A 228,306-nucleotide genomic window follows, 5' to 3' on the forward strand; every position below is an offset into this window, starting at 1 on the left:
AGCCCGTGCGCGCGTCCAGCACGCCGAGCACCAGCCAGACGGCGGCGAGGCCCGCGATCGCCTGCAGCGCGCCGCGTCGGTGCCGCTCGGCGGCGTGGGTGACCCGCAGCACCGCGAGCGGCGGCAGCACGACCAGGGCGAGGAGGAGGGCCGCCGCCGCCACGAGCAGGCCCTCGCCCCAGGCGCCACCGGCCGAGCCCCGGACCGTCTCGACCAGCGACCCGGCGTACTGCCAGTCGATCATCGGGTCGAAGGGCCGGTTCAGCACCTGGAAGAACCCGATGTCCAGCAGCGTCGACACGGCGACCAGGGCGAGCAGGACGCACGCGGTGGCGACCAGCACGGTCCGCAGCCGGTGCATCGCGGGGGGCAGCAGGAGCACGACCGCCAGGAACACGATGGCCTCCGCCGGCAGCCGCACGAACGACGTCCGCTCGACGTCCTCGAGCCGGTTCGGGACCGCCAGGACCGCCACGACCAGGGCCGCCGCCAGCCCGGTCACCAGCACCCCCACCGTGGCGGAGGCGGCCCTCGACCACCACGACACAGGACGGGACACGACAGGGCGTTGAACCAGGGGCACGGCCACTCCGTTCAAGGTCACGCAGGGAGGTTCACGTCGTGCAACGAGGACGGCGACGCTCCGGTTCACCCGGGGCGGGCCGAGGGAGCGGACGCGAGGTGGTCGCATGGGTGGTCGCACGGGCGGTGAGGCGCTGGCCTTCTGGGTGACGGAGCCGGGCGCGGGCGAGATCCGGCGGAGCACGCTGCCCCGGCGGCGGCCCGACGAGGTCACCGTGCGGACCCTCCGGTCGGGGGTGAGCCGGGGGACCGAGAGCCTGGTCTTCGCCGGCCGGGTGCCACTCAGCCAGCACGACGCCATGCGCGCCCCCTTCCAGGACGGCGACTTCCCCGGCCCGGTGAAGTACGGCTACCTCAACGTGGGCGTCGTGGAGGACGGTCCGTCCCGGCTCCTCGGGCGCACGGTGTTCTGCCTGCACCCGCACCAGACGGCGTACGTCGTCCCGGCCACCGCGGTCACGGTGGTGCCGGACGACGTGCCCGTGGCCCGGGCCGTCCTCGCGGGGGTGGTCGAGACCGCGGTCAACGCGCTGTGGGACGCCGGACCCCTGGTCGGCGACCGGGTGGCGGTGGTGGGCGCCGGTGCCGTCGGCTGCAGCGTGGCCCGGCTGCTGGCGCGCATCCCCGGCGTCACGGTGACGCTGGTCGACGTCGACCCGGGCCGGGCACCCGTGGCCACCGCCCTCGGCGCGGACTTCGCCCTTCCCGACCGCGCCGAGGGTGGTCGCGACCTGGTCTTCCACACCAGCGCGACGTCGGCGGGCCTGCAGGCCTCGCTGGAGCTGCTGGCCGCGGAGGGCACGGTCATCGAGCTCAGCTGGTACGGCGACGCCGCCACGTCGGTCTCCCTCGGCGGCGCCTTCCACTCGGGGCGCCTCTCCGTCCGGGCCAGCCAGGTGGGCACGGTGTCGCCTGCCCGGCGGACGCGTCGTACGACGGGCGACCGGCTGGCACTCGCCCTCGAGCTCCTCCGCGACCCGGCCTTCGACTGCCTGCTCACCGGGGAGTCGTCCTTCGAGACGCTGCCCGACGTGATGCCCCGCCTCGTGTCCCGCACGCTGCCGGCGCTGTGCCACGCGGTCACCTACGACACCGTGGAGGTCCCGTGTTCGGCGTGACCGTCCGCGACCACATGATGGTGGCGCACAGCCTGGCGGGCGAGGTCTTCGGGCCGGCCCAGCAGCTGCACGGCGCCACCTTCGTCGTCGATGCGACGCTGCGCGGCGAGCACCTCGACGACGACGGGATCCTCGTCGACATCGGCCGGGCGACCGAGCTGCTGCGCTCCGTCGTGGGGGAGCTGTCCTACCGCAACCTCGACGAGGAGCCGGCGTTCGCCGGCGCCAACACGACCACCGAGGTGCTGGCCCGGCACGTCGCGGACCGGCTCGCCGCCGGCATCCGGGCCGGGGCGCTCGGCCCGGCGGTCCCGGTCACCGGCCTGGTCGTGACCCTGCACGAGTCCCACGTCGCGTGGGCGAGCTACGAGCGGTCGCTGTGACGTCGGGCGAGGTGGTGCACGTGCTGGTCCCCGAGGGGATCCACGACCCGCTGCGCCCCAGCGGAGGCAACACCTACGACCGGCGCCTGGTCGAGGAGCTGGAGGCGACCGGGTGGACGGTGCGCCTCGTCGAGCTCGCCGGGGCCTGGCCCGACGACGGAGAGGCGGAGCGGGAGACGCTGGAGCGGGAGCTGGGTGCCCTGCCCGACGGGTCGGTCGCGCTCGTCGACGGCCTCGTCGCGTCGGCCCTCGGGACGGTCGTGGTGCCCGCGTGCCACCGGCTGCGCGTCGTCGTGCTGATGCACATGCCGCTGGGGCTCGACGCCGCGGGCGGGCTGCACCCGGAGGAGGGTGCCCTGGTGCGCGCCGCCGCCGCGGTCGTCACGCCGAGCGCGTGGGCGAGGTCCTGGCTGCTGGCGACCTACGGCCTGGACCCCGGCCTCGTCCACGTCGCCCGTCCCGGGGTGGACCCGGTGCCCCGCGTCGACGGCACGGAGGCCGGCGGTGCCCTGCTCTGCGTCGGCGCGGTCACGCCGGACAAGGGCCAGGCCGTGCTCGTCGCGGCGCTGTCGCGCGTCGCCGACCTCCCGTGGCGGTGCACGTGCGTCGGCTCCCTGGCCGTGTCGCCGGGGTACGCCGACCGGGTGCGGCGCGACGCCCGGCACCACCGCCTCGACGAGCGGTTCGTGCTGACAGGGGCGCTCGTCGGGGACGACCTCGCGAGCCGCTGGGCGGCCGCGGACGTGCTCGTGCTGCCCAGCCGGAAGGAGACCTACGGCATGGTCGTCACCGAGGCCCTCTCCCGAGGCATCCCGGTGATCGCCTCCGACGTGGGCGGCGTGCCGGAGGCGCTCGGTGCCGCGCCCGGCGGGGCACAGCCCGGCCTCCTGGTCCCGCCCGGTGACATCCCGCCCCTCGCCGCGGCGCTGCGGCTCTGGCTCTGCGACGCGGACCGGCGCGCCGGCCTCCGCCAGGCCGCGCGCGAGCGGCGTACGGGCCTCGCGTCGTGGGCGGACACCGCGGACCGCGTCGGGCGTGTGCTCCGGGAGGTGGCGGCATGACGACCCCGACCTGGTCCCGACTGCCGTGGCGCTCCCTCGGGGGCGTGGTGGTCCTGGTGGCCGTCGTGCGGCAGACCGGCAGCGGTCCCTTCGTGGCCGGGGTCCGGGCCCTCGACGCCACGACGCTGGCCTGGGGCGCCGTGCTGGCCCTCGTCATCACCGTCGCCGGTGCCTGGCGGTGGCACCTCGTCGCGCGGGGGCTGGGCGTGGGTATCGGGGTGCCCGCGGCGGTGGCGTCCTGCTACCGGGCCCAGTTCCTCAACACGGTCCTGCCCGGCGGGATCCTCGGCGACGTGCACCGGGGCGTCCTGCACGGTCGGGCCGTCGGCGCGACCGGCCCCGCGCTGCGCGCCGTCGCATGGGAGCGCACCGCGGGGCAGGTGGTCCAGCTCGTCCTCGCGGTGGTGGTCCTGCTCGTGCTCCCGTCACCGCTGCAGGGCGTGGTCCCGGTGGTCGCCGTGCCCGCGTTCGCCCTCCTGCTGGCGGTCGCGCTGGTGGCGCGACGACCGCGGGACCCGCGCCCGTCCCGGACCGGTCGGCTGCTGGCCGCCGTCCACGACGACGTCCGGTGCGGTCTCCTCGTACGCCGGGCGTGGCCCGGCGTGGTGGTCGCCTCGTGCGTGGCGACGGCCGGCCACGTGGCAACCTTCGTCGTCGCCGCGCGGGCCGTCGGCGTCACCCTGCCCCCGGCGGAGCTGCTGCCGCTCGCCGTCCTCGTCCTCGTCGCCGCGGGACTGCCGCTCAACCTCGCCGGCTGGGGACCCCGCGAGGGCATGGCCGCCTGGTCCTTCGCGGCCGCGGGTGCGGGCGCCGCGCAGGGCGTGGCGACGGCCGTCGCGTACGGCGCGCTGGTGCTGGTGGCCAACCTCCCGGGCCTGGTCGTGCTGCTGGCCACGCGGGAGCTGGCCGCCGGACCATCCCGACCCGTGCCGGTGGTGTCCCGTGGCTGAGCGTCCGTACACGATCCTCAGCTGCAGCGTCTCGCTGGACGGCTACCTCGGCGGCGCCACCCCGGAGCGGCTGGTGCTCTCCAACGAGGCCGACCTCCACCGCGTCGACCACGTCCGGGCCGGGTGCGACGCGATCATGGTCGGTGCCGCGACGGTGCGTGCGGACAACCCCCGGCTGCTGGTGCGCGACCCCCGGCTGCGCCTCCAGCGCCGCAGCCTCGGCCTGGAGGAGACACCGACCAAGGTGACCGTCACCGAGCACGCCCGGCTCGACGCCTGCAGCAACTTCTTCGCCGCCGGCGACGGCGAGAAGATCGTCTACTGCGCGAGCCGCTCGGTGCCCGCCGCACGTCGTCGGCTGGCCGCGGTGGCCACCGTCGTGGACGGCGGTGAGCCGGTGGAGGTGCCGCGACTGACCGAGGACCTCTACGCACGCGGCGTACGACGCCTCATGGTCGAGGGCGGGGGGCGGGTCCACACCCAGTTCCTCACCACCGGGATCGCCGACGAGCTGCACCTGGTCGTCGCCCCCTTCTTCGTCGGCAGCTCGCACGCCCGCCGCTTCGTCGGGGACGGCGACTTCCCGTGGAACCCCGCGCACCGGGCCCGGCTGGTCGAGACGTGCCAGATCGGGGACGTCGTCCTGCTGCGCTACGCCCTCTCCGCACGGTTCGAGGGGCCGTCGTGACGGGCGCCGTCGGGCCCCGTCGACCGGTCCCGGCCCTGGTCCGCCGGGAGGTGCCGCTGCCGGTCCGGCTGCGGGACGGGTCGAGCGTCGAGGCGCGGCTCTTCACCTTCGACGGGCTCCACGACGGACGCGAGCACGTGGCCCTGGCCCTGGGGCCGCCCGCCCCGGAGGTGCCGCTGGTCCGGGTGCACAGCGAGTGCCTGACGGGCGACGTGCTGGGCAGCGAGCGGTGCGACTGCGGGCCGCAGCTGCAGGAGGCGGTGGACCGGATCAGCCGCGTCGGGGGCTTCCTGCTCTACCTGCGCCAGGAGGGGCGTGGGATCGGGCTCTACAACAAGGTGGACGCCTACGCCCTGCAGGACGCCGGACTGGACACCTACGAGGCCAACGTCGCCCTCGGCTACGGGGAGGACGACCGTGACTACACGGTGGCCGCCCAGATGCTGCTCGGCCTGGGCGCGGACCGGGTCGACCTCCTCTCCAACAACCCCGACAAGGCCGACCAGCTCCGCGCCGCCGGCATCGGCGTCGCGAGGCGCGTCCCGACGGGGCTGCACCTGTCACCGGTCAACGCGGACTACCTGGCGGCCAAGGCCGGCCGCGGCGGTCACCGGCTGTTCCTCCCCGGCGGCAGCACCCTCACCCCAAGAGGGTGATCCCCGGAGACCGCCGCGGTGCCATGGTGACGAGACAGCGCCGGGAGAGGAGAACCGCCATGGCCACCACCCCCACCCCACCGAAGACCACCCGAGGTCCGGAAGAGGACGAGGACCCGAGGTTCTGGAGCGGCATGATCGCCTTCGCCGCGTTCATGTTCCTCCTGGTCGGCGGCTTCCACTTCCTCGGCGGCTTCGTCGCCCTGCTAGAGGACGACCAGTACCTCGTGGGGGAGTCGGACCTGCTCTTCCAGACCAACTACCGGCTGTGGGGATTCGCCCACATGGCCCTCGCGGTCGCGATGTGGTTCACGGGGTACGGATTGTTCTTCCGGCGTACGTGGGCGCGCATCGTCGCCGTCGTGGTGGCCATCGTGAGCGCGTTGACCAACCTCGTCTTCCTGTCCGCCAACCCGTGGTGGTTCTCGCTGATGATCATCCTCGACGTCCTCGTGATCTACGCCGTCACGGTCCACGGTGACCCGGAGGACGGGTACTAGGCGTCAGGACCACCACGAGGACGCCCGTGACCAGGTAGATCACCTGCAGCGGGTGGAACGCCCTGATGGAGGCGAGCTCGCCGACGATCCAGTAGGCCATGACGGTCCCGGCCACGATGCTGGCGAGCGGCCAGCCGTCGCTGTCCTTCACCTGGGCGATCGCGGCGATGAGCGAGCTGCCGCCGACGACCGCCATCAGGATCACGCCGGGAAGGTAGTTGCTGGGGAAGTCGGTGGCCCGGACCCATTCCGGCTGCTCGGGGATCCAGGTGGTCATCAGGGCGATGCCGCCGATCGTGGCGCTGAGCGCGTTGAACACCAGCAGCCCGAGCAGGACCCTGTGCCTGCCGTCCGTCCTTGCCCACATGACGTCCTCCTGTCCCTTCGACGCTAGGACGCCCGCGGGGTCCCCGACAGGGCCGAAGGGCACTGGTGCGGGGGGAGGGGCCGCGCGAAGACTGGGGGCGCGCGCCCGTCGTACGACCGAGGAGACCCCATGGAGCGACTCACCCCCCTCGCCACCGCCTTCCTGGACGCGGAGGACGTGGACCCCCGGGCCTCGCTCGCCATCGGTTCGTTGGCCGTCTTCGAGGGGCCGGCGCCGCCGTTCGAGGAGTTCGTCGAGCTCATCGCCGGCCGCCTCGTCCTGATCCCGCGCTACCGCCAGAAGCTGCGCACGGTCCCGCTCGGCCTGGCGGCACCGGCGTGGGTCGACGACCCCGACTTCGACATCCGCTGGCACATCCGCAACACGGCGCTGCCCCAGCCCGGCGGCCCGCAGGAGATCGGCCGCCTGATGAGCAGGGTCATGTCGCGCCGGATGAACCGCGACCGCCCGCTGTGGGAGTACTGGTTCTGCGAGGGTCTCCCCGACGGCCGGTGGGCCCTGCTGTCCAAGCTGCACCACAGCGTGGTCGACGGCGTCTCCGGCACGGACCTCTACCAGCTGGTGCTCGATCCCACCCGGACGCCGCGACCGCCCGTGCCCGACACCTGGGTGCCCGCGCCCGAGCCGTCGACCCTGTCCGTCACGGCGCAGGCGGCCTGGGAGCTGGCGACCTCGCCGCTTCCGGCCGTGCGCGCGGTGGCCGGCTCGCTCGCCGACCCACGCCGCCTGGCCCGCCTCACGGCCGAGACGGCGCGGGGGCTGCTGTCCATGTCGTCCGCGTTGCGCCCGGTCCGGAGCACGTCGTTGACGGGTCCGCTCGAGGGCAGCCGTCGGTACACGTGGACGGACATCTCGCTGGCCGACGTGCGCATCGTGCGGGCGGCGTACGGCGTGACGGTCAACGACGTGGCCCTGGCCGCGGTGACCGGTGGCTTCCGGCAGCTGCTGCTGTCGCGTGGCGAGGAGCCCGACGCGCACGCGCTGCGCTCCCTGGTCCCGGTCTCGACCCGCGAGCCCGGGGCCGAGTCGATCCCCGACAACCGGGTCTCGCTGATGCTGCCCTACCTCCCCGTGGACCTCGCCGACCCCCACGAGCGGCTGCAGGCCGTGCGCGAGCGGGTGCGCGGCCTGCGGGCCCGGCACGAGCCCGAGGCCGGGGGGAGCGTCACGACGGTCGCGGAGTACGGCCCGTTCCCGCCCGTGTCGTGGGGGATCCGCCTCGGCATGCGGCTGCCGCAGCGCCAGGTCGCGACGGTGACGACCAACGTGCCCGGTCCCCGCAGCACGCTGTACGCGCTGGGGCGCGAGGTCCAGGAGATGCTGCCCTACGTCCCGATCGCGGACCGGGTGCGCATCGGCGTGGCCATGTTCTCCTACCGGGACACCCTGACCTTCGGGATCACCGGTGACTACGACACGACGCCCGACCTGAACGTGCTCGCCGACGGCATCGCGGCGTCCATGGCGGAGCTGCTGGCCGTCGCCCGGGAGGCGGGCTGACACGCTCTCCCGTTCACGACTGGTCGACGGCGTCCTTCGCGTCGCGCTCGAGGGCCTCGACGTCCGCCTGGAGCTCCTTCTTCTCCAGCGTCTCCGAGCGCTGCATGGACTCCTCGATCCGCGACTCCATGTCCATCACGCCCACGACGACCAGGCCGGCCTCGCCCTTGTCGAGCGACTCGCCGAGCTCCTTCAGGTCGTCACGGCTCATCCCGGCCGCGGCGTGGCCGGCCACGGCGCCCAGGATCGCGCCGCCGGCGGTCGTGGCCGCGAGCAGGCCGCCACCGATCGCGGCGAACGGGAACAGGGCGACGACGAGGCCCGTGGCGAGCCCGGTGCCACCGCCCAGGACGCCGCCGACCCGGGTCGGGGTCTCGTGCTTGCGGGTGATCTTGACCTTGCCGTCCTCACGACGGTGGATGACCGCGGCGTCGTAGGCATCCATCAGCCCTGCGCTGTTGTGCAGGGCCTTCACCAGGTCGTAGTCGGCCTCCGCGGAGTCGAGGTCCGGGTAGACCCCGGCGAAGACGATGAGGGTGTCGAGTGCCATGTGGGTGACCTCCAGGTGGGTGGAGGCCCACGGTGGCACCGCGCTCGTGGAGGGCGCCTCATCCGCTCCGGGTGAGACGCGTCCCCACGTCCGAGGGGGTTCCAGAGGGTCCCCTTACCTCCACGAGGGACGGGAGTCGGGACCTTCGGCCCTTCAGGGTCCCCGGGCCCGTCCCTAGCCTCGGCAGCGCAACCCCAGCGATGCCATCCGCACCGAGGAGCAGACGTTGAAGCAGCGACCGATCGCACCGTCCGTCACCCGAGTCGACCGGTGGCGCTACCGGTCCGCCGTCCACGCCGCCCGGGTGCTGAACTCGATGGGCCGGCCCGACGCCGTCGTCGACCGGCCCACCGTCGGGGACCGGCCCCGACCTCGGTTCGAGGCCGGTCGTCCCAGCACGTCCTGAGTGACCGACCCGCCGGGTGACCGGCGGGCCGGCCGGGCTCAGGCCAGTGCCTTGGCCTTGAGGGCTGCGAACTCCCTCTCGTCGATCGTCCCGGCGTCCAGCAGGGCCTTCGCGCTCGCGATCTGGTCGGGCGCCGCCTGCGTGCCCGAGACCGACCTGATGTAGCTGGCCTGCTCGTCCATCTGCTTCTGCACGGCCGCCGCCTGGCGGTCCTGCATGCTGCGGCCCCGGGCGATCAGGTAGATCAGGGCGCCCAGCCAGGGCAGGAAGACGAGCACGATGGCCCATCCGGCCTTGGCCCAGCCGCTGAGCGTGGTGTCGCCGAACATGTCGAAGAGGCAGCGGAACCACACCATGATGGCGCCGAACCAGATGAAGAACCAGAAGCTCCAGAGGAGGACTTCTCCGAAGTCCGAAGTGATCGAGTCCATGTCAGTCCTTGAGTCGTGACGGCAGGATGCCTGGTTCCAGGCCCGTCGCGCCCAGCCTGCCCGTCCCGGAGGACCTCCACATCCCACGTTTCGGATGACCCTGCGCCGTCCGGAGCGGTGCACGGACTGTCATGCTGGGCCGGTGACGTACGCACCGGGGCGACTGCTCGTGCTGCTGGTCGGGTGTGTGGTGCTCGGTGCCGGTGTCGCCCTCTTCCTCACCGCGGACCTGGGCTCGGACGGCTACTCCACCCTCGTCAACGGCATCGCCCTGGCCACCGGGCTGGCCTTCTGGGTCGCCAACCTGCTGGTCGGGGTCACGCTGGTCGCCCTGGCCGCCGTACGACGGGTGTTCCCCGGCGTCGGCACCGTCGTCCAGGTGGTCGTCGTGGGCGTCACCGTGTCGCTGCTCGTCGACGTGCTCGACACCCCGGACGGCCTGGGCCCCCGGTTGCTCCTGCTGGCCGGGGCGTTCCCGGTGCTCGCCGTGGGGATCGCGGTCTACCTCGGCAGCCACACCGGGGCCGGCCCCGCCGAGGCCGCCGCGCTCGCCTGGGACCCGCCCGTGCCGTTCCGGTGGAGCTACAGCGCCGTGCAGGGCGGGGGAGCGCTCATCGGCTGGCTGCTCGGCGCGACCGTCGGCGTCGGCACGGTCGCGGTCATCCTGCTGCTCGGACCGGGGGTCGACCTGGCCAGCCGGTTGCTCCACCTCGACGTGCACCAGGGCGAGCCGGCTGGTCAGGGTCCCGGCACGCGAGCATCATGACGGCATGACCAGGTACGGCGGGCAGTACGGCCCCGACATCACCTTCCTCGGCGTCGCCCCCTGCGACCTGGACGACGAGGCGTCGTACGCCGGTGCCGACGTGGTGGTCGTCGGTGCGCCCTTCGACGGCGGCACCTCCCACCGGCCCGGCACCCGCTTCGGTCCCCAGGCGATCCGGATGACCGACTACCTCGCCTACGACGGGTCCCGTCCGTCGCTCGCGCTGCGGACCGACGGGCTGAGGGACCTGAAGGTCCTCGACGCCGGCGACGTGGAGATGCCGCCCGGCGACATCGAGAAGGCCCTCGGGGTGCTCGAGGCGGCCGTGGAGAAGGTCACCCGCGCCGGCGCCATCCCGGTCGTGCTCGGCGGCGACCACTCGATCGCCTTCCCCGACGCCAAGGGTGTCGCCAACGTGCTGGGCCACGGACGGGTCTCGATGATCCACTTCGACGCGCACGCCGACACCGGTGACATCGAGTTCGGCTCGCTGTGGGGGCACGGCCAGCCGATGCGCCGGCTGATCGAGTCGGGCGCGCTGCGCGGCGACCGGTTCCTCCAGGTCGGGCTGCGCGGCTACTGGCCGGGGCCGGAGACCCTGGGCTGGATGGCCGGGCAGCGGATGCGGTCCTACGAGATGACCGAGATCGTCCACCGCGGGCTGTCCGACGTCCTGACCGAGGCGTTCACGATCGCGACCGACGAGTGCGACGGCGTCTTCCTGTCGGTCGACATCGACGTCTGCGACCCCGGGCACGCGCCCGGCACGGGCACCCCGGAGCCCGGCGGCCTGACGGCGCGCGAGCTGCTCGACTCCGTACGCCGCATCTGCCTCGAGCTGCCGGTCGTCGGGATCGACGTGGTCGAGGTCAGCCCGCCCTACGACCACGCCGACATCACGGCGGCGCTCGCCAACCGGGTCGTGCTCGAGGCGCTCTCGGCGATCGCGCGGCGGCGCCGCGACGAGCGCGACGGGACCACGTGGGACCCGGCCCAGCCGCTGCTCGACGGCCGCTGAGCTACGACTGGAGGCGACGCGCCAGATAGGTCGCCGTGACCCCGACGCCGGCCGCCGCCACGTCGTGCGGGGTGCCGGTGGCGACGACCTGCCCACCGGCGTCGCCGCCGCCGGGGCCGAGGTCGACGACCCAGTCGGCGGTGGCGATGGTGTCCAGGTCGTGCTCGACCAGGACGACCGTGTTGCCCGCGTCCACCAGCCGGTGCAGCTGGCGCATCAGCAGGTCGGTGTCGGAGGGGTGCAGGCCCGAGGTCGGCTCGTCGAGGAGGTAGAGCGAGTGGCCGCGGTTGGCGCGCTGCAGCTCGGTGGCCAGCTTGATCCGCTGGGCCTCGCCGCCGCTGAGCTCGGTCGCGGGCTGCCCGAGCCGCAGGTAGCCCAGCCCGACCTCGCGCAGGGTCTGCAGGCCGCGGGCGGCCGTCGGCACGTCGGCTAGGAACGTGGCGGCGTCGTCCACCGACATGGCCAGGACGTCGGCGATGGTCCGGTCGCGGTGGGTCACCTCGAGGGTCTCGGCGTTGTAGCGCGCGCCGTGACAGGTCGGGCACGGGGCGTACGTGCTCGGGAGGAACACCAGCTCGACCGAGACGAAGCCCTCGCCCTGGCAGGTCTCGCAGCGCCCCGCAGCGACGTTGAAGGAGAAGCGCCCGGCGTTGTAGCCCCGCTCCCGCGCCTCGGGGGTGGCGGCGTACACCTTGCGGACCGCGTCGAAGAGCCCGGTGTACGTCGCCAGGTTGGACCGGGGCGTGCGGCCGATGGGCCGCTGGTCCACGACGACGAGACGGTCGAAGGAGTCGATGCCCGAGACCTCGCGGACGTCGAGGTCGCCGGTCGCGGCGTCCCGGTCCTCCTCCTCGTCCACGACGTCGACCGGTGGGTGGCCGAGGTGGCGCCGGACGACCTCGGCCAGGACCTGGACGACGAGGCTCGACTTCCCGGAGCCCGAGACGCCGGTGACCGCGGTCAGCGTCCCCAGGGGGAGGTCGACGGACACGTCCTGGAGGTTGTGCCGCGAGACGCCGCCGAGGTGGATCCATCCCGCAGGTGTGCGGGGATCGTGCTGGGACCGCTCGGCCCGACCGAAGAGGTGGGCACTGGTGGGGGACTCCGCGACCTCCTCCAGCCCGGCGATCGGTCCGGAGTAGAGCACCCGGCCGCCGCCCTCGCCCGCGGCGGGCCCGATGTCCACGACCCAGTCGGCACGGCGTACGACGTCCATGTCGTGCTCGACCACGAAGAGCGAGTTGCCCGCGGCCTTGAGCCGGTCGAGCACCTCCAGCAGCGGCTCGGCATCGGCGGGGTGCAGGCCGGCCGAGGGCTCGTCGAGCACGTAGACGACGCCGAAGAGTCCCGAGCGCAGCTGGGTGGCGATCCGCAGGCGCTGCGCCTCGCCGGGCGACAGCGTCGTCGAGCTGCGGCCCAGCGAGAGGTAGCCGAGACCGAGGTCCAGCAGCACCCCGATCCGGGCGACCAGGTCGCCGCTGATGCGTCCGGCGACGTCGTCGCCGTCCTCGGTGACCGACGGGCGGAGCAGGTCGGCGAGCTCGGTGAACGGGAGCGCGTTGGCCTCCGCGATCGAGGCCCCGGCGAAGGTGACCGCGAGGGCCTCGGGGCGCACCCCGCTGCCGTGGCAGGTCGAGCAGGGGGTGCTGCGGACGAACGGCGTCATCCTGGCCCGCATCGCCTCGCTCGGCGACGAGGCCAGCACCTGGCGCACGTGCCGGCGGGCGCTGCGGAAGGTGCCGTGGTAGTCCCGGCCCCCGCCGCCGCCCTTGTCCTGCGGCCGGATCAGGACCGACGGCTGCTCGTCGGTGAAGAGCAGCCACTGCCGGTGCTCGGGCGACAGCTCGCGCCACGGGCGGTCGACGTCGATGCCGAGGTTCTTCACGATCCGGCGCAGGTTGTGTCCCTGCCAGGCGCCCGGCCACGCGGCGATCGCGCCGTCGCGGATGCTCAGCGACGTGTCGGGGACCAGCAGGTCCTCGGCGACGTCGTGCACGACCCCGAGGCCGTGGCACTCGGGACAGGCGCCGGCGGCGGTGTGCGGGGAGAAGGCCTCCGCTGCCAGGTGCTCGGCGCCGGCGGGATAGGTGCCGACGCGCGAGTACAGGATCCGCAGCAGGTTGGAGAGCGTGGTGATGGTGCCGACCGTCGACCGTGAGCTCGCCGCCCCCCGGCGCTGCTGCAGCGCCACCGCGGGCGGCAGGCCGGTGATCTCCTGCACGTGGGGCGCGCCGACCTGGTGGAGCAGGCGACGGGCGTAGGGCGCGACGGACTCGAAGTAGCGACGCTGTGCCTCGGCGTACAACGTGCCGAAGGCGAGGGAGGACTTCCCGGATCCGGAGACCCCGGTGAAGGCGACGATCGCGTCGCGCGGCAGGTCGACGTCGACGTCACGGAGGTTGTGCTCGCGTGCCCCGCGGACGCGCACGAAGCCGTCCCGCTCCCCGATGCTCGGCGCCCCTGTGTCCACCCCCTCTGTCTAGCGGACGCCCTGCCGTGTCGTGCGGGCGGGTCACCGCCGTCCGGCGAGGGGCCGGGGCGGCTGCGGCGCGTGGCCGGTCATGGTCTCGATGAGCTCGGCGGCGATGACGCTGACCTTGCGGTTGGTGGTCTGCGAGGCATGGCGCAGGACCTCGAACGCGTCGTGGGAGGTGATCCTGCGCGTGACCATGAGGATCCCGAGGGCCTGGTCGATCACGGCCCGGGTGGCCAGCGCCTCGCGCAGCTCGTCGTCGAGGACGGTGTGACCGGCGTGGCGCAGCAGGATGGTCAACGCGGTGGCCGCCTGGCCGGCGAACGCCTCGGCCCGGGCGACGTCACGGTCGGTGAAGGCGTGGGGGACGGTGGCGTAGAGGTTGAGGGCGGCCACGGGGTGGCCGTCGATGCTCAGGGGCACGGAGACGACGCTGAGGATGCCGTGGGACACGGCGTGGCCGGCGTAGTCGCCCCACCTCTCCTCGAGCGACATGTCGGGCACGTCGACGCGGACCCCGCGGGCGATGGCCTCCAGGCACGGTCCGTGCCCGCGGGTGTACTGGACCTCGTCCATCCGCGTCGCCACGTCGTCGCTGCTGACCACGGTGGCGACCTGTCCGGCGCGGTGCAGCGTGATGCCGCAGTGCGTGGCGGGCACGATGGCGGCGGCCAGCACCGCCAGCTGGTGCATGAAGTCGGTGACGTCGGGGCTGTCGAGGACCAGGTTGAGCAGCTCGACGCAGGCCGCCGAGGGAGGGAGCGGTTGCTGGTCCACTGGCTGGTTCCCGCCTGCGCCGTCGTCCGGATCGTGGCCGCGTGTGCAGAAGGCGATGCCGCGCGGTGGTGCCGACACACTCGTGACCCTCAGTGCCTCCACGCTACGCCCTCGCCGGGGTCGGACAACTAGGGACTTTGGTCCTCTTCCTGCCCGGCAGGACGGCTGCTAACTTCGACCCCGGGTGTGGATAGGCGCCCGTTCGGTCGGACACCGAGAGCCCGCGGGGGAGGGTGTCCACGCCGAGCACCGCTCCGTGAGATGACCGGAGTTGATCATGCCCACGGCTCACGCAGCCAGCAGTCGACACCGGTCGCCGACGCGGCTCGGTGCGCCTTCATCACCCAGTGCCGCCGGCGTGAGTCCCCCCGCAGGGGGAGGGGACTCGCGCCGGCGGGACCGCGTCGTGGTCGGCGTCGCCGCCGGTCGGGACGCCGAGGTCGCCGTCTCGTACGCCGCTCGCGAGGCGGCCGCGCGCGGCACCTCGCTGGAGCTGGTCCACGTCCTCCGTCCCGGCACGCCGCGGCCGGCCGGGACGCTGGAGGAGGCCGAGGTGGGTGTCCTGCACCGGGCCCGGCAGGTCGCGGCCGCGGAGGCTCCGCTCGTGCCGGTGACCTCGACCCTGCTCGGCGGTCCGCCTGCCGAGTCCCTGGTGGCGCACGCGGAGTCCGCCGGGCTGCTGGTGGTCGGCGCCTCGGCGACGGCCCCCACCGACCGGTGGCGACCGGAGTCGCTGTCGACGGTGGTCGCGGCCGGAGCCGGGTGTCCGGTGGCGGTGGTGCCGCCGGATGCGGGGCACACGGTGATCCGCCGGGTGGTGGTCGGGCTCAGGTGGCCGCCCCACGAGGACGAGGCACTGCTGGAGGAGGGCTTCGCGGCGGCCGAGCGGTGGCACTGCGACCTCGAGGTGGTGCACGCCGGTCGCGCGCAGGGGTCCCGCCGCGACCCACCGACCCCGCGGGGACACGACCCGGGCTGGGTGCCCGGGCTGACGGCACTCGTCGAGGAGCACCTGGTCGTGCCCCGTCGGCGGCACCCTGAGGTCCACGTGCGTGTCGACGTGGTGCGGTCGTCCCCTGCCGAGGCACTGATGGACAGCGTCGGGCCGGGCACCGTGCTCATGGTGTCGCGCACCTCGGACGGCACTCCCGGCCCGGCCCTCGGTCCCACCTCGCGGGGGGTCCTGCACCTGGCGCGGTGTGCCGTGGAGCTGGTGCCCGTCCGCCGCATGCACGGTCCCCGCTGACCCCGGGGGGAAGGATCCGGCGCCGGGGCTGGTTGGGTGAGCCATGCGCATCTTCTTCACCGGAGGCAGCGGCAAGGCCGGCAAGCACGTCGCCCCCTTCCTCGCAGCCCAGGGCCACCAGGTCACCAACGCCGACCTCGTCCCGCTGGGGCACCCCGACGTGGCCGACCTGCGGGTCGACCTCACCGACGCGGGGGAGACATACTCGGCGCTGGCCGGGCTGGCGACCTTCGACGAGCTCGACCTGCCGGAGAAGCCGTCGTACGACGCGGTCGTGCACTTCGCGGCGGTGCCCGCGATCCTGCGCGAGGCGGACTCGGCGACGTACGCGACCAACGTCCTCAGCACCTACCACGTGCTCGAGGCGGCCACCCGGCTCGGCATCCCCAAGGTCGTCTTCGCCTCCTCGGAGACGACCTACGGGATCTGCTTCGCCCAGGGGGAGCGGCGCCCGCTCTACCTGCCGGTCGACGAGGAGCACCCGACCGTCCCGGAGGACTCCTACGCGATGTCCAAGGTCGCGGGCGAGGTGACGGCGCGGTCCTTCCACGCCCGCACCGGCGCCGACATCTACGGCCTGCGGATCAACAACGTCATCGAGCCGCACGAGTACGCCGACATGTTCCCGGCGTTCCTCGACGACCCGGCGCTGCGGCGTCGCAACGTCTTCGCCTACATCGACACCCGGGACCTGTCGCAGATGGTGCAACGGTGCCTGGAGACCGACGGGCTGGGCTACGAGGTCTTCAACGTCGCCAACGCCGACATGTCGGTGGCCGCGACGACCGAGGAGATCCGCGCGCGCTTCTACGACGGGGTGGAGCTGCGCCGGGAGATGAGCCGCGACGAGACTTTCTACTCCATCGACAAGGCGCGCGAGCTCGTCGGCTTCGTGCCGGAGCACTCCTGGCGCGACGTCCTGCCGGACCCCGCCGCCTCCTAGGGACCCGCCCGGGTCACGGGGCGGAGGGGAGCTCCAGCTCGCTGATGCGGGCCCGGAGGCTCTGCTCGGCCAGGCGCCACAGGGTGGCCGAGTGGGCGTGGTGGTGGTGCCGGCCGGTCCCGGGCCGCGCACTGTCCCGGGACGTCTCCTGCAGCTGCGCGCGGACCGCGAAGTCGTCGGCCGCGGCCCTCAGCGAGTCGATGGCCACGGCCCGCCAGTCGACGGTCACCTCTGTCATGGCGCGATGTTTCCCGATGAATGGCCGGGTGGGGCGCCCACGGCGCGAACCTGCTCAATTTTGAGGGAGGCCGTACGGGTCCCGGGAGACGCTGGAGAGCGGGACGATCTGGCGCCCGAGGGGGAGCAGCGACAGCGGGATCATCTTCCAGCAGGCGATGCCGAAGGGGATCCCGATGATCGTGATCATGAGCAGGAGACCCGTGACCAGGTGCAGCAGGGCCAGCTCCCAGCCGAAGAAGATGATCCACACGACGTTGCCGATCACCGACCAGATGCCCGCGTCGCGACGCCAGGTCGTCGTCCGGCCGAACGGCCACAGGACGAAGGCGGCCAGCCGGAAGGACGCGATCCCGAAGGGGATCGTCACGATGAGCACGAAGGCGAGCACCCCGGCGATGGCGTAGCCGATCGCGAGCCAGAACCCCGCGAGCACCAGCCACAGGATGTTGCCGATCGTCTGCACGGTCAGGACCGCCCGGACGGTCGTGGACCCCGGCCGCTGCGCTCGCGCAGGGTGGCGATGGGACGCCGGGGCACCTTCGGCAGCTGGGTCGCGCGCCCGTGCAGGGCGGTGAGCAGCGAGGCCATCGCGCTGTCCTGCTCGGGCGTGCGGTCGAAGGTGGTCAGGTTGAGGACGGGCTTGAACCGCACCCGGGTGACGGCCTTGGCATAGGTGAACTCCTTGAGCCCGTCGGGGCCGTGGATGCGTCCGAAGCCGGAGTCGCCGACGCCGCCGAAGGGCAGACCGGGGACGGCGACGAAGGAGACGACGGAGTTGATCGAGGTCATCCCCGAGCGCAGGCGACGGGCCAGCTCCGGCCCGCGTGCCGCGGAGAACACCGCCGCGCCCAGGCCGTAGCGGGTGGCGTTGGCCAGCTCGACGGCCTCGTCCATGTCCCGCACCCGGCGCACGGTGACGGTCGGCCCGAAGGTCTCCTCGCGGACCGCGGCGGAGTCCTCGGGCACGTCGACGAGCACGGTCGGCTGGATGAACCGGTCGCCCACGGCGTCGGTCCCGCCGACCACGGCCCGGCCTCCCCGGGCCAGCGCGTCCTCGACGTGGCGGCGTACGACGTCGACCTGGCTCGGCATCGTCATCGGCCCGATCTGTGCCTCCGCGTCGGTGCCGGCGTGGATCGTGCCGGCCCGACGGGTCAGCTCCGCGACGAACCGGTCGTGGACCCGGTCGTGCACGTAGACCCGCTCGATGCCGGTGCAGGTCTGGCCGGCGTTGGAGAACGCACCCCAGGCGGCCGCGTCGGCGGCGGCGTCCACGTCGGCGTCGTGGTCGACGAGCATGGCGTCCTTGCCGCCGGCCTCGATGAGCACCGGGGTGAGGTTCTCGGCGCAGGTGGCCATCACCACCTTGGCGGTCCGGGTCGAGCCGGTGAAGGCGAGCTTGTCGATGTCGGCCCGGCACAGCGCCGCGCCGGTCTCGCCGCCGCCGATGACGACCTGCAGGAGGTCGTGGTCCGGCACCACCTCGCGCAGGCTCTCGGCCAGCCAGACGCCGACGCCGGGCGTCAGCTCGCTGGGCTTGAAGACCACGGCGTTGCCGGCGCCGAGGGCGTAGGCGATCGAGCCCATCGGGGTGAAGACCGGGTAGTTCCACGGGCCGATGACCCCGACGACGCCCAGCGGGAGGTACTCCACCGAGGCGGCCTGGTTGGCGAGCAGCAGGCCGGGGGAGACGCGCCGACGACCGAGCACCTTCCGGGCGTGCGAGCCGATCCAGGCGAGGTGGTCGATCGCGAGCCCGATCTCGAGCTGCGCGTCGCCGTGGGGCTTGCCCGTCTCCTGGTGCACGACGTCACCGAGCTGCGCCATCCGGCGGGTCAGGACGCCGCGCCACTGGCCGAGCACCTCCGCGCGGCCGTCGAAGCCGAGGCCGGCCCACCAGTGGCTGGCCTGCCGGGCGCGGGCGACGGCCGCGTCCACGGAGGCGGTGTCGTCGACGGTGTGGATGCCGACGACGTCGCCGGTGGCGGGGTTGATCGACTCGAGCTTGTCCGGGGTCGTCATGTCAGGCCTTTCCGCGCAGGAGGTCGGCGGCGCGCTCGCCGACCATGATCGAGGGGGCGTTGGTGTTGCCGCGCGGGACGACCGGCATCACGCTGGCGTCGGCGACGCGGAGACCCTCGACGCCCCGCACCCGCAGCTCGGGGTCGACGACGGCTCGCTCGTCACCGCCCATCGCACAGGTGCCGACCGGGTGGTAGAGCGTCTGGGTGTGAGCACGCAGGTGGGTCTCGATCTGCGCGTCGGTGGGGTCGTCGCCCCAGCCCTCCATCGTGGGCAGCCCGGGGCCGGTGACGTGCTCGGCCAGCGGCCCGGTGGAGACCGTCTCGAGCAGGCGGCGGACGCCGGCGACCATGGCGTCGAGGTCGGCCTGGTCGTCGTAGTAGCCGGGGTCGATGTCCGGGTGCCAGCGCGGGTCGCGCGACCGCAGGCGGAGGGTGCCGCGGCTCTGCACGCTGACGAGCGTCGGTGCCACGGTGACGTTGCGGCTCGTCGCCTCGTGCAGGCCGTTGTCGTAGAAGCCGCTCGGAGCCACGTGCACCTGCAGGTCGGGGGCCTCGAGGTCGTCGCGGGTGCGCCAGAACCCGCCGCCCTCGCCGATGTTGGAGACGAGCGGGCCGGTGCCGGTCGCCTTCGCCCGGGCGAACTGGACGAGGTTGTTGTGGTCCGCCAGGTCCGTGACGCCGCGGGTGCGGAAGACGAGCGGTGCGGCGGGATGGTCGTGGAGGTTCTGGCCGACCCCGGGGAGGTCGACCAGGACGTCGACGCCGACCTCGCGCAGGTGCGCGCCGGGGCCGATGCCCGACAGCATCAACAGCTGGGGGGAGTTGACCGCGCCCCCCGAGAGGACGACCTCCGCGTCGACGTACGTCGTGTGGGTGGTGGGCCCGTGCTGGTAGGTCACGCCGACGGCGCGGCCGCCCTCGACGACGATCCGCTCGACGAGCGCACCGGTGCGGACGGTGAGGTTGGGCCGGTCCCGGGCGGGGTCGAGGTAGGCGTTCGCGGTCGACCAGCGGCGACCCTTGCGGCAGGTCACCTGGTAGAGCCCGGCGCCCTCCTGCTCCGCGCCGTTGAAGTCGTCGGTGGGCTTGAAGCCCGCGGCCACCGCCGACTCGACCCACGCGGTCGTCAGCGGGTGGGTGTAGCGCCGGTCCTCGACGTGCAGCGGCCCGGCCTGGCCGTGGAACGGCCCGCCCAGGCGGGTGTTGCCCTCCGACCGGACGAAGGCGGGGAGCACGTCGTCGTACCCCCAGCCGGTCGCGCCGTACGCGTCGCGCCAGGCGTCGTAGTCGGCGCGGTGGCCGCGGATGTAGATCATCGCGTTCATCGACGAGCAGCCGCCGAGCGCCTTCATCCGTGGCCAGTAGGCACGACGGCCCTCGAGCTGCTTCTGCTCGCTGGTCGTGTAGTTCCAGTCCCACTTCGTCTTGAAGAGGCTGGGGAAGGCGGCCGGGATGGTGATCTCGTCACCGACCGCCTCGCCGCCCGCCTCGAGCAGCAGCACCGAGGTGCCCGGATCCTCGCTCAGCCTCGCCGCCACGACGGCGCCGGCGCTGCCGGCCCCCACCACGATGTAGTCGAAGCTCTCCCGGTCGCCCACGACATCCTCCTCGCCCAGAGCGGCCCGCGCGGCCCCTCGTTCGCACCCTAGGGAGGGGGACCACCGGCAGCAAGGGTCAGTCGGCACCTTCCGGCAGGTCGGGCAGGACGACGTTGAAGCGCCGCCGCTGGGCACTGATGACGACGTCCTCGGACTCGGCGGTCCCGGTGCGGGGGTCGAGCGCGGTGAGGACGTAGCGCCCCAGCGGCGGGAGGCCCAGCTCGTAGTGGCCCTCGTCGTCGGTCCGGGTCGCCCCCACGGACTCGCCCGAGGCGTCGGTGAGCACGACGAGCGCATCGTCGATCGGCCAGCCGCCGCGGGAGACCACGCCGGCCACCGTGAGCCGCTGGTCGATCTCGAGGAGGGGCGCGGACTCGGGGGAGAGGTGCCGCAGCTCGGAGCGGGCCGCCCACCCCTCGGCCGCGTAGACGACGAGGTACTCCCCGGCACCGGGCAGCACGACCGACCAGCGGCCGTCGTTGTCGGCGCGTGCCCAGTCCGCCTGGCGACCGTTCGGCTCGAGCACCGAGACCACCGCCAGCCGGGCCGCGTGGCCGTCCGTGCGACGCACCCGGCCGCGCACCACGACCTCGGCGCCGGAGTCCGCGCGGCGTACCGAGTCGCCGCGCGCGGGAGCCGGTCGTACGACGGGTCCCGCGGCACGCGCGGCCAGCACGGGCGACAGGCGGGCGGGGATGAGGAAGGCGACCCCGGCGCCGAGGAACGCGGCGACCGCGGCGAGCCAGCTCATCGAGTGCAGGGCGCCCTCGGAGGGGTAGAGCCCGCCGGCGACGGTCCCGGCCGTCAGCACCGCGGCGACGGTCGCCGAGCACGTCGAGGTGCCGATCGAGCGCACGACGGTGTTGAGCCCGTTGGCCGCGGCCGTCTCGCTGATCGGCACCGACTGCATGATCAGCACCGGCATGGCTGCAAAGCTCACCGCGATGCCGACGGAGACCACGGCCACGCCCAGGATGAGCTGCGCGAGGGAGGCGTCGAGCAGCACGCGGACGACGTACCCGAGGCCCGTGATGCCCAGGCCGGCGATCAGGGTGATGCGGGCCCCGAAGCGGCGGGTGATGGAGGCCGACACCGGCGCCATCAGGACCATCAGGATGCCGCCCGGGAGCATGGCCAGCCCGGCCTCGGTCACCCCGAGCCCGAACCCCACGCCGGTCTCGACCGGGATCTGCAGCTGCTGGGTGGCGACGAGCAGGTTGGTGAACATCGCGAAGCCGGCGAGCAGGGACGCGATGTTGGTGAGCAGCACCGGCCGACGCGTCGAGGTGCGCAGGTCCACCAGGGGCTCGCCGGTGCGGAGCTCCCACGGGGCCCACATCGCGAAGACCAGCACGGCGACCACGAAGGACAGGACCGTCCACTGGGAGGTCCAGCCCCAGGCGCCGCCCTTGGAGATGCCGAGCAGGAGGGCGGTCAGGGCGATGGACATGAGGATCGCGCCGAGCCAGTCGAAGCGGCCGGGGGTGCGCACACCCGACTCCGGCACCACCGTCAGGACGAGCACGAGCATCACGACCGACATGACGACGCTGCCCCAGAAGACGGCCTGCCAGCCGAACGCCTCGTAGATCACCCCCGACAGGGGGAGCCCCACGGCGCCGCCGATGCCCAGCGTCGCGCTCATCAGCGCGACGGCGCCGCCGATCCGCTCCGGCGGCAGCTCGTCGCGCATCGTCGAGATGCCGATCGGGATGAGGGCGGGCGCGAAGCCCTGCAGCATCCGGGCCACGATCAGCAGCGCGAGCGTGTCGCTCACCGCTCCGAGCAGGGACCCGAGGAGCAGCGCGACGAGCGACACGACGATCATCCGGCGCTTGCCGTGCATGTCGGCGAGGCGGGACAGGATCGGGGTGGCGACGGCGCTGGTGAGCAGCGTGACCGTCACCAGCCACGCGGCGTTGTCCGGCGTCGTGCCGAGCAGCCGGGGGAAGTCGGTCAGCAGCGGCACGACCAGGGTCTGCATGAGCGAGACCGCGGTGCCGCAGAGGGCGAGCACCAGCACGATCTGTCGGGAGCGCCCCGTCTGCTCGGGCTCCACCGCCGGGGTGGTCGCGGTCGCCGTCACCGGTGGTCCCTCCCGTCGACTCCCATGCCGCGACCCTAGCGGCGGCCGCGGGTGCCCTCGGGCGTCCCTGTGTGTCCTCCGACACAGTCCCGTCCCTGCCTCCGGACGTCACCGCCACGAAACGAGACCGACATGTGGCCGCCGTACGGTCGCCGCAGTGCCGCGGAGAGCGGCGTACGCCTGAGGAGCCTGCTGTGAGCGCGAACCCGGTCCGACTGTCTGCCATCACCGCCGTCGAGGCCTTCGTGCCGCCGCCGATCACCTTCGACCCCGGCGAGGAGCCCGGCGAGATCTTCGGCGAGAACGTCTTCAGCCTCACCGTGATGCAGAAGCGGCTGCCGAAGGCCGTCTACAAGTCGGTCCTCTCGACGATCGAGAAGTCCACGCCCCTCGACCCCGACGTCGCGGACGCGATCGCGTCGGCGATGAAGGACTGGGCCCTGGAGAAGGGCGCGACCCACTACGCCCACGTCTTCTACCCGCTGACCGGCCTGACCGCGGAGAAGCACGACAGCTTCCTCGACCCGGTCGGCGACGGCACCGCGTTCGCGTCGTTCTCCGGCAAGACCCTGACCCAGGGTGAGCCCGACGCGTCGTCCTTCCCCAACGGCGGCCTGCGCAACACGTTCGAGGCGCGCGGCTACACCGGCTGGGACGTGATGAGCCCGGCGTACATCCTCGAGAACCCCAACGGCAACACGCTCTGCATCCCCACCATCTTCATCTCGATGACCGGCGAGGCGCTCGACCACAAGACCCCGGTCCTGCGCTCGCAGCAGGCGATGGCGGTGCACGCCAGGCGGGTGCTCCAGCTCTTCGGCCACCAGGACCCCGAGAACGTCGTGGCCTACTGCGGCCCGGAGCAGGAGTACTTCCTGGTCGACAGCCACTTCTTCCTCGCCCGCCCGGACCTGCTCAACGCCGGCCGCACCCTCTTCGGGGCCAAGCCGCCGAAGGGCCAGGAGTTCGACGACCACTACTTCGGGGCGATCCCCTCGCGCGTGCTCGGCTTCATGATGGACACCGAGCGGGAGCTCTTCAAGCTTGGCATCCCCGCCAAGACCCGCCACAACGAGGTCGCGCCCGGCCAGTTCGAGGTGGCGCCGATGTTCGAGCGGGCCAACGAGGCCTCCGACCACCAGCAGCTGCTGATGACCACCTTCAAGGCGGTCGCCAAGAAGCACGGCATGGAGTGCCTCTTCCACGAGAAGCCGTTCGAGGGTGTCAACGGGTCGGGCAAGCACGTCAACTTCTCGCTCGGCAGCTCCGAGCTCGGCAGCCTGCTCGTGCCCGGCGACACCCCGCACGACAACGCCCAGTTCCTCGTGTTCTGCGCCGCGGTCATCCGCGCCGTGCACAAGTACGGCGGCCTGCTGCGCGTCTCGGTCGCCTCGGCGTCCAACGACCACCGCCTCGGCGCCAACGAGGCCCCGCCGGCGATCATCTCGATCTTCCTCGGCGACCAGCTGGCCGACGTGTTCGACCAGATCGCCAAGGGGGGCGCGACCCGCTCCAAGGAGAAGGGCACGCTCACCATCGGCGTCGACACGCTGCCCAACCTCACCAAGGACCCGGGTGATCGCAACCGCACGTCGCCGTTCGCCTTCACCGGCAACCGGTTCGAGTTCCGCGCCCCGGGCTCCAACCAGACCGTCGCCGGCCCGATGGTCATGCTCAACACGATCATGGCCGAGGCGCTCGACCACTGCGCCACCACGCTCGAGGAGGCCGTCGCCACCGGGACGGACTTCAACGAGGCCGTCCAGACGCTGCTCGCCGAGATCGTCGCCGACCACGGGGCGGTCATCTTCAACGGCAACGGCTACTCCGACGAGTGGCCGATTGAGGCCGAGCAGCGCGGGCTCAAGAACCTGCGCACGACGGTCGACGCGCTGCCCGAGCTGATCTCGCCCGAGGCCATCGAGCTGTTCTCGACGTACGGCGTCTTCACGGAGCACGAGGCCCACAGCCGCTTCGAGATCGGCGCGGAGCAGTACGTCCTCGCCGTCGCGGTCGAGGCCAACCTGACCCTCGAGATCGGTACGACGACGATCCTGCCGGCCGCCACGCGCTACCAGACCGAGCTCGCCCAGAACGTCGTCGCCCTGAAGGGGGCCGGCATCGACGCCGACCCCTCGGGACTCGAGACCATCAGCGCCCACATCACGGAGCTGCGGGCCGGCCTGGCCGACCTGACGGCGGCCATCGACCACGAGCACCCGGCGGACCTGCTCGAGGCCGCGACCTTCATGCGCGACTCGGTCATCCCCGCGATGGCCTCGGTCCGCGCCGCGGCCGACACGCTGGAGACCCTCGTCGCCGACGACCTGTGGCCGCTGCCGACCTACCAGGAGATGCTCTACATCCTCTGAGCCCCGCTCCGCGGCACCCGCCGGGCGTCCTCCGGCGGGGCGACGTACATACCCACCTTCGACGATGTCCGCGCCCGGATCGGCTCCTAGGGTCGAGCGGACAGTCGGCCTATGGGGGACGGCGCTGCCACACGCGGAGGATCGATGCAGGCCCACAGCCAGGCCACCCATCCACTCGGGACCCGCCGGTCCTGCGGACGGTCCGCCGGGGCGGTGCTCGCGACCGGGCTCCTCCTCGCCGCCGGCGCGGCGGTGCCGACGCCGGCCGTGGCGGTCAACGCCGACCACGGCCAGCAGGTGGTGTCCGACGACCCGGTCAACGTGACTCCGCACGTGATGAACGGCTCGGTCAACGCGGTGACGCAGATCGGCGACAAGATCATCGCGGCCGGGACCTTCACCTCGGTCAGCCCGGCGAGCACCTTCACCAACACCGGTGACGACCTGGTCCGCAACCGCATCTTCGCCTTCGACGCGACCACCGGCGCCATCGACACCGCGTTCAACCCCAACCTCGGTGGGGCGGTCAACTCGCTCGACACCGACGGGACCCACATCTACGTCGGGGGCAGCTTCGGCTCCGTCGGCGGCAGCAGCGCGATCCGGCGGGTGGTCAAGCTGACCGCCGGCGGCGCGGTCGTCGGCTCCTTCAACGCGGTGCCCAACGGCGGCGTCAACGAGGTCGTGGTCCGGGGGTCGCGCCTCTACGTCGGTGGCAGCTTCTCCAGCATCCGGTCGGGCGCGACGACGACGTCACGCAGCCGGTTGGCCGTGCTCGACGCCTCGACCGGGGCCGTGTCGTCCAGCCTCGACGTCCCGTTCACGGGCGTCTACGACCCCGCCAACGGCGGTGGAGGAGGGACGGTCATCAAGCGGTTCGACGTCAGCGCCGACGGCAGCCGCCTCGTCGCCGTGGGCAACTTCGCCACGGTCGGCGGGCAGCCGCGGGTCCAGATCGCGATGCTCGACACCAGCGGTCCGACTGCGACAGTCGCGCCGTGGGCGACCAACCGGTTCGACCGGGCGCACAACAACTGCGCTGCTGTGTTCGACACGTTCATGCGCGACGTCGACTTCGCACCCGACGGCAGCTGGTTCGCCGTCAACACCACCGGCGCCTTCGCCGGTGGTGCCACGAGCGGCACCCTGTGCGACACGACCACGCGCTGGGAGACGTCGTCGTCGGGCAACGACCCCACGTGGGCCAACTACAGCGGTGGGGACACCCTCTACGGCGTCGCGATCACCGGCAGCGCTGTCTACGTCGGCGGCCACCAGCGCTGGTCCAACAACTCCTTCCAGGGTGACCAGGCCGGGCCCGGCGCGGTCCCGCGCGAAGGGATTGCCGCTCTCGACCCGGTCAACGGCCTGCCGCTCTCGTGGAACCCGGGACGAGCGCGGGGGGTCGGGGCGCAGGCCCTGCACGCGACGTCCCAGGGCCTCTGGGTCGGCAGTGACACCAACTCGCTGGGCGGGGAGAGGCACGCGCGCATCGCGTTCCTCCCGCTGGCGGGCGGCACCACGGTGCCGGCCGTGGAGGCGGCCCGGCTGCCCAACGACCTGTTCCTCGCCGAGCGCACCACCGGCGCGGGGGCGGGAGTGCTCTTCCGGTCCAACGCCGGCGGACCGGCGCTGCAGCCCGGGGACGGTGGCCCGGAGTGGAGCACCGACAACGGGGTGGTCAGCGGAGGCAGCGCTGCCGGCTGGGGCTCTGCGGTGCCCGTCGACAGCACGGTGCCGGACGGCACCCCGCCGGAGGTGTTCGTGACGGAGCGCTACGGAAACCAGGACTGGAACTTCCCGGTCGCTCCGGGTCGAGCGGTCGAGGTGCGTCTCTACTTCGCCAACCAGTACGACGGCACCGGCACGGTCGGCGCTCGCGTGTTCGACGTGCTCATCGACGGCGCGACCAGGCTGTCCCGGTTCGACATCGTCGCCGCTGCGGGTGACAACCGCGGCACGATGCGGTCGTTCCCGATCACCACGGACGCCGACGGGATCGACGTGGACCTCCGCGCGATCACCGAGAACCCCCTGATCAACGCGATCGAGATCGTCGACCCCGCGGCCGGCGACCCGACCGCCACCGAAGGCGCCCTGCTGCGGCGCTCCGTCGACGCCACCGGCGCGCCGACCGCTGCGGCGAGCCCGGTCAACACCGCGATCGACTGGTCGCGGCTGCGCGGGGGCTTCCTGGTCGACGGGACGCTCTACTACGGCCTGCCCGACGGGGGCTTCTACCGTCGCTCGTTCGACCCGTCCACGGGCGCCGTGGGCAGCCAGCAGACCGTCAACCTGTACGACGACCCCGACACCGGCGAGCGCATCCCGTTCGCGATCGCCAACCTCACCGGCACCTTCTACGACCCCGGCACGCACCGGATCTACTACACCGTCTTCAACGACGACCGGCTCTTCTACCGCTACTTCACCCCCGAGAGCCGCGTGGTCGGTGCCCAGACGTTCACCGCCGACGCGGGCGGGGTGGGCTTCGGCGCCGTGGCCGGCATGACCCTCGCGGGCGGCCGCATCCTCTACGGTTCCTCGGCCGACGGAGCGCTGCGCTCCGTGCCGTTCGCGGGTGGCCGCGTCACCGGAGACCCGACGACCCTCAGCGCGGACGGGACGTGGCGCTACCGCACCATCGTCGCCGGGGAGGGGACCGTCGCTGCCAACCAGCCGCCGACCGCCGACGCGGCGGGGTCCTGCACGGGGTTGACCTGCGGGTTCACCGGGAGCGGCTCCGACCCCGAGGGCGGCCCGCTCCAGCTCTCGTGGGACTTCGGGGACGGCACGTCGGGCACCGGGACGGCGCCCACCCACACCTACGACGCACCCGGCGACTACGAGGTGACCCTGACGGTCACCGACGACGCGGGAGCGACGGCGACCTCGACGGTCGTGGTCGGTGCGATCCGTGCCAACGGCGACCCGGTCGCCGCCTTCACCTCCGGCTGTGACGGGCTGGCCTGCACGTTCGACGCCTCCGGCTCGCAGGACCCTGACGGCGACGACCTGGACTTCGCGTGGTCGTTCGGCGACGGCGACACCGGGGCCGGGAGCACGCCGGGCCACACCTACGGGGCTGCGGGTGCCTACGACGTGACGCTGACGGTGACCGACCCGTTCGGCGCGACCGACGCGACCACCCGGTCCGTCGAGGTCGAGACCGGGGTCGCCCAGCCGGGGGAGATCACACCGGTCGGAGCCAGCTCGGTCAACCGCAACGCGCTCACCTTCCCGGTGACCGTGCCCGCCACGACGGAGCAGGGCGACGCGATGCTCCTCTTCCTGACCGAGAACCGCCCCGAGACCGTGGTGACGGGTCCCGGCCAGGGGTGGAGCCAGCTCGGTGCTCCCGTCGTCGACGGCACGTCGAGGACGACCGCGTGGTCCCGGGTCGCCCAGGACGGGGACGCCGGCGACCAGGTGTCCGTCTCGGTCGACATCCGGACCAAGGCGGCGGCGACCCTGCTGGTCTACCGCGGAGCGCACCCCGACGACCCGGTGGGGGCCTGGGCCGGTGCCGCCAAGCAGGGCACCAGTGCGACCCACCGGACGCCGGTCGTCGACAACGTCGACGACGGGGCCTGGCGGATCTCCTACTGGGCGGTCAAGTCGTCTTCCGTCACGACCCTGACGGGTCCCGCCCAGGAGGTCGTGCGCGACTCCACCACCGGCGAGGGCAGCGGCCGGGTCCTCACCCTCGTCACCGACGCCGGCGTGGCGGGGCCCACCGGGCCGCAGGGCGGTCTCGACGCCCAGACCGACGACACGACCGGGATGGCGAGCACCTGGACGGTGATGTTGCGGCCCGCGCCGAACGGCTGAGCGCCGAGCGCGGGCGCGGGCGCGGCTAGCGGAAGTCTCGCGACGACGCCCGCGCCTGCAGCACGGCGCCCGCCCCCGGCACGACGACGTCGATGGCCTCCACCCGGTCGGCGACGAGGTTGGTGACGCCCTCGTTGCGCTCGAGCCGCCCGCGGATGACCACGGCCACGCGGTTGCGCGCGGCGTGCCGGTGGGCCTTCATCACGCCGATCGAGCACACGACGTTGAGCATGCCGGTCTCGTCCTCGAGGTTGAGGAAGGTGACGCCCATCGCGGTGCCGGGACGCTGGCGGTGGGTGATCAGTCCGCCGACATGGACGCGCCGGCCGTGCTCGACGTCGGCGAGCTCGTCGACCGAGCGGACTCCGGCGCGGCGCAGGTCGTCGCGCAGGTGATCGACCGGGTGTCGCTCGGGCGAGACACCCGTGGCCCAGAGGTCGGCCAGGGTGATCTCCGGCTCGCTCATGCCGGGGAGGGTCGGCGCCGCCGGGGCCGGGGTGGTGCCGGGCAGGTGCTCCGCGCCCTCGGCGAAGCCCGCCGCCCAGAGGGCCTTCCGGCGGTCCGGTCCCCACGCCTCGAACGCGCCCGCCGTGGCCAGCGCCTCGAGCTGACCGGTGGTCAGGTCCGCCCGGCGGGACAGGTCGGTGATGCCGGTGAACGGCGCCTCATCGCGGGCGGCGACGATCCGGCGCGCCACCTCGAGGCCGATGCCGCGCACCGAGTCGAGCCCGAGCCGCACGGCCAGTGCCCCGTCCCGCCGGTGGGCGGGGACCGGGTCCGGGGTGCCCGGCACCCACTCGACGCGCTCGAACCGGGGCCGGCAGCACCCGTCGATCCCGGTGGCGGCGACCGGTCCGGTCACGACCGCCTCCAGGTCGGCCTGCGCCTTGGACCGGGTGACGTCGGGACGACGTACGTCGACGCCGTGCCGCCGCGCGTCGCCCACCAGCGACTGGGGGGAGTAGAAGCCCATCGGCTGGTTGCGCAGCAGGCCGGCCAGGAACGCCGCCGGGTAGTGCAGCTTGAACCACGACGAGGCGTAGACCAGCAGCGCGAAGGACAGGGCGTGCGACTCGGCGAACCCGAAGTTGGCGAAGGACAGGATCTTGACGTAGATCGAGTCGGCCAGGTCGCCGGTGATCCCACGTCGCTCCATGCCGGCGTACAGCTTCTGCTTGACCGACTCGATGCGCTCGACCCCGCGCTTGGACCCCATGGCGCGGCGCAGCAGGTCGGCGTCGTCGCGGCTGCAGTCGCCCAGGGTGACCGCCATCGCCATCAGCTGCTCCTGGAAGAGCGGCACACCCTTGGTGCGCTCCAGCACGGGAACGAGCTCGGGGTGGTCGTAGGTGACCGGCTCCTGCCCGGTGGCCCGGCGTACGTAGGGATGCACCGCCCCGCCCTGGATGGGGCCCGGGCGGATGAGGGCGATCTCGATGGCGAGGTCGTAGAACTCGCGCGGGCGCAGTCGCGGCAGCGTGCCGATCTGGGCCCGGCTCTCGACCTGGAACACCCCGATCGAGTCGGCCCGGCAGAGCATGTCGTAGACCGCGGGCTCCTCCTTGGGCATCGTCGCGAGGTCCCACTGCTCGCCCAGGTGCTCTGCGACCAGTCGCATCATGTGGTCGAGCGCGCCGAGCATGCCCAGACCGAGCAGGTCGAACTTCACCAGGCCCATCGACTCGCACGCGTCCTTGTCCCACTGCAGCACGGTGCGTCGCTCCATCCGGGCCCGCTCGATCGGACAGACCTCGCCGATCGGCCGCTCGGTGAGCACCATCCCGCCGGAGTGGATGCCGAGGTGGCGGGGCGCACCCATCAGCTCCTCGGCGAGCGCCACGACCGACGGCGGGACGTCGTGGGCGGCGGGGTCGCCCTGGTCCCCGGCCACCACGGACTGCCACCCGTCGATCTGCTTGGACCAGGCGTCCTGCTGCCCGGGGGAGAAGCCGAGCGCCTTCGCGGCGTCGCGCACCGCCATCCGCGGCCGGTAGGTGATGACGTTGGCGACCTGGGCGGCGTTGCGGCGACCGTAGGTGTCGTAGACCCACTGGATGACCTCCTCCCGCCGGTCGGAGTCGAAGTCGACGTCGATGTCGGGCTCCTCGTCACGGTGGGCCGAGATGAAGCGCTCGAAGGGCAGCCGGTAGAAGACGGCGTCGACCGCAGTGATCCCGAGGGCGTAGCAGACCGCGGAGCTCGCCGCGGATCCCCGGCCCTGGCACAGGATGCGCTGCTCGCGGGCGAAGGCGACGATGTCGTGGACGATGACGAAGTAGCCGGCGAAGTCCTTGTCCGCGATGACCCGCAGCTCGTGCTCGAGGCGCTCGCGCGCCTCGTGCTCGTGGGGGACCCCGGCGTACCGCTCGGCGAAGCCCCGCTCGGCCAGCACCCGCAACCACGAGTCGGCGGTGTGGCCGTCGGGGATCTGCCGCTTGGGCAACGCGGGTGACGCCTTGCGCAGGTCGAAGGCCAGCTCGTCGGCGAGCGAGACGCTGCGCGCGACCGCCCTGCGTCCGAGGTCATGGGGGTGTGCCGCGAGTGCCGCGGCCGTCTCGGCGCCGCTGCGCAGGTGGGCCGAGCCGGACAGGTCGAGCCAGCCGTCCAGCTCGGCCAGGCTGCGGCGAGCCCGCACCGCGGCCATCGCCGAGGCCAGCCGGTGCTTCTGGGGTGTGGCGTGGTGGACGTTGCCGGCGGCGACGACGTCGAGCCCGCGGGCGCCGGCGAGCCGGGCGAGCGACTCGTTGGTGGCGTCTGCGCCGGGGCGCGGGGAGAGCTCGACGAGGACGTGCTCGGGCCCGAACAGCGCCGTGAGCCGGTCGAGGGCCTCCGCCGCCGCGGTCTCACCGCCCTGGGCGAGCGCCTGCCGGACCGTGCCCTTGCGGCACCCCGTCAGCACCGCCCAGTGGCCGCGGCCGCGCTCGGCCAGGTCGTCGAGCTCGTAGTGGGGGCGGCCCTTCTCGTCGCCGCGCAGGTGCGCGTCGGTCATCGCCGCGGCGAGCCGGTGGTAGCCCTCGACCCCCCGGGCCAGCACCAGCAGGTGGCTCCCCTCGGGGTCGGGCACGCCGTTCTGCGGTGAGGTGAGGTCGAGGGACAGCTCGGCACCGAAGACGGTGGGCAGGTCGTACGCCGCCGCGGCCTCGGCGAGCATCGGCGCGGCGTAGAAGCCGTCGTGGTCGGTGATCGCGAGGGCGTGCAGGCCCAGGCGCACGGCCTCCTCGACGAGCTCGGCTGGCGAGCTGGCCCCGTCGAGGAAGCTGAAGTGGCTGTGGCAGTGCAGCTCGGCGTACGGCGTCACGGCCGCGGGCCGCTCGATCGACCTGGCCTCGGTGGAGGCGCGCTTGCGTCGGGAGACCGGCGCGTCGTCGGCCCCCGGCAGGCCGCTCAGCCGGCGCTCGAGCTCCTTCCAGTGCATGGCGGGGTTGTTCCAGCCCATCAGCGCACCCCCTCGGCGAGACGTCGGTCAGTCATAGCCGGCCTCCAGGGACCAGCCGTCCGGCGCACGCAGCAGCAGCCAGGCCCGCCCGTCGGCCCCGACCAGCTGGAAGCGGGCGCTGGGGCCGGACCCTCCGGACCACCAGCCCTCGTCGGTGGGCCACGGTCCGGCCCAGGCGGTCACCGGCTGCCAGGGCAGGCCCTGCCCGCCGGAGCCGCTCCCGACCCGGAACCTCCGTGGCTCGCCGGTGACCACGCCCCGGTCGGTGACGCACACCTCGCGGCCCGCGTCGTCCACGACCTCGGCGACCGGTGGTGTCGCGAACACCCGCACCGGGGCCGGACCCGGCACCCGGCCCGGCCACGGCCGGTCGACCGGGCGCAGGTCGACCGCGCGCTCGCCCCACGGCACCAGCGACTGCCGGGCCGCGGGGCTGCGACCGCCCTGCAGCACCGGGCGGCGTACGGCGTCGAAGCCGACCATGCCCTGCACCCGGGCTACGCCCCGCTCGACCAGGTCGTCGGACGCCGCGCCCCACAGCGCCTCGCCGTGGGCGGCCGCCGGCTCGACCACCTCGGGCACGAACCTGACCCGGTCGATCGGGGCACGCACCGTGCCGGACTGCTTGCGCGCGCGGAGCGAGCCACCGACTCCTGCCCCCTGCAGCTGCCAGTGCACCCGGTCGACCAGGTCGCGGGCGCCGAAGTGGCGCGGGTGCAGCCACGCACGGGACGAGCAGACGACCCCGTCGGACTCGGCCTCGACGCGCACCCCCGTGGCGACGAGCTGGTGGTGCGCCAGCTGGTCGACGAACCGCTCCGCGGTGGTGCGCACGCTGAAGGTGATCGCCTCGACCGAGTCCAGGGGCGGCTCGAACGACACGTCGGCGTCGAGCTCCGGGGGAGGAGTGCGGGCGGCGAAGAGGGCGCGGTCCTCCCCTCGGGCCCGTCGCCGGACCTCGGCGCCGTAGCTGCCCAACCGGTGCTCGACGGCGTCGCCCGGCAGGTCGGCCAGGTCGCCCAGCGTGCGCAGGCCCAGCCGCTGCAGCAGGCCGACGAGGTCCCGTCCACGCGCTCCGTCGTCCTGCAGCACGTGCACGGGCAGGCCGCGCAGGAACGACGCGGAACCGCCGGCCGGGACGACGACCCACGACTGGACGTCGGCCGTGCGAGCCGCCTGCTCGGCGGTGAACAGGTCGTCGGCGATGCCGACCCGCACGTCCCAGACGCCCCCCTCGACGAGGACTTGGCACGCCGTCGCGGCGGCCGCGGTCTCGGTGCCGTACCAGCTGCCGGGGGCTCGGACGGCGAGCAGGCCGGGGCGCAGCGCCGCCACCCCGGGACGCAGGTCCTCGACCAGGGCCAGGACCGGCTCGAAGGCCCGGGCGTCACGGTCGGGGTTGGCCGGCAGCAGAACCAGCTCGGGGCACCGGGACTGGGCGTCTCGTCGGCGCTGTCCGCGCCGTACGCCCTCGCTGCGGGCGGGGCCGTTGCACACCTCGACGACGTTGGCGGAGAGGACGGCGGCGGGGGAGCGGTTGGAGCGTCCGGCCTCGTCGAGCGCGGCCACCACCGACCAGTCGGGGCACCAGACCACCATGACCCTCATCGGAGGCTCACCCGGATGCGCGTCGGATCTCGCGCACCTGGCGGTCGACGCGTGGCTCGACCCGGTGCACCCCCGGCCAGGTCAGGTCCTCGCGCCGCGGTGGCCGCGCTCCGCGGCGTACGACGACGCGGGCGCGACGCTCCCGCAGGTGCCCGGTGCCGGACGCCGGACCGTCCCAGTCGGAGGCCTCGACGCCGACCCTGGCCTCGACCCGCGGCCAATCGCCGTGGACCACGAGCACCGAGGAGCGCGTCCGCAGGCGCGAGTCGAGGAGCCCCGCCGTCTTCTCGTCCACGGAGGCCGGGGGTCGCAGCACCACGACCCGGAGCACGTCGACCAGCGCCGCCGTCACCTCGAGCCAGTGCTCGCCCGGGTCGGGGACCAGCACGGTGCGCGACAGCTCGATGCCCAGCTCGGCCGCTGCCTCGGCACCGAAGTCGGCGCACCCGGCGAATCCGATCCACTCCCCGGCCCGGGAGGCTCCGGCCGCCAGCGCGAGGGCGAGCGAGGCGGAGTCGACGGCGTACGTCGATCCGGCCTCGAGCGTCACGAGGTCGGCGAGGCCGGGCAACGTCGCCACGGGCTGACGAGCGGTGCGGCCCTCCATGGCGACCATGCGCTCGCGCAGCTGCTCGACCACCGAACGCCCGGGGTCGAGCGGGGTGACGGAGCGGGCGGACGACATGCACCCATGATCGAACACGTGTTCGAGTCCGTCAAGCGCGCGCCCACCGATGGACAGGTGACGAGAGAGCCACCGTACACAGGGTCAGCGCGAGCCCGCCCGGAGTGCCACGAGGCGTGGCAGACCGACCAGCAGCACGAGGAGCACGAGCAGCGAGAGCGTGCCGGCCACGACCGCGGCGGTCCGGTCGAGCACCACGTCGACGACGAGGAACGCGATGCCCGCGAGCAGCAGGGCGATGAGGGCGAGGGCCAGCTCGGTGAGCAGGTGGGCCGCGTGGACGAGGTCGGGCTTGCTGCCCTCCCGGAACAGGCGTCGGTGGATGGCCACGGGCGACAGCGTCACCCCCACGGTGAGGAAGGCGAGCCCGAGCAACCCGACGTACCACCGCTGCTGGAAGACCTCGAGGTCGGTGAACCTCGACTGGAAGGGAAGCGTCACGAGAAAGCCTGCCAGGAGCTGCACGCCGGTCTGGCTGACCCGCAGCTCCTGCAGCAGGTCGATCCAGTTGCGGTCGGCGCGCTCCTCCGGGGTCTCGCTCCGGCCCGCGTCGTGGTCCTGCGTCATGCCGACGTCGCGCCTTCGGGGTCGTAGCAGGCCAGCAGCAGGGCCAGGTCGTCGTCGAGGGCGTGGCCCGCGGCCTCCTTGAGCGACGCGAGCAGGCCGTCCAGTGCCGTGCCGAAGTCCGACCGGCCGACCAGCGGCAGGAACGGCGCCGGGTCGACGAAGCCGCCGTCGGGCGAGCGGGCCTCGATCAGCCCGTCGGTGAAGAGCAGCAGGCGGTCCCCGGGGGTCAGCCGCCCGCGTCCGACCACGGGATCGACGCCGAGGCCGAGCGGCGGTGAGTGGTCCAGGGCGATCGCCTCGACCACGCCCCGGGAGGACAGCAGCACCGGCGCTGGGTGGCCGCACGAGACGACGTCGAAGCAGCCGTCGGCACGGATGTCGACCAGGATCCCGGTCACGAAGTCCTCGGCGTCCGGCAGGTACGGCACGATGCGGCGGTCGATCTCCCGCGCCACGTGCGCGACGTCTCCGGTGCTGGCGGCGGCCGCCCGGAACTCGCCCAGCACCACGGTTGCCGTGCGCACCGCGCCCAGACCCTTGCCCCGCACGTCGCCGACCAGCATCCGCACGGACGAGGGGCCGGCGACGATCTCGTAGAGGTCACCGCCGATCTGGGCCTCGACGGCCGCGGACAGGTAGCGGGCCGAGAGCGCCACCGGACCCACCCGGGCCGGCGGGGGCGCCAGGATGGCCCGCTGCGCGGCCTCGGCGACCAGGGTGACGCCGGCGAGCCGCTCGGACTGGTGCTCGAAGGTGGCGGCCGTGTCCAGGGCGACGGCCACCCGGTCGGCCACGGCCTCGAGGAAGGCGACGTCCTCCTCGCCGTAGCGTCGGCCCGACTCGGCGTGGATGAGCGTGAGCGTCCCGACCACGCCGTCGCGTCCGACGAGCGGCACGATGATGGCGCTGGTGAGGCCCAGTCCCCGGAGGAGCTCCAGGTGCTCGGGACTGGTGGCGGACGCCTCGATGAGGTCGGCGGGGATGAACGGGTAGATCTCCGTCTGCCCGGTACGCGCGACGAGGGCGGACCCCGCGGGTGCGTCCATCCGGGTCGGGAAGGCTCCCATCAGCGAGCGTGCCCACTCCGTGGTGTCAGGGTCCCGGTGCTGGAGGGACACGGTCTCGAGCCGGCCGTCGCGGAGGAGCTGCAACGAACACCAGTCCGCGAAGCGCGGCACCAGGAGTCGACCCACCTCCGCGACCGTGGTGTCCATGTCGAGGCTGCGGGAGAGGGTCATCGAGGCCTCGGCCAGCAGGACGGTGCGCTGGGTGGCGGCGTCGTGGTCCTGGAGCTCGACGCCGCGGCGTACGGCACTGGTGAGGGCGCCGGCGAGCGAGTGGAGGAACCCGTCCTCGTGCGGCGTGAAGAGGTCCGGGGGGAAGGTGATGGCCAGGAGCCCGTACGTCGTGCCGTCGCGGTGGAGGGGGAGGAGGTGCAGGGAACGGTCGGTGGCGTAGTAGCCGGCCAGGTCGGGGAAGGCAGCCACGATCTCCTTGACCGACCGGTAGTGCACGTCCCTGCCCTCGCGCACTGCGACCGCGCCCGGCAGGTCGCTGGTGAGCGGGACCTCCTGGTAGTGGTCCGCCCCGCTCCCGGACCGCCCGTGCCACGTGAGGGTCCTCAGCACGCCGTCGGCGTCCAGGGTGAGCACCATGGCCGACGTGGCGCCCAGGGCGCCCATCGTGTGGCCGACGAAGCCCTCCGCCACGTCCTTGACCGTGCGGGCGCCGGTGAGCTCCACGGCCAGCGCGTCGAGGACGCGCTGCGCGAGGGTCGTCGTGCGGACGAGGCGTTCGCGGCGGGCGGTGTTGGCCCGGGCGGCCAGCAGGGCCAGGCCGCAGATGAGCACGCAGGTGGCGAAACGGACGGCCCAGTCGCGCTCGCCGAGGTTGTCGTTCCAGACGCCGGACGCGATCGAGGCCACGACGGTCAGGCCGGCAACGCCCGCCGTACGACGCAGGTCGGCATTGATCGCGGTCAGCACGGCCGCGCCGGCGTAGGCGCCGTTGAGCTGGCGCCCGAGCACGACGTCGACGAGGACCAGCACCCCGAGCATCAGCACGCCGGAGACCCAGGACAGGCCTCCGGGCTCGCCGCGCGCTGGGATGGGTACGGCCACGGTGTCCCTCGGATCTCCGGAGCGCCGTGGGGTCAGCACGGTCGTGGGCGCCGCACTGGTGACCGTGGGCCCACGATAATCCGGTCAGGGCCGCCCGGTCGCGGTTCTCCCCAAGTACTCGCGGCCTCACCCTAAGCGGGTGGGGACGACCCGCGACGGGGCCGCCTAGTGTCGACAGCGGCTGGGGATCTCCAGCCCTGGAGATCCGCTCGTGGCGGTGTGCTGCCACCGGTGCGGGGGAGCGTGGAGGCAGCGCACGATGACAGAAGACACGGGGACCCCGACTCCCGGCCTGGAGGTCGGGCCGACGAGCGAGTTCAGCCTGTTCTTCCGGGTACTGGACGGCCAGGGGCCGTCCCTCCGGGCCGCCCTCCTGGAGCTGCAGGGGACACCGGGCTATCGCCCCGGCGACTACGGGATGGCGATCAAGACGATCCACGAGGCACGGTTCGTGCTGTTCGACGACGACACCCGGCTCGCCTTCATCACCAGCTTCGACGGGCCGTGGGACGCCTACATGGAGGACTTCTTCACCTCCGGACCGACCCTGGCCCTGTTCGACGTGATCTTCGGACACGTCGAGGGGTACGACGGCCTCCCGGACCTGGCAGCCGTGCGAGCCTTCGTCCTCGGCGCCGAGCAGACGGCCGCGGCGTACGCCCGCAACTACCCGGGCACGGTCAAGGAGATCCGCAAGGCGCAGCGCGTCAACGCCGCGTTCCAGCAGGTCCTCGACCACCCGCAGGCCGCCGAGGCGCTGGGACACCCGGCGATGCAGCCCCTGCTGGACGAGGCCGCCGATTAGCGGCGTACGGGCGGGGAGGTGCCGCGGTGTCTGACCACATCTCCGGCCCCCGCGCCCTCTCGGACCCCATCGCGGACATCACGGACGTGTACGCGTTCCCGAGTCCCGAGACCCCGGGGCGCATCGTGCTGGTCCTGAACACCCTGCCGATGGCGGGGCCGGACGCGCTGTTCTCCGCCGGTCTGCTGTACCGCTTCCGGTTGAGACCGCTCACGCCCTCGAACGACGCGTCGGGGTGGGGCTTCGTCCCCGGCGACGAGGAGGTGGTGCTCGACTGCGTCTTCGACACGCCGGAGCACGTGCCCGACGGGTCGGGCGACCACACGCAACGGGGGACGTGCGTGACGCCCGGCGGGGAGCAGGTGTCCTTCCTCGTCAATGACGAGGCCGGTGGTGAGGGGCGCGGCCTGAGGGTCTTCGCCGGCGTCCGGTGGGACCCGTTCATCATGGATGCCCGTGCTGCCCTGGCCACGATCGCGACGCGCAAGCTCGCGTTCACCGACCACGGATCGATCTTCCTCGACGGCAAGAACGTGCTGGGCCTGGTCATCGAGCTCGACACCGGCTTCCTGCCGGGCTGGGAGCTCGTGGGGGTCGTCGCCGAGACCCTGACCCGCGGCGAGTTCAACGTCCGGATCGAGCGGGTGGGCCGGCCGGAGGTCAAGAACATGATGCTCGCCCCGAAGGAGTTCGATCCGGTCAACCGGGACCTGGAGATCCGCGACCTCTACAACATGGAGGACGCGTTCCACCTCGGTGACTCGTACGCGGGAGCCTTCCGGGCCCGGCTGGACGCCAACCTCGCCTTCTGGGACGGCCTCGACGGCACGCAGGACTGGCCGGTCGGCGAGGACGGCAGCCACCCGCTCACCGACCTGGTGCTCGCCGACCACCTCGTCCTCGACGTCACCAAGCCCTACGTGGAGACGGGGTCGTTCCTCGAGATCGAGCTGGCCGCCCGACGCGGTGAGCCGCACGCGACGTGCGGGGGCAGGACCTTGAACGACGACGTGATGGACACGATCTTCACCCAGCTCGTCAACGCCGGCCGCGGACCCACGATCCGCGACGGCGTCGACGGCGCCACCCGTCCGGGCACCGTCGCATTCCCTCACCTGGCGCCGCCGAACCCGGACCCGCCCGAGCCGCCCGAGCACCACTGAGCATGGAAGGCACGTGACACGAGTGGACGGCACCCCGGACGTGGCCCTGGAGCTCGAGGACATCCAGGCCGGCGCGTTGTACGAACGCCCCTCTCCCTACGTCGGCACCTACCTGCTCCTGCGCATCGTCGATCGCACCGACGGTCGTGAGCTCGTCCGTCGGCTGCACCGGATCGCCAATCCGGCCGGGGGTGCCGACAGCGCCGGCGCGACCTCGCTGACGGTCGCCTTCACCTACCGCGGGCTCGAGGCGCTCGGGGTGCCGCAGGAGTCCCTGGACACCTTCGCGCCCGAGTTCCGGCAGGGGATGGCGGCCCGGGCCGAGATCCTGGGGGACACCGGCGAGAGCGCTCCCGACCGGTGGGAGGAGCCCCTGGGCACCGACGCCGTGCACGTCGCCATCGCCGTCCTGTCCTCCGACGAGGAGCAGCTCGCGGCCGTCGCGGAGAAGGCCCGCGCGGCCCAGACCGAGCTCCCCGGGATCGAGCTGATCTGGAAACAGGACTGCTACCAGCTCGCGACGGGGCGGACGTCGTTCGGCTTCAAGGACGGCATCGGCCAGCCTGCGGTGGAGGGGAGCGGGCGACCTGCCACGGATGCCCGCGAGCGCCCACTGCGGGCCGGCGAGATCATTCTCGGCTATCCCGACGAGACGGGAGAGCTGCCGCCCATGCCGAGCCCCGACGTGCTGGGACGCAACGGCACCTACATCGTGTTCCGCAAGCTGCACACCAGGGTGGCGGCCTACCGGAGCTATCTTCGCGCCAGGGCGGCCACCCGGGCCGAGGAGGACCTGCTCGGGGCCAAGATGGTCGGGCGCTGGCAGAGCGGCGCACCCCTTGCGGTCTCGCCCGACGCGGACGACCCGGAGCTCGGGGGAGACCCGCGGCGCAACAACGACTTCGGCTTCGGCGACGACCCTCGCGGGTTCAAGTGCCCGGTGGGTGCCCACGCCCGCAGGGCGAACCCGCGCGACGCCCTCGACGACGAGGGCAGCGTGGACGTCCGGCTGCACCGGATGATCCGGCGGGGCACCAGCTACGGGCCGATGCTGCCCGACGGGGTGACCGAGGACGACGGCGTCGACCGGGGCATCGTCTTCGTCTTCGCCGGCGCCCACCTCAGGCGTCAGTTCGAGTTCGTCAAGACGCAGTGGCTCAACGACGGCATCTTCATCGGCGCCCCGCTCGAGTCCGACCCCCTCGTCGGCCCTCACCACGAACCCGGCAGCTTCACGATCCCGCAGCGCCCGATCCGTCGGAAGCTCCAGGACCTGCCGCCGTTCGTGACCACCCGAGGCGGTGAGTACTGCTTCGCGCCGAGCCTGAGCGCGCTGCGCTGGCTCGCCGAGCTGGACACCTGACCTGATCCACAGAGAGGACGCACGATGAGCTCACCACCCACCGACCGTTGGGCAGCGCTCGACTTCGGGCCGCCCGCCCCCGACGTCGAGGAGACCGAGGCGCCCGTGCTCCTCGACTACCTGTCCGAGGGCCGGGTCGCCCGGATCACCCTGAACCGGCCGCACGCCGACAACGCGATCACCACCGAGATGGGCGCGTTGCTGACCGCGGTCGTCGAGGAGGTCGCCGTTCGTACGGCGGTGCGCGTGGTCGTCCTCACCGGCGCCGGCGAGCGCGCCTTCTCGGTCGGCAGCGACCTGCGGCAACGCAAGGCGATGACCAAGGAGGACTGGCTGCGCCAGCGCCAGGCCTTCGACCGCACCCTCTACACGGTCCGGCAGCTGCGCAAGCCGATCTTCGCCGCCGTCAACGGGATCGCGTACGGCGGTGGTTGCGAGCTGGCCCAGAGCACCGACTTCATCATCGCCTCGACCGACGCGACCTTCGGGCAGCCCGAGGCCATGCTCGGACTGGCGGCCGGCGGCGGCTCGCCGGCTCTCCTTCCGCGTCTCCTGCCCCGTGGCAAGGCCCTGCAGATGCTGATGACGGGGGACCCCGTCGATGCCCGGGAGGCACACCGGCTCGGCATGGTCAACGAGCTCCACGACCCCGGTGAGCTGATGGCGGCAGCGCTGCGCATCGCCGACAAGATCTCCGCCAACTCACCGACCGCCGTGCAGTCGGTGAAGCGTGCGGTGCAGCTGGGCGAGGGCCAACCGGTCGAGCAGGCGATCGCGATCATGATGGACGCCCACTGGCGATCGGCCGTCCATCCGGACCGCGTCGAGGGCATCGGTGCCTTCAACGACGGTCGCGAACCCACCTTCGACGACTCCGACTTCTGAGAGTCCCCGTCGCCACCCGTCCCCAGGAAGGCTGAAACCCATGACTGCTGCCGACGATCTCGAGGCGGCCCGCGCGTCGCTCGTGATGATCAACCCCGCGCCGTACAACGCGGAGGCGCCACCGGAGGCCCTGCACGGTGAGATCACCCCCACCGAGCTGCACTACGTGCGCAGCAACTTCGCCGTCCCGGAGCACGACGGTGTCCTGGAGATCGGCGGTGCGGTCGGCGCCCCGACGAGGCTGACCCTCGACGACCTGCGGGCGATGCCGGCCCACGACGCCACCGTCACCCTCGAGTGCGCGGGCAACGGTCGCCTGGAGATGCGGCCGTTGCCCACCGGGGAGCCCTGGGGCGACTTCGCCGTCTCGACGGCGCGCTGGACGGGTGTCCCCCTGCACGAGGTCCTGGCCAAGGTCGCGCCGGACGCGCGGGGGGTCGAGCTCCTCGCCCAGGGAGCCGACCACGGTCCCTACCACCTCCAGGCGATCCTGCCCGAGACCGACCAGGACAACCTGGCCTTCACCCGCTCCCTCCCGATCGAGCAGGCCACCGATCCCGAGTCGGGGATCCTCATCGCCTACGAGATGAACGGCAGGCCCCTCGGTCGCGACCACGGCGCTCCGTTCCGGCTGATCGTGCCGCACTGGTACGCCGTCGCGTCCGTGAAGTGGCTGAAGCGCCTGGACGTCCTCACCGAGCCGTTCTCCGGCGAGTTCCAGACGGGTCACTACATCTACGAGTGGCCCGACCGCCCCCACGAGCCCGTCTCCTTGATGCGCGTACGCGCCCGCATCACCGACCCGCAGCCCGGCTCGGTCCTCGACCGGGCGACGTACACGGTCCGGGGGAAGGCCTGGTCGGGCACCGGTCCTGTCACCCGCGTCGAGGTCAGCCTGACCGGCGAGGGCGACTGGCAGCCCGCGCACCTCGAAGCCGCGACCAGCGACCACCACTGGCAGGAGTGGCGCTTCACCTGGGACGCGATCGGCGTCGGCCGCCACACCCTGCGGGCGAGGGCGACCGACGCCGCCGGCAACGTGCAACCCGAGGTGCCCCCGTGGAACCGGCTCGGCTACGGGAACAACGCCGTCGAGGTCATCTACGTCGACCGGGCCTGAGCACGCGCCACGCGGAACCCCTCGCAACCACCGTCGTCCTGCACCACGCCCGAAAGGCCGCACGCCCCGCCCTCACCAGGAGAGACCGATGACCGCACAGCTTCCCCGACACACGCTTCCCGTCCCCGACGAGGCCTACGAGGGGACGGCTCCCTTCGACGCGAAGGACCCCGCGGCCGCGTTCCCTCCGATCGAGCCGATACGCCCCCCTGCCGGGGCGCCGAACGTACTCGTCATCCTGCTCGACGACGTGGGCTTCGCCGCCTCCAGCGCCTTCGGCGGACCGTGCCGGACACCCACGGCGGAGCGGCTGGCGGCCGGTGGGCTGAAGTACAACCGGTTCCACACCACCGCGCTCTGCGCGCCGACGCGCGCGGCCCTGCTCTCCGGTCGCAACCACCACTCGGTGGGGATGGGCGTCATCACGGAGCTGGCCACCTCGGCTCCCGGCTACAGCTCGGTCCGGCCGAACACGTGCGCGCCGCTGGCGCAGACCCTGCGTCTCAACGGGTACTCGACCGCGCAGTTCGGCAAGTGTCACGAGGTGCCGGTGTGGCAGACCAGCCCGATGGGGCCGTTCGACGCGTGGCCCACCGGCGGCGGTGGCTTCGAGCACTTCTACGGCTTCGTCGGTGGCGAGACCAACCAGTACTACCCGGGGATCTACGAGGGCACCACGCCGGTGGAGCCGGAGACGACCCCCGAGGAGGGATACCACTTCACCGACGACATGACCGACAGGGCGATCGGCTGGATCCGCCAGCAGAAGTCACTGATGCCGGACAAGCCGTTCTTCGTCTACTACGCGCCCGGCGCGACACACGCGCCGCACCACGTGCCCACGGAGTGGTCGGACAAGTACGAGGGCCGCTTCGACGCCGGCTGGGACGCGCTGCGGGAGGAGATCCTCGCCCGGCAGAAGGAGCTCGGCGTCGTCCCGCCCGACACCGTGCTCACCGAGCGCCACGAGGAGATCCCCGCATGGGACGACATGCCGGAGGAGCTGAAGCCGGTGCTGGCTCGGCAGATGGAGGTCTACGCGGGGTTCCTGGAGCACACCGACCACCACATCGGTCGGCTGGTCGACGCGATCGAGGACCTCGGCGCCCTGGACGACACGCTGGTCTACTACATCATCGGCGACAACGGGGCCTCGGCCGAGGGGACCGTCAACGGGTCGTTCAACGAGATGTTCATCTTCAACGGCGCGGACGCGCTGGAGACGCCCGAGTTCGTGACGTCCCGGATCGACGAGTTCGGCACCCCGACCGCCTACAACCACTACGCGGTCGGCTGGGCCCACGCGATGGACACGCCCTACCAGTGGACCAAGCAGGTCGCCTCGCACTGGGGTGGCACCCGCAACGGCACCATCGTGCACTGGCCCGGCGGCTTCGCCGCGAAGGGGGAGGTGCGCGCGCAGTTCCACCACGTCATCGACGTCGTCCCCACGGTGCTGGAGGCCGCCGGTCTGCCCCAACCGACCGTCGTCGACGGCGTCGAGCAGCGGCCCATCGAGGGCGTGAGCATGGCGTACTCGTTCGACGACGCACGCGCCGCGGAGCGCCACAAGACGCAGTACTTCGAGATGTTCTGCAACCGCGGCGTCTACCACGAGGGGTGGACCGCGGTGACCCGGCACAGCACGCCGTGGGTGATGGTGCCCCTTCCCCCGCTCGAGGAGGACGTCTGGGAGCTCTACGACACCACCACCGACTGGAGCCAGTCGCACGACCTGGCTGCCGAGCACCCCGAGAGGCTCGCGGAGCTCCAGGAGCTGTGGATGACGGAGGCGCGGAAGTACAACGTGCTGCCGCTCGACGACCGTCGCATCGAGCGGTTCGACGCCGGTCAGGCGGGCCGCCCGGTCCTGGTCTCGGGCAACACGCAGACCCTGTACGGCGGCATGGGGCGGCTGACGGAGGCCTCCATCCTCAACATCAAGAACAAGTCCCACGCGGTGACCGCCGAGGTGGAGGTGCCGGCGTCAGGGGCCGAGGGCGTGATCATCGCTCAGGGCGGCGCGTTCGCCGGCTGGAGCCTGTACGCCAAGGACGGCAGGCCCAGGTACTGCTACAACCTGCTCGGGCTTCAGCGCTTCATCGTCGAGGGCGACACCTCGATCCCGGCCGGGACGCACCAGGTGCGGATGGAGTTCGGCTACGACGGCGGGGGACTGGCGAAGGGCGGCACCGTGGAGCTCTTCGTCGACGGGACCAAGGTCGGCGAGGGTCGCGTCGACGCGACGGTCCCCCTGGTCTTCTCCGCCGACGAGACCGCCGACATCGGCCGCGACACGGCCTCCCCGGTCAGCACCGACTACGCCGGTGAGTCCAGCATCTTCACCGGACGGGTCAACTGGGTGCAGATCGACCTCGGCGAGGACGCCGAGGACGCCGACCACCTCATCACCCCCGAGGAGCGGCTCCGCGTCGTGATGGCGCGCCAGTAGGTGGTCGGGCCCCGGGCACAGGGGGGACGGGACCTTCGGCCCTTGGCCAACGGTCCGCCGCGCTGGGATACCTGAGAGGCGGGCCTCGAACCCCCTGGTCTGCGGAACACCCAGCACGAGAGGAGTCATGCATGAGCATCAACATCGACGAGCTCGGCCCGGTCGACTGGATCGTCGTCGAGTTCCCGGAGACCAAGCTCACCGGCGAGATAGCCCCGATCCTGAAGGACCTCGTCGACCGCGAGCTGATCCGCGTCCTGGACCTGATCTTCCTGACCAAGGACCTCGACGGAGGGTTCGAGGTCCTCGAGGTCACCGACATGGAGGACAGCGAGATCGGGGAGCTGCGCGCCTACGAGACGGAGCTGGCGATGCTGCTCAGCGAGCAGGACGTCATCGACCTCGTCGAGACCATCGAACCCGGCAGCTCGGCCGCCGTCCTGGTGTGGGAGAACCTGTGGGCCGCACCCTTCGGGTCGGCCGTCCGTCGCGCCGGTGGCCAGCTGGCCGCCAGCGGACGGATCCCGATCCAGGCCGTGATCGCGGCCGCCGAGGCCGACGCCGCAGAAGCCGACGAGGAAGGAGACTGACATGCCCATGGCAGCCAGGCGCAGGAGAAGGACCGTTGCCGCAGTGGGCGGGGCCGTCGTGGTCGCACACGGCATCAACCGCCGAGGTGACCGACGTGAGGACCGCCGCGACGACCGTGGCGATCGTCGTGAGGACCGCCGCGACCGCCGTCGCTGAGCCGCTCCACCACGTGAGGGGCCGACCTGAGCGTCGGCCCCTCACCCGGATCGCCCAGCAGCCCCGGGCTCGACCGGCGATCGCACTGCTCCATCTCTCCCCATGCCACGCCGCGGAGGTGCTCCATGGTCGATGGTGCACACCCGCCCGAGGTGATCCGGGGCCTGTGGCGGAGCCGACGCGCAGCAGCAGTGGCAGGCATCGTCTTCGCGGTGCTGCTCATCACGGCCATGGTCATGATGCGCATGGCGGTGTCCGGCGGCAGCTTCACGTCGCTGCAGTCCGACGCGGACCGGCGGGGTCTGATCCGGACGAGCCTCAACCTGGTGCCGTTCGCCGGCATCGCGTTCCTGTGGTTCATCGGCGTCGTCCGTGACCAGCTGGGCGCGATGGAGGACCGGTTGTTCTCGACCGTGTTCCTCGGCAGCGGGCTGCTCTTCCTCGCCATGATCTTCATCAGTGCCGTCACCACCAGCAGCCTGTTGAGCATGGTGGAGGGGCCGAACGCCGACCCTGACGTGTGGGCGTTCGGCCGCAGCAGCACGCAGGTGCTCGTCTCCGTGTACGCGATGCGGATGGCGGCGGTCTTCACCCTCTCGGTGAGCACCGTCGGGATGCGCACGGGTGCGATCCCGCGCTGGGTCTCCTACCTCGGGTACCTGGTGGCGCTCACGCTGTTCCTGTCTGCCGGGGAGCACCGATGGATCCAGCTGCTCTTTCCCGCATGGGTGCTGGTGGTGAGCCTGGGAATCCTGTTCACCCCGCCCAGGCACCCGGTGGTCGACACGGTCGGTCAGGCACGCGAGGTCACCCCGTGACGAGAGCCGATTGATCGCACAAGCCTCGGCGCCGGTTTGGCGCCACCTCCTCCAGAAGAAGGGCCTCTCATGGCACTGAACGAGTACGCGCCCGGCGGGGCGTTCCCGGGGACGATCGGTCGTACGACGGACGAGTCGTCGCCCGCCTGGCCGAGGCCGACACGGTCCCGACCCGGGACCCCGAACGTGCTGATGGTCGTCCTCGACGACACCGGCTTCGGCAACCTCGGCTGCTACGGCAGCCCGATCGAGACGCCGACGTTCGATTCGCTGGCCGGCGACGGGCTGCGGTTCAACAACATGCACACCACCGCCCTGTGCTCGCCGAGTCGCTCGTGCATCGTCACCGGTCGCAACCACCACAGCAACGGCATGGCCTGCATCACCGAGTTCGCGACCGGTTTTCCCGGCTACAACGGGATCATCCCGTTCGAGAACGGCTTCCTCTCCGAGATGCTGGTGGGCGAGGGCTACAACACATTCATGGTCGGCAAGTGGCACCTGACCCCGAGCAACCAGGAGACCGCCGCCGGACCTTATGACCGGTGGCCGCTGGCCCGCGGGTTCGAGCGCTTCTACGGGTTCCTGGGCGGCGACACCAGCCAGTGGTACCCCGACCTGGTCTACGACAACCACCAGGTCGAGCCGCCGAGGACCCCGGAGGAGGGCTACCACCTGAGCGAGGACCTGGTGGACAAGTCCATCGAGTTCATCGCCGACTCCCGACAGGTCGACCCGGACAAGCCGTTCTACCTGCACCTCTGCTTCGGCGCCACGCATGCGCCCCACCACGCACCCCAGGAGTGGATCGACAAGTACGCCGGCCGGTTCGACGACGGTTGGGACGCGTACCGCGAGCGGGTGTTCGCGAAGCAGAAGGAGCTGGGGATCGTCCCCGCGGACGCCGAGCTCTCGCGTCACGACCCCGACGTCCCGGACTGGGCCTCCCAGTCGGCCGAGGCACGCCGGCTGTACGCCCGGATGATGGAGGTCTTCGCCGGGTTCCTGAGCCACACCGACCACCACCTGGGCCGGTTGCTGGACTTCCTGCGGGACCAGGGCGTGCTCGACGACACCATCGTGATGGTGGTCTCCGACAACGGCGCCAGCGCCGAGGGCGGACCGACCGGCACCACGAACGAGGCACAGTTCTTCAACAACGCCCAGGAGCCGCTGGAGGACAGCCTCGCCCTGATCAACGAGATCGGTGGACCCAACCACTTCAACCACTACCCGTGGGGCTGGACGTGGGCCGGCAACACGCCGTTCCGCCGATGGAAGCGCGAGACCTACCGGGGTGGCACCGCCGACCCGTTCATCGTGTCCTGGCCCGCGGGCATCGAGGCCCGCGGAGAGGTGCGCACGCAGTACGCGCACGTCATCGACATGGTGCCCACCGTGCTGGACCTGCTGGGGATCGAGCCACCCGCCACGATCCGAGGCGTCACGCAGTCGCCGATCCAGGGTGTCAGCTTCGCCGAGGCCCTGCGCGATCCCAACGCCGCGAGCAGGCATCGCACGCAGTACTTCGAGATGCTCGGCCACCGCTCGATCTACCACGACGGCTGGCGGGCCGTCTGCCCGTGGCCGGGTCCGTCGTTCACCGAGGCCGGAGCGGGTTTCGGTCAACCCATCTCCGCGGACGAGCTCTCCCGGCTGGATGCCGAAGGCTGGGAGCTCTACCACGTGGCGGAGGACTTCGCCGAGACCCGCGACCTCGCCGCGGACCACCGGGACAAGCTCATCGCGCTGATCGGCCTGTGGTACGTCGAGGCCGGCAAGTACGACGTGCTTCCGGTCGACGGCAGCGGGATAGCACGGATCCTGGCCGAGAAGCCCGAGGCTGCGGTGCCGCGCGACCGCTACGTCTACCGGCCCGGCACGCAGTCGGTCCCGTTCGGGGCGGCCCCGCGGGTGCTCAACCGGCCGCACAGCATCACCGCGAAGGTGGACCTTCCCGACACCGGTGCGGAGGGGGTGCTGATCAGCCAGGGCACGGCGGCCGGCGGGTACTCGTTGTTCGTGCAGGACCAACGGCTGCACTACGTCCACAACTACGTGGGACGCAGCCTGCACAAGATCTCGAGCGCCGACCCGCTCCCCAGCGGCGAGCACGAGCTGCGCTTCGAGTTCGAGCCCACAGGCCAGCCCGACATGGCCAACGGGAGAGGCGCACCGGGACGACTGCAGCTCTACATCGACGGCGGGCTGGTCGCAGAAGCTGACACGCCGGTGACCACGCCGTTCATGCTCAACCCCGGCGCGCTCACCTGTGGAGCCAACCCGGGGTCGCCCGTGACGCCGGACTACCCGTCGCCGTACCGCTTCACCGGCACGTTGCACACGGTGACGGTCGACGTGTCCGGTGAGCTGATCGTCGACAGTGAGAGCGAGATGCGGGCCGCCATGGCCCGGCAGTAGGCACCCCCACCGTCGAGGAGGGCGCGACGTTCCGCGCGCTCCTCGACGAGGTGCGAGCACACCTGGACGAGCGTCAGGCGCTCTTGATCGCGGAGACGTCGAACTCGAGCTTGATCTTCTCGGAGACGAGGACACCGCCGGTCTCGAGCGCAGCGTTCCAGGTCAGGTCCCAGTCCTTGCGGTTGATCGTGGTCGCGCCCTCGAAGCCGACGCGGGTGTTGCCGAAGGGGTCGACGGCGGTGCCGTTCTCCTCGAAGGGGATGGTGACCGGGCGGGTGATGCCCTTGATGGTGAGGTCGCCGGTGATGGTCCAGTCGGTGCCGTCGCGCTCGACGTCGGTGGAGGCGAAGGTGATCTCGGGGTGGTTCTCGCTGTCGAAGAAGTCGCCCGAGCGCAGGTGGCCGTCGCGGTCCGCGGAGGCGGTGTTGATGCTGGCGGTGCGGATGGTCAGGCGGACGCTGGAGTTGGCGGGCGTCTCGGCGTCGACGTGGGCGGTGCCGTCGAAGTCGGTGAAGTCGCCGCGCACGGTGGTGACCATGGCGTGGCGGGCGGAGAAGCCGAGGCGGCTGTGGCTGGCGTCGACGGCGTAGTCGCCGGTGACGACGGAGCCGCTCTCGACGACGGCCACGGCGGCGGGGGCAGCGGCCGCGGGGGCGGTGGTCTTGGGCTTGCGGCGGAAGAACGACATGGGGACTCCAGACAGGGGGATTGGTTGACGCTTCAAGTAATAGAAGCGCTCACCTGCCTGGTTCATTCCCGGCCCGACGTGATCTGGCCCACACATCGCCGAGGGCGGGACTTCAGAGATCCCGGATCCGGGCCACCACCTCGCGGCGCAGGACCTTGCCCATCGGGTTGACCGGCAGGTCGTCCATGAAGACGACCCGGCGCGGCACCTTGTAGGGCGTGAGCTCCTGCCGGGTGTGTGCCCGCAGCTCCTCCGGCTGCACGGGGACCCCCTCGACCAGCACCACCGCGGCGACCACCTCCTCGCCACCGTCCTCATGCGGGAGGCCCACCACCGCCACGTCCACGACCCCGGCATGGGTGCGGATGACCCCCTCCACCTCCGAGGGATAGACGTTGAAGCCGCCGGTGATGATGATCTCCTTGATCCGGTCGACGATCGTCAGGAAGCCGTCCGGCGACATCGTCACCACGTCCCCCGTGCGGAACCACCCGTCGTGGAACGCGGCCGCCGTCTCCTCGGGCAGGCCGCGGTAGCCGGAGAAGACCTGCGGGCCGCGCACCAGCAGCTCGCCGCGCTCACCCAGGGGGACCTCCCGGTCGAGGTCCTCGGGGTCCGCGATGCGGATCTCCACGTCGGGGAAGGGCACCCCGATCGCGCCCGGGCGGCGCGCGCCGGACATCGGGTTGCCCACGATGACCGGTGACGTCTCGGTCAGGCCGTACCCCTCGACCAGCAGCCCGCCCGTGGCGGACTCCCAGCGCTCCACGAGCGCGGCGGGAAGCGGCATAGCGCCCGACAGGGCATAGCGGATGCCGGTGATCGAGACCCAGCGGCGCTCCGCCTCGTCGACGATGCGCTGGTAGAGGGGAGGTACGGCGGGCACGAAGCTCGGCACCTGGCGCGAGATCGCGTCCATGATCAGGCCGATCTCGGGCTTGGGCAGCAGCACCAGCCTCGCGGCCAGGGCCACGCCCAGCAGCACGCTGACCGTCACGCCGTACGCGTGGAACAACGGCAGCGCCACCAGGAAGGACTCCTTGCCCTCCTGCAGCCCCGGCACCCAGGCGCGGCCCTGGACCACGTTGGCGACGAGGTTGCGGTGCAGCAGCGGCACCCCCTTCGGCACCCCGGTCGTGCCGGACGTGTAGAGCAGGAGCGCGACGTCGTCCTTGCCGGGGCGGGGGTGGGACTCGTCCAGCGGTGCTGCCGAGGCCAGCTCGGCCCACTGCATGGCCTGCGGGGCCGGGGCGGTCAGCTGGTCTCTGGCCGCACGGGCCTTCGGGATCGGCAGGCGCAGCGCGAGTCGCTTGCGCCACGGCAGCCGGGTGGTCATGTCGACCGCGACCACGTGCTCGAGGGCCGAACCGGCCCTGAGCGCCTCGATGACGGGCACCACCTTGTCCCACACGATCGCCACCCGGGCGCCGTGGTCGACGAAGGGGTGCCGGAGCTCCGCTGCGGTGTAGAGCGGGTTGTGCTCGACCACGGCGGCGCCGAGGCGGAGCACCGCGAAGAACGCGATCACGTTCTGCGGGCAGTTGGGCATGACCAGGGCGACGTTGTCGCCGGGACGTACGCCGAGTGCGTGCAGCCCGCCAGCCACGCGGCGTACCTCGTCGTCGACCTCGGCGTAGGTCGACCCACGGCCCAGGAAGTCCAGCGCGGGCCGGTCGGGGTGGTGCTGCGCCGAGCGCTCCCACAGGTCGAGCACCGTGGTGTCGCCGTAGTCGAGGTGCAGGGGCACCCCGGGTGCGTAGGAGTCTGCCCACAGGGGCTCTCGAGCGGACACGGCGTTCCTCACGTCCTGTGTCGCGTGACGGGGGTCGCGACTGGAGCAAACGTATCGCCCCGGTGCCGGGAGCAGTTCGGTCCACCCGCTGAGGACCAAGTCCCCTGATCCCGGGTCCGTCGAGGGTGGAGGCTGGGGCCATCAGCAACAGGGCATCGACCCGTGGAGGCCACCATGTACACCAGCAGCAGACGCAGCATGCACCCCACCGATGTGGTCGCCCGCATCATGGTGTGGCCGGTGGCCACCGTGCCCGGTGAGGCCTCCCTGCGGGAGGTCGCGGAGTCGCTCGCAGCCGACGGCATCGGTGCCGTGGGCGTCGTCGAGAACGGCCACCTGGCCGGCGTCGTGTCCGAGCGCGACGTCGTCAACCACCTCGCGCAGGGGGCGAACCCGGAGCACGTGACGGCCGCCGAGATGATGACCACCGACCTGGTGACCGCCCACCAGGACGACCCGATCCTCGACACGGCGCGGCGGATGCTCGAGGCGGAGATCCGGCACCTGCCGGTCGTCGACGAGGACAAGATCGCCGGCTTCGTGTCGATGCGTGACATCTTCGCGGTGCTCCTCGACGTCGCGTCGCACGAGGAGGACGTGGTGGTGGTCCCGAGCGGGACCCGGGTCGTGGTGCGGCAGGAGTGAGGTCGCGCCCGCGTAGGCTGCCGTCGAGCACGACCTCGGCCCACACCGCCCACGAGGAGGCGCCCGATGCCGGTGACGCGAGGCTTCTTCCGACGTCGACCCGACGGCCCGGCGGGCCGCCTGCCTCCCGGGCAGTACGACGTCGGCGGCAACTGGCCGGTCCTGACGGCCGAGGCCACCCCGCGGATCGACCGCGAGTCCTGGACCCTGGGTGTCGACGGTCTCGTGGACCGGCCGACGACCTGGACGTGGGACGAGGTGCAGCAGCTGCCGGGGTCGACGTACCGCGGTGACATCCACTGCGTGACGACCTGGTCGAAGTTCGACGTGGTGTTCGGCGGGGTGTCGGTCGACAGCCTGCTCCAGGCCGTCGGGCCGCAGGCGGAGGCGGGGTTCGTGATGGCCCACTCCACGACCGGCTACACGACCAACCTGCCGTTGGCCGACGTCACCGGCGGCAAGGCGTGGGTCGTGTGGGAGTACGACGGGCGACCGCTGACCCCGGAGCACGGAGGCCCGGTGCGGCTGCTGGTCCCGCACCTCTACTTCTGGAAGTCCGCGAAGTGGATCAGCCGCCTCGAGCTGACGGCGGAGGACCGCCCCGGGTTCTGGGAGCAGAACGGCTACCACGACCGCGGGGACCCGTGGCTCGAGCAGCGCTACCAGGGTGATCCGTGAGCGGGGACGAGTCCTTCGAGCCGGGCGGCACGGGTGCGACGGCGTGGACGACCGGGCGCATCATCACCAAGGACCTCCCCGCCCCGCACCTCGTGCGGCTCCGCATGCACATCGAGGACCGGCAACGCCACTGGCCCGGACAGCACTACCTCATCCGGTTGCGCGCCCCCGATGACTACACGGCCCAGCGGTCCTACTCGGTCGCGTCCGACGACAGCGACCCGCTCGTGGAGTTCCTCGTCGAGAGGCTGCCGGGCGGGGAGGTCTCGGAGTTCCTCGCCGACGTTGCCGAGGTCGGCGACGTCCTCGAGCTGCGCGGCCCGATCGGGCGCTGGTTCAGGTGGGACACCCAAACCCCGGCGGTGTGCCTGGTCGGCGGCACCGGCGTCGTACCGGCGGTCGCCATGCTGCGTGCGGCGCGACACCTCGGCCGTTCGGACCTGCTTCGTGTGATGGCCGTCGGGCGCAGCCCCGAGGAGCTGCCGTACGCCGAGGAGCTCGCGCAGGCGGGCGCCGCGATCGCCTTCACCCGTCATCCCACGAGCGACCGACCGGCAGGCCCCCCGACCGAGGCTGAGATCACCCCGCTCCTTGCCGGTGCAGACGTCGCGTACGTCTGCGGCTCCGCCCGGTTCGCCGAGTTCGCCGAGAACCTCCTGGTCGAGTCGGGCATGGGTGCCGAGGCGATCCGGGTCGAGAGGTTCGGCGTCACCGGCTGAGCCACGGTCGTCAGGAGCGGAGCCGCCGCGGGACGCCGGTGTCGAGCTCGGGCGGCTCGGCGATGCGCACCTTCACGTCGACGCAGAAGATCCCGTGCGCGGTGAGGACCACGGGCTCGAGCGTGAGGTCCGCGACGTGGGGCACGTCGACGGCGAGCCGACCCACGGACATCAACAGCGCCTCGAGCGGTGCCAGGTCCACCTCCTCCAGGCCGTGGTGGCCGACCAGCTGCGGCCAGATCCGGAGGGCACGCACGGCGCGGGCGGCGTCGGCCGCCTCGACGGGCGGCAGCAGGAGCACCTCCTCGGCCCAGGTGCCGACCGGTCCCGGGGCCCCTGCGCCGACCCCGACCAGCGGGCCGAGCTGCGGGTCGCGCACGAGGCCCACCGAGACGACGTGCCCGAGCACCAGCGGCTGCACCAGCACGTCGACGCGGTCGTGGCCCAGCTCCTCGGCGAAGCTCCGTACGGCGTCGGCGACGTCGCTGCCGGTGCGCACGTCGATCCGGACCAGGCCGCGGTCGGACTTGTGCAGCACCGTCGGGTCGGCCACCTTGACGGCCACCGGGTAGCCGATCTCCGCCGCGACCGCCTCCGCCTCCTCGGGTCCGGCGGCGAGCCGGCCGACGAGGTGGATGCCGTACGGCGCCAGCAGCTCGGTCTGCGCGGAGGGCGCGAGCCACTCCGGCTCGCCGCTGCGTGCGGCCAGTCGTGCTCGCACCCAGGTCCGGGCGTGGACACCGCGGGTGCCGAGCTCGACCTCCGGCCGGTCCGCCGGCACGCGTCGCCACGCGGCGTACCGCATGGCCCGACCCAGTGCCCCGGTCGCCGCATCGGTCGTGCGGAAGACGGTGACGCCCGGGAGGCCGCGAGCCGCGTCGAACGCGGCGCCGGGGGTGACGAGGAGCAGCGGGACGTCTGCGCCCGAGGGCCGCGCCTGCCCGACGGCCGCGAACAGCGCGTCGCGGTCGGTGAGCCGGTTGGCGACGAGCAGGACCAGGACGGCGTCGGCCTGGCCGGCCTCGAGCACGCCACGCAGCGCGGCCGTGAGCTGCCCGGGCGTGACATCGGCTCCCAGGTCGACCGGGTTGCGGACGTCGACCGCGCCGGGGACCTCGGCGCGCAGCGCGGCGGCCAGCTCGGCGGAGGTCGGGCTGACGATCATGCCCTGCAGGTCGGCGCGGTCGGTCGTGAGCGCGCCCACGCCACCCGTGTTGGAGACGATGCACACCCGGAGCCCGGCGGGGAGCGGCTGCTCCACGAGCAGCAGCGCGGTCTCGGTCAGCTCGGCGCCGGTCCGGCAGGCGATCACCCCGGACTGGTCGAGCAGCGCATCGACGCCCACCCCGACGGTGGAGGCGACCGTCGGGTCCCGACGGGCCCGGGACCGGCCACCGATCACGGCCAGCAGCGGCTTCTGCTCGGCGAATCGGCGAGCGGTGCGGGCGAACTTGAGGGCGTTGCCGAACGACTCCAGGTAGAGCGCGCCGGCCGCGACGCCGTCGTCGTCCATCCATGCGGCCAACAGGTCGTTGCTGGACACGTCGACCTTGTCGCCCAGGGAGACGAAGGACTGCACGCCGAGGCCCACGTCGCGGGCGAGGTCGAGCAGCGCGAAGCCCATGCCGCCGGACTGGGAGGCCACCGCCAGGCCGCCGACCTCGGGCACGTCGTGGAGCAGCGTCGCGTTGAGGCCGTCACCGTTGTCCAGGACGCCCTGTGAGTTGGGGCCGACCAGGCGCAGGCTGTGCGCGCGGGCGATCCCCAGCAGCTCCAGGCGCCGCTCGTCGCTGCCGGTGCCGGAGAACCCGGACGAGACGACCACGGCGGCGCCCGCGCCGTTGGCGGCCGCGTCGCGGAGCACGTCGGCCACCCCGTCGGCCGGAACGGCGACGACGACCAGGTCGACCGGGCCGTCGAGGTCGCCGAGGCTGCGGGTGGTGGGGAGGCCGTCGATGAGGTCCGCCTCGGGGTGGATCACGTGGAGCGACCCGGCGTACGACGAGCTGCGGATCGCCTCGAGCACGCCGTGGCCGAAGCCGCCCGCGGAGCGTCGTACGCCGACGACCGCCACGCTGGTCGGGTGGAGCAGCGGGCGGAGGGACCGTGCTGCGGCACTCCACTCCCGCCGGTCGGCGGCCTCCACGGCCTCGCGGGAGACGTCCGTGCGCAGCTCGACCTCCACCTCGCCGGCCACCGTCTTGCGGGTCGCAGCGAACCCGGCCGCGCGGAAGACGCGCAGCATGCCGTAGTTGTCGCCGAGGACCTCGGCCTCGAACCGGCTGACGCCGTGGCGCCGGCCGAGGGCGGCGAGGTGCTCGAGCAGCAGGCTCCCCAGACCGCGGCCCCGGTCCTGGTCGGCGATCAGGAAGGCCACCTCGGCCCTGTCCGGGGAGAGCAGCTCGGCGGTCGCCAGCCCGGCGACGCGGCCGCGGACGAGCGCGACCAGCGCCGCCGACGCGGTGTTGTCCGGGGCGAAGAGGTGGTCGACGTAGAGCCGACCGGCTTCACGGCTGGGGGAGAAGAACCGCAGCCGCAACGTGTCCTCCGAGACCGACTCGTGCAGCTCGAGGACGGCGTCGCGGTCCTCCGCGGTCGCGGACCGGATCACGGCGATCGTGCCGTCGGCCAGCAGCACGTCCGCCGGCTCGGCTCGCCAGTCCCGCGGGGCGACGGTCGGGGCAGCCTCGGAGGTCACGTCACCAACGTGTCAGAGCCGGCGACGGCGTGCCAGCCTCCTGCGGGCTGATCAGGCGTGCACGTCGCTGGGGTGGGTGGCCAGCGGTGTCACGGTGATCGTCATGTGCGGGAACAGCGGCAGGCCGGAGAGCAGGTCGTGCAGCTCGTCGTTGGACCGCACGTCGAAGACCGAGTAGTTGGCGTACTCGCCCACGACCCGCCAGATGTGCGGCCACGAACCGGCACGCTGGAGCTCCTGGCTGTAGGCCTTCTCGCGGGCGAGGAGGTCGGCGCGCTCATGCCCGACCAGGGTGTCGGGCAGGGCGACGTCCATCCGGACGAGGAAGAGCACCGTGATCAGCCCTTCGCCGGGTCGAGCACGAAGTCGTAGCGCACGCTGGCCGTGCCGTCGTCGTGGGTGGTCGGGTCGAGGACGAGCTCCGGCTTGACCGCCGAGGCGATGTCGTCGTCGTTGTGCTCGTCACCGGGGAAGTACAGCTGGGCGGTGAGGAGCTCGTGCCCGGGTGCGGACACCTTGACGTGCAGGTGCGCCGGGCGCCATGCGTGCCATCCGGCAGCCTTGATGAGCTTGCCGCAGGAGCCGTCGGTGGGGATCTGGTACGGCGCGGGCTGGATCGTGTGGATCTCGAACGTGCCGTCCTCACCGGTGGTGAAGCTGCCGCGGAGGTTCCACTCCGGGATCCCGGGGGCGAACTGCGAGTAGAAGCCGTCGGCGTCGGCGTGCCAGAGCTCGACCTTGGCGCCGCCGAGCGCGCTCCCGTCGGTGGAGGTGATGCGGCCGGACCACGCCAGGGGGGTGCCGCCCTCGCCGTCACGCATGGGGATGGTCCCGTGGGCACCCTGTTCCGGGGCGCCGGGCACGTAGTAGGGGCCCTCGATGGAGCCCTTGTTTCCCTCGCGGTGCTCGGTGTTGACGTCCTCCACGACGTGCTCGAGCCACACGTCGAGGAACAGCGGCCATTCGCCGTCCTCCCCGACGCCGATCATCCACGCCTTGAGGGCGTTGAACTCGTCGTAGGTGACCTTGTGCTTGCGCACCGTGGCGTAGACGGCGTCGAGGACCTCGCGGGCCAGCGCGTCCACGCGCTCGGCGGGGACGTCCTTGACGGCGTCGTACGGCGACTTGTCGGTGTGGAACCGCTCGGTCGCGCTCGTTCCGGAGGAGGCCGCCGAGGCGGTCTCGTCGATCGTGCTGCTCATGATGGTGCTCCTCGACGTGGGGGAGGTGGGGGAGATGGATGGGGGTGCGGGTGGTGCGTCAGCTCTGTCGGTAGTGCGCGAGCTTGTCCGGATCGATGACGGCGCCCAGACCGGGACCGGGCCGCACGACGAGCTCGCCGCCGCGGATGTCCAGCGGCTCCGCCAGGAGGTCGTCGGACATGTCGAGGAAGTTGGACAGCTCGCCGGGGCGACGTGACGTCAGCTCGAACGCCGAGCCGAACGCGACCGAGCACAGCGAGCCGAGCTGGCCGTCGATCTGGTTGCCCATGACCACCTCGATCCCCAGACCCTCGGCGAGGTGGTGCACCCGCTTGCTGGTGGTGAATCCGGTCCGGGCAGTCTTGATGCTGGCGGCCGTGGCCGAGCCGCCGAGGATCTCGCGGGTCAGCTCGGCCGGGGTCACGACGGACTCGTCGGCGATGAACGGCACGTCGAGCTGCTTGACCAGCCAGCGCCGGCCCACCACGTCGTCGGCGGGGCACAGCTCCTCGGCGAACACGAGCCCGAGATCGGCCATGTCCTTCATCGCGCGAGCCGACTCGGAGGCGGACCAGCCGCGGTTGCCGTCGACATAGAGCTCGATGTCGTCGCCGAGCCCGACCCGCAGCGCCCGGACCACGGCGGTGTCGAGGCTGGCGGGACGACGGCCGACCTTCACCTTGAACGTCGTGATGCCGTACGTGTCTCGCATCCGCTCCGCCTCGTCCACCATGGCGGCGGGCTCGTCGAAGCCGAGCATGTGGGAGACGCGCATCCGGTCCGTGTAGCCACCGAGCAGATCGGTGACGCTGTAGCCCAGGGACTGGCCGAGTGCGTCCCAGATCGCCATGTCCAGCGCGGACTTGGCGGTCGGGTTGCCGACGGTACGCGACAGCTGGGCGTGGATCTGCTCGCGCTCCATGAGGTCGAGGCCCATGACCTGCGGGGCGAAGATGCCCCCGATCACCGCCATGATGCCGGCCTGGGTCTCGCCATAGGTGAAGGGACGAGGCGGCGCCTCGGCCACTCCCACGACCCCCTCATCGGTGGTGACGCGGACCAGGACGTGCTCGGCGACGTGCACCTCACCGCTGGCGAACTTGAGCGGCTTGGCGTACGGAATCGCGAACGGGATGGCTTCGACGTGGGTGATCTTCATCAGGTGACCTCATGTGCGGGGCTGGTGGTGGAGTCATCGGGAGTGGTGGAGGGGTCGGTGGAGGAGGCGGCCGAGCGGTCGGCGGAGGCCAGGACCTCGAGGACGGCCAGTACGGCGGGGTTGGTCTCGTCGGAGCGCCAGGCGACGGCGAGCTCGACGGTGGCCGCGTCCGGGACGTCGCGGAAGACCACGCCGGCGAGCGGTGCGGCCCGGACGGAGGCAGGGACGAGGGCGACCCCGAGGTCGGCCGCGACCAGCGGGAGCAGCACCGAGATGCCGGCGGCCTCGTGCTCGCGGTGCGGCACGAAGCCGGCCGTGCGGCAGCTGCGCAGGACCGCGTCGTTGACGGCGGAGCTGGTCCCGGCGAAGAGGACGAACGGCTCGGCGCGCAGGTCGGACATCGAGACCTTCGGCGCGGTGGCCAGGCGGTGGTCGGCCGCCACGGCGAGCACCAGCGGCTCGGACTCGATGACCCGCAGGTGCAGTCCCTCGCCAGCCATGGGCGGTCGCAGCACACCCACGTCGAGGCGACCGTCGGTGAGCCCGTCGACCTGGGCTGGGGTCAGCAGGTCGGCGTGAATCTCCAGGGCGAGTCCGGGCAGCTCGCGCTTGACGATGCGGGCGATCCGGGGGAGCTGGGTGTGGGCCCCACTCCCCGTGAAGGCGACGCGGACGAGGCCCTGGCGACCCTCCGCGATGCGGCGTACACCTCGCACACTGTCGTCCACAGCCGCGAGTATCCGTGCGACCTCGCCCTGCAGGAACTCGCCGGCCGGGGTGAGCCGCACCTGGCGTGTGGTCCGGGTGAACAACGGGGTGCCGAGCTCGGTCTCCAGCTGGCGGATGGACTGCGAGAGTGCCGGCTGCGCCATGTGGAGCCGCTCGGCCGCGCGGCCGAAGTGGCGGGTCTCCGCCACGGCGGCGAAGTAGCGCAGGTGTCGCAGCTCCACCGGTCTCTCCTGACCCTCGTCTCGGCTGTCACGGCTGTCGCGCCGTCCAGGGCTCGCCCCGAGTGGTGACACCGCTCACCCGGCGGGCGATTGGTTCACGGTAGGTCTGAATATTGAGCCAGCACAAGGACTCATTTACCGCGGATTGAGAGGTACGACCGATCAATGACCGCGCCGGCGACGACGACTCCGCGTTGCTGGCCCGGACGGTGCGGGCGCGTGGCCGGTTCGGGGCCGGAGCGGTCCCGTCAGAAGAAGCCGTCACGTGCCCCGGCGTCGAGGGCCCGGCGACCGGTGCTGACGAGGGCGAGGTCGCGGGTGATCGCACTGGCCACCTCCAGCAGGTGTGGGATCACCTCGTCGATCACGTGCTGCGCGTCCGTCCGCCCTCGCGAGGTCGAGTGGGCCAGCGCGGCCACCACGTTGCCCGACGGGTCGCGGACGGGGGTGGCGGCAGTCAGGAAACCGGGCTCGAGCTCCCCGTCCACGACGGCGAAGCCCTGCCGTCGCACCTCGTGGAGCTCGTCACGAAAGCGCACCGGGTCGGTCACCGTGGTCGGGGTCAGCGCCGGCAGGCCCGCGGCGATGACCGCCTCGACGACCGAGGCGTCCGCCCACGCCACGAGCACGCGACCCATCGCGGTGGCGTGGGCCGGGAGTCGACTCCCGACGTCGACGTTGACGCTCAACACCCGACGCACCTGGACGCGCGCGACGTACACGACGTCCGTCCCGTCGAGCTGGGACAAGGAGGCCGACTCGTGCGTCAGCTCGGCCAGGCGCAGGAGGTGCGGATGCGACACCTCCGGCACGTCGTGGGTCGCCGCGTAGAGCTGGCCGATCGTGAGCACCCGCGGGGTCACGGACCATCGCGACCCGGACGAGGCGACATAGCCGAGCTTCTGCAGGGTGAGCAGGATTCGCCGCACCGCGGGGCGGGACAGCCCGGTCTTCGCCGCCAGGTCCGCCAGCGAAGGTGCGGGCAGGTCGGCGTCGAACGCCATCAGCACCGCGAACCCGCGCTCGATGCTCTGGATGATGTCGCGGTCGTTGGCCTCGTCCTTCGGCTCACTCATCGGCAGGGCCGTCCAATCGTGCGCATCTGGGTATGGATGGGGATGGTCTCACCTGTTGACGTGACCGTGTGACAGCGGCCACAGTCTGGTGAACGCAAAGCGTGCAAAGCGTACGCAGAGCGTACATGGAGGCTGAGATGGATTCGCGAAAGCTTCGAGACGCGTTCGGTCAGTTCGCCACCGGCGTCACCGTGGTCACCTGCCGCAATGCCGAGGGCGAACCCCATGGCGCCACGGTCAACGCCTTCACCGCGGTGTCGTTGGACCCCCCGTTGGCCCAGGTGACCCTGGCTCGCAACTCGAAGGCGTGCGACTTCCTCAAGGGAAAGTCATTCGCCATCAACGTCCTGGCTGCCGATCAGCTCGACGTTGCCTGGCACTTCGCCGGCCGCCCGGCTGTCGAGGCGCCCGCCTGGCTGGTGGGGCCGACCGCCCCGGTGCTCGAGGGGACGGCCACGACGATCTCGTGTCGTCCCTGGCGCACCTACGACGGCGGCGATCACCTGATCGTCATCGGCGAGGTCGCGGAGGTCGAGATCCCTGGCCGCGACCCGCTGCTCTTCCACGCTGGCGCGTTCCGCCACCTGAGCCCGCTCGAGACGGGCATCCACTGGGACGGGTCCATCGACAACCCCGACCACGGCTGGTTCGACGCGACCGCCACCTTCACCCCGCTGGCCACGTCGGCCGCCGTGTCGACCTCCGCCTGAACACCTGCCCCCGCAACGTCGCACCCCCACCGAAGGGAACACACATGACCGCCACACAGGAACGCCAGCTCAGCACGGTGACGGAAGGACCCAACGACGTCCGACCGATGACCGGTGACGAGTACATCGAGTCGATCCGCGACGACCGCGAGATCTGGATCTACGGCGAGCGCGTCAAGGACGTCACCGAGCACCCGGCCTTCCGCAACCCGGTGCGGATGACGGCCCGGCTCTACGACGCTCTCCACGAGGACGCGGTCAAGGGCACGGGCGTGCTGACGGTGCCGACCGACACCGGCAACGGGGGCTTCACCCACCCGTTCTTCCGGGCGCCGCACAGCTCCGCCGACCTGGTGCAGGACAAGAACGCCATCGAGGCGTGGTCTCGTCAGACCTGGGGGTGGATGGGCCGCAGCCCCGACTACAAGGCCAGCTTCCTGGGCACGCTCGGCGGCAACAGCGAGTTCTACCAGCCGTTCGAGGACAACGCGAAGCGTTGGTACAAGGAGAGCCAGGAGCGCCTCCTGTACTGGAACCACGCGATCATCAACCCGCCGGTCGACCGCAACCTGCCCCCGGACGAGGCGGGCGAGGTGTTCATGCGCGTGGAGAAGGAGACCGACGCCGGTCTCATCGTCTCCGGCGCCAAGGTGGTGGCCACGGGCTCGGCGATCACCAACTACAACTTCATCGCGCACTACGGACTCCCGATCAAGAAGAAGGAGTACGCGATCGTCTGCACCGTGCCGATGGACGCCCCGGGCGTCAAGCTCATCTGCCGACCGTCGTACACGATGGCCGCCGACGTGATGGGCAGCCCGTTCGACTACCCGCTGTCGAGCCGGATGGACGAGAACGACACCATCTTCGTCTTCGACAAGGTGCTGGTGCCGTGGGAGAACGTGTTCGCGTACGGCGACCCGGAGAAGATCAACGGCTTCTTCCCGCAGTCCGGCTTCATCCCCCGGTTCACCTTCCACGGCTGCATCCGGCTCTCGGTGAAGCTGGACTTCATCGCGGGCCTGTTGCTCAAGGCGCTGGAGGCGACGGGCAGCAAGGACTTCCGCGGCGTGCAGACCCGTGTCGGTGAGGTCATCGGCTACCGCAACACGTTCCGGGCCCTGGCCGACGCGATGGCCCTGAACCCCGACGAAGGCCCGAACGGGACCGTGCTGCCGAAGCTCGACTACGGCCTGGTCTACCGCCAGCTGATGATCGAGGCCTATCCCCGGGTGAAGGAGATCATCATGCAGGACGTCGCGTCCGGCCTGATCTACCTCAACTCCAACGCGATCGACTTCAAGACCCCGGAGGTCCGGCCCTACCTCGACAAGTACGTGCGGGGCTCGAACGGCTACGACGCCGTCGACCGCGTCAAGGTGATGAAGGCCCTCTGGGACGCCGTCGGCTCCGAGTTCGGTGGCCGCCACGAGCTCTACGAGCGCAACTACTCGGGCAACCACGAGAACGTCAAGGCCGAGATCCTCTTCGCCGCCGAGGCGCAGGGGGAGACCGAGGCGATGAAGGGCTTCGCCGAATCGATGATGTCGGAGTACGACCTCGACGGCTGGACCGTGCCGGACCTGGTCAACCCCACCGATGTCAGCCGCATCCTCAACCGGAAGTGAGTCACGCCATGACTGCCACCCAGGAATCACCCACCGCAGCCGGTGCCGGCGCCAACGCGAGCCAGAACTTCAGGGCCGCTGCCAGCACCCGCGACGTCGCCGACACCCCGCCGGAGCGGGTGGCCGCGGTCGTCACCGCCGTCCTCCAGGGCGTGCATGACGCCATCCACGACCACGACGTCACCTATCCCGAGTTCCAGGCCGCGAAGGCATGGCTGATGGCTGTCGGGGAGGGCGGCGAGTGGCCGCTCTTCATGGACGTGTTCGTCGAGCACGCCGTCGAGGACCAGGTCGCGCGCTCCCAGCGCGGCACCAAGGGATCGATCCTCGGCCCCTACTACCTGCCGGACCAGGTCCGGCTCGCCTCGACGTGCGAGCTGCCCCGTCGTCAGGATGAGCAGGGCACGCCACTCGTGCTCGAGGGCCAGGTCCGCGACGTCGACGGCACCTCGCTGCCGGGTGCCGAGGTCGACATCTGGCACGCCGACGCCGACGGCTACTACTCCGGCTTCGCGCCGCACGTGCCCGAGGGCAACCTGCGGGGCGTCGTGGTGACGGACCAGGAGGGCAGGTTCGCGATCACGACGGTGCAGCCCGCGCCGTACCAGATCCCGACCGACGGACCCACCGGACAGCTGATCGAGGCGGCCGGCTGGCACCCCTGGCGACCGGCGCACCTGCACATCCAGGTGCGCGCCGAGGGCCATCGCCCGGTCACCACCCAGCTCTACTTCACTGGCGGCGAGTGGCTCGAGTCGGACGTCGCCGAGGCGACCAAGCCCGAGCTGATCATCGACCCGCAGGACGACGGGACCGGCACCCGCCGGGCCACCTACGACTTCGAGCTGGAGCCTCGGTCCGAAGTCTGACCCGACTTCTCGGTGGCCGGCGATCCCCCCGCGCCGGCCACCGGGAATCCCACGTCCGGAGGACGCCATGTCTGTTCCCGCTCTCGCACCCGAGGCCCTCGACCGTCGCCACGCCTACGTCGGATGGCCGCCGGCCGACACGTTTCCCCGCGGATCGGTCGTCACGATCGGCGTCTTCGACGGCTTCCACCGCGGTCACGAGGCACTGGTCCGTCAGACCGTCGGTCACGCGCGGCGGCTCGGCCTGCCCGCGGTGCTGCTGACCTTCAGCCCGCACCCACTCGCGGTCCTCGCCCCCGGGGCCGCTCCCCGTCAGCTGATGTCGATCGACGATCGGGTGAGCCATGCCCTGTCGCTCGGGATCGACGCGGTCGTGGTCCTGCCCTTCACGGTCTCGCTGGCCGCGCAGTCGGTGGCGGACTTCGTGTCCAGCGGGTTGGTGGGCGCCCTCGGTGTCCGGCAGCTGGTCCTCGGCGACAACTTCAGGTGCGGCCGTGGGGGAGAGGGCGATGTCGCGCGGCTCGTCGGGCTCGGTCGCACCCACGGCTTCCGCGTCGAGGCAGTGGACCTGGTGGAGGCCGCCGGGCAGCGCTGCTCCTCGACGGAGGTACGCCGATGTCTGGCACGTGGCGACGTGGCCACCGCGCGGCAGCTGCTCGGTCGCGACGACCCGCGCGTGCTGGTGCTCGGTTGAGGCCGCCGGCATGACCCACGAACGCGCAGTCTTCGCCACCGACGACCCTGCGGTCCGGATCTATCCGCTGCTGACGGCCACGGTGGTGCCGCGGCCGATCGCCTGGATCTCGACCCGCTCGGCCGAAGGCATCGGCAACCTTGCGCCGCACTCCTTCTACACGGTCGCGTGTGCCAACCCGCCGATCGTGCAGTTCACCTCGGTCGGGGACAAGGACACGCTGCGCAACGTGCGCGAGACGCGCGAGTTCGTGGTGAACCTCGCTGCAGCGCCGATGCTCGACCCGGTCAACGCGTCCAGCGCCCGCTTCGATCCCCGGGTGGACGAGGCGGAGGCGCTCGGCATCCGGCTCGAGCCGAGCCTCATGGTGTCCGTGCCGCGCGTGGCTGAGGCCCCCGCCTCCATCGAGTGCCGGCTCCACTCCGTGATCGAGCTCGGCGACTCGACGATCGTCCTCGGCGACGTGCTCGCAGTCACCGTGCTCCGCACGGCCCTGGCGGCCGACGGACTCCCGGACATGTCTGCGCTGCAGCCGCTGTCGCGCCTGGGCCGCGACGAATGGGGACACCCACCCGCGGTGTTCGCCCTCGACCGTCCGGACGTCCCGGGCGGTTCCTGAGTCGTCCGGGTCCCCCCGATGGCGCGCAGGTCCTCGAGACGCCGGACCCGCTCGGCGAGGTCACCCGACGGGTGGCGCGTGGACCCGCGAGCGGACACGGGTGCGGACCACGGGCGCTGACCCTGGTGTCAGACCGGGACCCGCACCGGCGCACCGGTCCGCTCGGAGACCTCCTCGACGGTGACGCCGGGAGCGAGCTCGACCAGCTCGAAGGCGTCCTGCGCGACGTCCAGGACGCCCAGGTCGGTGATCACCCGCGACACGATGCCGCGTCCGGTGAGCGGCAGGTCGCACGTGGTGACGAGCTTGGGGGCACCGCTGCGGGAGACGTGTTCCATCAGCACGATCACCCGCCGCGCGCCGCTGACCAGGTCCATCGCCCCACCCATGCCCTTGACCATCGCGCCCGGGACCATCCAGTTGGCGAGGTCCCCGGTCGTCGAGACCTGCATGCCACCCAGGACGGCGGTGTCGATGTGGCCGCCGCGGATCATGGCAAAGCTCAGCGAGGAGTCGAAGAAGGACGCGCCGGGCAGCACGGTCACGGTCTGCTTGCCGGCGTTGATCAGGTCCGGGTCGACCTCGTCGTCGTAGGGGAACGGGCCGACACCGAGGATGCCGTTCTCCGCGTGCAGCGTCACCGTCGAGCCCGCGGGCAGGTGGCCGGGGATCATCGTGGGGAGGCCGATGCCCAGGTTGACGTACTCGCCGTCGTGCAGCTCGAGCGCGGCCCGGGCCGCCATCTCGTCTCGCGTCCAACTCATGCACGTACTCGCTTCGCTCCGTGCGCACATGAGGCACGTGTCGCACTGTGTTGTCTGATTCGCTCGCTGCGCTCGCTCATGCTCGCGTCTCCTCGCGGGGTCGGGTGGTGCGCTTCTCGATGTCCTTCTGGGTGGCCTGCTCGGGGGTCAGCTCGACGATCCGCTGCACGAACACGCCGGGCAGGTGCACGTCGTCGGGGTCGATCTCGCCGATCTCGACGACCTGCTCGGCCTCGACGATGGTGAGCCGCCCGGCCATCGCCGCAGGGACGTTGAAGTTGCGGGCGGAGGCGTAGAAGACGCAGTTGCCGGCCCGGTCGACCTTGGCCGCCCGGACCAGCGCAACGTCGGTGACGATCGACTCCTCCAGCACCATCTCGGTGCCGTGGAAGGTCCGCACCTCCTTGGGCTCCGAGGCGAGGGCGACGCTCCCGTCGGGGTGGTAGCGCCAGGGCAGCCCGCCCTCGGCGACCATCGTCCCGACGCCGGTGGGGGTGAAGAAGGCGCCGATGCCGGCACCTCCGGCGCGCAGCCGCTCGGCGAGCGTGCCCTGCGGGGTCAGCTCGACGGTGAGCTCACCAGCGAGGTACTGCCGGCCGAACTCCTTGTTCTCCCCGACGTACGACGCGATGACGCGGGTGATGCGGCGGTTCTCGAGGAGGAGGCCCAGCCCGGCGCCGTCGACGCCGCAGTTGTTGGACACCACGGTCAGGTCGTCGGCGCCCTGCTCGAGGAGGGCGCCGATCAGGGTCCACGGGATGCCGACGAGACCGAAGCCACCGACGGCCAGGCTGGCGCCGGGGGAGATGTCCGCGACGGCGTCCGCCGCGCTCGGGACGACCTTGTCGATGCTCATGCGGGTGCTCCGATCAGGTGGGCGATGATCGCCGGGGTGATGGCCTCCGGCTGCTGGGCGTTGGCGAGGTGCGCGGCGTCGGGTACGACGAGGAGTCGGCCGTCCTGCACGCCGGCGGCGATGGCCTCGAGGTGGGGCGGGGGAGTGGCCGGGTCGTCCGCGCCGGCGATCGCGAGCGTGGGCGCTTCGATGCGGGCCAGGTCGTCGCGCAGGTCCATCGTGGCGATCACCTCGCAGCATGACGCGTAACCCTCCGCCGGGGTCCCGGCCACGACGGCCTCGCACTCGGCCCTGGTGCCGGGGTGGGCCTCGAGGTACGGCGCGGTGAACCAGCGCGACACGACCGCCTCCGCGACGGCTCCGGACCCGCCGGCTCGTACCGTCGCTGCGCGCTCGTGCCAGGCGCTGGACGGGTCCAGCCTCGCGCCGGTGCACAGCACGACGAGCCGGTCGACGCGCTCGGGGTTGCGGGCGGCGAGGCGCATGCCCGTCATGCCGCCGAGCGACAGGCCCACGACGTGCGCCTTCTCGACACCGAGGGTGTCGAGCAGGGCGACCACGTCGTCGGCGAGGTCGTCGATGTCGTAGGGCCCGGCGGGGACGGGCGAGGCCCCGTGGCCGCGGGTGTCGTAGCGCACGACCCGGAAGTGCTCGGCGAGCGCGTCGGCCTGGGCGTCCCACATGCTCGTGGTCGAGCCGAGGGAGTTGGAGAGCACGACGACCGGGGCGTCCTCGGGGCCGGTGACGACGTGGTGGACGGTGACGGCGCTCATGACACGCGCTCGAAGACGGCGGCCAGGCCCTGGCCCCCACCGATGCACATGGTCTCGAGGCCGTAGCGCGCCTCACGACGCTGCATCTCGTGGGCCAGCGTGGCGAGGATGCGCGCGCCGGTCGCCCCGACCGGGTGGCCCAGCGAGATGCCGGAGCCGTTGGGGTTGAGCCGCTCGTCGGTCGGGTCGACCTTCCACTCGCGCAGGCAGGCGAGCACCTGCGCGGCGAAGGCCTCGTTGAGCTCGATGACGTCGATCTCGTCGAGGGTCAGGCCGGCACGCTCGAGCGCGGCGGCGGTGGAGGGGACGGGGCCGATGCCCATCACCTCGGGGCCGACGCCCGCGACCGCCCACGACCTCAGGCTCAGCAGTGGGCGGAGGCCCCGGCGCTCGGCCTCGTCGCGCGTGGTGACGACGCACATGGCGGCCCCGTCGTTCTGGCCGCTGGCGTTGCCCGCGGTGACGGTGGACCCGGGGTCGAGCTTCTGCCGGACCGGCCGGAGCGCGGCCAGCTGCTCCAGGGTGGTGTCGGGCCGGGCGTGCTCGTCGCGGTCGACGACGACGTCGGGCTGTCCGCGGCGTCCGGGGACCGTGACCGGCACGAGCTCGTCGGCGAACCGGCCGGCCTCGTGGGCGGCGCCGGCGCGCTGCTGGGAGCGGACCGAGAGCTCGTCCTGCTCCTCGCGGGAGATGTCGTACTCGCGGCGCAGGTTCTCGGCCGTCTCCAGCATGCCGCCGGGGACCGGGTGGTCCTTGCCGCCGGCCGTCTCGCGGGCGCGGACCAGGCGGTCCATCAGCTCCACGCCGCCGCTGCGGATCCCGGTCCGCAACCCCAGCGCATAGTGCTCGACGTTGGACATCGACTCCACCCCGCCGGCCACGATGAGGCTGCCGGCGCCGCTGGCGATCTGCGACGCGGCGTACAGGACGGCCTGGAGGCCGGACCCGCAGCGGCGGTCGAGCTGGAGGCCGGGGACCCCGGTGCCGAGGCCGGCGTCAAGGGCGGCGATGCGGCCGATCGCGGGGTTCTCGCCGCTGGGGTAGCAGTTGCCCAGGACGACGTCGTCGACGTCGCCCTCACCGAGGCCGGTACGCCGCACGAGCTCGCGCAGCGTGTGGGAGGCGAGGTCGACGGCGGACAGCGAGGCGAGGGCGCCGCCGAACCGGCCTACGGGGGTGCGGACGGGTTCGCAGATGACGATGTCGGTCATGCCTCGACCGTAGGCGCTGCCAGCGATATCGGGAAGTATCCATTTCGCCACGATCAATATCGTGCGAGTCTTGATTCATGGAGCTCCGTCACCTGCGCTACTTCCAGGCCGTCGCCGAGGAGAGGCACTTCGGGCGTGCGGCCCAGCGGCTGCACATGGCGCAGCCGCCGCTGTCCCAGCAGATCAAGCAGCTCGAGGACGAGCTCGGGGTGAGCCTGCTGCGGCGTACCACCCGCCGGGTCGACCTCACGCCCGCCGGAGAGTCCTACCTCGTCCGGGTCCGGGCCATCCTCCAGGCGGTGGACGCCGCGGGGGACGAGGCGGTGCGCATCGGGAGCGGGCTGGAGGGCCGGCTGGTGGTCGGCTGCGTCGGGTCGACGACGTACTCCCTGCTCCCGGCCCTGGCGCGGGCCCTGCGCGAGCGGCTGCCGGGCGTCGACTTCGCCTTCCGGGGCGAGATGCTGAGCCCGGACCAGCTCGACGCCCTCCGGGACGGCTCGATCGACCTCGCGCTGATGCGACCGTTCGGCGACCTCGCGCAGGCGGCCGACGTGGTCCTGTCCCCGCTGCGCGAGGAGAGGTACGTCGTCGCGCTGCCGGAGGGCCACCGGCTCGCCGGCCGGAGCCGGGTGCGGGTGGCCGACCTCCGTGGCGAGGACCTCGTCGTCCACTCCGGGCACGGCCGCTCCGCGATGTACGACGCCGTCACGACGCTCTGCCGCGACGCCGGGTTCGAGCCGTCGGTCCGCCACGAGGTCGCCGAGACCTCGACCCTGGTCACCTTCGTCGCCGCGGCCCTCGGGGTCGCCGTCGTGCCGGAGCCGACCTCGGCACTGGTCGTGGCCGGGACGGTCTACCGCCCCCTCGTCACGCGCAGCCGGATGGAGCTCGTGGCCGCCACCCGGGCGGGCGACGACTCCGCGCTCCTGGCGCGCACGCTGCGGGTGCTGGCCGAGCAGGTCGGGTCCTAGTCCCGGACCCGGCCGGTCTCGTATCCCCACATCGCGATCTCCACCCGGTTGCGGGCGCCGAGCTTGGCCATGAGGCTGCCGATGTGGGTCTTCACCGTGCTGAGGCTGATGTGCAGCTCGGCGGCGATCTCTGCGTTGGTGCGACCCCGCGCGATGATGAGCAGCACCTGCTCCTCGCGCTCGGTGAGCGGGTCGAGGGGCTGGGCGGGAGGAGCTGCCCGACCCGTGCCTGCGAACGTCGACAGCAGGCGGCGGGTGATGCTGGGCGAGATGAGCGAGTCACCTCGGGTGGCCGCCCGGATCGCCTCACCGAGCAGCTCGGGTCCGGCATCCTTCAGCAGGAAGCCGGTGGCGCCGGCCGACAGGGCACCGTGCACGTACTCGTCGAGGTCGAAGGTGGTGATCACGACGACCGCGACCGGGTCCTCGACGCCCGGCCCGGCCAGCTGCCGGGTCGCCTCGACGCCGTCGAGGACGGGCATCCGGATGTCCATCAGGCACACGTCGGGTCGGAGCTCGCGGGCCAGCCGCACCGCCTCCTGTCCGTCGCGCGCCTCGCCCACGACCTCGATGCCGTCCAGGGTGCCGAGGATCAGCCGCAGTCCGGTCCGCACGAGGTCCTGGTCGTCGGCGACCAGCACCCGGATGCTCACGCCGACACCTGGCGCGGCAGGGTCGCGCTGACGGCCCAGCCGCGACCGGGGCAGGGACCTGCCCGGCACGCGCCACCCAAGAGCTGCGCGCGTTCCACCATCCCGGTGATCCCGAATCCCGCTGTGTGGGCGGTGTCGGCCGCGCCCGGGTCACCGTCGTCACGGACGACGAGGCTGACCGTCGACCGGTCGCCGGAGACGCACACGTCGATCACGGTGGCGTTCCGGGCGTGCCGCAGGGCGTTGGTGACCGCCTCCTGGGCGATCCGGAAGACCGCGGCGTCGATCGCCACCGGGAGGGCGTCCAGGTCACCCGTGACGCTGACCTCCACTCGCGGTCCAGCAGGCGAGGACCCGGACAGCCGCTCGAGGTCGGCCACACCGGGCTGCGGGGCGTAGTCGGCCGGTGCCTCGTCGCGCAGCACACGGACCATCGCCCGCATCTCGGCCAGCGTGCGCGACGCCTCCACCTCGATCACCTCCAGCGCCTCGAGCGCCGACGACGGGCTGGTCGCAGCAAGGGCGCGCCCGGCCTGGGCATGGATGGCGATGGCAGAGACATGGTGGGCCACCGTGTCGTGCAGCTCCCGCGCCAGCCGGACCCGCTCCTCCGACTTCGCCTGCTCGAGCCCCCGCTCCCGGGCGCCCTGCTGGGAACGCACGGCCCAGCCCAGGGCAAAGGCGGAGACCAGGACAGCGACCCCGCCGATCGCGTCGGCCACCCCGGTCCAGCTGACGACGAGCGACATGACCGCCGGGACCAGGATGATCGCCAGACCCGCCACCGCCTCCCGCCCGGAACCCCACCGGAAGAGTGAGTAGGGCAGCAGCAGGAGATACACCATCGTGTACATGTCGAGCGCCGGTGCGTCGGATGCGATCAGGCCGATGTCCACGACCGCGGTCACGCCGAAGGCGGTCGCGACCACGGCGAGCGGGTGGGTACGCCGCCACAGCAGCAGCGGCGCCAGTCCGACCGCCAGCACCACCGACAGCCCCCGCAGCGGCATGTCCTCACGGAGGACTCCCTCCAGCACCCCGGAGACCGTCACGACCGCCAGCAGCGCCCAGTCCCGGCGTACCCGCGCCGGTGGGTGCGAGGGTCGGGGTTCCTCCAGCAGGGACCGCAGTGGGTTGCTCACCCCCTCAGCGTAGGGATGGAGTGCCGCCGGGGGACCGGCCGAAAGTCTGATCCCGGCCCGGTCGCCAGTCCTTTCGGCCGGGTCAGGACTGGCCGTCGAACCGATGTGCGCACGCCACCGCGCGGCGAGGGTTGTCGCATGATCACTGTCGAGTCACTGACCCGGAGGTACGCCGGCTTCACCGCCGTCGACGACGTCTCCTTCACCGCCCTGCCCGGTCGCGTCACCGGCTTCCTCGGCCCGAACGGCGCCGGCAAGTCCACCACGATGCGCGTGATGGTCGGCCTCACCGTCCCGACGTCCGGCACCGCGACCATCAACGGAGAGCGTTTCGCCGACCTCCCCAACCCCGGCCTCGAGGTGGGCGTGCTCCTGGACGCCTCCGCCCAGCACGCCGGGCGCACCGGACGCGAGATCCTCACGCTCGCCGCCGACACCATGGGTCTGCCCCGCCGCCGCGTCGACGAGATGCTCGAGCTCGTCAGCCTGACGCCGTCGGAGGCCAGGCGCTGCGTGCGCAACTACTCCCTCGGCATGCGGCAGCGACTGGGCATCGGCACCGCGCTGCTGGGGAATCCCCGGGTGCTGATCCTCGACGAACCGGCCAACGGGCTCGACCCTGCCGGGATCCGGTGGATGCGCGACCTGCTCACGGGCTTCGCCAGCCAGGGCGGCACCGTCCTGTTGTCCTCGCACCTGCTGCACGAGATCGAGGTCATCGCCGACGACCTCGTCGTGATCGGGAACGGCACGATCGTCGCGTCGGGCAGCAAGGAGGAGCTGCTGGCCGCAGCGGGCACGCTCGTCCGGTCGACCTCACCGCGCGACCTCGTGCACGCCCTCGAGCAGGCCGGGATCCCCAGCACGCTCGCCGGGGACGGCTCGGTCCGCACGGACGCCGCCTCCGATCGGGTCGGGGCCGTGGCCCTGGCAGCGGGCATCGCCCTCACCGAGCTCCGGTCCGCCGAGGGCGCCGGGCTCGAAGACATGTTCCTGTCCCTCACTGCCGACACCCAACGCGAAGGAGCTGCGGCATGACCGCCACGACCACCTCTCCCGACACCATCGGGGCAACGCCGGCCCGACGGACCGTCCGTCCCATCCCGACCGCCCGGCTCGTCACGATCGAGCTCCGCAAGATGTTCGACACCCGCTCCGGCTTCTGGATGCTCGTCAGCATCGGTGTCCTGTCGGTCGTCGCGACCGGGGCGGTGCTCGTCTTCGCCCCGGACAACGAGATCGCCTACGGGAACTTCGCCGCGGCGATCGGCTTCCCGATGTCGGTGATCCTGCCGATGATCGCGATCCTGGGCGTCACCAGTGAGTGGAGCCAGCGCAGCGGGCTCACGACGTTCACCCTCGTGCCGAGCCGCGGCCGCGTCATCGGGGCCAAGGCGCTGGCGACCGTCGTTGTCGGGGTCGTCTCGATGGCCGTCGCGTTCGCCGTCGGTGCGGTCGGCAACCTGCTCGGGTCCACGATCACGGGCCTCGACACGGTCTGGGACGTCTCCCTCGCAGCCGCGGCGCAGATCGTCCTGGGGAACCTGGTCGGCATGGCCATCGGCTTCACGCTCGGTGTAGTCCTGCGCAGCTCCGCCGCAGCGATCGTGGGCTACTTCGTCGTCTCCCTGGTCCTGCCGGGCATCCTCGCCCTGCTCGCCCAGGTGCGCCCGTGGTTCGCCGACCTCCAGCCGTGGATCGACTGGAACTACACGCAGGTCGCACTCTTCGAGAACGACACGGACACGGCGAGGGAGTGGGCGATGCTGGCCTCGACCACCGGCATCTGGATCGCGCTCCCGCTGGTCGTCGGACTGCTCTTCCTGCGCCGCTCGGAGGTCAAGTAGTCGGACACGCAGCAGGCACCGGGCACGCGGCCGCCGGTCATCCGTCTCCCAGTGTGAAGAGCGTGAGCTGCATCCCGTCGGGCGCGGCCATGCGGGCGTTGCGGTCACCCCAAGGCGTGTCGACGGCGTCGGCGACAGGCGTGGCTCCGGCCTTGACGAGACTCGTGGCCGTGACGTCCGCGTCCGCCACCCGGAGCGCGAACCGGACCTTGCCGGAGACCCGCCGACCGACCTCGAGGTCGTCGACCATCGCGGCCTGCGAATCGTCGAAGAGCTCCAGCGTCGCGCGTCCGGCATCGAGCAGCAGCACCCGGCCCTGCTCGCTGCTCCAGTCGGCGATCTGCGGCAGGCCGAGCCCGTCGCGGTAGAGCTTCACGGCGGCGTCGAAGTCATCGACGGTGAGGGTGATCCGGAACTCCTGGACATCGTTCATGCCTCGATCCTCCGCCCTCAGGCGCACGTGAGGTCAAGGGCCACCGGTGATCGGCGAATTACACTATTGATCTTCACTCATCGGCGTGGCGGGCTTGACTCAGGGCCCATACGATCGCTCATTGTGCAACAACAGCCTCATTGGTCACAGCCGTCACAGCGCCCCCGCGCGGAGCTGCGGGCGCTCCAGCGCGTCGTACGGCGTGCCGGGCGGGCGACCAAGTTGGCCACCGGCGCGCTCGCGCTCCTTTTGCTCGTCACGCCGACCACCGTCGACAGGCTCAACCTGGCCACGTCGACCTACCTGTGCTCCGGGTACGCCGAGTGCCAGGCGGCCGGATACGGCCACGCCGGCTACCGCCAGGCGTCGAGCACGGCGTACTGGCGCATGTATGCCGGGCACAACTGCACCAACTACGTGGCCTACCGGCTGATCCAGTCCGGGATGCCGAACGCCCGGCCCTGGGACGGCAGCGGCAACGCCTCGAACTGGGGCGTGGCGATGGCGAGCATCACCGACCAGACCCCCACTGTCGGATCCGTCGCCTGGTACAAGTCACACGCGAATCCGGCAGGTGCCAACGGCCACGTCGCCATCGTGGAGCAGGTCATCTCCGACACCGAGATCATCGTCTCCGAGGACTACTGGGGTGGTGACTTCCACTGGCGGCGCGTCACCAAGTCCGGCGGGGGCTGGCCCACGGGGTTCATCCACTTCAACGACCGCGTGGTCGAGCCGACGACAGCTCCTGCCATCGTCGGATCTGCTGCGGTCGGTGCTCCGCTGGAGGTGGCCGCTGGCGCGTGGACGCCCACACCCACCAGCGTCACCGTCCGTTGGCTCGCCGACGGCGCCGCCATCCCCGGCGCCACCGCGCCCGGTTACGTGCCCACGCCCAGTGTCAAGGGCAAGACCCTCACCGCCGAGGTGACGGCAGAGCTGAGTGGCTACACCGCCGGAAGAGCAGTCCTCGCCACCGCCCCCGTTGCGCCCGGGTCGTTCCAGCCCACGGCACTGCCGACGATCCAAGGCGTTCCGGAAGCGGGCCAGACGTTGACCCTCACGACCTCGTCGTGGTCGCCCCAACCCTCCAAGGTCACGACGCAGTGGTATGCCGACGGGATCGCTCTTCCCGGGGCCACCGGGGCGTCCCTCGTGCTCAGCCGGAAGCACATCGACAAGCCCATCAGCGCACGCACCACCGCACGCGCGAGCGGATACCGGAAGTACACCTCGACCGCGCCGGAGACCACCCCCGTCCTCGCCAAGCCCGTCGCGATCACCAGCCCGTCCCGTGTGAAGGGCACGCCCCAGGTGGGGCGCCGACTCGTCGTCCGGGGCGGGAGCGTCCGGCCCTCCGACGCGTCGGCCACCTACGCCTGGCTCCGGGACGGCCGACGCATCGCCAAGGCCACGAATGCCACCTACACGGTCCGGCGCGCGGACCTCGGCCGCAACCTGTCCGTCCAGATCACGCTGACTCGGCGCCACTACCGCAGCACCACGGAATCCGTGGCCGTCCCAACCCCCGTCACGACCGTTCCCGAGATCAAGGTGCGCACCGACGCCACGCGGAAACGCGTCGCTGTGGACGTTCGCGTACGCGCTCCCGGAGCGTCGAAGCCGGATGGAGCGATGACGGTCAGCGTGGGAGGGCGCGCGGCCGAGATTCAGCTCGTCAGCGGGAAGGCGCGGGTCGTCGTACGCGGCGTCCGTCCGGGCAAGAAGCCGGTGGTCGTGCGCTATGCGGGAACCGATGTCGTACGTCCGGCTGTGGCGCGTGCGAGCATCAGGGTGCCGACGCGCCGCTAGACGTGATGCCCAGGCAGGGTGGCGAAGCGCGCCCCGTGTTGGCACCTCCGCGCAGGATGGAGGCATGAAGTCAGTGATCGTCGCCCTTGCCGGAGTCCTGGCTGCGGTCACCACAGCCTGCTCCGCAGACACTGCCGCCTCCGGAGACCTCGGGCCCGCGACAGGTGCGGGCGACCAGGGCTGGCCGTTCGCGGTGGAGGAGGTCGACCAGTTCGATGAGCCCTGGGCGATGGCGTTCCTGCCGGGCAGCGGTGATCTGCTCGTCACCGAGCGCAACGGCACCCTGCACCTGCGTCACGCCGACAGCGGCGAGCGGGTCGAGGTCGAGGGCACGCCGGAGGTGGTCGACGCCGGGCAGGGCGGGCTCGGCGACGTACTGCCGGGGCCGACGTACGCCGAGGACGGGCTGGTCTACCTGAGCTGGGCCGAGGCGGGCGACGGGGGAGCAGGCGCCGCAGTGGGCCGTGCCCGCCTCGAGACGAGCGGTGACGACGCGAGCCTGGAGGACCTCGAGGTCATCTGGAGGCAGACGCCCAAGACGGACGGTGCGGGTCACTTCAGCCATCGGCTCGCCTTCTCGCCCGACGGGGAGAACCTCTTCGTGTCCTCCGGCGACCGGCAGCTCGGGGACCCGGCCCAGGACACCACCAACACACTGGGCACGATCGTGCGCCTGACTCCCGGGGGCGAGCCGGCTCCGGGCAACCCGATGGCGGACGAGTCGGGAGCCAGGGCAGAGATCTGGAGCTGGGGCCACCGCAACCCGCTGGGCCTCGAGTTCGCCCCCGACGGGACGCTCTGGTCCTCGGAGATGGGCCCCGAGGGCGGTGACGAGCTCAACCTCATCGAGGCCGGCGCCAACTACGGGTGGCCCGAAGTCTCCGGCGGCAGCGACTACGGCGGCGGTGAGATCCCCGACCACGCGGACGGTGACGGGTACGCCGCACCGGCGAGGTCATGGACCCCGAGCATCTCGCCGGGAAGCCTGCTCATCTACGGCGGTGATCTCTTCGAGGACTGGCAGGGCGACGCGTTCCTCGGCGCCCTCTCGGGCGAGGCGCTGGTCCGCGTCGAACTCAACGGCAGGGCCGCAGGCGAGACTGAGGTCTTCGACATGGGCGAGCGGATCCGGGCGGTCGAAGAGGGACCCGACGGCGCGATCTGGCTCCTGGAGGACGAGGGCGCCGGGCGGCTGCTGCGGCTCACGCCGTCCTCCGCGTCGTCCTCCTGACGAGCTCAACGGTCGTGCTCGAGACCGTCGGTCACGACCATCGCAGGATCAAGCGCCGGCCCCGGCGGTGTCGCGCGGCTCGAACACGACCACGGCGGTCTCCGTTGGTCGCAGCGCGGCGTAGGCGTCGAGGTTGTCGTCGATCTCGGCCCAGCGGGACCACAACCGCTCGCGCTCCTCTCCCTGTGCGCGGTGCGCGCGGACTTGTCGTGATCCGTCGCGAGTCTGGGCGATCGCGTCGGGATGATCCTTCAGGTTCAACCACCAGGCGGGTTCGGCGGCACCCCACCCGTTCATCGCCATCGTGACCAGGTTGCGGTCGTCCTCGAAGTAGCCGACGACGACCTGCCGGGGTCTTCCGGTCCTTCGGCCCGTCGTGGTGAGCCGCATCGCGCCCCAGCGGCCCGGTCTTGGCCGCCACAGACCCAAGCGGCCGCGGGTCACGCGCAGCAGCGCGCGATGGCCATGCCAGAAGACCACCATGAACCAACGCGGGGGCAGTCCCGCCCGCCGACTCCGCGTCACCGCCGCCCTCGCATCACGATCCCTGGACACAGTCACAGCATGACCCTCGGGTGTGAGACCCACCAGGGTCGGAGGTCCGGAGGGCGGGTCCACACGGAGAGCACGACCTGGGGGAGTGCGTCTCGCTGGACTGAGCCTCGCCAGGTCCGGTACCGCCAAGCACAGGAGCGTGGCTACGAGATCGTGCATACCCTCCACCGAGGCATGGGGCGCGACTCGCTTCTTCGTCCGCTCTCCCGATGGCAACGTGCTCAACGTCGTTCAGCAGCACGCACGCCGGCCCTGGTCACGAGGCGCTCGAGGAAGACCACGCCGCTGTCGAAGTCGCGCTCGGCCTCGTCGCGTGTGCGCTGGTAGGCGTCCTCGAGATCGGCCGCGGAGTCGACCCGGCGGATGCCGCGACCGCCGCCGCCGGCAGTGGCCTTGAGCATGAGCGGGTAGCCGACGCGGTCGGCCGCGGCGAATCCGTCCTCGAGGGTCTCGACGGCGCCGCCGCTCCACGGCGCGACCGGCACGCCGACCTCCCTTGCGAGCAGCTTGGAGCCGATCTTGTCACCGAGCCGACGCATCGCCTCGGCGCTCGGGCCGATGAAGGTGATGCCGAGGCGATCGCACAGGTCCGCGAACGCAGGGTCCTCGGCGACGAAGCCCCGGCCGACCCGGACCGCGTCGGCCGCGCACTCGACCAGCACGCGCTCGGCGAGCATCAACCCGAGCCGGGACACCCCTCCAGCCACGGCCGCCACGCGCGGGTGGGGGAAGTCCGGCGCGGATGGGCCGTTGCAACAGCCCACCCGCGCGGCAGTCACCGCGGGAGCGGTGACTCCTGCAGGGGAGTCCTCAAAAGGCCGGATACTGATCGGTCACTTCTCCACCGCGCCCCGAATCTCGGGCAGCAGTGACCTCACCTCTGAGACAGTCTCGCGACGACGACTCCGTGAGTGGGCCGTCGGGTCCGGAGCCCCAGGATGTACACCCGAGTGGCGATCGTGAATCGTGGCGAGGCAGAGATGAGGCTGATCCACGCCGTCCGCGACCTCAACCCGCAGGGCGGTGAGGACCCAGCGGTGCACCGATCCGTGCGATCGCGCTGCACACCGACGAGGAACGTACGGCGATGTTCGCGCGGGAGGCCGACGAAGCCTTTGCGCTGGGCTCTGCCTCGGCTCGCCCCTACATCGACCTGGCGGTCCTCGCGCTGGGACTCGATGACCCACTCACGTCGCCTCGATGGCACGGCCACGGGAGGGGAGTCTTAGTACCATCGGACACCTGTCGAACGTCGGATCGCGACACTAGCTTGCTGACATGCGAACACTCAGAGCCCTCACCGTTCTCGTAGCTTCGGGTATGGCCGCCACCGTCATCACCGCTCCGGCTCTCGGAGCCGTCCCAGCAGGCTGCGCGCCAGACGCGTGGGAGCCCGACGGCGACTTCGACTTCTCCGCGAGCATTGCCGCGCCGGTGACGGTCGGCGGCACGGTGACGCGGGCGATCTGCCAAGCACCGAACCCGTTCCCGCGCACCAGTGCGGGCCGGGACTACGACTTCTTCAGGTTCACCGCGACGGGCGGGAAGACCTATACCGGGGAGATCGCCGCCGCGGGCCCAGCGCTCGGCCTCGGTGTGCAAGGGGGTCTCCAGATCGGCGGCCTCTACCGGGTGAACCCCGACGGCTCCGGTACGTCGATCAACAGCGTGACGATGGCCAACAGCTTTGAGCGGTTCACGACTGACGTGCTACCTGCCGGCGAGTACGGGTTCCTGACGTACACCGCCGACAACCAGGTCTATCCCGGCAACATCCTCGACATCAGGACGGTCTCTGGCGCGGACGGCGCCTACACCGTCAAGGTCTTGGAATCCGCAGTCGCCGTGCCGACGGTCGCGGCGGTCACCCTGCGGTCGACCTCGGTGAAGTACGGGTCGACTGTCGCGGGCACCATCACCATGAGTGGTCCTGCCCCGGAGGGGGGCATGTTCCTCTTCAGCGAGTCGAGCTCGCGTCTGACTGCCAATCCCAGCTCCGCCTACCTTGCCGAAGGCGCCAGCAGTGTGGGCTTCGCGGTCACCACGACCCGTCAGCGCCCGAGCCGCAACACCCGGGTGACCATCTCCTACAACACGACAACAGGCACACCGAAGTCGGTCGTCCTGACCGTTACGCGCTAGCAACCTTTCGCTGCGATTCGGGCGCGGCGGCACCTGATCGGCCGACGAGAACGGCCCTTGGCCTACGTTTGGGCAGGTCAAGGGCCGTTGTCGTGATCCACGAGATCCTAGATGTCGTAGTACTGACTGACTGACCCATGCTGACCTGCGCAAACGTCGGAGTTGAGGAACTATTTGTACCACGCTTGTAACGAGTCATGACCTGGACGCAGCCCCGCGGAGTGGGCATTGCTAGCCAACTCTGCCGCTTATTGGAGTCCCTGGGCGAATCGCCCCCTGTGACGTCGCCAGGCACAACGCCCTTCAACACCTCCGACGCCAAGCGGCTTGATACAGGGCCGCTGATGCCCGATAGCTTTCGCTCGGAGACGACAGGGTCTGCGAGGGGTCACAAGGTCACGTGAGACAGCACAGCGACCGGCCGCGGACAATGAGCGACAAGGCCGCCGGGCGGGGAACTCACAGCGCTCAAGGCTGACCCGGCAAACGTGGCGACCCGGTCGCAGGCTGGGTGACGTGCGCTCGTGTGCGGCTGGTGCCGCCCGCGATGCTTCAGGCATTCAGGGAAGGTCAGAGGCGTAGCGGACGGATCGGGGCGAAGACCAACGAGGGGTCGGCGAGCCATTCCTCGGTCGGGATCACGTCGACGTAGAGCTCGATCTCGTGCCCATCGGGGTCGGCGATGTAGAGCGAGTGGGTGATCGTGTGGTCGCTGGCGCCCTTGATGTCTACTCCGTGCTCGGTGAGGTGGTGCACGACCTCGCGCAGCTCGTCGTCGCTGTCGCCGACTTTCAGGCCGAAGTGGTACAGGCCCAGCCGGGGTCCCGGGGGCATCGCCGCCGCGGCGGAGCCCACCTCGATGAGCAACAGCTCGTGGTGAGTACGGCCGGAGGAGAACGCCGCCGCGGGGACCGGCAGTGGCACCTCCCCGCGGACCTCATCCCAGCCGAGCACGTCTCGGTAGAACCGCCGTGAGCGCTCCAGGTCCCGGACGTAGAGCACCAGGTGGCCAAGCTCGTGGATGCGCATGATGGTCGACTCCGATCTTCGTTCGGGCTGGGCCTAAGCCAGCTTCGTTCGGCTGGGCGCGGGCCCGACCGGCCCGGATGCCGGGCACACCGGTCCTCTGTCATGATGACCGGTCAGGCCGGGGCGTTCCGCGCGTACTCAAAGGACGCGGTCACGATCTGGCAGACCACCTCTGCCTCCTCCTCGTCGCGGGGTGCGTAGACCATCACGGCACCGGAGGTGATCAGGCCGCGGCGGGCGACCGGGTGCAGCTCTGCCCAGCCTGCCTGGATCAGGCCGGAAGCAACATCGGGCGGTACTACCAGGTGCAGGGACTGGTCCGGTGCGGGGTGCAGGTGGGCGAACTCGGTGCCGATCATGAAGGCCTCGGGTGGCCCATGCGCGGCCTCCGGCGGCAGGGTCAGGGCGCGGGCTCCCGGCACCGAGATCATGCTGGGGCGCCAGACCACCCCCGGCAACTGAGCGAGCCGCTTCTCCAGGAGGCTGCGCGGCCGATCGTCGTGAGGCTGTTGGTCGAGCTGGGTGTGCGGATTGCTCGGCGTGGTGCGCGGCCTGACACCGCCTCGAGCGGGGAGGTCGGCCAGGTCTGCCAGCGAGCCGGTCACGGCGTGAGCACCGAGCCGGGCACCAGCGGGTCGAGCTCGTCGCCCGGGGAGGCGAAGAAGGCGAACAGGGCAAGCGCGGCGCCCGTGGGGGACAGCTCCTTGAAAGACTGGGTCTGCTCGTTCACCTTGCTCGCAGGGTCGGTCTCGCGCCAGAAGTCGTGCATCAGCGACGCTGTCGGCACCAGGAAGCCGACCAGCAGTAGGGCCCCCAGGTCGGGCCAGACACCGACGGCCACCATGAGGCCACCAAGAATGATGACCGCGCCGGAGATGTCCACCATCAGCCCGGCTGCCGGAACACAGTTGCTGACCGCGTAGCCGGCCATCATCTCGCGCTGGCTGAAGTGAGCTATCCCGGCGCCCAGGAACAGCAGCGCGACAAGGATCCGGACGATGAGAACCAGAACGTCCATGAGAGCTCCCTGGTGTCCAGTCCTTACTTACTCTTTGTAAGTGACTCTAGGATTACCATTCCGGGAACGGCATGGCAAGGGTTCTGGGAGCCGGCGCGACGAAAGGGGGTTGGAGAGCGTGGACGAGAGGGAGAACTACTGTCCGGTCTTTCACCGCGCGGTCGAGCTGATTGGGCGGCGCTGGAACGGCCCGATCATCCGCGCACTGCTCGACGGAGCAGAGCGCTTTGGTGAGATTCGCTCGAGAATTCCGGGGCTCACGGACCGGCTGCTCGCCCAACGGCTTCGCGAGCTGGAGCGCGAGGGTGTGGTGCAGCGTGTCACGGCGGCCGCTGGACCTGTGCCGCGCTACATGCTGACGCCCAAGGGCCAGTCGCTGACGCCGGTGATCGAGTCCATAGCCCAGTGGGCTGCCACGTGGGGTGGCCTCCCGGATCCGCACCACATGGCGATCAGGCTCGACAGTCAGAGGGAGAATTGATGGTCAACTTGTCTGGACCATGGGCGCGTTGACGGGACTTCGCGCTGGCACGGACGGTGAACACGACGCCTGCAGGTGTGGCTCCCGCCGGCGTGTCGTATCGCGGGCTCGCTCACACCGGATTGCCCATGAGTGTTCAACGGACCTTGCCGAGCGCTGTTGAACAGCCCGCTGAAGGGAATGGGTTCGCTGGTCGTAAGTGCCCGGGAGTCGACGCGTTTCGCCAGTTCGCGAAGTGATGGAAGTACGGAAGACCGCGCTCTGGCAGATCCAGGCCCTTCTCCGGCCTAGTTCGCTACCCCCAAGGACCATTCGGTATGACCACGGCGTCACTGCGGTCGCGCGTCATCGTCTGGACCTCACTTTTGCGCTGACCACTCGGCGAAGGAGCGCGTTGCGTCGGCTGAGCCCTGAATCCCGATGTCCGCAGCCTGGCGCCTTCCGAAAGCGTGCAGGACGAGCTCGAGGGGCGCGCCCGAGAGGACGACTCCGCTCGAGTGCTTACCGATCGCGGTGAGCGCGCTGTCGTCCGGTTCGAGCCGGACAGCGACGGGCGCCTTCCGGTAGGCCCTCGTGAGGATCGGCCTTGCACGGCGCCAGAGCTCCCGGACCTCCTCCTCGTGGAGCGTGCGACGCGGCACCGGACCGGATCCGCGGCGCAGGTCCTCGTGGTGGACGACGTACTCGAGGAGATTCAAGGTCTCATCGAACCGACCCATCAACGAGTGTCGGGATGGTCCTGCCTCCAACGTGTCGACCAGGGCGGCATATCCGTGGGGGCTGCCGGCCTTGGTGACCAGCGACCGCATGAAGCGCTCCTCGCCCGGCGAGTTGGTGGTCACCTGGTCCCAGATGTTGCGCAGGATCGCGTGCTCGCGCTGGACCACATGTGCGAGTAGGTGTCGCGTCGTCCACCCGTCACAGAGCGTCGGCGCATCGGGATCTGCATCGCGGAAACTAGCTGCGAAGGAGCGGCGTTCCTTCGCGACCCAGGTCATGTCACTTCCCACCCTTCACCATTGTGTCGATGGATGCTGACCAGCCAGACGTTCCTAAGGCGCCGTCTTCCGTGGCCCGTTGTCGAGGGGGGCGAGCGCTTGGTTGCCTCCCCTCGACACTTGCGGTCATTGCCGTTCCCGGGTGAAGTGATCGATGCCCACCGCGACGAAAACCGCCGTTGATGTTCCTACTACGGACCCATCAGGCCCGGCGATGCTGGCGACGAGGAACAACTTGCGCCCCTCGTGGCGCTGCACTTGTGCCTGCAGTCGGTAGGAGATGCCGATCATCACTGGAGCTCGATACTCGACCGTCAACTGGCGCGTGACGGCTGGTGTCCCGACGAGGTAGAGCAGGAATCCGTAAAGGTCGTCGATGACCGTGGCGACTGCGCCGCCGTGGGCGATGCCGGGAGCGCCGACATGCCGGTTGTCGAAGGTGTGGTCGGCCACGACGCCGTCGCCATGGCGGCGAACCTGGAGGTGATGGCCGTGCGGGTTGTCGGGTCCGCAGCCAAGGCACTCCTCGTGGTGGGGCGGCAGGTCGACTCCTTCCCGGTGCGGGCGGAACTTCTCAGCCCACGTGGCAAGCATCGATGGCAGGTCAGTCATGGGATGGACGGCCTCTCAGGAGTTGGGCCCAGGCGGCGAGGACCTGTTCTTGGCGGTGGCCTGGGTGGGAGGTGAGCAGGCCGCTGACCCCCCTGCCGAGGAGGAGGTCGAGGGTGAGTCGGATCTTGACCGGGTCGTCGGTAAGGTAGGTGCGACAGATCCGCGCAAGCTCGTCGTTGACGCGCTCCTCGGCTGGGATCAACTGGGCTCGCAGATCGGGATGTGAGCGGGCGGCCACCCACAGTTCCAGGGTGGCGGCGTACAGCGGGCCCGAAAGCGCCTCTGCCAGCAGCCCGAGCGCAGCCTCTTGCGGCTCGATCCGACTCCGAGGCCGCTTCGCCCCTTGAGTCGTGGCCGGGGACAGGTCGGCCAACGCCTCGCGCACCCGCCGCAGGCGCTTCTGCGCCAGATGCTCAACCGCCGCGACCACCAGCTGGTCTCGGGTCCCGAAGTGGTGCAGCTGTGCGCCTCGTGACAAGCCGGCCTTCTCGGCCACCGCGGCACTGGTGGTGCCGGTGTAGCCCAGCTCGACCAGGCACGCCACGGTGGCCTCCAGCAGCACGCGACGAGTGGCTGCGGAGCGTTCCTCCTGTCGCCTGGCTTGGGTGGGCACACTGAGACCTTACATGCATGCGCGAATGTATGTAAGACGGGTATGGATCGCCGCTCTGCACGGTGATAGCGCGTTCGCGAGGCAGGTGAGGCCATGGTGAGAGTTCTTACGGACTATCCGCATCGGATGGCGGGCCACTGCGGCGCGGGCGGGTTGCGTGACCCCTCATGGAGTGGGCCGGATTCTGCTGGGACGAGTCGCCCTAGCGGTCGCTAACGACGTGAGCGGCGCGGCCCCACCCTAGGTACACCTAGGGTGGGGCTGGATTCAGCGGTCGTTGCCGGCGTCGGATTGGTGCCCGGTGTCATCCCTCCATCGCGTGGTCCAGTCCAAGATCGCGTGGAGCGCGGGCACGAGCGCCTGCGCCGCCTCGGTCGGGGCATAGCCGACCAGGCCCGATTCCGTGGTGGTGTGACGCTCGAGGAGTCCCTCGGCCTCGAGCCGGCGCAGCCGGTCGCACAGCAGCCGATCCGAGACGCCAGGAACGGCGACGCGGATGTCGCTGAACCGCCGAGATCCCGAGAGCACTGCGAGCAGGATGCTGCCCGTCCATCTGCCACCGATAAGCTCCAGCGCTTGCTGCAGGCCGAGGCAGTGGCCGGGCGGCCATTGTCCGGAGGTGCCGCTCTGCTCGGTCACCCGTCCATCATGACGTTTCGGTTCGTCGCGAGGAACCTTTCGGTCGGACAACCACGCTCGCTGGAGTCATGTCGCGGCCACGACGGACACATCCCAGAGTACTTACGAGAAGTACTTACTATTCGTACATCTCTGATCTAGGATGGAGGAGTTGGGGCAGGCGGCCGTCGTCATGCTCCGCACCCGGCGTGGAAGGTCTGGTGGCTGACCGTGGACGTAGTCGTGTTGGTGGGGCGCCTCCTGTTCGCCATGTTGTTCTTGATGTCGGGATTCGGGCACCTGACCCAGACCAAGATGATGGCTCAGTACACCGCCTCTCGCGGGGTTCCCCAGGCGCTCGCCCCGGCAGCGGTCTTCGGGACGGGGCTGCTGATCGTGGCCGGCGCACTGATGGTCCTGCTGGGCGCCTGGGGCGACCTGGGCGCCCTGTTCCTGGTGGTCTTCCTGGTTCCCACGGCCGTGATCATGCACGGCCCCTGGGGCGTCGAAGATCCTCAGCAGCGGATGATGGAACAGACCCAGTTCCTCAAGGACCTGGCGCTGGCCGGGGCGGCGCTGATGGTGCTGGTCCTGTTCGGCTGGGCCGGCCCGGACCTGGGCCTCACCCTGACCGGCCCGCTGTTCGACCTCGACTGAGCCCGCCGTTGCACCACGACCCGACCGAAGCGCCCGGACCGGAGGGAGTCGTCGATGACTGGGCTGCGAGTCGGTGACCTTGCCCCGGACTTCGAACTGTCCGACCAGCATGAGACTCCGGTCCGGTTGAGTCGGCTGCTCGCGGCCGGGCCGGTGGTGTTGTTCTTCTACCCGTTGGCGATGAGTCGAGGCTGCACCGCGGAAAGCTGCCATTTCCGTGACCTGGCTGCGGAGTTCGAGGCGGCCGGTGCGACCAGGGTCGGGATCAGCCGCGACTCCGTGGCTCGTCAGCGTCAGTTCGACGCCGAGCATGAGTTGGGGTACCGGTTGCTCTCCGACGCCGACGGGACCGTGGCTTCCGCCTACGGTGCGCAGCGGAATCTTCCCGGGTTGCCGCCGCGGCGGAGCACCTTCGTGATTGGCTCCGACCAGCGCGTGCGGGGGGTGGTTCGTAGTGAGCTGCGGATGGAGGCCCATGCGGACGAGGCGCTGCGCATCCTCGCAGCCGACGGGGGCGCGGACGCCGGGGGGACCGGGCCTGCCTAGCGACGGTGGGGTGGTTTCCCCGGGGGCGGGGGGTTCTCGGGCCGCGGGCCGTCTTCCTCGTTGGTGAGATGTGCGTCGGGGTCGACCGAGGTCTCGAACGCGGCGGCGAGATCCTCGCCGGAGCTGTGTCCTCGGGTCTCTCGCAACGGGGTTTCGCGCAGGAACAGCAGGATGACGAAGCCGAGGATCGCGAACGGTACGGCGGCGAGGAAGGTGGTCTGCAGCGCCTCGGCGAACCCGGTGGTGACCGCGAGATGGATGGGCTCGGGCAGCGCCGCGATCTGTTCGGGGCTGCCCTGGGTGGCCGACCCGGCGGGCATCTGGTCGGCGCTCACCCCGGCCGCCTTCAGCTGCGCGGGGATGGTGTCGCGGAGCCGGTGGGTGAGGAGTGCGCCGAAGACGGCGACTCCCATCGCGCCGCCCAGGGATCGGAAGAAGGTGGCTCCGGAGGTGGCGACGCCGAGGTCGGCATGGGGCACCGCATTCTGGGTCGCCAGCACGAGGACCTGCATCACCATGCCGATGCCGGCGCCGGTGATGAACATGAAAACGCCGGCCAGCCACAGCGAGGTGTCCACTGACAGTCGGCTCATCAGCGTCAGGCCGACGGCGGCGACCAGCAGGCCGACGACGGGGAAGATCTTGTAGCGGCCGGTGCGGGTGATCAGCCGCCCCGATCCGATGGAGGTGGCCAGCAGGCCGACCATCAGCGGAAGGGTCAGCAGGCCGGAGGCGGTGGGGGACTCACCCTTGACGATCTGCAGGTACTGCGGCAAGAAGATGATGGCGCCGAACATGGCGACCCCGACGACGAAGCCGGCCAGACTGGTGATGACGAAGGTGTGGTTGGCGAACAGCCGCGGCGGCATGATCGGTTCGGCCGCCCGGCGCTCCTGCCAGACCGTGAGCGCCAGCATGACCAGCGCCACCGCGGTCAACCCGTAGGTCCAGGCCGAGTTCCAGGCGAACTCCTTGCCGCCGAGCGAGAGCATCAGCAGCAGCGCGCTGATCCCGGCGACGATGAAGAACGCCCCCAGCCAGTCGATGGCGTGCCGGCGGCGTGGGAACGGCAGCTTCAGCACCCGTTCGGTCACCACCAGGGCCACGATGCCGATGGGGATCCCGACCCAGAAGGTCCACCGCCACGAGAGGTGCTCGACCAGGAAGCCACCCAGCAGGGGCCCGGCGACGGTGGCCAGGCCGAAGACCGAGCCGATGTAGCCCTGGTAGCGGCCGCGTTCGCGGGGACTGACGACGTCGCCGATGATCGCCTGGGACAGTGCCATCAGCCCGCCCACGCCGAGTCCCATGACGGCTCGGGACCCCACCAGCTGCCCCATGTTCTGGGCGAACCCGGCGGCGAGTGAGGAGACCAGGAAGATCCCGATCGCGGACTGGAACATGATCTTGCGGCCGTACAGGTCCGACAGCTTGCCCCAGATGGGAGTGGATGCGGTCGAGGTCAACAGGGTGGCCGAGACGACCCAGGCCAGCTGGTCCTGACCGCCGAGCTCGCCGACGATGGTGGGCAGCGCGGTGGCCACGATCGTCTGGGACAGGGCGGCGACCAGCATGCCGAGCATGAGCCCGACCAGGACAGTGAGGATCTGCCGGTGCGTCAGCTCCGGCATCACCTGCTCGCCGGGTGCCCCGGGGGCACCGGCTCCGGGGGAGGATGCCGTACTCATCGCTGGCCCCCTTCCGCGGTGTGCGGATCCCCGGTCAGATGCTCGTCGAGGCCGGCGTTGAACGCCGCCAGCAGGGACGCGAAGCGCGCCAGATCCTCGGGCGACCACGACCGCAGCAGCTCCCGGACGACGCCGCGTCGTTCCGCCCGCGTCGTCGTCAACACGCCTCGGCCGTGCTCGGTGAGCCGCAGCCGGAGAGCGCGCCGGTCATCGGCGTCCGGTTCGCGCGTGACAAGGCCGGCCTGCTCCAGGGCCGCGACCTGTCGGCTGATCGTCGAGGCGTCTAGGTGGAAGTGCGCTGCGAGCTCACTAGACCGCAGTGGGCCGGTGTCATGGAGCCACGCGAGGATCCCGTAGGCGGCCCTTTCCACGACCTGCTCTGTCGGGCCGCCGCGCAAGTGCACCTTCTGGGCACGACGCACCAAAAGAGTCAGTTCTTGCTCGATGGACTCCACCGAGGTCAGGTCGGTCTCCGATCCAACTGATTGCATGTACCAACCATAACGGCTTGGGCGACGGCGAGCGCACCCGTGATGTCTCGCGTGGCCAGAGCCGGAGCGGCGCCGGGATAAGCGCTACTGCTCCGGGTGCGGCGGCTCAGCAGTTCCACCCGCCGCAGATCGCAAGTGGGCGATGTTTGGGGACAGCCGGACGCCAGTCAGGAGATGTCGCCGACCAAGTAGCGCTGCAACGTGGGAGCAAGCGCGGCCACCAGCTCGTCCTGGCTGGCCGAGGTCAGATCCTCGAGGCCCACGACGTGGGCAGCCAAGGCGAGGCCAAGGATCTGCGACATCACGAGCGCGGCGCGCAATGGTGCCTGCGCGACCCCGAGCTGGGACACGGCCGGTTCCAGCAGCTCAGTGGTGAACTTCTCGCCGACCATGCGAGCGGTGTCGGCTTCGACCGCCGCGGTGCGGATGGTTCCGAGGATGCGCTCTCGTCGGTCCGTCTCATCGAGTGCCTCGATCACGAGTCTTGCCAAGCGCTCGCCGAGGAGCCTCTGGTCCCCGTCCAGGAGCCGAGCCATGAGCGCGGACGAATCAGAAGAAGGGTTGACGACTTCGTCGAACAGCTCTCGTTTCGAGCCGAAGAAGTACGCTACGAGGGCGGCATCCACGCCGGCCTGTGCTGCGACCGCCCTCAGCGTGACGCGATCGTAGCCTCCAGCGGCGAACTGCTCGCGGGCTGCCCGAGCTATCTCCTCGCGTGTCGAACTGTGCCCCGGCCGGCGCCCTGGTCGTCCTGGGACCGGGCTCACGGCCGCCGCTCCCACGGCCGCCGTTCCACCAGAAGGTTGCTCCATACCCCACCTGCCTAGCCTTTCCGTCCAAAGGTCGCCGTTGAAGGACTGGCGGCTCGGAGAGCGGACGCGACACGCCGTGGCGTGGCACTCCTCATGAAGCCCAGCCTGTGCGTCGCTGGTCAGCGACCGCGTCACCGCCTCGAGGCCGGTGCCGTCATCCTGACAGTGTCGGACGATGGTGCTCAAAGGGCAACCAGGCTGAATACGTGGTCCCCCCGACATCGGGGCAACGACGACTCAAAGCGGAGCGACCCGCTGGGTGCGCCGACTCTTGGTGGTCTTCCGAACTCGCTCAGCCAGACACGGCAACGCCCGGCGACAACGCCATCGGTATCGGTGTCGGTATCCAACAGCATGCCTTGCAGGGGAGGCGCAGCGCCGTGGGCGGCTGGACCCTCCGCATCTACCCTTTTCCTCCTATGTATTTCGGCGTAGGCTGGCGCCGACCGCTACCTACGGGCGATCGCGATCCCCGGGTTCGGCCGCCACGGCTGGAGGTGGGTGAGGTGAGATACGGGAATCCGTACGGGCTGGCATGGCAACAGCTGGGGAACGCCGTGTGGGATGTCTTGGCAGTCGTGTGGTGGACGCTGGTAGCTGGCAGCGTCGCGTTCGGTGCATGCTGGTGCATGGGGCAGTTCATGTATACGGAGTGGGTTCGCGACCATCCTGCGCCCCGCCTCCGGTTCTTTGCCGAACGCAGGCTGCGTCGAGACATCGCCCGCGGGCTGGGCGACCTTGAGGAGTACCTCCGCGAACGCGATCCAGCGCAGCTCGACGACGGGCCTGCCCGTTCCGCCCGGTCCCGGACCTGGAGGCGCCGGGGCTGGCACCGACCTTGAAACAGACCCCGACAGCCCGAACGCTTCCAGGATCTGCGGTTTGCAGGCGGTTCTCTGACGGCTGCCCCAAGTCCCGGGCCGTTCGATGGCTGGGACCTCGCGGGTCGGACGTGTCTGCGGCGGGACGCCGACGCCAGCACGCTGGATTGCGGCCAATCTGCTCGGGGTGGCTGGAGTGCCCGGGGAAACCGCACGGGGGGCGGGATTGGTCCGGTGGGGGGAGCTGGACACGTAGCAGCTCAGGTGACGTGGAGGTCGCATGCTCCGGCCGCGTCCGGACGCCCGGCGTCGGCGACCGCGCCAGACACGGGCATTCCCGGGTGCGGGGACGATATCGGCGGCCCGGCACAGGCCCCGGGGGGCCGCGATCGGTATCCCAACCGGGACAGCCGGATGGGCCTGGCGCGATGAGCGATGCTGAGCAGATGATGCCGAGCCGCTGGCAGGACGAGAGCGAGGGGCTGCTTCGCGTGGTCGAGCGCATTGCCCTGATCCTGAACGAGGCCGGGATCCCACGGATGCCCGCCAGGGTGTTGGCCTACATGCTCGCCGACGACGCTGACCGCTACTCCGCCGCCGCGCTCGCGGACGGGGTCCGGGTCAGTCCGGCCGCAATCTCGGGGGCCGTGCGGTATCTCACCGCGACACGGATGGTGGTCAAGGAGAGGGAACCCGGGAGGAGGGCCGAGTTCTACCGGGTCTGTGAGGGCGACGTGTGCGGCATGATCGTGGCCGCCTGGATCCCGGTTCTCCAGCAGTGGGAGTCCGTGGTGGAGTCCGCGGCCGTCGAGCTCGGCGCGAACGGCGGTGGCCACCGATTGGCCGAGGCGACGGAGTTCATCGCGTTCCTGCGCGGCGAGACGGAGGGCATGCTCGGGCGCTGGGTCGAGTACCGCCGAGATCCTGGATGAGCGATCCTCGGTGATCGAGGCGCCAAAGGTTGGCGGTCGATCGCGTTCGGGCCCTGCCGGCGGTCCGGGTCGGTGTGGTGGGGCCTCCAGGACGCGCCCCCGACGTTCGTCTCTGGACGCTACGGTTCCTCAGTTGCGGACCTCGATGTTTTGTCGGTCGGTGGCCTCGGCCTGCTGGTTGAGCATGGTCAGCAGCTTGTCGCCCTCGATGTCGAGGTCGGGCAGCAGGCGGTCGAGCCAGCGGGGCAGCCACCATGCTCGCTCGTCGAAGACGGCCATGAGAGCCGGGACGAGCGTCAGCCGGACGATGAAGGCGTCGATGAGGATGCCGGCGGCGAGGGCGAAGCCGATCTGCTTGATCATGATGTCGTGGCTGAAGATGAAGCCGGAGAACACCGCGACCATGATGATCGCGGCGGCGACCACGACGCGGCTGGCCTGGTCGAAGCCATGCACGACGCTCTGGCGGGCTGGCTGGCCGTGGATGTGTGCCTCGCGCATGGAGGAGACCAGGAAGACCTCGTAGTCCATGGCGAGCCCGTAGAGGATGCCGGTCACGATGATCGGCATGAAGCTCATCAGCGGGCCGCCGGTGTCGAACCCGAAGAGGCTGCTGAGCCAGCCCCACTGGAAGACGGCGGTGGTGGCACCGAAGGTGGCCAGGATGCTGAGCAGGAAGCCGGCGGTGGCCTTGAGCGGGACGACGATCGAGCGGAAGACCAGCATCAGGATCAGGACGGAAAGGACGATGATGATGCCGAGGTAGAGCGGTAGGACGTCGGCGAGCTTGTCGGACATGTCGATGCCGATGGCGGTGAACCCGGTGACGCCGAGCTGCACATCATTGGTCTGGGCGATGGCGTTGTCGGGCTCGCGCAGCGACTTCACGAGGTCGCTGGTGGCCTCGTCGCTGGGGCCGGAAGTGGGGATGACGCTGAACACGGCCAGGTCGCCGGCCTCGTTGACGCCGACCGGGGCGGCCAGCACGATGTCGTCTCGGCCCTGGAACTCGGCGAGGAGCTTGGCGGTCAGCTCGGGTGTGACGCGGTCTGTGGAGCCGGTGGGCTCTGCGGTGACCAGGAGGGGGCCGTTGAATCCCTCACCGAAGCCCTGGGAGACGGCCTCGTAACTCTGCCGTGCGGCGGTGTCCTGGTTCGCGGTCTCGCCGGTTGGAATGCCCAGGTTCATGCTGGCCGCGGGGATCGCCATCACGCCCAGGATCGTGACCACGCCGGCGATGACGGGCCACCTGAACCTGATCACGCCCTTGACCCAGTGGTCGGCGACGCTGTGGGACTCCGCCTCCACCTTGGCGCGGCGTTGGGCTCGGGCCTTGTTGGAGCAGATCCGCTCCCCGACCAGCCCCAACAGGGCGGGCAGCAGAGTCAGGGCGATGAGCACGGCCAAGGCGACCGTGGACGCCGCGACGAGTGCCATCGTGGACAGCATGGCGATGCCGATCACCGTCAAAGCGGTCAGCGCGATGAGGACGGTCAGGCCGGCGAAGAACACAGCACTGCCCGCAGTGCCGACCGCTCTGCCCGCTGCCTCCTGCGCGCTGAGTCCCCGATCGAGAATCAACCGTCGCTGCCGGTTGACGACGAACAGCGCATAGTCGATGCCGACGGCGAGACCGACCATGAGGCCGAGGACGGGGGTGGCGGAGTTCATCTCGACGACCGTGGAGAGCGCGTACGCCCCGCCCACGCCGATGCCGACGCCGACCAGCGCGGTGATCAGGGGCAGACCGGCCGCGATCAGCGAACCCAGGGTGAGCACCAGCACGAGAGCGGCGACGGCGAGACCGATCACCTCACCAATACCGACCGGGATCTCGATGGCCTTGAGCGAGTCGCTTGGGAGCACGGTGATCCCGGTTCCCTGCTCGGCACGCTCCACCACCTCGACCACCGAGGTGACGTCGTCATCGGTCAACGAGGTCGAGGCGACTGTGAACTGGAACTGGAACAGCGCGACCTGCCCGTCCGAGGACACCAACACGCCCGGCACCGGGGCCCCGTCCACCACCAGCGGCTGGTAGGGAGGCGCCTGCCCCTGCTCCGACCCGGCTGAGGGATCGGCCGGTGCACCTTCCTGATCAGTGCCCGGTCCGCCCTGCTCCCCGGCACCCAGAGCGGCGTCCAGGGGGTTCACGACCTTCTCGAGGTCATAGACGTCGCTGACGGTGCCGCTGATCACCGCAAGACGCTCCGGCGTGTCGAGGCGCTCACCGTCCGGCACAGTGAACACGACGCTGGCCTGGCCCCCCGACGCCGCGGGAAGCTCATCGGCCACGCGGTCGAGCACGGTCTGGGCCTCGGTGCCCTCGATCTTCATCTCGGAGCTGACGTTCACCCCGTTGATGGCCACGGCACCGACGACCGCGGCGAGGACCGCCACCCAACCGGCAATGAACAGCCACGGCCGGCCGAATGCGGTTCGTCCGAGCCGGTACAAGAATGTGGACATGGGTTCTGGGTCTCCTTGAGGGGCGGGCGGCGGTGGCTAGAGGCCGTGGCGCAGGTAGTCGAAGGTGAGATCGAGGAACGAGGCGTAGTCCATCGATGCGGGGGTGGCGTCGTTCTCGCCGTCCAGGTGCACGTCGAGAGTTCCCTCCAAGGCGGCCATCACGGCGCCGTAGACGGCGCCGAACAGCAGCGGCACGTAGATGGCGGGGTACCGGTCCCCGGCTACGGATCCCAAGAGCTCTTGGGCGGTGTGACGCATGCGTTGCTGAACGCTGAGGACGTAGGGCTCGAGGGTTGGGTACTGCCGTGCCATGGCCATCAGCTCGCGCATCCTCACCAAGGTGTCCGCGGTGAACTGATCCCTCATGACGGACAACAGGGCATCGAGCAGTGGCAGGTCTTCTGGCAGGTCGGCGAGGATCGCGCTGGCGTCGTCGACACCCCCGAACGCGACCGCGGCGACGGCCTCCTCCTTGCAGGAGAAGTGGTTCGCGAAGGTGCGCCGGGAGTAGCCCGCCCGCTCCACGACGTCCGCAGTGACAAACCCGAACAACCCGCGCTCACGGGTCAGCTCGAAGGCCGCCTCAGCCAGCGCCTGTGCCGTCGCCTCCCGCTTGAGGTCCCGCAACCCACGATCCACTCCCTCAGTATGACCGGGCCTGCCCAATGAGCAACATTGCCCAGTGAGCACGCAGACATTCGCCTGACGCCTTGCTGAGCGGTAGCCGCCGGCGGCGGCCGGTAGCGTGGCGGCACACGCGACTGCCGATCCGCCTTCGACGGCCGATCCTGTCAGTCAGCGGCATCGACCTAGGGGAGCGCGTATGGGTGCTGATGGCGAAGCGGTCGGCGTCGACCGCGCACGGAACCAGACGACGACCGATGACGGGCAACAGTTCGCCGATGCGGTGCTGGCCCTGCTCGCAGTCGCTCGAAGGACCAGGGGCCGACTTCAGCCGCTTTTCGACGACGTCACCGTGCCACAGCTGGTGCTGCTGGACGCCGTGCAGGCTTGCGGTCGCGAGGGCATCGCCGCCATCTCGGCATACACGCTGCTGAGCCAACCCACGGTCACCCAACAGGCCGCCGGGCTGGAAGCGGCCGGCCTGCTGCGCCGCATCCCAGCCGCGGACGATCGACGCCGACGCGTACTCACGCTCACCGAACGCGGGGAGCAACTCCTCGCCGCCAAGCGCGGCCTGGTTGCCGACCGGTTGGCGGTGGCCTGGACATCCCTCACCGCCGAGGAGCAGTCGATCGCGGTCCCGCTGCTGCGTCACATCATTGATCTTGTCTCGGAACTTGCCTGAGTCACGATACCCGTTTCATTGTCGGTGATGTCCACCCAGCCATGGTGAACTAGACGGTATGCCTGACCGCTCGGTCTGAGTGGTTGCGGGCCGGGGCCTCACTCACAGATTCGTGGGTTACCGAGCAGGGGCCGCCTGCTCGGCCTATCCGACAGTTGTGGGAGGCCCCGGTGTTTACAGAGCGTACGAGTGTTGGGCTCGACGTGCACGCACGATCGGTCGCGGCAGCGGCGATCGATGGCGTGACGGGCGAGTTGGTCCAAGCGAAGCTGACTCCCTCGCACGAACACGTCAGATCCTGGATCCAGAACCTGTCCGGACCGGTGGCCGTGGCCTATGAGGCCGGGCCGACTGGGTTCGGGCTGTCGCGGTCGCTGAACGCCGCGGGGATCCGGTGTGAGGTGGTGGCGCCGTCAAAGTTGCAACGGCCGACTGGTGATCGGGTCAAGACCGACGCCAAGGATGCGGTTCACCTGGCCAGGTTGTTGCGTCTGGACGAGTTCACAGCGGTAGCGGTGCCGACCATCGAGCAGGAGTCGGCACGGGATCTGGTCCGTGCGCGTGAGGACGCGCGTGGTGACCTGATGAGGGCCCGGCACAGGCTGTCGAAGCTGCTGCTGCGGCAAGGGTTCGTGTACTCCGGCGGGCAGGCCTGGACCGGCATCCACGACCAGTGGTTGCGTCAGACCGGGCGCGAGCTCGGGTCCGCGGCAACCAGGATGACCTTCGAGTCCGACTACGACGCCGTGTTGTCGGTCAAGGCCCGACGAGACCGGCTCGACGACGCGATCGCCCAGATGGCCGCTGACTGCGAGTTCACCCCGGTGGTCCACCGCCTGGGATGCCTACGAGGGGTCGGTACCTTGACGGGGTTCGCGTTGGCTGTCGAGGTCGGCGACTGGGACCGGTTCACCGGCAAGACCATCGGCTCCTTCGTCGGGCTGGTCCCATCGGAGCATTCCTCGGGCGTGTCGCGGGTGCAGGGTTCGATCACCAAGACCGGGAACACGCACCTGCGTCGACTTCTGGTCGAGTCGGCCTGGCACCACCGGCCGGTCCATCGGGTCGGGAAGACCATGCGGGACCGGTGGGAGCTGGCAGGACCCGCTGCCCGAGCCCGCGGTGACGAGGGCAACCGGCGACTGCACCACCGGTGGAACACCATGAGGGCCAGGCACAAGCGACACACGGTCGCGAACGTCGCGATCGCCCGCGAGCTGGCCGGCTGGTGCTGGTCACTGGCCGTGCTCGAGGAGTAAACCCCACTCCCTGATCTGCTTCGTCGACCACGCGGTGGCAGCAGCGCGAGGAGCGACCCGCGAAACAGCTATGAGCAACCGACCCCCCACGGGCCGGCGACGCTCGACACTAGACACGCGATCCGCTCCAGCCGAACAGCCCGTCCTGCGGTAACCAACCCGCGCATATCAGCCTGACCGCGCGTCGAACGACACGCTCAGACACCAGCCACGGACGACGAAGCACGAGGCGCCCGCCCCAACAACCGGGACGGGCGCCTCACCCTGCCCATTGACAGGAACGGCCTACATATCGGCTGGGCAACAGCGACGTGTCAGTTGCACGAAGTTCCAGCACCGGACGACGACGACGAGCGGGCGTTGCTCGGGCCTGGCGAGGCCGTCGTGCTCATGGCTGGCTTTGTCCTTGCTCGTGCGGGTTCGGGGTCAGCTGGTTGTCGAGGTCGGCGTTGAAGGCGGCCAGCAGGACGCGAATTTCGCCGGATCCGCCCGGCGACCAGGACTGCAGCACCTCGCGGACGACGCCGCGTCGGTCCGCCCTAGTGGTGGCCAATTCGCGCTGGCCGTGCCAGGTGAGCCGCAGTCGGCATGCGTGTCGATCCTGGGCGTCGGGCGTAGTCAGAGCTGTCGACAGATGCAGAGGTGCCAAAGGAGTCCACGGGGTCACGTTGCTCGCGCTGTGTTGCGTCAGGTGTCCGGGCCACCCCTCAAGTTCGACCGCCGGGGTCATGAGGTCAGGAGGGCGCAGGGACTCAGATAGGGGTCGCCAAGAGCTCGGCGAGGTTCCGGTCGACCTGTTCGACGTACGCCGGCTCGAAGCCGAACAGTCCGAGATGGCCGGCGATCGACGGCAGCACACGCAGCTCGCTCCCTGGCGTGAGCTGTTGCTCGGCTGCGCAGTCGGCGACAGGGAAGAACATGTCGTTGTCGATCGGCATCACGAGGGTCTTAGCGGTGATTCTGCCCAGGGCCTCTGCGAGATCACCGCCAGTGTTTCGCGCGACGTCGCCACGCTGCCACTTCCAACCCATGGCGAGCAGCGCGTTGGGGTCCATAAGCTGGAACAGCGCGCGGATGAAACCGGCTTGGAATGTCGTGAAATCATCGGTCGTCTCGCCGTTAAGCATCGGGATGTCTTTCCAGAATCCTGACTTCCAGAATTCCGTCGAGAGCCCCATGACAGCCCAGATGTCGGCGTGACGGCCCAGACCAGCCTGCACCTGGAGGTGGGTGGCGTAGTCGCCGGCTGCGAAACCGGGGTCGCTGGTAATGGCATCGAGCAGCGTTTGGGTGAACAGGAAGTCGTGCGGGGTGTTCTGTGCGGTGCCGGCAATGGGGGCTGCCCGGAGCACTTTGTGGGGAAAGCGCACGGCCCACTCCCACGTCTGCTGGGCGCCCATCGAACCGCCGACGACCAGCGCCAGCTTCTCGATGTCGAACACCTCTCGCAGTAGTTGCTCCTGCGCACGCACGTCGTCGCTGATACGCACGTTCGGGAACTTCGACATGGCGATCGACGGGTCGTCGGTGTTGTGGGGCGAAGTCGATAGGCCGTTGCCGATCTGGTTCACCACGATGATGAAGTACTTCTCGGGGTCGAGTGCGTGCCCTTCACCGATGTAGATCTGGTCCCAGGTCTGGTGGGTGCCCGAGAACCACGTCGGGATGAGGATCGCGTTGCTCCTGTCGGCGTTCAGCGTGCCGCGTGTGGCGACCGCGAGTCGCAACTCCGGGATCACCCCCCCTTCTTCCAAGTCGAAGCGACCGATGGAGTGCATCTCGTACTGCCCTTGCGCCTCCGGGGAGTAGAAGGGGTTCTCGATCGACATGGTCGTCCTCCTTGAGGGCTTGGTGACGTTCGTGACCAGCCTGCACCGGTCCACCTTCGCCGAACGTGTCTCGCTATGAGACGCCGTGGCGAGCTAACCCGGCAACCAGGACTCGAGGTCCAAGACGATGAAAGGTGCGCGACCAGCGAGAAACTACCGAGCGCTCCGCCCTTCGTGGACAGGTCGAGGCGGTGTCTCCCAATGAGACAACCTGACCGCGATCAACGCAGCAATCATCTTGGGCCATAGCCGAACCGGCAACGAGAGGAACCGCCCGTGAGCACCGAAGAACGTGACGTCTTGATCGTCGGCGCTGGATTCGCCGGCCTGTACCAGCTGAACGAGCTGCGCAAGCGGGGGCACAACGTGCACGCCGTGGAGTCTGCCGCAGGGCTGGGCGGCGTGTGGTATTGGAACTGCTACCCCGGCGCCCGCGTGGACACCTGGGGCCCTATGTACCAGTTCTCCGATCCAGAGCTGTGGCGTGACTGGAACTTCTCGGAGCTGTACCCCGACTGGTCAGAGGTCCGCGCCTACTTCCAGCACGTTGACAACAAGTTGAACTTGTCGAACGACATCAGCTACAACACCCGGATCACCGCGGCCCGATTCGACGAGGACTCGCGGCGCTGGATGGTGACCGCCGAGAGTTCCGAGACCGACGAGATCCGCGAGATCTCCACGCGCTACCTGCTGATGTGCACGGGCTTCGGCTCGAAGCCTTACATCCCCGAGATCCCCGGCCTGGAGTCCTTCGCAGGCATCGCGCACCACACCGCGCGCTGGCCGCAGGAAGGAGTGGACCTCACCGGCAAGCGCATTGCCGTGATCGGCACCGGTGCCTCCGGGGTGCAGGTGGCGCAGGAGTCCGCCCCCGTGGCCGCCCAGGTCACGGTCTTCCAGCGCACCCCGATGATCGCCCTACCGATGTGTCAGCGCCAGATCTCCGAGGAGGAGAACGCCAAGGAGAAGGCGACCTACGCCGATCGGATGGCGAAGCGCAACACCACCTTCGCCGGGTTCGATTTCGACTTCCTCGACAAGGGCGTGCCCGACGTGACCACCGAGGCGCGGGACGCCGAGTTCGAGCGGATGTGGGAGATCGGCGGCTTCGTGCCGTGGCTGGGGAACTTCAACGACATCTTCTTCAACGAAGACAGCAACCGCGCCTTCTACGACTTCTGGCGGGACAAGACCCGCCAGCGCATCAACAACAAGGAGCTGTGGGAGGACCTGGCCCCGACTGATCCGCCGCACCCGTTCGGGGTGAAGCGACCCTCGTTGGAGCAGCGCTACTACGACATCTACAACCAGGACAACGTCGACTTGGTCAACCTCCGCAAGAACCCGATCGACCACGTCACCGCCAAGGGCATCGTGACCTCCGACGGGGTGGAGCACGCGTTCGACATCATCGCCCTGGCCACCGGTTTCGACGCCGTCACTGGCGGCATCACCGCCGTCGACATCCGCAATGGCCAAGGACAGTCGGTCGCAGATTCGTGGGCCGACGGTGCTCACACGGCACTGGGGGCCGCGACCGCGGGATTCCCCAACCTGCTGTTCGTCTACGGCCCCCAGAGCCCATCCGGCTTCTGCAATGGTCCGACCGCAGCCGAGGCACAGGGCGACTGGATCGTCGGATTCGTCGACCACCTCCTCACGAGCGACGTGACCCGCATCGAGCCAACCGGCGAGGCCGAGCAGACATGGCAGCAGAAGATCGACGCAGTCTGCGAGCTGGCGCTGTTCGATCGGGCCGCCTCGTGGTACATGGCCGCGAACATCCCCGGCAAAAAGGTGCAGATGCTGATGTGGCCGGCCGGCCTGCCCGCCTACCTCGACGAGGTCAACACCTCCGCAGCCAACGGATACCCGGAGTTCGTCAAGGCCTGATCCACGCGCGGGTGAAGCCGTCACCGGCGGCTTCACCCCGCATCTCCGGGCACCATCCAGGGATCTTGGCCTCGCCATGGACCGACCACCGGATTTGCCGACCATCCACACAAGGAGCCGCACCGTGCAGAGCCTGATGATGGATGCGCCGCTACAGATCAAGACAATGCTGTGGCGCGCTGAACACCTCTACGGGCACAAGGAGGTCATCGCCCGCACCGACGACGGCTTCGACACGTTCACTCTCGCCGAGCTTGGTCGCCGGGCCCGCAGGTTGTCGAATGTGCTGACCGACCTCGGGGTCAGGCGCGGCGACCGGGTGGGGACGCTGGCTTGGAACACCGCCGAACACCTGGTGTCCTACTACGCCGTGCCCTGTATGGGCGCCGTGCTGCACACCATCAACACCCGACTGTCCGACGAGCAGATCGCCTACATCATCGCGCATGCCGAGGACACCGTCCTGCTCGTGAGCAAGGACCAGCTTCCGCTGCTCGAGCGGCTCCGGGACCGGCTGGCAAACGTCCGGGCCATCATCCAGCTCAATGGCGTAGTCCCAACAGAGGGCACGCTACCCGTGCCGGTGCACTCCTACGCCGACCTGATGGCCGCAGCTCCCGAGGCGTACGAGTATCCGGACCTCGACGAGAACACGGCGGCCTCGATGTGCTACACCTCCGGCACCACAGGCGATCCGAAGGGTGTGGTGTACAGCCACCGCAGCACCGTGCTCCATGCACTGGGGCTGTGCACTACCGGCACGATCGGTGTGAGCGAGGCCGAGCGGTACATGCTCGTCACCCCGCTCTCGCACGTGAACTCCTGGGGCATGCCGTTCGCCTGTGTCCTGCAGGGGGCCACCATCGTGCTGCCCGGCGATCATCCGGTGGACACTGACTACCTCGCCATTATCGACCACGCGAAGCCGACCGTCCTGGTCGGCGCGGTGACTGTCGGCATGCTGGTCCGCCGCGCTCTAGAGCAGTATCCCGGGAAGTACGACATCTCGTCGCTGCACACGTTGTGGCTCGGCGGTCAGGCGCCACCGATCGGGGAGATGAAGTGGTGGAAGCAGCACCACGACATTCACGTCACCCAGGCCTGGGGGATGACCGAGGCCTCACCGGTCCTCACCTTCTGCGGCCTGACCACCGCAAACCAGCACCTGGATGACGAGGCCCGCTTCGAGATCTTCGGTTCGCAAGGGCAGCCACTGCCCTTGGTTGAGTTGAAGCTGGTCGACGACGACGAGCGGGAGGTGCCGTGGGACGGGACGACGCCGGGCGAGGTCCTCGTCCGCGCGCCGTGGGTGATCCGCGACTACTACGACGATCCTCGTTCCGCCGCCAGCTTCATGGACGGGTGGTTCCGCACCGGTGACATCGCCACGATGACGTCCGACGGCTACCTCACCATCGTCGACCGTGCCAAGGACCTGATCAAGAGCGGCGGCGAATGGATCTCGTCGGTGGCACTGGAGAACGCGCTGATCGGTCACCCGAAGATCGTCGAGGCCTCGGTGATCAGCGCGCCGGACCCGAAGTGGATCGAACGACCTGTCGCCTTCATCGTCGTGGCCGAGGAGGTCTCCGTCGATGAACTCAAGGCCCATCTGAAGGAGCGATTCCCATCGTTCTGGGTCCCAGACCGGTTCGAAGTCATCGACGAACTGCCCAAGACGAGCGTCGGGAAGTTCGACAAGAAGCTGCTCCGCAGCGAGTTCCTGTGAACCGCAGCCCCACCCCTAACACAGACCAGACATTCGGAATCAAGGAGAAAGACATGCCCACCGACCACAAGTTCAACGAGCTCAGCAGCGGCCACGGATTCCTGGAGTCACCGCGCTATCACGACGAAAGGCTCTACCTCAGCGACTTCTTCAACACCCGGGTCATCGTCATGGACGCCAAGGACGGCAGCTGGGAGAAGATCGCAGACGTGCCCACGTCGCCCTCCGGCTTGGGCTTCCTCGCTGACGGCTCGATGCTGATCGTGTCGCAGCACGACCACAAGCTGCTCCGCCGCGCGGCCGACGGCACGACCACCGTCCACGCCGACCTGGCCGCCTTCTGCGGCGGTGACGCCAACGACATGCGGGTAGTCGACGGGCACGCCTACATCGGCAACTTCGGGTTCGACCTGGCCGGCGGCGCAGAGCCGCGCCCCACCAACCTGATCCACGTCACCCCCAACGGCGAGGTCTCAACCGCGCCCGGCGACGTGCTCTTCCCCAACGGCGCGGAACTGCACCCCGACGGCAAGACCTTCTTGCTCTCGGAGACCTTCGCTCACAAGATCTCCGCCTACGATCGACAGCCCGACGGCACCCTGATCAACTACCGGACCTGGGCGGAACTTCCCGAAACCCACAGCCCGGACGGCATGACCGTCGACTCCGACGGCGGCGTGTGGTACGGCAACGCGTTGACCGAAGGCCCCGAGAGCGGCTTCTACCGGGTCGAGGAGGGCGGGAAGATCACCGACCAGATCCTCGTCCCGGACGCCTGGGCTGTCGCCGCCACCTTCGGCGGACCTGACAACGACGTGCTGTACCTGATCACCAACGCCACCACCCTGCCCGACTTCGCGGAAGGCAAGTCCGCCGGATACGTCCGCACCGCAAGCGTCGGGCGACGCGGCGCCAACTGAGCCACCCGCCGTCCATCTATGTGACAGCTGTCCGCTCGACGGAGCCCGAGAAGGCTCCGCAGTGCGGCCATCTCCACCAAGGCTCCCGACCATCCGAGAGGACCCCCATGTTTACCGGCCGCATCGCCCGGTTCGACGCACCCAACCAGCCCTTCACCCTCACCGACGCCACCCTCGACGAGGTGCGCCCGGGCGAGATCCTCATCAAAGTGATCCGCACCAACATATGCGGCTCTGACCTGCACGCCTGGCACGGCGCGTTCAACACCAAGGGACTCGGCGGTCAGCTGCCCACCGTGCTCGGCCACGAGATGGTCGGCAAGATCGCCGCGCTCGGGGACGGGGTCTCCGCGGACTCCGACGGCCGCCCGCTGCAGGAGGGGACGAGGGTGGTCTTCCCCTACTTCTTCTCCTGCCACCGGTGCCACTACTGCCTACGCGGCCAGCGCACCGCCTGCGAACACCTCTCGATGGCCATGCTGGGCAACGCCGAACAGCCCCCCCACTTCGTCGGCGGCTACGGCGACTACTTCCTGCTGCCAGCCGGCGCAACCCTCTACCAGGTCCCCGACTCAGTCCCTGACGAGCTGGCGTCTGGCGCAAACTGCGCGTTGTCCCAGGTCATGTACGGTCTGGAACGCGCGAACCAGACCTTCGGCGAGACCGTGGTGGTGCAGGGCGCCGGAGCACTCGGTCTCTACGCGGTCGCGGTCGCCAAGGCGCGCGGGGCGCGCACCGTGATCGCGATCGACGGTGTCGCCGAGCGACTGGAACTCGCCACCGCCTTCGGCGCCGACCACGTCATCGATCTCACCGACGTCACCGAGGCCAAGGACCGGGCCAAGCGCGTGAGGAGCTGGACCTCCGGTCGGGGCGCGGACGTCGTCGTCGAAGTGGTCGGCATCCCTGCCGCCATCGACGAGGGGCTGAAGCTGCTCGCGATGCACGGCCGCTACGTGGAGATCGGCAACATCAACCTAGGTCGAACGTTCGACTTCGACCCATCGCGTTTCGTCTTCGGCAACAAAACGATGATCGGGGTGTCGCTCTACGAGCCCGACGTGCTCTCACGCGCCCTGGCCTTCCTCGAGGAATGGCAGCACAAGATCCCGCTCTCCCGGCTCGGGGCGGCCACCTACCCCCTCGACCAGATCAACGACGCCTTCGCCGCCGCGGAGAGCAAGCGCGACATCCGCGCCAGCATCGTGATGTGAACCCATCCAAAGACAGAGGCGAACAGATTATGCACGAACGCAACCAGCTCTACATCGACGGCCACTGGGTCGCTCCCACCGCGGCAAGTGGTGTGATCGAGGTGGTGAATCCGGCCACCGAACAAGTGATCGGCCACGTCCCCAATGGCACCCCCGCCGATGTTGACGCCGCCGCGGCCGCCGCTCGCCGGGCTTTCGATCCCGATGTCGACCTGACCGAACGCCGGCGCCGTGTCTCGAGCATCATCGAGGCCACCACGCGTGCCCTGCCCACGATCGCCGCCCTGATCACCGAGGAGATGGGTGCCCCGACCCGGATCGCCGATGGTGTTCAGACGAAGGTGCCGCTGTCTGTGGCCCGCGGCATCCTCGACGTCCTCGACCAGCCGGTCGCAGAAGAACGGATCGGCAACTCGCTGATCCTGCGCGAACCCTACGGCGTGGTGGGCGCGATCACCCCGTGGAACTATCCGTTGTACCAGGTGGTGGCCAAACTCGTCCCCGCGATCGCGGCCGGCTGCACCATCGTGCTCAAGCCCAGCAACGAGGCACCGTTGTCGGTGTTCGCCTTCTTCGACGCGCTCGCCGAGGCCGATCTCCCACCCGGCGTTGTCAATCTGGTGTCGGGGCCAGGCCGTGTGGTCGGTGAGGCGATCGCCTCGCATCCGGAGGTCGACTTCGTCTCCTTCACCGGCTCCACCAGTGCCGGTGCTCGCGTGGCCGAACTCGCCGGCACAGCCGTCAGCAAGGTCGCCCTCGAGCTCGGCGGCAAGTCGGCCAACATCATCCTGGACGACGCCGACCTGGCGACCGCGGTGAAGGTCGGGGTCAGCAACGCCTTCCTCAACGGTGGACAGACCTGCATGGCCTGGACCCGGATGCTCGTGCCTCAAAGCCGCTACGACGAGGCCCTCGACCTCGCCGCCACAGCCGCCGCCAGGCTCACCGTGGGCAACCCCACCGACCCCTCGACGCGCATCGGACCGTCGGCCTCCGCCTCCCAGTTCGAGACCGTCCGGGGCTTCATCGACCGCGCGACGACCGCAGGCGCCCGCGTGGTCACCGGAGGCTCGGAGCAGGTGCTGCCGGTCGGCTACTTCCTGGCCCCCACCATCCTCGCCGACGTCGACCCGAGGAGCGAGATCGCGCAGGAGGAGGTGTTCGGACCCGTCCTGGTGGTCCTTCCGTTCGAGGACGACGACGACGCCGTTCGGATCGCGAACTGCACTCCCTACGGGCTCTCGGGCGCGGTCTGGTCCGGTGACCAGGACCGGGCGATCGCGGTGGCGCGGCGTGTCCGCACCGGGCAGATGGACATCAACGGCGGCGCGTACAACCCGCGAGCGCCGTTCGGGGGCTACAAGAACTCCGGTTTCGGCCGCGAGCTCGGCTCCTATGGCTATGAGGAGTACCTGCAGATCAAGTCGCTGCAACTCCCTTCCTGATCACCGCACAACGGACACCGAAAAGGACCAAGACCACCATGAGTGACAACGTGCCCGGGCATTCGATCCCGCCATGGCCGAGGTCCGCAACATGACCGAGAAGTTCGATCCCGAACCGGGACCCGGCTTTTTCCAACAACATCGGGCCGCGGGCTCGTTCCAGCCGATCCGGACACTTCAAGAGGGCAGCCGAACATGAAACCCACCCTGAACATCACCACCTCCGGGCACGTACAGACGTGGACCATCGACAACCAAGACATCGGCAATGCCATCACCGGTACGGACTTCATCGAAGCATTCGAGCGGGCCGTCGATGAAGCCAATCGGGACCTGAACGCCCGTGCCATCGTCCTCACCGGCGCGGGCAAAATCTTCTCCTCCGGCGGCAACGTCAAGGAGATGGCCGACCGGCAGGGCATGTTTGGACTCGACCCACGCCATCAGCGACGGGCCTACGTCAACTCGATCCAGCGCATCCCCCGGGCGCTCGAACGGCTCGAGGTCGCCATCATCGCCGCAGTCAACGGCCCCGCCATCGGCGCCGGCTGCGACCTGGCGATGATGTGCGACATCCGGATCGCCTCCGACCGTGCCCTCTTCGCCGAGAGCTTCGTCACGATCGGGCTGATCCCCGGCGACGGCGGCACCTGGTTCCTGCCGCGCGCCATCGGCTACGAGCGCGCTGCGCTGATGACCCTCACCGGCGAACGGATCGACGCCGCCACCGCGAAGGAATGGAACCTGGTCAGCACCCTGACCCCTCACGATGAGTTGCTCCCCGCCGCAACCGGCATTGCCGAGCGCATCGCCGCGAACCCGAGCGAGTCGCTGCGCATGGCCAAGCGGCTGCTCCAGGAGTCCCGCACAGGCGCACTGGAATCGGTGCTCGGCATGGCCGCTGCGATGCAACCACTCGCGCACCTGGACCCCGAGCACGAGCAACGACTGGACAGGTGGCGTAGCAAGTGAGCGGATTGACTCGGCTCGTCCCTGCCACCACCGGAGATGCCGTGGGCACCGCGGACCTGCGTCGCGAGGTCCGGCGGTTCCTGGCCGAGCAACGCTCGGCCGGCAACTACCGGCCGAGCATCGACTGCTGGCTCTCCGCGTGGGATGAGGACTTCACACGGGCACTCGCCGCTCAGGGTTGGATCGGCATGACCGTGCCGTCAGAGTATGGCGGCCACGACCGCTCGTTCGTCGAGCGCTTCGTGGTCACCGAGGAGCTGCTCGCCGGAGGTGCTCCGGTGGCGGCGCACTGGATCGCTGACCGCCAGATCGTGCCCTCACTGCTCAAGTACGGCACCACGCAGCAGAAGCAGAGGTACCTGCCCGGCATCACGCGTGGCGAGATCTTCTTCGGCATCGGCATGAGTGAGCCCGACGCCGGCTCGGATCTGGCGAGTGTCCGCTCCACCGCGACGAAGACGGACGCCGGCTGGCTGATCAACGGGTCGAAGGTCTGGACCTCCGGTGCACACCGCGCCCACGCCTTCATCGCCCTGGTACGCACCTCGCCCGTCGATCCGGCGAATCGCCATGCCGGCCTCAGCCAGTTCCTGATCCACCTGGACTCACCCGGCGTGCAGGTCCGGCCGATCATCTCGATGAGCGGGTCCCACCACTTCAACGAGGTCTTTCTCACCGATGTCCTCGTCCCGGACACCCAGGTCTTCGGAACCATCGGCCAGGGCTGGGAGCAGGTGACATCCGAGTTGGCCTTCGAGCGCAGCGGCCCCGAGCGGTTCCTGTCGACGTTCCCGCTGCTGACGCAGCTCACTGCGATGGACGACGTTCCCGACCTTGGACGGCTGGTCGGACGCATCGCCGGGCTCCATCAGATGTCGGCGGCGGTGGCCGGGGCGCTCGAGCGTCGCGAGCCGGCGGACGTCGCGGCTGCCGTGGTCAAGGTGCTCGGCACCAGCACGGAGGGCGACATCGCCGAAGCCGCCTCTCTGCTGAGCGGCGACGAGACTGCCTATGAGGCCGGATGGCGGGAGTTGGTGAACGCCGGACTGGACCAGCGCCCCGGCTTCACCCTCCGTGGGGGAACCAACGAGGTTCTGCGCGGTGTGATCGCGCGGGGATTGGGACTGCGATGACGACCATTCCCGGCGTCGACAGCGACCTGTCGACCATGATGCACGCTGTTTTCGCGGAGCATGCGGCAACCGGCGAGAACTCCGCCGGCACACCAAACCCGGCATTCTGGCAGAGCCTGAGTGAGCTCGGACTCTCCCGGCTCACCGGTTCGGCCGAATCCGGTGGCAGTGCGGCTGGCTGGCTCGAGGCGGCCCAGCTGCTGTCCGCGGCGGCAGGAGCCGGAGTCCGGATCCCGCTCGCCGAGCACGACCTGCTCGCCGGTGCACTGCTCGAGGCGGCCTCGCTCCCGGTCGACGACCGGCTGCGCACCGTCGCAGAGCTCGACTCCTCAGGTGTCGCGCGCGCGGTTCCGTGGGCGAGCACCGCCGCGAGCATCGTGACCCTGTGGCGCTCCGCCGACTCCTGGCTGGTCGCCGATGTCGACGTATCCGCATTCGACGAGATCATCCCCGGCACCAACCTGGTGGGCGAGCCGCGTGATCGCGTAACGGTCGACACCGGGTCATTGAGGGGCACGCCGATCGACGACACCCTGGTGAAGCAGTATCGCTTGAAGGGTGCTCTTGCTCGCGCCATCCAGGTGTCCGCCGCGCTGGACCGCGCGATGATGCTCTCCTGCGAGCACGCAACCACCCGCACCCAGTTCGGCCGTTCGTTGGCACGGTTCCAGGCGGTGCAGAATCTGATCGCCGACATGGCGGCCGAAAGCGCACTGGCACGCGCCGCGACCGAGGCGGCGCTCGTGGCCGCGGTGCAGAACGGGTGGTCCACCGATGATCTCGGTTTCCGAGTCGCGGTCGCCAGATCATGCACTGGTCACGCCACGACCACGGTGGTCCGCAATGCCCACCAGGTCCACGGCGCCATTGGTACCGCGCTCGAGCACGACCTCCACCGATTCACCCGCGCCGCGCTCGCCTGGCGCGGCGAGTTCGGGTCCGTCGGCTACTGGGATCGACGGCTCGCCGCAGCGGCCGCGGCCGCGGGCCCGCGAGGGCTCTGGCCTCTCATCGCCGGGTAACGCCCGTTGCCAGTCGCGACATCGCGGCTGGCTCAAGGAGTGCAGCCCGGCCGAGCCACGCCAGTCACTGTCCTGTCGGGGCGGCCAACGGCTGTTGGCCGGGTGATGTAGCCACGGCTCCGGTCGGCACCGAACGTGGCCGCGAACGGCTCTAGATGTAGACCGTCAAGTCAACTCCGGGCCGTGCGGGATACCGAGTGCCCGGAGCTTGCGATACAGCGTGGCGCGGCCGATGCCGAGCACCCGGGCCGCCTCCGCCCGGTTGTTTCCGACACTGGCCAGCGCATCGATGATGAGATCCCGCTCAGATTGCTCGAAGGGGGTCAGCTGCCGACGGTGTGCGCGCTTCATCAGCCACGCTGGCAAGTCCGCGACCTCGATCTGATCGCCCTTTGCCTCGACCAGCGCCGCGGCCAGCACATCGCGCAGCTCGGTCACGTTGCCTGGCCAGGAGTAGCGCATCAGCACCTGTTGCGCAGGCAGCGCACAAGTCATCACCCGGTCGGGTTCCAGTTCCGCCAAGAGTTGCGGGACGATGTCGACGACGTCGTCCAGGCGCTGCGCCAACGGGGGAATCCAGAGTTGATGGGCGAACCCGGCAAGCGCGCGAACCACCGTGTCCCGGGGATCCTCGGTACAGGTGACCGTCAACCTCATTCGCTCCTCGGAATGACGGACCAGGTCACCCAGCTCCGTCCGGACTGGAACGGTAAGTCTGTCGATCCGGCGGATGATGACCGACTCACCTGCGGCGAGGGCGCCTCGGCAACGGTCGATCAGCGTGCCTTGCCACGCTCCTCGCTCGAGCTCGGCATCAAAAATCCGCACACCGCCGCCACGCATGGCCGCGAGCCGTTTTGCCGCCCAGAGCTTGCCTGATCCGTCGTCGCCGGTGAACGCGACGGGTTCGGAGACCCGGGCCAGAGCCTCCATTCGGTCGAGCAACTTCTTCCACTGCGGACTGCGCCCCGACTTGGGTTGCGAGGCCTTGGCCAACGTCCCCCGTCCGGCGCGATATGGCTTCCCGTGTAGGGCAGAAGGGCGACTGGCCGGACGCAGAACGGCCGGCCGAGGAGACCCCGAAAGAGGTCTGGGCGGTTGGACCACGGTCTCCGGACGAAGGCTGAGCACCACTCCGCCGCCCGGCTCCGTGCCATCGGCGTCCACGGCGATCTGGAACGAATACCGCCCAGTGGACAGCTCGACGACACCGTCGCGACGGCCACGCCGTGCGTACGTGCTGGCCACGTCCCACAGGACCGCCTTGTCGGTAGCGCTGATCTGCTCCGCAGCGACCGTGTTGGAGAGGAAAACGTTCGGCCGCATACCGACCACAGGTCCGCGATGATGGCGAGACGTCCGTACGAAGCACTCCAGCAAGGCCGCCTCGGATGCCGAGGCCTGCTGGCCGAATCTGGTCTCGATGTGCTTGCCGACCTCCACCAGCAGCGGCGTCATCAGCACATTGAACTCCTTGGACAAGCAACTGAAGTCCAAGACCCCCTCAATGTTTCCCCGGATGGGATTGCGGATCGGCACACCGACGCAGGCGAAGGGATGCAGGCCTTCGGTGAAATGCTCGGTGCCGTTGACCGTGACAACCCTCGCTTCTTCCAGCGCGGTCCCGACCCCGTTGGTGCCCGCATGCTCCTCGGCGAACCCGAATCCCGGAGCGATGCTCGCATTGTCCAGCGGCCCGTACAGCGACTTCGTTCCCACCCAGCGGTGGATGAGCCGCCCCTCCGGATCGGCGAGCAGCAGGCTGTACCGCGTGTCGGACATCGTGGCCATGAGACGCTCCAGCACCGGCTGAGCCGTCCTGATGAGCCGGCTGTCGTCATCGATGTCCTCGTCGTAGGGAAGCCGCAGCTCTGAGGCTTGAACCACACCGCATGCGGTGGACCTCAACCACGACCGCGCGATAATCGGCCGCACATCTGCGCCCGGGTCATCCGCGGCGAGTATCCCCATCGACAAGGCCATGCCTCCATTATGTGACGAGCGTCTCTTGACGCCTCCACTGTGCGCCGTCGAGGGGATTCCAGTGCGTCTCATTGTGAGACACTTGGCGACTCTTGGCGAGAGCGCAAGGGCCAACTCATCAGGGCACGCACACCAGGGTCCCGCTCGAGCCCCGGTGAGATCCGCAAGCGCGTTCGCGCTGGGATTGGGCCCGTTCGAGGGAGTGAATGTGGTGAATCAGCCTGGGAAGTTGCGCCGCGGCTTCTGAGACTGAGGCCCGCAAACTAATGCACGGTGAGCGCCAGGTACTTGGTCTGGCGGCTCACGCCCGCTTCGCGCCGCACAGGACGTACACCATGGTGCATACCTCCGTACCTCGATTGCGCCATGCGTGCCGGGTTCCCCTCTGCACGACCACGGTTCCAGGCGTGATCCGCTGCTCCGCACCGTCGTCTAGCTCGAGGTAGATCTCACCCGACAGGCAGACGCCGTAGTCAATCGAGTCGGTGATGTGCATGCCGGGGTTATCGGCCTCGAACGCACCGATCAGGCCCGGCTGGGTAGCTTCCGGGTCGGCTCCTTCCTCGCCGTGGTCGGCCTCCGACGCCGGCGGGAAGTGAACTACGCAGAAACGGGTGCCGTTCCCGTCCGGGAAGAACGGGAACAGCACAGGCTCGACGGTTCCGCCGCGGCCGACGGTCACCGAACCGTCGTCGGGGGTACCCCACACGTTGTAGATGTTCATCCCGCCAGCCTCGGCGCTGCGCGGCGCTCCGACCGAGCTGAACACGGCCTTCCCGTCAACGTTCACGTCGGTGACGACGCGGGTGATGTCAACTGCGGTCATACCCCTGGCTCCTCAGTATCGCGGCGGGGCGCCTGTTGGCCACGCCCTGGGCTCCGAGCGTAGGGAACCTTCCGAACTGTTCCCTGTATCACTTCGAGGCACTTGGGAGGCATATCTGTGACGCCATCTACCGCGCAGTACTCGTGGACGCCCCAAGCGCCAGCGAGCGATCAGCTCCGCGTCGCTTGCGGCGCTTCAGTGACCGGATCGCCCCCTGCAGATGGCCTCGCCCTTCTGCCGGCGATCAAGCTAGTCCGGGGCCGTCGACCAGCAGTGGCCTGTACGTGGTTGCCGTGGTCGTTGCCCGGCATGTCGTCGAGGTGAGGACCAGGCTCCCGTGTGCGGTCCTCGGGTGTGTTCGCCGTGGGTTCTGGGATGGATCGCTGACAGGATGGAGCTCGATGGTCGAGACTGACCCACGCGTTGTGTGCTTGCTGGAGCCCCTGCTTTGCGGGGAACTTGTCGTCTCGGGTGTCGACACCGTCTTCGAGACCGCACCCCCCCGGGCGCCCACCCCAAGGAGTAGCCGATGTTGATTCACTGTGTGACCGTCAAGTTCAAGGACGCCGCGACAACAGAACAAGTGGCGGCGTTCGACGCGGCGCTGGCGGCCCTGCCAGGTCAGATCGAGCTCATTCGGCGGTCCCGCCACGGCCGAGATCTCGGCGAAAGGCCGACGAACGCCGACTACGCGCTGGTCTCAGAGTTCCCCGACGCTGAGGCGTTCTACGCCTACCTTGAGCACCCAGCTCACCAGGCCCTCGCGCGCGACCATCTCATCCCGTTGGCGCAGTCGTTCCACAGCACACAGTTCCTCGCGGAGGACTGACATCACGATCGGGGAAGGCTGACCGGGTGTAGCCTGATCCCGCCGACAGGTGTTCGTCCGCGGCTGGGCGGGCATGGTCCTCGATTGAATCGTATCTTGTTCACCCGCAAGGCCTGTGTCGCGACGGTGACGATCGATCCGGACGGGCAACGTTCGCGGCGGAACGAGTGTCTACTCGGCGTACCCTTCCGGGGTCGGCAGCGCAGTCTCGGAGAGCTCGAGTACCCGGCGGAGCGCGGGGGAGTCGTCGTCGGCGCGCCAGACCAGCCGGCTCACCGCGACCTCCTGGCCATGGTCCAGCGGGATCACCGACAGCCCGGTGGTGGTGACGTTGGTGAAGGCGGTGTCGATGGTAAGGGTGATGCCCACCCCGGCCGCGACCAGCGCCATGATCGTCCACGTGTCGGGAGCCTGCTGGGCGATGTTGGGCGCGAAGCCGGCATCGCTCGCTTTCTGCAGCGTGGTCTCCCGCAGTGACGACCCCCGCGACGCCTCGAGCAGGATCCAGTGTTCGTCGGCCAGTTCGTCCATCCGTACCGACTCGCGCTCGGCCAATGGGTGGGACTCCGACACCACGATCACGTAATGGTTGACGCGCACCACCCGCGATTGCATCGCCGGGGATGTTGAGTCGTAGCGAACGATGGCCAGGTCGAGGTCGCCCTGGGACAACCTGCTGAGCGCCTCGCCGCCGTAGAGCGTCGAGCTCAGCGCCAGCTCGATGCCCGGCTGCACCCGCCGCACCGTCTGCGCCAGCGCGCTGATCAGTGAGTGGGAGGAGGGGCCGGCAAAGCCGATCGCCACCCGGCCGATCTCGCCGCGCCCGGCGTAGGCCACCGCTCGCTGGGCGTAGGCGAACGACTCCACGATCCGCCGCGCCGGCTCCACCAGCGCCTGGCCTTGGGGAGTGAGCCGCACCGTCCGCGTGGTCCTGTCGAAGAGCGTGGTGCCGAGCCGTCGCTCCAGCTGCTGAATGGTCCGGCTCAGCGGGGGCTGGGCCATGTGGAGCCGGGCGGCTGCGCGCCCGAAGTGCAGCTCCTCGGCGACCGCGAGGAACGCGGTGATGTGGTGCAGATCCATCATGCCTCACTGGAATTGATTGCAGGCCAGCATCAATGCCATACCGACTTAGACGTTGCTGAGTATAGAACAAGGTTGCGACCATCAGGGGTATGAGCTTCGAAGTCCCGCAGTCGCCGGGCGAGCAGGCCGGGCTGCCCCTCGCCGGGCTGCCCCTCGCCGGGGTCCGCGTCGTCGCGATCGAGCAGGCCGTCGCCGCCCCTTTGGCAACCCGCCACCTCGCCGATCTCGGTGCCGAGGTGATCAAGGTCGAGCGCGTGGGGGAAGGTGACTTCGCGCGGGCTTATGACTCCTACGTGAACGGCATTGCCTCGCACTTTGTCTGGCTCAATCGCGGCAAGCGGTCGGTCGCCCTCGACCTCAAGACGGCCCGCGGTCGGGAGCTGGTCACTGGACTGATCGGCACCGCCGACGTCTTCGTCCAGAATCTCGCTCCGGGCGCCGCCGAGCGGCTCGGCCTCGGCGCGGAGCTCCTGCGTGCCGCCCATCCGCGGCTGGTGGTGGTCAACCTGTCCGGCTACGGCACCGCAGGCCCCAAGGCCCAGCGGAAGGCCTACGACATGCTGGTCCAGGCCGAGACCGGGTTGATCTCGATCACCGGCACCCCCGAGACGCCCACCAAGACCGGGATCCCCACAGCCGACATCGCCGCCGCGCTCTACGCGCTGACCAGCGTTCTCGCTGGCCTGTTCCGCCGCGAGCGCACCGGGGCCGGAGCGGTCGTCGATGTCTCGCTGTTCGACGCTACCGTCGAATGGCTCGGCCACCCGATGTACGTCCAGATGTACGCCGGCCACCAACTCCCTCGGATGGGGCTGAGCCACGCCGCCATCGCGCCGTATGATGCCTACCCGACCCGCGACGGTCAGGTCCTCATCGGCGTGCAGAACGACCGCGGCTGGGACCTGCTCTGCCGCAAGGTGCTCGGCGACGACGAGCTCGCCGAGGACCCCCGGTTCGCCACGAACCAGCTCCGGGTCAGGCACCGCCAGGAGATCGACGGGGCAGTCGCTCAGCGCACCCGCGGCTGGGGGACGGCCGAGCTCGAGCAGAGGCTGGCCGACGCTGGCGTTCCGGCCGCCCAGCTCAACGACATGGCCGGCCTGGTCGCCCACCCACAGCTCTCCGCCCGCGACCGCTGGCGCGAGATCGGCACCGAGGCTGGCCGGATCCAGGCGGTGCTGCCGCCGATGACCTTCAGCGACACCGAGTTGGCCATGGGCGACGTACCCGCCCTCGGTCAGCACACCGACACGGTCCTGACCCGCCTGGGCATCGATGCGGAGGAGATCGCCCGGCTCCGGCACGACCTGGTCGTCGGCTGAGACAACCCCGAGGAAGAGGAACCAATGGAGCCCGAGGAGTTCGCCGCAGTACTGGAGGCCGTCGAGACCTTCGTCGCCAAGGAGGTCATCCCCGCCGAGACGGAGATCGAGGAGTCCGACGAGATCCCTGACCGGATCCGCACCGGGGCTGCCCGGATGGGGCTCTTCGGCTACGCCTTGCCTGAGGAGTACGGCGGCTTGGGCCTGACCATGAGCGAGGAGGTGCAGCTGGCGCAGGTCATCGGCGGCACCACCCCCGCGTTCCGGTCCATGTTCGGCACCAACAACGGGATCGCGGGCCAGGTGCTGGTCAACTTCGCCACCGATGAGCAGAAGAAGCGGTACCTCCCCGACCTCGCCGCCGGCGAAAGGATCGCCTCCTTCGCGCTCACCGAACCAGAGGCCGGCTCCGACCCCAGCGGCCTGCGCACCCGGGCCGTGCGGGACGGCGACTCCTACCTGATCACCGGCCAGAAGCGGTTCATCACCAACGCCCCCGAGGCCGACGTGTTCATGGTCTTCGCCCGCACCGGCGACGTCTCTGAGGCCACCAAGGGGATCAGCGTCTTCGCCATCGACGCCACCCTGGCCGGCGTCACCGTCGGTCCCTCCGACGACAAGATGGGCCAGCGCGGCGCGCATACCGCCGAGGTCGCCTTCGACGAGGTGCGCATCCCGCTCGACTGCCTCATCGGCGGCAAGGAGGGGGCCGGGTTCTCCGCGGCGATGCGGTCGCTGGCCAAGGGCCGCCTGCACATCGCCGCCCTGTGCACCGGCCTTGCCGAGCGGTTGATCAAGGAGTCCGTCACGTACGCGGTCAGCACCCGCCAGGGCGGCACCCTGATCGCCGACTTCCAGCTCGTCCAAGCGATGCTCGCCGACTCTTGGACCGAGCACTACGCCGCCAAGGCGATGGTCACCGAAGCCGCCAGAGCGTACGACGCCGGCGACGACCGCTGGCAGGCACCCTCGGCCGCCAAGCTCTTCTGCACCGAGATGGTCGACCGAGTCGCCGACCGGGCCGTCCAGATCCACGGCGGCATGGGCTACATGCGGGAAGTCGCCGTCGAGCGGTTCTACCGCGACGCCCGCCTGTTCCGCCTCTACGAGGGCACCAGCGAGATCCAACGGCTGATCATTGCTAAGCAGATGGTGCGGGCCGCACGTGGTTGACCCGTACGACGGTCTCCGCGTCGTCAACCACGGCGCGGTCGCAGAGCCCGACTTGGACCGGCCAGGCCTCCGCAACGCCCTCAACGCGGCCGACCAGCACCACCTGTGGGCGCGCCGTCAGGGCGGCGCCGCCGACCCGACGGTTCCGGTGACGCCGCGCACCGGCGCCGGTGCGGAACTCTGCGCCGGCGGCACTATCGCCGGGATACGCGTCGCCCCGGCCAGCCTCGCGAACCGGTACACGAGCCTCACCGCCCTGGTGACGGCGATGGTCCGCGGCCGACCGGTGATCATCGCCGCCGTCGAGGGCGGCGCCTCCCGCCTCGGCGTCGGCCTGGCCTCGTCGCGCGACCTGGTGCTCACCGTCCGGTCCGCGTGGTTCGCCGCGGTGTTCGTCAAGCTGGGCCTCACCGCCGACATCGGCTTCACGTGGTCGATCACCCGCCGGAACGGTTGGGCACGCACCCGCCGGCTCCTGGTCACCCCCGAAACCTTCGACGCCCACCAGGGCCACGACCGGCGCCTGGCCGACCACCTCGCGGACCAGGGGGGAGCCAGGGAACGGGTCACCGGGATGGCCCAAGACCTCGCCATCACCCGCCGACTGATCGCCGACCCGCGGACCGAGCTCGACGCCGCTGCCACCGCCGACAACGCCGCCCAGACCGAGCTGCTCAAGGTTCTGGAGTTGGACGCCGCACCGGCCGCCTTCCTGGCCCCCCGCCCCGCCTGTGTGGGGGGAACTCGATGATCGCGCCGCTGAGCAATTTGCGGATCCTGGAGCTCTCCAGCTACGTCGCCACCCCGCTGTGCGGGCTGGTGCTCCACCAGCTCGGCGCCGACGTGGTCCGCCTCGAACCGCCCGGTGGTGCGCCCGACCGGACCCGGCTGCCGCTCTCGGAGACCGGCACCTCGATGTACTGGGCGGGCCTGAACAAGGGCAAGCAGGCGATCGCGGTCGACCTCCGCACTCCCAACGGTGCCGCGCTCGCCGCCGACCTCGCCGTCGACGCCGGCATCGTGGTCACCAACGGCGCTCACCGCGGACCCCTGGCCGCCGAGGCGCTCCGCGAGCGCCGACCGGACCTCATCCATGTCCGGCTCATCGGCACTCCCGACGGTGGCCCCGCTGTCGACTACACCGTCCAGGCGGAGACCGGGTTCCCCCTGGTCACCGGCCCCGGGAGCGGCGGGACACCGGTCAACCAGGTCCTCCCCGCCTGGGACATCGCCGCCGGCCTCTACCTGGCCACCGGGCTGCTGGCAGCCGTCCACCGCCGCCAGCAGACCGGCGAGGGTGCCACCATCACCCTGGCGCTGGAGGACGTCGCACTCTCCACCGCCGGCACGCTCGGGCTCCTCACCGAGGCCCAGACCCGCGGCATCGACCGCGGCCCCGACGGCAATCACGTGTACGGCACCTACGGCCGCGACTTCCAGCTCGCCGACGGCCGACGGATCATGCTGGTCATCCTCACCGACCGCCACTGGCGCAGCCTGCTCGAGGTCACCGGGCTCACCGATACCATCGCGGCGCTGCAGAACACCTTGGACGCCGACTTCTCGCTCGAGTGCGTCCGCTACCAGCACCGCGCCCTGATCAGCGCCCTGCTGGAGCCCTGGTTCGCCGCCAGGACGTTGCCCGACGTCGGCGCGGCCCTCGAGGGCACCCGGATCCTCCTCGCCGTGTATCGGACCTTCGATCAGGTCGCCGCCGACCTCGCCGACCGACCGCTCTTCACCGAGCTCGACCAGCCCGGCGTCGGCCCGCACCTGGCCCCGGCCGGCCCGCTGGCCGTCGACGGCAGCCATGGCCCCGTCGAACGAGCCCCCGCGCCCGGGGAGCACACCCACTGGGTCCTCGCCGACCTCGGCCTCACCGCCGAGGAGATCACCCGACTCGCCCACGCCGGTGTCATCGACACCGGCGCAACCACCCGCCCTGACACCAGGAGTGCCTGATGATCCTGCTCGAGAACAAGACCGCCGTGATCACCGGCGGCGGCCAGGGCCTCGGCCTGGCCATGGCCAGGGCGTTCGTCGCCGAGGGCACCCGCGTGGTGCTCGGCGACCTGGACGGCGCGAAGGCGAAGGAGGCCGCCGCCTCGCTGGGCGGTGAGGATGTCGCGGTCGGTGTGGAGTGCGACGTGGTCGACGCCTCGGCGGTGCAGCGGCTGCTGGACACCTCGGTGGAGCGGTTCGGCTCCCTGGACGTGGTGGTCAACAACGCGGGCATCACCCGCGACGCCACCATGCGGACGATGACCGAGGACGACTTCGACCAGGTCATCGCGGTACACCTCAAGGGCTGCTGGAACGGCACCCGGCTGGCTTCGGCGATCATGCGGGAGCAGAAGTCCGGGGCGATCGTGAACATCTCCTCGCTCTCCGGCAAGGTCGGCATGGTCGGCCAGACGAACTACTCCGCAGCCAAGGCCGGCATCGTCGGCCTCACCAAGGCCGCCGCCAAGGAGATGGCCCACCACGGCGTACGGGTGAACGCGATCCAGCCCGGCCTGATCCGCTCGGCGATGACCGAGGCGATGCCGCAGAAGGCATGGGACCAGAAGATGGCCGAAATCCCGATGCAACGCCCCGGCGAGCCCGACGAGGTCGCCGGAGTCGCCCTCTTCCTCGCCTCGCCGCTGTCGTCATACATGACCGGCACGGTGCTCGAAGTCACCGGCGGCCGGTTCATGTGACTCCACGCCCCCTCAAACCCCTGGAGCAAGCCATGCGTGATGTCGTCATCTGCGAGCCCGTCCGGACCCCCGTCGGAGGATACGGCGGCAGCCTGCGCCCCCTCACCGCCGCCGAGCTCGGCGCCCAGACCCTCCGCGGCCTGGTGGAGCGGACCGGGATCGACCCCGAGGTGATCGAGGACGTCATCCTCGGCCACTGCAACGCAAACAGCGAGGCACCCGCGATCGGCCGGGTGGTGGCGCTGGACGCCGGCCTGCCGGTCACCACCGGCGGCATGCACATCGACCGCCGGTGCGGCTCCGGCCTGCAATCGGTGATCCAGGGCGTCCTCCAGGTCGGATCCGGCGCCAACAACGTACTGGTCTCCGGCGGGGTGGAGTCGATGAGCAACGCGATGTTCTACACCCTCGACGCCCGCTGGGGCGCCGCGCGCAGCGGCATGCGGATGCACGACGGTCTGGTCCGGGCCCGCGAGACCGCCGGCGGCAAGCACTACCCGGTGCCCGGCGGGATGATCGAGACCGCGGAGAACCTCCGCAAGGAGTACCGGATCTCGCGCGAGGAGCAGGACCGGCTCGCCCTCTCCTCCCACCAGCGCGCCGTCGCCGCCCAGCGGTCCGGCGTCTTCGCCGAGGAGATCATCCCCGTCACCATCGGCAGCCGAAAGGGCGAGATCGTCGTCGACACCGACGAGCACCCCCGCGCCGACGCCTCCCTGGAGAAGCTCGCCGCGCTCCGGCCAATCCTCGGCAAGGTCGACCCGGAGGCCACCGTGACCGCCGGTAACGCCAGCGGCCAGAACGACGCCGCCGCGCTCTGCCTGGTCGCCAGCCGTGACGCCGCCGAGCAGCACGGTTTGGCCCCGCTCGTCCGGCTGGTCTCCTGGGCGGTGGCCGGGGTACCGCCGAGGACGATGGGCATCGGCCCCGTCCCCGCCACCGCCCGCGCACTCGAACAGGCCGGCCTGACGATGGCCGACATCGACGTGATCGAGCTCAACGAGGCGTTCGCCGCGCAGGCCCTCGCGGTGATGCGGGAGTGGAAGTTCACCGAAGCCGACCACGAGCGGACCAACGTCCACGGCTCCGGCATCTCCCTGGGCCACCCGGTCGGCGCCACCGGCACCCGGATGGTCGGCACGCTGGCGCGCGAGCTCACCCGGCGTGAGGGCCGGTACGGGCTGGCCACCATGTGCATCGGCGGAGGTCAGGGCCTAGCTGCCATCTTCGAGCGGGTCTCCTGATGGGCGCCCGAGTCATCGCTACCGCCGAGGAGCTGAACGGCCTGCTCGGACAGCAGCTCGGCGTCACCGACTGGCTGACCGTGGATCAGGAGCGCGTCGACGGCTTCGCCAAGGTCACCGACGACCACCAGTGGATCCACGTCGACACCGAGCGCGCCAAACAGAGCCCGTTCGGCGGCACCATCGCCCACGGGTTCCTCACCCTGGCGCTCACCGTGCCCCTCGGTGCGGAGCTCTACGAACTCGGCTTCGGGTCCTCGGGGCTCAACTACGGCCTCAACAAGGTCCGGTTCCCCGCGCCTGTCCCGGTCGGCAGCCGGATCCGGGCCCAGGTGACCCTGGACGAGATCCGGGAGACCGGAGCCGGCCTCCAGCTGACCACGACGTACACCATCGAGATCGAGGGCAAGGAACGCCCGGCCTGCGTGGCCGAGCGGCTCACCCTCGTCACCCCCTGAGTAGAGGAACCACGCCATGACGAACCTGGAAGACCTGCCCGAGGAGGAGCGCGAGATCGTCGCGCTGGTCCGCCGCTTCGTGGACAAGGACGTCAAACCGACCGTCCAGGAGCTCGAGCACGCCAACACCTACCCCGAGCAGCACATCGAGAAGATGAAGAAGCTCGGCGTCTACGGGCTCGCCATCGACGAGCCCTGGGGCGACGGGAAAGTCTCCACGGCCTGCTACGTGCTGGTCACCGAGGAGCTGGCCCGCGGCTGGATGAGCCTGGCTGGCGCGATGGGCGGCCACACCGTGGTCGCCAAGCTGCTCCAGGACTACGGCACGGCCGGGCAGAAAGAGAAGTACCTCAAGCGGATGGCCACAGGTGAGCTCCGCGCCACCATGGCGCTCACCGAGCCCGGCGGCGGCTCGGACCTGCAGAACATGCGCACCACAGCCCGCCCCGACGGCTCCTCCTACCGGGTCAACGGCTCGAAGACCTGGATCTCCAACGCCCGACGCTCCGGCCTGATCGCGCTGCTCTGCAAGACCGACGCCGACGCCTCCCCGGCCCACAAGGGGGTCTCGATCCTGCTGGTCGACAAGGAGGAGGTCGGTGACCGGCTGACCATCTCCCGCGACCTGCCCAAGCTGGGCTACAAGGGTGTGGAGAGCTGTGAGCTGGTGTTCGAGGACATGGTCGTCCCCGGTGACGCGGTGCTCGGCGGCGTCGAGGGGCAGGGCTTCGCCCAGATGATGCGCGGCCTCGAGGTCGGCCGCCTCCAGGTCGCGGCCCGGGCGCTCGGTGTCGCCCGGGCCGCGCTGGAGGACGCGCTGGCCTACGCCCAGGAACGGGAGTCCTTCGGGGTGCCGATCTGGCAGCACCAGTCGATCGGCCACTACCTGGCCAACATGGCCACCAAGCTCACCGCGGCCCGGCAGCTCACCCTGCACGCCGCACAGGTCTACGACTCGGGCAGGCGCGCCGACATGGAGGCCGGGATGGCGAAGCTCTTCGCCTCCGAGGTGGGGATGGAGATCGCCCTCGACGCGATCCGCATCCACGGCGGGATGGGTTACTCCACCGAGTTCGACGTCGAGCGGTACTTCCGCGACGCGCCGCTGATGATCGTCGGCGAGGGCACCAACGAGATCCAGCGCAACGTCATCGCCAAGCAGCTGGTCCAGCGCAACTCGGTCGCCCCATGAGCATGTTCGGTGGCAGCGTCGACCTCGCCTCGGCGGTGACGCTGCTCTTCGTACCCGGCAACCAGCCCCAGCGGTTTCCCAAGGCCGCAAGCGCCGGAGCCGATGTGGTGGTCTGCGACCTGGAGGACGCCGTGCCCACCGACGCCAAGCAGGCCGCCCGGAGCGCGGTTATCAACTGGCTGGCCGAAGGCCACTCCGCCGCGGTCCGGGTCAACGCGCCCGGTACCGCTTCCCACCTCGCCGACCTGGCGGCGCTCGCGGCGGTCGGCGCAGACCTCGGCGGCGTCCTCGTGCCCATGGCCGAGACTCCCGAGTCGTTGGCCACGGTCGTCGAGGCGCTCCCCGGTATCCCGATGATGGCGCTGGTCGAGACCGCCCGCGGGATCCGCGCCGCGGCCGAGCTGGCCGCCGTCGAAGGGGTGGTTCGGCTCGGGATCGGTCACCTCGACTTGGCCGCCGACCTCGACGCCGACCCCGACGGACCGCTCATCGCACACTGCCGCCACGAGCTCGTACTCGCAGCCCGCACTGCCGGCAGCGCCCCTCCCGTGGACGGCGTCACCGCAAGTGTCCGAGGCGAGGAGCTAGTCGCCGCCGACGCATCCGCTGCCAGGCGCAGCGGCTTCGGTGGCAAGCTGTGCATCCACCCGGCCCAGATTCACCCGGTCGCTGCCGCCTTCGCGCCCTCGGCCCAGGAGACGGACTGGGCGCGCCGGGCACTGAGGGCCGCAGCCGGCGGTGTCAGCGTCGTGGACGGCGCGATGGTCGACGCCCCGGTGCTCGCTCGGGCTCGCTCGATCCTGACCCGCGCGGAGCACACCTGATGACCGAGACGGCAGTACGTCGCGGCCTGATCACCGTCGCGCAGCAGGAGGCGCTCGCCGCACTACTGGACCTCGAAGACCCCCTCGGCAGCACGCTCCCGGAACTGTGGCACTGGACCCAGCTGCTGAACGCGCCCGCTCAACGCGATCTCGGGCCCGACGGTCACCCTTCCAACGGCATCCCGGCGCCTCCAGGGCCTGGTCAAAAGCGGATGTTCGCGGGCGGACGGGTCCGGACCTACCAGCTACTCCGCACCGGCGAGGCCTGCGAGCGGACCACCCAGGTGCTCGGCACTGTGGTCAAGGGAGGCCGCACCGGCGCGCTCACGTTCGTGAAGATCCGGCACACCTACATGCAGGCCGGCGAGGTCTGCATCGTCGAGGAGAACGACATCGTCTACCGCGACACCGGCAGCCGCCTTGACCTCACCCCCGGCACCCTCAACCATCCCGGACCAGCCGTCGAAGCCGAGCCGGTGATCCGGCTGGTCGCCGACGAGACCTTCTTGTTCCGCTTCTCCGCCCTCACCTACAACGCCCACCGGATCCACTACGACCTAGGCTGGGCCCACCACGAAGGTTACCCGGGGCTGGTCATCCACGGCCCCCTGCAGGCGCTCCTGATGGGCGAGCTGCACCGCCGGCACGGCGACGGAATGATCGGTCGGGAGTTCGCCTATCGCCTCAAGGCGCCAGCCGTGGGGCCGCAACGGTTGACAGTCGTGCCGGCTCCCGACGGTCTCGAACACGGCTCCCGGATGCTCGACACGTTCGGCAACGTCACCGCCGCCGCCACCATCTCCCCCATCGACGAGCCAGCGCACCGACCGGTCTGACAGGCCGGAGGAAGATACGAACAAGGACTCTGCTGTGACAGACCGACCAACTGACAACTGCCCAGAACGACCTCCCACGGCGGCCTGAGGGAGCGACGGCGTACCCGAAGATTTCGGCTCCTCCTGTCGAGAAGCTGACGCGCCTGACACCGCTCCCAGGCTTGGGCAGCGGCGCTACCAGATCATCGACGGGTCGAGGCCGTCCCGGTCAACATCGCGGGCCGTATAGCCGCGCTGCGGGCCTTCGATGTCCGCATCGCCTACACCCCAGCGCCAACAGCCCCGTCGGCAAAACCATCACCCCGCACTGGGGCAGCCTTGTTCCGGCTCGCAGAGATGAACGCCCAGAATGCGAGGCCATCCCGCGCTGCCGGCGCGCTTCATCGCCCGGCCGGTGAGGGCCGGTCTGCTGTCTCCAGAGCGCACCAGAGGCAGACCGCGCCGCCACTGGTCAGTGACTTCGTTTCGTGGGCCTGAGGTGACCCCGGCCCCCGTGCGACGAAGACACAACCCGCACGGCAGCGTCCTCTTGGTGGCCGTCCAGGTGTACGTCTGCCGCGGCGTGAAGTCGCCCCGACACCGATCGGGCGCTTCACGCGGTGCGGCGGCAGATGGCCGACGCGGACTGCCTGGTAGGGCAGGGGCTACCCCTCGTTGAGCCCGAAGCCGCCCTCAGCCGACGGGTTGTGGGAGGGGGCCATCTGTTCAGGGCATTCGATATGGAGTGACCGGATCTTGCGGTACAAGGTGGTCCGCCCGATGCCCAAGAGCTCGGCAGCCTTGGAGCGGTTGCCGCCGGCTTCCTCAAGCGCCGCTAGGATCGCGTCGCGCTCCGCTCGCTCGTACCCGCTGAACTGGCGTCCCCGAGCCGCATCACGAAGCCAGATGGGCAGCTGCTCCAACTGGATCAGCCAACCAGGCCTCGAGGCCGCGACCTCGACCATTGCTTGGCGCAGTTGACGGCAGTTACCCGGCCAGGAGAACGTCATCAGCGCCTGCCGAGCCGCGGATGAGAAGGTGGTGCTCGGTGCGATGCCCGGCAGGCCGGACAAGATGGCCCGGGCGACCTCGGGGATGTGCTCTTTCATGTGGACGAGCTCGGGCAGGCACACCATGGTCGCGGTGTGCCGGACAAGCTCGGCTACCTCGTCGGGTGCTTGCTTGAGGTTCGCAACCAGAATCAGCCGGCCGGGTCCGGTTCCTGTGCCATCCGGAGCGGTGGTGGCGATACAGGTGAGTGCCTTGAGCTCGGTGGTCGCGCCGGCGTGCAGATCCTCGAGGTGACGAAGGATCACCTGGCCGCCGCTGGTCAGGGTGTTCGTGGCCTCGGTGAACCACCTCCGGTCGGTCTGGTCGCGGCCGGCGAGGTCGAGGTCGCGCACGGGGCGGTCCGGGTCGAGCGCAGCAATCCGCAAGGCGACGTGGTGTTTCCCGGTGCCGGGGAGGCCGTCGAGGGCGATCGGGCCGGACAGCTGGGCGGTGTAGTGCAACCGGTCATCGATCGCAGGCACTGGATGCAGGGACCCGGGGGGTGCAGCGTCAGCGCTGCGGGATGCCGGGGGGGAATGAGACTGGTGGCGGAACTCCAGCCGAAAGGCGTCGCCGGTCGGGTCCGTGATCCGATGTGCCACCGCGAGCACGCGCCCGGCGGGCAGGTCCAGCTCAATCGTCTGCGGGTCCGCGCTCCAGCATCGACCGCTCACGGCCTGCCAGAGCAGCGGGTGCTGCTCGGGGGTGACGAACTCCAGCCCGGCGGTGTTGGACAGCACCGCGTCGGAGGTCAGCACCACCATCGGCGCCCGATGCTGGCCAGACCTGGGCGCCAGGGCGGCGAACAGCGCCCGGTTGCGTCCGCCGTCGAGGTCGGCCATCACCTGTTCGAGCTGCCGCGCGGCGTTCACCGCGAGGGTCAGCATCATCGGGTTGGTGGTCTCGGCCGCGCAGGTCAGCGCAAGGGAGCCGACCACACGGCCGGTGTGGGCCATGCGAATGGGTGCGCCCGCGCAGGTCAACGGCTCGAGCAGATCGTTGAAGTGTTCACCGCCGCGCACGAACAGTGCGGACTTGTCCTCCAATACGGTGCCGATCGCGTTGGTGCCGATCGCGCGTTCGGAGAAGTCGAAGCCCTCGGCGGCGCATGCGGTGTCTAACTTGTTGCGCTCGGCCCTGCTGCCGGCCCGGCGGGACAAGATTCGGCCCTGGTGGTCGCTGAGGAAGATCGCGACGCCGAGCCCGTCGAGGTCTTCCTGGAGCCGATCGAGCACCGGACCCGCGGAGCGGCACAGCAGCTCCGAGCGCCCGCGCGGGTCCAGGTAGTGGAGCGCGATCCTCTCGGTCGGAACCGCCTGGCTGGCGGCCCGCCGCCAACTGCGCAGGATCGGGTCCCGTACGGATCCGGTCGCCTCGCTGTATCGCTGCGGACCTTGACGCAACAGCAAGTCCCGGGCCTGCCGCAGGTCGTCTAGGTTAGGGATCGCCGATAGTTGCCCCATTGCATTCCTCCGGGGGTTCAACTCACCGGCGCGGGCGCTTGGTCCGCGGACAACACAATCCGTCCAGCCACCTTCCGCTCGATCAGTCGAGCGAGCGAGTCGGCGACCCCGCCGGCGTCAAGTCTACCGCTGATGATGGGGATGTGCGGCACAGTCCCAGCTTTGGCGAGATCGACCAGTTCTTCTAGCTCGGCAAGGTTGCCGACGTAGCTGCCCTGGAGCGTGAGCATCTTGAGCGGCAGCAGGACGGTGGGGATCGTGAGCTCGCCGCCGAAGAGCCCGACATGGACGAGCAGGCCGCCCTTGCGCAGCGCATCGAAGCCGTGGATGGCCGTCGAGGTCCCGTTGACGAAGTCGATCACCGCCGCGACTGGGCCCCCAGCGGCCTCCACGATGGCGGCGGCCAGGGCGGGGGAGTCAGCGAGCACGGTCCTGGTGGCGCCCATCTCCATGGCCATCTCGAGGTTCGGCTCGGACAGGTCCACCGCGATGGTGTGGCGATGCCCTCTCGCCTGGAGCATGGCGATGGCGGTCAGTCCCAACCCGCCGGCACCGATGATGACGACCGGCTCGTCCGGGTCCACGTGGCTCACCTTGTTGACCGCGCTGTAGGAACTCAGCCCAGAACAGGCGAGCGTGGCTGCCCAAGCCGGGTCGAGTCCCCTGATGTCGACGAGGTACCTCTCGTGTGGCACCGAGATGTACTCCGCGTAGCCCCCGTGGCACTGCACGCCGAGCATCCGGCCGTTGCCGCAGGCGTTGTCGTGACCGTCGCGGCATGTCGAGCACTCCCCGCACCCGATCCACGGGAAGACGAGCAACGTCTGTCCGACGAGCTCGGGGGATGCCTCGGGACCCACCTGTGCCACCGTGCCGACGACCTCGTGGCCGAGTACAAGCGGGTAGGGAACTCCGCGGTCCTTCAGCAACATCATGCCCTGGGTGCCGAGGTCGTAACCGCCCTCGAGCAGGTGGGTGTCGGAATGACACACGCCGGCGTGCAGCACACGGAGCACCACCTCCGAACCGACCGGCGCGGGCCTCGGGAGGGTGATCTCGGCGATCTCCTTGGTGCCCTCGAGCACTGCGTACGCCTTCATGTCCTCGACCTCCAAGAGCTGTCTCCCCCGCACGGGCGATATGACCACGATCACACCGGGGATTCAGAAAGTCCAATACACAATGGCGACCCTATCGATACCCGTGAAGCAATAATCGGCGATCCCTTGGATGCGGCGCCCGGAGCATTCCCGGTTGCGCGGAGGTGTCGAGGTGATTGCCGCGGCGTTTCATATCGGAACACCCATCGGTGTTGCGCCCATCACACACTGAGGCATGTCAGTCGCCCAGGGCACTCCTGGGACTCTTACGCGAAAGGCGACGCAATGACCATCTCCGCTGAGGCTAGTTACCTGGAGGCGCTCTACCGCGACTGGACCGGTCGTATGGCGGCCGACCCGCAGATGTCCATCGCCATGCTGCGCAGCCTCTTCGACGAGTGGCACCAGCCCACCTTGGAGCCTGAAGGTGTCACGTACCGGTCCGACACCCTCGGTGGGGTCGAGGGCATCTGGGCGCTGCCGGTCGAGGCCGACACCTCGAAGGTGGTCCTCTACACCCACGGGGGAGGCTTCGCGGTCGGCTCCGCGGCCAGCCACCGCAAGCTCGCCGGGCACCTGGCCAAGGCCATGGGCGCGATCGCCCTGGTCCTCGACTACCGACGAGCCCCAGAACACCCGTTCCCCGCACAGATCGAGGACGCCACCGCGGTCTACCGCGCGCTCCTGGAGAGGGGCTATGCGTCGGGGAGCATCGTCACCGCCGGGGACTCGGCCGGCGGCAACCTGGCCATCTCCACCGTGCTCAAACTCCGCGAGGACGGCACCGCGCTGCCCGGTGCGGTGGTCGCGTTCTCGCCCTGGCTCGATATGGAGCACGCCGGGGACACCCTGGTCAGCAACGCAGCCACCGACGGTTTGGTGAGCCGCGAAATCCTGGAAGGGATGTCGGGAATGTTCCTCGGCGAGACCAGCAAGCCCGACGACCCGCTCGCCAACCCGCTGTACGCCGACTACACCGGCTTCCCCCGGCTCTACCTGACCGCAGGATCGGTGGAGACGCTGCTGGACAACTCCACCCGGCTCGCCGACCGCGCCACCGCAGCCGGGGTCGACGTGACCTTGTCCGTCGTCGACGGCATGCAGCACGTCTTCCCCATCCTTGCCGGCCGGGCCCCGGAGGCCGACGCGGAACTCGCCCGCGTCGGCGCCTGGTACCGCCGCTGACCACCCACCGGTCCCACACGTAACAGAAGGAAGCGACCTCCATGACCACACACCATGATGCGATCGTGATCGGCGCCGGATTTGGCGGCATCTACATGCTCCACAAGCTGCGCAACGAGCTTGGCCTCTCCGTGAAGGCCTTCGAGAAGGGTGGCGGTATCGGCGGCACCTGGTACTTCAACAAGTACCCGGGCGCCAAGTCCGACACCGAGGGCTTCGTCTACCGCTACTCCTTCGACAAGGACCTGCTGCAGGACTACGACTGGCACGCCCGCTACCTGGACCAGCCCGACATCCTGGCCTACCTCAACCACGTCGTGGACCGCTTCGACCTGCGCCGCGACATCCAGCTGAACACAGAGGTCACCGGCGCCGTGTTCGATGAGGACACCAACCTGTGGACCGTCACCACCGCTGACGGCACGCAGTTCACCAGCCGTTACGTCGTCAACGCCCTGGGTCTGCTCGCAAAGACCAACATCCCCGACATCCCGGGCATCGACAGCTTCCGGGGCGTCATCACTCACACCAACGCCTGGCCCGACGACCTGGACATCACCGGCAAGCGCGTCGGCGTGGTCGGCACCGGGTCGACCGGCACCCAGTTCATCGTCGCCGCCGGCAAGATGGCCGGCCACCTCACCGTCTTCCAGCGCTCGCCGCAGTACATCGTGCCGTCCGGCAACGGTCCCGTGGACCGGGTGGAGGTCGAACAGACAAAGCAGAACTTCGACGCGATCTGGGATCAGGTCCGCGGCTCCGTGGTCGCCTTCGGCTTCGAGGAGAGTGCCGTGGAGGCCATGAGCGTCTCGGAGGAGGAGCGGCGCCGGGTGTTCCAGGAGAACTGGGACAAGGGCAACGGCTTCCGGTTCATGTTCGGCACATTCTGCGACATCGCCACCAACCCGGAGGCGAACGCTGCGGCCGCGGAGTTTATCCGCTCCAAGATCGCCGAAATCGTCGAGGACCCGGAGACCGCGCGCAAGCTCACCCCGGTCGACCTCTACGCCAAGCGCCCGCTGTGCAACGAGGGCTACTACGAGACCTTCAACCGGGACAACGTCGAGCTGATCTCGATCAAGGAGAACCCCATCGAGGAGATCACACCAGCCGGCGTGCGCACCTCCGACGGAGTCCTGCACGAGCTCGACGTCCTGGTCCTCGCCACCGGTTTCGACGCGGTCGACGGCAACTACCGGGCTATCGACCTGCGCGGTCGCGGCGGGCAGCACATCAACGAGCACTGGAAAGACGGCCCGACCAGCTATCTCGGCGTGTCCAAGGCCGGCTTCCCGAACATGTTCATGATCCTCGGACCCAACGGCCCCTTCACCAACCTGCCACCGAGCATCGAGACGCAGGTCGAGTGGATCAGCGAACTGATCAGCCACGCCGAGCGCAACGGCGCGCGAACCGTCGAACCGACCCGGGAAGCCGAGGACGGCTGGACCGCCACCTGCATCGAGATCGCCAACATGACCCTCTTCCCGAAGGCCGATTCGTGGATCTTCGGGGCGAACATCCCGGGCAAGAAGCGCGCGGTCATGTTCTTCCTGGGTGGGCTCGTCAACTACCGCGCCCAGCTCGCCGACGTCCAAAGCGACGGCTTCCGCGGGTTCGAGTTCGACAAAGTGCGCGAGGCGTCCTTGGCCTGACGCGCGGCCCGGGCCGAGGGACCTCCTTGGCCTGGGCGCCCAGGGAGTCCCGAACGGTTACGCGGGCATTCCGCCAGAGCGCGCCAGCGCCGCCAATCGATCGTCACCGGCCTAAGCCGTCGTCCACCGCCCTCCCGCAGGAAAGGCAGAGAGCACGTGTCCCGCACGATCACCATTCAGTTTCCCGGCACGGAACGACGCCACACTGTGCATGCTGGCATCCACATCAACGGTGAATGGGTCGACCTCGCCGATACGTTCGCCGTGGTCGACCCCGCGACCGGAGATGAGTTCGCCGCCGTCTCAGACGGTCGCGCGAGGCATGCGATGGACGCGCTGGACGCGGCCCACGCCGCACAGGGCTCCTGGGCGGACTTCGCACCTCGGGTTCGCGCGGACCTTCTGCACACGGTCCATCAGCTGCTGACCGACCGCGCGGAGGCGTTCATCGACGTGATGGTGCTTGAGGCCGGGAAACCCCGCGCAGAGGCGGCGGGCGAGGTATCCCTCACCCTCGACTTCGTCAAGTGGCTGGCCGAACAGGCGGCCCACGTACATGGTTCCTACGCACGGGCGTCGCGCGGCGACTTCCGGATCATCACCACCACACAGCCGGTCGGACCGAGTCTCCTGGTCTCGCCGTGGAACTTCCCGGTCCTGATCCCCGTTCGCAAGGCGGCCGCGGCACTCGCGGCCGGTTGCACGGCCATCATGAAGCCCGCGGAACAGACCCCGCTCACCGCCGCCCTGTTCATGCAGACCCTGGTCGACGCGGGGCTCCCTGCCGGGGTGATGAACCTCGTCCACACCACGCGTCCGGCAGAACTCTCCGAACGCCTCATGCAGGACCAGCGACTGCGCAAGGTCAGCTTCACCGGATCCGTCGCGGTGGGCTCGCTAATGCTGCGCCAAAGCGCCCGCAACATCACCAGCGTCCAACTCGAGCTCGGCGGAAACGGCCCCTTCATCGTCCTGGACGACGCCGACCTCGACAACGCCGTCGAACAAGCCATCGCCGCCAAGTTCCGCAACGCCGGGCAGGCCTGCGTCGCCGCCAACCGGATCATCCTGCATCAAGCCATCGCAGACGAGTTCACCGAACGATTCCTCGAGCAGACCCGCACCCTCGTGGTCGGCCCCGGCTACCGCAACGGCGTGGACGTGGGACCGATGATCTCCGAAAACCAGCGCAACGCCACCGCCGAGACCGTGGAGTCGATCGTCGGCGAAAAGGCCGAACTGTTAATCGGGGGAAAGCCGATCGGTGGCGACGGCTACTTCTTCGAACCCACCGTGCTGCGGATGCGGGAGAAGGCGCCGGAGTTCTCCTGTCAAGAACTCTTCGCCCCGGTAGCACCGCTGTTCACCGTCAACTCGGTCGACGAAGCGATCGAGTTCGCCAACGACACCGTCTACGGGCTGGCCGGTTACCTATTCACACGGGACCTGTCACGCGCGATCGGCATCAGCGAACGACTCGACGTCGGGATGGTTGGGGTCAACCGCGGCATCATGGCGGACCCCGCAGCACCGTTCGGGGGCGTGAAGACCTCGGGCCTGGGTCGGGAGGGCGGCCACTCGGCGCTCGAGGAGTTCCTCGAGACCAAGTACGTGGCGCTCACCGTGCATTAGTTAGCGGGCCTCAGTCTCAGAAGCCGCGGCTTAACTTCCCAGCCTGATTCACCACAGTCACTCCCTCGAACGGTCCAATCCCAGCGCGCGAAGGCGCTTGCGGATCTCACATCAAGTTAGGACGGCAAGTCATGGCACATCGATTGGACGGCAAGGTCGCGATCATCACCGGAGCCGCCCGTGGGCAAGGCGCGGCGGAGGCACGGCTGTTCGCCTCCGAAGGAGCGTCGGTGGTCATCACCGATATCCGCGAGGACGCCTTGGCCACGGTGGAGAAGGAACTCCGCGATGCTAGGGCCTCAGTGCTAGCCACCCGCCTCGACGTCAGCGACGAGGCCAACTGGGAGCGAACCGTTGCCGAAACCCTCGACGTCTTCGACCGGCTCGACATTCTGGTCAACAACGCCGGCATCCTCAACATGGCGGGCGTGGAGGAGACATCGCTTGAGCAGTGGAACCAGATCGTGTCGGTCAACCAGACCGGCGTCTGGCTGGGGATGAAGCACGCCCTGCCGGCCATGCGCCGATCCGGCGGCGGCTCCATCATCAACGTCTCCTCGATCTATGGCCTGATCGGCAGCGGGGCCGCTGCTGCCTACCAGGCCACCAAGGGCGCCGTGCGCATCCTCACCAAGACCGCAGCGATCCAGTACGCACCCGAAGGCATCCGGATCAACTCCATCCACCCCGGCGTCATCGACACCGGCATGGTCGAGGAGGAAGTGCCTGCCGAGTTCCAGCCGGCACTGATCGCCGCGACACCACTCGGCCGGATGGGCACGCCCGAAGAGATTGCCTACGGCGCTCTCTTCCTCGCCTCCGACGAATCATCCTTCGCAACAGGATCCGAACTCGTCCTCGACGGCGGCTACACAACCCAATGAGGACCGCTGGGCTGCTGGGCCGCAAGACTGGCCGGGGTTCTACACCTACGCGGTGCTTTGAGCCGCGCGCATGGGTCCTTGACAGCACTGAAAAGTCGGCGGGAGGTCGGCCGCGACTGCAGGTCGACGTCGCGAGCGTTACGGCCGGCTTCCATGCGCGTCTCAGTGCTGGCAACTTGGACGCGGTGGGCCGAGGTCAGTCCTAGTGACTCGTATCGCAGGGGCAACTCGTCGAAAACTCTGAGGCACGACATCGCACCTTGATGACATAAGGATTGCTTCGACGACTGTCAGCCGGCCGCCGCCGGTGACGCCACAGAAAGGGATCGGCTGTGAAGCAGCCCATGGAGTGGGTCTTCGACGACTTCGAGGTGGGCCAGGTCTTCGACAGCCAGCGCCGGACCGTCACCGAAGCCGACGTGATGATGTTCGCCAGCTGGAGCTGGGACACCAACCCGGTGCATACCGATGCGGTCGGACAAGCGCACAGCCGCTTCGGCGGGCCGATCGCACATGGCCTCCTAGGAATGTCGATCGCGATGGGTCTCGTTTCGCGCATCGGGGTCTTTGAAGGTTGCTCAGTCGCGCTGCTCGGTGTAGATGAGTGGCGGTTCGTCGCGCCCATCCGGAGCGGAGACACTCTGGGGGCGAGTGTGGAGATCCTGGCGACGCGCAAGAGTTCGTCAGGACAGAGCGGGATCCTGCAACGCTGGTTCACCCTGGTCAACCAGCACGAGGACGTCGTCCAGCAGGGCCGCATCGATCTTATGGTCAATGCCCGGAGGGCGGACCAGTCGGCACCAACCTGACCGCAGGAAGGGTCGGTGACGAGCACAGCCGCAGCCAAGGGTCACGCCGAGGCGGGCCGTCAGATCAGAGCAAGTCGACGTGCGGCTAAACCCACCCGAATCGCCCCGGGCTTCGTGGAGGCTCTCTCACTCGTTAATGACGGGTATCCTGAGACTGGAAGCGTGGGCGAATTCCTCACCCCGCCGAGCGAATCGGTAGCTTCCGGCCCGAGACCGTAGCTGTTGCGATGTACTTGATGGCATCCAGAGGGGTTTCGGTTCAGATCCCTTCCACGTGGTGAGACTATCCACTGGTCGGCGTAGGAGTGCTGTGAAGCTCCCGGTTCTTCCGGCGAAGACGCTCGGCTGGTGCCACCCGACCGACGACAGCCTCGGCCGTTGCCAACGCCCACGTCGACGCCAACCAGCGAGTTCGAGCAATACGTGAGAAGTGACTACAGGTCGTAGTACTGACTGACTGACCCATGCTGACCTGCGCAAATGTCGACGTTGGTCCTCCATTTGTACCACCTGTGTAACGGATGCGGGGACGACGCTCAGCATGTCGCGCGGTGGCAGCGGCCGGCTTCGCCAGGAGGGGGAATGGCGCCGGGCTTTCGCGGCGATTTCTCAGCCGATGAGCGCTGCTTGGACCTTGCCGAGCAATGATCGCGCTAGAGATTTGTTGGCCGTGCTCTGTTCCGTGAGGTTGCGTCGTCTCGCCTCGAGTTCGAGGCGCTGGCCGACCCGAGCTCCTGGCTCGTCGATGCCGCTGGCCAGTCCGGCTGCGATGGCCATGGCTGCCCAGTCGTTGCGGGCGGTGGCCGGCACGGCGTGGGCAACGACGTCGGTGGGCGGGTCTTCGGCCATCTCGTCGACGACTTTGCGGACGCCCGAGTAGATCCGGGAGGCGTGCCGCCAGGCTTCGATGACGGCCTCCCTGCGGTCTTCAGGGTCGTCGACGAGGCCGCGTTCTATTGAGGCCACGAGGCGGGTGTGCCAGCGGAGCAGCAGCGCGTTCGCGAGGTCATCGACGTTGTTGAAGTAGGTGTCGGTGCCTTCGATGTTGGTGGGGATTTGCCCGTCGTTTCGGGCGAGGATCTCCTCGATCAGATTGTGGAGGACTGTTGCGCGGCTCGGCTTCGGTCGGTCCTTTACGGGTACTCCTTCGTGGGACTGGATGGTGAGTGGCTGACTTACTGAATGGGTAGAGATGCGAACCCGCGGATCGGGCCTGAGCGGAGTCGGACCGCGGAGTCGATGTCGACATCCCAGTCACGGCGGCGGGTGAGGAGTGCTCGCAGAGCGATACGTGTAGGAGGAAACCATGAACGGCAGGGGTGCAGCCTGCGGCTGGGTCTCCACGGCTGCCAGTTCGAGCAAACGACCAGCGTCACGCCTTCGGTATCCTGTGACGAGGGTCACCGCACGCGGCGGCGGCGCGGCTAGAGGAGTGATGTGGTGAGCGTCGAGATGGAGACGGGTTTGGCCACATGGCTGGCCGGCTTCTTGGGCGCCGAGGCGCAACCTGAAATGGTGCGAAAATGGGTTGATCGGACCTATACGGCGATCACGACGGAGATCCCGCAACTAGCCCGAGACGAGCGCTTGGCCGCAGCGCTCCACAGTGCGGTCGAGCAGCACTGGCTGGCGTTCCTGCACAACTTCGCCCAGCCCGAGTTCGAGTTCAGGCTGGTCGAGAGCGGTCGCACGTTGGCAGTCGAGATCGCTGCCGCCGGACTGCCGGTTGAGGTGGTCATCAAGATTTACCGCGTGGCTCAGCAAGATGTGTGGGCCTACGGAACAGAAGTGATTCAGCAGATCTCGCCCGAGGTGTGCAGCCAGAGCGACGCGCTGATCTACTTCTGGGACCGGGCAGGTGCGTGGATCCAGGCCGCGATCGACGTCTCCACCAGCATCTACCACGCCACGAGGTCGAAGCAGAGCGCTACACCCGAGATCCGTTTGCTCGGCGCCGTCCGCGAGGTACTTACGGGCGACGCTTCAGACCCACGCAGGATCTCGGCCCATCTCGGCGGCTATCCAGTGACGCTCAAGCAGACCGCGCTGGTCCTCGAGGGAGCGCATGCTGACCATGTCACCCTGGAGCGTTTGGCGGGGCAGGCCGCCGAGGCCGTCGGGGCCGGCCGTCAACTTGTCGTGCATCCCGGGCAGGGCCGCGCTTGGGCTTGGATGGTCGGCACCTTCGACGCACGCCGACTCAACGAGTTGAACGGACTCCTGAGCAGCACGGACATGTCGATCTCGGTCGGCGTGACCGCCGAGGGCCTCGACGGCTTCATCATGTCGCACGAGGATGCCGTCGCCACGCACGAGATCGTCTGTCGAGCACCACGTGACCCGCGACAATCCAGGGTGACGTTCTATGAGGACGTCGAGCTCAGCGCGCTTCTGGCCTGCAGCCCCCGAGTCGACCGATTCGTCACGCGTGTTCTCGGCCAGCTAGCGGAGAACGACGGCACCATGGAGAAGTTGCGCGAGACGATCGCGGCATTTCTGGACCACGGGCGCAATGTGGATGAGGCGGCGTCGACGCTCTCTGTGCACCGCAACACTGTCCGGTACCGCCTCGGGCAGGCTGAAGGAGTGCTTGCCATTCCGATCGCAAAACTGGGCGCAGATCTCGAGGTGGCGTTGCGGCATTACCAGCTTTTTCATTCCGGAGACTGAGCCGCGTTCAGGCAGTCCGCGGCGCCGATGCCGCCTGCCCCATCCCGACACATGACCCCGCGTCGTGCCATGAACCGGGTACGCCGATCAACTCGCGTAGCCCCAAGACGACGGCACCTGGGTCGATCGCGAACACCGCCCCTAGTGTGGAGTCGCGGCGATAGAGAACGATGCATCCGGGACCGGGGTTGCCGAGGGCCAGCGTCTCGTCGCAGTGCGGGAACCCGGCGAACTGGAGCCGGTGCCCGTACCAGTTCGACCAGACTGACGGGATCCCAGTGAGTGTGATGGGTGAGCCATCTGTGACTGCATTGTGACCGGCCACGCCGCCCTGCTCGGCGGCGCTGGTCCAATTTGCCAAGCGCAGCAGGTCGCCGCCGATCGATGCCCAGGGGGCATGGGCCACGTCACCGCATGCACAACACGTCGGGCACGCTGGTGCGAAGGTCGGGACCGCACACGATGCCCCCGTCGTTGGGGTGGAGCATGATGCCCGAGTCGATGAGCCATCTGGTCGCCGGTTGGGCGCCGCGGTCGACGACAACGAGGTCGGCAGCCAGCGTGGTGCCGCCTCGCAAAGCGACGGCGGCGACGTGCCCGCGGTGACTCTCGAGCGCCTCGACCTCGACACCCACCCGCAGATCGGTGCCGGCCTGTCGCTGCAGGGCAGCGCAGATGCGTCCAGCCTCCAGTCCAACGGCGCGCACTAGCGGGAGCGGTTGGACGTCGAGGAGAACGACCGACATACCGCGTGCGCGAGCTGCTGAGGCGACTTCGGAACCGATCAGCCCAGCACCGATCACCACGACCCGAGCGCGCCGGTCCAGTGCCTAGCGCACGATGTATGCATCAGCCGCGGTTCTCAGCGTCGTCACGCCAGATGCGTCCGAACCCTCGAACCGGTCATGATGGGCTCGGGTCGCGATGATTTGCCGGTCCTAGCAGAGGCTCTCGCGTTCGTCGAGCTCGAGTGTGCGCCGGGCAAACTGCAACGCGGTTGCTTGTCGTCCGCCGAGAAACTCGACGCCCAGCTTTCGAGACAGCTGTTCGACGGTACGGAATGTCTGAACTGTCGTCTTCACTCCCACGGCCAGGACCGACTCGGACAGAGGGGGACGGTCGTAAGGAGGCAACTCCTCGGCCCCCACGAGAGTGATCGATCCGGTGAAGCCAGCCAGACGAGCCGTCTCAGCAGCGCGAAGCCCGGCGAGTCCGGCGCCGACGACCACGAGCCGGTCGTGGGAGGTGTTCATTGACGCAACGTCCACACTGATCCCGAGGCGCGGCAGGCTCTGAAGAGATGTGCGCCGGCTGCGCCCTGGGTCGCCAAGGTGGCCTCCTTCTCCTAGCTTGCTTGCGACCCGGTCTCGGGACAGGACCTTGGGGTGGCCTGCGTTACCGTGCCAGCCGCGACGAGCGATCACCCTGGACGTCGGAACAACGGTGAGCGCGATTCTTGGCGTGGTTGACACGGCGCCTGCACTTTTGTCGAGCGGTCCAACCCCGCCGGCCGGATTTGGCGTCGAGAGCCACGAACGCACGTGAGGGCCGCGAGAGCATATCGCCACGTCCGGTGAATCCCCGAGCGGGAGTCGCGCCGACGCGCCCGTGCAGAGTGTGCGGTCTCTTTCGTCCTTGGGAGTTCATTTGTCCAGTTACAACCTCGCGACTCTGCTCGAGTCGAGTGCGGAGTCCTTCCCAGAGCGCACCGCGATCGTCTTCGGCGACACCCGGTTGACCTACGCCCAGGTCAACGGTCTGGCCAACCAGGTCGCCGGCGCGCTGGCCGAGCGTGGTGTGGGGTGTGGGGATAAGGTGGCGCTCAGCTGTCCGAACCTGCCGTACTTCTCGATCGTCTATTTCGGCATACTCAAGGCCGGTGCCTCCGTGGTGCCGCTGAACGTGCTTCTCAAGGGGCGCGAGGTGGCCTACCACCTGGCCGACTCCGACGCGAAGGCGTACTTGTGCTTCCAGGGCACGCCGGAGTTGCCGATCGGTCAGGCCGGCCACGAGGGCTTCGAATCCACCGAGGGCTGCGAGCACTTCTTCGTCATCACCGCCGATCCAGCTGCGGCCTCGCCGATCGAGGGCACCACCACGCTGTTCCAGGCGATCGGGTCGCAGCCGCCGACGTTCGAGACCGTCGAGACCGACGAGGACGATACCGCGGTCATCCTCTACACCTCCGGAACGACGGGCCAGCCCAAGGGGGCGGAACTGCGGCACCGCAACATGCGCGACAACGCGCTGTCCGGCGAGGCGCTGTTCGGGGCGAGCGCCGAGGAGCCCGACACACACCTGTGTGTGCTGCCGCTGTTCCACTCCTTCGGACAGACCGTCATCCAGAACGGCGGCTTCGCCTACGGCGGCACGGTCGTCATGCTGCCCCGCTTTGAGGCCGAGCCCGCGCTGGCGCTCATGCAGAAGGAGGGCGTGACGTTCTTCGCCGGCGTCCCCACCATGTACTGGGGCCTACTCGGTGCCCTGACCCCCGAGGTCGACGTCGAGGCCCTCGCGAGGAACCTCCGGGTCGCTGTGGCCGGCGGTTCCGCGCTGCCGGTGGAGGTGCACAAGGACTTCGAGAAAGAGTTCGGCGTCACGATCTTGGAGGGCTATGGCCTCTCCGAGACCAGCCCGGTCGCCTCGTTCAGCCCGCACGGCCAGCCCCAGCGGGTCGGCTCGATCGGCCTGCCGATCCCCGGCGTGGAGATGTGCCTGCTGCAGGCCGACAGCTGGGAGAAGGTCCCCGACGGCATCGAGGAGGACGGCAAGACCTCCGTCGGCGAGATCGCGATCAAGGGCCACAACATCATGAAGGGCTACCACGGCCGGCCCGACGCGACCGCCGAGGTACTCAACGAGGAGGGCTGGTTCCGCTCCGGCGACCTGGGCCGCAAGGACGCCGACGGCTTCTACTACATCGTCGACCGGTCCAAGGACATGATCATCCGCGGCGGCTACAACGTCTACCCGCGAGAGATCGAGGAGGCCCTGATGACCCACGAGGACGTCTCGCTCGCCGCGGTCATCGGCGTCCCACATGAGTCCCGCGGCGAGGAGGTCAAAGCGTTCGTCATCCTCAACCAAGGCGCCACGACCACCGGCGAGGACCTCGTGGCCTGGGGCAAGGAGCAGATGGCGAACTACAGGTACCCCCGCATCGTCGAGGTCGTCGAGGCCCTCCCGATGACCGCTACCGGCAAGATCCTCAAGCGCGAGCTCGGCTGAGAGGGAAGCAGGGATCGACATGAAGCGGCGGCATCTACGACGAGGACCACGAGTCATTCCGAGGGTTCGTCAAGGAGTTCCTGGACCGGTCCGTGGTGCCGCATGTCGAGCAGTACGCCATCGACAAGGCGCTGCCGCGGGAGTTCTGGCTCGAGGCCGCCAAGCAGGGCTTCCTCGGCCTGGAGATCCCGAGCAGTACGGCGGCGCCGAGGCCGGCGACTACCGGTTCAACGCCGTCATGGCCGAGGAGCTCTCCAAGGTCAACGCCGCGCTCTCCTCCCGTGTCGGCATCCACGCCGACATCGTCGCGCCGTACGTCGTGGAGCTGACCACCGAGGAACAGCGCCAGCGATGGCTGCCCGGCGTGGCCAGTGGCGAGCTGCTGCTGGCGATTGGCATGACCGAGCCGTCCGGGGGCTCCGACCTCGCCGCGCTGCGCAGCGCCGCGGGGTGATCAACGGCTCCAAGACCTTCATCACCAACGGCTACTCCGCCGACATCGTCGTGACCGCCGTGCGTACCTCGCCGGAGAGGAAGGCCAAGGGCATCACGCTCTTCGCGATCCCGACCGACGCCGAGGGTCACGGTCGCGGGCGCAAACTCGACAAGGTCGGTCAGCACGAGTCCGACACCGCCGAGAGGTTCTTCGAGGGCGTGCGCGTCACCGACGACGACATCGTCGGCGAGCTCGACAACGGCTTCATCCACATGATGCAGAACCTCCCGCAGGAGCGGCTCGGCTGCGCGATCTCCAACCTCGCGCACGTCAAGCAGATCCTCGGCGAGACCATCGCCTACACGATCGACCGCAAGGCCGTCGGTGCCAGCATCGGCTCCTTCCAGCACAACAAGTTCCTCCTCGCGGGGCTGGTCACCCAGATCGAGGTCACCCAGGCCTACGTCGACCAGTGCGTCATCGCGCACACCAAGAAGGAGCTCACCCCCGTCGACGCCGCGAAGGCCAAGTGGTGGACCTCGCAGGTTGCAGAACGAAGTGCTCGACCACTGCGTCCAGCCGCACGGTGGCTACGGCTTCATGAACGAGCACCGCGTCGGGCCTGGCGCGATGCCCGCGTTTCGAAGATCTGGGCCGGCTCCAACAAGATCATGAAGGAGCTCATCGGCCGCGACCTCGGCCTGTGACGTCATGCAACGTGCGGTCGCTGACGTCCATGCTCGAGGATTGGTGATGCTCAGACCGTCGCCCTCTGATCGGGGGAGTTTCGTCCTTGAGGAGCGCCATGGTGATCTTGGACCGTGCTCACTGCTCTGGGAGCAGGCATTTCAGGTCGTCGTCGGCCAGAATCGACCCAAGACGGTGGGCGATGGTCGTGCGCAGCGCACTCACGTCTGGATGGGATGTGCCTGGCGACAGGGTGGTCCGCGACGGCTGGAAGTGACGACGATTCGTCTGCGGTCCACCTGGGTTCGGAGGTCCAAGCACTCCTCAGGTGCGCCGTTCGCTGCAACGGTAACGGCGCACCGGCATCATCCCTTCGCGATGAGCTGGGCGGCCCGTTCGCCGATGACGACCGATGGCGCGTGGGTGTGGCCGCGGATGATCTCAGGCATCACCGAGGCGTCCGCGACGCGGAGGCAGTGGACGCCTCGAACGCGGAGCTCGGGGTCGACGACGGAGGCGTCGTCGAGCCCCATCCGGGCGGTCGATGTCGGGTGGTAGAGCGTGTGTGACGTCTGCTCCAGGGCCGCGAGCAGGAGGTCTTCGCGCGACAACTTCTCGCCACCCATCGGTGCGATGTATGCGCCGGTGGCGAACTTCTTGATGGCAGGGGTGCTGAGGATGTCCAGGGTCATGTCGAGGCCACGCAGCATCGTTGCCCGGTCGCTACCTTCGGGGTCCGAGAGATAGTGGGGCTCGATGATGGGCTTGGCCAGGGGGTCGGCGGTCGAGAGCCGGATCTCACCTCGGCTCTCCGGCCGGAGGAGGATCGGTCCTGCGGAGAGGCCGTCAGCCGGGATCCCGTTGAGACCCTCCTCGACGTACGCGACCGGCGCGAAGAGGATCTCGACATCCGGCAGGGCCAGCGAGGGGTCTGTGCGGACGAACCCGTACGCCTCGGCGATGTTTGACGTCAGCATGCCCCGACGCTTCAGCAGGAAGCGGATCAGTTGGGAGACGCCGGTGGCGTCCTTCAGCGTCTCGCCGTCGACGCCGATGGCGAAGAGACTGACCAGGTGGTCACGCATGTTGGCGCCGACCTCCGATGATGCAGCCAAGACGTCGATGCCGAGGCGGCGCAGCTGCTCGGGATCGCCGATGCCCGACAACATGAGCAGCTGGGGGGTGTTGACCGCGCCGCCACACAGGATGACCTCGCGCGAGGCGTGTGCGGTGAGGAGAGAGCCGTCCTTCGCCCTGTAGTCCACGCCTGTGGCCGTACGCCCCGCGAACACCACGCGAGTGGCGTGGCATTCGGTGCGGATGGTGAGGTTCTCGCGCTTCTTGCGGATAGGCGTGAGGTAGGCCCGCGCCGAGCTGTGTCTAGTGCCGTTGGACTGCGTCACCCGGGTGCGGGTGAAACCGTTCGGCTCCTCACCGTTGGGGGTCTCCACCTGGTACCCCGCCTGTTGGACGGCGTCGAGGAAGGCGCTGGTCATCTCGCGCGGGTCGCGCTGCTCCTGCACGCTCACGTGAGTGGAGGCGAAGGTGGAGGCCAGCGCCCGGTGACTCCACTGGGGACCTGCCAGCTCAGCCCAGGTGTCGTAGTCCGCGGCGAAGCCCGGCACCCACATCATCGCGTTCATGGCCGACGAGCCGCCGAGCACTTTGCCACGGGGCCAGTAGATGGTTCGGCCGCCGAGCCCCTGCTGCGGTGTCGTCTCGTAGTTCCAGTCGTAGTTGGACTTGAAGAGCTCGGAGAATGCCGCCGGGATGGCGATGTTGGGGCTCTTGGCCTCGCCTCCGGCTTCCAGGAGGAGCACGCGGACGGAGGGGTTCGCCGAGAGCCGGTTGGCCAAGGGAGAGCCGGCGGAACCGGCGCCGACGATGACGTAGTCGAAGTTGTCAGTCATGAGAGTGTCCGTTCGTTGGTGGAGGGCTGATCAGGCGCGGAAGGCCGAGGCGAAGATGCTCGGCAGCTTGGCCCAGGAGGGACCGCTCGCGTACCCGCTGAGCTTGCGTCCGGTGCTGGCGGCGCTGCGAGCGGTGACGAACCACGGCGGCTTCGGGAACAGCGCCATCTCGCCGTTGAGCACCGACCGCGGGAACGGACGGAACGGCCCGGTCACGACAGTCCGCTCGGAGTGAGCCATCAGCAGGGCGTTGTGCACGATTCCGATGCCACTCTGGGCGTCATCGAGGGTGTGCCCCGGGAAAGCGCCCCACGTCGCGGTGGGGGCGAGGAAGGCGAGTCCGGTCCACGTGTTGATGGCAATCCCTCCGTAGTCCAGCCGGGAGACCGCCTCGTCAAAGGCCGCGCCGAGATTGCGACGCTCGGCAGGTGCGATGAGGATGTTGGCGCTCAGCGTCCCGGCCAGCTCATGGTTGACGTACTCGATCGCACGGTCGAGCAAGCCGCGGGCGCCGCCGCCGTCCAGCTCCACCAGCCCCAGGACCGGAGCGAAGTACTCGGTGCGCATGAGCGGGCATACTTCGTCCGGCTGGACCTGGATGAGCAGCCGGTCGCCGTCCGAAAAGGTCTCTGCCCCCGAGTGGGCACGTGCCGCGTCTTTCAGCCGCTGGTCGCTGCCCGGGTACCAAGGGGCGCGCGACGGTACCCGAGTCAGGGCCGCGCGAAGTTCGCGCACGAACTCCTCACGCTGGGGCCAGGCGGCGTCGATCACGATCATCTGTGCCGCGCAGCAGTTGTGGCCGGCGTTGTGGAGCCGCATCGAGACGATGTTCTCCGCTTGGAATCGCAGGTCGGCCGGGGTCCACTCGCCGGGCACGACAATGACGGGCGAGACCCCGCCGAGCTCACTGGTGATCGGCTTGTTGAGCACGGGGCGCCCCTCCCGGCGCCGCGTGGCCGAGTCCTTCCCGCGTCCCCACACGATGGCGTCGTGCGTCTCGACGCTGCCAGTGATGTGGACATGAGATATGCCGTCGTGGTTGCACAGATAGGCGCCTTCGGTCGCGCCACCCTGAACCACACGCAGGAGGTCGGCCTCGATGAGAGGCGCGAGTGCGTGTCGGTAGACCGTCAACAGGTTGGCGAACGTGGGATTGATTTTGAGGATGGTCGCGCGGTGGTGGACGACCAGCTCGGTCAGCACGTCGAGTGGGCCGATGGAGGTGATGTTGCCCGCGCCCAGGACAAGCCCTACCCCTCCGGACACACCGGTTCGACTGGCATCAGCGCCGGAGTCGGTGCGCACGTCGGCTTCGCTCACGCCAGGCAGCGTCCACACCTCGGCGGAGAAGCCGTGAAACAGCAACGCCTCGCGAGAGTCGAGCGGAAGCACCCGCCAGGCCAGCCGGCCGCCCGGTGCCTTCTTAGGGGTGATCGAACCGATGGGGGACACGCCGCCCGCCAAGGTGGCGAGGGAATGGGCAACGGTGCCGAACCCGGCCAGCGTCGCGTACGGCCCGCTCAACCACTCCTCGCCCGCGAGAGCGGACTTGGGGTCGAGGCCCTTGATGTCGAGAGCGGTGCGGGTCCAACGCTCAGCCACCCGAGCGACGGAGTCGTGGGTGCGAGCGATGAGTTCTCCACGTTCCCCGAGGCTCATCGCGGCCCACGCCTTCGCGCCGGTGGACAACCGTTCGATGGCGGCGTCGAACCCGCTGACGTCAACGGGCGGTGCCGGGGTGACAAGCGACATCGTCTCTCCTTCTCGAGGTACACGGTCGTGCGTGATCACTAAAGGATGTGGCGTTCGGCACACGCGGCCCTAGAGGCCTAGAGCCAGAAATAGCGAATGCGACTGTGCAGGGTTCCAAAGCGGCAGGGCGTGGCTCGTGGGTCGAAGGATGTCGATGGATCGCTGTCCTTCGATGAGGCCGTCGCCGTGTCACGCCGGACGTACAGCGCTGCTTGAGAAAAAGCGCTCCAGGCTCATCGCCCCCGCCTGGTTGCCGTGGGACGGCAGTTGGCTCGCTCGACAAAGTCGTGGCGCATATCTGGCGTCCCTGCATAAGACGGCGGTGGTGCTCGTCACGTTGACTCCGACTATCAGCACGAACAGCCCGCCGCGTCCCACGCGCGCAGCACCCCTTGCGAAAGGAACGAGAAATGCCCACCGTCACCTTTGTCGAGCACGACGGCACTCCTCACACGATCGACTTCGTCGAGGGCCAATCGATGATGGAAGCCGCCACGAACAACGCTGTTCCTGGCATCGAGGGCGACTGCGGTGGCGAGGCCGCGTGTGGCACCTGCCACATCATCATCACCGACGACTGGATCTCGACGACCGGAACGCGCAGCGATCGTGAGAGCCAGATGATCGAGATGTCGCCCGAGTGTCAGGCCAACTCTCGTCTGGCTTGTCAGCTGGTCGCCTCCAAAGCCATGGACGGGCTGAAGGTCCGCCTTCCCGAGTTCCAGATGTGATCCACGGACGACACACACCTCACGATAGGCGGACGAGATGAAGACGAAGAAGAACGTGCTCGAGCGCGCGATGGTCTCGGTGCAGACCAAGGTCCAGGCAACGGTGCCTGCCGAGCGGCAAGTCCAGGCCGCGCACATGGCCAAGAAGGCACAGCGTCTCGCCGGCAAGGGCAAGCCGCTCGTGCTCACCGAACGACCGATCCCGGACGCGGCGGACGTGCCGCTCGCCGAGCTTGATGTCAGCAATCCCTTCCTGTTCCGGCAAGGGAAGAGTCGTGACTACTTCAAGCGCCTTCGCGAGGAGGCCCCTGTCCACTACATGCCCGATAGCCCGTTCGGTCCGTTCTGGTCGATCACGCGCTACGAGGACATTCGGGCCGTCGACACCAATGCGGAGGTCTTCTCGGCCGAACCGGTCATCGTGATGGGGGACATCCCGTTGGAGATCGCGATGTTCATCGCCATGGATCCGCCGCGGCACGACACCCAGCGCAAGGCCGTCCAGGGTGTCGTCGCACCCAAAAACCTCAAGGAGATGGAGTCGCTCATCCGGGAGCGAATCGTCGAGGTGCTAGACAGCCTGCCGACCGACCGGCCGTTCGACTGGGTGGACCGGGTCTCGATCGAGATCACGGGGCGCATGCTGGCGACGCTGCTCGACTTCCCCTACGAGCAGCGCCGCAAGCTTACGTACTGGTCCGATGCGATCAGCGGCACCACGGAGGGCACCGGCGGCATCACGCACCAGGACGAGTTCTTCAAGGCGACGGCTGAGCTCGCTCGGGAGTTCATCGCTCTGTGGCACGACAAGGCTGCGCGCAGGGAGCAGGGGGAGACGGGTTTCGACCTCGTCACCCTCATGCAGTCCTCCGATGAAACCAAGGACATGATCTCGCGCCCCCTCGAGTTCCTCGGCAACCTGACGCTGCTGATCGTCGGCGGCAACGACACCACCCGGAACTCCATGTCTGGCGGGGTGCTGGCGCTGCACCAGAACCGGGATCAGTTCGAGAAGTTGAAGGCCAATCCCGACCTCATCCCCAACATGGTCTCGGAGATCATCCGCTGGCAGACCCCTCTGGCCTACATGCGTCGCATCGCGACGCGCGACGTGCACTTTGGCGGACAGTTCATCCGCAAGGGCGACAAGATCATCATGTGGTACGCGTCCGGCAACCGCGACGAGGCCCAGTTCGACGACCCCGACGCCTTCCGCATTGATCGTGCCAACGCCCGCCACCACATGTCTTTCGGGTTTGGTGTGCACCGTTGCATGGGCAACCGGCTCGCCGAGATGCAGCTGCGCATCCTCTGGGAGGAGCTGTTGGCCCGGTTCGACCAGATCGAGGTCATCGGCGAACCCACGTACGTCCAGTCCAACTTCGTGAGGGGTTATGGACGGATGATCGTGCAGCTCACGCCTAAGTCCGACGGCTGACACGAGGACGAGAGACTCATGGGCACAGCTCGCGTCATCATCGTCGGAGCCAGTCATGCCAGCGCCCAAATGTGCGCCAGCCTGCGCCAGGACGGCTGGACTGGGGAGATCCTCCTGCTTGGCGACGAGCCGGGGCTGCCGTACCAACGCCCGCCGTTGTCCAAGGCCTACCTCGCCGGGAAACTCAGTCCTGACGAGCTCCTCATCCGCAAGCCGGACTTCTATCTCAAGCAGGAAGTCAGGTTTCGCCCAGCACGCGTGGTGAAGCTGCACCCGGACGCCCTCCAAGTCGAGCTGGAGGACGGGGAAGTCCTCGACTTCGACCACTTGGCCCTGTGCCTAGGGGCACGCCCACGGCGACTGAGCCTGCCTGGCGCCCACCTCAACGGAGTGCACTACCTGCGGGGTGCCGCCGACATCCAGGGGATCCAGGCCGACCTGCCGACGAGCAAGCACGCCGTGATCATTGGCGGCGGATACATCGGCCTGGAGACAGCAGCCTCCCTCCGTCAGCTGGGCCTCACCGTCACCGTGCTCGAGACGGCCGGGCGCGTGCTCCAGCGAGTGACCGCACCCGAGGTCTCGACGTTCTACGAGCGGATTCATCGTGAAGAAGGCATTGACCTTCGCACGGACGTCGAGGTCCTCGCGCTTGAGGGCGGCGATCGCGTACGTGGAGTGCTGCTCGCAGGCGACGAGGTACTGCAAGCGGATCTTGCCATCGTGGGGATCGGTGTCGTCCCAAACGTGGAGCTCGCCCAGGAGGCCGGGCTCGCGGTGTCGGATGGCATCGTCATCGACGGTCATGGCCAAACCGATCATGCCCACATCTACGCCGCGGGTGACTGCGCCAACTACTTCGATGCCCGCTATGGCCGTCGGCTGCGTCTAGAGTCAGTCCCGAACGCAGTGGAGCAGGCAAAGACGGTCGCCGCCACGATCTGTGGCAAAGACAAGGAGATCTCCGGACTGCCATGGTTCTGGTCGGATCAGTACGACCTGAAGCTCCAGATCGCTGGTCTGAGCGCCGGTTATGAAGAGGTGGTCCTGCGTGGCGATCCAAGCGTGGGCCGCGACTTCGCCTGCTTCTACCTGAACGAAGGCCGAATTATCGCGGCCGACTGCGTCAACAGGCCGCAGGAATTCATGTTTAGCAAGAGGGCCATCGGGGCCAACCTCGCGCCGCAGCGCAAATTACTGGCCGACCCCGACACCGCTCTGGCGTCCCTGCTGCAAGTCGCGGAGAGTGCGGGCTGATGGCAAGTGGAAGGCAGGTACGGTCGGCGAAGAGCGCTCCGCCCAGCTCCGTGAGCTCGGCGTGGATGCGGCCATACGCGTAGCTCCCGCGTCAGGCGACATCGACCTCCCGGATGAGACCGGTCAGCCAGTGGCGGCGCAGTTGCGTCGCCGATGTGGGACGGCGTTTGCAGCGGTAGTAGGCCTATCGCGACACCCCGAGGACCTGGCAGCACTTGTCGACGGGAACCCCGGCGTCGGCGAGACGGTCGATCACCGGGTGGATCCACTTTGGGTGGAGCTGGTCCTGATCGATGCTGCTCCTTGTTGCTGGGAACGAGACCACGACGAACCTGTTGGGCGGGATGTTCGAGACCTTTGCGCGCAACCCAGAGCAGTATGACCGCGTCCGGGAGAACCCTGACCTGATTCCGATGGCGATCGAGGAGCACATGCGATTCTCCAGCCCCATCCAGAATCTGTACCGCTACACGGCGCGCCGACTACGATGTTGCTGGTGTCAAAATTCCCAAAGGGTCAAGGGTGCTTCTCTCCTTCGGTGCCGCGAATCGAGACCCCGTTGCGTTCGAGGATCCCAACACCTACCGCGCTGACCGCAACCCCAAGATGCACGTCGGGTTCGGTCACGGCGCACACCTCTGTGTCGGAGCACCCTTGGCACGGATGGAAGCCCACGCCGTCCTCACGGAACTCATCGACCGCGTATCGCGGATCGAGCTGTCTGGTGATCCGACATGGTCGACCAACAGTTCGTTGCGCGGGCCCACCAGGCTCGCAGTTCGATTCGTCACCACGTGATGCTCACTTCCTGCGGGTGGCCTGCCCCAGGTCCCACGCCGCAGTTCTGTTGAGCTGGCTATCGATGGCCATGACGGGCGCGTTCCTCACTTGCGCATCCTCACCCCGGTCCGCGTCGACCCACTTTGCGGAACTCGCTTGGCGACTGCCCGGTCCAGCGCCTGAAGGCGTGAGAGAAGTTCGGCAGGTCGCTGTAGCCGAGATCGACGGCGATCTGACTGATCGTCAGGGAGTGGTCGAGCAGTCGGACGATGGCCCTCTCGCGTAGTAGGGATTGTCGAACCTCCCGGAAGGTCGTCCCCTCGTCGTCAAGTCGTCTCTTCATGGTGCTGGTGGAGACGCCGAGGAGTGCTGCGACCTCCTGGCTGCTGCTACGCCCGGGATCCTCCTCGAGCAGTCGCCTCACGCTCTCCGTAACGCTGGTGGCACTGGTGTTCCGCTCAAGCGTGCGGCTCAGCTCGGCGATGGCCAGGCGGTAAGCAAGCGGGTCTGGGAATCGGCAGCGGGCCTGAAGCGTCTCGGCGGGCACGTCGATGAAGGATGCATGCGCGTCGAATGCCAGACGTCCGGTCAGGAGATCTATGTAGCCCTCCGGAAACTGGGGGGCCTTCCAGGCCAGGTGCAGTGTTACGCCTGGCAGCGTGCCGGCCAGCATGTCGAGCAGTCGAAGCAAAGCCGCGCCACCGTAGGTGATGACCAGGCAGTCGAGATCGGGGTCGCCGGTGTGGCCGCTGAGGCCTACCGTCAGGCTGCGCTGGCCCTGGTGGAAGTGGGGGCGAAGGGCCCCGGAGATGACGGGCAGGTACCCGAGCAGCTCGAAGACCTCGGTGACGGATCCAGCGCTGACCAGGGGAAGGCTCAAGGGACCAAACGAGGTCAGCTGGGCCCTCTCGGCGAATGCGAGCCCGAGGTGGGTGGCGCCTTCGGGGTCGAGGTCGGGGTAGACCTCGCGGAACCAGCGGATCGGCACCTGTCGGTCGTGCCGGACCAGATCCAGCTCGGACGTCCCCTGGTGGTCGATGATCCGACGAAAGTGGGCCACGGCGTCGGGCTCGAGTGCGTCGCTGTTCAAGAGCTGGACGAACGCCAGCGGAGGCACCCCGGGCTCGTGAGCCTTCATCCTGCCTCCTGAGCCGAAATCACAACATATTGACGCGGGTGACCATAGCCACAGCGCCACCGGAGCGCAAACACTTGACTCACGTTCAAGCAAGGAGCTGTTTCATGTCAGATGTCACCTTCATCTCCCACGACGGAGAGAAGCGCGAGGCACCCCTTGAGGAGGGTGCGTCCCTCATGCAGATCGCGGTCGACAACATGGTGCCCGGGGTCGACGGCGACTGCGGCGGAGAGGCCGCGTGTGGCACGTGCCACGTGATTGTCGATGACCAGTGGGTCGCCGAGGTCGGCCGTTCAGGTCCGGTCGAGGAGGAGATGCTCGCCATGAACCCCGAGCGCGAGCCGGCGTCTCGTCTGGCGTGCCAGATGCGCGTGAGCGAGAACTGGGACGGCCTCGTCGTTCGACTCCCCGAATTCCAGATGTGACCGACGAGAGGAAGACCGCGTCATGACGACCCTGACTACCGTGACCGACGCCGTGACTGAGCGAGTTCAGTCCGTCGTCCCTATGCAGATGCAGATCCGTGGGGCGCACCTATACGACAAGACCCGTCGTTTCGTGACACGGACCAATGGACAAAAGATCTTCGTCGAGGAGCCCATCCCCCCCGTGGAGGAGGTCGCCCTCGCCGATATCGACCTGAGCAACCCGTTCCTGTACCGGCAGGGCAGGTGGCAGGAGTACTTCGAGCGGGTGCGCAACGAGGCCCCCGTGCACTTTCAGGCCAAGAGCCCTTTCGGTCCCTTCTGGTCGGTCACCCGGCACGCCGATATCGTCGCAGTCGACAAGGACCATGAGACCTTCTCGGCGGAGCCCTTCATTATCATCGGCGAGCCTCCGCGGTTCATGGATGTCGCCATGTTCATTGCGATGGACCCGCCCAAGCACGACCGCCAGCGCGCTGCCGTCCAGGGCGTCGTGGCTCCCAAGAATCTGCGGGAGATGGAGGGGCTGATCCGCTCGCGCGTCCAAGAGGTGCTAGACGATCTCCCGATCGGTGAGCCCTTCAACTGGGTCGACCGCGTCTCGATCGAGCTCACTGCGCGCATGTTGGCAACCTTGCTGGACTTCCCCTACGAGGAGCGCCGAAAGCTCGTCGAGTGGTCAGACTTGGCTAGCTCTATGGAGCAGGCCAACGGCGGTCCTTCGGACAACGATGAGGTGTTCCGCGGGTTCGTCGACGCAGCGCGAGGGCTGAGTGCCCTGTGGCGCGACAAAGAGGCGCGGCTCGCGGCCGGCGAGGAGCCGGGCTTCGACCTGATCACGATGCTGCAGAGCAACGAGGACACCAAGGACCTGATCGATCGTCCGATGGAGTTCCTGGGCAATCTCACCCTGCTCATCGTCGGCGGCAACGACACCACGCGGAACTCCATGAGCGGCGGTGTCCTCGCACTGAACCGGTTCCCCGACCAGTTCGAGAAGCTCAAGGCCAACCCCGACCTCATCCCGAACATGGTCTCGGAGATCATCCGCTGGCAGACACCCTTGGCCTACATGCGCCGCGTGGCCAAGAAGGACACGATGCTCAACGGACAGTTCATCCGCAAGGGAGACAAGCTCGTGATGTGGTATGCCTCGGGCAACCGCGACGAGCGCGTGTTCGACCGGCCGGACGACCTGATCATCGACCGACGCAACGCTCGCAACCACATCTCCTTCGGTTTCGGTGTCCACCGGTGCATGGGCAACCGACTGGCGGAGATGCAGCTGCGAATCCTGTGGGAGGAGCTGCTGCCGCGCTTCGACAAGATCGAGGTCGTCGACGAACCGGAGTACGTCCAGTCCAACTTCGTGCGCGGCATCAGCAGGCTGATGGTCCAGCTGACGCCGAAGACCGACGCGTGACCGAGGGGAGGGCGCTGGTCGTCGGTGCCAGCCATGCCGGTGTCCAGGTGGCGGCCGGACTCCGGCAGGAGGGTAGGGCAGGAGAGATCGTCGTGGTCGGTGACGAGCCGGCGCTGCCCTATCAACGTCCTCCTCTCTCCAAGGCCTACCTCGCTGGCAAGAGCAGCCTGGAAGAGCTCGCCATCCGCAAGGCGGAGTTCTACGACAAGCACGACATCCGCCTCGTGCAGGGGACGGTCACGCAGATCGATCGTGCGGCGCAACAGGTGGTGCTGAGCGACGGCACGACGATGGCGTACGCCGGTCTCGCCCTGTGCACGGGGGGCCGGGCGCGCAGCCTGTCCGTGTCCGGCATCGATCTGCCGGGGATCTTCTACCTCCGGACCTTCGCGGACGTCGCGTCGATCCGGGCTTGGGCGGCCCCGGGTCGCCACGCCGTGATCGTCGGCGGTGGATACATCGGCTTGGAGACAGCCGCGTCCCTGCGGGCACTCGGTCTGGAGGTGACGGTGCTGGAGGCCGCTGAGCGCGTGCTCGAGCGGGTCACGGCACCTGAGGTCTCGGCGTTCTACGAGCGCGTTCACCGCGATGCCGGTGTGGTTGTCCGGACGGGCGCCCTTGTCGACGCCATGGCCGGCGACGACCGCGTCCGTGAATTGGTTCTGGCGGGTGGAGAGCGGATCCTTGCCGACCTCGTGATCGTCGGTGTGGGCCTGGTTCCCAACACCGAGTTGGCCGCCGATGCTGGCCTGCTAGTCGAGGACGGAATCGTGATTGACGACCTGGCTTGCACCAGCGACCCTCGAATCGTCGCCGCCGGTGACTGTGCCAGCCACCGCATGGCTCGTTACAGCCGACTGGTCAGGCTGGAGTCTGTGCCCAGTGCCGGGGAACAGGCCAAGACGGCAGCCGCGACGCTGTGCGGTAAGGAGCGCCCTATCGCAGCGCTGCCGTGGTTCTGGTCTGACCAGTACGACCTCAAGCTGCAGATAGCGGGGTTGAACACCGGTTACGACGAGCTCGTTCTGAGTGGCGACCCCACAGATGATCGCGACTTCACCTGCTACTACCTCCAGCAGGGCCGGCTGCTGGCCGCGGACTGCGTGAATCGACCGCGGGACTTCATGGAGGCCAGGAAGGCGATCAGTCGGGGGCTCGACGTCGACCGGGCCCAGCTCAAGGCCGCCCGCGCATCCTGATGTCCCGCCTGTTGGCCCACCCGACGCGGGCCAGCTGTCGTGTCCCAGGCTCCGAATCGCGCCACTACCCCGAAGGAACCTCGATGCAGAGCACCATGATGAACATCCCCCTCACGACCGCCGCAATCCTGCGGCACGGTTCGCGCGTGCACGCTACCGCTCGTGTCCGTACGCTCCAGCCGGACGGCTCGGTCAAGGTCGGCACGTTCGCGGACGTGGGTCGCCGGTCGGCGCAACTGGCTCACGCCCTGCGCGCCCGTGGCGTGACGGGCGACGAGCGGGTCGCGACCCTCATGTGGAATAACCAGGAGCATGTCGAGGCCTACTGTGCGGTGCCCTCGATGGGCGCGGTCCTGCACACTCTCAATCCTCGCCTGGCCCCGGAGCAGTTGGTCTACATCGCCAACCATGCCGACGACCGGGTGGTGCTCGTAGACGGCACTCTGGCCACCCTCCTGGCGGCGGTCCTGCCCCAGCTCGCCCAAGTGCGCACGGTGGTGGTGACGGGCGGCGTCGACCTCGCGCCGCTGCAGCGTGACGGCGTCACCGTGGTGGCCTACGAGGACTTCATCGCCGGCCAGCCGGAGACATTCGACTGGCCGGAGGTCGACGAGTTCTCGGCCGCGGCGATGTGCTACACCTCGGGCACGACGGGCAACCCGAAGGGCGTTGCGTACAGCCACCGGTCGACGTACCTCCACTCGATGGCGGCGTGCGCCGCCGACGGGCTGAGCGTCGGCGGTGACGATGCGATCTTGGCCATCGTCCCGATGTTCCACGCCAACGCCTGGGGGCTGGTCTACGCAGCTCTGATGGCCGGAGCCGACCTGGTCATGCCCGACCGGTTCCTCCAGGCAGAGCCGTTGGTCCGCCTTATCTCCAGTGAGTGCCCCACGGTCGCCGGTGCCGTGCCGACGATCTGGAGCGACGTGCTCAACTACCTCGAGGCCAACCCCGGGCACGATATCTCCTCGTTGGGGCTGGTGGCATGCGGAGGGTCGGCTGTGCCGCTGCACCTGATGCAGGTCTTCCAGGCGAAGTACGGCGTGCAGATCGTGCAGGCTTGGGGGATGACGGAAACCTCACCGCTGGCTGCCATCGCACGGCCTCCGGCGTCGGTGAGCGGTGAGGAGCACTGGGCGCTGCGGGCCTCGCAGGGCCGGCCGGTCGCCGGGGTCGAGCTGCGGCTGGTGGACGACGAGGGCAACGAGGTGCCGCACGACGGTGAGTCGGTCGGGGAGATCCAGGTGCGTGGCCCGTGGATCACCGGGGCGTACGTCGGCGATGAGGACGCGGAGAAGTTCGACGACGGGTGGTTGCGGACGGGAGACGTCGGTCGCATGGACGATCGCAGCTTCGTCACCCTGACCGACCGCGCGAAGGACGTCATCAAGTCGGGCGGCGAGTGGATCTCCTCGGTGGAGCTCGAGTTGCTGCTCGCCGGTCACCCCGACGTGCTGGAGGCGACGGTCATCGGCGTGCCGGACGAGAAGTGGCAGGAGCGCCCTCTCGCCGTGATCGTGGTTCGGGAGGGCGCCAAGGTGGCCCCTTCGCAGCTGAGAGACTTCCTGGAGGGCAAGGTTGCCAAGTGGTGGCTGCCCGAGCGTTGGTGCTTCGTGTCCGAGGTGCCCAAGACGTCGGTTGGCAAGTTCGACAAGAAGGTGCTCCGTGCCCAGCACGCCGCCGGCGTCCTCACGGTCGTTGAGGTCTGAGCTCATTGATGGACGTGAGGCGCAGACTGGAGCAGGTCGCTTGTCCGGCGTCCGACTGGATCGATCGCTCCATCAACGAAACCAGCCGGGTCTACCACGAGGCACGCCGTCGCGTTGAGATCGGGCGGAACGCTCGCTGGATCGAAACGGTCTCCCGGGTGCTGGACGGTGAGGTCCTGGACAGCCAGTGGCTCTCATCGGAGCTAGGCGGATACCCCGTGAGCGGCTACCACACCGCGTTCGTCCTGGCTGCGGGCGAGGAGCAGGACGCTGTGGAGTCGCTCGAGGAATCGTGCCGACACCTGGCGGCAGACGCCGGGCTGCGGCCGCCGCTCGTGGTGCGTCCGGGCGGACGTCAGGCGTGGATGTGGGCTTCCACAAGTCGACAACTACCCCCCGACGCGGAACTCGCGCTTTCCAACAGTCCCGTCGGAGACCTGCGCGTCATTGTTGAGTCGAGCAGACCTGGACTGGCTAGTTTCGCATCCTGCACCACCAGGCACGGCGCACCATGGACATCGTGCACCCCGACAAGCGGGGCGTCTTCCTCTACGCCGATCACGAGGCACTCCTGCTCCTCGGGTGCAACCAGAAGGTGGACGACTTCGTGCGGCGCACACTGCCTCTACGACAACGTCGCGGTCCCGCTGCGCGAGCACGCCAAGAAGTCCGAGTCCCAGATCCGCGACATCGTCATGGAGAAAATGGACCTCGTCGGTCTGCTCGGTGCCGAGGACAAGCTGCCCGGTGAGATCTCCGGCGGCATGCGCAAGCGCGCCGGCCTGGCCCGCGCCCTGGTGCTGGACCCCGAGATCGTGCTCTTCGACGAGCCCGACTCCGGCCTCGACCCGGTCCGTACTTCGTTCCTCAACCAGCTGATCATCGACCTCAACGCGCAGATCGACGCGACGTTCCTGATCGTGACCCACGACGGCAACACCGCGCGCAAAGTGCCCGACAACATCGGGCTGCTCTACCACCGGCACCTGGCCGTGTTCGGCCCGCGCGAGATGCTGCCGTCGTCGGAGGAGCCGGTGGTCCGCCAGTTCCTCAACGCCCAGCGGGTCGGCCCGATCGGCATGTCCGAGGAGAAGGACGCCGACGAGCTCGAGGCCGAGCGCGGCCAGGAGCTGCCCCCGCTTCTCCCGATCCCGCGACAGCAGGAGCCGTCCAACGGCATCCCGCGGCGTAGCCAGCGTGAGCCTGGTGGCTGGTGTCGCGAACACGGGATCACCCCGCCTCCGTACTCCTTCGCTAGCGACATCGCGACCGCTGTCCCGCGCACGCTGCCGAAGGCCGACCGCTTCCCACGGCGGCCGTCGTCTGACGGCGCAGCAAACCAGGCCCTGCCGGGCACCGTCACCGACCTCGAGGAAGTCTCATGAACGCCCCGTCCGCACCCACCCTGGAGATCCGTCGTCCCGCCGACGGCGAAGCACTCCGATCGATCCCGATCGTCGACCGCGACCGCGTGCGCGCCGCCGCCGAGGAGCTGCGCGAGGCACAGGTCGCGTGGCGCGACATGGGTCCCGCTGCGCGCGCCACTTGGCTGCGCAAGTGGCGGGGCTGGATCCTCGACCACACCGTTGAGCTCACTGACCTGCTCGTCTCAGAGACCGGCAAGGTCCGCCCGGACGCGCTGGTGGAGACAACCGGCTCGTGCGAGTTCATCTCCTTCTACGCCGACCATGCGAAGGAGTTCCTCGCCCCCGAACGAGTGGGGGCAGGAGGACTACTCAGCCTCCCGAAGCGGCTGACCCGCAGCTATCGGCCCTACCCCTTGGTCGGACTGATCATCCCGTGGAACTTCCCGATCACCCTCTTCCTGATGGACGCAGCGCCCGCGCTCGCAGCGGGGTGTGCGGTGCTGACGAAGTCGTCGGAGATGACCCCGCTGACCTGCGCGCGCGTCATCGAGGGGTGGCACGAGATCGGCGCCCCGCCGGTCCTGCGGCACGTTGCCGGGGCGGGGGAGACCGGAGAAGCGGTGGTCGAGGCTGTCGACTTCGTCCAGTTCACGGGCTCGACGGCGACGGGTCGTCGGGTGGCCACTCGCTGTGCTCAGCTGCTCAAGCCGGTCAGCCTGGAGTTGGGAGGCAAGGACGCTGCCATCGTGCTTGAGGACGCCGACCTGGATCGGGCGGCGCACGGGATCGTCTGGGGCGGCATCTTCAACTCCGGTCAGGTCTGCATTTCGGTCGAGCGGGTCTACGTGGTGGACGCGGTCTACGACCGGTTCGTGGAGAAGGTGGAAGCGGCCCTCGGAGCGCTGAAGCAGGGCTCTCGAGCCCGCGACGACGTCGGCGCCATGGTGACCCGGACGCAGGTGGACACGGTCGAGCGGCATGTGCGGGAGGCCCAGGAGTCCGGTGCGCGCGTGCTGGTCGGCGGGGCGCGGGGCGACGAGGGCAACTTCTTCGCTCCCACGCTGCTCGTCGACGTCGACCACAGCATGGTCTGTATGACCGAGGAGACGTTCGGGCCAACGCTGCCGGTCATGCGGGTGGCCGACGAGGCCGAGGCGGTGGCCCTGGCCAACGATTCCGAGTACGGGCTCTCGGCCACCGTGTGGACACGAGACGTTTCCCGCGGCCGGCGCATCGCCGACCAGCTCGAGGTAGGTGCGGTCAACGTCAACGACGTCTTCAGCAACCTGTTCGCCGTGGGGCTACCTCACAGCGGCTGGAAGTCCTCAGGCCTGGGTGCACGCCTGGGTGGCGCGCAGGGTCTGCGGAAGTACTGCCGCGTCCAAGCGATCACTGAGCCGCGGATTCCGCTGGCCACCAAAGAGCTCACCTGGTACCCGTATTCCGCCCGGCGTACGGCGATCGCCGGCCGAGTGCTGCGCCTGGCCGCCGGTCGTGGCTTGCGGCAGCGACTCGGCCTCTGAAAGGAAGAGGAACCATGACGACAATGAACAAGCGACGAGTGGTCGCCATCACCGGGGGCGCCCGGGGGATCGGCTATCACACCGCGGAGGAGCTCATCAGGCGCGGTCATCGGGTCGCCATCGGGGACATCGACGAGCTCCAGCTCAAGGTGGCCGCCGAGGAGCTCGACCTCGACGTCGCGGTGCGCCTGGACGTCACCGACCCTGCCTCCATCGCGTCCTTTCTCGACGTGACCGAGGAGGCACTGGGGCCGATCGACGTCTTCATCAACAACGCGGGCGTCATGCCGACGGGGCACGTGCACGAGGAGACAGACGAGGTCACCCGCCGGCAGGTGGAGATCAACGTTCTGGGCGTCATCTTCGGCACCAAGATCGCCCTGCAGCGAATGCTGCCCCGGCGACATGGTCACATCATCAACACGGCTTCACTGGCCGGGGAGCTTCCGGTCCCGGGGCTGGCGACGTACTGCGGGACCAAGTTCGCGGTCATCGGGTTCACCGAGGCCGCCAGGCAGGAGTACCGCAGGTCGGGTGTCGCCCTGTCCACGGTGCGTCCGACCTTCACCAACACCGAGCTGGTCTCGGGGACGAGCGGAGCCAAGGGCATGCGCAACGCGGAGCCGCAGGAGATCGCGCGCGCCACGGCGGATCTCATCGAGCGCCCGCGGCCTTTCGTGCGAGTCACGCGTATCGCCGGGACGATGGTGGCGGCGATGAAGTTCGTTCCCGAGCGGATCGCGACCCAGCTCGGGGCGATGCTCGGGACCGACACGGTCTTCCTCGACCGCGTGGACACCGCGGCGCGTCAGGCCTACTTGGAGCGGGTCGGTCGCAGCTGATGCCACCGGCGTAATCTCGCGCCACGGAGCCATCCGGGACGACCGCGAGCGCCACGCCGCTCGCGGTCGTCTCCAGTCTGGGGCTTACCTCTGGTGCTGGCCGCCCTCGGCGACGGACGCTTCCGGGTGGGTGAAGGCCGGCCGCTCCGGCTCGATGGCGGAGATCTGCTGGTAGTCGGCGCCCAGCGGGGGACGTTCGTCCGGCTGGCCCTTGTTGGGCCACAAGGAGGCGGCCCGCTCGGCCTGTGCGGTGATCGTCAGCGAGGGGTTGACGCCCAGGTTCGCCGAGATGCTGGAGCCGTCGACGACGAAGATCCCGTCGTGGCCGTAGAGGCGGTGGTAGGGGTCGATGACCCCCGTTTCCGGGGAGTCCCCGATGGCGCACCCGCCGATGAAGTGAGCGGTCATCGGGATGTTGGCGATCTCCCCCGTGGATCCGCCGGCCACGCCGTTGATCTTTTCGGCGACGCGACGGGTGGCCTCGTTGCCGACGGGGATCCAGGTGGGGTTGGGTGCTCCGTGGCCGGGTCCCGAGGTGATCGTGTGGCGACCGAGGAGGTTCCTCTTCGACCGCACCGTGATGGAGTTGTCCAGCGTCTGCATCACCAGCAGGATCACCGTCCGCTCCGACCACCGTCGCGGACTGAACCAGGTCAGGTGCGAGGGCTGGGTCGCGATCGTCCGTAGCCATCGCCACCACCGGGGGCCGCGGCCGTCCCCATCGGTGAGGGCGGTCTGGAGCAGGGACATGGCATTGCTGCCCTTCCCGTAGCGCACCGGCTCGATGTGGGTGAACTCGTCGGGGTGGATCGAGGATGTGATGGCCACGCCACGCGTGAAGTCGCTGGATCGATCGCGGGACTTCGCCCCGAGGATTGATTCGGAGTTGGTGCGGGTCAGCGTGCCTAGCCGGTCGGAGATGTACGGCAGGGAGCCAGTGGCCTTGAGTCGGTGGAGCAGCTTTTGGGTGTTGTAGGTGCCCGCTGCGAAGACGACCTGGTTGGCCGTGAATGACTGCCGGTTGCGGCGCCGGCGTACGGACCTGCCGGTGCGGACGGCGTCGACGACGTACCCGCTTCCCCTGCGCGGGCGCACGTCGACCACGGTGGTCAGGGGGCGTACTTCAGCCCCGAGCTTCTCCGCGAAGTACAGGTAGTTCTTGTCCAGGGTGTTCTTCGCCCCGACCCGGCACCCGGTCATGCACGACCCGCACTGGGTGCAGCCGGTGCGGCGCGGCCCCGCCCCGCCGAAGAACGGGTCGGGCACCTCTTTGCCGGGCTCTCCGAAGAAGACGCCTACGGGGGTGAGCGTGAAGGTGTGCTCCACACCCATGTCGCGCGCGACCTCGCGCAGCACCTCGTCCGAAGGCGTCACGTGGGGGTTCTGCGTGACACCCAGCATCTGCCGTGCCGTCCGGTAGTGCGGGTCCAGCTCGGCGTGCCAGTCGGTGATATGCGCCCACTGTGGATCGTTGAAGAACGGGGCAGGGGGTTGGTAAAGGGTGTTCGCGTAGTTGAGCGACCCTCCGCCGACCCCGGCGCCCGCCAAGATGACGACGTCGCGCAGCAGGTGGATACGCTGAATGCCGAAGCAGCCGAGCCGTGGCGCCCAGACGAACCGACGGGTGTCCCAGGACGAGGCGGGCAGGTCGTCGGTGTCGTAGCGCTTGCCCGCTTCGAGCACCCCGACGCGGTATCCCTTCTCCGCCAAACGCATGGCGGTTACCGAGCCGCCGAAGCCGGAGCCGATGATCAGCACGTCGTAGTGGGTCGAGGTCATGGGATGTGGATCCTTCGGTGAGGGGTTCGACGCGAGCGGCGCAGCGGACCGGCAGTTCCGCCGATCTGACGGATCTGCGTGCAGGCAGTCAGCTGCTTCCGGCGTACGAGAGCAGGGTGAGGTTGAGGGTGGGCGGCGTCGAGCTGCGGCGATGCCGGGTTCATCCCCCCGAGACGGCTGCCGCGGAAGAAGGAGTCCTCCGTCGGGCTGGAGACGCCGCTGACGACCAGGTTGAAACTGAAGGGATCGGGCAGCAGAGCGCCGACGGATGCGAGACCCACGGGGGTCACCATCGAAGCCAGGAGCAGCGAGGAGTAACTGACGGCCGCGAGCTGACCAACTGTGCAGCGTCATCTCGGCGTGACTGTCGATCAGGGCGTGGTGCATCTTGATGAACATGGCGAAACCGACGTCATCGAGCCGTTCGATGCGGTGCATCTTGGTTCTCGGGCTCTCGGCGAGGAGGAACACGCGGTAGACGAAGTCGACTCGCTGGCTCATGTCACTCCTTTCAGACGATGACTGTCGAGGCTGTCACGTCGGTGGAGTGGGCGTCTTGTGCTCTCGCCCAACGCGGAGGCTCCCGGCGGGGCTCGGCGCACAACACCCGGCCCGCCGGCTCCCGCTCCGGCGGTGCCGCCGGAGCGGGGTCAGTCCTCACAGGGACCGGCTGATGATCTCCTTCATGATCTCGGAGGTGCCGGCGTAGATCTGCGAGACGCGCATGTCGGCCCAGATCCGGGCGATGGGGTACTCGTTCATGTACCCGTAGCCTCCGTGCAGCTGGAGGCAGGTGTCGGCGACGCGCTGCGCTCGTTCGGAGCACCACAGCTTCGCCATGGCGGCGGTTGGGATATCCAGACCCTCGCCGACGTGGAGCTGGATGCACTCGTCCACGAAGGACCGTGCCACGCGAGCCTCTGTGGCGACCTCTGCCATCTTGAACTTGGTGTTCTGGAACCCCCAGATCGGCCGTCCGAAGGCGCTTCGGTCGCGCACGTAGGCCAGTGTCTCGGCCAGGCAGAACTCCATCGCAGCGACGTTGGAGACCGCGACGAGCAGCCGCTCCTGGGGAAGCTGCTGCATGAGCTGCACGAAGCCCTGGCCCTCGGTGAGGCCCAGCAGGTTGGTGACCGGGACGCGGACGTTGTCGAAGAAGAGCTCCGAGGTGTCCTGTCCCTTCATCCCGATCTTGTCGAGCACCCGCCCGCGGGAGAAGCCCTCCGCGTTGGCGGGGACGAGCATCAGTGAGATGCCGGCGGCGCTGTCGTCCGGATCGGTCTTGACCACGGTGAGCACCAGGTCGGCCTGCGAGCCGTTGGTGATGAAAGTCTTTGAGCCGCTGACGACGTACTCATCACCCTCGCGCACCGCCTTGGTCCTGATGTTCTGCAGGTCCGAGCCGGTCCCGGGCTCGGTCATCGCAATCGCGCCGACGACCTCGCCGGACGCCATCTTGGGCAGCCACTGCTGCTTCTGCTCCTCCGTGCCGTAGCCGACCAGGTAGTGGGCGACGATCCCGTTGTGCAGAGACGCCCCCCAAGAGCTGTCGCCGACCCGTGCCTGCTCCTCGATCAAGATGGCCTCGTGGGCGAAAGTGCCACCGCCGCCGCCGTACTCCTCGGGGATCGACAGGCAGAGCAGACCGACGTCACCAGCGCGGTTCCACAGTTGCCTGTCGACGTGCTTGTCGGCGATGAAGGTCTCGATGTGCGGCTTGACCTCCTTCTCGCAGAACGTGCGCGCAAGGTCACGGACGTCGTCGAGGTCGTCGTCCATCCAAGGGGAGCGGCGAGTGGTCATGGGGAGCCTCCAGCGGAGCGGGTACAGGGTGTACCCATTCGACCATGATGCGGGTGCTGGGTACAAGGTGTTCCTTTGTGCGCCGCTCGGTCAGCGCCGGTCGTCGGCGCCCCCGGGCATAGGCTGCGGCTGTGGTCGAGGAAGGGCGATGGGTGGATTCCACGGTGCGGCGCCGGTCTTCCCGCGATGATGAGGTCCGCGACCGCCGGCGGCGCCACGTGGCCAACGCTGCTCTGCAGGTCGTCGACGAGAGGGGCGCGGACGCCGGCACGGCACTGATCGCCGAGCGGGCTGGGATCCCGAGGCCGCACGTCTACCGCTACTTCGCCAGCCGCGAGGACCTCGATAACGAAGTGGTCCGCCTCGCCGCGCAGGACCTCATCCAGCGGGTCCGCCCGCACCTCGCTCGGCGGGGAACGCCCGCACAGGTCGTCGAGGGGCTGGTGCACGCCTGCGCGACCTGGGCCGACGCCCACCCCCATCTCTACCGCTTCCTGGCGGCTCGAGGGCAGAGTCGGACCCTGCACCGCGCTCGGATGGGTCGTTCGCGTCTGCTGGACGAGATCGCCGCAGCGGCACGGGGGTACACCAAATCGGGGGACGAGTCGTTCCCTGAGGGCATCCTGGTTGGCGTGATGGGCATGGTCGACGCCACAGTCATCTGGTGGCTCGACCAGCGCGACGAAACCCTGGACCTGATGGTGCGGCGTCTCTCGCGCCACGTCACCCTGGTTCTTCAGGACGCCCTGGCCGCCCACGGCATCCACCTCGACCCGGCGGTCGAGCTGGAGCCCTTCATTGGCGAGTGAGTCACGAGCGCTTCGCGGGACTGCCCTGTTCAAAGTGCTCGACGTCAACGATGACGAACGTCGCGTGCGCTGTCGCGACCTGCCGGCCGCCTTCGTCCGCGGCTGCAGCGTTCACGTGGAGCCGCCGTCCCGCCCGGTCCCGGACATGCGCGGTGAACTCGTAATCCACCCCCAGCAGCACCGGACGGAGGTACTCCACGGTCAGCGACCTCGTCACGGCGAGCTCGCCGACGCGGTAGAGGAGGAACCCAAACAGGTCGTCGAAGGCGGCGGCGACCAGACCGCCGTGGGTGATCCCCGGTGCCCCCTCCTGGCGATGGTCGAAGCGGTGCACGGCGCTCACGCCGTGCTCGGTGGCGTCGACCTCCAGGGCGAGGCCGGCGGGGTTCTCTTTGCCGCATCCCGCGCAGGTGGGGGAGTGCGAGGGCAGGCGGCCCACCGCCGTCGGCGCGGGCCGCGACATGGACCGGATCCATGCATCCAGCGTCGACGCCGTGCCCCCGTCGAGACGCATCTCGCGGCCCGGGGTAGGGGGCTCGGTGTCGTGGTCGCCTACCAGCGCATCACTCATCGGGGGCTCCTCGGGCTCCAGGACCACAGTGCATCGAAACATCCTTGCATGTTTGTCCTCACGAGAGACGAAACGGCCATTGATGTCTACAATGGCTGAGATGCGAACGACCTCGACCGTCCAGCGCCGCCCGATCCATAACGACCGACGTGGCCTCGCCTGGTGGCTGGCGGTGGCGGTCTGCAAGCCAGTCCTGGTGGTGCTGCGTCGCCCGGACTGGCGCGGGGTCGCGGGCATCCCCCGGGTGGGCGGAGCGGTGCTGGCCGCCAACCACGTCTCGCACCTCGACCCGTTGCTGGTCGCGGAGATGGTGCTGGCCGAGGGGCGGGTGCCGCGGTTCCTGGCCAAGGACAGCCTCTTCAGCGGGCCGGTCGTGGGCAGGTGGTTCCGTGCTGCCGGCCACGTCGAGGTCGACCGCGTCGCGGGACGCGCGGGGTACGACAACGCTGTGAGCGCGGCGCGCGACGGGCGGCTCCTCCTGGTGTACCCCGAGGGTTCCATCACCAAGCGGGAGGACGGTCTGCCGATGACGATGAAGTCGGGGGCGGTGCGGATCGCTCTGGAGGCATCGGTACCGCTCGTGCCGGTGGCCCAGTGGGGGGCACAGGAGATCCTGCCCGCCTACAGTGGGCAGTTGCGCTGGGGGTGGCGACGACGTGTGAGCGTGCTCGTCGGACCGCCGATCCCGCTGGACGACCTGCGGGACCTGGAGCCGGCCCGTGCCATCGAGGTGGGTCGTCGGCGGCTCGAGGACACCCTCACCTCGATGGTGTGCGAGCTGCGCGGAGCAGACACGCCGCCGTAATGAACTGGGCGTTCACGCCCGGAAGCGGGGATCCTGGGGGCGCGGGGTGTCGGAGCCGCGAACCATGGCGGAACCGTAAGTGTGCAACAGCGTCGCCATGAGCTCGTCGAACGGCAGGTCCACGAACATGCCTCGTTCGCGGACATACTCCATATGACGTCGGCCGGCGCCGTCGGCTGCGTGGAGCAACGCATCCCGCGACCCGTCGAACTCCAACGGAGGTACGCCAAAGCGACGGCACAGCTCGGAGTTGAAGGCCGGCGACCCCTTGCGCCACAGCTGGTCGACGTACACCGCGCTCCACCCGTGGAACACGAACAGATCGGTCCCCATCAGCTCCAGCAGAGACGCGCTGTTGAGGTGATTGCGCACATCCGAGAACCCGAGTACGGCCGGGATTCCCGCAGCGCGCAGGCTCGCGGTGAGCAGCACCGCCTTGGGCACGCACCACGTGGGGCCACCGTCGAGGATCGCGCTGGCGTGGTAGTCCCGGGGCTCGGCGGTGACGCTGTAGGGGTCGTATCGGAGCCGGTCGCGTACGGCCGCGAACAGCAGCGCGATGCGCTCTCGCGGATCGCGGACACCCCGCACGACGGACTCGGTGAAGTCGCGGACGTCGGGGTGGTTGCTGTCGACGAACCGGCTCGGGTCGAGGGCCTCCCGTGGGTCGAGCTCGCCCCTCATCAGGCGCCGGTCCGGAGGTCCTGGCGCGCCCCTGCGATCTCGAGGGCGGTGACGAGGTCCCGCTCGAGCGAGGGGAGTACGGCGGCCGAGCGAGCTGCCTGCTCCACCCGTCCTCGTGCTGGGCCGTCCTGACGGGCCAGCGATGCGACCAGGGACCATGTCTCCGCGCACAGGTGCGCGGCGGCGGCAACCTCGTTCGCCCGCGCGTCCCCGGTCAGGCGCGCGATGTCGGCGGCGCCGCTGGACAGCAGTCGGCGGAACAGCCCGCCGCCGGTGCCGGCCTTCTCGACGAAGGCGCTGAGTCCTTGGAGGACCAGGTCCAGGATGTCGTCGGGGAAGACTCCCGGCCAGTCAGCGAGGTCCTCGGCGAAGAGGTCGACGGCGGCCAGCCCGGTGGCCCCGACGGCCGAATCCCTCCCGGTGACGATAGAGCTGCCGGTGGAGGTGGTCATCGCCTCCGCCGCCTGGGCGAACGCCGTCTGCGCGATCTCGGCCAGGTCGGGCAGCCGGTCGGGCCAGGCGATGTCGAAGTAGGTGTGACGCGTCGGGACCGGGAACCCCTGGGAGGAGCGGGCTCGGGCCAGTGCCGAGTAGGGCACGAGCTGCACCTCGTCCCGGTCGTTGTCGACGACGTGCGCGACCTGCTGCTCGTCGTCATAACCGATGACGACGATGTCGTGGCGACTCATCTGCAGGCGTACGCGGAGGTAGGGAAGCTCCGCGATGTCGGCCCACACCAAGGCGGGACGGCCGTCTCGTACGGCGTCGCGCACCCACGCCCAGCCCTCCTGCGGGTCATCCGTCGCATGCACGGAGACCTCGGCGCCCAGCCGCGTCGGGAGGTCCGTCTCCAGGTCGCCTCCCCGCCCCACGAGGTATACCGGCGGCATGAGTGCCGCGTCCCTGACGTAGGAGAGATCCAAGGCGCCGCTCAGGGCAAAGACGAGGCCTTCGTCAGGGGGGCCCTCCCAACCGAGTCCGGCCCACTCCAGGAGGTCCCGCATGGCTCCGGAGCCGCAGTGCCCGCCGCGTCGGTGCGGGTACTTGACCACTTCAGTGTCGCTCGAGTTGACCATGCGGCTTCTTCCTGAAGACAACTAGTGATTTTTGTTCAAACCTAAGGCACCGCGCTGAGAATGTCATGACGCGGCCCATCTGACGCGTGTCCGCAGTCGGACATTGTCGATACTCTGTCCACCGTGTCGTCCCCCTCCATGCGAGAGCGCTACCGCGAGCACGTTCGTGCAGCGGTGCTCGAGACTGCCCACGACCTGATCGCTGAGCGGGGCTGGGAGCGGGTGCGCATGGGCGAGATCGCCGAGGCGGTCGGCGTCTCGCGCGCACTGCTGTACAAGGAGTTCGGCGACAAGCCCGGTTTGGGGGAAGCCGTCGTCCTGAGGGAGGCGGCGCGCTTCATCGAGGGCATCGAGAACGTGCTCGCGCATCACGGCTCCGACGCTTCAAGCGGCCTCGCGGCGTCGGTGGGCTTCGTGCTGGAGGAAGCCGAGAACAGTCCCCTGCTCAGAGCGGTCCTGATCTCCAACCGCGATTCCCCACCACCCGCGACGGGCATCCTCCCCCTCCTCACCACGTCTGCGCAGCTGTTGGAGCTCGCCTCCGGCTCCCTGGCCCGGTGGCTCACCTCCCACGTGGCCGGTTTGCGGGCGGATGAGGTGTCCGACGCCGCCGAAGCCCTGGTGCGGCTCACCGTGAGCCACCTCGCCCTACCGACCAGGTCCCGGGCGGACACCGCCCGGAAGATCACTGAGGTGGGACTCAGGTGCCTCGGGCTTCCCATCACGCCGGAGCAGGGAATCGCGACGTGACGGTTGCTCAGGTTGCGAGATCGCCGGCGACCCCGAGGACCAGTAGCTGGTGAATGGCACGGTCGCGTCCAGGGTGGCCCGGGGACTCGCTGCTGCCGCGGTTTCGCCTAGTGCGCGGCTGAGGCTGTTCTCCGGTGGTGCGGCGGCCCGCCAGCAGTCCCTCGGGGATCAGCTCTGCAAGTGAATCGCCCCGGGCCTGGTGGAGGTTCTGGGGTGCCCCGGGATCTGTCGTGATTGAGAGCCATGGCAGCGCCCAGGCGCACCACGACAAGCCTCGGGAAGCGCGCTACCCGGATGGCGGACGATGCGCGGAGTAGCCCGGTTATCAAGCGATTTGCAACGGATCGCTGCCTGCGACGGGCGGAAGTGCCCGCGTCGCGATACCGAGATGCAACGAGGGCCCCGGCATAGCCGGAGCCCTCTTGCTCGAACGGCGTGAGCTCGAGCTCTAGAAGTGACTACAGGTCGTAGTACTGAGTAAGTGACCCATGCTGACCTGCGCAAACTCCGATTCGTTCAGGCGATTTGTATCCCGTTTGTAACAGCCGAGCGATTGTCGGCCCTTCAGGGGCGTTCAACTACGAAGACGTCCTCGGCCTCAATCTACCGCCTCGGTGCCGTTGGGCGCGTTGGGGACGTCGCGGGTGCCTCGGCGAGGCGGGGCCGAGCTGCGAGGACGTTAACGCTGTCTGGGGTGTTGAGGCTGTGCGTGAACTCGCGGAGGGCGGCGCGCACTTCGCCGGCGGCTCGGAGCGGGCACCTCTCGATGCTTGGCCGTCTTGTGCTGGCCGATGCGATCCGAAGAAGCGACGAGCTCAAACCCAGCTACACCCACCGAGCCAAGTCACATGTAGTAGGCGTATCGCGGCGCCGGGCGTTCATTCGGGCCGAGGTGCTTCAGGATCCGGCCGATCGAGTCAGCTGTGCGCAGCGTGATGGGCACCCGTCCGTCGAGTTGGGTGGCGTTCCAGTTCATCTTGGAGAGCGCGAGCAGCTCAGTCGCGATCTCGGCCGCGCTCGACTGCACGTCGACAAGGCGGAAGGGGAGTGCCGACGGCACGTACATCCCTGGGTAAGTCCGGTAGAACGGAACGCTCCCACGGGTGTAGAGCAGGTGCCGGGTGTCAGTGAGCGACAGGAGCGTGCCTCGTAGGGTCGTCTGCTCGCCTTGCCGAAACAGCCGGGGGGAGTCCTCGCGTGGGATCCAGACGAGTTCGAGCATGGCCAGGCGCTCCGCCTCGGCGGCAGCCCGGAAGCCCTCCAACTCTTCAGGCGTGAACGAAGAGGTCTTGTGCAGCATGACGCGTGCGGGTGCCGTCTTGTGCTCGATGCGGTAACGGGCCAGCGACTGCTCAAGGAGGTCCTTGGCGTCGTCGCCGGTGAGGTGTGGCTGTCGGTCGTCCTTCGACTGAGTGGCCTGGGCGCCACGGACGATCACGCCGTCGCCGCGCTCGTTGAAAACCTGCGCCACGCTCGTCTGCAGTGTTTCGTTGTCGGTGCTCCGGTAGAAGGCGACGCCGACGTAGCAGGTCGTGAGGTCCCGGACATGGCGGGTCATCCGCCATGGCACGCCGCCGGCCTTGTAGTACAGCGCCGTGTGCAGGTTCCAGGCCTTGGTTGCCTCGTCCTGCTGGCGTCGCCTGTCGCGGCCCTTCGGCTTGTAGGTCGGGTCCCAGGTCTCGCGCCGGATAATTTGGATGGGACGACTACCGCTCAGCGAGCGTGCCTTCAGCAGTTCGTGGAAGTCGAAGCCGATAGACGCAGCTCTTGGTTGCTCCCACGGTCGGTCAGGGTTGGTCTTCGGCTCCTCGCGTTCCGGCAGATCGTCGGGACGGCAGACGATGATCACGTCGCAGTTGGGTTCCTCATCGAGCGTTCTCAGCTCGGCCTCGTACAGTTCGACGCCCTTCTGCACAGCCTGCAGCGGACTCAGCGTTGCGATGTTCTCCAGGGCTCGCTTGTCGAGTGTGCGCTCCAACCGCCCGTTCCAGATGATCGTCGAGCGGAAGCCGACGCTGGTATGGAACCCAGGAAACGGCAAGTAGAGGTGCGATAGCGGGCTTTCTTTGGGTGCAATTGGTTCGCGGCAGCGGTCGAGCCATGCCTTGACCCCATCGATGGCCTCCTTGGTGCCGACGATGCCGATCTGGATCGTCCGGACTCCGGTATGGCTCAGGTCGGCCGGACCGTAGTTGTTGATGCCGCTACGTGGGTCGATGTGGCGGCTGCCGTTGCCGAATTCCAGGTCCGGTTCTTCGATGAACGTGAGTTTCATGCCGTCTCCGCCAGCTCCCCGTCAGCCAGAGGATCGGTCGGATCCGACGCCTCTGCCGCTCGCTTCCACTTCGCCTCGTCGATGCCGCGGTCGGTGTCGAAGGTGACGAGTTTGCCGAAGTCGAGGATGCGCTCGTTCTGGCTGAACAAGCTGTCATGGCCGCCCTCGCGACCGGCGAGGATGGCGGCCCACATGCGGGTCTCGCCGAGCACAGCGGGGTTACGTTCGAGCCGCTTGATGCCGCTCAGGTACTGGGCTGTGAACCGTGACTCGCGGTAGCCGTCGATCGAGTAGTAGTAGTCGGGCGTGAGGGCGCAGAACCACTCGTCGTCGAGGTTGAGGAACTGCCACTTGAGGCCGGCGTGCTTGTAGTAGCTGACCTGCGATGGGTTGGTCTTCTTGGCGTGCGGCTTGAAGACGGAGCGCCAATGGGTGCCGCTAGTGTTCCAGCTCCGTGGCGACAGGTCGTCGGTGGCGCGGAAGTAGAGCATGTGGCGCTTGCCGTGGAAGGCGCAGTCATCGCGGAGGTCTTGCCGGAAGGCGTTGTTGAGCAAGCGCACCAGTATTCGCTCGCTGTCCGGGCTGCCGTCGAGCAGTTCGCCGGTGGCCTCGATCGTCGGGTCACCGTTCACCGCGCCCGCCAGCGCGGTGTCCTCGACGGGGCTCCACGTCAGCAGCCGGCCGCCGAAGAGGGTGAAGTCGTCTTGGATGTCGAGGCTGCTCTCGCGCTGTAGGTCGTAGACCTTCCGGGGGAGTGTGACTGCGGCGTCGTATGCCCAGAACACGTCGGGCATCGTCACAGGCAGCAGGTTCGACTCCAGGGTTTCATCACGCAGATCAGCGACGGGCGTGTGCGCGCGGCCGTGAGGATCCGCAACCGCGAACAGCCGGTCGGAGACGTCCCCTTCAAGGGACATGGTGATCTTGTTGAAGTCCACACGTCCGCTGGCGCGACGGGCGGGATCCGCGAAGTAGGACTGGATGTGCGCCCACCAGGCTTCGCCCCGCTTGGGGTGTGAGCAGACCAGCAGGACGGGCATTGAAGACTTCATCCAGTAGTCCAGGTCGCGCTCGTCGCAGTCGTAGTGGAACCGGTCGGCGGTTTCACCGGGGAAGTCGTTGTCGCTGGCCTTGCTTTGCACCTGGAGGTGGCAGTTGCTGACTTCGCCCGTCGCAGGATCGCGCAGCTCGATCGTGCCATCGATCCCGGCGTCGACTGTGCGCTCGTGCCAGACGTGATCCATGGCGCTGACCCGCTGGTGGATAAGGGCAATACCAGCATCGCCGATGTGCGCGCTGCGGCTGACCTGCTTACCGCTTCCCACCCGGTCACCTCGCTTCTGCCGAGGAATCTGGAGAGCCTCGGCTCTTTGAGGGTACGAGTCGCCACCGACAGTACGAGGCAGGCGCGGTTCAGAGGCGGTGCTACCTGCGGGTGTCCGGATTTGATGAGGCCCACGCCTTTCGAGAGGACCGGTAGGCATCGTCGTTGTCACGCTCCACCTCAAGTCAGCGGCGTGTCCCAGCGCCCTCTGCCCAGCGCGGGTATCACGTAGGTCGCTCAACTTGTGGGGAGATTCGCGGCGAGGGCTCCCGCTTGCTCCGACTAGTGTCTGTCAGCGATGGATTCCGGAATCGACCCCTCAGTGCTGCGCGCCGCTCGCGAGAAGGCGGGCCTGACCCAGCATGAGTTGGCGCGTCTAGTTGGTGCCGCCGGTGGGGAGCGCATATCTCGTTGGGAGCTGGGCGCGTCGGTTCCTCGGCCGGACTTCTTGGTCAAGCTTGCCAGAGCGCTCGACATCCCGACCCTTCGTCTAATTCACATGGAGGGTGAGGTTCCTGATCTCAGAGCACTGCGTTTGAAGGCGGGGCTGACGGTGCCCGAGTTGGCTGCGGCCGTCAACGTGGCTGTGCCGACCTACTACGCCTGGGAGCAAGGCCGTTGGACCCGACTCCCAGCAGCCAGGCAGCTTGAGAGTCTCGCGCGTGGGTTGGGGGACACAGTCGACGTCGTCGCCGCGGCCTTCCAGGAAGCCCGGCAGCAGCGTCTGCGGCGCGGGTAGGTCTAGCGCCGTAGACGGGCGCGCCTGGCGCCGAGTTGACCGTAATCCACAGGGAGATATTCCTCCCGAAAAGTCCGCATGATTTGTGGTCCCATTGACCTGGATGTTCGGTGCGTGCGAGCGCTCAGTCCCATCGGGGGGATTGGGCCACGCAACCACTTCCGGTCAGGACTCGGGCGATGACATCTCGGAATCGGTCAGCTGTGGATAACGATTCGCTCGATAGAAATGCACTAGTGTGTTGCTATCGAGTCGGGCTCGCGATGACCGCTCCCGGCACGTCTTGACACGTAGGTGATCGAGACAAGAGAGGACTCGGGGATCCATGTCGATGAACACTGCTCAACAAGCACGGGACGAGGTTGGCGCCAGTATCAAGGCACCTCCCGACCACAACCATTTCCCACGGCTGAGGCGCCGCCGCAGGCGTTGGGTCCTGGCACTCTGCGCGGCTCTTGTCGCTGCCGGCGGCCTGGGGACCGCGTTCGCGTTCACCTCGGTTAACGACACCCAAGAGGTCCTGGTCGTCAGCAACGACATCAAGCGTGGCGAGACCATCGAGGCCGGCGACCTCGCCGTCGTGCGGGTCAGCGTCGACCCGGCGTTGACCCCGGTCCCCGGCAGCCAGAAGGCCGAGCTCGAGGGCAGCCGCGCTGCCGTCGACCTGTGGGCCGGCACTCTGCTCACCGCGCAGGCAGTCACCGACAACCTGGTGCCGGGGGAGGGAGAGTCCCTGGTAGGCATCAGCCTTACTCCCGCGCAGATGCCGTCAGAGCCGCTCTACGGCGGCGACGTCGTCCGGATCGTCACCACGCCCGGCGACCAGGGCGAGATCACCGACAGGGAGCCGGTCACCATCGAGGCCACCGTCGTTGGTGTTAACCGGGTCGAGGAGACGGGGGAGACCGTCGTCGACGTCGCGGTGCCCGAAGCCGAGGCGGCCGAACTGGCTGCCCGGGCTGCCACCGGACGGGTCGCACTCGTCCTGGACGCCCGGGAGCGCTGAGGCATGGCGGTGATCGTCCTGGCCTCCGCGAGCGGTTCGCCCGGCGTGTCCACCACGGCGCTCGGGCTAACCCTCAACTGGCACCGACCCGTGCTCCTGGTCGACGCAGACCCGACCGGATCCTCATCGGTCTTCGCCGGCTACTTCCAGGGCGCCCAGGAGCCGACCGGCGGCCTGATCAACCTCGCTCTCTCCCTGCGCGAGGGAACGCTGGCGGACGCGCTGCCCCGGGAGACGCTGCTGCTGGACCCCGAGGCGCCGGCCGAGCGGTCTGCTTGGTTCCTACCCGGCATCCGGGCCCACGAGCAGGCCCCCAGCCTGCTGCCCCTGTGGGAACCGCTCACCGAGCAACTGCGCGCCCTCGACCGCAACGGCCAGGACGTCATCGTCGACGCCGGACGACTCGGCCTCGCCGGCTGGCCCCAGCCGCTGATCGCTGCCTCCGACCTGACCCTGCTCGTCACCCGCAGCTCGCTGCCGGCCCTGGCCGGTGCCACCAGCTGGGCCAAGACCCTGCGGGCACAGTTCGCCGCGGTCGGTGGGCTCTCCCGTCTCGGGGGACTCCTCGTCGACGAGGAGCGACGCTGGCCCTCGCTTCCCACCGGCGCCCGAGTCCGGCCCTACACCGCACGCCAGATCGCCAAGGCCCTCCAGATCCCCGTGGTCGCCTCCGTGGACTGGGAGCCCGAGGTGGCCGAGGTCTACTCCCACGGCGCCCGCAAGCCACGCAAGTTCGAGTCCTCCGGACTGCGGCGCGGCTACCGGGGCAGCACCGCCGCAATCCAGTCCATCCTCGGCGCCAACCAGGCCGCCCTCGCTCCCACGAACGGAGGCCACGCATGAGCACCAACGGACACCACCCGGAGACCAACGGCCGCGACCCGCTGCGCGCAGACGAGTGGCTTGAGGCCCGCCATGCCGCGAACCGTGAGCAGACCTCGCCGTTCGCCCGAGGACGCGGTTCCAACGGCACCCCGCCGCCCCCGCCGGTCGTCGAGGACGACGACCCGACCTCGCTGCCGATCTTCGCCGGCGCCTGGACCAGCGAAGGCGAGGGCCAGCTGCCTGGCCGCGCCCGCTCGGAGTTCAGCCTGCGCCCGCTTGTGGCGCCCGCACCGGAGGAGCACCAAGACACCCGCGGCACGGATGGCGAGGTCGAGCTGGACTGGGAGCTGATCGCGCAATACCGCGCTGAGATCTCGTCGCGACTGACCGCCCGGCTCGACAAGGAAGGTGGTCGGGTCACCGAGGAGGACCGCGAGCAGATGGGCCTCGACGTCATCGAGGAGCTCATCAAATCCGAGGCCGAGACGTTGGTCTCGACCGGCCGTCCGCCGTGGACGAAGGACCACGAGAAGGCACTCAAGTCCGCCCTCCACGCCGCCCTGTTCGGGCTCGGCCGCCTGCAGCCCCTGGTCGAGCGCGAGGACGTCGAGAACATCATCGTCATCGCCCGCGGCCCGGTCTGCTCGGTGTGGCTGGAGCTGGTCGACGGCACCCTTGTGGAGGCCGCCCCGATCGCCGACTCCGAGGACGAGCTGCGCGAGTTCCTCTCCGACCTAGGCGCACGGCAGAACCGGCCCTTCACCGAGGCCCGGCCGCACCTGGACCTCCGGCTGCCCGGGGGAGCGCGGCTCGCGGCCGGCTCCTGGGTGATGGCCTACACCTCCGTCGTGATCCGTCGCCACAGCATGCGCGAGGTGTCGATGGACGAGATGGTCTACGACCGCAAGGCGTGCAGCGCGGTCCTGGCCGACTTCGTCGCAACCTGCGTGCGCGCGGGCAAGAGCATCGTCGTCTCCGGGGTCCAAGGCAGCGGCAAGACCACTTGGGTCCGGGCCCTGTGCTCGTGCATCCCGCCCTGGGAGATGATCGGCACCTTCGAGACCGAGTTCGAGCTGCACCTGCACGAGCTCGTCGACCGCCACAAGATCGTCCACGCGTGGGAGCACCGCCCCGGATCCGGCGAGGTCGGCATCGACGGCCGCCAGGCCGGTGAGTTCAGCCTCGAGGAGGCCATCCACCACTCCTTCCGGTTCAACCTCGCCCGCCAGATCGTCGGTGAGGTCCGCGGCCCGGAGGTCTGGAACATGCTCAAGGCCATGGAGTCCGGGCCGGGCTCGATCAGCACCACCCACGCCCGCAGTGCCGAGCACACGATCGAGAAGCTCGTCTCCTGCGCCATGGAGAAAGGCCCCCAGGTCACCCGCGAGCTGGCAATCAGCAAGCTGGCCGCCGCGATCGACATCGTGATGTACCTGCGCTCGGAGGTCGTCGCCAATCCCGACGGCACCTTCCGCAAGCAGCGCTGGGTCGAGGAGGTCCTGGTCGTCCAGCCCAGCATCGACGCCGCCAGGGGATACGCCACCACCCCGATCTTCGCCCCTAACCAGCTCGGCCAGGCCGTCGCGACCGGCAAGCTCGACAACTTCCTCGCCCAGGAGCTGGCGCGGCATGGGTTCGACCTCGAGGCGTACAAGGCCGAGTCCCAGGCCAACCCGGGGGTGGCCACCTCATGAGCACTGCGTTCCTGCCCGCCGTCTTCGGGGCGCTCATCGTTATCGGTCTGATCGGGATGGTCTACGCGCTAATCCCCGCGCCGCCCGAGCCGCCGCGGCCCGCCCGGACCGTCACCCCGTTCGGGCGGCTGGGGAACTGGTTCGTCCGGCTCGACCGGCGCACCCGGATGCTGATGGTCGGCGGTGCCGTGGCTGGCCTCCTGGTCGCGCTGGTGACCGGCTGGGTGATCGCGATCGTGCTCGTCCCGGCCGGGATCGTCGGTATCCCGCTGTTGCTGACGCCCCCGCCGGCGGCCGCGAGCATCGAGAAGCTCGAGGCGCTCGAGGAGTGGACGCGGTCCCTGTCGGGCAAGCTGACCGCCGGCCAGTCCCTGCGCTCGGCGCTCATTAAGTCCCTGCAGTCCGCGCCGGCGCCGATCGAGCGCGAGGTCGGACTGATGGTCTCCCGGTTGTGGAACAACACCGCCAGCACCGAGGACGTGCTGCGCGCCTTCGCCGAGGACCTCAACGACTCCACTGGCGACGTCGTCGCCAGCCAGCTGATCCTTGCCGCCAGCGGCCGCGGCCAGGCCGGACTGTCGAAGGCCTTGGACGCCCTCGCTGAGACCGTCGCCTCCGACGTGCGCGCTCGCCGCCAGATTGCCGCCGACCAGGCCAAGCCCCGCACCACCGCCCGCACCGTCACCGTGATCACCCTCGGTGTGCTGGGCATGCTCGCCTTCACCGGGGACTACATCGAGCCCTACGGGTCCCCGCTGGGCCAGGTCATCCTCGCCGTCCTGCTCTCGGCCTACGTGGCCACGCTGCTGTGGATGCGCCGGATGGCTGTCGCCAAGCCGCTCCCGCGGTTCCTCGACCTCCAGGCCCGCAACGCCCACCGCGCCGCCCAGCGCACGGCACCGGGCGAGAAGGAAGGAGCGCTCGCATGACCGGCCTGCAGATCGCGCTCGCCAGCGGCACCCTCATCGGACTGGCCCTCGCCCTGCTCGTATGGCGCCTCGCGCCCTCCGACCCCGACCTGGTCGACGCGCTGGACCGTCTCTCACCTGACCACGTCGTGCCCCGCCGCAACACTCCCGGCCTCGACGTCGACACCGGCGCCGGCTCGGCGGTCGATCGGATCGGCTTGTGGGCGATGAAGAACCTGCCCGGCGGCGCCTGGGCCCACACGCCTCGCAAGGACCTGGCCATCCTGCAGATCAGCGAGACCCGGTTCCACGGCGAGAAGGTCGTCTGGGCACTGCTCGGCCTGATCATGCCGCCGCTGCTGGCCGCCTTCTTCACTCTGATCGGCCTCCCGCTGCCGTTCGCCATTCCGACGCTCGGCTCGCTGGCCCTGGCAGCCCTGTTCTGGTTCATGCCCAACTACAACGCCGCCGACGACGCCAAGAAGGCCCGCATCGAGTTCAGCCGCGCCCTGGGCGCCTACATCGACATGGTGGCCACCGGCGTCCGCGACGGATCCAGCGGCCAGCAGGCGCTGCGCTCGGCAGCCGAGGTCGGCGACAAGTGGGTCTTCAAGCGGATCGAGAGCGAGCTGCGCCGCGCCCGCTACATGACCCGCGCACCCTGGGACTCCCTGCACGGTCTCGCCGACGAGCTCGCCGTCCCCGAGCTCGATGACCTCGCCGACATCATGCAGCAGTCCGGCCAGGACGGAGCCCAGATCTACAACAACCTCCGGGCCCGCGCCGCCGCACTCCGGTCGGCGATGCTCAGCGCCGAGGTCGGCAAGGCCAACGCCACCTCCGAGCGCATGTACATCCCAGCCAGCCTGCTCGGCATCGTCTTCATGGCGATCCTCGTCACCCCCTCCCTGCTCCGTTTCACCACCTGACCGACCTAACACCGACCCCAAAGAACCAGGGTCACCCAGACCGCAAACCGAACAACCAGGAAGGAAGAACCCCGATGTTGAAGCTCTTCATCGCCCTCCAGATGGCGGCGCTGACCTCGCTCGCCTCCCTCGAGGACCGCGTCACCCGGCAGCGCGACGAGCGCGGCTCCGTCACGATCGAGCAGGTCCTGTGGGCCGGCGCCGTGATCGTCATCGTCGGCATCGTCGTCGCGGCCATCAAGTTCTTCGTGACCAGCGAGTCCGCCAAGATCAAGTAGGCCGCCATGTTCGCCAGCCTCCACCGCCGCAGCCGGGACGAGCGCGGGTCGGTGACCATCCAGATGGTCTTCCTGATGCCCGCGCTGTTCCTGCTGATGTTCCTCGGCCTCCAAGGCGCCCTTTACTACCACGCGAAGCAGGTAGCGCTCGCGGCCGCGCAGGAGGGCGCCCGTGAGGCAGGCAGCGAGAACGGCACCCGCGACGCCGGTGTGGCCACGGCGAACACGTTCCTCCACGACGCCGGAGGCTCCGACGTGATGACCTCCACCAGCGTCTCCGGATCACGGACCACGACCACCGCCACGATCACCGTCACGGGCAAGTCCATGAGCGTCATCCCCGGCTGGCACGTGACCGTCACCCAGAGCGCCAGCGTCCCGGTCGAGAGGCTCACCGAATGACCAGGCAGACGAGGCGGACCAGCGCACGCCGCCGGCGCCGGGACGAGCGCGGGTCGGTGGCCATCGAGGCCGCGATCGGCGTCCCGGCCTTCGGCCTGTTCGTGGCGATGATCATCCTCGGCGGCCGCGTGGAGATCGCCAAGCAGTCCGTGGCCGCAGCCGCCTACGAGGCGGCACGAGCGGCCTCCATCGAGCGGACCCAGAGCGAGGCCATCACCTCCGGCAAGTCCGCGGCCACCAGCAGCCTGCACGACCAGGGCCTGCAGTGCACGACCACCAACATCACGATCAACGCTGCGGCCTTCAACGCCCCGCTGGGAACCACCGCCCAGGTCACCGCCACCGTGACCTGCAAGGTCGACGTGGCGGACCTGAGCATCCCCGGCCTGCCCGGCACCCGGACGATCACCGCCACCGCCAGCAGCCCCGTCGACGCCTACCGGGAGCGCCGATGATGACCGCCCGCATCCGGAGTCTCACGACGCGGCGCTCGCGTGATGAGCGCGGCTCCATCAGCGTCTGGTTCGCCACCGCAGCACTGGCGATGATCATCCTCGTCGGGATGGCCGTCGACCTCGGCGGCAAGGTCCACACCCAGCAGCAAGCCCGCAGCGCTGCCGCCCAGGCCGCCCGCACCGGCGCCCAGGAGGTTCAGGGCTCGACCGCAGTCCGCGGCGAGGACCTCCGCGTCGACCTCACCGCCGCCAAGACGGCCGCCATGGACTATCTCCGCGCCGCCGGCGTGGAGGGAACCGTCCGCGTCGTCGACGGCGACACCCTGATCGTCACCACCACCGACACATACACCAGCAAGTTCCTCGGGATCATCGGCCTGGACACGATGCAGGTCACCGGGGAGGCGTCCGCGCGGCTCATCCGCGCCGAAGGAGGCATCGAGAGATGACCACGCCCACCCATCCCACCCTGGGCCAGCGGCTCACCGGCCTCGCAGCCTTGGTCGCCGTACTCGGCATCGTCCTCGGGCTGCCCGCACTATTCCTCGCGATCAGTGCCAGCCCAATCCCGGACCACGTCCCGACCCTGGGCGGCATCAAGAATGCGCTCATGGCGCCCGACGACGGCACCCTCGTCCTCGGCCTGTTCAAGGTGATCGGCTGGGTCGCGTGGGCCTTCATGGCGCTGAGCCTGGTCGTGGAGGCCATCGCACGGCTCCGCAAGGTCCAGGCGCCCCGGCTGCCGGGCCTGGGCCGGCCGCAGGCTGCAGCACGCGGCCTCATCGGCCTCGCCGCTCTGCTGTTCATCGCCGCGCCCATCGCCGCCCAGACAGCCACGATCACCACGGCCGCCGCGGCGCCGGTGACGGTGGGACATGTCAACGCCGGTGCCGCCGACCAGGCACCCGCCCAGCAGGACGTCAAGGTCGAGACGAAGCAGGAGCGCCAGCGCAAGACCGTCGACCACGCTGTGAAGCCGGGGGAGAGCCTGTGGTCGATCGCCGAGGACCACTTCGGCGACGGTGCCCGCTACAAGGAGCTCGTCGAACTCAACCGCGACCTCCTCGGCGCGCAGCCGAGCTTCCTCGAGCCCGGTTGGGTACTCAAACTGCCCGCGGTCAACGGCGGGGCACCGGCGCACGACTACACGGTGCAGCCCACCGACACCCTCAGCGAGATCGCCCAAGAGCAGCTCGGCGACGCCGACCGCTGGCCCGAGATCTACCAGGCCTCCACCGGCATCACCCAGCCCGGCGGGGCCCAGCTGACCGACCCCGACGTCATCGACGTCGGCTGGAAGCTCAACATCCCCGGCGCCGACCAGGGGGGCAGTCACGACGACACCCGGCACCAGCAGCCGCGCGACGTCGAGCCCGAGACGCCCGCCAGCCCCGAGGACCAGCGGCCCGTCGACCCGCCGGCCGAGGAGGAGCCGCCGGTCGCCCACGAGCCTGAGGTGCCCGAGGTACCCGAGACGGCCGTGCCCGACGCGCCGCCCCAAGCCGAGGAGCCGGCGGCGCCGGCCGCCGACGTCGACCAGGTCGACGACGCTGACGACTCGATCCTCGACGCGCCGTGGGTCCTCGCCGGTCTGACCGGCGGGGGCGTCCTGCTGTCCGGGGCGCTGCTCATGGCCCTGCGGTCCCGCCGCCGCGCCGGCTACCGGAACCGGACGCCCGGCCGCGCGATCGCCGCGCCGCCTCCGGAGCTCGCGCCGGTCGAGATGACCCTGAACGCCACCGGTGCCGCGGCCGCGGCGACCGTGGAGTTCGCGGACGGGGCGCTGCGCCGCCTCGCGGCCGCCGTCGGCGCGCAGGGCACCACGATGCCGCCGCTCGCCGCCGTGGAGCTCGGGCACGGCAAGCTGACCCTGCACCTGAGCGCGCCGGCCGCCGTCCCGGCGCCCTGGGTGGGCAGCCCGGACCAGACCCACTGGCACGTCAGCACGGACACCGCCGTCGACAGGCTCGGCCCCGACACAGGGAACGTCGAGCCGCCCTACCCGCTTCTGGCCACCATCGGCATGAGCGACACCGGCGAGACGTGGCTGCTCAACTGCGAGGAGCTGTCCACCCTCACCATCAGCGGCGACCCGACCTACGGCCGGGACTTCGCCCGCCACCTCGCCGCGCAGCTGGCCGTCAACCCGTGGTCGCGCCGCGTGCAGGTCGACTGCATCGGCGTGGCTGAGGAAGCCGTCGCCATGGACGAGCGGATCAGCTACTACCCGACCGGAGCAGCCGGGTCACCCGCGACCGCGGAAGCCCTCGCGGCCGCCGTCACCACGGTCGACCGGGCGAAGCGACACGACACCGACGCGTCCACGGCGCGCACCGGCAGCGTCGACGACGACACCTGGCCCGCCCGGATGCTGTTGCTCGACGCGGCGGCCGGAGACCCCGAGGACCTTGAGCAGCTGCTGCAGCTGGTCACCAACCACGTCGGGCAGTCCGCCACCTCCATCGTCGTCGCCGGCGAACGCCCCAACACACCGGGCGCCGTCCTGCACATGACGAACACCGGCCGCGTCGTCCTCGAGCACGCCGGCCTCAACCTCATCGCCGTCGGCCTCACCAGCGACGAAGCCCGCGGCTGCGCCCTGGTCTACGCACAGAGCGAGGTCGCCGAGGACGTCCCCGTGCCGGTCGACGAGACCGTCACCGACGGCTGGGAGGCCTACACCGACCAGTCCGGGGCACTGCGCCGCGAGTACACCCTGCCGCGCAACACCCCCGCGGACACCGTCGACGAGCCGCTGTCCTCCCTCCTGGAGGGCGACGACGCGGACTACATCCGTCAGAGCGCGATCGTGCAGGAGGACCTCGAGACGCTGGCGCCGAAGGTGCCCGAGCACGTCCGAGCCGAGGTCGAGCAGAGCGACCCCACTCTCGACCAGGACATCGCCGACTGGTTCTCGACCGACTGCGACCGTCCACGGCTCAGCCTGCTCGGTCCGGTCACCGCGCGCACCCACGGCAAGGCCCTGGCCAAGCGCAAGCCCTACTTCACCGAGCTCCTCGCGTACTTGGCCCTGCACCGCAAGCACGGAGCCACCCGCGAGGAGATCGGCGAGGCATTCGGGATCACCCCCGGCAAGGTGCGCGACTACACCAACACCGTCCGCGAATGGCTGGGCACCAACCCCACAAGTAGAGAGCCCCACCTGCCCCACGCCGACAAGGCCCCTGCCACCAAGCTCCGCGGCGTCAACGTCTACCAGGTCGACGACGGCCTCCTGGTCGACCTTCACCTCTTCCTCCGACTGCGCAAGCGCGGGCAGGCCCGGGGCGGCGCGGAAGGCGTCGCCGACCTCTGCACCGCGCTCGAGCTGGTCGGCGAGGCGAAGCCGTTCAGCCAGCTGCGTGAAGAGGGATGGTCTTGGCTCGTCAACGAGCCCGACCGCGTCGACCTCATGGCTTCAGGCTGGATCGCCGACGTCGCCCTCATCGTCGTCACCGAGGCTCTCGCCGCAGGCGATCTGGTCAAGGCCCGCTCCGCCGCCTACGTCGCCAACCGGGCCGACCCTGACGGCGAGAGCACCCGCCTGTGCCTGGCCCACGTCATGAAGGCCGAGGGCGACCAGCTCGAGGCCGACCGGATCCTCCGCGAGGAGATCTGCAACCGGTCCGACGACGGCGACGCCCCCATGGAACTGTCGGAGCGCACGAAGACCATCATCAGTACCCACGGCTGGCTCGCGAGCTGACTCGGGAAGGGAGCACCAGCACATGACCACCTTCAACCAGGAGCTCACCGGCCGCTACGTCGCGGCCGGCGGCGACCGCCCCGACCTCGACGCCCGACGCGTCGCCAGAGCCGTCTTCGTCCGCGACACCGTCCGCACCCTCTACGACGCCGACAAGCGATTCGGCATCGACCCCGCCGACAACGGCTCGCTGGCCGAGCTCGTCGACGCCGCCGAAGAACACCTCGAGCACATCGCCACCGACGTCAGCCAGCGATCAGTCATGGCGCCGCCCAACACAGGAGGAGACACCGCATGAGGAAGCACCACTCCGCACTCGGGGGAGTGGCCCTCGCCCTCGCCCTCACCCTCACGGGCTGCTCGGACGACGGCACCGACCCCGAGGCCGAGGACACCCCGACCGCTACGCCGAGCTCGAGCCCGACGAGCACTGCGCCGACGCCGCAGACCCCCGAGGAGAAGGCGGCGGCCCAGCTGGCGATGTACCTCGAGGTACGCGACCTCGCTTACCGGAAGCGGGACATCAACTTCAAGGCGCTCAACCCGGTCGCGACCGGTGAGGAGTTTCTGCATTTGCAGCACACCGTCGCGAGCATGATGAATGAAAACGTCACGGTGACCGGGGAGTACGCACACACGCTCGACGAGCCGCGGAATCGCGGGACCTCGATTCTGATCATCGACTGCGAGGACCGCACCAAGGTCACCTGGAAGAACGACGGGGCGATCCGGCAACCGGACTTCACGGACCCCAACGGAGACCCGCTCCGCAACCCCGCCCCGGTTGAGTACACGCTCGTCAAGGACAAGGGTGCTTGGAAGGTCTCCGACTCGGACCTGCTTTGGGACCAGCCATGCTGAGGAGACTCATTGCCCTCTTGGTGGCGTTGGCAGGGTCGCTCGTCATCGTGTTCGTCACCGCCTCCGCCGCGAGCGCTGACTGCACAGCGGACCCGGTGACCGGCGAAGTTGTCTGTGACGACGAGGATGGCGGCAACGATGGCGGTGACGGCGGTGACACCGGTGGCTCGTCGACTTGCTCGACCTCGGACGGTAGGGAGATCCCGTGCACTGGCCCCGGCGGGTCGGTATGGAGCAGCAGCCATCAGTGCTGGGTCGGCGACGTCTGGGATCCGGGTGGGGAGGGCCCACTGCCGCCCCCTGGACAGACCAATGAGGATGGTGCGTGGCACATCTGCTACTGGCCGCCCCCCGGCTCCTCATGGGATCCGGTCTGGATCCAGAACGGCACGGTCACGATCGACCCGGTGGTTCTCGCCAATCGCGCGATCGCGTCGATGGACCTGGATCCGATCAGGATCGGCATCGTTCCCGAGCCTGGCCCCAACCGGGTCGGACTCGTTGGTCTGCCGGTGTGGATGTGGGTCGACAGCCCGACCGATGACACGTTCGGACCGATCACCGCGTCCGCCAGCGAAGGGCCGGTCTCGGTCAGCGCCACCGCCAGCGTCTCCAGCATCGTGTGGAACATGGGCGACGGCACCAAGGTGACCTGCACCGGCAAGGGGACGCCGTACGCCGATCACTACGGCAAGCAGGACTCCCCGACCTGCGGGCACCGCTACGCGAAGATGTCGACCGACCAGCCCGAGGGTGCGTACCAGGTCACCGCGGCCAGTCACTGGGTGGTCGAGTGGACCGGTGGCGGGCAGTCCGGAACCATCGAGTTCGACCTGGCCACAGAGCCCCTCCCGATCCGCATCGGGGAGGCCCAGGTGCTGACCCAGTGACCCTGTACTAGCCGACCGACCACCGACACAGGTCCCCGTCCTCACAGCAGCAAGGGGACCTGTGTCGTTCGCTGCCCGAGCGCGCCCCGAGGCACCGGGCCCGCCGAGCGGAGCTGCTCGTGCTGCCGCTGCTGGACGTGAAAGAGCCCCAGGCGTCTCGGGTCACCTGGGGCTCGTGAGAAGTAGAGCATGGGGTGGCTCGCCTGCGCTGATGAATAGAAGATCGCGCGGACCTAGACGCTCGCCGTCGGGGTGCCAGGTGGCCCGTCACGTGACCTGGGTGCCGCCCTCCTGGCGGTCTGGGGTCCGCCGATCTGCGAGCTCGCCCTCGACACAGCGGTGGCCTGACGGCCGCGTGGTCCGGCAGGGAGTCAGCCGAGGATGCAGTCGGCGAGTGGGGCGCGGAAGCGCTGCGAGAGCACGGATCTGAGTTGGAGGAACAGTGACACGTCGCCGGGGAGCACGTAAGCGACAGCTGCGCTCAGTACTGCTGCCGCCTCGGGGATGTTCAGGCAGGCGATGAGGTCGGCTTCGTGCTGCTCGACGAAGACCTCGTCCTTGATTGCCTTCATCGCGGCGGCAGCGCCACGGATGACAGGGTCGAGAGCGGCGGGGTGGGGGCTGGTGTCGAGCTCGTCGTCGAAGGCGGTCCAGTCCACGCCCGGCGGACAGGGGTGGGGAGTGCTGGCCAGCTGGTTCAGGACCAAGCCGAGTCCCAGTGTGCGCTCGTTGACCTGCAGATCGTGCTCGATGGCGGACACCATCTCGGCCGCGCTGGCGACCGTCAGACGGTTTGCGGTGGCTGTGAGGCCCTCACGCATCATTCGCGCTACTGCGTCTCGTTGTTCGGCACCACTGTCGGCGTAGCGCAGAAGGATGCGTAGCGACCGGTCCAGGTTGAACGCAGAGGGCGCGTCCAGTACGTGGAGCCCGTGAGCCAAGATGCGGCGGCTCCAGTTCGGCCATGCGCGCGCCATACCGTCGTCGAGGACGTCGAGAGCTACCTCGGGGCCGATCGGTAGATGCGATCCGAACCGTTCGGGAGCTTCCTGGTCGACCGTCTCGATGAGCTCGACCACGGCCTGGTGTTCGTGGGCGCGAGGTTCCGCGAACATCTTTCCTGTCGCGAACAACCAGGTGTTGCGCCAATGTGGGCTGGGGGCCAGGAGACGTAGCCGGTTGATCAGGGTCTCAAGGGGCGCGTCGCTGATTCGCCGGGCCGCCATGAGTTCTTGGAGTGAGCGCACGTCGAAACCGAAGCCGTCGTTCCGGGGCGCGATCAGGACCAGTCGCTGTGTCGCAGACCTAATGATCGAGTCCAGGACGTCGGAGTGGTGCCCGTCGGGCTTGAACTCGGCGTCGTTGAGGATGTGCCAGACGATTTCGCGCAGCTCCGGCTCTGTTAGGACGGCCGTGGAGTGGTCGGCCGTCTCGCTGCGCTGTTGAAGCACGAAGCCGGCGCGCTCGTGAAGCTGGTGGATGAACGGCTCGTACTTGGTCAGGAGCGTACGGACCATCGTCGGTTTGTTGCGCTCTCGTCGTACGACGGTGTCGTAATAACTCCAGAACAGGCTATACCGGTCTGGTGCGATGGTCCCCGCGCCGTCGACGATGATCGAGAGGATGAGGACCTGCAGCGGCGTCCGCAGCAGTTTGACGAGGTTCTCATCCTGCGCAGCGTTCCGAAGGGCCGTGACGACCTTGCCGATCCGCTCCTCGTCGCCGCTAAGGCGTACTTGGGCGGCCTTAGTTCCGAAGGCGACGGCCTCAGCGGGTGTCAGGTCGTCGAGTCCGACGGTTTCGAACGACGTCGGGTCGATGTTTTCGGTGTAGCCAACCGGGCGGGTCGTGATGACGGCAAGTAGGTCGCATCGGTCCCCCTCTGCGTTGTTGACGAACTCCACGACGCGCTCGATCACCGTGCGCCGCGTCTCTGGCTCGGTGACCTCGTCCAGGCCATCGAATACGACTAGCCAGGGCCAAGCGCGCAGCCAGGAGGTCAGCGTGGCGGGAGTGACGGTGCCATGGTTCGACTTCTTGCTGATGTGTTCGGCCACGTATCGCATCAGCGATTCGTCGAGCTTGTGGCCTCGTTCCTCCGCGTAGTCGGCGAGGTCGATGCGCAGCGGCCAGCGCCGGTGCCGCGGGAGTTGGTGCCCCAGCCTCCGCAGCACGTCCTCGGTCCCGGTGATCACGGTGTCGTGGTTGGCCGCTAGTGCCGTGGAGCCTTTGAGCGCTGCAACCCGGTATGCCTGCACGATCAGCTTGGAGATCGTGGTCTTCCCGTTGCCCGGCTGGCCGGTGAGGACGATGTGGCGCGGCCCGTCCACAGCTGTGATGTCTCGGGCTAGGAGGTTGTCTCCCCGCTCGAAGACATGCCGCAGCACGGTGCTCCTGTGGCCTCCGCCCGGGAAGGTCACGGGGAGATCGATGGCGACCTCGTGCACCGGGATGCCGCGGTTTTCGCGGTCACCGGCGTCGTCGAAGTACACCAGCCCGTCGGAGAGGAGTTCGGTGCGTGCCTGGTCGAGCAGAACCGGTTCGCTGTCCTTAACGGCGATGTTGCCCGTGAGCTCAGAGATGAAGGTGAAGACGTCGCTGGCAGTCAAGAAGGCGTCGAACCGGCGGCGCACGCCTTCCTGCGTGCTCAACAGAGCATCGAGTTGGTTGCCGTCCCAGAATCGGATCGTCTTGATGTGCGCGATCCGCTTGCGCCGCTGGACCCTATCGAGAATTGCATCCTGATCGTCGATGTCGCGGCTGGGGTCGTTGAGCCTGTCGCGGTAGGCCCTGATGTTCCTGCGGATGGCGTCGTGGCCGCCCGTGTTCTGAACGGGCGTGAGTGCGACGTTGGTGATGAAGACGAGCTGATCAGGCAGGGGATCCCGCGGGTCCTTCTTATCCCACTCAGCCCAGGCGTCGAGTTCCTTCTTGACCTCTCCCCACAACCACGAGGCATTGGTGGTCTCCGAGTCGGAGATCTTGTCGTGGTGCTTGACCTGGAAGACGGTGTAACCGCTGAAGGTGTCTGCTGAGGTCTCGAGTGCTGAGGCGAACTTCAGGTTGCCCTCGAAGTACAGATCGCGGCCGCCGTCCTTGCCAGCGCCCATGACCTGGACACCTGGGCCGAACTCGGCGATCGCCAGCGCAGCGGCCATCGACTGAAAGGCACCGGGGCTCAACAACTGCAGCTGGTGCTTCACGGACGACTCCACTGTTCGACGGACGGCTCAAGGTAGCAACGCGCAGCGACACGGCGTGGTCGAACCGCGCGGTCACCCGTCCGCCTGTCACCAAGGCGCTGCCGCGGAGCGAATCCCTACCGGTTCGGTGTTGAGGAGGTAGGTGCGTCGCGGTTGGAAACGTTCGGCGCATCTCGACAAACAGGCCTCGCGCCACCCTGGTCAAGAAGTTCCTGCAACTTTCGGGGGGACGCCCTCTGACCTGCGGAAACGCGCTTCCCCCCTCTGCGTCCCCCCTCCAAATCAGGGGTTTGGGGGGACGGATGCGGGGACGCCCGCTCGCGACCTTTCTGCCGTGCACAGCCACGGACGAAAGGAGCGAGTGCGATGAGTGTGGGTGACCAGCTCGGCCTCGACGACAACAGCGAACTGCTCGACCAGGCCCGCCAGAAGTGGCCGGCCTGGGCGGCCGCGGATCCACGGCTTGGAGTCGTCGAGGAGTTCGACGACCTCCGGGCCTGGCTGCCCTCGGTGGGCAGCGCAGCCTCTGACGAGGTCCTCTTGGCGCTGGCCATGCTGGCGGCTCCCGATGGCGGCGACGACATCGCCGCTGCGGCCGCGCTCGCCAAGTGCCTACTGCCCGGCGCGTGTCGGCTGGCCGGCTGGCTGAGCACCCTCCCTCCCCGCGAGGTCTTTCGCGACAGCCAGCCCGTCGCGGCAGGCTCCTGGTCGGCCGTCGAGCGGATCGACGAGCTCGTGGCCTCCCAGCTGTGGATCGAGGTCCGGACCTTCAAGTGGCGCCGGCTGCGCAAGGTTGCCGCGAACATCCTGATCAACACCCGCGTCGGCGTCCTCCGCGAGGTCGGTGACTTCTTCTACGTCTCCCGGGCCGACCGCACGTGGGCGAACACCACCCTCGTGGAGTCCTTCTCGTCCGGCGACTTGGCCGACGGCGACGCAGGAGCGTGGAGCGCCGCCGCGATGCCGACCGAACGGGTTGCCGGCGCCCTGTTCCACCGTCCCGAGATCCTCGCCGACGCCGGTCCCGAGCAGGAGGAGCCGTCGGCTACCGAGGAGCTCCTCGAGCTGTTGGCGTGGGCCTGCGAGAACCAGGTGATCAGCCCGGCCGACCGGTACCTGCTGCTGTGCCTGGTCGACGAGGCCGACCGAGTCGAGACCCGCAACCTCGCTCGCGGCTACGGCGGCCTGCTCAGCAACGAGGTGTCCAGCCGGGTCGCGCCGCGGGTCGGGGTGTCCGAGGCAACCGTCCGTCGCCACGGCTCGCGCAGCATGCGCGCCCTCGCCGCGGCCGTCCCAAGGAAGTTCGGCCATGACGAATGACCGCAACCGTGATCGCTCCCACCGCCCCACGACACATAGGCGACTGGAGGTGGTGAAGCCCATGACAAACACCCAGGACGACGGCGAGTGCCGGACGCCGGAGAAGATCGCCGAGCTGTTCGCGATCGCCGGCCGCGAGATCGAGGCGATCGAGCAGCTCACCGGCTGCGTCGCCCAACTGCACGAAGTCCAGGCCGCCAAGGCAGAGCTGGCAAGCCTGACACCGGCTGAGGTCCGTGCCGCGCTCGAGTTCCGCCGCGGCGGTATCGGGGAGGCCAAGTGAGCACCCAGACCTCGAGCCGCCCGGTCGGCGTCGACGAGCTCAAGCGAGCCTGGGACGCCGTGAACGCCGGCGAGTTCCGCGCCGGCGCCGGCGCCGGCACCGGCAAGGGACCCCGCGGCCGCGGCACCGCCGCCGCGGGCGACTGGTCGCCAGCCGCGGGGGAGCACACCATCGCCGTGTTCGGATGCGCCGGGTCGGTGGGAGCCAGCACCATCGCCCTGGCAGCCGGCCTGGCCGCCGCCGCCCCGGTCCGGGTGATCGAGTGCTGCTCGGTCACCGCCTCTGGTCTCGCCGCGGCAAGTACCGCCGAGCTCGGCCTTCACCCGACCGACTGGCGTCAGGGCAAGCGCGACCACGTTCTGCTCGAGCGGGCCAGCGAGGTCCTCGCCGGCGTCGACGAGATCCCGCTGCCGATCGACGCAGAGAACGAGACCCAGCTGACGATCCTCGACGTCGGCTGGGAAGCCGGTCAGCTGCTGGCCACCGACTGCTGGCTCGCCGAGGCCGTCCGCACCGCCGACCAGATCGTCCTGGTCACCACCGCCACCGTCCCCGGGATGCGCCGCGCCTCGGTCGCGCTCGAGCTGCTGGCTAACCACTGGCAGCCCGAGCAGATCGCCCTCGCCGTGCGTGGGCCGCGCCGCAAGAAGTGGCCCCGGGGCCTCGAGCACGCCGGCGGCCCCGCCGTACGTCGCGTCCTGGTCGCGGACCGGTGCGTGGAGATCCCCGAGGACCGCGAGATAGCGGTCAACGGCCTGGACTCCCGGCCCGTCCCGGCCCCCCTCATCTCGGCAGCCCGTCAGCTGCTCGAGCCCGCCCACCTGCTCACCGACACCAGCGAAAGCGCCTGACCCGCACCGGGTCAGCAAACCCAGAAAGGAAGTCCACCCATGGACGTCATGACCGCTCTCCTCCCGATGGCCGCCCAGGTCTGCCCGAAGGCGCCGCCGGGTGCCGTCGGACCCACCAACGAGATCACCAGCTACGTGCTTTGGGGCGTCATCGTCCTGTTCGGCCTCGGCATCGTGATCGCCATCGGCGCGATCATCGCCGGCCGCGTGTTCTCCCTGCCGCACGCCTCCAAGGTCGGGGTGATCTCGGTGGTGGTCGTGTTCGCCTGCGCGATCGCCTACCTGGTCCTGCCCGGCATGCTCAACGGGATCCTCGGCAAGGGCTGCATCTGATGCGGCGCGCAGCCACGAAGAAGGCCGAAGGCGCCACGGAGTGGGGCCGGCGCCGCCTGCTCGGAATCCTGGTCGCCGCCGTCGTCGTGGCTGTGCTCCTGCTCGGTGGCCTCGCCTACGCGGTCTACCTGGCCGTCGCCGGGATCGGCGAGGAAGCCAGCGCCAACACCGACGTCGCCACCGGCGAGACCGATCGGTCGACGGTGGCCCAAGGTGCCGTGCACCGCGACGAGATAGCGGCCGAGCCGATGCTGGCGGTTCCCGAGAGCGCCGCCTTCCCGGCCGAGACCACCAGCGCCAAGGCGCCCGTCATCAAGGTCCCGGCTGGCACCGGTGTGAACGGACCGGCGTTCGTGATGACCGGGTTCCCGCACACCCCCGAGGGCGCGATCGGGCAGCTCGCGCAGGTCGACCTCGCGGTGCTGCAGTCGATGAGCCTGACCACGGCGGCGGAGGTCTACAACGCCTGGGCCCTGCCCGGCGGGGTCCGCGCCGAGGAGTGGTGGATCACCGCCAGCGTCCAGGCCTTCTTGACCAGCACGGGAATGGGCGAGGTCAAGGACCCCAGCTCCTCGGTCTCCCTCGAGCCGGCCGCCGCGCTCGTGAAGGGCACCGACGGGCCCGACTGGACCACCGTCTGCGTCCTGATGAAGGTCACTGCCTCCTACAAGCAGGAAGGCCAAATCGCCTTCGCCCACTGCGAGCGCATGCAGTGGGTCGGCGGCCGCTGGATGGTCGCCCCCGGCGCCCCGCCCGCACCCGCCCCCGCGACCTGGCCCGGCACGCAGCTGGCCCACGAGGCCGGCTGGCGCACCTGGTCGACCGACGACACCACTGACCCTGACCACATCGAAGGGGACCACTGATGAAGAACCTGACGACCGGCAACGACGACTCGCGGGCAACCCTGGTGCGCATCGGCATCCTGGTGGCGATCGCCTGCATGGTGGCCACCGTCGTCTGGCTCGGTGCTCGCACCCGGGCCGACGACGACTCCGGCGGCCCCGACGCCACCGGCGGGGGCAACTCGAGCCAGACGGTCGAGAACGCATCGGTCGAGCAGGTCGCACCGGACACCGCGCCGGCCGACGGCGTCGTGATCCCGATCGGCGACGACCAGGTCGACGGCTACCCGACCGGATTCCCGGCCACCGACCTGGGCGCCGTGGCGCTGCAGGTCGAGCTGGCCAAGGCACAGCTCGGGTTCGACTACGACCAGGCCGTCACTGTCGCCCGCCTCTACGCCAACCCCGAGGACAAGGCCGTCTTCGAGGAGCGCTCCCGCGCCGCGGTCGCGCTGCGCCGCCAGCAGGCCGGCGTCGCGAAGGAGGGCGACGTGCCCGCCCCCGCGTCGTACGCCGTCACCCCGGTCGCCTACACCCTCGAGGAGCTCGACACCGGCTACTACGCGGTGAACCTGCTCAGCTACGTCACCCTCACCACCGCCGGCGGCCAGGTTAAGGACAGCCTCTACGCCGGCACCCAGCTGATGCGGTGGCTCGACGGTGACTGGCGACTGGTCCAGGGCAGCGAAGCGGACATCGAGCACTTGGTCTCGGAGGGCCAGCCGCAGGCGGTGGCGCCCGGCACCCCCGAGTTCGAGAAGGCCGGCTGGATCCGGATCAACGGAGCTCCCCAGTGAGCACCGTCATCACCGCCGTGCGCGGGGCGAGCCGACTCGGCATCGCCGCCCTGGCGCTCCTGGTGCTCACCACGCTCCTCGGTGCTGCCTCGACCCTCCAGCCTCCCGCCGCAGCGGCCGGCGAGCCGGCCGCCAGCACGACGCACCTCGCTCCAGTCGCCCCGGTGGCGACCAGCGGCACTTGGCCGGCCCGCAACCTCAAGATGGGCTGCGCGGGGCCCGACGCCCTGTGCGATCTCGGCGGCGACGCCGTCGACTGCGCCAAGGACCCGATCGATTGCGGCAAGGACGCCGCCGGCGATGTGAAGGACGGTGCCGGCGACCTTCTCGACGGCGCGGGAGATCTGCTCCCCGACGGCTGCGGGATCCTCGACGCGATCTGCGGCAACATCGGCGGACTGCCCGGGCTTCCGGGCGTCCCTGGGCTGCCCGAGATCCCCGGTCTGCCGAACGTCGGTGACCTCTTCGGCGGCGGCATCCCCGGGCTGGCCGACATCCCCAACCCGTTCGAGGCCATCGGCGACGTCATCGCCAAGGCCGCGGCCGACGCCTGGACCGCGGCCATGCTCGCGATCTGGAACTCCGGCCTGTTCGTGCTGCGCATCGTGCTCACGTTCAGTGAGCTGTTCTTGACTCCGGACCTGAGCGCCGACGGCCCGGGCAAGGACGTCTACGCCTTCACCCTGTGGCTGGCGCTGGCCCTGGTGGTCATCTTGGCGATGATCCAGCTCGGCGCCGCGGCCTTCAAGCGCGAGGGCAAGAGCCTCGCCCGGGCCTTCATCGGGTCCGGCCAGTTCGTCTTGGTGTGCGCCTGCTGGTTCGGGTACTGCGTCATGATCATCGCGGCCTGCGGGGCGCTGACCAAGGCGCTGATGAAGTCGCTGCTCAAGGTGCAGACCTGGCCCGACTGGGACCCGCTCGGCGGACTCGGCATCGACGACATCACCGACGCCGGCGTGGCCACCGCTCTTGCCTTCCTCGGGATCTTCCTGTGGCTGGCCGCCATCGGGCACGTCCTGGTCTACCTGGCACGCGCGGCGTCCCTGCTGGTGCTCACCGCCACCGGGCCGCTCGCGGCCGCCGGCCTGGTCTCGGAGTTCACCCGCTCCTGGTTTTGGAAGTCGCTGCGCTGGTTCCACGCCGCGGCGTTCACCCCGGTGCTGATGGTGATGGTGCTGGGCATCGGCGTGCAGTTCGCCAACGGAGTCGCCGCCCACCTGGCCGAGGACACCGCCAAGGCGTTCGGCACCGCGCTGCCGGCCGTGATGACGATCCTGATCAGCGTCGTCGCCCCGCTGTCCCTGTTCAAGCTCCTGGCCTTCGTCGACCCCGGCACCCCCAGCGGCGCGTCGTTCCGCCAGGGCATGGCCATCCAGGGCGGCCTCCAGGGCCTGCTCAGCGGCGGCGGCGCAGGTGGCGGCTCGTCGGCTGCGTCGAGCACCGACGCCAACGGCCGCTCCTCGGGCGAGCAGAGCGCCGAAGCCTCGACCGGCGACCGGTTCAGCAAGTCGACCCAGGGCGCCCTAGGCAGCTTCGGCCCGGTCGGCCAGGCCCTGTCGACCGGCATGGGCTGGATCAACTCCGCCGGCGCGAAGGCGACCTCGCTGATGTCGGACGAGACCAACCAGGCCGGTGTCGGCCAGAGCACCTACGGCCCCGACTTCAGCGGCCTGGGTGGACGGCAGTCCGGTGGCCAGTCCGGCGGCCAGGGCGGGACCCACCCCGGGTCGCAGAACGGCGACCCGAGCGACGAGGAATCGTCGATGCCGACCCCGCCCACGCCTCCTGCGCCGCCCACCCCGCCGACGCTGCCGACCGGCGGCGGACCCGGCGGCGGACCCGGCGGCCAGGGCGGCGGAGGAGCTGACGCCGCTCCCAAGACCCCGGCCGCCGGCGGCGGGGGAGCAGCAGTAGGTGCCGGCGGCGCCGGCGCGGCAGCTGGCGGCATCCCACCGGTGGCGGTGTAACCGATGCGCCGACCGCCCCACCTCGAGCGCCGATCGACACCCACCGACCTCACTGACCAGAAGGGAAGCCGACGATGACCACCTACGCCGACTACCAGCGCGACCGCATCGGCTGGTTCTTCGGCCTCTCCGGAGGCCAGCTGATGTTCCTGGCGCTGGCCAGCCTGCCGGCGTTCTGGGCAATCAGCCGCGGAGCGTGGTTCTCCGCGTTTCTGTTCGCCCTGGTCTGGGTGTTCCTGCTGGCCATCACCGTGATCCCGGTGCGCGGCCGCTCGGCCACCGGCTGGGTGTTCGCCTCGACGATGTACGCCGTCGGCGGCCTGTTCGGCTGGACCTCGTTCCGTGCCAAGGCCACCCAAGGCCGCGGCGACGACCTCGACACCCCGGACCTGCCCGGGGTCCTCCAGGGCGTCCAGATCCACGACGGCCCGCCGCACGGCTCGCAGCTGCAGCGCGTAGCGATCATCGAGGACCACGCCATGAAGACCTGGGCGGTCACGGCCTCGATCGTGCACCCCGGCATCGGCATGAAGGACACCGAAGAGCGCGCCCGCTACGGCGAGGCCCTGGCCGGGCTGCTCGACGTCGCCGGTCGCACAGAGAAGGTCGACGAGATCCTCTTCATGGTGCGCACCGTCCCCGAGGACGGCGCCGAGCGCGACCTGTGGGTCAACCGCCACCGTCGCCCCAACGCCCCGGAGCTGTCGGAGGTCGTCAACAGCGACCTGGCCCACGGCCTCACCCAGGCATCGGTGCGCACCGAGCAGTTCGTGACGATCCTGGTCCCGGAGACCCGGATCGCGAGGTCGGCCAAAGAGTCCGGGGGCGGCTTCGAGGGCCGCTGCCGCGAGCTCTACCTGCTCATGGCCGAGATCGAGGCCCAGCTGCGCGGCCCGATGGGGATGACGACGGTGCGCTGGCTCACCAGCCCCGAGCTCGCGCTGGCCTGCCGGACCGGATTCGCCCCCGGCGACCGCGCCGGCATCGTCGAGGCCCTCTCGCTGCGGGAGAAGGACCCAAGCGTCAACGCCGACGTCCCGTGGGCGGTGGCCGGCCCCTCGGGTGCCGACGCCGCAGTGCGGCACTACAGCCACGACGCCTGGAACTCGGTCAGCGCCACCATCAAGCTGCCGACCCGCGGCGTCGCGATGGGTGCCCTGGCACCGATCCTCACCCCCAGCGAGTTCGGTGAGCGGCGATCGTTCGTCGTCGCGTACCCGATCGTTTCCCAGACCAAGGCCGACCGGCAGTCCGGCAACGCCGAGTGGGCCGCCGACCTGGCCGAGGGGATGAACGAGAAGCTCGGCCGCAAGACCCGCGCCAAGCAGCGCGACGAAGCCCACAAGGCCCGCGGCCTGGACGCCAAGCTGGCCCGCGGCAACTCGCTGACCCGGCCCTACGGCGTGTGCACGGTCACCGTCCCAAAGTCGATGCGGATCACCGAGTTCGGGCGCCGCCTGGACGCCTCGGTCCGACGCGCCGGGTTCGCACCGCTGCGCCTCGACCTCGCCCAGGACGTCGGGTTCGCCGCGTCCACCATCCCCCTCGGCACGAGCCTGACCCGGAGCGGAGACGCCTGATGACCACCACCCGCCGGAACCGCCGTGGCGGCCGCGACATGGCTGCCCTTCTCTCCGACTTCGGGCACGACCTGCCCACGATCCCCACGCTCGCCCCGGAGGCCAAGGAGCCCCGGCTCTTCCGCTACGCGCCGCGCCGCGGTGCCACCCGCCGCGGCCGAGGCTGGGCCGCCGCCACCGCCCCGGCGATGGCCTGGCGGATGACCAGCGACCAGGCCCCGGTGTTCTGGCCCTTCGTCTCCGCTCCCGCCCTGCCCCCGACGGGCGCCCAGATGGGCGTCGACCAGCTCTCCGGCGGCAGCTTCTACTGCGACCCGTTCGGTTGGGTGCTGCGCGACGACGTACCTGCGACCAACCCCAACATCTTCCAGTTCGCCAAGCCGGGAAGTGGCAAGTCCGGCACCACCAAGGCGTTCTGCACCCGGATGATGCCGTTCGGCTACCGCACCCTGGTCACTGGCGACGTCAAGGACGAGTACGAGTCGCTGTGCCGCGCGCTCGGTGTCGAACCGTTCGTCATCGCCCCCGGCTTCTGGGCCCGGGTCAACCCGCTGTCCATGGGGCCGCTCGGCGACGGGTGGGAGAAGCTCTCGGCCGAGGAGGCGCAGCGCCGCGCCACCATCATCTTCAAGCGGTGGCTCGTCCTGGTCCGAGGCCTGGTCGGCAGCATGAAGATCGACGACGAGCGCCGGGTGCCGTTCGGCCCCGACGAGAGCGACGTCGTGCGCAACGCGCTGGCGATCCTCACCGGCTACGCCGCCGGCAACAGCGTCCTGCAGGAGACGACCATCCCGCGGCTGTGGGACCTGCTGCGCAACCCCACCGAGGAGCTCGTCCGGGCCTGCGAGTACGCGAACACCCGCCAGTTCCTCGACGAGACCCGACTGCTGCGCAACGCGCTCGGCGAGCTGGTCACCGGCACCCTCGCCGGCCTCTTCGACGACTTCACCAACATCGAGGTCGACTGGCGGGCCCCGATCCAGTCGTTCAGCCTCTCCCGGCTCGACGGCCTGGGCGATGAGGCCGTGGGCATCGCGCTGCTGTGCATGAACTCCTGGGGGCGTGGTCTGCGGGAGATCGCCGAGCCAGGCGACCTGCGCATCGTGGTGCGCGACGAGGTCTGGAAGCAGATGCGCCTCGGAACCGCCGCAGTGGCGAGCTTCGACGCCGACCTGCGCCTCTCACGCGGCATGGCCGGCAAGGGCGGCGACATCCAATTCTGCAACCTCCACAAGCCCTCCGACCTGCTCTCGGTCGGCGACGCCGACTCCCAGGCCGCGATGATCGCCAAGGACCTCCTCGAGCTGGCCGACATCAAGATCCTCGGTGCCCAGAAGCCCCGTGTCGCCCGCGAGCTCGACTCCATGCTCGGGCTCGGCCCGATCGCCCAGGACCTCGTCTCCGGGTGGGCCATGCAGGACAAGGGCCGCGCCCTGTGGTGCATCGGCGACGCCACCTACAAGGTCCAGACGGTGCTCCACCCGCTGGAGAAGAAGCTCTACTACACCAACGAGGCCATCGAGTCCGCCGCCTGAGCGCGCGCGACCTCGGGACTGACCTGTCATGAAGAAGCTGCTGCTCGCGGGACTGCCCGTCCTGATCATCTTCATGGGGCTGCCGTTCCTCGTGACGCTGATGGTGGTGATGACGACCACCGCGGCCGCCGAGTGCCGCACCCAGAGCAGCCAAGGCACCGTGCCTACCGAGCTCGGTGACCTCGGAGCCATCGACGGCCCGGTGGGCGGCCCGGTCAACGGCAAGATCACCATGGCGCAGGCCAACATCCCGCGCCGCTCCGGCCTCGACGGGTTCCGGGCCTCCATGCCCAAGGTCCTGTCCCAGAACCCCGAGTTCGTCACACTCAACGAGGCCAGCGGCTGGAGCCTGGAGCAGATCGAAGCCGCCACGCCGGGCTACTCGGCCTTCCGGGTGGCAGCCCCGGCCGGCACCGGCACCGGCGCCGAGCAGGCCATGGGCAACGTCGTGCTCTGGAAGAGCTCGACCTGGACGAAGGTCAACGGCGGCCGGGTCCAGCTCGTCGACGACGACAAGACCTTCTACGACGGGCGTCCGGTCACGTGGGACCGCTTCGCGACATGGGTGATGCTGCGCCGCGCCGACGGCTCCGTGGTCTCGGTGGTCTCCACCCACCACATGACCAACCCGCACCGTTGGCCGAAGCAGCACGGCAACCCGCCGCTGACCCGGCCCCAGCAGTACGGCGCCGGAATGGACATCCTGCTGCAGCTGCGCAACTCGCTGGCCGCCCACGGTCCGGTGCTGATCGGCGGCGACACGAACACCCAGGCCTCCTACACCGACATCCCCTGGACGGCGGCCGCGAAGATGAAGGCCGCCGGCTACGGATGGCACAACCACGGCGTCGACTTCATCTTCTTCCCGCACCACCAGGGCGCCCGTCTCGAGCAGGGCTGGGACGGCACGATGGTGTCGGATCACCACTGGCTCTCGGCTCGCATCGCGATGAACGGCGCCGGCCCGGAGAGCGCGCCCGAGACCACCACCACGACCGACGGGATCGTGCCCGCGGCGACCACCGCCCGGACGTCCGCCGAGCCGCCGGCCGGCGACGTGCTCGCCCAGCTGATGCGGCTGCGGTTCGCGTCCAACTACCCGACCATGACCGCCGAGCAGGCCCGCGACGCGATCACCATCGCCCAGGTCGCCCGCGACCTCGAGATTCCCCGCTACGGGCTGCAGATCGCGATCGCCGCCGCGATCCAGGAGTCCAAGCTGGTCAACCTCACCGGAGGTGACCGCGACTCCGGCGGCCTGTTCCAGCAGCGCCCCTCGGCCGGCTGGGGAAGCCGGGCCGAGATCACCAACCCCGTCCTCGCGGCCCGCGCGTTCTTCGGCCAGGCCCAGCACACCGGCAACCCCGGCCTCCTCGACATCCCCGGCTGGCAGAACATGCCGCTCACCCAGGCCGTGCAGGCCGTCCAGCGCTCGGGCTACCCCGACGCCTACGCCCAGTGGGAGGACGTCGCCGGCGACATCACCGATCTGCTCGGCGGCGACCTGCCGGACCTGCCCGACGACGGCTCCACCACGAACGTCGCCAACTGCCAGGGCGAGACCGTCAACCCCATCACCGTCGGCACCCTCAACCTGCTCGGCGCCGGCCACACCGACAAGCCGGGGGAGCGGCCCGGGTACGACACCTGGGACAAGCGACTGCCCGGCGCCATGCGCACGATCGAGAACGCCGGCGTCACGATCGCCGGCCTCCAGGAGGTGCATGGCCCGCAGGCTCAGGCGCTGGAGAACCAGTACGCGGCCAAGTGGGGGATCTACCCGGCCAGCGGGAAGGCACAGAACCGGGTGATCTGGGACCGCAACGAGTGGGAGAAGACCGACAGGCGCCTCGTCGACATCCCGTACTTCGGCGGCAAGGACGTCGGCATGCCCCTGGTGCAGCTGACCTCGACGACCACCGGGCAGGTGATCTGGGTCTGGAGCATCCACAACCCGGCCAACACTCAAGGAAACGCCGCCGGGCACCGCCAGGAGGCGCTGCGCCGCCAGTTGGCCACGATGACCGAGCTCGCCGGCACCGGCACCCCTGCGGTGATCCTGGGCGACTTCAACGACGGCAAGGACGGCAACAACTCCTCGCACTGCGCACTGACCCCTGAGCTGAGCAACGCCTTCGGCGGCTCTGCCGACCCCTGCAAGGAGCCCAAGCAGGACGCGCCGATCGACCACGTCTACGGCGCGAACCTCACCTGGGCCAGCGCCGCGGTCGACACCAGCACCCAGGCCAGCAAGATCGCTGACCACCCGCTGGTGACCGCCACCACCGCCGGCAGCAGCGCCGGGTGCGCAGTCGACTCCGACACCGCGGAGGCCAAGTACAACCTCGGCCCGGTCAAGCCGCAGCTGACCCAGCTGGTCAACATCCTCGGCCCCATGTTCGACATCAAGACCGTCGGCGGCTACCGCGAGAGCGCCACCGACCCCAACGGCCACCCGGCCGGGCTCGCGGCCGACTTCATGGTGCCACTCAGTGCGGCGGGCCGCGCGCAGGGCGACCGTCTCGCCGCCTACGCCAAGGCCAATGCCCAGAAGCTCGGCATCGACTACATCATCTGGTACCAGCGGATCTGGTCGGTCGCCCGCGCAGGCGAGGGCTGGCGGCCGATGGAGGACCGGGGGAGCGCTACCGAGAACCACCTCGACCATGTTCACATCAACGTCAAGCCCGGCGCCTCCGTCCAGCCGGTCGGCCTCGAGGGCGCCTCCTGCGACGAGGTCGTCTATCCGGTGCCCGCGCAGTACGTCGGAACCGACAACCACAACTGGCACGAGACCGGCGCGTACTGGTCCAAGTGGCACACCGGCACCGACTTCTCCGCACCCTGCGGAACCACCGTCTATGCCGCCCACGCCGGCACCATCGAGATCGACACCACCCAGCGTTCCTGGGCTGGGCCGCAGCTGGTCAAGGTCACCACCGGCGCCGGGTCCCTGACCACGTGGTACGCCCACATGGCGACTGTCAGCGTCAGCCGCGGCCAGACCGTCGCAGCCGGCGAGCCGATCGGCCAGATCGGCAAGGAGGGCAACGTCTCCGGCTGCCACCTCCACTTCGAGGTCCACCTCAAGAACGGCTCCATCTACGGCCCCGACAACGTCGATCCCTCGGCTTGGCTCGCAGAGAACGCATCACGCCCGAGCCGCGCCGTGTGATCGCACCGGAGCACTGACGGCACATAGGTGACCAGCGAGGCCCAACGACCCACGACCGCCTGGAGGTGGCGAGACCGATGCAGCGTGAGCGACGACGAGACCCCTACCCGTGGACCTGGGAGATCCCCGTAGCGGTGGCCTTGGCGACCCTGTTCGTCAGTGTCATCGGCATCCAGCTCGGACGATCAGTCGCCAATCTGCTCGCCGGCGCCGGATGGACATGGCCCGACGCCAACGCCGGCGCGTTCCCCTCACCCATCGGCACCGCCTTCTGGACCAGCCTTCCTGGCGTCCTCGGCGGACACGCCGACGCCGGGCTGCCGAGCCCCACGTCCGACGGTCTGGCCGGTAGCGGCCTGGTCTGGGTCAGCCTCGCCCTGGCCGAGGTCGCGCTGCTCACCGCGACCATCTGGCTCGGCGCGCGGGCCTACCAGCGCTGGGGCCCGGGCCGCATGCGAGGCATGGCGACCGCAGCCGAGGCCGAGAAGCTGCTCGGCGTCACCCGGCTCCGCAAGGTCGCCGGCATCGTCCGCCCGGACCTCTACGGCAAGCACGCCGCCGCGACACCGGCACCGGTCCAGCGCACCGCCGGCGACCTCACCGAACAACCCGGCCCGCAGCTGGGCCACGGCCTCAGCCCGTGGCTCCTGGACGGCCGCCGAACGAAGGAAGACCGATGAGCAACGAGACCCCACTGCACGGCAACCCGTCACTTCGCACCTGCGGCCGCCGTCGGAGCGGCATCAGCTGTCGCCGCCGCGGACACCGGCCGGTCCTCGTCGAGCGCCACTACTACGTGGCTGCCGGCCAGGTGGAACTCCTCTGCGAGGCGCGCGACCTGCTGTCCGACGCCTCTTTCCCGCTCCTCGGTCGCCGAGCAGAAGAACGCCACGGCCGTGCGGTGATCTGCCGTCGCTGCCTCGCCCCGAGCGGGGACACCGTTCCCGAGGTGGCGCGATGAAGCTGAGGTTCGACCCCTGGGACGTGGGCTGGCGCATCGGTGATGCCCACGAGCCGCGAGGCGGCGAGCTGTGGGTGCCGTGGGACCGCACCGCCGGCGTAATCGGCCCGCAGGGATCCGGCAAGACCCTCGACCTGCTCACCCCTGCGCTGCTCGGCGCTCCGGGTGCCGCCCTGGTGACACTGACGAAGGTCGAGGACCTGCTGCTCAGCCTGACCGAGCGTTCCCGCGACGACCGGCCGTGCGTGGTGCTCGACCCCTTCGGACTGGCCGAGGGCGTCGTCGACGAGCTGATCTGGGACCCGATCGCCGGCTGCGTGGACCCCAAGGTCGCCGAGCGGCGCGCCAAGGCTTTCACCGCCGGCACCGTCAAGGGCGCGATCACCGGCGGCACCGGCGACGATGCTGCGCGGTTCTACGCCGCCGAGTCCGCGAAGGTGCTGCAGGGCTACTTCCACGCCGCGGCGCTGACCGGTAGGACGCTCGAGGACGTGCTGCAGTGGGTCGCCAACCCCACCGCAGCCACCCAGCCGATGGAGATCTTGCGGCGGCACCCGCACGCTGAGCCGTTCTGGCACGGCCTCCTGCACGGTGCGCTGAACGGTGACGACCGCACCGCCGGCAACACCGTCACCACGGTGCAGCAGGCGGTCTCGCTGTTCTTCCAGGCCGACATCCGCCGCCGCTGCATTCCCAGCCCCGGACGTCCCGCCACCGACCTCGCCGGCGTGATCCGTCGACGCGGCACCATCTACCTGCTCGGCCGCGAAGACCCCTACGCCTCGGCCAGCCCGCTGATGACCGCCGTGGCCGAGCACGTCTTGGACACCGGCCTGCTGCTGGCCAACAGCTCCCCGTGGGGCGGCCGGCTGTGCCCGCCCCTGGTCTCGGTGCTCGACGAGCTGCCGTCGACCGCGCCGCTTCCGACCCTCCGTACCCGAATGGCCAACGAGCGCGCCCTGGGGCTGTCGTTCATTTGGGCCGCCCAGACTCGGCCCCAGCTGACCAGCATCTTCGGTGAGCACGAGGCCCGAGCACTGCTCGGCCTCACCAACGCCCTGGTGATGTTCGGCGGCTCCAAGGACGTCGCCTTCAACCAGGAGATCTCCGACCTCCTCGGAACGGTCCGCATCGGGCGGGTCACCCACTCCACCGGCGGAGCCAGTGGCGGTGGGCGCAGCTTCTCCGGCGACGACATCCCGATCATGCGGCCCGAGGAAGTCCGGCAACTGCCCGAACGCCAAGCTCTGGTCGTCGCCGAGAACGGCAAGCCGATCATCGCCAAGCTGCACCGCTGCGTCGAAGGCAAGGCAGGGGAACGCCTGCTGGCCGACCAGCGGGCGCTGCGCGAGCGCCTCACCAACGACCGGCGCATGGTCATCACCCCCGAGGCCCGAGCCACCGCGGCGCTCGTCGAGGCACGCCGTCTCGGCTTCGTCGACGACGAGACCGACCACGCAAGGAGTGAACTGTGACCACCGAGCAGCAGACCCGCCGGGCGGCACCCACGCTGATGGTCTTCCCGTTCCCCGTCCCCGGGGGCCACGTCCGGCTCGCCTACCGCGAGCTCCACATCGCCATCAACGGCACCGAGGAGGAGAAGAAGGCCCTCGGCAACCACGGGCTGCTGTCGCGGCCCTGGGAGCCGGCAACCTGCCTGGACCCCGAGCTGCGTCACGACCTGTGGGAGTGGCTCGAGGACGTCGTGATCTGGCTCAACCGCGAGTACACCTGGGACGTCTCCGGGCTCATCCCCAGCTGCTGGCCTCTGCACCCGCACTTGGTCCACGAGATCGCCGTCCTTGCCGACCAGCGCCGGCGGGCCGGCCTGGCGATGACCAGCGACGCGCTCGAGGAGTGGCACCGCTACTGCCTTCCGGCGTTCACCGACCGGATGCGCAACAGGCTGCGCACCCACTGCGACGACGAGCACAAGAGCTGGCCGGCCAAGCCGCGCCACAGCGAGCACCTGGCCGACGGCAGCCGACAGCGCCGCGAGAACACGTTTGCCCAAGACATCGACGCTCTGCCCGTCAACCGGCGGGCACACGAAAAGTCGCCGGACGGTCCACCGCGGCTCGGCCTCGTCGACCTCGACACCGGCGAGATCCACGACGACGAGCTGGGCGGCGCTCAGCCGCGCACCCGCACCGAGAAGGGACCCCGCGAGTGATGCATATGAACGAACGCTCCGAGGCCATCCGCCGAGCCCAGCGCGCCCTCAAGGCTCTCGGCGAGCACCCGCGCTCAAGCAAGAAGGAGCTCGGCCACGCGCGCGAACACGTCAACGCCTGTTACTCCCACGGCTCGGGTGAGGACGTGTGGAACGCCGTTGCACAGGTCGAGGCCATGGCCGATCGCCGCTACGGCGTACCGAGCACAGAGGAGCAGCGTCAGATGGTCGGGGCGACCGAGGACCTCGAGGAGCCTGCGACAGCCGCCCGCGGCCGAGCGGCCGAGGACCGCGCAATCCCGTCGACGTCGGCGACCCCAGACGTGGAGCTCGCGCCCACTGCATCGCCATGAAGTGGGCACGACGGGCACAAGACGGCGTCAGAACGCCGCTGAGAGAACGGAAACCCCTGCCAGCGGGTAGTCACACACCGCTTCGTTGTGGGAGAGCCATTCTGAGCGTTCTCGCCCCGTCGACCACCCAGGCGTAGAACTGATGCCGGATCAGCTGACCTCAGCGCTCCTCATCGTGGTGGCTATCGCCTACCTCGGCGGAGCCGTTCTGTTGATCGTGGCGCTTGCCAAGGTCCTGCTCGCCTGGTCGGTCAGCTGGCGCACCAGCGGGCAAACCAGCCCGGTCGAAGTCATGCTGCAGCAGCGGGCCGCCGCGGCGATGGCCGCGGTCGCCGCAGTCGCGAACGTCCCGCCTCCGGCAACCGACGTCGTTGCGATCCTGGGCGCCCCGGTCGCCGGGGAAGCCGATGCGACCGCGGGCGATGGTGGTCTCGCGGTGACCCGCTTCCGGGCTGGTCGTCCCCCCACCGTGGTGTTCGCGCGGGCCGCGCTCACCGGCCTCAGCGTCGGCGCGGTGCAGAGCCTGGCCGCCCACGAGCTCGGCCACGTCATCCGCCGCGAGCGCAGTTCGGCGGCGGCGCGGTACTCGTGGCTGGTCGGTTACCTACTCCTCGTGTTGGCAGGCGCTGGTCTCACTGCAGCTGCTCTTGTGGCCTCGCCCCAGCTGGCCGGCCCCTCGTTGCTGGCCACGATGAGTGCGGCCGTGGCGTTTCTCGGTCTCCGCTTCACCTTCGACCGGCGCGAGGAGGCTGCCGCCGATCTCTTCGCCATCGACCTGACTCGCGACCTGGACGCGGCCGCGGAGCTGATGCGGTTCTACGAGAAAAGCCTGGCGTGGCCGACGCCCGACGGCGGCCCCGCGTGGTCGCGGCTGGAGCGGCGGTGGTTCGCAACCCACCCCGAGCCGCAGGCGCGGCTCGCAGCCATGCGCCGTCGCCTTGGGTGACTTCTCGAACGCGGCGGCGAAACACCTCTGGTAGCAGCCGGGCCGACCTCGTTGGCCCGTTCAGCGGCTGGCAGCCGACGTAGTCCATCCGGTCGGCTGCGGCCTGGGTAGACCCTGGCTTCTTCGCTGCGTGAGGATGACGATCGTGACTCCAACCGATCTGGGACCAGTTTGGCGGCAGCACAATTGCTCACGTAAGCACAGGACCTTTCTGACGATGGCGAAGTGCATCTGGAACGACGCTCCGTGGGTCTCCGGCGAAGGAGCTATCGCGTTGGTGGCGTGCAGACCTTCTGGGCCTGTCAGGTACCGGCACGGAGCCGTGTCCCTGCACCAGACGGCTGATAGTGCATTGGAGGCCAAGACGTTGATCGACGAGACCGGCTGCGGAGGCCGCTGTCACCGCGACCACAGGATCGTGCAGCTGGTCTTACCGTGACGCCAGCCTGCGGGCTTCCGGAGCGGGTCAGCGGCGAGGAGTACCGCGGCGGGGCGGCCGCGGACGGTTCACGTCCTGCCGATCTCGTGCCACGCCCGGCGACTGGGTCGGCGCCGGGGTGCCTTCGCCGGTGTCGATCGGGATCTCGAGGCGGGACACGATCCGGTAGCGCAGGTCACGGGCAGGGCTGTCGCCCAGGGGCTTCTCAGCGACCAGGCCGCGCGTGGCGGCGCCGACGTCGTGACCCTGCTCGTGGGCCTGCTGCAGCATCGCGGCGGTGGCCGGCCAGTCGCCCTGCTCGAGCAGCCGCGGGTCGAGCTCGCGAGCCAAGGTGGCCCACCGCTCGGCCGGGGTCTTCTCGGCCGCGGCCGAGAGCCGTGCGCGAACCTCGCTGCTCTTGTGGAGCTCGGCCAGTGCCGCCTTCCGCGGGTCGGCATCCCAGGTCTTGATCGCGTCGCGCAGGTCCCGTCGCGCTTGCAACTGGGAGAACTGCAGCCGGGCCCGGACCTGGTTGACGCCCGGCTCCCAGGCGCGGCTGGGACGTGCCGAGATGACCCGCATGGCGGCCAGATGTGCCTGCTCCGGGGCGAGGTTGTCCAGCCGCTCGGTGAGCAACTGGTCACCGAGCGAGCGGAAGGCGGGCTGGCCGCTGGCCACCGCGGCAGTGAGCGCGGCGGGCCCGCGCTGGGCGAGCAGGTCGGCGGGGTCGAGGCCGTCGGGGAACCGCGCGAAGCCGGGGTCGAGGCCGTGCGGGGTGAGCATCCAGAAGTCCCGCTCGGCCGCGACCTGGCCAGCGAGGTCGGCGTCGGTGGCCACGATCGGGTCGCGGCCGACGGCAGCCAGCTGGGCGGCCTGCTCATCGGTCAGCGACGTGCCGAGCGGCGCTACGCCGAGGTAGAGGCCGTGGCTGGCGATCGTGACCGCCACGGCGTCCATCGGGCCCTCGACGATCACTGGGACCGCACCCTCGGCGAGCAGTTCGTCGACGACACCGAATAGCTGGGCGCCCTTGTGGAAGAGCGGGGTGTCGGCTGTGTTGAGGTACTTCGGGCCGCCCTTGTCGGCGTCGGTGAGGTCGGGCCGGCGGCGGCCGACGAAGCCGAGCACTTCGCCCTGGTGGATCACCGGGAACATCACGCGGTCGCGGAACCGGTCGATGAGGCGACCGGTGCTGGCCTCGGTGGCGACGCCGGTGGCCACCATCTCGGCGTCACTGACACCGCCGCCGCGCAGGTGGTCGACCAGGTTGGTCCACCCGGCTGGCGCCTGACCGGGACGGAACCGCTCGTCGCCGGCGAGGTCGATGCCGAACCGTCCGGTGAGGTAGTCGCGGCCCCACGAGTCGGTGAACCGGGCCTCGAAGAAGGCCTGTGCCATGTCGTTGATCTCGAGTATGCGCTCCCGCGTGACGGGGGAGGACTGCCACTCCTCGGCCCGCTGGTACATGACCCGGAGGTCGGCGTCGGTGGGCTCCAGTCGGCTGCCGCCGAGGTCGCGGATGTAGGCGGCCAGCGTCAGGTCGGGCTCGACGAACTGGTCCTCGTCGACGTCGACCAGGTCGCCGGCATCGACGTCGACCAGGGCCTCGGCGGGCGCGTCGACCAGGTGCTCGTCGTACGGGCCGCGGTCCTCGGCGAGCGGCCAGTCGGCCCAGTCGGTGTCGGTGGCGTGGTCGACGAGCGTCGCCGGGTCCGGCTCGATCCCGTCCCACAGGTCTGCCGGCGGCTCGTCGAAGTGGTACTCGTGCGCGTGCTCGTCGGGAGCGGTCTCCAGCGCGATGGAGGTCCGCCAGACCAGCGCCTGGCACTCGTCGACGCCCTCCCAGCCGTCGCTCGGCATCGCCCGGCCGGCACCCAGCAGGGCCTCGACCTGCCAGCCGCGCTGCACGCCGTGGTCCACGTTCGACACCAGCGCGGGCCACCAGGTGCTGGCCTGGATGCTCGCGGCGCGCTCGGGACCGAGCAGATCCGCGAGTCGCGGAGTCCACTCGGTGGTGACGCTCTCACCGTGGGAACCGTCGCCGATCTGGGAGGCCACGGCCGGGGTGAGCTGACGGGCCATGCGCCACCACACGGCCGCCGCGGCGTGCTCGTCGGGCAGCGGCCCGGCCGGGTGGTCGGCCGCGGTGGCGGTGCGCAGCAGCTCGTGGGCGGTGACGCCCGCGCGGGACATCGCGGCCAGCCGCTCGGCGAGCAGCGGGGTGAACTCGTCGTCGCGGACCTGCGGGGCCAGCGAGTAGAGCAGCTGGCGCCATTCCTTGAGCGCCGGCGTGTGGTCGCCGGTGACGGCGCGGTTGAGCCGTCGCTGCCAGGTCGCGGAGGCCTTCTGCAGCTGCGGTGCACCGGTCGGTCGCCGGTCGCCGACCGGGACCTGGATGGCGGCCCGCCAGACCTCGACGTTGGCGACCGTGGCGGCCTCGGGCCGCAGGCCGTTCTGGGCCCATGCCGGCAGCGCGGCATGGTCGGTCGCCCGCGCGCGGACCTGCTCGGCGAGGTCGGTGACCAGGTGCGCGCGCTGAGCGAGGTAGGCGCCCCAGTGCGGATCGTCGGCCAGCCGGGCCGGCACCGCAGGCATCCACGGCAGCGGGCCGGCGCCAGCGTTGCGCAGCCCCGAGGCGTCCAGGCGCCAGTCGAGGACCGCGGCGCGGTCGTGCGCGGTCTCCAGCTCCCGGTCGCCGGCGGCACCCCGGAGCGCGTCGACCGGGTGCTCACCTGCCGCACCGAGCAGCAGCAGGTGCGCCCGCAGGGTCGGCCAGGCGGCCTCCTCCGAGAGGCCGGGGACGAGTGTCTCGACCGCGTTGTCCAGGGCGTCGACCACGTTGACCGGGGTGCCGTCGGCGCCGGCGATCGTGTCGTGGCGCAGCAGGTGCTCGGCCGCGACGTAGAGACTGTCGAGGTAGCGCTGGGAGGCCTCGCCGAGCCGGGTGGCCGGGTCGGCCTGCTCGCGCAGCAGGCTGGTCGCGGACCGCTGGGTGTCGTCGCGCGCCAGCATCGACTCGAGGATGTCGGTCGGCGTGAGCGGCCGGACCAGCGTCGGGTGGATCACCGAGTGCGGGTCGCCGTCGCCGACGACCTCGAGGTAGAAGTGGTTGGCGTGCGCGCCGCGGGTCATCATCGTGTAGAGCTGCTGGCGCGACTCGCTGCCGGTGGCCAGGCCGTGCATCGTGTCGGCGGTGACGCCCTGGGCGGTGTGCACGGTGCACGCGTAGCCGAGCTCGGTGGACCGTGCGACGTAGTCAGCGGGCAGCCGCACGGTGCGCCCGTGCTGGGTGTGCTGGACCGTGAGCTCGCCGCCGTCGTGGATCTCCAGCACGTGCCAGCGGTCGCCGTTCTTGACCCAGTCGGTGGCCGAGGTCCGCAGGCGACGGTCGTTCTCGCGGGTGATGATCAGCTCGCCGATCGAGGCCTCGTTGCCGTCGGCGAGCCGGCGAACCGGCCCGCTGGCGGCGACGTCGGCCGGGTCGATCCCCTCGAGCCGGTGGGCGCGGGCCTGCTGGTTCAGCTCGCTGACTAGGTCGCGGGTCGGGGCGAGCATGATCGAGTCCAGACCCTCGGCGCGGTCGGCCTGCCAGGCCGCGAAGACGTCCTCGGTCATGGTGGCCAGGTCGCCGACGTGGACCCGGTCGCGGTCGAGGTAGAAGCCGAGCGACTCGGGCTTGCCCTCGCGCAGCGCGAGCGAGGCGGCGCCCTCGGCGGGGTCCTTGAACCGGACGAGCTCGGTCAGCTGCAGTGCTCCGTGGGTGGCGCGGATGTCGCGCAGCACGCCGCCGGCGCCGATCGCGGAGAGCTGCTGGTCGTCGCCGATCAGGCGGACGCTGCCGCCGCGCTCGAGGATGTAGGACACCACCGTGTCCAGGGAGAGGGTGTCGGCCATGCCCGCCTCGTCGATGACCACGAGGGTGGAGGAGTCGATGCCGGCGACCCAGGCGGGCATCGCGGCTCCCGTCTCGCGGGCCTGCTCGAGGGAGTGGGTCAGCTTGGCCAGGGTGTCGGTCTGGGTGTCGATCTGGGAGCGCAGGGCGTCGGCGGCCGCCGCTGAGGGAGCCAAGCCGATGATGGTGCCGCCGCCGTCCGTCCAGGCGCTGGCCAAGGCGCGCATCGCGGTGGTCTTGCCGGATCCGGCGGGCGCGATCGCCAGCTGGAGCCGGGCGCCGGAGGTGGCCATCTCGCGGACCAGCGTGGCCTGTCCGGCGTTGAGGGTGATGCCGTTGGCGGTCGACTCGAGCAGCGCCAGGTCGACCGAGGATGCCTCGACGGCGTACCCGTCGTGGCGGCCGGCGACCTCGACCAGGCGCTGCTCGGCGGCCAGCACCTTGCCCGAGGTGAACAGCTCGGCGCCGCTCTGGGTGTAGACCGAGGCCCCGTCCGCGCGCCGCAGCTCGGACGGTTCGCTGATGGTGTCCCACGGGCGGGCCATGCTCACCGAGCGGCCGTCGAGGACCTCGCTGACGAGCAGGTCGACGACCTGGGTGACCTGGTTGGTGGGCACGTTGGCGCCTCGGACCTGCCGCTGGGCTTCGGCGTAGACGTGCCAGTACTGCCAGGTGCTGCGGCCTCCCTCCATCGTCGCCACGATCCGGTCGGTGGTCTTGGCGAACCAGGCCGAGTCGGCCAGCGACCGCGCTGCGCCCTTCGGGTTCAGTGCGCCGTGGACCATCTGCTTGACCCGCTGCGGGGTGCCCAGCACCTCGATGGCCTCACGGCTCCAGGTCTCGCGCTGCTCGGCCAGCGAGCGCGGCTCGTGCTTGGCCTCGCGGGTCTCCAGCGTCGCCTGCTGGGACAGCTGGATGGTCTCCACCGGTGTGGGAGGCCGCCCGTGGGTGGCCTGGAACGCGGCCGCGAGGACCTTGCGGCGGTCCTCGACGTTGGCGCGGCGCTTGGAGAAGCGGCGGTTCAGCTCGGGGTCGACGCCGACGATCTCGCGCACCGGCCGCTTGCGGGCGTCCTCGTTGGGCCGCTCCTCGAACCGCACGCCGAGGGCGTCGATCAGGTGCCGCTCGAGCGCGGTGTTGTAGGTCTCCGAGGCCGAGACGACCGCCTTGTGCAGCGGCCGGCCGTCGATGGCCAGCCACTTGCCGTCGAGGGTCTGGACCTTGTTCGCCACCGCGACGTGGGTGTGCAGATCGGGGTCGCCGGCGCGGGAGTCGCGGTGGGTGAACGCGGTGGCGATCAGGCCGCGGACGTCGACCTGGCGGACGCCGTTGGTGCCCCGGCGGGTGAACAGGGCCTTGGATTCGATGAAGCCTAGGGCGTCCTTGATCGCCGCCTGGTGGGCCCGCTCGATCACCGCGGCGGTCTTCGGGTCGGCGATCGCCCATAGCACCGAGACGCTTTTGACCGGGGAGAAGGTCAGGTCGTAGCCGGCCACGGCGTTGGTCCTCGGTCGGGAGTGCTTGGCGATCGCGGCGGCCAGCTCGCGTGCGTCGGCGGGTTCGCGGCCGTGCTCAGCACGGAAGAACTCGGTGCCGACCTCGGTGCGGACCTTGGCCCGGTCGGCCGCGGGGACCGGCCAATCACCCGGCAGGCCGGCGGCCTCGTTGAGGGCCGCGATGCGCTTGGCGACCTCGATCCGGAACGGGCTGATGTCGTTCTCGTAGACCTTGTACGGCGTGCCGAGCTGGCGGGCCGTCTTGTAGTCCGCGTCGGTCGGCCGGTCGACGCCGCCGCGGCCGATGCGCAGGTCCAGGTCCTTGGTCTGCTGGGTGGCCAGCGGGTGGTGACCGGAGCCGAACAGGCTCTGCATGTGGTCGGCGGTGACGATGTCGCCGGCGTCGAGTCCCTCGAGTCCCTCCATGCCGGAGCCGAGCCACACCCCGGGGGTCTCGCCCTTCTCGGTGTAGTAGCTCGCCAGTCCGGTGTGGCCCTTGTCGGTGGCGTCCATCGCTGCGACCTGGCGGGTCAGGTAGTCGTACCCCGACCCCGCCGTCAGCTTGTGGAGGCTCATCGTCACGGTCACCTACGTGCGCGCGGGCGGGCTGTGCGATCACTTCCGGCCAGATTGTTGCTGTGTTCTTTCTATTCGGCAGACCGAGAATGCAAGAGGTGTGTGGCACTTGGGAGTTCGCGGAAATCTGGGGGGACGCTGAAGGCCGTCGGTGACGGCTGAGGCGTCGGGTTTGGATCAGGTGGCTGGACGGGCTGCGCTGGATCGGCTGGGGGAGCGGTTTGAAGGTTTTGGGGTTCAGTGATCGCTCGAGGTCCGGGAAATGTCGTAGGTGACTGTCAGAGTCCATGTCGACACGAGTGAGGACCGGATGAGTCAGCAGACGATCAAGCAGCAGGCGCGGCGTACGGCGCGGGAGATGGCCGAGAGGCGGCGCAAGGAGCGCGAAGAGCGAGAGCGCCGGGTGATCGACTTAGCCGAGCAGGTCATGGTCGCGATCGGTGAGCGCGACGCGGCGGTGGCCGAGACCGAGAAGCGCGCCGGTGAGGCGCTGCGAGAGTTGACCGAGGCTGAGGGCCTGTCGCTGGGCGAGGCCGTCGAGTGGTGCGGCGAGACCGTGACCGTGCGCGAGGCGACGCGGCTGCGGCGGCTCGCCAGCGAGCCCCAGGCCGACGATGGCGACCAGGGCGGCGACGGCGCGGCGCTGGCGACCGCTGGGAGTGGGGGAGCGGGTGCCGGTTCGTCGGCTGGATGACGCCGGCCTCACGGCGGTCGCGGCCGCGATCAGCGATCCGGGGGTGCTCGTGCGGTACCGGGCGAAGGTCGCCACGGTTCCGGGCAGTGAGTGCTTGTGGTGGACCGGCGCGGTGTCCGGTCGGTCTGAGCGCGAGCGCACGGACGGTGGTGGCCATGGCAGGTTCTGGTACGCGCCGGGGCGGGTGATCATCGCGCACCGGTTCGCGTTCGCGGTGATGCACGGCGCGCCGGCGCTCGCGGAGGCGCGGCTGCTCGGGCACCGCTGTCACAACCCGCTATGTCAGCGGATCTCGCCGGACCACGTCGTGGTGTCGAGCGCGGCGCAGAATCGCCGGGAGTGGTCGGTGCAGCGACGGCTCCCCTACAGCCCGCTGGCCGACCCGCGCGGACCGCGTCGGCGTGCGCGGGAACTGCGCGACCTGGCGCGTGAGGACCCGCAGCTGGTGGCCGACGACCTCGCGCGGCTCCAGGAACTGCTGGGCGAGCAACTGACGCTCTGGTGAGAGCGTGCCGATGCAGAAGGCCGCCCGCAGCGGAGAGCGCTACGGGTGGCCTTCTGGCTGCCGGGTCAGTCGGGCTCGCCGTCGAGGAGTCGACCGAGCGTCTCCCACAGGTCGAGGTAGCCGTCAGCATCAACCGGCGACTGCTCGCGCCACTTGGCGTGAAGATCGCGGACGCGGTCGAGTCGGTCGAGGCGTTCGGGGAGCGCGTCACGGGCGGCGGCGATGAACTCGACGTCAGCGGCATGGCCGGTGGTCTTGAGGCCGAGCCGGTGGTCGTGCCCGGTGTAGTAGGCCACCACGATGGTGTCGGGCAGCAGGGCGTCGGCGGCGGTGGCGCGGATCTTGTCACCGTCCGGTGTCCAGGGGCCGGGGGTTGCGAGTGCCTCCAGAGCACGCAGGGCGGGGTCGTCGCTCATGCGGGTTGGTCCTCCCGGGCGGCGAGGTCGAGCCGCCCGGATGCGGCGGTCGCCACGGCGGTGATCCGGGCGGCCAGCGCCCGCAACTCGGCGGGCGTGCCCTGGATCGCCACCACGTCGTCACCGGCCAGCGTCAGGACCGGCTGACGATGCTCACCGGCACCCGCCCAGTCCTCGCCGGGAGTGAAGACCTGGACGCTGGTCTCCCGAGCGGCTAGCCACTCGATGTGCGCGCTCACGGGGTCACCTCGGTGGGCGCGGTGCCGATGAGGCGGCGGAACGCCTTCACGTCGGCCTCGAGGGAGAACAGGCGGCGCCGGTGTCGCTCTCGGCCGCGACCTCGCCCAGGAATTTCGCGAGGCCCTCCAGGAAGGCCACGACGGCGTCGGCGTCGACGGCATCGCCCATGGCGACCCACGGCTTGGGCACCCGCTCGGTGGCGGCGTAGGGCATCGCGGACATGGCGGCTCGGATGCGGCGCTGGTCGCGCTCGCTGATCACCGTCGTGGTTGAAGCTGCGTCGTGGTTCGTCATGACTGCTCCTGTTCGGGGGTGCGGTGGGTGTGCTCGGCGTGCAGGGCGTCCAGCGCCGTGGCGACGCTGGACAAGGCCGCGTCCAGGTGGGCGCGGGCGGTCTCGGGGGTCCAGCGGCGTACGTCGCGCAGCCGGTGCTCGATGACGACCAGGTCGCAGGCCGTCTCGCTGAGGGTGTGCCGGTCCTTGGCGGCGCTGGCCTCGATGTCGGCGACGGTCGGCTGGCTCATCGCAGAACGTCCTCGACTGCGCGGCTCTTGGCCTCGTCGAGCGTGCCGGTGCGCATCCCCCAGCGCTGCCCGTAGCCGCCGTCGATGTCGGCGTAGAACCCCGGCGCGAGGTAGGTCGCGTGGTCACCGGGCGTGATCCGGATCAGGTAGATGCGCCCGTGCGCATGGACGCTGGCGGTGTGCGCGCTCCATTGACCCGGCCAGCGGTCGTCGGCGTCCACGGCGTGCCACTCCACAGGCGTGCTGTCGGGCGTCGTCGGTGCGGCGCTGGCGTGGGTGGTCGTGTCGGTCATGGCTCCTCCTTCGGTTGGGCCGGTGGCGGGCCGGACTCGGGGTCTCAGCCCGCCACCGGAGGAACTAGCGGGACGATCAGGCCGGGGCGAGCGCGGTCCAGGCGCGGCGCTTGATCCGGTCGGGGTCGTCGCTGGTGAGCACCCGCGTGGCGCGGGCGGTGTGCTCGTCGCCCTTGGTGCGGACCGGGGCGTAGTGGTCGACGTACTCCGCCACGGCCTGGTAGCCGGCCCACGCGGTGTCGCGGATGCCGGTCTGGGTGTCGGCGTCGGCGAACAGCCAGTGCAGCCGGGAGCGGCGGCGGCTCTCGGTCTCGCGGACTCGCTTGGTGGCGTTCGCCTCGGCCTTGCCGAACGTGGCGTCGATCAGGGCGTCGAACGCGGCGTCGGTCATGGTCTCCTGGATCAGCCGCTCGGCCTCAACCTGGAACGCGTCGACGTAGGTGAACGTCAGCCCGAGCGCGTCGCGGGCGGCCTGCACGGCGGCCTTGGCGTTGCGGGTGTGCCGGATCGAGAACGACGACTCGTGGTTGCGCAGGGCCGCGCTCTGGGTGTTCGCGCACACGACACGGACCGGGGTGACGAGGATGCGGAACGCGCTGGACCCGTCGTGGCTGTTGAGCGCGGCGATGTTGAGGTCGACGCGGTCGGTGCCGCCGACCGTGAGCGAGTCCGGCAGCTGCATGGTGATGAACACCTGCCGACCGCCGCGCAGCGACCCGGCGGTGTCGAAGATCGCGCCCGACTCGTCGGCCAGCAGGTTGAGGAACTCGGCGTGGTCCTCGTTCTGCAGCGGGGTGTAGCCGCCGCCGACGACACCGAGCGCTTCGGGTGCTCCGGTGAACGGGTTTGTGCGCACCGTGGCGAAGCCGGGGACCTCGATCGCGGTGACGCCGCCCCCGCTGACCTCGGCGGTTGTGAGCGGCAACTTGCGGACGTCCCAGCCGCCCAGGTGGCCGAGCCTCATGGCCTCCTCGGCGGTGAACGCGCGGTCGCGGACGGTGGTACCCAGGCGGTGCCATGCGTCCTTGCGGGCGAAGACGGCTGCTGCCTGCATGCCGTGGGTCTCGATCTCGTGGGCCATGTCGGGGTCCTCCCGTGTCGGAATCAAACGAACTGAGACCATTCTATGGTTTCTATTCCACTGAGGGCGGTTCTCCACAGGAAGAACCGCCCTCAGGTAGGGGAGGGGGAGCCGATCAGGCGGCGCTGTCGCTGGCCTCGATGCTCGACTGCGGCTCTTCGCCGAGCAGGATCCGCTCGACCTCGCTGGGCTGGTACCCCCACTCCACGAGCGCGCCGAGCACGCGGGCGTCCCACGAGGTCGGGTTGCGCCAGGAGTGCTTGCCGGTCGTGGCCTCCCACGCGGCGACGACGGCGGCGAGCGTGGTCATGGTCGCGGCCTTCGGCGTGCTCGCCTTGGTCGCGATCTTGTGGCACTCGTCGTGGCCCGCGCCGTCGTAGCCGGTCGGGACGTCGATCCCGAGCAGGGTGAAGAGCATCGGGTGCCGGTGGTCCATGGCCTTGCTCAGTGAGTGGTGGCCGGTGACGACGGCCTCGCAGATCAGCGCCTCGGCACCCTTCGGGGCCGTCTTGCGGGCCACGAACCCGGTCAGCCACTCCCGGCGCACGGTCTCGGCGCTCGCCCAGGCCTTATTGTTGGCGATCACGCGGCGGCGCTCATCACGGCGGGCCTCGGCCTCCTCCTCGCTCTCGGTCTCGTCCCCGCTGTCGGTAGTGGTGCTGCCGGACCCGCCGCCGCGACGACGCAGGCCGGAGGCGGCGAGGTCGGTGACGACCCACACCGGCATGTACTGCTGGTAGGGCTCGGCGGGCTCGTAGTCGTCCTCCTCCTCGTCCGTGCTGTCCTCGCTCTCCTCGTCGTACGCGTCCTCGGGGTAGACCCACTCCTTGACGACCTGGACGCGAGCGCCGGGAACGTTGGGCCACTCCTCCTCGGGCAGCGGCTCGCCGTCCTCGGTGACCAGCCCCTGGATGCGCAGCACCTCGTCGGCCTCCGCGACCTCCTCGGCGCTCAGCACCGGCAGGCCCTCGGCGCGCAGTCGCTCGACCTCGGCGTCGTCGGCCTCTCGCTCGGCTGCCTCGTCGCGCAGCCGCTGGGACTCGTGGGCGAGCGAGCGCCCCCACCGCTTGGTGTTCTCCAGGCGCTGCACGGCCTCGGGGTCGTGCTCGAACTCGGCGAAGATCGCGGCCTCCTCCAACGTCAGGTCTCCGGAGTCGAGCCGGTTGCGGGTCTGGTCGGCCTTGGTGACTGCCAGGGCGGCGTTCACGGTGGGGCGGTCGATGCTGGTGCGCTTGGCGATCTGCGCGGCGCTCACGCCGAGCAGGGCCAGCTGCTCCACGCCCGCGACGATCTCGGCCTCGCGCATCCCGGCGCGGTGGATGTTCTCGACCATCTGGTCGCCGATCCGGTCGGCGTCGGCGGGCTGGGGCACGACGCGGGCCGGGATCAGGCCGGTGGGGGTGCCGACCTCGGCGGCGGTCACGGTGCGGCGCTGGCCGCGCAGCAGGACGTACTGGCCGTCCTCGTTGCGGTAGACCGTGACGGCCTCCAGAACGCCGCGCTCCTTGATCGACTTGCGGAACTCCTTGTGGTCGGGTCGCAGGTCGGCCCGGACGTTGGTGCCGATGATGATGTCGGCGGGGTCGAGGTACAGGAACTCCTCGGCCTGGACGGCGTCGGTGGCCTCGGCGGCGGTGTCGGCGGTGGTCTGGATGGTGTCGGTCATGCGGCTGTCCTCCGTGAGTAGAATAGAAAGAACTGACAGAAGCAAGTCTCCTAGCGGGGGCCGACGCCTACCGGGGCACAGGGCGGACCTGTGGAAAGGTGGGCACCCGGTGAGGGTGGGGAAAACCCAGCCTCACTGGGCGCGGACTCTGATGCGGCGGCGCGGCGCAGCTGCACCTCGTAGCTGGCTGAACGAAAGGAATCGAGCGAGGGTGGGAACGGCGGCGCAGGGCCCCGACCGGGAATGCAGCGGCATTGGTGTTAGCCGCTGCGGCTCGACGCCGGCGGGTGAGACCAGGGGAGTGATCAGGTGACGAGCCAGACCACGACCCCGGTCGGGATCTACTGGAAGCCCGGCGTGTGGGACCTCGCGCGATCGGCCTACATCGCCGACCTGGACACCGATGTCGACTCGCCCGGCTCGTTCGTCGGCTGGCTCGCCCAGGCGCTCGAGCTGCACACCCGGCGCTCACCACAGCAGCGGGCCGAACTCGCGGCCGCGGGCGAGAAGCATCCCGCCCTGGTCAGCGTGACCCGCAAGAGCTTCAACAAGAAGCACGACCTGCCGGCCGCGACCATCGAGGCGGTCGAAGACGCGCTCGTGGCCGACCGTCAGGAGCTCGGCCGGATGCTCGCCCGCTCCGCGTTCGCCCAGGAAGCCGTGATCGCTGCGGCCGAGGATGCCCGCCGGCGGCTGGGCCGCGAGCTGCCGCCGCCTCCGCAGAAGCTCAGCAACCGGCCGCCGCGGCGCCGGCCGGCACGGTAGGTCAGCTGGCCGCCGGCACGGGTTGTGTCGGTGCCTACGCCTAGCGTGCTTCTCAGCGCCCCGATCCGGTACCCGAGAGCCGGTCGGGGCGCTTCTTTGCGCCCTCGTTGATCGCCCCGGACCCCTTCGCGGACCTAGGTGACTGCGGGGCCGGCCTGCGTCCCGCCCGAACCGAGGAGGAACGCATGTCCAGATCACCCCGCCGCGCTCGACGCGGCTCAACCCACCCAGCAGTCCTGGCCACCCTCGCCGCGGTCCTGGCGTCCGCACTGTGCCTGACCGCCACCTCGCCGGCGGCCGCGGCTGAGCCCGTCGAGGACATGGGCTGCCGGATGGTCATCTGGTCCTCCGACAGCGTCTTCGACACCTCCTACGCCCACGACGGCATGCGGCACACCTTCCGCGGCTGCTTGGTCAAGCGCGGCTGGTTCACGAAGTCCTACCGCTCCCTCAAGAACCGGCAGTGGCGGCTGAACAACCACCTGGCCAGCTCGGAGTGCCGGGTCGGCGACTACCACCTCTCCGGCGTCAGGCGGACCACCTACAAGGGCATCCGCGTCGTCGTCTTCATGTACCGCTTCGACTACCTGGTGCCCTGCTGAGCAGTCCCACGCGAGCACGAGCGGATCCGAACAAGTTCGGCCGATGTGATCGCTGCCGGCCCCCGATGGGACCTAGGTGACTGCGGGACCGATCCGAACGTCTCGCAGTCACCGAGGAGGAAGTCATGTCCACCACCATCACCTTCGCCGGCAACCTGGCCGAGGCTCCCGAGCTGCTCTACACCCGCGAGAACAAGCCTTTCGTCAGCTGCCGGGTCCTGGTCAACCGGTGCGTAAAGAACGACGAGGGGGAGTGGGTCAACGACGAGCCCACTGCCCACAACGTCAAGATCTTCTGCTCGGCCGCCACGCATGTGCACGACAGCTGCGGATCCGGCGACCCGATCTTCGTCCACGGCCTCGAGCGCACGGAGAGCTGGCCGGACAAGGAGACCGGCGAGAAGCGCACCAAGGACGTCGTGGTCGTCGACAACCGCTTCGGCGAGGTCGGCGTCTCGCTCAAGTACGTCTCCGCGCGCATCGAGCGTGCCGCCCGCCCGGCCCAGGCCAGCTGACCGCGCGGAGGTTCCGATGGATCTCGTCGTACAGTCCCCGGACGAGCTGCTCGCCGCAGTGCCGCACGTCCTCGGCTTCAAGCCTGAGGAGTCGATCGTCCTCGTACCCTTCCGGCCCGGGCTCCCCATCACCCGCGTCGACCTGCCGAAGACGGCCGCCGACCGCGAGGAGGTCTGGGACGCCCTCCGCGGCCCCTACGGCCGCCACGCCCGCCCCGGAGCGCGCCTGGCGATCCTCTGCTTCACCGAGGACCGCCGCAGCGCCGAGCTGGCCAGCCAGCATCTGTCCAACCGCCTCGACACCGTGGGCATCACCACCCACATCCGGCTGTGGGCCGACGGGGAGCGGTGGCGTGAGTTCAACACCGGCCAGACCGGACTTCAGACCCCGGCGACCGCCGAGCGGATCGCGGCCGCGACCGTGCTGACCGGCGCCGCCCAGCCGGCCGCCAGCCGGGCCTCTCTGGCCGCGTCCATGGTCGGGGACCGTGAGCCGATCGCCCAGCTGATCCGCGCGGCCCGGGCCGCGGCCGCGGGCAGCACTCCCGCCGTCGAGCGGGGCTGGGCACTGGACCGGCTCGAGCAGTTCCACACCGACGGCAACCGGATCTCCGATGTCGACGGCGCACGGATGCTGGTGGCCCTGGAGACGATCAGCACCCGCGACGCGCTGTGGGAGGACATGAGCCGGGAGAACCACACCTCCCACATGGCCCTCTGGAACGACCTGACCCGCCGCGCCCCCGACGAGGTCCGCGCAGCGCCGGCCTCCATGCTCGGCTTCGCCAGCTGGCTGCACGGCGACGGCGCCAAGGCCTGGTGCGCCCTCGACCAGGTGCCCGCGGACCGGCCGTACTCCATGGCCGCCATTGTCGCCTCGGCCCTGCAGAACGGCATCCACCCCCGCGAGTGGGAGCGATACCAGACCCAGATGCGCGACCTCGCCGGCGAGCTCGACGAGTCCTTCGTGCCCAAGCCTCCCGAACAGCAGCGGGACCTGCCGCGCACCCAGTCAACCGCCGACCGGCCCGCCCCGGGCCGCTGAGAAGGGGACACCGCGATGAACTACGACGACACCGACCCGATCGACGACGCCCAGCCCAGCGCCACCGAGCGCCAGCTGCGCCGCCTCGTCGTGCCCGAGCCCGCGGCCTATGCCCCCGATAAGCGCCTCGACGTCATCCACGAACCCGACCTCGACCTGCTGTGGGGAGGCCAGTCATGAGCACCACCCGCATCGACGTCGACGACGTTGACCGACTCGGCCGCGTCACCCTCAGCAGGTCCATCGAGCCCGGAGACCTCCGCGTCACCGGCTTGGTCAGCGAGCTCGGCGCCGGCAAGGTCCTCGGCTACCTCGAGGCCGCGGGCGACGTCGAATCCCACTGGGGCTTCGCGCTCGCCCAGGAGCTCGGCCGCGTCGACCCCGCCCAGGTGCTTGAGCAGGCCGCCGCCCGCGGCATCCGCTTCATCGTCCCTGGCGACGCCGAGTGGCCCACCCAGTTCGGCGCACTCCGCAACGCCGGCGCCCTCCACGAACGCGGCGGGGAACCCGTCGGCCTGTGGGTCCGCGGAGCGCACGACCTGCGTCAGCTCGCCGGCAACTCCGTCGCGGTCGTCGGATCGCGAGCCGCCACCAGCTACGGCGCCAAGCAGGCAACCGAGCTGAGCCGCGACCTCGCCACCATGGGCCACACCGTCATCAGCGGCCTCGCCTACGGCGTCGATCAGGCGGCGCACCGCGGCGCCCTCATCGCCGGCGGCCCGACCATCGCCGTCCTGCCCGGCGGCGTCGACCGGCCCTATCCGGCCGCACACGCCCAGCTGCTCGAGGCGATCGCGGAACGCGGCCTTGTCGTCTCCGAGGCACCCCCGGGAGCCGGACCCACCCGAACCCGCTTCCTGGCCCGGAACAGGGTCGTCGCCGGCCTGTCTGAGGGAACGGTCGTCGTCGAGGCCGCACTGCGCAGCGGCGCACTCAACACCGCCCACTGGACCACCAACCTGCACCGACCTGTCATGGGCGTCCCCGGCCCCGTCAGCAGCGCGGCGTCTACCGGCGTCAACCAGCTCGTGCGGCTCGGTCAGGCCAGCATGGTGACAAGCGCCCAGGACGTCATCACCGACCTCACCACCCACGCCAACGCTGCGGCCACCTCCGCCGATGGTGCCTCCGGGGAGCTCGACGAGTCGTTCATTCCCGGCCCCGTGAGCTCCATGCGGAGCGGCGTCCCCGGCTCAGTGGCCCCGGTCGCCGCCCCCCGTCGCTGAGGCGATCTGCAGCAATCTGTGGATAACCCTGGTTCCGTCCAAACGCCACCTACGCTGCTGACAGTACGAAGGCGTGCTCGAGGTCGCCGCCAGGAACGCAAACGAACAAGGAGAACACCGATGATCACCCTGACCGCTGAGCCCCCGGCCGCGGCGGCCGTCCGCGTTGACTGGATGTGGACCGTGAGTGTCGAGCGCGTGCTGGATGCTGCGCCCGACCTGCTCAACTGGGCCAGCTGAGCCCTAGCTGCCAGGGCCGGTCCAGTTCGGATCGACCGGCACCGGAATCAGGTCCTCCCTCCGCAACCAGTCCATCTTGACGACCGGTTTGAGTGCCGCGTCGTCATGCCACACCACCAGGGCCTCCCATCGCCGGCCCTCACGCTACCAACCCAGGACCAGCCCCCGGGACGGCTTGAGCCGGCCTGGATTCCGGATCAGCACGAACCGCACGTCGCCGTACGGCCGCCATGCGTCGTTCTTCGGCGGGTTGGCAGACACGGCGCCGCTCACTCGGTGGTGAGCAGCTCGGCCGGGATCCACTCCTCGACCGTGGCCCAGCGCCCGGGCCTCAATTGCGCGACGTAGACGACTCGGCCTTCCCAGAGGTGGTCGGCGCGCCGCCACTCCAGGAGCAGGCCTGGGCGTGGTTGTGACGCGTCGACGGGAACGCTGACCCAGCAGTGCCGCCCCGGGTGCTCGGGCCCGGCTGCGCTCGCCGTCGGCGCTGGCTCCTGGTGGACGCCTCGGTCGACGCGCACGCGGTCCTTCAAGGGGATGCCCGCCCCGCGCCCGTAGCCGCCGCCCGCCATGGCCCATAGCGTAGAACACATGTTCGAAGTGATGGGCGGCGTTGGTTTCGTACGCTGAATGGGTGCCGACCACCTGGGAGCCGATGCTGGCCAAGCCGGCAGCCACGCTGCCAGCGGTCGGCGGCCTGCTGGGCGGCACTGTCTACGAACCGAAGTGGGATGGCTACCGGGCCATCCTCGAGCGCACGAGCGCCGGGTGCCGGGTGTGGTCACGCAAGGGCGCCGACCTAGCGGCAGGGTTCCCCGAGATCGTCCAAGCCGCCCTCGAGCAGCTGGAGCCGGGCACGGTGATCGACGGTGAACTCGTCGTGTGGCGGGACGGCCGACTCGACTTCGGGGCACTGGCCCCGCGGCTGGCATACCGCGGCCGCCGCGGGCCGCGGGCGGACCTCCCACCTGCCTCCTTCCTGGCTTTCGACGTCTTGGCTGCAGGCGACGTCGACCTGCGTACCAAGCCGCTGCGCGATCGCAGGGCAGTGCTCGAGCAGTTGGCGGGATCGTGGCAGCCGCCGATGCAGCTGACGCCGCAGACCGCGGACCCGGCGGAGGCGCAGCGCTGGCTGACGGAGTACGCCGCGGCCGAAGTCGGTGTGGAGGGCCTGGTCGCCAAGGGAGCCGGGCAGCGCTACCTGCCTGGTCAGCGGGGGTGGGTGAAGTTCCGGATCCGCAACACCCGCGAGGCCACGGTCGGCGCGGTCATCGGTCGCGTCGACCAACCAGTTCGGCTGATCCTTGGCCTCCGAGATGCCGCTGGCACACTGAGGGTGGCCGGCGCGACCCATCCGCTCAGCTCTAGGGAGTCGGCCGAGCTCGCAGCGGTCCTCGTCGGCACCGATGACCACCCGTGGCCGGCTGAACTCAGCACCCGTCAGCTGGGGCGTTTCAGCCGCGAGCCGGTTGCGATCACCCGGGTGACCCCCACGGTGATCGTCGAGGTTGAGGCGGACACCGCGTTTGAGCACGGTCGGTGGCGGCATCTGACCCGTTACTGCCGGCTGCGCCTGGACCTCTCCAGCTGAGGATCGACCCTCGCGGTCGACGCAGAGAGAGGAATCCGCCAGTCCGGCCGCAGCTGCTCCCGTATGCGCTCGAGCCAAGGGTAGAAACGCGGCCGACCGCGGACCCGCCACACGGGCAGGCATCCCGGTCGCCGGGCAGTCGAAGTACTCCCAAAGGCGCGATCGGGGTTTGGGGCGCCGAAATGCCGATACATATGGTGAGCGCTCATCGGAGTGCTCACGAAAGGAGCACTGAGATGGACAAGATGAAGATGCCGGCCGGGGTCACCCCGATGCCGTCGACCACGGTCGCGCGGTTCATGGCGGTCTACGACGAGCTGTGCCCGACCGTCGATGACGAGGTGCCGGTCGAGGTCTTCGCCGAGCGCCTGGTCTGGCCGCTCGGCTCGGTCCTCACGGTCGCGGAGTGGTGCCGCGACCGCGAGCTGATCGACACCGACGCCGGCATGGGCGACCCGATCCGGATCATCGAGGGGCGCTACCGCCCGTGAGGTAGCGCCCAAGGTGGAGAGAAGTGCGGCACACCGGTCTCCTCGTGTCGGCCGGTTGCCGTACTTTCTGGCCATGGAGACTCAGGGCCGCACGTCGATCCGGTTCACCCTGAACGGCCACCGCTACGAGCTGGCCCGCCAGGACGTCGAGAGCCGCCTCGCCGACGTCGCGCCCGACGCCATCCGCCAGCACGCCGTGAAGGTGAAGGGCACCTGGTTCCCGGTCATCCAGGCATTCGAGCTCGCCACCGGCATCCCGCGATCGGAGTTCATGTCCAACACCGCCCGCCGACACCTGGCGGCCCTGGGGTATGAGGTCGCCGGCGATGTCGAGCCGCGCACCGAGCCGCCGGCGGTCCGCGGCGCGGCCACGCCGTTAGCTGCTCCGGCACCCGCGCAGGATCCCGTCGAGGGGAAGCCAGCGGAGCTGGCGGGGGAGTGGCATACCGAGGCCAACGTCCAGGCATCCCTGGTGACCGCGCTCGCAGCCGAGGGGTGGCGCATCCTGTCGGTGGCCAACACCGCGACCAAGGAGCACGGCATCGACGTGATCGCCGCCCGGAACGGCCAGACCGTCGGAGTTGAGGTCAAGGGGTTCCCCAGCCGCGGCTACGCCGACCCGGCCCGGGCAGGCGAGCTCAAGCGCACCAGCCCGAGCACGCAGGCCGGCCACTGGTACTCCCAGGCGGTGCTCGCGGCGATGCGCCTGCGTGGCAAGGAGCCGACCTGGGGCAGCGTCATCGCGCTGCCCGACTTCCCGCGCTACCGCGACCTGCACGCCGAGACGGCCGGATCACTGGCCGCGGCGCAGATCGACGTGTGGTGGGTCGACCAGACCGGCGCGGTGCACCGGCCGTGACCGTCGCCCGGTGGTACTTGCGGCCGGAAGGCGAGGACCTCACCCTCCGAAAGGCGCCGCGGTTGGCCAGCTGGAACAAGGCGACCGACCCCGACCAGGTCCGGTTGCGCGAATACCTCGAGGACACCGCCGAGCTCCTGGCGCCCGCCATGGTCCTCGGCCCCTGGGCGCTCCGACTCGACATTGGGCTGCCAGCCGGGCGCGACCTCATCGACATGGCCGACCTGGACAACTATGCCTTCCCACTGGCCACCCGGCCCCGCAACGAGGACCTGGTGACGGTGTGGTGCAGCAAGCGGCACGCGGACACCTCACGGGTACTCGTCGCCCCCGCGGCCGAGAGTGCGGCACCCAGCGCCACCTACACCGTGCGCACGACCGCGTCGGCCGCGACCACGGCCTTCAAGGAGCAGGTCCGGTCCGCGGTGGTCGACGCTGCCACGATCCCGACCGGCGCCGTGCATCTGCAGCTGGCGTTCGTCGTCGGCCCGCAGCGCAACTGGCTCACGCTCTGGAAGCCCACGATCGACGCCCTCGACCCGCTCTTGGGCCGCACTCGTGCAGACCGCGACTGGCATCCGCAAGACGGCCGGATCACCGATCTCGGCCTCCACGTCACCGTCGATCCCTCGCTCGGCCACGACATCCTGGTCAGCATCGCCGCGGCGCCGGCCGCCGCACCTAGAACGGAAGGCCCTCGATGACGCTCACGTTCGGCTCAGTGATCACCAGCGCTGGCCTCGACCCGGCCGAGGCGCTGGTCATCCGGCACGCCTACGGGCGTGAGCACGAAGACGGCACAGTGGGCATCCACGGCGACTCCTCCGACGCCGAGATCTTGGCTTATACGAGCGTCCAGTCGGCCAACACCCGCACCTTCCCGGCCGCGCCTCCCCGCGTCTGGATCGTGTTCCGGCCTGAGGGTGGGGACCGCGCACGGCTGTGGTCGGTCCTGGTGAATCACGGCGAGACCGCGCACGACGGGCTGCTTCGCACCTTCCACCTCGAGCCGTCGGAACTGATGAGCGACCTGCGGAACCGGTTGGTGATCCAGTGGCGCTCCCCGCGAACCTGGAGGATCAACGCGACCACCGCGGCCGCGTATCCGGTGATGGAGATCGCCGACGCCGAGCCCGTGAGGTTCCCCGGCTTCGACGCCCTCACGCTGGACTACCCCCAGCTGCAGGCCGTCATCCGAGAGCACCGCTACGCCGCATGGCGCACCGCCCTCTCATCAGTGATCGGGGTCTACCTCATCACCGACACCCGCGACGGCCGCCACTACGTCGGCAAGGCCGACGGCGCCGAGAACATCCTCCAGCGCTGGGCCGCCTACGCGACCAACGGCCACGGTGGCAACGTGGAGCTCCGCAACCTGGACCCGGCCAGCTTCCGCCTGTCGGTGCTGCGGGTCTTCGACCCGGCAACCCCCACCCGCGAGATCGACGCCGCCGAAAGCCACTACAAGTACGCCCTCGACTCACGCCGGCACGGCCTCAACCGCAACTGATCCGCCCACTTCTGTCAGTCCTGTGCGGCAGAGTTCCCTCGTGCCACTGACGGCGCAGCACGCCGCGGCAGGCGTGCTCGACGCAACCGTTGACCCGCTCGGCGAAGGTACGCCCTGGGAGGCGATCCACCGAGCGCGACCACGCGCGCCCCTGACGTGTCGCGAGTGCGGGCATGGGCTCCACGCCAAGCTCTCGCCAAAGGGGCTGAGGTTCTTCGCCCACGACCGGGCCGCGTCGACGTGCTCGCTGGTCGGCGAGACCATGGCCCACCGGCTGCTCAAGCTGCAGCTGGCCTCGGCGATCCGCGACGCTGGCTGGTACGCCGAACTCGAGGTCGCCGGCGAGGGCTGGCGGGCCGACGTGCTTGCCACCAGCCCCGACGGCACGAGGCGGATGGCATGGGAGGCACAGCTGGCACAGATCACCGTTGACGAGCTGCGCGAGCGCACCACGAGGATGGAGGCCTCCGGGGTGCCGGTGTGCTGGGTCACCGATCATGACCGGCCGTGGATCGGAGCAGTACCCGCGATTCAGATCTCCCAGCCCACCGAGCCATCGCAGGCCGCAGCCACCGATGCCGAGGTCGTCGACGGGACCAGCGTGTTCCGTGAGCGGTGGTGCCCGAGTCGGCGCTGTGAGAACGACGGCGGCGCTCCTGGCCCGTGCCCTGGCCACGGCTGGTGGGGGCCGGTCGTGCCCGCCGTGGGCCTCGGAGTCTTAGTCGCCGGCGTCCTGGCCGGCACGGTCAGAACGCACCAGGTCGTCCCGGGCAGATCCGTGACATTCCTTCCCCTCCCAGCGCCGATCGTGTGGACCACTCGGCCGCACGTCAACGCCGAACGCGCCCAACTGGATGCAGGGGAGCGCCGGCGTGAGTACGACGAACTCGCGGACGCGGAGCGTGAGCGCCACCTGGCGGCGATCGCGGCCAAGCTCGCCCGCCAGCAGGCACTCACGCCGCCGGCGGTCGAGCTCGTTCGCCGAGAGGCGCGAGGCTACGTCGGCGTGCGAGACGCGGCCCCGGAGTGGGCGATGGGCGTGCCGCTGTTCGTCCACGACATGCCGCAGGGGGTGATCAGCCCGGTCGTCAGCAGGATCTCGGCCGAGGTCCTCGAGCGGCTCCGCGGCCTGACGCTGTTCGTCGCCACCGATGCTGAGCGGCGCGCCCTCGCGCGGGCGTGCGGATCCAAGCAACGGATCGTGCTGTTCGAGGTGGAGATTCTGGAACAGCCGCGGCCGCCCGGGGTGACCTACAGGAGGGCCGGGCGGGTGCGGTAGACCTGAACCTGGTCGCGGAGCTCGTTGCTGGCGATCGCCAGACCGGCGTACGCCGCGGCCGCGGCTGCCAGGTTGAACGACGAAGCTGGAGTGCAGACGACGTCGGAGGCACTCAGGGAGCCGTCCTCGAGGCGGTCGGCGAAGGTGTCGGCGGCCGCGGCCGCGTCAGCTGCGTGCTGGGTGATCCCCGCCGGTACGGGCTTTCCGGCGCCGGAGACGAATGCCTCCCACACGAACAGTTCTGCGTCGCCGGCCAGCCACGGGTCGGGCCGGGTGGTGCACCGCAGCCCGGGGACCCCGGAGCCCACCCGCTCGAGCACCCAGGCCATCTGCACCAGCCCCGTGGCCAGGGCGCCGCTGCCGGCGCCGGCCGACCAGGGCCTGGAGCGACCGTCGACGGTCTCGCCCTGGCGCGCCTGCCCCAGGGTCCTCCATCCGTCGACGGGCCCGATCGGACTGACCGGAACCATCAGGGGAGCCTCGAACCCGAGCGCCACGGGCACGCCGCCGGCGAGTGCCTCGAGCACGGCGAGGGCTGCGCCCTCGGGATGGCTGCCACCCTCGCCGACCGGTCGTCGGCCGGGAAGGTCAAGAGCGGCCCAGGCGAAGTTGTTCCGAACCGAGCCGACGTCGACGGCAACGACTCGCGTTTCCATCGGCGTCACGGGGCGAGGTTGACGCGGTAGACGGTCGGATCCGCGGCCGCGGCTACGGTCTTGCGGTCGTACTCGGCCAGCGTTGGGTCGGTGAGCGCGTTGGTCACCACTGCCAGGAGCCACGCAGTGTGGGTCTCGGCGGTGCGCAGCTCGTTGCGCGTCAGGAGGACCGAGGGCATGGAGCTCGAGACGCCCTTGACCTCGATGTGACGCTCCTGGCCGTCGTTGCGGATTGCGGTCAGGTCCCATCCACACTTGAGGTGGGCGACGCGGGTCACGTCCCATCCTGCTGCTTCGTAGTGATGCTGGACCGCGGCCTCAGCGGCCAGCTCGACCTTGCGATTCGTAGCGGCGTCGCCGAAACCGGCTCCCCAAGCTCCGACGGCGATCGTGCTCGAGGTCTCGCGCGGGTCGCCGGGGTGGACCGGTGTTTCGATGGGGCCGCTGTACTCCCGCACCAGGACGGGAACCGACCGTGGGTGCGTCCGGTAGCCCAGGCCGCGCTGGGTGAGGACCTTGACCAGGTCCGTGCGGAGCGGGATCAGCCGGTGGCGGGTCTCGGTGCCGATCTCGAGCAGTTCGGCCCACAGGGTCATGATGTTGCCGGGGGAGCGGTGCCAGCCGTCGTCGTAGGGCGCCGCGGTGTCCCACAGGTAGGCGTGGAGGAGTGTGAGGAGCTCTTCCTGCTCCTCGGCCGGGTAGTGCTTGAGCGGGACCCGGGCGCGGCCGAGTTGGTCGGCGCGGCTCAGGCCGGCACGGATGAGGTCGACGAGCCGGGCGTTGGAGTCGTGCGAGCTCACGGGGGATCGCTCGCCGTTCCTCGCGGGTACTCGATGTCGAAGTGCGAGGCGATGATCTCGGTCGTCTCGCAGCCCCAGCCGGCGCGGCGATCCATCGGGTCGGGATCGTCGTCGATGTCGTCGCAGACTCCTGAGCCGGATCCGCAGTCGCGGTGTAATGCGATGAGCTTGCGGGCGAGCGGGTCGTTGATCGTGTTGAGGCGACGCATGGCGTCCACCCACCTCGAGACCGGTGCCTGGCTATCGTCCACCTCGTACACCACGTCCATGTGCTCGGCCGCGCTGGCTTCCTCGTCGTACTCGTAGCGGACCATCAGCGCATCCCGAAGAACGAGGTGATCCGGTCGACCTGCTGCTGGTCGAGGAGCGCCGGCCGGCAGGCCCCGTAGGCGTTGGTCAGGTCGATCACCAGCTGACGGGTCTGGTCGAGGCTCAGGTCGATCGTCGCCGTCTCCCCGTCGATGCTGGTGACCTTGAGGTCGATGCGCTGGACGTCCTCGTCGACGTATCGGGCATGAGCCCCGATCTTCTTGGCCCGGACGGCCTCGCTGCGCTTGAAGAGTCCCACGGGTGAATCGTGGCACGCCGGGCCCCTTGGCCGGGCGAGAACAGAACGAGGCAGCCCGGGCCATGGTTCTTGGGCGGCGCTACAGAGAAGGCAGGGCCCGGATCCGCTCAGGCATCAAGGACATGTCGGCGCCGAACGGGATCACGGTGAAGACCTTGCTCACGTCGGTCATGCTGATCCGGGCCGGGTTCAGTGCCGGGAGTGCGGCGCCGAGCGGGCGGATGCGCTCCAACCCGACCTGAGCTGCGGCCCGGTCCAGGCGGTCGTCGTGATCCGGTCCCGACGGGTAGGTGCGGCCGACGACCAGCAGCACGACCTTGCCGATGCCGATGGACTCGGAGGCGTTGATCGGCCCGGTCTGGATGCTGAAACCGCTCGGTCGACGGAGGGCGTCGAGGTAGACCCGGGAGTCCCCGTGGAGCGCGAGGGCGTAGGGGACCCTGGGCGGATCAGCGGGCCCGACGTAGTCGGCCACCCGCGCGGCGTATACCCGAACGCCCTTGGGCGTGCCGCCGTGGCCTGTGCTGAAGCGTCGCAGGAGCAACTCCCTGCTGGCCTCGGCGCCCAGCACCCCGGAACCGCGCTCGAGGGCGAAGAGCAGCGTGACCCAGACCGCCCAGTCGCCGAGGTGGTCCAGCGTCTTGCGGGTCACGGGCGCGCCCGTCTCGATCAGACTCATCATGTCGGGCCGCATGTGCAGGGCGCTCGTCGCCTGGTTGTGCGCATCGCAGAGGGTCGTCCAGAACTGAGCGAGGTCCTCGCGGTTGGGGTCGATGCCGAACCGCTTCCACAGGGTCTGCGGGATGATGTGCTCGAGGGTCGGACCGGCGAGCGCTCCGCACAGCAGGCACTGACCTGAGCCAGGGTCCGGTGTTGCCTTGTGGGCTGTCGTGGTGCTCACTAAGTCGCCTTCGGCTCGAGGTAGCCGATCGGACCGCCGCTGGAGACGACGATGCGGCTTTCCATAATCTGCTTGGCCATCCGGCGCAGGTGGCCCGGGGTGTTCTGGGGGTAGGTCACCGACATACCGGGGTGAACGCGTGCGAGGAGCTGCCCTGCGTAGTGGTGCCGCGGGACGTCCTCGTCGGCCCTGGTGACGCTGTCGGCTCGCTCGAGGATCCGGTAGGCCGCGACCGGGAAGGTCGCCACGGTCACGACGAACAGCTCGTTGTCGACGACCTTGGCGGGGTCGGAGCGCCACCACCGGAGGCTGGCGGCCTCGAGCTCGTCGTCACTGTGCTCGACGTGGAAGCCCATCCACCGGCGGGGGTCGGCGGGGTACTTCGTGCGGTCGGCCTCTTCCCGTGCATCGGTGCGCAGCACGGTGAGGGCGCCCGACGTCACCAGGAGCCGGTCACGGCCGGTCAGGTGCTCGACCTCCGTGGCTGTGATCGGCGTGCTCAGGATCCCAGCCCGGACGAGCTTGTCGACGCCGGCAGGGTTGAGCTCGAGCCGGGCGGCGGCCTGGGTGCGGGTGAGGGTGTCGGACTTATGCGTGGGTGTCGCGGGCGGAGCGAACGTCGGCAGCGGCATGTGCTGTCCCTTCGGTAGGGGCCGGCCCTGAACCTCGGTGGTCCCTGGGCATCGGTAGGCCCATCCTACCTGTGCGTTGACTAACGCAACGAATGGATTTGAACCGATCCCTCCCGTCGGCGAGGAGCGGCGATGGGGACCGGTGTGCGCCGTCCGAGAGGCCTGGGACGACTACCGCCTCTTGCCTCCCTCGAAGCTGCCGGGAACGAGGCGATCCATGGCGTCCCGCCGTTCGTGGTAGGTGACCTGCCCGCCGCCGCTGCACTCGGTCACGCCCGCGCGCGTCTGCTTGGTGTGGGCTTCCACTGTCCAGTCGCCCGCCTTCAGCGTGACGGTCACGCTCTGCAAGCACACTGGGCACTTCCGGGTTCGAGTGGGCGCGGGCTTCTTCGTCTCGCCGCCGCTCTTCCCCTTGACGGTGCCTCTGCTGGTCTTCTTGTACTTGCACTTGATGCACTTGCCCAGCTCGTCGTCGAAGGAGAGCACCGACTTCTGCTTCTTGCAGACCGGGCAAACCTTCGTCTGGACGGGTGCGGTGACCTTGCCCCGCTTGCCGTAGCCCTGTGCGCAGCGAGGTCGCTCTGGCGGAGCCGTCTGGGTCATCTGGGCCTGCAGATACGCCTCGCAGGAAGCATGGAGGGAGAGGTACTCCTCCGCGGCGGCAAGTTCATCAGGCGTGAGTGATCCGTCCGCAGCGTCCACGAGCTCCCGCATCCGACGAAGCTTCCGTCGGTGGGCGGGTTGCAAGCGATAGGCGTAGCCCATCCTGCCGGTCCTTCTCTGTTCAGGCCCGCCCGTTTTGGCGGTGCTGCAAGGGAAGCACAGGCGCCCGACACGAGAGACCGATTCCGGAGGTTCTGCGCGCTGCCTTCAATGAAGCCGTCGGACGTTCTCGGCGGGCGACGGGTCTCGTCGCCCGAGGATGCTTGCCAACTCCGCCAGTGTGTCCTCGCGGAGCATGGTCGGATCGGTCGCCATGGCCTCGAGCAAGCTTCTTACTTGAGCTGGCGGGAGTTCCGCCAGCGACTGCTCGAGCTCGGCAATGCCGTCGCCTTCTCTGTCGCCGATGTTGGCGCTCGCCACCAGTCTCATCTGCTCATCGCTGTAGGCACGGGCTGCGAGGGCAGCTAAGTAGCGAGCCTGCGCCTCGGCTCGCGACATGTCCGGTCGGTCCTCGGCCGGCGCCTCGATGACTTCCTGCCCTGGCTCAACGTTGGCTACCTCGACCACGCCGGTCTTGCGCGCCTTTCCGCGTGCGCGCCGCGCAACGATCTTGGCTCGTTGGGCGTCGAAGGCCGGCCGGGCTGTCTCCCGGTACCACTGCGCGAGGATGGGCTTCGCTCGCGCTATTCCCCGATCGATCAGGTGGGAGACGATGGC

The 228,306-nt window shown here is 69.7% G+C and carries 213 protein-coding genes and 4 pseudogenes (2 of these 217 only partly in view); 132 read left to right on the forward strand and 85 right to left on the reverse strand.

The annotated features are described in order from the left end of the window. A protein-coding gene (locus DAE25_RS14555) for a sulfatase-like hydrolase/transferase (RefSeq protein WP_159083742.1) crosses the window boundary here: on the reverse strand, positions 1-559 show its beginning. Its footprint begins 1,124 nt before the window's first position; only the first 559 of its 1,683 coding nucleotides appear in the window; its start codon is at positions 557-559; its stop codon lies beyond the left edge, outside the window. A gap of 130 nt (positions 560-689) precedes the next feature. On the opposite strand from DAE25_RS14555, the gene DAE25_RS14560 reads away from it, so the two are divergent. The 7 genes from DAE25_RS14560 to DAE25_RS14590 are packed head-to-tail and all read left to right on the forward strand — an operon-like array spanning position 690 to position 5,938. Then, a complete protein-coding gene (locus DAE25_RS14560) occupies positions 690-1,700 on the forward strand; it encodes a zinc-dependent alcohol dehydrogenase (protein WP_107766883.1) in 1,011 nt (336 codons plus the stop codon). Beyond that, complete coding sequence (locus tag DAE25_RS14565) at positions 1,697-2,083, forward strand: 6-pyruvoyl trahydropterin synthase family protein (RefSeq protein WP_234411057.1); 387 nt, start codon at positions 1,697-1,699, stop codon at positions 2,081-2,083. The genes DAE25_RS14560 and DAE25_RS14565 overlap by 4 nt, the downstream gene beginning before the upstream one ends. Continuing rightward, positions 2,080-3,144, forward strand: a complete 1,065-nt coding sequence (locus DAE25_RS14570) for a glycosyltransferase family 4 protein (RefSeq protein ID WP_107766885.1) — start codon at positions 2,080-2,082, stop codon at positions 3,142-3,144. The genes DAE25_RS14565 and DAE25_RS14570 overlap by 4 nt, the downstream gene beginning before the upstream one ends. Continuing rightward, positions 3,141-4,094, forward strand: a complete 954-nt coding sequence (locus tag DAE25_RS14575; RefSeq protein ID WP_107766886.1) for a lysylphosphatidylglycerol synthase domain-containing protein — start codon at positions 3,141-3,143, stop codon at positions 4,092-4,094. The genes DAE25_RS14570 and DAE25_RS14575 overlap by 4 nt, the downstream gene beginning before the upstream one ends. Then, on the forward strand, positions 4,087-4,782 hold the full coding sequence (locus tag DAE25_RS14580) for a RibD family protein (protein WP_107766887.1): 696 nt from the start codon (positions 4,087-4,089) through the stop codon (positions 4,780-4,782). Before DAE25_RS14575 ends, DAE25_RS14580 begins: the two co-directional genes overlap by 8 nt. Beyond that, entirely contained in the window at positions 4,779-5,438 is a 660-nt protein-coding gene (locus tag DAE25_RS14585) for a GTP cyclohydrolase II (protein WP_107766888.1), read from the forward strand. The genes DAE25_RS14580 and DAE25_RS14585 overlap by 4 nt, the downstream gene beginning before the upstream one ends. A 59-nt stretch (positions 5,439-5,497) precedes the next feature. Then, positions 5,498-5,938, forward strand: coding sequence for a DUF7144 family membrane protein (locus DAE25_RS14590; RefSeq protein ID WP_107766889.1), 441 nt, complete (start codon positions 5,498-5,500; stop codon positions 5,936-5,938). On the opposite strand, the gene DAE25_RS14595 is transcribed toward DAE25_RS14590, so the two are convergent. Next, positions 5,904-6,305, reverse strand: a complete 402-nt coding sequence (locus tag DAE25_RS14595; RefSeq protein ID WP_107766890.1) for a hypothetical protein — start codon at positions 6,303-6,305, stop codon at positions 5,904-5,906. The two genes, DAE25_RS14590 and DAE25_RS14595, sit on opposite strands and share 35 nt — an antisense overlap. Before the next feature lie 129 nt (positions 6,306-6,434). Between DAE25_RS14595 and DAE25_RS14600 the strand changes: the two genes are divergently transcribed. Further along, positions 6,435-7,826 (forward strand): WS/DGAT/MGAT family O-acyltransferase, encoded by a 1,392-nt coding sequence (locus DAE25_RS14600; protein ID WP_107766891.1) that lies wholly within the window; start codon positions 6,435-6,437, stop codon positions 7,824-7,826. A gap of 13 nt (positions 7,827-7,839) precedes the next feature. Here DAE25_RS14600 and DAE25_RS14605 read toward each other — a convergent pair whose 3' ends face one another. Continuing rightward, positions 7,840-8,376, reverse strand: coding sequence for a DUF1269 domain-containing protein (locus DAE25_RS14605; protein ID WP_107767079.1), 537 nt, complete (start codon positions 8,374-8,376; stop codon positions 7,840-7,842). Between the two features lie 226 nt (positions 8,377-8,602). On the opposite strand from DAE25_RS14605, the gene DAE25_RS14610 reads away from it, so the two are divergent. Continuing rightward, complete coding sequence (locus DAE25_RS14610) at positions 8,603-8,782, forward strand: hypothetical protein (RefSeq protein ID WP_107766892.1); 180 nt, start codon at positions 8,603-8,605, stop codon at positions 8,780-8,782. A gap of 38 nt (positions 8,783-8,820) precedes the next feature. On the opposite strand, the gene DAE25_RS14615 is transcribed toward DAE25_RS14610, so the two are convergent. After that, complete coding sequence (locus DAE25_RS14615) at positions 8,821-9,213, reverse strand: PLDc N-terminal domain-containing protein (RefSeq protein ID WP_056889037.1); 393 nt, start codon at positions 9,211-9,213, stop codon at positions 8,821-8,823. A gap of 142 nt (positions 9,214-9,355) precedes the next feature. Here DAE25_RS14615 and DAE25_RS14620 point away from each other — a divergent pair, with 142 nt between their 5' ends. Together DAE25_RS14620 and speB are read left to right on the forward strand one after the other, a co-directional pair. Then, positions 9,356-9,979, forward strand: a complete 624-nt coding sequence (locus DAE25_RS14620; protein ID WP_107766893.1) for a hypothetical protein — start codon at positions 9,356-9,358, stop codon at positions 9,977-9,979. 4 nt (positions 9,980-9,983) lie between these two features. Beyond that, positions 9,984-10,997, forward strand: a complete 1,014-nt coding sequence (gene speB / locus DAE25_RS14625; RefSeq protein ID WP_107766894.1) for an agmatinase — start codon at positions 9,984-9,986, stop codon at positions 10,995-10,997. A gap of 1 nt (position 10,998) precedes the next feature. On the opposite strand, the gene uvrA is transcribed toward speB, so the two are convergent. Together uvrA and DAE25_RS14635 are read right to left on the reverse strand one after the other, a co-directional pair. After that, complete coding sequence (gene uvrA / locus DAE25_RS14630) at positions 10,999-13,467, reverse strand: excinuclease ABC subunit UvrA (RefSeq protein ID WP_234411058.1); 2,469 nt, start codon at positions 13,465-13,467, stop codon at positions 10,999-11,001. A gap of 42 nt (positions 13,468-13,509) precedes the next feature. Then, complete coding sequence (locus DAE25_RS14635) at positions 13,510-14,247, reverse strand: GAF and ANTAR domain-containing protein (protein ID WP_107766895.1); 738 nt, start codon at positions 14,245-14,247, stop codon at positions 13,510-13,512. 358 nt (positions 14,248-14,605) lie between these two features. On the opposite strand from DAE25_RS14635, the gene DAE25_RS14640 reads away from it, so the two are divergent. Next, complete coding sequence (locus tag DAE25_RS14640) at positions 14,606-15,493, forward strand: universal stress protein (protein ID WP_159083743.1); 888 nt, start codon at positions 14,606-14,608, stop codon at positions 15,491-15,493. 43 nt (positions 15,494-15,536) lie between these two features. Beyond that, a complete protein-coding gene (locus DAE25_RS14645; protein WP_107766897.1) occupies positions 15,537-16,436 on the forward strand; it encodes an NAD-dependent epimerase/dehydratase family protein in 900 nt (299 codons plus the stop codon). A gap of 13 nt (positions 16,437-16,449) precedes the next feature. On the opposite strand, the gene DAE25_RS14650 is transcribed toward DAE25_RS14645, so the two are convergent. The 5 genes from DAE25_RS14650 to DAE25_RS14670 form a co-directional block, all read right to left on the reverse strand. Further along, complete coding sequence (locus DAE25_RS14650; RefSeq protein WP_159083744.1) at positions 16,450-16,674, reverse strand: hypothetical protein; 225 nt, start codon at positions 16,672-16,674, stop codon at positions 16,450-16,452. 54 nt (positions 16,675-16,728) lie between these two features. Beyond that, positions 16,729-17,139: a YccF domain-containing protein gene (locus DAE25_RS14655; protein ID WP_107766899.1), complete on the reverse strand. Its 411-nt coding sequence runs from the start codon at positions 17,137-17,139 to the stop codon at positions 16,729-16,731. 2 nt (positions 17,140-17,141) lie between these two features. After that, a complete protein-coding gene (locus DAE25_RS14660; RefSeq protein ID WP_107766900.1) occupies positions 17,142-18,698 on the reverse strand; it encodes an aldehyde dehydrogenase family protein in 1,557 nt (518 codons plus the stop codon). Position 18,699: 1 nt separating this feature from the next. Next, positions 18,700-20,298, reverse strand: a complete 1,599-nt coding sequence (locus DAE25_RS14665; RefSeq protein ID WP_107766901.1) for a GMC family oxidoreductase — start codon at positions 20,296-20,298, stop codon at positions 18,700-18,702. A 76-nt stretch (positions 20,299-20,374) separates the two neighbouring features. Beyond that, positions 20,375-22,384, reverse strand: a complete 2,010-nt coding sequence (locus tag DAE25_RS14670; protein WP_199907604.1) for an MFS transporter — start codon at positions 22,382-22,384, stop codon at positions 20,375-20,377. 194 nt (positions 22,385-22,578) lie between these two features. Here DAE25_RS14670 and DAE25_RS14675 point away from each other — a divergent pair, with 194 nt between their 5' ends. Both DAE25_RS14675 and DAE25_RS14680 read left to right on the forward strand, forming a co-directional pair. After that, positions 22,579-24,756, forward strand: coding sequence for a glutamine synthetase III family protein (locus tag DAE25_RS14675; RefSeq protein ID WP_107766902.1), 2,178 nt, complete (start codon positions 22,579-22,581; stop codon positions 24,754-24,756). A gap of 144 nt (positions 24,757-24,900) precedes the next feature. Then, positions 24,901-28,587 (forward strand): PKD domain-containing protein, encoded by a 3,687-nt coding sequence (locus DAE25_RS14680; protein WP_107766903.1) that lies wholly within the window; start codon positions 24,901-24,903, stop codon positions 28,585-28,587. A gap of 25 nt (positions 28,588-28,612) precedes the next feature. Here the strand turns inward: DAE25_RS14680 and DAE25_RS14685 are convergent, their stop codons facing one another. From DAE25_RS14685 to DAE25_RS14705, 5 genes are all read right to left on the reverse strand, one after another. Then, positions 28,613-32,023, reverse strand: coding sequence for an error-prone DNA polymerase (locus DAE25_RS14685; RefSeq protein ID WP_107766904.1), 3,411 nt, complete (start codon positions 32,021-32,023; stop codon positions 28,613-28,615). A 27-nt stretch (positions 32,024-32,050) separates the two neighbouring features. Next, positions 32,051-33,622 (reverse strand): Y-family DNA polymerase, encoded by a 1,572-nt coding sequence (locus DAE25_RS14690; RefSeq protein WP_234411059.1) that lies wholly within the window; start codon positions 33,620-33,622, stop codon positions 32,051-32,053. Positions 33,623-33,638: 16 nt separating this feature from the next. Next, on the reverse strand, positions 33,639-34,316 hold the full coding sequence (locus tag DAE25_RS14695; protein ID WP_107766906.1) for a hypothetical protein: 678 nt from the start codon (positions 34,314-34,316) through the stop codon (positions 33,639-33,641). 84 nt (positions 34,317-34,400) lie between these two features. Next, positions 34,401-34,883: a DUF6328 family protein gene (locus DAE25_RS14700; protein ID WP_107766907.1), complete on the reverse strand. Its 483-nt coding sequence runs from the start codon at positions 34,881-34,883 to the stop codon at positions 34,401-34,403. Next, positions 34,880-37,003, reverse strand: a complete 2,124-nt coding sequence (locus DAE25_RS14705; RefSeq protein ID WP_107766908.1) for a PP2C family protein-serine/threonine phosphatase — start codon at positions 37,001-37,003, stop codon at positions 34,880-34,882. Before DAE25_RS14705 ends, DAE25_RS14700 begins: the two co-directional genes overlap by 4 nt. Positions 37,004-37,262: 259 nt before the next feature. On the opposite strand from DAE25_RS14705, the gene DAE25_RS14710 reads away from it, so the two are divergent. From DAE25_RS14710 to DAE25_RS14750, 9 genes are all read left to right on the forward strand, one after another. After that, positions 37,263-37,808, forward strand: coding sequence for a hypothetical protein (locus DAE25_RS14710; RefSeq protein ID WP_107766909.1), 546 nt, complete (start codon positions 37,263-37,265; stop codon positions 37,806-37,808). 26 nt (positions 37,809-37,834) lie between these two features. Then, a complete protein-coding gene (locus tag DAE25_RS14715) occupies positions 37,835-38,971 on the forward strand; it encodes a DUF4331 family protein (protein WP_107766910.1) in 1,137 nt (378 codons plus the stop codon). A 13-nt stretch (positions 38,972-38,984) separates the two neighbouring features. Beyond that, positions 38,985-40,334, forward strand: coding sequence for a Dyp-type peroxidase (locus DAE25_RS14720; protein WP_234411060.1), 1,350 nt, complete (start codon positions 38,985-38,987; stop codon positions 40,332-40,334). 24 nt (positions 40,335-40,358) lie between these two features. Further along, entirely contained in the window at positions 40,359-41,219 is an 861-nt protein-coding gene (locus DAE25_RS14725) for an enoyl-CoA hydratase/isomerase family protein (protein WP_107766911.1), read from the forward strand. A 40-nt stretch (positions 41,220-41,259) separates the two neighbouring features. Further along, positions 41,260-42,339, forward strand: coding sequence for a sulfite oxidase (locus tag DAE25_RS14730; protein WP_107766912.1), 1,080 nt, complete (start codon positions 41,260-41,262; stop codon positions 42,337-42,339). Between the two features lie 88 nt (positions 42,340-42,427). Then, on the forward strand, positions 42,428-44,791 hold the full coding sequence (locus DAE25_RS14735) for an arylsulfatase (protein WP_107766913.1): 2,364 nt from the start codon (positions 42,428-42,430) through the stop codon (positions 44,789-44,791). A 131-nt stretch (positions 44,792-44,922) separates the two neighbouring features. Further along, positions 44,923-45,381: a DUF6325 family protein gene (locus DAE25_RS14740; protein ID WP_107766914.1), complete on the forward strand. Its 459-nt coding sequence runs from the start codon at positions 44,923-44,925 to the stop codon at positions 45,379-45,381. A gap of 282 nt (positions 45,382-45,663) precedes the next feature. Then, the gene (locus DAE25_RS14745) at positions 45,664-46,356 is read left to right on the forward strand and encodes a hypothetical protein (RefSeq protein WP_107766915.1); all 693 of its coding nucleotides are present in this window, start codon (positions 45,664-45,666) and stop codon (positions 46,354-46,356) included. 69 nt (positions 46,357-46,425) lie between these two features. Further along, positions 46,426-48,777 carry an arylsulfatase gene (locus DAE25_RS14750; protein WP_107766916.1) on the forward strand — a complete coding sequence of 784 codons (2,352 nt, stop codon included), beginning with the start codon at positions 46,426-46,428 and terminating at the stop codon, positions 48,775-48,777. Between the two features lie 73 nt (positions 48,778-48,850). On the opposite strand, the gene DAE25_RS14755 is transcribed toward DAE25_RS14750, so the two are convergent. Further along, positions 48,851-49,465 carry a YceI family protein gene (locus DAE25_RS14755; protein ID WP_107766917.1) on the reverse strand — a complete coding sequence of 205 codons (615 nt, stop codon included), beginning with the start codon at positions 49,463-49,465 and terminating at the stop codon, positions 48,851-48,853. Positions 49,466-49,577: 112 nt separating this feature from the next. Further along, on the reverse strand, positions 49,578-51,257 hold the full coding sequence (locus DAE25_RS14760) for a long-chain-fatty-acid--CoA ligase (protein WP_107766918.1): 1,680 nt from the start codon (positions 51,255-51,257) through the stop codon (positions 49,578-49,580). Positions 51,258-51,455: 198 nt separating this feature from the next. Here DAE25_RS14760 and DAE25_RS14765 point away from each other — a divergent pair, with 198 nt between their 5' ends. From DAE25_RS14765 to DAE25_RS14775, 3 genes are all read left to right on the forward strand, one after another. Then, the gene (locus DAE25_RS14765; RefSeq protein ID WP_159083745.1) at positions 51,456-51,902 is read left to right on the forward strand and encodes a CBS domain-containing protein; all 447 of its coding nucleotides are present in this window, start codon (positions 51,456-51,458) and stop codon (positions 51,900-51,902) included. A gap of 66 nt (positions 51,903-51,968) precedes the next feature. Next, positions 51,969-52,580 (forward strand): sulfite oxidase-like oxidoreductase, encoded by a 612-nt coding sequence (locus tag DAE25_RS14770; protein ID WP_107766920.1) that lies wholly within the window; start codon positions 51,969-51,971, stop codon positions 52,578-52,580. After that, on the forward strand, positions 52,577-53,299 hold the full coding sequence (locus tag DAE25_RS14775) for an FAD-binding oxidoreductase (protein ID WP_234411061.1): 723 nt from the start codon (positions 52,577-52,579) through the stop codon (positions 53,297-53,299). Before DAE25_RS14770 ends, DAE25_RS14775 begins: the two co-directional genes overlap by 4 nt. A 10-nt stretch (positions 53,300-53,309) precedes the next feature. Here DAE25_RS14775 and DAE25_RS14780 read toward each other — a convergent pair whose 3' ends face one another. The 6 genes from DAE25_RS14780 to DAE25_RS14805 all read right to left on the reverse strand — a co-directional run bounded on the left by DAE25_RS14780 (position 53,310) and on the right by DAE25_RS14805 (position 60,384). Then, on the reverse strand, positions 53,310-55,997 hold the full coding sequence (locus DAE25_RS14780; protein ID WP_107766921.1) for a bifunctional acetate--CoA ligase family protein/GNAT family N-acetyltransferase: 2,688 nt from the start codon (positions 55,995-55,997) through the stop codon (positions 53,310-53,312). A 51-nt stretch (positions 55,998-56,048) separates the two neighbouring features. Beyond that, positions 56,049-56,330 (reverse strand): muconolactone Delta-isomerase, encoded by a 282-nt coding sequence (catC, locus tag DAE25_RS14785; RefSeq protein WP_107766922.1) that lies wholly within the window; start codon positions 56,328-56,330, stop codon positions 56,049-56,051. Between the two features lie 5 nt (positions 56,331-56,335). Beyond that, positions 56,336-57,199, reverse strand: a complete 864-nt coding sequence (catA, locus tag DAE25_RS14790) for a catechol 1,2-dioxygenase (RefSeq protein WP_107766923.1) — start codon at positions 57,197-57,199, stop codon at positions 56,336-56,338. Positions 57,200-57,257: 58 nt separating this feature from the next. Then, on the reverse strand, positions 57,258-58,358 hold the full coding sequence (locus DAE25_RS14795) for a mandelate racemase/muconate lactonizing enzyme family protein (RefSeq protein ID WP_107766924.1): 1,101 nt from the start codon (positions 58,356-58,358) through the stop codon (positions 57,258-57,260). Next, complete coding sequence (locus tag DAE25_RS14800; protein WP_107766925.1) at positions 58,358-59,308, reverse strand: LysR substrate-binding domain-containing protein; 951 nt, start codon at positions 59,306-59,308, stop codon at positions 58,358-58,360. Before DAE25_RS14800 ends, DAE25_RS14795 begins: the two co-directional genes overlap by 1 nt. A gap of 248 nt (positions 59,309-59,556) precedes the next feature. Continuing rightward, on the reverse strand, positions 59,557-60,384 hold the full coding sequence (locus DAE25_RS14805) for an IclR family transcriptional regulator domain-containing protein (protein ID WP_107766926.1): 828 nt from the start codon (positions 60,382-60,384) through the stop codon (positions 59,557-59,559). A gap of 137 nt (positions 60,385-60,521) precedes the next feature. Between DAE25_RS14805 and DAE25_RS14810 the strand changes: the two genes are divergently transcribed. The 5 genes from DAE25_RS14810 (at position 60,522) to DAE25_RS14830 (ending at position 64,904) form a co-directional block, all read left to right on the forward strand. Next, the gene (locus DAE25_RS14810) at positions 60,522-61,094 is read left to right on the forward strand and encodes a flavin reductase family protein (RefSeq protein WP_107766927.1); all 573 of its coding nucleotides are present in this window, start codon (positions 60,522-60,524) and stop codon (positions 61,092-61,094) included. A gap of 44 nt (positions 61,095-61,138) precedes the next feature. Next, the gene (locus DAE25_RS14815; RefSeq protein ID WP_107766928.1) at positions 61,139-62,722 is read left to right on the forward strand and encodes a 4-hydroxyphenylacetate 3-hydroxylase family protein; all 1,584 of its coding nucleotides are present in this window, start codon (positions 61,139-61,141) and stop codon (positions 62,720-62,722) included. Positions 62,723-62,730: 8 nt separating this feature from the next. Continuing rightward, on the forward strand, positions 62,731-63,591 hold the full coding sequence (catA, locus tag DAE25_RS14820; protein WP_107766929.1) for a catechol 1,2-dioxygenase: 861 nt from the start codon (positions 62,731-62,733) through the stop codon (positions 63,589-63,591). Between the two features lie 67 nt (positions 63,592-63,658). Beyond that, positions 63,659-64,285 (forward strand): hypothetical protein, encoded by a 627-nt coding sequence (locus DAE25_RS14825; RefSeq protein ID WP_107766930.1) that lies wholly within the window; start codon positions 63,659-63,661, stop codon positions 64,283-64,285. Positions 64,286-64,295: 10 nt separating this feature from the next. Further along, positions 64,296-64,904, forward strand: coding sequence for a flavin reductase family protein (locus DAE25_RS14830; protein WP_107766931.1), 609 nt, complete (start codon positions 64,296-64,298; stop codon positions 64,902-64,904). 128 nt (positions 64,905-65,032) lie between these two features. On the opposite strand, the gene DAE25_RS14835 is transcribed toward DAE25_RS14830, so the two are convergent. From DAE25_RS14835 to DAE25_RS14850, 4 genes are all read right to left on the reverse strand, one after another. After that, positions 65,033-65,668, reverse strand: a complete 636-nt coding sequence (locus tag DAE25_RS14835) for a CoA transferase subunit B (RefSeq protein WP_107766932.1) — start codon at positions 65,666-65,668, stop codon at positions 65,033-65,035. A gap of 76 nt (positions 65,669-65,744) precedes the next feature. Continuing rightward, positions 65,745-66,524 carry a CoA transferase subunit A gene (locus DAE25_RS14840; RefSeq protein WP_107766933.1) on the reverse strand — a complete coding sequence of 260 codons (780 nt, stop codon included), beginning with the start codon at positions 66,522-66,524 and terminating at the stop codon, positions 65,745-65,747. After that, a complete protein-coding gene (pcaD, locus tag DAE25_RS14845; RefSeq protein WP_107766934.1) occupies positions 66,521-67,297 on the reverse strand; it encodes a 3-oxoadipate enol-lactonase in 777 nt (258 codons plus the stop codon). The genes DAE25_RS14840 and pcaD overlap by 4 nt, the downstream gene beginning before the upstream one ends. Then, on the reverse strand, positions 67,294-68,508 hold the full coding sequence (locus tag DAE25_RS14850) for an acetyl-CoA C-acetyltransferase (protein ID WP_107766935.1): 1,215 nt from the start codon (positions 68,506-68,508) through the stop codon (positions 67,294-67,296). The genes pcaD and DAE25_RS14850 overlap by 4 nt, the downstream gene beginning before the upstream one ends. Before the next feature lie 77 nt (positions 68,509-68,585). Between DAE25_RS14850 and DAE25_RS14855 the strand changes: the two genes are divergently transcribed. Beyond that, positions 68,586-69,479 (forward strand): LysR substrate-binding domain-containing protein, encoded by an 894-nt coding sequence (locus DAE25_RS14855; protein ID WP_107766936.1) that lies wholly within the window; start codon positions 68,586-68,588, stop codon positions 69,477-69,479. Here DAE25_RS14855 and DAE25_RS14860 read toward each other — a convergent pair. Continuing rightward, positions 69,476-70,132 (reverse strand): response regulator, encoded by a 657-nt coding sequence (locus tag DAE25_RS14860; RefSeq protein WP_107766937.1) that lies wholly within the window; start codon positions 70,130-70,132, stop codon positions 69,476-69,478. The two genes, DAE25_RS14855 and DAE25_RS14860, sit on opposite strands and share 4 nt — an antisense overlap. Beyond that, positions 70,129-71,274, reverse strand: coding sequence for a sensor histidine kinase (locus tag DAE25_RS14865; RefSeq protein WP_107766938.1), 1,146 nt, complete (start codon positions 71,272-71,274; stop codon positions 70,129-70,131). Before DAE25_RS14865 ends, DAE25_RS14860 begins: the two co-directional genes overlap by 4 nt. A gap of 138 nt (positions 71,275-71,412) precedes the next feature. On the opposite strand from DAE25_RS14865, the gene DAE25_RS14870 reads away from it, so the two are divergent. Together DAE25_RS14870 and DAE25_RS14875 are read left to right on the forward strand one after the other, a co-directional pair. Next, positions 71,413-72,312 carry an ABC transporter ATP-binding protein gene (locus DAE25_RS14870; RefSeq protein ID WP_107766939.1) on the forward strand — a complete coding sequence of 300 codons (900 nt, stop codon included), beginning with the start codon at positions 71,413-71,415 and terminating at the stop codon, positions 72,310-72,312. Beyond that, entirely contained in the window at positions 72,309-73,121 is an 813-nt protein-coding gene (locus tag DAE25_RS14875; protein WP_107766940.1) for an ABC-2 transporter permease, read from the forward strand. Before DAE25_RS14870 ends, DAE25_RS14875 begins: the two co-directional genes overlap by 4 nt. Positions 73,122-73,158: 37 nt before the next feature. Here the strand turns inward: DAE25_RS14875 and DAE25_RS14880 are convergent, their stop codons facing one another. After that, on the reverse strand, positions 73,159-73,554 hold the full coding sequence (locus tag DAE25_RS14880) for a VOC family protein (RefSeq protein WP_107766941.1): 396 nt from the start codon (positions 73,552-73,554) through the stop codon (positions 73,159-73,161). Between the two features lie 123 nt (positions 73,555-73,677). On the opposite strand from DAE25_RS14880, the gene DAE25_RS14885 reads away from it, so the two are divergent. Then, positions 73,678-75,366, forward strand: coding sequence for a CHAP domain-containing protein (locus DAE25_RS14885; protein WP_159083746.1), 1,689 nt, complete (start codon positions 73,678-73,680; stop codon positions 75,364-75,366). 64 nt (positions 75,367-75,430) lie between these two features. Next, complete coding sequence (locus tag DAE25_RS14890; protein ID WP_107766943.1) at positions 75,431-76,597, forward strand: PQQ-dependent sugar dehydrogenase; 1,167 nt, start codon at positions 75,431-75,433, stop codon at positions 76,595-76,597. Between the two features lie 48 nt (positions 76,598-76,645). On the opposite strand, the gene DAE25_RS14895 is transcribed toward DAE25_RS14890, so the two are convergent. Then, on the reverse strand, positions 76,646-77,080 hold the full coding sequence (locus DAE25_RS14895) for a nitroreductase/quinone reductase family protein (protein WP_107766944.1): 435 nt from the start codon (positions 77,078-77,080) through the stop codon (positions 76,646-76,648). 293 nt (positions 77,081-77,373) lie between these two features. Further along, positions 77,374-77,847: an ATP-binding protein gene (locus tag DAE25_RS14905; protein WP_234411062.1), complete on the reverse strand. Its 474-nt coding sequence runs from the start codon at positions 77,845-77,847 to the stop codon at positions 77,374-77,376. A gap of 625 nt (positions 77,848-78,472) precedes the next feature. On the opposite strand from DAE25_RS14905, the gene DAE25_RS14910 reads away from it, so the two are divergent. Then, positions 78,473-79,294 (forward strand): hypothetical protein, encoded by an 822-nt coding sequence (locus DAE25_RS14910; RefSeq protein ID WP_107766945.1) that lies wholly within the window; start codon positions 78,473-78,475, stop codon positions 79,292-79,294. A gap of 570 nt (positions 79,295-79,864) precedes the next feature. On the opposite strand, the gene DAE25_RS14915 is transcribed toward DAE25_RS14910, so the two are convergent. From DAE25_RS14915 to DAE25_RS14925, 3 genes are all read right to left on the reverse strand, one after another. Further along, entirely contained in the window at positions 79,865-80,323 is a 459-nt protein-coding gene (locus DAE25_RS14915) for a VOC family protein (RefSeq protein WP_107766946.1), read from the reverse strand. Between the two features lie 113 nt (positions 80,324-80,436). Continuing rightward, positions 80,437-80,928 (reverse strand): luciferase domain-containing protein, encoded by a 492-nt coding sequence (locus tag DAE25_RS14920; protein ID WP_199907605.1) that lies wholly within the window; start codon positions 80,926-80,928, stop codon positions 80,437-80,439. Continuing rightward, the gene (locus DAE25_RS14925) at positions 80,925-81,341 is read right to left on the reverse strand and encodes a DoxX family protein (RefSeq protein ID WP_056888938.1); all 417 of its coding nucleotides are present in this window, start codon (positions 81,339-81,341) and stop codon (positions 80,925-80,927) included. Before DAE25_RS14925 ends, DAE25_RS14920 begins: the two co-directional genes overlap by 4 nt. Positions 81,342-81,459: 118 nt before the next feature. Here DAE25_RS14925 and DAE25_RS14930 point away from each other — a divergent pair, with 118 nt between their 5' ends. Continuing rightward, entirely contained in the window at positions 81,460-81,822 is a 363-nt protein-coding gene (locus DAE25_RS14930; RefSeq protein WP_107767085.1) for a winged helix-turn-helix transcriptional regulator, read from the forward strand. A gap of 359 nt (positions 81,823-82,181) precedes the next feature. Here the strand turns inward: DAE25_RS14930 and DAE25_RS14935 are convergent, their stop codons facing one another. From DAE25_RS14935 to DAE25_RS14950, 4 genes are all read right to left on the reverse strand, one after another. Continuing rightward, entirely contained in the window at positions 82,182-82,820 is a 639-nt protein-coding gene (locus tag DAE25_RS14935) for a maleylpyruvate isomerase family mycothiol-dependent enzyme (protein ID WP_107766947.1), read from the reverse strand. Positions 82,821-82,946: 126 nt separating this feature from the next. Beyond that, a complete protein-coding gene (locus DAE25_RS14940) occupies positions 82,947-83,432 on the reverse strand; it encodes a PaaI family thioesterase (protein ID WP_107766948.1) in 486 nt (161 codons plus the stop codon). Further along, complete coding sequence (locus tag DAE25_RS14945) at positions 83,425-83,994, reverse strand: TetR/AcrR family transcriptional regulator (RefSeq protein WP_159083747.1); 570 nt, start codon at positions 83,992-83,994, stop codon at positions 83,425-83,427. The genes DAE25_RS14940 and DAE25_RS14945 overlap by 8 nt, the downstream gene beginning before the upstream one ends. Before the next feature lie 318 nt (positions 83,995-84,312). Then, entirely contained in the window at positions 84,313-84,684 is a 372-nt protein-coding gene (locus DAE25_RS14950) for a winged helix-turn-helix transcriptional regulator (protein ID WP_199907606.1), read from the reverse strand. A gap of 228 nt (positions 84,685-84,912) precedes the next feature. Here DAE25_RS14950 and DAE25_RS14955 point away from each other — a divergent pair, with 228 nt between their 5' ends. Next, a complete protein-coding gene (locus tag DAE25_RS14955) occupies positions 84,913-85,320 on the forward strand; it encodes a DoxX family protein (protein ID WP_267895264.1) in 408 nt (135 codons plus the stop codon). Positions 85,321-85,374: 54 nt separating this feature from the next. Beyond that, positions 85,375-85,866 carry a peroxiredoxin gene (locus DAE25_RS14960; protein WP_107766951.1) on the forward strand — a complete coding sequence of 164 codons (492 nt, stop codon included), beginning with the start codon at positions 85,375-85,377 and terminating at the stop codon, positions 85,864-85,866. Here the strand turns inward: DAE25_RS14960 and DAE25_RS14965 are convergent. The 3 genes from DAE25_RS14965 to DAE25_RS23965 all read right to left on the reverse strand — a co-directional run bounded on the left by DAE25_RS14965 (position 85,863) and on the right by DAE25_RS23965 (position 89,079). Next, positions 85,863-87,554, reverse strand: a complete 1,692-nt coding sequence (locus DAE25_RS14965) for an MDR family MFS transporter (RefSeq protein ID WP_107766952.1) — start codon at positions 87,552-87,554, stop codon at positions 85,863-85,865. The two genes, DAE25_RS14960 and DAE25_RS14965, sit on opposite strands and share 4 nt — an antisense overlap. Next, positions 87,551-88,045: a MarR family winged helix-turn-helix transcriptional regulator gene (locus tag DAE25_RS14970; RefSeq protein ID WP_107766953.1), complete on the reverse strand. Its 495-nt coding sequence runs from the start codon at positions 88,043-88,045 to the stop codon at positions 87,551-87,553. The genes DAE25_RS14965 and DAE25_RS14970 overlap by 4 nt, the downstream gene beginning before the upstream one ends. Positions 88,046-88,212: 167 nt before the next feature. Then, positions 88,213-89,079 carry a TetR/AcrR family transcriptional regulator gene (locus DAE25_RS23965; protein WP_107766954.1) on the reverse strand — a complete coding sequence of 289 codons (867 nt, stop codon included), beginning with the start codon at positions 89,077-89,079 and terminating at the stop codon, positions 88,213-88,215. Between the two features lie 1,027 nt (positions 89,080-90,106). Between DAE25_RS23965 and DAE25_RS14980 the strand changes: the two genes are divergently transcribed. Next, complete coding sequence (locus DAE25_RS14980) at positions 90,107-90,610, forward strand: GbsR/MarR family transcriptional regulator (protein ID WP_199907607.1); 504 nt, start codon at positions 90,107-90,109, stop codon at positions 90,608-90,610. Between the two features lie 129 nt (positions 90,611-90,739). Here DAE25_RS14980 and DAE25_RS14985 read toward each other — a convergent pair whose 3' ends face one another. Together DAE25_RS14985 and DAE25_RS14990 are read right to left on the reverse strand one after the other, a co-directional pair. Next, entirely contained in the window at positions 90,740-93,079 is a 2,340-nt protein-coding gene (locus DAE25_RS14985) for an MMPL family transporter (RefSeq protein WP_107766955.1), read from the reverse strand. A 36-nt stretch (positions 93,080-93,115) separates the two neighbouring features. Then, entirely contained in the window at positions 93,116-93,706 is a 591-nt protein-coding gene (locus DAE25_RS14990; protein ID WP_199907608.1) for a TetR/AcrR family transcriptional regulator, read from the reverse strand. Positions 93,707-93,902: 196 nt separating this feature from the next. On the opposite strand from DAE25_RS14990, the gene DAE25_RS14995 reads away from it, so the two are divergent. Continuing rightward, positions 93,903-94,388, forward strand: coding sequence for a MarR family winged helix-turn-helix transcriptional regulator (locus tag DAE25_RS14995; protein ID WP_107766957.1), 486 nt, complete (start codon positions 93,903-93,905; stop codon positions 94,386-94,388). A 203-nt stretch (positions 94,389-94,591) separates the two neighbouring features. Continuing rightward, positions 94,592-95,647, forward strand: a complete 1,056-nt coding sequence (locus DAE25_RS15000; protein ID WP_199907609.1) for an IS110 family RNA-guided transposase — start codon at positions 94,592-94,594, stop codon at positions 95,645-95,647. Between the two features lie 388 nt (positions 95,648-96,035). Here DAE25_RS15000 and DAE25_RS23195 read toward each other — a convergent pair whose 3' ends face one another. Then, a complete protein-coding gene (locus tag DAE25_RS23195; RefSeq protein ID WP_159083749.1) occupies positions 96,036-96,377 on the reverse strand; it encodes a hypothetical protein in 342 nt (113 codons plus the stop codon). A 22-nt stretch (positions 96,378-96,399) separates the two neighbouring features. Further along, on the reverse strand, positions 96,400-97,476 hold the full coding sequence (locus tag DAE25_RS15005; RefSeq protein ID WP_107766959.1) for an alpha/beta fold hydrolase: 1,077 nt from the start codon (positions 97,474-97,476) through the stop codon (positions 96,400-96,402). A gap of 276 nt (positions 97,477-97,752) precedes the next feature. Here DAE25_RS15005 and DAE25_RS15010 point away from each other — a divergent pair, with 276 nt between their 5' ends. From DAE25_RS15010 to DAE25_RS15045, 9 genes are all read left to right on the forward strand, one after another. Continuing rightward, on the forward strand, positions 97,753-99,372 hold the full coding sequence (locus DAE25_RS15010) for a flavin-containing monooxygenase (RefSeq protein ID WP_107766960.1): 1,620 nt from the start codon (positions 97,753-97,755) through the stop codon (positions 99,370-99,372). A gap of 124 nt (positions 99,373-99,496) precedes the next feature. Beyond that, a complete protein-coding gene (locus tag DAE25_RS15015) occupies positions 99,497-101,101 on the forward strand; it encodes a long-chain fatty acid--CoA ligase (RefSeq protein WP_199907610.1) in 1,605 nt (534 codons plus the stop codon). Between the two features lie 53 nt (positions 101,102-101,154). Further along, complete coding sequence (locus tag DAE25_RS15020) at positions 101,155-102,021, forward strand: SMP-30/gluconolactonase/LRE family protein (RefSeq protein ID WP_107766961.1); 867 nt, start codon at positions 101,155-101,157, stop codon at positions 102,019-102,021. A gap of 107 nt (positions 102,022-102,128) precedes the next feature. Then, positions 102,129-103,235: a zinc-binding dehydrogenase gene (locus tag DAE25_RS15025; protein WP_107766962.1), complete on the forward strand. Its 1,107-nt coding sequence runs from the start codon at positions 102,129-102,131 to the stop codon at positions 103,233-103,235. A gap of 29 nt (positions 103,236-103,264) precedes the next feature. Continuing rightward, positions 103,265-104,680 carry an aldehyde dehydrogenase family protein gene (locus DAE25_RS15030; protein ID WP_107766963.1) on the forward strand — a complete coding sequence of 472 codons (1,416 nt, stop codon included), beginning with the start codon at positions 103,265-103,267 and terminating at the stop codon, positions 104,678-104,680. A 73-nt stretch (positions 104,681-104,753) separates the two neighbouring features. After that, positions 104,754-104,879, forward strand: coding sequence for a hypothetical protein (locus DAE25_RS24155; RefSeq protein ID WP_267895265.1), 126 nt, complete (start codon positions 104,754-104,756; stop codon positions 104,877-104,879). Continuing rightward, positions 104,876-105,652: an enoyl-CoA hydratase-related protein gene (locus DAE25_RS15035; protein ID WP_107766964.1), complete on the forward strand. Its 777-nt coding sequence runs from the start codon at positions 104,876-104,878 to the stop codon at positions 105,650-105,652. Before DAE25_RS24155 ends, DAE25_RS15035 begins: the two co-directional genes overlap by 4 nt. Before the next feature lie 41 nt (positions 105,653-105,693). After that, positions 105,694-106,785, forward strand: a complete 1,092-nt coding sequence (locus tag DAE25_RS15040) for an acyl-CoA dehydrogenase family protein (protein ID WP_234411066.1) — start codon at positions 105,694-105,696, stop codon at positions 106,783-106,785. Then, positions 106,782-107,807, forward strand: coding sequence for an acyl-CoA dehydrogenase family protein (locus DAE25_RS15045; RefSeq protein ID WP_107766966.1), 1,026 nt, complete (start codon positions 106,782-106,784; stop codon positions 107,805-107,807). The genes DAE25_RS15040 and DAE25_RS15045 overlap by 4 nt, the downstream gene beginning before the upstream one ends. A gap of 165 nt (positions 107,808-107,972) precedes the next feature. Here DAE25_RS15045 and DAE25_RS15050 read toward each other — a convergent pair whose 3' ends face one another. Continuing rightward, positions 107,973-109,790: a sigma-54-dependent Fis family transcriptional regulator gene (locus tag DAE25_RS15050; RefSeq protein ID WP_159083750.1), complete on the reverse strand. Its 1,818-nt coding sequence runs from the start codon at positions 109,788-109,790 to the stop codon at positions 107,973-107,975. Positions 109,791-110,091: 301 nt separating this feature from the next. Next, positions 110,092-110,616 (reverse strand): cupin domain-containing protein, encoded by a 525-nt coding sequence (locus DAE25_RS15055; protein ID WP_107766968.1) that lies wholly within the window; start codon positions 110,614-110,616, stop codon positions 110,092-110,094. 544 nt (positions 110,617-111,160) lie between these two features. On the opposite strand from DAE25_RS15055, the gene DAE25_RS15060 reads away from it, so the two are divergent. Beyond that, on the forward strand, positions 111,161-111,445 hold the full coding sequence (locus tag DAE25_RS15060) for a Dabb family protein (protein ID WP_199907611.1): 285 nt from the start codon (positions 111,161-111,163) through the stop codon (positions 111,443-111,445). Between the two features lie 171 nt (positions 111,446-111,616). On the opposite strand, the gene DAE25_RS15065 is transcribed toward DAE25_RS15060, so the two are convergent. After that, the gene (locus DAE25_RS15065; protein ID WP_107767089.1) at positions 111,617-112,525 is read right to left on the reverse strand and encodes a LysR family transcriptional regulator; all 909 of its coding nucleotides are present in this window, start codon (positions 112,523-112,525) and stop codon (positions 111,617-111,619) included. Between the two features lie 92 nt (positions 112,526-112,617). On the opposite strand from DAE25_RS15065, the gene DAE25_RS15070 reads away from it, so the two are divergent. The 10 genes from DAE25_RS15070 to DAE25_RS15115 are packed head-to-tail and all read left to right on the forward strand — an operon-like array spanning position 112,618 to position 122,279. After that, positions 112,618-113,850, forward strand: a complete 1,233-nt coding sequence (locus DAE25_RS15070) for a CaiB/BaiF CoA transferase family protein (protein WP_107766970.1) — start codon at positions 112,618-112,620, stop codon at positions 113,848-113,850. Between the two features lie 24 nt (positions 113,851-113,874). Then, positions 113,875-115,023 (forward strand): acyl-CoA dehydrogenase family protein, encoded by a 1,149-nt coding sequence (locus DAE25_RS15075; protein WP_107766971.1) that lies wholly within the window; start codon positions 113,875-113,877, stop codon positions 115,021-115,023. Next, positions 115,016-115,774, forward strand: a complete 759-nt coding sequence (locus DAE25_RS15080) for an enoyl-CoA hydratase/isomerase family protein (RefSeq protein WP_159083751.1) — start codon at positions 115,016-115,018, stop codon at positions 115,772-115,774. Before DAE25_RS15075 ends, DAE25_RS15080 begins: the two co-directional genes overlap by 8 nt. Beyond that, positions 115,771-116,985 (forward strand): CoA transferase, encoded by a 1,215-nt coding sequence (locus DAE25_RS15085; protein WP_107766972.1) that lies wholly within the window; start codon positions 115,771-115,773, stop codon positions 116,983-116,985. The genes DAE25_RS15080 and DAE25_RS15085 overlap by 4 nt, the downstream gene beginning before the upstream one ends. Next, positions 116,985-117,725: a 3-oxoacyl-ACP reductase FabG gene (gene fabG / locus DAE25_RS15090; protein WP_199907612.1), complete on the forward strand. Its 741-nt coding sequence runs from the start codon at positions 116,985-116,987 to the stop codon at positions 117,723-117,725. Before DAE25_RS15085 ends, fabG begins: the two co-directional genes overlap by 1 nt. Before the next feature lie 32 nt (positions 117,726-117,757). Continuing rightward, a complete protein-coding gene (locus DAE25_RS15095) occupies positions 117,758-118,969 on the forward strand; it encodes an acetyl-CoA C-acetyltransferase (RefSeq protein WP_107766974.1) in 1,212 nt (403 codons plus the stop codon). Next, positions 118,969-119,427 carry a MaoC family dehydratase gene (locus DAE25_RS15100; RefSeq protein WP_107766975.1) on the forward strand — a complete coding sequence of 153 codons (459 nt, stop codon included), beginning with the start codon at positions 118,969-118,971 and terminating at the stop codon, positions 119,425-119,427. Before DAE25_RS15095 ends, DAE25_RS15100 begins: the two co-directional genes overlap by 1 nt. 16 nt (positions 119,428-119,443) lie before the next feature. Then, on the forward strand, positions 119,444-120,619 hold the full coding sequence (locus DAE25_RS15105) for an acyl-CoA dehydrogenase family protein (protein ID WP_107766976.1): 1,176 nt from the start codon (positions 119,444-119,446) through the stop codon (positions 120,617-120,619). Continuing rightward, positions 120,616-121,443 (forward strand): HpcH/HpaI aldolase/citrate lyase family protein, encoded by an 828-nt coding sequence (locus DAE25_RS15110; protein WP_234411067.1) that lies wholly within the window; start codon positions 120,616-120,618, stop codon positions 121,441-121,443. The genes DAE25_RS15105 and DAE25_RS15110 overlap by 4 nt, the downstream gene beginning before the upstream one ends. Beyond that, the gene (locus tag DAE25_RS15115) at positions 121,443-122,279 is read left to right on the forward strand and encodes an acyl dehydratase (RefSeq protein WP_199907613.1); all 837 of its coding nucleotides are present in this window, start codon (positions 121,443-121,445) and stop codon (positions 122,277-122,279) included. The genes DAE25_RS15110 and DAE25_RS15115 overlap by 1 nt, the downstream gene beginning before the upstream one ends. 644 nt (positions 122,280-122,923) lie before the next feature. Here DAE25_RS15115 and DAE25_RS15120 read toward each other — a convergent pair. Both DAE25_RS15120 and DAE25_RS15125 read right to left on the reverse strand, forming a co-directional pair. Further along, a complete protein-coding gene (locus DAE25_RS15120; protein WP_107766978.1) occupies positions 122,924-124,771 on the reverse strand; it encodes a sigma-54-dependent Fis family transcriptional regulator in 1,848 nt (615 codons plus the stop codon). 17 nt (positions 124,772-124,788) lie between these two features. Continuing rightward, positions 124,789-125,871, reverse strand: coding sequence for an alcohol dehydrogenase (locus DAE25_RS15125; protein WP_107767091.1), 1,083 nt, complete (start codon positions 125,869-125,871; stop codon positions 124,789-124,791). Between the two features lie 285 nt (positions 125,872-126,156). Between DAE25_RS15125 and DAE25_RS15130 the strand changes: the two genes are divergently transcribed. From DAE25_RS15130 to DAE25_RS15150, 5 genes are all read left to right on the forward strand, one after another. After that, positions 126,157-127,056, forward strand: a complete 900-nt coding sequence (locus DAE25_RS15130; protein WP_107766979.1) for an alpha/beta hydrolase — start codon at positions 126,157-126,159, stop codon at positions 127,054-127,056. A 41-nt stretch (positions 127,057-127,097) separates the two neighbouring features. After that, positions 127,098-128,711, forward strand: a complete 1,614-nt coding sequence (locus DAE25_RS15135) for a flavin-containing monooxygenase (protein WP_107766980.1) — start codon at positions 127,098-127,100, stop codon at positions 128,709-128,711. A 156-nt stretch (positions 128,712-128,867) separates the two neighbouring features. Next, positions 128,868-130,343 carry an NAD-dependent succinate-semialdehyde dehydrogenase gene (locus DAE25_RS15140; protein ID WP_199907614.1) on the forward strand — a complete coding sequence of 492 codons (1,476 nt, stop codon included), beginning with the start codon at positions 128,868-128,870 and terminating at the stop codon, positions 130,341-130,343. A 131-nt stretch (positions 130,344-130,474) separates the two neighbouring features. Then, on the forward strand, positions 130,475-131,227 hold the full coding sequence (locus DAE25_RS15145) for a glucose 1-dehydrogenase (protein ID WP_107766981.1): 753 nt from the start codon (positions 130,475-130,477) through the stop codon (positions 131,225-131,227). A gap of 332 nt (positions 131,228-131,559) precedes the next feature. After that, a complete protein-coding gene (locus DAE25_RS15150) occupies positions 131,560-132,036 on the forward strand; it encodes a MaoC/PaaZ C-terminal domain-containing protein (protein WP_199907615.1) in 477 nt (158 codons plus the stop codon). A gap of 609 nt (positions 132,037-132,645) precedes the next feature. On the opposite strand, the gene DAE25_RS15155 is transcribed toward DAE25_RS15150, so the two are convergent. Further along, entirely contained in the window at positions 132,646-133,002 is a 357-nt protein-coding gene (locus tag DAE25_RS15155; RefSeq protein WP_107766982.1) for a hypothetical protein, read from the reverse strand. A 474-nt stretch (positions 133,003-133,476) separates the two neighbouring features. On the opposite strand from DAE25_RS15155, the gene DAE25_RS15170 reads away from it, so the two are divergent. After that, positions 133,477-134,706 carry a PucR family transcriptional regulator gene (locus tag DAE25_RS15170; protein ID WP_159083752.1) on the forward strand — a complete coding sequence of 410 codons (1,230 nt, stop codon included), beginning with the start codon at positions 133,477-133,479 and terminating at the stop codon, positions 134,704-134,706. A gap of 7 nt (positions 134,707-134,713) precedes the next feature. Here DAE25_RS15170 and DAE25_RS24285 read toward each other — a convergent pair whose 3' ends face one another. The 3 genes from DAE25_RS24285 to DAE25_RS15185 all read right to left on the reverse strand — a co-directional run bounded on the left by DAE25_RS24285 (position 134,714) and on the right by DAE25_RS15185 (position 135,959). After that, the gene (locus DAE25_RS24285; RefSeq protein WP_107766985.1) at positions 134,714-135,112 is read right to left on the reverse strand and encodes an oxidoreductase C-terminal domain-containing protein; all 399 of its coding nucleotides are present in this window, start codon (positions 135,110-135,112) and stop codon (positions 134,714-134,716) included. 1 nt (position 135,113) lies between these two features. After that, positions 135,114-135,512 carry an FAD-dependent oxidoreductase gene (locus DAE25_RS24290; protein ID WP_159083753.1) on the reverse strand — a complete coding sequence of 133 codons (399 nt, stop codon included), beginning with the start codon at positions 135,510-135,512 and terminating at the stop codon, positions 135,114-135,116. A 132-nt stretch (positions 135,513-135,644) separates the two neighbouring features. Continuing rightward, positions 135,645-135,959: an FAD-dependent oxidoreductase gene (locus DAE25_RS15185; RefSeq protein WP_107766987.1), complete on the reverse strand. Its 315-nt coding sequence runs from the start codon at positions 135,957-135,959 to the stop codon at positions 135,645-135,647. A gap of 394 nt (positions 135,960-136,353) precedes the next feature. Here DAE25_RS15185 and DAE25_RS15190 point away from each other — a divergent pair, with 394 nt between their 5' ends. From DAE25_RS15190 to DAE25_RS23980, 3 genes and pseudogenes are all read left to right on the forward strand, one after another. Beyond that, complete coding sequence (locus DAE25_RS15190; protein ID WP_107766988.1) at positions 136,354-137,934, forward strand: long-chain-fatty-acid--CoA ligase; 1,581 nt, start codon at positions 136,354-136,356, stop codon at positions 137,932-137,934. A gap of 95 nt (positions 137,935-138,029) precedes the next feature. Then, positions 138,030-138,388: pseudogene (locus DAE25_RS23975) on the forward strand (acyl-CoA dehydrogenase family protein). Continuing rightward, positions 138,385-139,077: an acyl-CoA dehydrogenase family protein gene (locus DAE25_RS23980; RefSeq protein WP_234411069.1), complete on the forward strand. Its 693-nt coding sequence runs from the start codon at positions 138,385-138,387 to the stop codon at positions 139,075-139,077. Before DAE25_RS23975 ends, DAE25_RS23980 begins: the two are co-directional and overlap by 4 nt. 345 nt (positions 139,078-139,422) lie before the next feature. On the opposite strand, the gene DAE25_RS15200 is transcribed toward DAE25_RS23980, so the two are convergent. Beyond that, positions 139,423-140,967: a GMC family oxidoreductase gene (locus tag DAE25_RS15200; protein ID WP_107766989.1), complete on the reverse strand. Its 1,545-nt coding sequence runs from the start codon at positions 140,965-140,967 to the stop codon at positions 139,423-139,425. Between the two features lie 30 nt (positions 140,968-140,997). Further along, entirely contained in the window at positions 140,998-142,719 is a 1,722-nt protein-coding gene (locus DAE25_RS15205) for an aldehyde dehydrogenase family protein (protein WP_107766990.1), read from the reverse strand. A 410-nt stretch (positions 142,720-143,129) separates the two neighbouring features. Here DAE25_RS15205 and DAE25_RS15210 point away from each other — a divergent pair, with 410 nt between their 5' ends. From DAE25_RS15210 to DAE25_RS15220, 3 genes and pseudogenes are all read left to right on the forward strand, one after another. Beyond that, positions 143,130-143,450 (forward strand): 2Fe-2S iron-sulfur cluster-binding protein, encoded by a 321-nt coding sequence (locus DAE25_RS15210; protein WP_107766991.1) that lies wholly within the window; start codon positions 143,130-143,132, stop codon positions 143,448-143,450. A 70-nt stretch (positions 143,451-143,520) separates the two neighbouring features. Next, positions 143,521-144,873, forward strand: a pseudogene (locus tag DAE25_RS15215) (cytochrome P450); the annotation flags it as partial. Positions 144,874-144,906: 33 nt separating this feature from the next. Next, complete coding sequence (locus tag DAE25_RS15220) at positions 144,907-146,145, forward strand: NAD(P)/FAD-dependent oxidoreductase (RefSeq protein ID WP_107766992.1); 1,239 nt, start codon at positions 144,907-144,909, stop codon at positions 146,143-146,145. A 94-nt stretch (positions 146,146-146,239) separates the two neighbouring features. Here the strand turns inward: DAE25_RS15220 and DAE25_RS23985 are convergent. Further along, positions 146,240-146,419 (reverse strand): annotated as a pseudogene (locus DAE25_RS23985) (IS3-like element ISAar24 family transposase); the annotation flags it as partial. Positions 146,420-146,601: 182 nt separating this feature from the next. On the opposite strand from DAE25_RS23985, the gene DAE25_RS15225 reads away from it, so the two are divergent. Beyond that, positions 146,602-146,943, forward strand: a complete 342-nt coding sequence (locus tag DAE25_RS15225) for a cytochrome P450 (protein WP_199907630.1) — start codon at positions 146,602-146,604, stop codon at positions 146,941-146,943. Positions 146,944-147,043: 100 nt separating this feature from the next. Here the strand turns inward: DAE25_RS15225 and DAE25_RS15230 are convergent, their stop codons facing one another. After that, positions 147,044-148,063, reverse strand: a complete 1,020-nt coding sequence (locus tag DAE25_RS15230; RefSeq protein ID WP_107766993.1) for a helix-turn-helix domain-containing protein — start codon at positions 148,061-148,063, stop codon at positions 147,044-147,046. A gap of 104 nt (positions 148,064-148,167) precedes the next feature. Between DAE25_RS15230 and DAE25_RS15235 the strand changes: the two genes are divergently transcribed. The 7 genes and pseudogenes from DAE25_RS15235 to DAE25_RS15265 all read left to right on the forward strand — a co-directional run bounded on the left by DAE25_RS15235 (position 148,168) and on the right by DAE25_RS15265 (position 156,554). Continuing rightward, entirely contained in the window at positions 148,168-148,488 is a 321-nt protein-coding gene (locus DAE25_RS15235) for a 2Fe-2S iron-sulfur cluster-binding protein (protein ID WP_107766994.1), read from the forward strand. 22 nt (positions 148,489-148,510) lie between these two features. After that, a pseudogene (locus DAE25_RS15240) lies at positions 148,511-149,896 on the forward strand (cytochrome P450); the annotation flags it as partial. A gap of 11 nt (positions 149,897-149,907) precedes the next feature. Then, positions 149,908-151,110 carry an NAD(P)/FAD-dependent oxidoreductase gene (locus DAE25_RS15245; protein WP_107766996.1) on the forward strand — a complete coding sequence of 401 codons (1,203 nt, stop codon included), beginning with the start codon at positions 149,908-149,910 and terminating at the stop codon, positions 151,108-151,110. Positions 151,111-151,193: 83 nt separating this feature from the next. Next, complete coding sequence (locus DAE25_RS15250; RefSeq protein ID WP_056888911.1) at positions 151,194-152,822, forward strand: long-chain fatty acid--CoA ligase; 1,629 nt, start codon at positions 151,194-151,196, stop codon at positions 152,820-152,822. Positions 152,823-153,517: 695 nt separating this feature from the next. Continuing rightward, positions 153,518-154,207 carry an ATP-binding cassette domain-containing protein gene (locus DAE25_RS15255; RefSeq protein WP_456093768.1) on the forward strand — a complete coding sequence of 230 codons (690 nt, stop codon included), beginning with the start codon at positions 153,518-153,520 and terminating at the stop codon, positions 154,205-154,207. Then, on the forward strand, positions 154,204-155,712 hold the full coding sequence (locus DAE25_RS15260; protein WP_056888910.1) for an aldehyde dehydrogenase family protein: 1,509 nt from the start codon (positions 154,204-154,206) through the stop codon (positions 155,710-155,712). The genes DAE25_RS15255 and DAE25_RS15260 overlap by 4 nt, the downstream gene beginning before the upstream one ends. Before the next feature lie 23 nt (positions 155,713-155,735). Next, positions 155,736-156,554: an SDR family oxidoreductase gene (locus tag DAE25_RS15265; protein ID WP_234411073.1), complete on the forward strand. Its 819-nt coding sequence runs from the start codon at positions 155,736-155,738 to the stop codon at positions 156,552-156,554. 84 nt (positions 156,555-156,638) lie between these two features. Here DAE25_RS15265 and DAE25_RS15270 read toward each other — a convergent pair whose 3' ends face one another. Next, positions 156,639-158,333, reverse strand: coding sequence for a GMC oxidoreductase (locus DAE25_RS15270; protein ID WP_056888908.1), 1,695 nt, complete (start codon positions 158,331-158,333; stop codon positions 156,639-156,641). Between the two features lie 360 nt (positions 158,334-158,693). Between DAE25_RS15270 and DAE25_RS23200 the strand changes: the two genes are divergently transcribed. Continuing rightward, positions 158,694-158,855: a hypothetical protein gene (locus tag DAE25_RS23200; protein ID WP_159083754.1), complete on the forward strand. Its 162-nt coding sequence runs from the start codon at positions 158,694-158,696 to the stop codon at positions 158,853-158,855. Between the two features lie 135 nt (positions 158,856-158,990). Here DAE25_RS23200 and DAE25_RS15275 read toward each other — a convergent pair whose 3' ends face one another. Further along, on the reverse strand, positions 158,991-160,136 hold the full coding sequence (locus DAE25_RS15275; protein WP_056888907.1) for an acyl-CoA dehydrogenase family protein: 1,146 nt from the start codon (positions 160,134-160,136) through the stop codon (positions 158,991-158,993). A 131-nt stretch (positions 160,137-160,267) separates the two neighbouring features. On the opposite strand from DAE25_RS15275, the gene DAE25_RS15280 reads away from it, so the two are divergent. Continuing rightward, complete coding sequence (locus DAE25_RS15280; RefSeq protein ID WP_056888906.1) at positions 160,268-160,945, forward strand: TetR/AcrR family transcriptional regulator; 678 nt, start codon at positions 160,268-160,270, stop codon at positions 160,943-160,945. Between the two features lies 1 nt (position 160,946). Here the strand turns inward: DAE25_RS15280 and DAE25_RS15285 are convergent, their stop codons facing one another. Next, on the reverse strand, positions 160,947-161,516 hold the full coding sequence (locus DAE25_RS15285) for a PaaI family thioesterase (protein ID WP_107767095.1): 570 nt from the start codon (positions 161,514-161,516) through the stop codon (positions 160,947-160,949). Positions 161,517-161,616: 100 nt separating this feature from the next. On the opposite strand from DAE25_RS15285, the gene DAE25_RS15290 reads away from it, so the two are divergent. Then, positions 161,617-162,321: a lysophospholipid acyltransferase family protein gene (locus DAE25_RS15290; protein WP_234411074.1), complete on the forward strand. Its 705-nt coding sequence runs from the start codon at positions 161,617-161,619 to the stop codon at positions 162,319-162,321. 12 nt (positions 162,322-162,333) lie between these two features. Here DAE25_RS15290 and DAE25_RS15295 read toward each other — a convergent pair whose 3' ends face one another. Continuing rightward, a complete protein-coding gene (locus DAE25_RS15295; protein WP_107766997.1) occupies positions 162,334-163,005 on the reverse strand; it encodes a transglutaminase-like domain-containing protein in 672 nt (223 codons plus the stop codon). Further along, on the reverse strand, positions 163,005-164,081 hold the full coding sequence (locus DAE25_RS15300) for a BtrH N-terminal domain-containing protein (RefSeq protein ID WP_107766998.1): 1,077 nt from the start codon (positions 164,079-164,081) through the stop codon (positions 163,005-163,007). The genes DAE25_RS15295 and DAE25_RS15300 overlap by 1 nt, the downstream gene beginning before the upstream one ends. Before the next feature lie 123 nt (positions 164,082-164,204). Between DAE25_RS15300 and DAE25_RS15305 the strand changes: the two genes are divergently transcribed. Next, the gene (locus DAE25_RS15305) at positions 164,205-164,831 is read left to right on the forward strand and encodes a TetR/AcrR family transcriptional regulator (protein ID WP_234411075.1); all 627 of its coding nucleotides are present in this window, start codon (positions 164,205-164,207) and stop codon (positions 164,829-164,831) included. Positions 164,832-165,675: 844 nt separating this feature from the next. On the opposite strand, the gene DAE25_RS15310 is transcribed toward DAE25_RS15305, so the two are convergent. Continuing rightward, a complete protein-coding gene (locus DAE25_RS15310) occupies positions 165,676-167,106 on the reverse strand; it encodes an argonaute/piwi family protein (protein WP_056888902.1) in 1,431 nt (476 codons plus the stop codon). Beyond that, positions 167,103-168,431 (reverse strand): DUF4365 domain-containing protein, encoded by a 1,329-nt coding sequence (locus tag DAE25_RS15315; protein WP_107766999.1) that lies wholly within the window; start codon positions 168,429-168,431, stop codon positions 167,103-167,105. The genes DAE25_RS15310 and DAE25_RS15315 overlap by 4 nt, the downstream gene beginning before the upstream one ends. Positions 168,432-168,728: 297 nt before the next feature. Between DAE25_RS15315 and DAE25_RS24295 the strand changes: the two genes are divergently transcribed. From DAE25_RS24295 to DAE25_RS23205, 14 genes are all read left to right on the forward strand, one after another. After that, a complete protein-coding gene (locus tag DAE25_RS24295) occupies positions 168,729-169,169 on the forward strand; it encodes a helix-turn-helix domain-containing protein (protein ID WP_107767000.1) in 441 nt (146 codons plus the stop codon). Positions 169,170-169,494: 325 nt separating this feature from the next. After that, positions 169,495-170,175, forward strand: a complete 681-nt coding sequence (locus tag DAE25_RS15325) for an SAF domain-containing protein (protein ID WP_234411076.1) — start codon at positions 169,495-169,497, stop codon at positions 170,173-170,175. Positions 170,176-170,178: 3 nt separating this feature from the next. After that, positions 170,179-171,018: a hypothetical protein gene (locus DAE25_RS15330; protein WP_056886572.1), complete on the forward strand. Its 840-nt coding sequence runs from the start codon at positions 170,179-170,181 to the stop codon at positions 171,016-171,018. Next, on the forward strand, positions 171,015-172,694 hold the full coding sequence (locus DAE25_RS15335) for a CpaF family protein (RefSeq protein WP_056886571.1): 1,680 nt from the start codon (positions 171,015-171,017) through the stop codon (positions 172,692-172,694). The genes DAE25_RS15330 and DAE25_RS15335 overlap by 4 nt, the downstream gene beginning before the upstream one ends. After that, entirely contained in the window at positions 172,691-173,623 is a 933-nt protein-coding gene (locus DAE25_RS15340; RefSeq protein ID WP_056886570.1) for a type II secretion system F family protein, read from the forward strand. The genes DAE25_RS15335 and DAE25_RS15340 overlap by 4 nt, the downstream gene beginning before the upstream one ends. After that, positions 173,620-174,531: a type II secretion system F family protein gene (locus tag DAE25_RS15345; protein WP_056886569.1), complete on the forward strand. Its 912-nt coding sequence runs from the start codon at positions 173,620-173,622 to the stop codon at positions 174,529-174,531. Before DAE25_RS15340 ends, DAE25_RS15345 begins: the two co-directional genes overlap by 4 nt. Before the next feature lie 74 nt (positions 174,532-174,605). Continuing rightward, on the forward strand, positions 174,606-174,809 hold the full coding sequence (locus DAE25_RS15350; protein WP_011755675.1) for a hypothetical protein: 204 nt from the start codon (positions 174,606-174,608) through the stop codon (positions 174,807-174,809). A gap of 6 nt (positions 174,810-174,815) precedes the next feature. Continuing rightward, on the forward strand, positions 174,816-175,211 hold the full coding sequence (locus DAE25_RS15355) for a TadE/TadG family type IV pilus assembly protein (protein WP_056886567.1): 396 nt from the start codon (positions 174,816-174,818) through the stop codon (positions 175,209-175,211). Further along, entirely contained in the window at positions 175,208-175,666 is a 459-nt protein-coding gene (locus tag DAE25_RS15360; protein WP_056886566.1) for a TadE/TadG family type IV pilus assembly protein, read from the forward strand. Before DAE25_RS15355 ends, DAE25_RS15360 begins: the two co-directional genes overlap by 4 nt. Beyond that, positions 175,663-176,115 (forward strand): pilus assembly protein TadG-related protein, encoded by a 453-nt coding sequence (locus DAE25_RS15365; protein WP_011755678.1) that lies wholly within the window; start codon positions 175,663-175,665, stop codon positions 176,113-176,115. The genes DAE25_RS15360 and DAE25_RS15365 overlap by 4 nt, the downstream gene beginning before the upstream one ends. Then, complete coding sequence (locus DAE25_RS15370) at positions 176,112-179,372, forward strand: LysM peptidoglycan-binding domain-containing protein (RefSeq protein ID WP_107767001.1); 3,261 nt, start codon at positions 176,112-176,114, stop codon at positions 179,370-179,372. The genes DAE25_RS15365 and DAE25_RS15370 overlap by 4 nt, the downstream gene beginning before the upstream one ends. Positions 179,373-179,394: 22 nt before the next feature. Further along, a complete protein-coding gene (locus DAE25_RS15375) occupies positions 179,395-179,670 on the forward strand; it encodes a hypothetical protein (RefSeq protein WP_107767002.1) in 276 nt (91 codons plus the stop codon). Continuing rightward, positions 179,667-180,233, forward strand: a complete 567-nt coding sequence (locus DAE25_RS15380; protein WP_107767003.1) for a hypothetical protein — start codon at positions 179,667-179,669, stop codon at positions 180,231-180,233. The genes DAE25_RS15375 and DAE25_RS15380 overlap by 4 nt, the downstream gene beginning before the upstream one ends. Next, positions 180,227-181,123: a hypothetical protein gene (locus tag DAE25_RS23205; RefSeq protein ID WP_133059067.1), complete on the forward strand. Its 897-nt coding sequence runs from the start codon at positions 180,227-180,229 to the stop codon at positions 181,121-181,123. Before DAE25_RS15380 ends, DAE25_RS23205 begins: the two co-directional genes overlap by 7 nt. A gap of 371 nt (positions 181,124-181,494) precedes the next feature. Here the strand turns inward: DAE25_RS23205 and DAE25_RS15390 are convergent, their stop codons facing one another. Beyond that, a complete protein-coding gene (locus DAE25_RS15390) occupies positions 181,495-184,326 on the reverse strand; it encodes an NACHT domain-containing protein (protein ID WP_107767004.1) in 2,832 nt (943 codons plus the stop codon). Positions 184,327-184,692: 366 nt separating this feature from the next. Here DAE25_RS15390 and DAE25_RS15395 point away from each other — a divergent pair, with 366 nt between their 5' ends. The 16 genes from DAE25_RS15395 to DAE25_RS15460 all read left to right on the forward strand — a co-directional run bounded on the left by DAE25_RS15395 (position 184,693) and on the right by DAE25_RS15460 (position 201,445). Further along, positions 184,693-185,646 carry a hypothetical protein gene (locus DAE25_RS15395; RefSeq protein WP_107767005.1) on the forward strand — a complete coding sequence of 318 codons (954 nt, stop codon included), beginning with the start codon at positions 184,693-184,695 and terminating at the stop codon, positions 185,644-185,646. 49 nt (positions 185,647-185,695) lie between these two features. Further along, positions 185,696-185,929, forward strand: a complete 234-nt coding sequence (locus tag DAE25_RS15400) for a hypothetical protein (protein WP_085894327.1) — start codon at positions 185,696-185,698, stop codon at positions 185,927-185,929. Then, positions 185,926-186,780, forward strand: a complete 855-nt coding sequence (locus DAE25_RS15405) for a hypothetical protein (protein ID WP_107767006.1) — start codon at positions 185,926-185,928, stop codon at positions 186,778-186,780. Before DAE25_RS15400 ends, DAE25_RS15405 begins: the two co-directional genes overlap by 4 nt. Before the next feature lie 39 nt (positions 186,781-186,819). Continuing rightward, positions 186,820-187,113 carry a hypothetical protein gene (locus DAE25_RS15410; protein WP_011755687.1) on the forward strand — a complete coding sequence of 98 codons (294 nt, stop codon included), beginning with the start codon at positions 186,820-186,822 and terminating at the stop codon, positions 187,111-187,113. Continuing rightward, positions 187,113-187,979, forward strand: coding sequence for a hypothetical protein (locus DAE25_RS15415; RefSeq protein ID WP_107767007.1), 867 nt, complete (start codon positions 187,113-187,115; stop codon positions 187,977-187,979). The genes DAE25_RS15410 and DAE25_RS15415 overlap by 1 nt, the downstream gene beginning before the upstream one ends. Further along, positions 187,979-188,755 carry a hypothetical protein gene (locus DAE25_RS15420; protein ID WP_085872191.1) on the forward strand — a complete coding sequence of 259 codons (777 nt, stop codon included), beginning with the start codon at positions 187,979-187,981 and terminating at the stop codon, positions 188,753-188,755. Before DAE25_RS15415 ends, DAE25_RS15420 begins: the two co-directional genes overlap by 1 nt. Continuing rightward, entirely contained in the window at positions 188,752-190,722 is a 1,971-nt protein-coding gene (locus DAE25_RS15425) for a type IV secretion system protein (protein WP_107767008.1), read from the forward strand. Before DAE25_RS15420 ends, DAE25_RS15425 begins: the two co-directional genes overlap by 4 nt. Positions 190,723-190,796: 74 nt before the next feature. Then, positions 190,797-192,302, forward strand: coding sequence for an SCO6880 family protein (locus DAE25_RS15430; RefSeq protein ID WP_107767009.1), 1,506 nt, complete (start codon positions 190,797-190,799; stop codon positions 192,300-192,302). Then, positions 192,302-193,837 (forward strand): ATP-binding protein, encoded by a 1,536-nt coding sequence (locus tag DAE25_RS15435; RefSeq protein ID WP_234411077.1) that lies wholly within the window; start codon positions 192,302-192,304, stop codon positions 193,835-193,837. Before DAE25_RS15430 ends, DAE25_RS15435 begins: the two co-directional genes overlap by 1 nt. 28 nt (positions 193,838-193,865) lie before the next feature. Continuing rightward, on the forward strand, positions 193,866-197,012 hold the full coding sequence (locus tag DAE25_RS15440; RefSeq protein ID WP_107767010.1) for a peptidoglycan DD-metalloendopeptidase family protein: 3,147 nt from the start codon (positions 193,866-193,868) through the stop codon (positions 197,010-197,012). Between the two features lie 77 nt (positions 197,013-197,089). Then, positions 197,090-197,692 (forward strand): hypothetical protein, encoded by a 603-nt coding sequence (locus DAE25_RS23575; protein ID WP_165763411.1) that lies wholly within the window; start codon positions 197,090-197,092, stop codon positions 197,690-197,692. Then, complete coding sequence (locus DAE25_RS23580; protein ID WP_199907632.1) at positions 197,689-197,973, forward strand: hypothetical protein; 285 nt, start codon at positions 197,689-197,691, stop codon at positions 197,971-197,973. Before DAE25_RS23575 ends, DAE25_RS23580 begins: the two co-directional genes overlap by 4 nt. Next, on the forward strand, positions 197,970-199,448 hold the full coding sequence (locus DAE25_RS15445) for a type IV secretory system conjugative DNA transfer family protein (protein ID WP_234411078.1): 1,479 nt from the start codon (positions 197,970-197,972) through the stop codon (positions 199,446-199,448). Before DAE25_RS23580 ends, DAE25_RS15445 begins: the two co-directional genes overlap by 4 nt. Next, on the forward strand, positions 199,445-200,146 hold the full coding sequence (locus DAE25_RS15450; protein ID WP_107767011.1) for a hypothetical protein: 702 nt from the start codon (positions 199,445-199,447) through the stop codon (positions 200,144-200,146). The genes DAE25_RS15445 and DAE25_RS15450 overlap by 4 nt, the downstream gene beginning before the upstream one ends. 5 nt (positions 200,147-200,151) lie before the next feature. Beyond that, on the forward strand, positions 200,152-200,499 hold the full coding sequence (locus DAE25_RS15455; protein WP_159083755.1) for a hypothetical protein: 348 nt from the start codon (positions 200,152-200,154) through the stop codon (positions 200,497-200,499). A 142-nt stretch (positions 200,500-200,641) separates the two neighbouring features. Beyond that, positions 200,642-201,445, forward strand: coding sequence for a M48 family metalloprotease (locus DAE25_RS15460; RefSeq protein ID WP_085872186.1), 804 nt, complete (start codon positions 200,642-200,644; stop codon positions 201,443-201,445). Between the two features lie 466 nt (positions 201,446-201,911). Here the strand turns inward: DAE25_RS15460 and mobF are convergent, their stop codons facing one another. Beyond that, positions 201,912-207,827 carry a MobF family relaxase gene (gene mobF, locus DAE25_RS15465; protein ID WP_107767099.1) on the reverse strand — a complete coding sequence of 1,972 codons (5,916 nt, stop codon included), beginning with the start codon at positions 207,825-207,827 and terminating at the stop codon, positions 201,912-201,914. A 310-nt stretch (positions 207,828-208,137) separates the two neighbouring features. Between mobF and DAE25_RS15470 the strand changes: the two genes are divergently transcribed. Together DAE25_RS15470 and DAE25_RS15475 are read left to right on the forward strand one after the other, a co-directional pair. After that, a complete protein-coding gene (locus DAE25_RS15470; protein ID WP_234411079.1) occupies positions 208,138-208,521 on the forward strand; it encodes a hypothetical protein in 384 nt (127 codons plus the stop codon). Then, positions 208,499-209,026, forward strand: a complete 528-nt coding sequence (locus tag DAE25_RS15475) for a hypothetical protein (RefSeq protein WP_107767100.1) — start codon at positions 208,499-208,501, stop codon at positions 209,024-209,026. The genes DAE25_RS15470 and DAE25_RS15475 overlap by 23 nt, the downstream gene beginning before the upstream one ends. 65 nt (positions 209,027-209,091) lie before the next feature. Here DAE25_RS15475 and DAE25_RS15480 read toward each other — a convergent pair whose 3' ends face one another. The 7 genes from DAE25_RS15480 to DAE25_RS15510 form a co-directional block, all read right to left on the reverse strand. Further along, positions 209,092-209,442 (reverse strand): hypothetical protein, encoded by a 351-nt coding sequence (locus DAE25_RS15480; protein ID WP_107767014.1) that lies wholly within the window; start codon positions 209,440-209,442, stop codon positions 209,092-209,094. Next, positions 209,439-209,681, reverse strand: a complete 243-nt coding sequence (locus tag DAE25_RS15485) for a hypothetical protein (protein ID WP_107767015.1) — start codon at positions 209,679-209,681, stop codon at positions 209,439-209,441. Before DAE25_RS15485 ends, DAE25_RS15480 begins: the two co-directional genes overlap by 4 nt. A gap of 46 nt (positions 209,682-209,727) precedes the next feature. Continuing rightward, the gene (locus DAE25_RS15490; protein ID WP_107767016.1) at positions 209,728-209,976 is read right to left on the reverse strand and encodes a hypothetical protein; all 249 of its coding nucleotides are present in this window, start codon (positions 209,974-209,976) and stop codon (positions 209,728-209,730) included. Beyond that, the gene (locus tag DAE25_RS15495; RefSeq protein WP_107767017.1) at positions 209,973-210,206 is read right to left on the reverse strand and encodes a hypothetical protein; all 234 of its coding nucleotides are present in this window, start codon (positions 210,204-210,206) and stop codon (positions 209,973-209,975) included. Before DAE25_RS15495 ends, DAE25_RS15490 begins: the two co-directional genes overlap by 4 nt. Continuing rightward, positions 210,203-210,499: a hypothetical protein gene (locus DAE25_RS15500; RefSeq protein WP_107767018.1), complete on the reverse strand. Its 297-nt coding sequence runs from the start codon at positions 210,497-210,499 to the stop codon at positions 210,203-210,205. Before DAE25_RS15500 ends, DAE25_RS15495 begins: the two co-directional genes overlap by 4 nt. A gap of 76 nt (positions 210,500-210,575) precedes the next feature. Beyond that, the gene (locus tag DAE25_RS15505; RefSeq protein ID WP_107767019.1) at positions 210,576-211,580 is read right to left on the reverse strand and encodes a DUF932 domain-containing protein; all 1,005 of its coding nucleotides are present in this window, start codon (positions 211,578-211,580) and stop codon (positions 210,576-210,578) included. Between the two features lie 115 nt (positions 211,581-211,695). Next, positions 211,696-213,246: a ParB/RepB/Spo0J family partition protein gene (locus tag DAE25_RS15510; protein ID WP_107767020.1), complete on the reverse strand. Its 1,551-nt coding sequence runs from the start codon at positions 213,244-213,246 to the stop codon at positions 211,696-211,698. Between the two features lie 309 nt (positions 213,247-213,555). Here DAE25_RS15510 and DAE25_RS15515 point away from each other — a divergent pair, with 309 nt between their 5' ends. The 6 genes from DAE25_RS15515 to dprA all read left to right on the forward strand — a co-directional run bounded on the left by DAE25_RS15515 (position 213,556) and on the right by dprA (position 217,399). Next, complete coding sequence (locus DAE25_RS15515) at positions 213,556-214,011, forward strand: hypothetical protein (protein ID WP_107767021.1); 456 nt, start codon at positions 213,556-213,558, stop codon at positions 214,009-214,011. A gap of 185 nt (positions 214,012-214,196) precedes the next feature. Next, entirely contained in the window at positions 214,197-214,613 is a 417-nt protein-coding gene (locus DAE25_RS15520; protein ID WP_107767022.1) for a hypothetical protein, read from the forward strand. 125 nt (positions 214,614-214,738) lie between these two features. Next, positions 214,739-215,128 carry a single-stranded DNA-binding protein gene (locus DAE25_RS15525; protein ID WP_107767023.1) on the forward strand — a complete coding sequence of 130 codons (390 nt, stop codon included), beginning with the start codon at positions 214,739-214,741 and terminating at the stop codon, positions 215,126-215,128. A 16-nt stretch (positions 215,129-215,144) separates the two neighbouring features. After that, positions 215,145-216,173, forward strand: a complete 1,029-nt coding sequence (locus DAE25_RS15530; RefSeq protein ID WP_107767024.1) for a DUF4192 domain-containing protein — start codon at positions 215,145-215,147, stop codon at positions 216,171-216,173. A gap of 15 nt (positions 216,174-216,188) precedes the next feature. Further along, entirely contained in the window at positions 216,189-216,353 is a 165-nt protein-coding gene (locus DAE25_RS23585; RefSeq protein ID WP_199907616.1) for a hypothetical protein, read from the forward strand. Beyond that, on the forward strand, positions 216,350-217,399 hold the full coding sequence (dprA, locus tag DAE25_RS15535) for a DNA-processing protein DprA (protein ID WP_107767025.1): 1,050 nt from the start codon (positions 216,350-216,352) through the stop codon (positions 217,397-217,399). Before DAE25_RS23585 ends, dprA begins: the two co-directional genes overlap by 4 nt. Positions 217,400-217,908: 509 nt before the next feature. Here dprA and DAE25_RS15540 read toward each other — a convergent pair. Then, positions 217,909-218,160: a hypothetical protein gene (locus DAE25_RS15540; protein ID WP_234411080.1), complete on the reverse strand. Its 252-nt coding sequence runs from the start codon at positions 218,158-218,160 to the stop codon at positions 217,909-217,911. Positions 218,161-218,273: 113 nt separating this feature from the next. Here DAE25_RS15540 and DAE25_RS15545 point away from each other — a divergent pair, with 113 nt between their 5' ends. The 6 genes from DAE25_RS15545 (at position 218,274) to DAE25_RS15570 (ending at position 223,369) form a co-directional block, all read left to right on the forward strand. Then, positions 218,274-219,230 (forward strand): ATP-dependent DNA ligase, encoded by a 957-nt coding sequence (locus DAE25_RS15545; RefSeq protein WP_159083756.1) that lies wholly within the window; start codon positions 218,274-218,276, stop codon positions 219,228-219,230. 236 nt (positions 219,231-219,466) lie between these two features. Next, a complete protein-coding gene (locus DAE25_RS15550; protein ID WP_107767028.1) occupies positions 219,467-219,721 on the forward strand; it encodes a hypothetical protein in 255 nt (84 codons plus the stop codon). Positions 219,722-219,794: 73 nt separating this feature from the next. Then, on the forward strand, positions 219,795-220,580 hold the full coding sequence (locus DAE25_RS15555; protein ID WP_107767029.1) for a hypothetical protein: 786 nt from the start codon (positions 219,795-219,797) through the stop codon (positions 220,578-220,580). A gap of 62 nt (positions 220,581-220,642) precedes the next feature. Further along, positions 220,643-221,284, forward strand: a complete 642-nt coding sequence (locus DAE25_RS15560; protein ID WP_234411081.1) for a hypothetical protein — start codon at positions 220,643-220,645, stop codon at positions 221,282-221,284. 17 nt (positions 221,285-221,301) lie between these two features. Then, positions 221,302-222,090 (forward strand): GIY-YIG nuclease family protein, encoded by a 789-nt coding sequence (locus DAE25_RS15565; protein ID WP_199907617.1) that lies wholly within the window; start codon positions 221,302-221,304, stop codon positions 222,088-222,090. Between the two features lie 40 nt (positions 222,091-222,130). After that, positions 222,131-223,369, forward strand: coding sequence for a competence protein CoiA family protein (locus DAE25_RS15570; RefSeq protein ID WP_159083757.1), 1,239 nt, complete (start codon positions 222,131-222,133; stop codon positions 223,367-223,369). On the opposite strand, the gene DAE25_RS15575 is transcribed toward DAE25_RS15570, so the two are convergent. From DAE25_RS15575 to DAE25_RS15610, 8 genes are all read right to left on the reverse strand, one after another. Then, entirely contained in the window at positions 223,342-224,025 is a 684-nt protein-coding gene (locus tag DAE25_RS15575; RefSeq protein ID WP_148615142.1) for a hypothetical protein, read from the reverse strand. The two genes, DAE25_RS15570 and DAE25_RS15575, sit on opposite strands and share 28 nt — an antisense overlap. A 5-nt stretch (positions 224,026-224,030) precedes the next feature. Continuing rightward, the gene (locus DAE25_RS15580; protein WP_107767033.1) at positions 224,031-224,825 is read right to left on the reverse strand and encodes a DUF3883 domain-containing protein; all 795 of its coding nucleotides are present in this window, start codon (positions 224,823-224,825) and stop codon (positions 224,031-224,033) included. Continuing rightward, positions 224,822-225,139, reverse strand: coding sequence for a hypothetical protein (locus tag DAE25_RS15585; protein WP_107767034.1), 318 nt, complete (start codon positions 225,137-225,139; stop codon positions 224,822-224,824). The genes DAE25_RS15580 and DAE25_RS15585 overlap by 4 nt, the downstream gene beginning before the upstream one ends. Beyond that, the gene (locus DAE25_RS15590; protein ID WP_107767035.1) at positions 225,139-225,393 is read right to left on the reverse strand and encodes a hypothetical protein; all 255 of its coding nucleotides are present in this window, start codon (positions 225,391-225,393) and stop codon (positions 225,139-225,141) included. The genes DAE25_RS15585 and DAE25_RS15590 overlap by 1 nt, the downstream gene beginning before the upstream one ends. Positions 225,394-225,472: 79 nt before the next feature. Further along, positions 225,473-226,294 (reverse strand): hypothetical protein, encoded by an 822-nt coding sequence (locus DAE25_RS15595; RefSeq protein ID WP_107767036.1) that lies wholly within the window; start codon positions 226,292-226,294, stop codon positions 225,473-225,475. Then, entirely contained in the window at positions 226,294-226,926 is a 633-nt protein-coding gene (locus tag DAE25_RS15600) for a hypothetical protein (RefSeq protein WP_107767037.1), read from the reverse strand. The genes DAE25_RS15595 and DAE25_RS15600 overlap by 1 nt, the downstream gene beginning before the upstream one ends. 171 nt (positions 226,927-227,097) lie before the next feature. Next, positions 227,098-227,640 carry a hypothetical protein gene (locus DAE25_RS15605; protein ID WP_159083758.1) on the reverse strand — a complete coding sequence of 181 codons (543 nt, stop codon included), beginning with the start codon at positions 227,638-227,640 and terminating at the stop codon, positions 227,098-227,100. Positions 227,641-227,796: 156 nt separating this feature from the next. Next, positions 227,797-228,306, reverse strand: partial view of a hypothetical protein gene (locus DAE25_RS15610; protein ID WP_107767039.1) — the 3' portion only. Its footprint extends 240 nt past the window's final position; 510 of the gene's 750 nt are visible here — the last part of the coding sequence; its start codon lies off the right edge, out of view; it ends in the stop codon at positions 227,797-227,799.

Origin of the sequence: Nocardioides terrigena (assembly GCF_003047265.1) — a bacterium.
GTDB lineage: Bacteria > Actinomycetota > Actinomycetes > Propionibacteriales > Nocardioidaceae > Nocardioides > Nocardioides terrigena.

Coding starts and splice junctions, on each gene's coding strand:
- DAE25_RS14765 (WP_159083745.1), top strand. CDS start 51,456: ATGCACCCCACCGATGTGGTCGCCCGCATCATGGTGTGGCCGGTGGCC.
- fabG (WP_199907612.1), top strand. CDS start 116,985: ATGATCCTGCTCGAGAACAAGACCGCCGTGATCACCGGCGGCGGCCAG.
- DAE25_RS15365 (WP_011755678.1), top strand. CDS start 175,663: ATGATGACCGCCCGCATCCGGAGTCTCACGACGCGGCGCTCGCGTGAT.
- DAE25_RS15070 (WP_107766970.1), top strand. CDS start 112,618: ATGAGCTTCGAAGTCCCGCAGTCGCCGGGCGAGCAGGCCGGGCTGCCC.
- DAE25_RS15025 (WP_107766962.1), top strand. CDS start 102,129: ATGTTTACCGGCCGCATCGCCCGGTTCGACGCACCCAACCAGCCCTTC.
- pcaD (WP_107766934.1), bottom strand. CDS start 67,297: ATGAGCGCCGTCACCGTCCACCACGTCGTCACCGGCCCCGAGGACGCC.
- DAE25_RS15005 (WP_107766959.1), bottom strand. CDS start 97,476: ATGTCGATCGAGAACCCCTTCTACTCCCCGGAGGCGCAAGGGCAGTAC.
- DAE25_RS15260 (WP_056888910.1), top strand. CDS start 154,204: ATGAACGCCCCGTCCGCACCCACCCTGGAGATCCGTCGTCCCGCCGAC.
- DAE25_RS14595 (WP_107766890.1), bottom strand. CDS start 6,305: ATGTGGGCAAGGACGGACGGCAGGCACAGGGTCCTGCTCGGGCTGCTG.
- DAE25_RS15300 (WP_107766998.1), bottom strand. CDS start 164,081: ATGGTCAACTCGAGCGACACTGAAGTGGTCAAGTACCCGCACCGACGC.
- DAE25_RS14645 (WP_107766897.1), top strand. CDS start 15,537: ATGCGCATCTTCTTCACCGGAGGCAGCGGCAAGGCCGGCAAGCACGTC.
- DAE25_RS15110 (WP_234411067.1), top strand. CDS start 120,616: ATGAGCATGTTCGGTGGCAGCGTCGACCTCGCCTCGGCGGTGACGCTG.
- DAE25_RS15430 (WP_107767009.1), top strand. CDS start 190,797: ATGACCACCTACGCCGACTACCAGCGCGACCGCATCGGCTGGTTCTTC.
- DAE25_RS14600 (WP_107766891.1), top strand. CDS start 6,435: ATGGAGCGACTCACCCCCCTCGCCACCGCCTTCCTGGACGCGGAGGAC.
- DAE25_RS14615 (WP_056889037.1), bottom strand. CDS start 9,213: ATGGACTCGATCACTTCGGACTTCGGAGAAGTCCTCCTCTGGAGCTTC.
- DAE25_RS15075 (WP_107766971.1), top strand. CDS start 113,875: ATGGAGCCCGAGGAGTTCGCCGCAGTACTGGAGGCCGTCGAGACCTTC.
- DAE25_RS15270 (WP_056888908.1), bottom strand. CDS start 158,333: ATGACCTCGACCCACTACGACGTGCTGATCATCGGCTCCGGCTTCGGC.
- DAE25_RS14575 (WP_107766886.1), top strand. CDS start 3,141: ATGACGACCCCGACCTGGTCCCGACTGCCGTGGCGCTCCCTCGGGGGC.
- DAE25_RS15120 (WP_107766978.1), bottom strand. CDS start 124,771: ATGGGGCAACTATCGGCGATCCCTAACCTAGACGACCTGCGGCAGGCC.
- DAE25_RS14730 (WP_107766912.1), top strand. CDS start 41,260: ATGACTGCTGCCGACGATCTCGAGGCGGCCCGCGCGTCGCTCGTGATG.
- DAE25_RS14840 (WP_107766933.1), bottom strand. CDS start 66,524: ATGAGCATCGACAAGGTCGTCCCGAGCGCGGCGGACGCCGTCGCGGAC.
- DAE25_RS15350 (WP_011755675.1), top strand. CDS start 174,606: ATGTTGAAGCTCTTCATCGCCCTCCAGATGGCGGCGCTGACCTCGCTC.
- DAE25_RS15130 (WP_107766979.1), top strand. CDS start 126,157: ATGACCATCTCCGCTGAGGCTAGTTACCTGGAGGCGCTCTACCGCGAC.
- DAE25_RS14910 (WP_107766945.1), top strand. CDS start 78,473: ATGGCCGCCACCGTCATCACCGCTCCGGCTCTCGGAGCCGTCCCAGCA.
- DAE25_RS15440 (WP_107767010.1), top strand. CDS start 193,866: ATGAAGAAGCTGCTGCTCGCGGGACTGCCCGTCCTGATCATCTTCATG.
- DAE25_RS14915 (WP_107766946.1), bottom strand. CDS start 80,323: ATGCGCATCCACGAGCTTGGCCACCTGGTGCTCTACGTCCGGGACCTG.
- dprA (WP_107767025.1), top strand. CDS start 216,350: ATGAGCACCACCCGCATCGACGTCGACGACGTTGACCGACTCGGCCGC.
- DAE25_RS14960 (WP_107766951.1), top strand. CDS start 85,375: ATGACTGGGCTGCGAGTCGGTGACCTTGCCCCGGACTTCGAACTGTCC.
- DAE25_RS14660 (WP_107766900.1), bottom strand. CDS start 18,698: ATGACGACCCCGGACAAGCTCGAGTCGATCAACCCCGCCACCGGCGAC.
- DAE25_RS15520 (WP_107767022.1), top strand. CDS start 214,197: ATGTCCAGATCACCCCGCCGCGCTCGACGCGGCTCAACCCACCCAGCA.
- DAE25_RS14825 (WP_107766930.1), top strand. CDS start 63,659: ATGTCTGTTCCCGCTCTCGCACCCGAGGCCCTCGACCGTCGCCACGCC.
- DAE25_RS14770 (WP_107766920.1), top strand. CDS start 51,969: ATGCCGGTGACGCGAGGCTTCTTCCGACGTCGACCCGACGGCCCGGCG.
- DAE25_RS15600 (WP_107767037.1), bottom strand. CDS start 226,926: ATGCCGCTGCCGACGTTCGCTCCGCCCGCGACACCCACGCATAAGTCC.
- DAE25_RS15480 (WP_107767014.1), bottom strand. CDS start 209,442: ATGAGCGACGACCCCGCCCTGCGTGCTCTGGAGGCACTCGCAACCCCC.
- DAE25_RS15510 (WP_107767020.1), bottom strand. CDS start 213,246: ATGACCGACACCATCCAGACCACCGCCGACACCGCCGCCGAGGCCACC.
- DAE25_RS15045 (WP_107766966.1), top strand. CDS start 106,782: ATGACGACCATTCCCGGCGTCGACAGCGACCTGTCGACCATGATGCAC.
- DAE25_RS15460 (WP_085872186.1), top strand. CDS start 200,642: ATGCCGGATCAGCTGACCTCAGCGCTCCTCATCGTGGTGGCTATCGCC.
- DAE25_RS14965 (WP_107766952.1), bottom strand. CDS start 87,554: ATGAGTACGGCATCCTCCCCCGGAGCCGGTGCCCCCGGGGCACCCGGC.
- DAE25_RS14680 (WP_107766903.1), top strand. CDS start 24,901: ATGCAGGCCCACAGCCAGGCCACCCATCCACTCGGGACCCGCCGGTCC.
- DAE25_RS14750 (WP_107766916.1), top strand. CDS start 46,426: ATGGCACTGAACGAGTACGCGCCCGGCGGGGCGTTCCCGGGGACGATC.
- DAE25_RS14650 (WP_159083744.1), bottom strand. CDS start 16,674: ATGACAGAGGTGACCGTCGACTGGCGGGCCGTGGCCATCGACTCGCTG.
- DAE25_RS14735 (WP_107766913.1), top strand. CDS start 42,428: ATGACCGCACAGCTTCCCCGACACACGCTTCCCGTCCCCGACGAGGCC.
- DAE25_RS15310 (WP_056888902.1), bottom strand. CDS start 167,106: ATGAAACTCACGTTCATCGAAGAACCGGACCTGGAATTCGGCAACGGC.
- DAE25_RS15230 (WP_107766993.1), bottom strand. CDS start 148,063: ATGAAGGCTCACGAGCCCGGGGTGCCTCCGCTGGCGTTCGTCCAGCTC.
- DAE25_RS15555 (WP_107767029.1), top strand. CDS start 219,795: ATGGAGACTCAGGGCCGCACGTCGATCCGGTTCACCCTGAACGGCCAC.
- DAE25_RS14995 (WP_107766957.1), top strand. CDS start 93,903: ATGGGTGCTGATGGCGAAGCGGTCGGCGTCGACCGCGCACGGAACCAG.
- DAE25_RS14700 (WP_107766907.1), bottom strand. CDS start 34,883: ATGACGCAGGACCACGACGCGGGCCGGAGCGAGACCCCGGAGGAGCGC.
- DAE25_RS15200 (WP_107766989.1), bottom strand. CDS start 140,967: ATGACTGACAACTTCGACTACGTCATCGTCGGCGCCGGTTCCGCCGGC.
- DAE25_RS23965 (WP_107766954.1), bottom strand. CDS start 89,079: ATGTCGGGGGGACCACGTATTCAGCCTGGTTGCCCTTTGAGCACCATC.
- DAE25_RS15605 (WP_159083758.1), bottom strand. CDS start 227,640: ATGCGGGAGCTCGTGGACGCTGCGGACGGATCACTCACGCCTGATGAA.
- DAE25_RS14560 (WP_107766883.1), top strand. CDS start 690: ATGGGTGGTCGCACGGGCGGTGAGGCGCTGGCCTTCTGGGTGACGGAG.
- DAE25_RS14690 (WP_234411059.1), bottom strand. CDS start 33,622: ATGGTGGTCTGGTGCCCCGACTGGTCGGTGGTGGCCGCGCTCGACGAG.
- DAE25_RS14725 (WP_107766911.1), top strand. CDS start 40,359: ATGAGCTCACCACCCACCGACCGTTGGGCAGCGCTCGACTTCGGGCCG.
- DAE25_RS14745 (WP_107766915.1), top strand. CDS start 45,664: ATGGTCGATGGTGCACACCCGCCCGAGGTGATCCGGGGCCTGTGGCGG.
- DAE25_RS23205 (WP_133059067.1), top strand. CDS start 180,227: ATGCTGAGGAGACTCATTGCCCTCTTGGTGGCGTTGGCAGGGTCGCTC.
- DAE25_RS15095 (WP_107766974.1), top strand. CDS start 117,758: ATGCGTGATGTCGTCATCTGCGAGCCCGTCCGGACCCCCGTCGGAGGA.
- DAE25_RS14605 (WP_107767079.1), bottom strand. CDS start 8,376: ATGGCACTCGACACCCTCATCGTCTTCGCCGGGGTCTACCCGGACCTC.
- DAE25_RS15370 (WP_107767001.1), top strand. CDS start 176,112: ATGACCACGCCCACCCATCCCACCCTGGGCCAGCGGCTCACCGGCCTC.
- DAE25_RS14895 (WP_107766944.1), bottom strand. CDS start 77,080: ATGGTGGTCTTCTGGCATGGCCATCGCGCGCTGCTGCGCGTGACCCGC.
- DAE25_RS23575 (WP_165763411.1), top strand. CDS start 197,090: ATGCAGCGTGAGCGACGACGAGACCCCTACCCGTGGACCTGGGAGATC.
- DAE25_RS15490 (WP_107767016.1), bottom strand. CDS start 209,976: ATGACGAACCACGACGCAGCTTCAACCACGACGGTGATCAGCGAGCGC.
- DAE25_RS15050 (WP_159083750.1), bottom strand. CDS start 109,790: ATGGCCTTGTCGATGGGGATACTCGCCGCGGATGACCCGGGCGCAGAT.
- DAE25_RS14795 (WP_107766924.1), bottom strand. CDS start 58,358: ATGAAGATCACCCACGTCGAAGCCATCCCGTTCGCGATTCCGTACGCC.
- DAE25_RS15265 (WP_234411073.1), top strand. CDS start 155,736: ATGAACAAGCGACGAGTGGTCGCCATCACCGGGGGCGCCCGGGGGATC.
- DAE25_RS15205 (WP_107766990.1), bottom strand. CDS start 142,719: ATGTCGCTTGTCACCCCGGCACCGCCCGTTGACGTCAGCGGGTTCGAC.
- DAE25_RS14810 (WP_107766927.1), top strand. CDS start 60,522: ATGGATTCGCGAAAGCTTCGAGACGCGTTCGGTCAGTTCGCCACCGGC.
- DAE25_RS15410 (WP_011755687.1), top strand. CDS start 186,820: ATGGACGTCATGACCGCTCTCCTCCCGATGGCCGCCCAGGTCTGCCCG.
- DAE25_RS14815 (WP_107766928.1), top strand. CDS start 61,139: ATGACCGCCACACAGGAACGCCAGCTCAGCACGGTGACGGAAGGACCC.
- DAE25_RS15185 (WP_107766987.1), bottom strand. CDS start 135,959: ATGAACACCTCCCACGACCGGCTCGTGGTCGTCGGCGCCGGACTCGCC.
- DAE25_RS15470 (WP_234411079.1), top strand. CDS start 208,138: ATGAGTCAGCAGACGATCAAGCAGCAGGCGCGGCGTACGGCGCGGGAG.
- DAE25_RS15220 (WP_107766992.1), top strand. CDS start 144,907: ATGGGCACAGCTCGCGTCATCATCGTCGGAGCCAGTCATGCCAGCGCC.
- DAE25_RS15105 (WP_107766976.1), top strand. CDS start 119,444: ATGACGAACCTGGAAGACCTGCCCGAGGAGGAGCGCGAGATCGTCGCG.
- DAE25_RS15275 (WP_056888907.1), bottom strand. CDS start 160,136: ATGACCACTCGCCGCTCCCCTTGGATGGACGACGACCTCGACGACGTC.
- DAE25_RS14805 (WP_107766926.1), bottom strand. CDS start 60,384: ATGAGTGAGCCGAAGGACGAGGCCAACGACCGCGACATCATCCAGAGC.
- DAE25_RS24295 (WP_107767000.1), top strand. CDS start 168,729: ATGGATTCCGGAATCGACCCCTCAGTGCTGCGCGCCGCTCGCGAGAAG.
- DAE25_RS15285 (WP_107767095.1), bottom strand. CDS start 161,516: ATGAGTGATGCGCTGGTAGGCGACCACGACACCGAGCCCCCTACCCCG.
- DAE25_RS15330 (WP_056886572.1), top strand. CDS start 170,179: ATGGCGGTGATCGTCCTGGCCTCCGCGAGCGGTTCGCCCGGCGTGTCC.
- DAE25_RS14875 (WP_107766940.1), top strand. CDS start 72,309: ATGACCGCCACGACCACCTCTCCCGACACCATCGGGGCAACGCCGGCC.
- DAE25_RS15035 (WP_107766964.1), top strand. CDS start 104,876: ATGAAACCCACCCTGAACATCACCACCTCCGGGCACGTACAGACGTGG.
- DAE25_RS15575 (WP_148615142.1), bottom strand. CDS start 224,025: ATGGAAACGCGAGTCGTTGCCGTCGACGTCGGCTCGGTTCGGAACAAC.
- DAE25_RS15100 (WP_107766975.1), top strand. CDS start 118,969: ATGGGCGCCCGAGTCATCGCTACCGCCGAGGAGCTGAACGGCCTGCTC.
- DAE25_RS15445 (WP_234411078.1), top strand. CDS start 197,970: ATGAAGCTGAGGTTCGACCCCTGGGACGTGGGCTGGCGCATCGGTGAT.
- DAE25_RS15500 (WP_107767018.1), bottom strand. CDS start 210,499: ATGACCGACACGACCACCCACGCCAGCGCCGCACCGACGACGCCCGAC.
- DAE25_RS15525 (WP_107767023.1), top strand. CDS start 214,739: ATGTCCACCACCATCACCTTCGCCGGCAACCTGGCCGAGGCTCCCGAG.
- DAE25_RS15505 (WP_107767019.1), bottom strand. CDS start 211,580: ATGGCCCACGAGATCGAGACCCACGGCATGCAGGCAGCAGCCGTCTTC.
- DAE25_RS15355 (WP_056886567.1), top strand. CDS start 174,816: ATGTTCGCCAGCCTCCACCGCCGCAGCCGGGACGAGCGCGGGTCGGTG.
- DAE25_RS14855 (WP_107766936.1), top strand. CDS start 68,586: ATGGAGCTCCGTCACCTGCGCTACTTCCAGGCCGTCGCCGAGGAGAGG.
- DAE25_RS15495 (WP_107767017.1), bottom strand. CDS start 210,206: ATGAGCCAGCCGACCGTCGCCGACATCGAGGCCAGCGCCGCCAAGGAC.
- catA (WP_107766923.1), bottom strand. CDS start 57,199: ATGAGCAGCACGATCGACGAGACCGCCTCGGCGGCCTCCTCCGGAACG.
- DAE25_RS14850 (WP_107766935.1), bottom strand. CDS start 68,508: ATGACCGACATCGTCATCTGCGAACCCGTCCGCACCCCCGTAGGCCGG.
- DAE25_RS14685 (WP_107766904.1), bottom strand. CDS start 32,023: ATGGGCTGGAACAACCCCGCCATGCACTGGAAGGAGCTCGAGCGCCGG.
- DAE25_RS15375 (WP_107767002.1), top strand. CDS start 179,395: ATGACCACCTTCAACCAGGAGCTCACCGGCCGCTACGTCGCGGCCGGC.
- DAE25_RS23580 (WP_199907632.1), top strand. CDS start 197,689: ATGAGCAACGAGACCCCACTGCACGGCAACCCGTCACTTCGCACCTGC.
- DAE25_RS23195 (WP_159083749.1), bottom strand. CDS start 96,377: ATGACCCCGGCGGTCGAACTTGAGGGGTGGCCCGGACACCTGACGCAA.
- DAE25_RS15455 (WP_159083755.1), top strand. CDS start 200,152: ATGAACGAACGCTCCGAGGCCATCCGCCGAGCCCAGCGCGCCCTCAAG.
- DAE25_RS15085 (WP_107766972.1), top strand. CDS start 115,771: ATGATCGCGCCGCTGAGCAATTTGCGGATCCTGGAGCTCTCCAGCTAC.
- DAE25_RS14935 (WP_107766947.1), bottom strand. CDS start 82,820: ATGACCTGGGTCGCGAAGGAACGCCGCTCCTTCGCAGCTAGTTTCCGC.
- DAE25_RS14985 (WP_107766955.1), bottom strand. CDS start 93,079: ATGTCCACATTCTTGTACCGGCTCGGACGAACCGCATTCGGCCGGCCG.
- DAE25_RS14740 (WP_107766914.1), top strand. CDS start 44,923: ATGAGCATCAACATCGACGAGCTCGGCCCGGTCGACTGGATCGTCGTC.
- DAE25_RS15030 (WP_107766963.1), top strand. CDS start 103,265: ATGCACGAACGCAACCAGCTCTACATCGACGGCCACTGGGTCGCTCCC.
- DAE25_RS15530 (WP_107767024.1), top strand. CDS start 215,145: ATGGATCTCGTCGTACAGTCCCCGGACGAGCTGCTCGCCGCAGTGCCG.
- DAE25_RS14695 (WP_107766906.1), bottom strand. CDS start 34,316: ATGTCGTCCGCCCGCTCCGTCACCCCGCTCGACCCCGGGCGTTCGGTG.
- DAE25_RS15125 (WP_107767091.1), bottom strand. CDS start 125,871: ATGAAGGCGTACGCAGTGCTCGAGGGCACCAAGGAGATCGCCGAGATC.
- DAE25_RS14940 (WP_107766948.1), bottom strand. CDS start 83,432: ATGACTGACCTGCCATCGATGCTTGCCACGTGGGCTGAGAAGTTCCGC.
- DAE25_RS14590 (WP_107766889.1), top strand. CDS start 5,498: ATGGCCACCACCCCCACCCCACCGAAGACCACCCGAGGTCCGGAAGAG.
- DAE25_RS14755 (WP_107766917.1), bottom strand. CDS start 49,465: ATGTCGTTCTTCCGCCGCAAGCCCAAGACCACCGCCCCCGCGGCCGCT.
- DAE25_RS15435 (WP_234411077.1), top strand. CDS start 192,302: ATGACCACCACCCGCCGGAACCGCCGTGGCGGCCGCGACATGGCTGCC.
- DAE25_RS15360 (WP_056886566.1), top strand. CDS start 175,208: ATGACCAGGCAGACGAGGCGGACCAGCGCACGCCGCCGGCGCCGGGAC.
- DAE25_RS15335 (WP_056886571.1), top strand. CDS start 171,015: ATGAGCACCAACGGACACCACCCGGAGACCAACGGCCGCGACCCGCTG.
- speB (WP_107766894.1), top strand. CDS start 9,984: ATGACCAGGTACGGCGGGCAGTACGGCCCCGACATCACCTTCCTCGGC.
- DAE25_RS15325 (WP_234411076.1), top strand. CDS start 169,495: ATGTCGATGAACACTGCTCAACAAGCACGGGACGAGGTTGGCGCCAGT.
- DAE25_RS15415 (WP_107767007.1), top strand. CDS start 187,113: ATGCGGCGCGCAGCCACGAAGAAGGCCGAAGGCGCCACGGAGTGGGGC.
- DAE25_RS15020 (WP_107766961.1), top strand. CDS start 101,155: ATGCCCACCGACCACAAGTTCAACGAGCTCAGCAGCGGCCACGGATTC.
- DAE25_RS15380 (WP_107767003.1), top strand. CDS start 179,667: ATGAGGAAGCACCACTCCGCACTCGGGGGAGTGGCCCTCGCCCTCGCC.
- DAE25_RS15290 (WP_234411074.1), top strand. CDS start 161,617: ATGCGAACGACCTCGACCGTCCAGCGCCGCCCGATCCATAACGACCGA.
- DAE25_RS14830 (WP_107766931.1), top strand. CDS start 64,296: ATGACCCACGAACGCGCAGTCTTCGCCACCGACGACCCTGCGGTCCGG.
- DAE25_RS14970 (WP_107766953.1), bottom strand. CDS start 88,045: ATGCAATCAGTTGGATCGGAGACCGACCTGACCTCGGTGGAGTCCATC.
- DAE25_RS15395 (WP_107767005.1), top strand. CDS start 184,693: ATGAGTGTGGGTGACCAGCTCGGCCTCGACGACAACAGCGAACTGCTC.
- DAE25_RS15065 (WP_107767089.1), bottom strand. CDS start 112,525: ATGGATCTGCACCACATCACCGCGTTCCTCGCGGTCGCCGAGGAGCTG.
- DAE25_RS15345 (WP_056886569.1), top strand. CDS start 173,620: ATGACCGGCCTGCAGATCGCGCTCGCCAGCGGCACCCTCATCGGACTG.
- DAE25_RS14925 (WP_056888938.1), bottom strand. CDS start 81,341: ATGGACGTTCTGGTTCTCATCGTCCGGATCCTTGTCGCGCTGCTGTTC.
- DAE25_RS15550 (WP_107767028.1), top strand. CDS start 219,467: ATGGACAAGATGAAGATGCCGGCCGGGGTCACCCCGATGCCGTCGACC.
- catA (WP_107766929.1), top strand. CDS start 62,731: ATGACTGCCACCCAGGAATCACCCACCGCAGCCGGTGCCGGCGCCAAC.
- mobF (WP_107767099.1), bottom strand. CDS start 207,827: ATGAGCCTCCACAAGCTGACGGCGGGGTCGGGGTACGACTACCTGACC.
- DAE25_RS24155 (WP_267895265.1), top strand. CDS start 104,754: ATGGCCGAGGTCCGCAACATGACCGAGAAGTTCGATCCCGAACCGGGA.
- DAE25_RS15585 (WP_107767034.1), bottom strand. CDS start 225,139: ATGGTCCGCTACGAGTACGACGAGGAAGCCAGCGCGGCCGAGCACATG.
- DAE25_RS23585 (WP_199907616.1), top strand. CDS start 216,189: ATGAACTACGACGACACCGACCCGATCGACGACGCCCAGCCCAGCGCC.
- DAE25_RS14880 (WP_107766941.1), bottom strand. CDS start 73,554: ATGAACGATGTCCAGGAGTTCCGGATCACCCTCACCGTCGATGACTTC.
- DAE25_RS15135 (WP_107766980.1), top strand. CDS start 127,098: ATGACCACACACCATGATGCGATCGTGATCGGCGCCGGATTTGGCGGC.
- DAE25_RS14890 (WP_107766943.1), top strand. CDS start 75,431: ATGAAGTCAGTGATCGTCGCCCTTGCCGGAGTCCTGGCTGCGGTCACC.
- DAE25_RS15115 (WP_199907613.1), top strand. CDS start 121,443: ATGACCGAGACGGCAGTACGTCGCGGCCTGATCACCGTCGCGCAGCAG.
- DAE25_RS15055 (WP_107766968.1), bottom strand. CDS start 110,616: ATGACCGCAGTTGACATCACCCGCGTCGTCACCGACGTGAACGTTGAC.
- DAE25_RS15340 (WP_056886570.1), top strand. CDS start 172,691: ATGAGCACTGCGTTCCTGCCCGCCGTCTTCGGGGCGCTCATCGTTATC.
- DAE25_RS14835 (WP_107766932.1), bottom strand. CDS start 65,668: ATGAGTTGGACGCGAGACGAGATGGCGGCCCGGGCCGCGCTCGAGCTG.
- DAE25_RS15250 (WP_056888911.1), top strand. CDS start 151,194: ATGCAGAGCACCATGATGAACATCCCCCTCACGACCGCCGCAATCCTG.
- DAE25_RS14870 (WP_107766939.1), top strand. CDS start 71,413: ATGATCACTGTCGAGTCACTGACCCGGAGGTACGCCGGCTTCACCGCC.
- DAE25_RS15420 (WP_085872191.1), top strand. CDS start 187,979: ATGAAGAACCTGACGACCGGCAACGACGACTCGCGGGCAACCCTGGTG.
- DAE25_RS15145 (WP_107766981.1), top strand. CDS start 130,475: ATGGCACATCGATTGGACGGCAAGGTCGCGATCATCACCGGAGCCGCC.
- DAE25_RS15210 (WP_107766991.1), top strand. CDS start 143,130: ATGCCCACCGTCACCTTTGTCGAGCACGACGGCACTCCTCACACGATC.
- DAE25_RS15295 (WP_107766997.1), bottom strand. CDS start 163,005: ATGAGGGGCGAGCTCGACCCACGGGAGGCCCTCGACCCGAGCCGGTTC.
- DAE25_RS14710 (WP_107766909.1), top strand. CDS start 37,263: ATGACAGAAGACACGGGGACCCCGACTCCCGGCCTGGAGGTCGGGCCG.
- DAE25_RS15235 (WP_107766994.1), top strand. CDS start 148,168: ATGTCAGATGTCACCTTCATCTCCCACGACGGAGAGAAGCGCGAGGCA.
- DAE25_RS14980 (WP_199907607.1), top strand. CDS start 90,107: ATGAGCGATGCTGAGCAGATGATGCCGAGCCGCTGGCAGGACGAGAGC.
- DAE25_RS15255 (WP_456093768.1), top strand. CDS start 153,518: ATGGAGAAAATGGACCTCGTCGGTCTGCTCGGTGCCGAGGACAAGCTG.